General features: G+C 71.9%; 154 protein-coding genes and 16 pseudogenes. 89 read left to right on the top strand and 81 right to left on the bottom strand.

Annotation, left to right across the window (positions count from 1 at the left end; all coding sequences use genetic code 11):
• Positions 1–71: 71 nt before the first annotated feature.
• Genes JHAT_RS06955 through JHAT_RS06945 form a run of 3 tightly spaced genes read right to left on the bottom strand, consistent with a single transcriptional unit; the run spans position 72 to position 2613 of the window.
• Positions 72–1070 (bottom strand): MoxR family ATPase, encoded by a 999-nt coding sequence (locus JHAT_RS06955; protein WP_077797132.1) that lies wholly within the window; start codon positions 1068–1070, stop codon positions 72–74.
• Positions 1067–1666 (bottom strand): hypothetical protein, encoded by a 600-nt coding sequence (locus JHAT_RS06950; RefSeq protein WP_077797131.1) that lies wholly within the window; start codon positions 1664–1666, stop codon positions 1067–1069. The genes JHAT_RS06955 and JHAT_RS06950 overlap by 4 nt, the downstream gene beginning before the upstream one ends.
• Positions 1663–2613 carry a DUF4129 domain-containing protein gene (locus JHAT_RS06945; protein WP_077797130.1) on the bottom strand — a complete coding sequence of 317 codons (951 nt, stop codon included), beginning with the start codon at positions 2611–2613 and terminating at the stop codon, positions 1663–1665. Before JHAT_RS06945 ends, JHAT_RS06950 begins: the two co-directional genes overlap by 4 nt.
• Positions 2614–2766: 153 nt before the next feature.
• Between JHAT_RS06945 and JHAT_RS06940 the strand changes: the two genes are divergently transcribed.
• The gene (locus JHAT_RS06940; protein ID WP_077797129.1) at positions 2767–3342 is read left to right on the top strand and encodes a dihydrofolate reductase family protein; all 576 of its coding nucleotides are present in this window, start codon (positions 2767–2769) and stop codon (positions 3340–3342) included.
• A 157-nt stretch (positions 3343–3499) separates the two neighbouring features.
• Here the strand turns inward: JHAT_RS06940 and JHAT_RS06935 are convergent, their stop codons facing one another.
• Positions 3500–4717: an MFS transporter gene (locus tag JHAT_RS06935; protein ID WP_171990780.1), complete on the bottom strand. Its 1218-nt coding sequence runs from the start codon at positions 4715–4717 to the stop codon at positions 3500–3502.
• A 67-nt stretch (positions 4718–4784) separates the two neighbouring features.
• Here JHAT_RS06935 and JHAT_RS06930 point away from each other — a divergent pair, with 67 nt between their 5' ends.
• Complete coding sequence (locus tag JHAT_RS06930; RefSeq protein WP_107481847.1) at positions 4785–5816, top strand: helix-turn-helix transcriptional regulator; 1032 nt, start codon at positions 4785–4787, stop codon at positions 5814–5816.
• 35 nt (positions 5817–5851) lie between these two features.
• Here JHAT_RS06930 and JHAT_RS06925 read toward each other — a convergent pair whose 3' ends face one another.
• Both JHAT_RS06925 and JHAT_RS06920 read right to left on the bottom strand, forming a co-directional pair.
• Positions 5852–6262: a hypothetical protein gene (locus JHAT_RS06925; RefSeq protein ID WP_077797128.1), complete on the bottom strand. Its 411-nt coding sequence runs from the start codon at positions 6260–6262 to the stop codon at positions 5852–5854.
• Between the two features lie 204 nt (positions 6263–6466).
• Positions 6467–6655, bottom strand: coding sequence for a DUF6381 family protein (locus tag JHAT_RS06920; RefSeq protein WP_077797127.1), 189 nt, complete (start codon positions 6653–6655; stop codon positions 6467–6469).
• A 483-nt stretch (positions 6656–7138) separates the two neighbouring features.
• Between JHAT_RS06920 and JHAT_RS06915 the strand changes: the two genes are divergently transcribed.
• The 5 genes from JHAT_RS06915 to JHAT_RS06895 all read left to right on the top strand — a co-directional run bounded on the left by JHAT_RS06915 (position 7139) and on the right by JHAT_RS06895 (position 9217).
• Positions 7139–7411, top strand: a complete 273-nt coding sequence (locus tag JHAT_RS06915) for a DUF4190 domain-containing protein (protein ID WP_077797150.1) — start codon at positions 7139–7141, stop codon at positions 7409–7411.
• A gap of 150 nt (positions 7412–7561) precedes the next feature.
• Entirely contained in the window at positions 7562–7984 is a 423-nt protein-coding gene (locus JHAT_RS06910; RefSeq protein WP_077797126.1) for a DUF6003 family protein, read from the top strand.
• 44 nt (positions 7985–8028) lie between these two features.
• Positions 8029–8361: an ATP-binding protein gene (locus JHAT_RS06905; RefSeq protein WP_077797125.1), complete on the top strand. Its 333-nt coding sequence runs from the start codon at positions 8029–8031 to the stop codon at positions 8359–8361.
• Positions 8362–8398: 37 nt separating this feature from the next.
• The gene (locus JHAT_RS06900; protein ID WP_216353425.1) at positions 8399–8638 is read left to right on the top strand and encodes a hypothetical protein; all 240 of its coding nucleotides are present in this window, start codon (positions 8399–8401) and stop codon (positions 8636–8638) included.
• Between the two features lie 42 nt (positions 8639–8680).
• Positions 8681–9217, top strand: a complete 537-nt coding sequence (locus JHAT_RS06895; RefSeq protein WP_077797124.1) for a hypothetical protein — start codon at positions 8681–8683, stop codon at positions 9215–9217.
• Between the two features lie 122 nt (positions 9218–9339).
• On the opposite strand, the gene JHAT_RS06890 is transcribed toward JHAT_RS06895, so the two are convergent.
• Positions 9340–10365, bottom strand: a complete 1026-nt coding sequence (locus JHAT_RS06890; protein WP_077797123.1) for a Gfo/Idh/MocA family oxidoreductase — start codon at positions 10363–10365, stop codon at positions 9340–9342.
• Between the two features lie 167 nt (positions 10366–10532).
• On the opposite strand from JHAT_RS06890, the gene JHAT_RS06885 reads away from it, so the two are divergent.
• Complete coding sequence (locus tag JHAT_RS06885) at positions 10533–11276, top strand: GntR family transcriptional regulator (protein WP_077797122.1); 744 nt, start codon at positions 10533–10535, stop codon at positions 11274–11276.
• A 376-nt stretch (positions 11277–11652) separates the two neighbouring features.
• Here the strand turns inward: JHAT_RS06885 and JHAT_RS06880 are convergent, their stop codons facing one another.
• Together JHAT_RS06880 and rfbB are read right to left on the bottom strand one after the other, a co-directional pair.
• Positions 11653–11856: a cold-shock protein gene (locus JHAT_RS06880; protein WP_077797121.1), complete on the bottom strand. Its 204-nt coding sequence runs from the start codon at positions 11854–11856 to the stop codon at positions 11653–11655.
• A gap of 139 nt (positions 11857–11995) precedes the next feature.
• A complete protein-coding gene (rfbB, locus tag JHAT_RS06875; protein ID WP_077797120.1) occupies positions 11996–12988 on the bottom strand; it encodes a dTDP-glucose 4,6-dehydratase in 993 nt (330 codons plus the stop codon).
• Between the two features lie 472 nt (positions 12989–13460).
• On the opposite strand from rfbB, the gene JHAT_RS06870 reads away from it, so the two are divergent.
• The 4 genes from JHAT_RS06870 (at position 13461) to JHAT_RS06855 (ending at position 18211) form a co-directional block, all read left to right on the top strand.
• Positions 13461–14840, top strand: a complete 1380-nt coding sequence (locus JHAT_RS06870; protein WP_077797119.1) for a GAF domain-containing SpoIIE family protein phosphatase — start codon at positions 13461–13463, stop codon at positions 14838–14840.
• A 164-nt stretch (positions 14841–15004) separates the two neighbouring features.
• Positions 15005–15973 carry a Ku protein gene (locus tag JHAT_RS06865; protein ID WP_077797149.1) on the top strand — a complete coding sequence of 323 codons (969 nt, stop codon included), beginning with the start codon at positions 15005–15007 and terminating at the stop codon, positions 15971–15973.
• 117 nt (positions 15974–16090) lie between these two features.
• Positions 16091–16912, top strand: coding sequence for an SDR family oxidoreductase (locus JHAT_RS06860; protein ID WP_077797118.1), 822 nt, complete (start codon positions 16091–16093; stop codon positions 16910–16912).
• Between the two features lie 69 nt (positions 16913–16981).
• Complete coding sequence (locus tag JHAT_RS06855) at positions 16982–18211, top strand: cytochrome P450 (protein ID WP_077797117.1); 1230 nt, start codon at positions 16982–16984, stop codon at positions 18209–18211.
• A 199-nt stretch (positions 18212–18410) separates the two neighbouring features.
• Here JHAT_RS06855 and JHAT_RS06850 read toward each other — a convergent pair whose 3' ends face one another.
• The 3 genes from JHAT_RS06850 to JHAT_RS06840 all read right to left on the bottom strand — a co-directional run bounded on the left by JHAT_RS06850 (position 18411) and on the right by JHAT_RS06840 (position 20077).
• Positions 18411–18743 carry a plasmid stabilization protein gene (locus JHAT_RS06850; RefSeq protein WP_077797116.1) on the bottom strand — a complete coding sequence of 111 codons (333 nt, stop codon included), beginning with the start codon at positions 18741–18743 and terminating at the stop codon, positions 18411–18413.
• A 183-nt stretch (positions 18744–18926) separates the two neighbouring features.
• Entirely contained in the window at positions 18927–19583 is a 657-nt protein-coding gene (locus JHAT_RS06845; RefSeq protein ID WP_077797115.1) for a CatB-related O-acetyltransferase, read from the bottom strand.
• A gap of 95 nt (positions 19584–19678) precedes the next feature.
• The gene (locus JHAT_RS06840) at positions 19679–20077 is read right to left on the bottom strand and encodes a VOC family protein (protein WP_077797114.1); all 399 of its coding nucleotides are present in this window, start codon (positions 20075–20077) and stop codon (positions 19679–19681) included.
• Positions 20078–20289: 212 nt separating this feature from the next.
• Here JHAT_RS06840 and JHAT_RS06835 point away from each other — a divergent pair, with 212 nt between their 5' ends.
• Positions 20290–20943, top strand: coding sequence for a TetR/AcrR family transcriptional regulator (locus JHAT_RS06835; RefSeq protein WP_077797113.1), 654 nt, complete (start codon positions 20290–20292; stop codon positions 20941–20943).
• Between the two features lie 284 nt (positions 20944–21227).
• Positions 21228–21806 carry a TetR/AcrR family transcriptional regulator gene (locus JHAT_RS06830; protein WP_077797112.1) on the top strand — a complete coding sequence of 193 codons (579 nt, stop codon included), beginning with the start codon at positions 21228–21230 and terminating at the stop codon, positions 21804–21806.
• A 202-nt stretch (positions 21807–22008) separates the two neighbouring features.
• Here the strand turns inward: JHAT_RS06830 and JHAT_RS06825 are convergent, their stop codons facing one another.
• The 3 genes from JHAT_RS06825 to JHAT_RS06815 form a co-directional block, all read right to left on the bottom strand.
• Entirely contained in the window at positions 22009–23772 is a 1764-nt protein-coding gene (locus tag JHAT_RS06825; RefSeq protein ID WP_077797111.1) for a thiamine pyrophosphate-dependent enzyme, read from the bottom strand.
• Between the two features lie 14 nt (positions 23773–23786).
• Positions 23787–25370, bottom strand: a complete 1584-nt coding sequence (locus JHAT_RS06820; protein WP_077797110.1) for an FMN-binding glutamate synthase family protein — start codon at positions 25368–25370, stop codon at positions 23787–23789.
• A 146-nt stretch (positions 25371–25516) separates the two neighbouring features.
• A complete protein-coding gene (locus JHAT_RS06815; protein ID WP_077797109.1) occupies positions 25517–26113 on the bottom strand; it encodes a TetR/AcrR family transcriptional regulator in 597 nt (198 codons plus the stop codon).
• Positions 26114–26176: 63 nt separating this feature from the next.
• Between JHAT_RS06815 and JHAT_RS06810 the strand changes: the two genes are divergently transcribed.
• Complete coding sequence (locus JHAT_RS06810; protein ID WP_171990779.1) at positions 26177–27055, top strand: SDR family oxidoreductase; 879 nt, start codon at positions 26177–26179, stop codon at positions 27053–27055.
• 102 nt (positions 27056–27157) lie between these two features.
• Here JHAT_RS06810 and JHAT_RS06805 read toward each other — a convergent pair.
• A pseudogene (locus JHAT_RS06805) lies at positions 27158–27664 on the bottom strand (oxidoreductase); the annotation flags it as partial.
• A 70-nt stretch (positions 27665–27734) separates the two neighbouring features.
• Complete coding sequence (locus tag JHAT_RS06800; protein WP_077797107.1) at positions 27735–28463, bottom strand: TetR/AcrR family transcriptional regulator; 729 nt, start codon at positions 28461–28463, stop codon at positions 27735–27737.
• 90 nt (positions 28464–28553) lie between these two features.
• On the opposite strand from JHAT_RS06800, the gene JHAT_RS06795 reads away from it, so the two are divergent.
• Positions 28554–29414 carry an SDR family oxidoreductase gene (locus tag JHAT_RS06795; protein ID WP_077797106.1) on the top strand — a complete coding sequence of 287 codons (861 nt, stop codon included), beginning with the start codon at positions 28554–28556 and terminating at the stop codon, positions 29412–29414.
• A gap of 136 nt (positions 29415–29550) precedes the next feature.
• On the opposite strand, the gene gvpJ is transcribed toward JHAT_RS06795, so the two are convergent.
• From gvpJ to JHAT_RS06765, 6 genes are all read right to left on the bottom strand, one after another.
• Complete coding sequence (gene gvpJ / locus JHAT_RS06790) at positions 29551–29913, bottom strand: gas vesicle protein GvpJ (RefSeq protein ID WP_077797105.1); 363 nt, start codon at positions 29911–29913, stop codon at positions 29551–29553.
• A 201-nt stretch (positions 29914–30114) separates the two neighbouring features.
• On the bottom strand, positions 30115–31062 hold the full coding sequence (gene ppk2, locus JHAT_RS06785; RefSeq protein WP_107481850.1) for a polyphosphate kinase 2: 948 nt from the start codon (positions 31060–31062) through the stop codon (positions 30115–30117).
• Between the two features lie 307 nt (positions 31063–31369).
• Positions 31370–31996 carry a hypothetical protein gene (locus tag JHAT_RS06780; RefSeq protein ID WP_253195423.1) on the bottom strand — a complete coding sequence of 209 codons (627 nt, stop codon included), beginning with the start codon at positions 31994–31996 and terminating at the stop codon, positions 31370–31372.
• A gap of 313 nt (positions 31997–32309) precedes the next feature.
• Positions 32310–33338, bottom strand: a complete 1029-nt coding sequence (locus JHAT_RS06775; protein WP_077797102.1) for a S66 peptidase family protein — start codon at positions 33336–33338, stop codon at positions 32310–32312.
• A 117-nt stretch (positions 33339–33455) separates the two neighbouring features.
• Positions 33456–33845, bottom strand: a complete 390-nt coding sequence (locus JHAT_RS06770) for a hypothetical protein (RefSeq protein ID WP_171990778.1) — start codon at positions 33843–33845, stop codon at positions 33456–33458.
• Between the two features lie 62 nt (positions 33846–33907).
• Positions 33908–34396, bottom strand: coding sequence for a DUF4265 domain-containing protein (locus tag JHAT_RS06765; protein ID WP_077797100.1), 489 nt, complete (start codon positions 34394–34396; stop codon positions 33908–33910).
• A gap of 272 nt (positions 34397–34668) precedes the next feature.
• On the opposite strand from JHAT_RS06765, the gene JHAT_RS06760 reads away from it, so the two are divergent.
• Positions 34669–35238: a GNAT family N-acetyltransferase gene (locus JHAT_RS06760; RefSeq protein WP_077797099.1), complete on the top strand. Its 570-nt coding sequence runs from the start codon at positions 34669–34671 to the stop codon at positions 35236–35238.
• A gap of 40 nt (positions 35239–35278) precedes the next feature.
• Here the strand turns inward: JHAT_RS06760 and JHAT_RS06755 are convergent, their stop codons facing one another.
• Together JHAT_RS06755 and JHAT_RS06750 are read right to left on the bottom strand one after the other, a co-directional pair.
• Complete coding sequence (locus tag JHAT_RS06755) at positions 35279–36007, bottom strand: aminoglycoside phosphotransferase family protein (protein WP_253195421.1); 729 nt, start codon at positions 36005–36007, stop codon at positions 35279–35281.
• Positions 36008–36087: 80 nt separating this feature from the next.
• Positions 36088–36729: a TetR/AcrR family transcriptional regulator gene (locus tag JHAT_RS06750; protein ID WP_077797097.1), complete on the bottom strand. Its 642-nt coding sequence runs from the start codon at positions 36727–36729 to the stop codon at positions 36088–36090.
• A 163-nt stretch (positions 36730–36892) separates the two neighbouring features.
• On the opposite strand from JHAT_RS06750, the gene JHAT_RS06745 reads away from it, so the two are divergent.
• The 11 genes from JHAT_RS06745 (at position 36893) to JHAT_RS06695 (ending at position 49845) form a co-directional block, all read left to right on the top strand.
• Positions 36893–37858 carry a zinc-binding dehydrogenase gene (locus JHAT_RS06745; protein ID WP_077797096.1) on the top strand — a complete coding sequence of 322 codons (966 nt, stop codon included), beginning with the start codon at positions 36893–36895 and terminating at the stop codon, positions 37856–37858.
• A 183-nt stretch (positions 37859–38041) separates the two neighbouring features.
• Positions 38042–39259: a sensor histidine kinase gene (locus tag JHAT_RS06740; RefSeq protein ID WP_077797148.1), complete on the top strand. Its 1218-nt coding sequence runs from the start codon at positions 38042–38044 to the stop codon at positions 39257–39259.
• Positions 39256–39930, top strand: coding sequence for a response regulator transcription factor (locus tag JHAT_RS06735; protein WP_077797095.1), 675 nt, complete (start codon positions 39256–39258; stop codon positions 39928–39930). Before JHAT_RS06740 ends, JHAT_RS06735 begins: the two co-directional genes overlap by 4 nt.
• A gap of 209 nt (positions 39931–40139) precedes the next feature.
• Positions 40140–40958: an ABC transporter ATP-binding protein gene (locus JHAT_RS06730; RefSeq protein WP_171990777.1), complete on the top strand. Its 819-nt coding sequence runs from the start codon at positions 40140–40142 to the stop codon at positions 40956–40958.
• Complete coding sequence (locus tag JHAT_RS06725) at positions 40955–43489, top strand: FtsX-like permease family protein (protein ID WP_077797094.1); 2535 nt, start codon at positions 40955–40957, stop codon at positions 43487–43489. Before JHAT_RS06730 ends, JHAT_RS06725 begins: the two co-directional genes overlap by 4 nt.
• A gap of 242 nt (positions 43490–43731) precedes the next feature.
• Positions 43732–45129: an MFS transporter gene (locus JHAT_RS06720; protein ID WP_077797093.1), complete on the top strand. Its 1398-nt coding sequence runs from the start codon at positions 43732–43734 to the stop codon at positions 45127–45129.
• Positions 45126–46343 carry an FAD-dependent monooxygenase gene (locus JHAT_RS06715; protein WP_077797092.1) on the top strand — a complete coding sequence of 406 codons (1218 nt, stop codon included), beginning with the start codon at positions 45126–45128 and terminating at the stop codon, positions 46341–46343. Before JHAT_RS06720 ends, JHAT_RS06715 begins: the two co-directional genes overlap by 4 nt.
• 33 nt (positions 46344–46376) lie before the next feature.
• Entirely contained in the window at positions 46377–46643 is a 267-nt protein-coding gene (locus JHAT_RS06710) for a helix-turn-helix domain-containing protein (RefSeq protein ID WP_375603549.1), read from the top strand.
• Between the two features lie 360 nt (positions 46644–47003).
• On the top strand, positions 47004–48371 hold the full coding sequence (locus JHAT_RS06705; RefSeq protein WP_171990776.1) for a Fic family protein: 1368 nt from the start codon (positions 47004–47006) through the stop codon (positions 48369–48371).
• Between the two features lie 217 nt (positions 48372–48588).
• Positions 48589–49176 (top strand): SMI1/KNR4 family protein, encoded by a 588-nt coding sequence (locus JHAT_RS06700; RefSeq protein ID WP_077797091.1) that lies wholly within the window; start codon positions 48589–48591, stop codon positions 49174–49176.
• Between the two features lie 147 nt (positions 49177–49323).
• Entirely contained in the window at positions 49324–49845 is a 522-nt protein-coding gene (locus tag JHAT_RS06695; RefSeq protein WP_077797090.1) for a hypothetical protein, read from the top strand.
• A 207-nt stretch (positions 49846–50052) separates the two neighbouring features.
• Here JHAT_RS06695 and JHAT_RS06690 read toward each other — a convergent pair whose 3' ends face one another.
• Positions 50053–50484, bottom strand: a complete 432-nt coding sequence (locus JHAT_RS06690; protein WP_077797089.1) for a hypothetical protein — start codon at positions 50482–50484, stop codon at positions 50053–50055.
• 532 nt (positions 50485–51016) lie between these two features.
• On the opposite strand from JHAT_RS06690, the gene JHAT_RS06680 reads away from it, so the two are divergent.
• On the top strand, positions 51017–53416 hold the full coding sequence (locus tag JHAT_RS06680) for an ADP-ribosyltransferase domain-containing protein (RefSeq protein WP_253195419.1): 2400 nt from the start codon (positions 51017–51019) through the stop codon (positions 53414–53416).
• Positions 53417–53604: 188 nt separating this feature from the next.
• Here JHAT_RS06680 and JHAT_RS06675 read toward each other — a convergent pair whose 3' ends face one another.
• Entirely contained in the window at positions 53605–54090 is a 486-nt protein-coding gene (locus tag JHAT_RS06675) for a hypothetical protein (protein WP_171990775.1), read from the bottom strand.
• A gap of 388 nt (positions 54091–54478) precedes the next feature.
• Entirely contained in the window at positions 54479–55084 is a 606-nt protein-coding gene (locus JHAT_RS06670) for a TetR/AcrR family transcriptional regulator (RefSeq protein WP_077797088.1), read from the bottom strand.
• A 69-nt stretch (positions 55085–55153) separates the two neighbouring features.
• Between JHAT_RS06670 and JHAT_RS06665 the strand changes: the two genes are divergently transcribed.
• Complete coding sequence (locus tag JHAT_RS06665) at positions 55154–56047, top strand: NADP-dependent oxidoreductase (protein WP_077797087.1); 894 nt, start codon at positions 55154–55156, stop codon at positions 56045–56047.
• Between the two features lie 196 nt (positions 56048–56243).
• Here the strand turns inward: JHAT_RS06665 and JHAT_RS06660 are convergent, their stop codons facing one another.
• Together JHAT_RS06660 and JHAT_RS06655 are read right to left on the bottom strand one after the other, a co-directional pair.
• Positions 56244–57947, bottom strand: coding sequence for a glycoside hydrolase family 55 protein (locus tag JHAT_RS06660; RefSeq protein WP_077797086.1), 1704 nt, complete (start codon positions 57945–57947; stop codon positions 56244–56246).
• Between the two features lie 109 nt (positions 57948–58056).
• Positions 58057–59283: a glycoside hydrolase family 88 protein gene (locus JHAT_RS06655; protein WP_171990774.1), complete on the bottom strand. Its 1227-nt coding sequence runs from the start codon at positions 59281–59283 to the stop codon at positions 58057–58059.
• Between the two features lie 417 nt (positions 59284–59700).
• On the opposite strand from JHAT_RS06655, the gene JHAT_RS06650 reads away from it, so the two are divergent.
• Positions 59701–60243 (top strand): DUF4232 domain-containing protein, encoded by a 543-nt coding sequence (locus JHAT_RS06650; protein ID WP_171990773.1) that lies wholly within the window; start codon positions 59701–59703, stop codon positions 60241–60243.
• 131 nt (positions 60244–60374) lie between these two features.
• Here the strand turns inward: JHAT_RS06650 and JHAT_RS06645 are convergent, their stop codons facing one another.
• On the bottom strand, positions 60375–60722 hold the full coding sequence (locus JHAT_RS06645; RefSeq protein WP_077797084.1) for a hypothetical protein: 348 nt from the start codon (positions 60720–60722) through the stop codon (positions 60375–60377).
• Positions 60723–60725: 3 nt separating this feature from the next.
• Complete coding sequence (locus JHAT_RS06640; RefSeq protein ID WP_077797083.1) at positions 60726–61664, bottom strand: GlxA family transcriptional regulator; 939 nt, start codon at positions 61662–61664, stop codon at positions 60726–60728.
• A gap of 198 nt (positions 61665–61862) precedes the next feature.
• Between JHAT_RS06640 and JHAT_RS06635 the strand changes: the two genes are divergently transcribed.
• The 6 genes from JHAT_RS06635 (at position 61863) to JHAT_RS33735 (ending at position 65691) form a co-directional block, all read left to right on the top strand.
• Positions 61863–62264, top strand: a complete 402-nt coding sequence (locus tag JHAT_RS06635; RefSeq protein WP_307718346.1) for a hypothetical protein — start codon at positions 61863–61865, stop codon at positions 62262–62264.
• Complete coding sequence (locus JHAT_RS06630; protein WP_077797142.1) at positions 62261–62725, top strand: hypothetical protein; 465 nt, start codon at positions 62261–62263, stop codon at positions 62723–62725. Before JHAT_RS06635 ends, JHAT_RS06630 begins: the two co-directional genes overlap by 4 nt.
• Before the next feature lie 2 nt (positions 62726–62727).
• Complete coding sequence (locus JHAT_RS06625; RefSeq protein WP_077797082.1) at positions 62728–63024, top strand: DUF3817 domain-containing protein; 297 nt, start codon at positions 62728–62730, stop codon at positions 63022–63024.
• Positions 63021–63536 carry a DUF6010 family protein gene (locus JHAT_RS06620; protein WP_253195417.1) on the top strand — a complete coding sequence of 172 codons (516 nt, stop codon included), beginning with the start codon at positions 63021–63023 and terminating at the stop codon, positions 63534–63536. The genes JHAT_RS06625 and JHAT_RS06620 overlap by 4 nt, the downstream gene beginning before the upstream one ends.
• 403 nt (positions 63537–63939) lie before the next feature.
• On the top strand, positions 63940–64365 hold the full coding sequence (locus tag JHAT_RS06615) for a DUF3592 domain-containing protein (RefSeq protein WP_077797081.1): 426 nt from the start codon (positions 63940–63942) through the stop codon (positions 64363–64365).
• A 390-nt stretch (positions 64366–64755) separates the two neighbouring features.
• Entirely contained in the window at positions 64756–65691 is a 936-nt protein-coding gene (locus JHAT_RS33735) for a hypothetical protein (RefSeq protein ID WP_107481842.1), read from the top strand.
• Between the two features lie 68 nt (positions 65692–65759).
• On the opposite strand, the gene JHAT_RS06605 is transcribed toward JHAT_RS33735, so the two are convergent.
• Positions 65760–66170 (bottom strand): RidA family protein, encoded by a 411-nt coding sequence (locus JHAT_RS06605; protein ID WP_077797079.1) that lies wholly within the window; start codon positions 66168–66170, stop codon positions 65760–65762.
• 77 nt (positions 66171–66247) lie between these two features.
• Here JHAT_RS06605 and JHAT_RS06600 point away from each other — a divergent pair, with 77 nt between their 5' ends.
• From JHAT_RS06600 to JHAT_RS35195, 3 genes and pseudogenes are all read left to right on the top strand, one after another.
• Positions 66248–66646 (top strand): helix-turn-helix domain-containing protein, encoded by a 399-nt coding sequence (locus JHAT_RS06600; protein ID WP_077797078.1) that lies wholly within the window; start codon positions 66248–66250, stop codon positions 66644–66646.
• Between the two features lie 424 nt (positions 66647–67070).
• On the top strand, positions 67071–68060 hold the full coding sequence (locus JHAT_RS06595) for an aldo/keto reductase (protein WP_077797077.1): 990 nt from the start codon (positions 67071–67073) through the stop codon (positions 68058–68060).
• A 76-nt stretch (positions 68061–68136) separates the two neighbouring features.
• A pseudogene (locus JHAT_RS35195) lies at positions 68137–68310 on the top strand (GNAT family N-acetyltransferase); the annotation flags it as partial.
• Between the two features lie 83 nt (positions 68311–68393).
• Here JHAT_RS35195 and JHAT_RS06585 read toward each other — a convergent pair.
• The gene (locus JHAT_RS06585) at positions 68394–68774 is read right to left on the bottom strand and encodes a helix-turn-helix transcriptional regulator (RefSeq protein WP_077797076.1); all 381 of its coding nucleotides are present in this window, start codon (positions 68772–68774) and stop codon (positions 68394–68396) included.
• Between the two features lie 105 nt (positions 68775–68879).
• Here JHAT_RS06585 and arsM point away from each other — a divergent pair, with 105 nt between their 5' ends.
• Complete coding sequence (gene arsM / locus JHAT_RS06580; RefSeq protein ID WP_077797075.1) at positions 68880–69767, top strand: arsenite methyltransferase; 888 nt, start codon at positions 68880–68882, stop codon at positions 69765–69767.
• A gap of 156 nt (positions 69768–69923) precedes the next feature.
• On the opposite strand, the gene JHAT_RS06575 is transcribed toward arsM, so the two are convergent.
• A complete protein-coding gene (locus tag JHAT_RS06575; RefSeq protein ID WP_077797074.1) occupies positions 69924–70571 on the bottom strand; it encodes a TetR/AcrR family transcriptional regulator in 648 nt (215 codons plus the stop codon).
• A 212-nt stretch (positions 70572–70783) separates the two neighbouring features.
• Here JHAT_RS06575 and JHAT_RS06570 point away from each other — a divergent pair, with 212 nt between their 5' ends.
• Both JHAT_RS06570 and JHAT_RS06565 read left to right on the top strand, forming a co-directional pair.
• A complete protein-coding gene (locus tag JHAT_RS06570; protein WP_077797073.1) occupies positions 70784–72244 on the top strand; it encodes an MFS transporter in 1461 nt (486 codons plus the stop codon).
• Positions 72245–72678: 434 nt separating this feature from the next.
• Positions 72679–72969: a hypothetical protein gene (locus tag JHAT_RS06565; RefSeq protein ID WP_077797072.1), complete on the top strand. Its 291-nt coding sequence runs from the start codon at positions 72679–72681 to the stop codon at positions 72967–72969.
• Between the two features lie 511 nt (positions 72970–73480).
• Here JHAT_RS06565 and JHAT_RS06555 read toward each other — a convergent pair.
• From JHAT_RS06555 to JHAT_RS06545, 3 genes are all read right to left on the bottom strand, one after another.
• The gene (locus JHAT_RS06555) at positions 73481–73873 is read right to left on the bottom strand and encodes a hypothetical protein (RefSeq protein WP_253195416.1); all 393 of its coding nucleotides are present in this window, start codon (positions 73871–73873) and stop codon (positions 73481–73483) included.
• A gap of 331 nt (positions 73874–74204) precedes the next feature.
• A complete protein-coding gene (locus JHAT_RS06550; protein ID WP_077797070.1) occupies positions 74205–75317 on the bottom strand; it encodes a LuxR C-terminal-related transcriptional regulator in 1113 nt (370 codons plus the stop codon).
• 10 nt (positions 75318–75327) lie between these two features.
• Positions 75328–75771: an ester cyclase gene (locus JHAT_RS06545; protein WP_077797069.1), complete on the bottom strand. Its 444-nt coding sequence runs from the start codon at positions 75769–75771 to the stop codon at positions 75328–75330.
• A gap of 171 nt (positions 75772–75942) precedes the next feature.
• Here JHAT_RS06545 and JHAT_RS06540 point away from each other — a divergent pair, with 171 nt between their 5' ends.
• Complete coding sequence (locus tag JHAT_RS06540) at positions 75943–76512, top strand: hypothetical protein (protein ID WP_143660368.1); 570 nt, start codon at positions 75943–75945, stop codon at positions 76510–76512.
• A gap of 88 nt (positions 76513–76600) precedes the next feature.
• Here the strand turns inward: JHAT_RS06540 and JHAT_RS06535 are convergent, their stop codons facing one another.
• Positions 76601–77269, bottom strand: a complete 669-nt coding sequence (locus JHAT_RS06535) for a peptidoglycan DD-metalloendopeptidase family protein (protein ID WP_077797067.1) — start codon at positions 77267–77269, stop codon at positions 76601–76603.
• A gap of 19 nt (positions 77270–77288) precedes the next feature.
• A complete protein-coding gene (locus JHAT_RS06530) occupies positions 77289–78809 on the bottom strand; it encodes an alpha/beta hydrolase (protein WP_077797066.1) in 1521 nt (506 codons plus the stop codon).
• A 416-nt stretch (positions 78810–79225) separates the two neighbouring features.
• On the opposite strand from JHAT_RS06530, the gene JHAT_RS06525 reads away from it, so the two are divergent.
• Entirely contained in the window at positions 79226–80041 is an 816-nt protein-coding gene (locus JHAT_RS06525; protein WP_077797140.1) for a BTAD domain-containing putative transcriptional regulator, read from the top strand.
• 472 nt (positions 80042–80513) lie between these two features.
• On the opposite strand, the gene JHAT_RS06520 is transcribed toward JHAT_RS06525, so the two are convergent.
• Positions 80514–80714, bottom strand: coding sequence for a type II toxin-antitoxin system VapB family antitoxin (locus JHAT_RS06520; RefSeq protein WP_077797065.1), 201 nt, complete (start codon positions 80712–80714; stop codon positions 80514–80516).
• 103 nt (positions 80715–80817) lie between these two features.
• Here JHAT_RS06520 and JHAT_RS35190 point away from each other — a divergent pair.
• Positions 80818–81078: pseudogene (locus JHAT_RS35190) on the top strand (IS5/IS1182 family transposase); the annotation flags it as partial.
• 554 nt (positions 81079–81632) lie between these two features.
• Here JHAT_RS35190 and JHAT_RS06510 read toward each other — a convergent pair.
• The 7 genes and pseudogenes from JHAT_RS06510 to JHAT_RS06480 all read right to left on the bottom strand — a co-directional run bounded on the left by JHAT_RS06510 (position 81633) and on the right by JHAT_RS06480 (position 90419).
• Positions 81633–83945 (bottom strand): FdhF/YdeP family oxidoreductase, encoded by a 2313-nt coding sequence (locus JHAT_RS06510; protein ID WP_077797064.1) that lies wholly within the window; start codon positions 83943–83945, stop codon positions 81633–81635.
• Between the two features lie 37 nt (positions 83946–83982).
• Positions 83983–84576 carry an SRPBCC family protein gene (locus JHAT_RS06505; protein ID WP_077797063.1) on the bottom strand — a complete coding sequence of 198 codons (594 nt, stop codon included), beginning with the start codon at positions 84574–84576 and terminating at the stop codon, positions 83983–83985.
• 503 nt (positions 84577–85079) lie between these two features.
• Positions 85080–85253: pseudogene (locus JHAT_RS35185) on the bottom strand (hemerythrin domain-containing protein); the annotation flags it as partial.
• Between the two features lie 111 nt (positions 85254–85364).
• On the bottom strand, positions 85365–88103 hold the full coding sequence (locus JHAT_RS06495) for a DEAD/DEAH box helicase (RefSeq protein WP_077797062.1): 2739 nt from the start codon (positions 88101–88103) through the stop codon (positions 85365–85367).
• Positions 88100–88747 (bottom strand): hypothetical protein, encoded by a 648-nt coding sequence (locus JHAT_RS06490; protein ID WP_077797061.1) that lies wholly within the window; start codon positions 88745–88747, stop codon positions 88100–88102. Before JHAT_RS06490 ends, JHAT_RS06495 begins: the two co-directional genes overlap by 4 nt.
• A gap of 332 nt (positions 88748–89079) precedes the next feature.
• Positions 89080–89316, bottom strand: a pseudogene (locus JHAT_RS06485) (hypothetical protein); the annotation flags it as partial.
• A gap of 209 nt (positions 89317–89525) precedes the next feature.
• On the bottom strand, positions 89526–90419 hold the full coding sequence (locus JHAT_RS06480) for a LysR family transcriptional regulator (RefSeq protein ID WP_077797059.1): 894 nt from the start codon (positions 90417–90419) through the stop codon (positions 89526–89528).
• Positions 90420–90521: 102 nt separating this feature from the next.
• On the opposite strand from JHAT_RS06480, the gene JHAT_RS06475 reads away from it, so the two are divergent.
• Positions 90522–91610: an alcohol dehydrogenase catalytic domain-containing protein gene (locus JHAT_RS06475; protein ID WP_077797058.1), complete on the top strand. Its 1089-nt coding sequence runs from the start codon at positions 90522–90524 to the stop codon at positions 91608–91610.
• An 807-nt stretch (positions 91611–92417) separates the two neighbouring features.
• Here the strand turns inward: JHAT_RS06475 and JHAT_RS06465 are convergent.
• The gene (locus JHAT_RS06465; RefSeq protein WP_077797057.1) at positions 92418–92828 is read right to left on the bottom strand and encodes a helix-turn-helix domain-containing protein; all 411 of its coding nucleotides are present in this window, start codon (positions 92826–92828) and stop codon (positions 92418–92420) included.
• A gap of 81 nt (positions 92829–92909) precedes the next feature.
• On the opposite strand from JHAT_RS06465, the gene JHAT_RS06460 reads away from it, so the two are divergent.
• Positions 92910–94286, top strand: coding sequence for an MFS transporter (locus JHAT_RS06460; RefSeq protein ID WP_216353424.1), 1377 nt, complete (start codon positions 92910–92912; stop codon positions 94284–94286).
• 163 nt (positions 94287–94449) lie between these two features.
• On the opposite strand, the gene JHAT_RS06455 is transcribed toward JHAT_RS06460, so the two are convergent.
• The 3 genes and pseudogenes from JHAT_RS06455 to JHAT_RS35180 form a co-directional block, all read right to left on the bottom strand.
• The gene (locus JHAT_RS06455) at positions 94450–95148 is read right to left on the bottom strand and encodes a transposase (RefSeq protein ID WP_171990772.1); all 699 of its coding nucleotides are present in this window, start codon (positions 95146–95148) and stop codon (positions 94450–94452) included.
• Positions 95149–95182: 34 nt separating this feature from the next.
• Positions 95183–95338 (bottom strand): annotated as a pseudogene (locus tag JHAT_RS35910) (hypothetical protein); the annotation flags it as partial.
• Between the two features lie 411 nt (positions 95339–95749).
• Positions 95750–95902 carry a DUF6192 family protein gene (locus tag JHAT_RS35180; protein ID WP_253195427.1) on the bottom strand — a complete coding sequence of 51 codons (153 nt, stop codon included), beginning with the start codon at positions 95900–95902 and terminating at the stop codon, positions 95750–95752.
• Between the two features lie 56 nt (positions 95903–95958).
• Between JHAT_RS35180 and JHAT_RS34590 the strand changes: the two genes are divergently transcribed.
• Positions 95959–96096, top strand: coding sequence for a hypothetical protein (locus JHAT_RS34590; RefSeq protein ID WP_171990771.1), 138 nt, complete (start codon positions 95959–95961; stop codon positions 96094–96096).
• A 24-nt stretch (positions 96097–96120) separates the two neighbouring features.
• Positions 96121–96819: a maleylpyruvate isomerase family mycothiol-dependent enzyme gene (locus JHAT_RS06440; RefSeq protein WP_171990770.1), complete on the top strand. Its 699-nt coding sequence runs from the start codon at positions 96121–96123 to the stop codon at positions 96817–96819.
• Positions 96820–96864: 45 nt separating this feature from the next.
• On the opposite strand, the gene JHAT_RS06435 is transcribed toward JHAT_RS06440, so the two are convergent.
• From JHAT_RS06435 to JHAT_RS33730, 3 genes are all read right to left on the bottom strand, one after another.
• Complete coding sequence (locus JHAT_RS06435) at positions 96865–97806, bottom strand: NADP-dependent oxidoreductase (protein WP_107481838.1); 942 nt, start codon at positions 97804–97806, stop codon at positions 96865–96867.
• Between the two features lie 106 nt (positions 97807–97912).
• Entirely contained in the window at positions 97913–98308 is a 396-nt protein-coding gene (locus JHAT_RS06430) for a MerR family transcriptional regulator (protein ID WP_077797054.1), read from the bottom strand.
• Positions 98299–98460 (bottom strand): hypothetical protein, encoded by a 162-nt coding sequence (locus tag JHAT_RS33730; RefSeq protein WP_216353423.1) that lies wholly within the window; start codon positions 98458–98460, stop codon positions 98299–98301. Before JHAT_RS33730 ends, JHAT_RS06430 begins: the two co-directional genes overlap by 10 nt.
• On the opposite strand from JHAT_RS33730, the gene JHAT_RS35905 reads away from it, so the two are divergent.
• A complete protein-coding gene (locus tag JHAT_RS35905; RefSeq protein ID WP_375603548.1) occupies positions 98459–99052 on the top strand; it encodes a transposase in 594 nt (197 codons plus the stop codon). The two genes, JHAT_RS33730 and JHAT_RS35905, sit on opposite strands and share 2 nt — an antisense overlap.
• A gap of 594 nt (positions 99053–99646) precedes the next feature.
• Here the strand turns inward: JHAT_RS35905 and JHAT_RS34585 are convergent.
• On the bottom strand, positions 99647–100087 hold the full coding sequence (locus JHAT_RS34585; protein ID WP_171990769.1) for a hypothetical protein: 441 nt from the start codon (positions 100085–100087) through the stop codon (positions 99647–99649).
• Between the two features lie 94 nt (positions 100088–100181).
• Between JHAT_RS34585 and JHAT_RS35720 the strand changes: the two genes are divergently transcribed.
• From JHAT_RS35720 to JHAT_RS35900, 3 genes and pseudogenes are all read left to right on the top strand, one after another.
• Positions 100182–100307 (top strand): hypothetical protein, encoded by a 126-nt coding sequence (locus JHAT_RS35720; RefSeq protein WP_290439798.1) that lies wholly within the window; start codon positions 100182–100184, stop codon positions 100305–100307.
• Positions 100308–100444: 137 nt separating this feature from the next.
• On the top strand, positions 100445–100612 hold the full coding sequence (locus tag JHAT_RS34580; protein WP_171990767.1) for a hypothetical protein: 168 nt from the start codon (positions 100445–100447) through the stop codon (positions 100610–100612).
• Positions 100569–101348: pseudogene (locus JHAT_RS35900) on the top strand (IS5 family transposase); the annotation flags it as partial. The gene JHAT_RS34580 and the pseudogene JHAT_RS35900, both read left to right, overlap by 44 nt.
• A gap of 137 nt (positions 101349–101485) precedes the next feature.
• Here JHAT_RS35900 and JHAT_RS06410 read toward each other — a convergent pair.
• Together JHAT_RS06410 and JHAT_RS06405 are read right to left on the bottom strand one after the other, a co-directional pair.
• A complete protein-coding gene (locus JHAT_RS06410; RefSeq protein ID WP_077797052.1) occupies positions 101486–102838 on the bottom strand; it encodes an endonuclease domain-containing protein in 1353 nt (450 codons plus the stop codon).
• Between the two features lie 283 nt (positions 102839–103121).
• A pseudogene (locus JHAT_RS06405) lies at positions 103122–104263 on the bottom strand (MMPL family transporter); the annotation flags it as partial.
• Between the two features lie 175 nt (positions 104264–104438).
• Between JHAT_RS06405 and JHAT_RS06400 the strand changes: the two are divergent.
• Positions 104439–105119, top strand: a pseudogene (locus JHAT_RS06400) (APC family permease); the annotation flags it as partial.
• 59 nt (positions 105120–105178) lie between these two features.
• On the opposite strand, the pseudogene JHAT_RS06395 reads toward JHAT_RS06400, so the two are convergent.
• The 3 genes and pseudogenes from JHAT_RS06395 to JHAT_RS06385 form a co-directional block, all read right to left on the bottom strand.
• Positions 105179–105463: pseudogene (locus JHAT_RS06395) on the bottom strand (arsenate reductase ArsC); the annotation flags it as partial.
• Positions 105456–106556 carry an ACR3 family arsenite efflux transporter gene (arsB, locus tag JHAT_RS06390; RefSeq protein WP_077797051.1) on the bottom strand — a complete coding sequence of 367 codons (1101 nt, stop codon included), beginning with the start codon at positions 106554–106556 and terminating at the stop codon, positions 105456–105458. The gene arsB and the pseudogene JHAT_RS06395, both read right to left, overlap by 8 nt.
• Positions 106553–106960, bottom strand: coding sequence for a helix-turn-helix transcriptional regulator (locus JHAT_RS06385; RefSeq protein ID WP_077797050.1), 408 nt, complete (start codon positions 106958–106960; stop codon positions 106553–106555). The genes arsB and JHAT_RS06385 overlap by 4 nt, the downstream gene beginning before the upstream one ends.
• 79 nt (positions 106961–107039) lie before the next feature.
• Here JHAT_RS06385 and JHAT_RS06380 point away from each other — a divergent pair, with 79 nt between their 5' ends.
• The gene (locus JHAT_RS06380; RefSeq protein ID WP_077797049.1) at positions 107040–107510 is read left to right on the top strand and encodes an ArsI/CadI family heavy metal resistance metalloenzyme; all 471 of its coding nucleotides are present in this window, start codon (positions 107040–107042) and stop codon (positions 107508–107510) included.
• 262 nt (positions 107511–107772) lie between these two features.
• On the opposite strand, the gene JHAT_RS06375 is transcribed toward JHAT_RS06380, so the two are convergent.
• The gene (locus JHAT_RS06375; protein WP_077797048.1) at positions 107773–108168 is read right to left on the bottom strand and encodes a VOC family protein; all 396 of its coding nucleotides are present in this window, start codon (positions 108166–108168) and stop codon (positions 107773–107775) included.
• 312 nt (positions 108169–108480) lie between these two features.
• On the opposite strand from JHAT_RS06375, the gene JHAT_RS35895 reads away from it, so the two are divergent.
• The 8 genes and pseudogenes from JHAT_RS35895 to JHAT_RS06335 all read left to right on the top strand — a co-directional run bounded on the left by JHAT_RS35895 (position 108481) and on the right by JHAT_RS06335 (position 117412).
• A complete protein-coding gene (locus tag JHAT_RS35895; protein ID WP_375603547.1) occupies positions 108481–109242 on the top strand; it encodes a CHAT domain-containing protein in 762 nt (253 codons plus the stop codon).
• Between the two features lie 405 nt (positions 109243–109647).
• The gene (locus JHAT_RS06365) at positions 109648–111201 is read left to right on the top strand and encodes an alpha/beta hydrolase (RefSeq protein WP_077797047.1); all 1554 of its coding nucleotides are present in this window, start codon (positions 109648–109650) and stop codon (positions 111199–111201) included.
• A gap of 220 nt (positions 111202–111421) precedes the next feature.
• A complete protein-coding gene (locus JHAT_RS06360; protein WP_307718345.1) occupies positions 111422–111565 on the top strand; it encodes a hypothetical protein in 144 nt (47 codons plus the stop codon).
• 158 nt (positions 111566–111723) lie between these two features.
• Positions 111724–113883, top strand: coding sequence for a cellulose binding domain-containing protein (locus JHAT_RS06355; protein ID WP_077797046.1), 2160 nt, complete (start codon positions 111724–111726; stop codon positions 113881–113883).
• A gap of 225 nt (positions 113884–114108) precedes the next feature.
• Positions 114109–114757, top strand: a pseudogene (locus JHAT_RS06350) (transposase); the annotation flags it as partial.
• 66 nt (positions 114758–114823) lie between these two features.
• Positions 114824–116028 (top strand): IS3 family transposase gene (locus JHAT_RS06345; RefSeq protein WP_107481836.1). Its coding sequence is split into 2 segments (ribosomal slippage): positions 114824–115115 and positions 115115–116028, totalling 1206 coding nucleotides; the frame shifts between segments, so codons are not numbered across the junction.
• Between the two features lie 113 nt (positions 116029–116141).
• Positions 116142–116834, top strand: coding sequence for a response regulator transcription factor (locus tag JHAT_RS06340; protein WP_077797044.1), 693 nt, complete (start codon positions 116142–116144; stop codon positions 116832–116834).
• A 191-nt stretch (positions 116835–117025) separates the two neighbouring features.
• The gene (locus JHAT_RS06335) at positions 117026–117412 is read left to right on the top strand and encodes a DUF302 domain-containing protein (RefSeq protein ID WP_077797043.1); all 387 of its coding nucleotides are present in this window, start codon (positions 117026–117028) and stop codon (positions 117410–117412) included.
• Positions 117413–117433: 21 nt separating this feature from the next.
• Here JHAT_RS06335 and JHAT_RS06330 read toward each other — a convergent pair whose 3' ends face one another.
• From JHAT_RS06330 to JHAT_RS35170, 3 genes are all read right to left on the bottom strand, one after another.
• On the bottom strand, positions 117434–117568 hold the full coding sequence (locus JHAT_RS06330; protein ID WP_253195425.1) for a hypothetical protein: 135 nt from the start codon (positions 117566–117568) through the stop codon (positions 117434–117436).
• 96 nt (positions 117569–117664) lie between these two features.
• Positions 117665–117985 (bottom strand): 2-oxo acid dehydrogenase subunit E2, encoded by a 321-nt coding sequence (locus JHAT_RS35175; protein ID WP_171990766.1) that lies wholly within the window; start codon positions 117983–117985, stop codon positions 117665–117667.
• The gene (locus JHAT_RS35170; protein ID WP_253195413.1) at positions 117985–118395 is read right to left on the bottom strand and encodes a 2-oxo acid dehydrogenase subunit E2; all 411 of its coding nucleotides are present in this window, start codon (positions 118393–118395) and stop codon (positions 117985–117987) included. Before JHAT_RS35170 ends, JHAT_RS35175 begins: the two co-directional genes overlap by 1 nt.
• Before the next feature lie 383 nt (positions 118396–118778).
• On the opposite strand from JHAT_RS35170, the gene JHAT_RS06320 reads away from it, so the two are divergent.
• The gene (locus JHAT_RS06320) at positions 118779–119066 is read left to right on the top strand and encodes a DUF1876 domain-containing protein (RefSeq protein WP_077797042.1); all 288 of its coding nucleotides are present in this window, start codon (positions 118779–118781) and stop codon (positions 119064–119066) included.
• A 38-nt stretch (positions 119067–119104) separates the two neighbouring features.
• Positions 119105–119563: an Hsp20/alpha crystallin family protein gene (locus JHAT_RS06315; protein ID WP_077797041.1), complete on the top strand. Its 459-nt coding sequence runs from the start codon at positions 119105–119107 to the stop codon at positions 119561–119563.
• A 104-nt stretch (positions 119564–119667) separates the two neighbouring features.
• On the opposite strand, the gene JHAT_RS06310 is transcribed toward JHAT_RS06315, so the two are convergent.
• The 3 genes and pseudogenes from JHAT_RS06310 to JHAT_RS06300 form a co-directional block, all read right to left on the bottom strand.
• On the bottom strand, positions 119668–120342 hold the full coding sequence (locus tag JHAT_RS06310) for a CBS domain-containing protein (RefSeq protein ID WP_077797040.1): 675 nt from the start codon (positions 120340–120342) through the stop codon (positions 119668–119670).
• 139 nt (positions 120343–120481) lie between these two features.
• Positions 120482–121159: a CBS domain-containing protein gene (locus JHAT_RS06305; protein WP_107481835.1), complete on the bottom strand. Its 678-nt coding sequence runs from the start codon at positions 121157–121159 to the stop codon at positions 120482–120484.
• Between the two features lie 24 nt (positions 121160–121183).
• A pseudogene (locus JHAT_RS06300) lies at positions 121184–121580 on the bottom strand (cyclic nucleotide-binding domain-containing protein).
• A gap of 415 nt (positions 121581–121995) precedes the next feature.
• On the opposite strand from JHAT_RS06300, the pseudogene JHAT_RS06295 reads away from it, so the two are divergent.
• Positions 121996–123194 (top strand): annotated as a pseudogene (locus JHAT_RS06295) (glycosyl hydrolase family 65 protein).
• A gap of 73 nt (positions 123195–123267) precedes the next feature.
• Here the strand turns inward: JHAT_RS06295 and fdhF are convergent.
• The gene (fdhF, locus tag JHAT_RS06290; RefSeq protein ID WP_077797039.1) at positions 123268–125955 is read right to left on the bottom strand and encodes a formate dehydrogenase subunit alpha; all 2688 of its coding nucleotides are present in this window, start codon (positions 125953–125955) and stop codon (positions 123268–123270) included.
• On the bottom strand, positions 125952–127637 hold the full coding sequence (locus JHAT_RS06285; RefSeq protein WP_077797038.1) for an NAD(P)H-dependent oxidoreductase subunit E: 1686 nt from the start codon (positions 127635–127637) through the stop codon (positions 125952–125954). Before JHAT_RS06285 ends, fdhF begins: the two co-directional genes overlap by 4 nt.
• Positions 127638–127880: 243 nt before the next feature.
• On the opposite strand from JHAT_RS06285, the gene JHAT_RS06280 reads away from it, so the two are divergent.
• From JHAT_RS06280 to JHAT_RS34305, 6 genes are all read left to right on the top strand, one after another.
• Complete coding sequence (locus tag JHAT_RS06280) at positions 127881–129635, top strand: GAF domain-containing sensor histidine kinase (protein WP_077797037.1); 1755 nt, start codon at positions 127881–127883, stop codon at positions 129633–129635.
• A gap of 177 nt (positions 129636–129812) precedes the next feature.
• Complete coding sequence (locus JHAT_RS06275; RefSeq protein ID WP_077797036.1) at positions 129813–130718, top strand: universal stress protein; 906 nt, start codon at positions 129813–129815, stop codon at positions 130716–130718.
• A 41-nt stretch (positions 130719–130759) separates the two neighbouring features.
• Positions 130760–131623: a universal stress protein gene (locus tag JHAT_RS06270; RefSeq protein ID WP_077797035.1), complete on the top strand. Its 864-nt coding sequence runs from the start codon at positions 130760–130762 to the stop codon at positions 131621–131623.
• A gap of 326 nt (positions 131624–131949) precedes the next feature.
• A complete protein-coding gene (locus tag JHAT_RS06265) occupies positions 131950–133020 on the top strand; it encodes a zinc-dependent alcohol dehydrogenase family protein (protein ID WP_077797034.1) in 1071 nt (356 codons plus the stop codon).
• Positions 133021–133087: 67 nt separating this feature from the next.
• Positions 133088–133498, top strand: a complete 411-nt coding sequence (locus tag JHAT_RS06260) for a pyridoxamine 5'-phosphate oxidase family protein (RefSeq protein WP_077797033.1) — start codon at positions 133088–133090, stop codon at positions 133496–133498.
• Positions 133499–133995: 497 nt separating this feature from the next.
• Complete coding sequence (locus JHAT_RS34305) at positions 133996–134385, top strand: hypothetical protein (RefSeq protein WP_143660364.1); 390 nt, start codon at positions 133996–133998, stop codon at positions 134383–134385.
• 17 nt (positions 134386–134402) lie between these two features.
• Here JHAT_RS34305 and JHAT_RS06250 read toward each other — a convergent pair whose 3' ends face one another.
• Positions 134403–135452 (bottom strand): hypothetical protein, encoded by a 1050-nt coding sequence (locus JHAT_RS06250; RefSeq protein WP_171990768.1) that lies wholly within the window; start codon positions 135450–135452, stop codon positions 134403–134405.
• 159 nt (positions 135453–135611) lie between these two features.
• On the opposite strand from JHAT_RS06250, the gene JHAT_RS06245 reads away from it, so the two are divergent.
• On the top strand, positions 135612–139244 hold the full coding sequence (locus tag JHAT_RS06245; protein ID WP_077797030.1) for a hydantoinase B/oxoprolinase family protein: 3633 nt from the start codon (positions 135612–135614) through the stop codon (positions 139242–139244).
• Positions 139245–139421: 177 nt separating this feature from the next.
• Here JHAT_RS06245 and JHAT_RS35890 read toward each other — a convergent pair.
• The 5 genes and pseudogenes from JHAT_RS35890 to JHAT_RS06225 form a co-directional block, all read right to left on the bottom strand.
• Positions 139422–139466: pseudogene (locus tag JHAT_RS35890) on the bottom strand (hypothetical protein); the annotation flags it as partial.
• Positions 139467–139819: 353 nt separating this feature from the next.
• Positions 139820–140182, bottom strand: a pseudogene (locus JHAT_RS35825) (universal stress protein); the annotation flags it as partial.
• Positions 140183–140218: 36 nt separating this feature from the next.
• Entirely contained in the window at positions 140219–141103 is an 885-nt protein-coding gene (locus JHAT_RS06235) for a universal stress protein (protein ID WP_077797137.1), read from the bottom strand.
• Between the two features lie 10 nt (positions 141104–141113).
• The gene (locus JHAT_RS06230; protein ID WP_077797029.1) at positions 141114–142019 is read right to left on the bottom strand and encodes a universal stress protein; all 906 of its coding nucleotides are present in this window, start codon (positions 142017–142019) and stop codon (positions 141114–141116) included.
• Positions 142020–142101: 82 nt separating this feature from the next.
• A complete protein-coding gene (locus JHAT_RS06225) occupies positions 142102–142683 on the bottom strand; it encodes a hypothetical protein (RefSeq protein ID WP_077797136.1) in 582 nt (193 codons plus the stop codon).
• 266 nt (positions 142684–142949) lie between these two features.
• Between JHAT_RS06225 and JHAT_RS06220 the strand changes: the two genes are divergently transcribed.
• The 5 genes from JHAT_RS06220 to JHAT_RS06200 all read left to right on the top strand — a co-directional run bounded on the left by JHAT_RS06220 (position 142950) and on the right by JHAT_RS06200 (position 148763).
• Positions 142950–143861, top strand: coding sequence for a pyridoxamine 5'-phosphate oxidase family protein (locus JHAT_RS06220; RefSeq protein WP_077797028.1), 912 nt, complete (start codon positions 142950–142952; stop codon positions 143859–143861).
• Between the two features lie 68 nt (positions 143862–143929).
• Positions 143930–144595, top strand: a complete 666-nt coding sequence (locus tag JHAT_RS06215) for an OsmC family protein (RefSeq protein WP_077797027.1) — start codon at positions 143930–143932, stop codon at positions 144593–144595.
• 42 nt (positions 144596–144637) lie between these two features.
• Positions 144638–147454, top strand: a complete 2817-nt coding sequence (locus tag JHAT_RS06210) for a cation-transporting P-type ATPase (protein ID WP_253195411.1) — start codon at positions 144638–144640, stop codon at positions 147452–147454.
• On the top strand, positions 147451–148110 hold the full coding sequence (locus tag JHAT_RS06205; RefSeq protein ID WP_077797026.1) for a TrkA family potassium uptake protein: 660 nt from the start codon (positions 147451–147453) through the stop codon (positions 148108–148110). Before JHAT_RS06210 ends, JHAT_RS06205 begins: the two co-directional genes overlap by 4 nt.
• Entirely contained in the window at positions 148107–148763 is a 657-nt protein-coding gene (locus JHAT_RS06200; RefSeq protein ID WP_077797025.1) for a TrkA family potassium uptake protein, read from the top strand. Before JHAT_RS06205 ends, JHAT_RS06200 begins: the two co-directional genes overlap by 4 nt.
• A gap of 6 nt (positions 148764–148769) precedes the next feature.
• On the opposite strand, the gene JHAT_RS06195 is transcribed toward JHAT_RS06200, so the two are convergent.
• Complete coding sequence (locus JHAT_RS06195) at positions 148770–149222, bottom strand: universal stress protein (protein WP_077797134.1); 453 nt, start codon at positions 149220–149222, stop codon at positions 148770–148772.
• Between the two features lie 87 nt (positions 149223–149309).
• Positions 149310–149792, bottom strand: a complete 483-nt coding sequence (locus JHAT_RS06190) for a hypothetical protein (RefSeq protein ID WP_375603546.1) — start codon at positions 149790–149792, stop codon at positions 149310–149312.
• Between the two features lie 326 nt (positions 149793–150118).
• Here JHAT_RS06190 and JHAT_RS06185 point away from each other — a divergent pair, with 326 nt between their 5' ends.
• The 4 genes from JHAT_RS06185 to JHAT_RS06170 all read left to right on the top strand — a co-directional run bounded on the left by JHAT_RS06185 (position 150119) and on the right by JHAT_RS06170 (position 156393).
• Positions 150119–151111 (top strand): Acg family FMN-binding oxidoreductase, encoded by a 993-nt coding sequence (locus JHAT_RS06185; RefSeq protein WP_077797024.1) that lies wholly within the window; start codon positions 150119–150121, stop codon positions 151109–151111.
• Positions 151112–151399: 288 nt separating this feature from the next.
• Complete coding sequence (locus tag JHAT_RS06180; RefSeq protein WP_077797023.1) at positions 151400–152926, top strand: bifunctional aminoglycoside phosphotransferase/ATP-binding protein; 1527 nt, start codon at positions 151400–151402, stop codon at positions 152924–152926.
• A gap of 156 nt (positions 152927–153082) precedes the next feature.
• A complete protein-coding gene (locus JHAT_RS06175; RefSeq protein WP_077797022.1) occupies positions 153083–155413 on the top strand; it encodes a heavy metal translocating P-type ATPase in 2331 nt (776 codons plus the stop codon).
• A gap of 110 nt (positions 155414–155523) precedes the next feature.
• Positions 155524–156393, top strand: coding sequence for a potassium channel family protein (locus tag JHAT_RS06170; protein ID WP_077797021.1), 870 nt, complete (start codon positions 155524–155526; stop codon positions 156391–156393).
• Between the two features lie 70 nt (positions 156394–156463).
• Here JHAT_RS06170 and JHAT_RS06165 read toward each other — a convergent pair whose 3' ends face one another.
• On the bottom strand, positions 156464–159139 hold the full coding sequence (locus JHAT_RS06165) for a bifunctional GNAT family N-acetyltransferase/acetate--CoA ligase family protein (RefSeq protein WP_077797020.1): 2676 nt from the start codon (positions 159137–159139) through the stop codon (positions 156464–156466).
• Positions 159140–159338: 199 nt separating this feature from the next.
• Here JHAT_RS06165 and JHAT_RS06160 point away from each other — a divergent pair, with 199 nt between their 5' ends.
• The 5 genes from JHAT_RS06160 (at position 159339) to JHAT_RS06135 (ending at position 166326) form a co-directional block, all read left to right on the top strand.
• The gene (locus tag JHAT_RS06160) at positions 159339–160202 is read left to right on the top strand and encodes a universal stress protein (protein WP_077797133.1); all 864 of its coding nucleotides are present in this window, start codon (positions 159339–159341) and stop codon (positions 160200–160202) included.
• A gap of 790 nt (positions 160203–160992) precedes the next feature.
• A complete protein-coding gene (locus JHAT_RS06150; protein WP_077797018.1) occupies positions 160993–161862 on the top strand; it encodes a universal stress protein in 870 nt (289 codons plus the stop codon).
• A 103-nt stretch (positions 161863–161965) separates the two neighbouring features.
• Complete coding sequence (locus tag JHAT_RS06145; RefSeq protein WP_077797017.1) at positions 161966–162493, top strand: flavodoxin domain-containing protein; 528 nt, start codon at positions 161966–161968, stop codon at positions 162491–162493.
• 326 nt (positions 162494–162819) lie between these two features.
• Positions 162820–165507: a pyruvate, phosphate dikinase gene (ppdK, locus tag JHAT_RS06140; RefSeq protein WP_077797016.1), complete on the top strand. Its 2688-nt coding sequence runs from the start codon at positions 162820–162822 to the stop codon at positions 165505–165507.
• Between the two features lie 117 nt (positions 165508–165624).
• On the top strand, positions 165625–166326 hold the full coding sequence (locus tag JHAT_RS06135; RefSeq protein ID WP_077797015.1) for a pyridoxamine 5'-phosphate oxidase family protein: 702 nt from the start codon (positions 165625–165627) through the stop codon (positions 166324–166326).
• Between the two features lie 19 nt (positions 166327–166345).
• Here the strand turns inward: JHAT_RS06135 and JHAT_RS06130 are convergent.
• Positions 166346–167192, bottom strand: a protein-coding gene (locus tag JHAT_RS06130) for an IS5 family transposase (protein ID WP_216353422.1) whose coding sequence is annotated in 2 segments (ribosomal slippage) — positions 166346–166474 and positions 166476–167192 — 846 coding nt in all. Because the reading frame shifts where the segments join, the coding sequence is not laid out codon by codon here.
• A gap of 104 nt (positions 167193–167296) precedes the next feature.
• Positions 167297–167674, bottom strand: a complete 378-nt coding sequence (locus JHAT_RS06125; RefSeq protein ID WP_077797014.1) for a hypothetical protein — start codon at positions 167672–167674, stop codon at positions 167297–167299.
• A 62-nt stretch (positions 167675–167736) separates the two neighbouring features.
• Here JHAT_RS06125 and JHAT_RS06120 point away from each other — a divergent pair.
• Positions 167737–168367 (top strand): annotated as a pseudogene (locus tag JHAT_RS06120) (IS5 family transposase); the annotation flags it as partial.

The following is a 168367-nucleotide window of genomic DNA, read 5'->3' as shown; positions in this document are numbered from 1 at the left end:
CGGCTGGGCCGGTGAGGTGCGCCCCTCCAGGGCGCGGACCACCGCGGCGTCCGGCCGCGGCGCGGGCGCGGTCACGACGGCACGGCGGCCGTACGCCGTGTGGACGGCGTGCCGACGCTGTCGACGATCTCGCGCAGCACGTCGTCCGTGGACACCTCGCGCACCCACAACTCCGGCCGCAGCGACACCCGGTGGGCCAGCGCGGGCACCGCGAGGCTCTTGACGTCCTCCGGGACGACGTAGTCCCGGCCGTCCAGGACGGCGCGGGCGCGCGCGAGCTGGACCAGGGCGAGGCCGCCGCGCGGTGAGGCGCCGATGCTGATCTGGGGGTGGTCGCGGGTCGCGCCGACGAGCGCGACGGCGTACTCCAGCAGGTCGTCGTCGATCTCCACGCGCTCCACGACGGCCCGCCACGCCAGGACGTCGGCCGGCCCCGCGAGCGTGTCGAGCACGGCCTCGGGCGCGGCCCGGTCGATCCGGGCCCGCAGCATCGCCAGCTCCTCCCGGGCCGCCAGATAGCCCATCCGCACCCGCAGCTGGAACCGGTCGAGCTGGGCCTCGGGCAGGGAGTAGGTGCCCTCGTACTCCACCGGGTTGGCGGTCGCGATCACCAGGAAGGGGTCGGCGAGCGGACGCGTGGCGCCGTCCACGGTCACCTGCGACTCCGCCATCGCCTCGAGCAGCGCGGCCTGTGTCTTGGGCGGCGTCCGGTTGATCTCGTCGGCGAGCAGGAGGTGCGTGAAGACGGGGCCGGGGTGGAACACCATCTCGCCGGTGCGCTGGTCGTACAGCGGCGCCCCGGTGACGTCCGAGGGCAGCAGGTCGGGCGTGAACTGGATCCGGCGGAAGTCCAGGCCGAGCGTGGTGGCGAAGGACCGCGCGAGGAGCGTCTTGCCGAGCCCCGGCAGGTCCTCGACGAGGACGTGCCCGCCGGCCAGTACGGCCAGCATCACGAGTTCGAGGGCGCCCGACTTGCCGACGACGGCACGCCCGATCTCGCGCAGTACGGCACCGGCCTGCTCGCCGACCTGCCCGGCGGTGCGGGGCCCGGGCGTGGAGGGACTCGTCACGTCGCTTCTTCCTCACGAGTACGGGGAGTACGGGTACGGGGGATACGGGGAGTACGGGTACGGGGAGCGCCGAGTGCTTCGAGCCGGTCGACGAGGCGGCGCAGCACGTCGACGGGAACGTCGCCGTCGGGCCCGGTGCGGGGCGGCTCGGGTCCCAGCCACGGCCACAGTTCGGGCCCGATCAACTCGGCGGCGCGCTCCGGCTGCTGCTCGAGCGAGACGTGGTGGTGCTCGGCGAGCGCGGCGGCGAACAGACGGCGCAGGTCGGGGCGGAGGACCGCGCGGTAGTAGAGGGCGCCGTCGGGCCCGGTGGTGGTGTGGACGTTCCGTCGCCACTCGCCCATGCCCGGCGCCCGCGTCCGCAGCAGCCGTACCTCGTCCCGCCGCCCGGAGTCGAAGGCGCCCGCCCCGGCCACGTACCGGGCGGCCACCAGCGCCGCGACGACGAGCACGGTCACGACGGCACCGGCCGCCCCCGGGCCGTCGAGCAGCAGGACGAGCAGGACACCGGACCCGGCGACCGCCCCGCCGAGCAGCCCGATCCGGCGCAGTGGGAGCAGGTCCGGCTCCGGAGTCCGGCGGGCGACGCGGCTCACCGCGCCGTCTCCCGGTCCTGGAGACGCGAGGCGATGTCTTCCAGGGCCTCGGCCGCGGCCTCGCGGTGCGGAGCGCCCATCGGATGCGAGGAGAAACGGGCTTCGCGGAACAGCGCGGCCAGACGCGGCGCGGCCGGGTTCGGGGCGAGGCCCGTGGCGGCGGCGCGGGTGAGCAGGTCGGCGGGACTGTCGGAGGCGTGCCGCTGCACGCCGGACGCGACGAGGGCGTCCTCCATCGCGGCGTAGCAGGCGATGACGGCGGCCCGGGCGTCGCCGGCGTCGGTCAGGGCATGACGGCCCGAGCGTACGGCGGACAACAGCAGACGCGCGTCGTCGTCCTCCGCGGGGACGCCCGAGGGGCCGGGACGCGGCGGCACCGTCGGCCCGAACCGCCGCAGCCGCCGCAGCCGCCGTACGACGGCCACCACGACGATCACGACGACGACCACGACCAGCAGACCGAGCGGGAGGTACCACGGCAGGGACAGGGCGTGCCCCGAGCCCTCCCCGGGCGACGACCTGTCGCGGCCCGGGGGCAGGGAGGAGGACGGTGACACGGGGGGAGGCGGGAGGTCCACCGGCACGGGCGTTGTGCTGTCGTGCGTGAACCGGTGCAGCACCAGGGCCAGGACGCCGACGACCCCCGGCCCGGCGAGCAGCAGCCGTACGGCGGCCTGTCGCAGCCGCTCCTCGCCCGGCGGCAGCGCGGTGGAGTCGGCGCCGATCCGGGGACGGAGCTGCTGGACGGCGTGCACGACACCCACCGCCCAGACGACGGACAGGCCGATCGTGACGAAGCCCCAGTGGCCGAGCGGCCCCTTGCCGGAGTGCAGCAGCCCCTCGGCGGGCCGCAGCACGAACGCGGCGACGGCCAGCGCCCCGACGACCCCCGCGGCCACCACCGCCCCGGGCACCGTCCGGCGCCCCTCCCGCTCCCCGTGCTCCATCCCGTCCCCCGCTGAAGCGTTCTCTCGAACGTCCGTTCACCTTACGCCCTGCGAGTGATCGTGACCACCGGTGGTGGAACGGCGATGAGTTCCGGCGCGGTGCCGGGTCCCCACGGGTGTGACGGTTGCCGAAGCCCACCCGAGGAGCACACCATGACCGCGACCTACACCTTCGACGTCTTCACCAGCCTCGACGGCTACGGCGCCGCCGGCGGCGACTGGACCGGCTACTGGGGCAAGCAGGGCCCCGAACTGCTCGACCACCGCCTCGCGTTGTACGACACGGACCAGCGGATGGTCTTCGGGGCCGCCACGTACCGGCTGTTCACCCAGATGCTGGCCGCGAGCACCGAGGAGTCCGACGTGCGTGACCCCTGGGTCACCAGGATGCGCAGCCTGCCGGCGACGGTGGTGTCGACGACGCTGGAAGGCCCCCTCGACTGGCCGGACGCGACCGTCGCCCATGGTGACGCCGTCGACGTGGTCGCCCGGCTCAAGGAGGAGTCCGACGTGCCGCTGCGCTCGCACGGCAGCCTGTCGATGAACCGGGCCCTGATGGCCGCCGGCCTGGTCGACCGCCTGCAGGTGACGCTCTTCCCCGTCATCACCGGCCGGACCGGACTCGACCCGATCTTCCGGGACGCGGCCGACTTCGACCTGGAACTGCTCGAGCACAGGACCCTCGACGGCCACATCCAGGAACTCGTCTACCGCCCCACCCTCCACTGACCGCCCCGTAGCCCCGCCTCACGGCCCGCCGCCCCCGCCCGCCGGGCGACGGCCGGATGCCGGCAGTGCCGCGGCAGGGGGTCGAGCAGGCCGTCCTCCCCGTCCGCCCCCGGCGCGAGCCCAGCGGCAGCGGGCGGGCCCGGCGGGGCTTCGGACGTCACTCCGCCGGACTCTCCGCCGGGACTCCGGCCCGCGTACCGGCGGCGGCCGGGCGGCGTTCCCCGCGGCGTCCCAGTGCGGCGAGGACCAGGGTCACGGTGGCGGACGCGGTCGCCATCAGGGTGATCGCCGCGGCCGGTGAGGTCAGTTGGGCCAGTGTGCCCGCGAGGACGGTGCCGAGGCCCTGCAGGGCGGCCATGCCGGTGGCGTGCAGGCCGAGAGCCTGGCCCGCGAGGTCGTCGGGGGTGAGCTGCATCAGACGTTCCTGGAGGACCAGGCTCGCGGCGAAGCCGACGGAGGCGACGGTGACCGCCACCGCCGACGGCGCCACCCCCGGCCGCAGCACGAAGAACAGGTAGGGAACGGCCAGCAGCAGGCGCAGCGGCGTCGCCAGACGGGGGCGCAACGCGACCGGCACCAGACGGCCCACCGCCAGGTCACCCACGAACATGCCCAGCGCCCCCGACGCGTACAGCATGCCCGCGGACTCGGGGGCGTAGGAGACGTAGAGCGAATCGCTTCCGACGATCAGGCCGTTGGGGACCCACAGGCCGAGGTACGTCAGGCGACGGGGGCGTGAGGACCACAGGACGGCGTTGGCGCGCCAGGAGGCCGAGAGGGAGGGGCGGCCCGGGGAACGCGGGGGCCGGGCCGTGAGACCCAGCCGGGTGACGAGGGCCGACACCGCGTAGGCCGCCGCCGCGAGCAGCAGACAGGCCCGGGGGGACAGGAACACCAGCAGCGCGCCGCCCGCCGCGAAACCGGCCGTCTGCACCAGGCCCCAGAGCATGTTGTACACCGAACGCCCCAGGACGTAGCCGTCCTTGGACAGGATCTCGTTGATCAGGCCCCCGCGCACCCCTCCGCCCAGCGACGCGACCAGGCCCTGCACCAGGACGACCGCGAAGACCGCCCCGACGGGCAGACCGGGCAGCGCCAGCACCGCGGAACCGGCCGCGAAGGCGAGCCCGAGACCGCACAGCACCGCCCGCGGGGGCAGCCGGTCGGCGCCCGAGAGCAGGAACGCACCGCCCAGCACCTGCGCCAGCTGCGGGCCGAACATGCTCACCGCCGACAGGAACGGGGAGCCGGTGGCCCGGTACACCAGCGTGCCGAGGGCCAGACCGCCGATCGTCTGGGCCGCGGCGAAGACGGCGAAGGAGAGCAGGAACGGAGTGAACTCCGGAGTGCGGAACAGGGAACGGTAGCTGCGCATGCGTCGCAGTCTCGGACCGGCCGGGGAGCGTGGGTACTGTTTCGCCGACACACGAAAGGTCGTCCGCATGGGCTTGTGGCAGATCGGCACCGACACCCTCGCCCGCAGCCGGTTCGTGCTCTCGCCGTTCGCCGAGACGTTCGCGAGCCTGAAACTGCTGCACGCGGGGACGGGCGCCCACCGGGGCGAGGAGACCTGGCTGCACGCGCACCTGCCCGGCTACCGGGCGCGCCTCACGGCCGACCCGGTGGCCGCCCCGCTCGTGCGGGCGGCGCTCGGCACCTCCTGGATCGCCGACTTCTTCTGCCCCACCTCACGCATCGGCGAGAGCTTCGAGGAGACCGTGGCCCGGGTGCGGGCGACCGGGGCCGGGCAGGCCCGGGCCGACCTCCGTGTGTCTCTGGGCGGCCCGCTCCCCGCCGCCCTGGAGCGGGACGACCTGCCCGAGCGGGCGACCGCGCTTCTGACGTACGTCTGGGACGAGACCGTACGGCCGTACTGGGAGCGCCGGCGACGCATCCTGGAGGCCGACGTGATCGCCCGGACGGCGCAGGTGGGCCGGGGCGGCTGGGCGGCCGTGCTGGACTCCCTGAAGCCGGGGGCGCGGTGGATCGGGGAGAGCCGCCTCCAGGTCAACCCGAACGCCTACCCGCCGCGGGAGATCGCCGACGGGGCCGACCTGCTGTTCATGCCGGTCACGCCGAGGACCGGTTGGGTGTCGTGGGAGGGGCAGGAACGGTACGCCGTCGTCTACCCGTGCCTCGGGGTGCTCGCCGACGATCACGACCGGCGCCCGGTCCCGGCCGCGCTCGGGGCGCTCGTCGGCACCGTGCGGGCCGGACTGCTGATGCTGCTCGGGACCCCCATGAGCACGACGCAGCTGGTCGCCGTGACCGGCAAGGGGCTGGGATCGGTGGGCGGACACCTGCGGGTGCTGCTGGACGCGGGGCTGGTGCGGCGGTGGCGGGCCGGGCGGTCGGTGCTGTACGCCCGGACGGCGGCCGGGGAAGTGCTCGTCAGGGCCTCGGGGACCGGCGGCGACGACCAGGGGCCGGAACCGGGCGGCGCCGGACCGGACGGCAGGACCGGCGGGCCGTGACCGGGAGCCGGCGGTGGGACCGGGCCGCCGGGAGGTCACGACAGGACGACATGGCACTTCAGCTCCGTGCTGTTGGCGTCGGTGAGGCAGACCTCCACGGCGGTGGCCCCGCCGGGGCGGTCCGCCCGCACGACGAAGCTGAACTTCCGGGTGTTGCCGCAGGCGATGTCGCTGGAGACCTTGCTGACCATGGGGCCGGACGCGTTGACCGTCCTCGCCAGGGTGTTGCGGCAGGTCATGCGGTTGGCGGCGCTGACCGACCTGTGGACGCCCTCCACGAGAACCGAGCGGTTGTAGAAGGTGACGGTGCCGTCGGTCCACGTGTTTCCGACCGCCACGCGGAAGTGCTCGGCGGCCGCGGCCCGGGCCTCGGCGGCGGGAGCACCCGCCAGAGCGGTGGCAGCCAGCGCCGTGGAGCCGAGGGCTGCGACGAGACGGATGCGCATGAGACCTCCAGGGACCGCGCCTGCTCGCCCCTCCGGCGGAGAGGCGCCCCCACCCTGCCCGAGGGGACGCCCGGATCCTGGTCGACGCGCTGCCCGCCGCCCCGCGCGGTCCGGAACGTACGCCCGGCGGCCCGGGCGGCGGCGACGCCGTCGGCGACCGGCCCCGTGGCCGGGGCGGGGACCGCCTCACCCCGGCCGGTCCCTCTACTCCGAGGGATAGATGTCCCCGCTGCGCATGCCGCTCTCCTGCTCGCACCGGGACCGCAGCGAGCGCGCCTTCTCCTGAAGACGGGCCCGCTGCTGCGGATCGTCGGTCCGCTCCGCGGCGTCGGCCAGGTTCTCGGCCTTCTCCCGCATCTGCCGCAGCCGCTCGCGTGTTTCGTCTGAGCTCATGGTCGATCACCTCGCGAATGGGAAACGCCGGGGCGGGCGGCCGGGACCGGCACGGTGCAGGAGCCCGCGACGCCCCGGTCACTGTGCGCGGGGCCGAGGAGCCGACCGTGCACGGTCACCCGTCGGCCACCCGCGCCGAGCGGCGGGTGCGCGACCCCCGGGCGCTCGCCCTGTCTCCAGGGTGCGCCGGTGACGTCGTACCCGCAGCCCGGGTGCGCCGTGCGTCCGCAGCAGGTCCACGCGCATGCCGCCGCCTCCGGCGTGAGGCCCTCCGAGGACCTGCTGACCGCGGTCGACCGGGCCCCCGGTTGCACACCGGTCACCGGACCGGCCCTCGCCCCCGCCACCCGCCACCGGCCCGGCAACTCCCCGTCGCGCGGCAGCACTTGGCCGACCGTCGCAGGCATGTCCCGGCCGGGACGGGCAACCAGGAAGGAACCGGAAGGGCGAAAGACGCCCACCACGACCATCTGGGAGATGACGATGTCGTCCTACAGCCGAGCGGGTGCGCACAAGACGAGCGGGACGAGCGGACTGGCGATCGCGGGACTGGTCTGCGGCATCGTCGGCCTGTTCATCCTGCCGATCGTCCTGGGTCCGCTGGCCATCGTCTTCGGCGCCGTGGCGCTGCACCGGACCGGCTCCACGATGGCGAAGTGGGACATCGGCCTCGGAGTGGCCGACATCGTCCTCATGATCGTGATGCTCGCCGTCGCGGCCGGCAACGGCGGCAGCTTCACCTGGAACATCGGCTGACCCACGGCCCTCCACCCACGCCCGCCGGACCGGGCCCACCGGGACGGGGGCCGGGGCGGTCCGCCGCGGGACGTCACCGCGGTGAGGCCGTCCGCAGCGGGTAGAGGGAAGCCTGCGGAGCCGACCGTCCACCCTTGTGAGGAACCACGCATGACCGACGACGCCTACCTCGTCCTGCTGAACGACCCGGCCTCGATGCTCGGGACGCCCCCCGCGGCCCTCGGGGACCTGGCCTGTATGCAGACCCCCGCCGTGCGCGCCTGGCTCGACGCGCAGGGCGTCACCGCCTCTTCCCCCGCGCTGCGCCTGCTGCCGCCGGAGGAGACGCGGGCCATCCCCGAGGACGTCGAGCGGCTGCCCGTTCCCCTCGGGGAGGAGGAGCTGAGCCGTCTGCGCCACCGTGCGGCACCGGAGGACGTCGCACGGCTGGAGGAGGAGCTGCTGGCCTACCGTTCCTGTACGGACGGCCGCGAAGCACTGCTCACCCGCGCGCTGGCGGCCGGTGTGCCGGCGCACCGCATCGCGGAACTGACCGGCGAGGACCCGGCCGCCGTCGAGGCCGTCGCCCGCTGACACCGCCACCGGCCCCGGCGGCCGGCGCCGTCCGTGCCCGGTGCATGCGGCAACTGGAGAACTGGGAACTCGACGACACGGGTTTCACCACGGAACTCATCCTCAGCGAACTGATCACGAACGCCGTCCGGTACGGCGCGCCGCCCGTCACCGTTCGGCTCCTCCGGCGCCATGTCCTGATCTGCGAGGTGCGCGACGCGAGCAGCACCGCACCGCGCGTGGTCCAGGCGGCCGAGTTCGACGAGGGCGGACGCGGCCTGTTCCTCGTCGCCCAGCTCGCCGATCGGTGGGGCGTGCGCTACACGAGACACGGCAAAGTCATCTGGACCGAACAGTCACTCACCCGGGACCACGACCCCGCTGACCACGGTCGGTAGCCTCGCGGAACGACCGCGACCTTCGACGAAGCCGTCCGTGCCCGGTGGCGAGCCCCCGCCGGCCTTCGACACGTCGGCGGGCCGGGTGGAGCAGGAGAACCCGCGCCGCGCTCCCCGCGCGTACCTGTCGCACGCCGATGCCGCCGGTCCCTTCGACCGGGTGCAGGTCAGCGGCGTGGCGTCCCGCTTCGTCGAGGGCGAGGAGGAACACGACCGGTGGGTGGCGGCGAGCGCCCCGGCCCGCGTGGCGCCGTGCCCCGTGACGACGCGCACGTGAGCATGTGGTGACCCCGTCCTCCTCCCGCACCGAGGCGATGCGATGCCCGACCACGCCGACAACGTCCGTCCCGAGGACACCGCGCCGAGGGGAGCCCTGCGGCCCCGGCAGGCGGAGCGCTGGCTGTTCAGAGGGATCTACGGCCTGGTGCTGGCCAGCGCCCTGGTGGCCGCGCTGGACGTGCCGGGCGAGGCGCCCGATCCCGGCCAGGACGCGCTGTGGGTGCTGCTCACCGCGCTGGCGTCGGGTGCCGCCCACGGGTACGCGCACGTCATCGCCCGGCGCGCGTCCGCCGAGGGGCCGGCCGAGCACGGCAGGGCGCGGGCGGTGCTCGCCGAGTGGCCGTTGCCCGCCACCGTGCTGCCCACCGTGCTGCTCCTGCTCGGCGCGGTCGCGGGGTGGTGGACGGAGGACACGGCGGTCGACGTGGCCCTGCTGTTCAACACCGTCGCCCTGCTCGGCCTGGGAGTCTCCGCGGCCCGCACCGCCGGGCTCGGCTGGCTGTCCTCCCTCCGGGCGGGGGTCGTGGACATGTTGATCGGGCTCATGGTCATCGCCGCGGACGTACTGATCGAGTAGCGCGGCCGTCTCCGTCACGTTCCCGTGCACGACCGCACGACGATGTGCTCCGCGTCGTACGACGGGCCCGCGGCGCCGGCCCGCAGGTGAGCGGCCCGGTCCGCGGTCCCCGTCCGTGCCGCTCAGGCCCGCCGTTCGCCGAGCGCACGGGGACGCGTGGGCGCGGGGACCGGAACGGGGCGGCCCTCGGCCCGCGAGCGGGCGGCGGCCTCGGCGACGGCGAGGGCGGCGCGGGCGTCCTCGCCGGTGCACGGGCTGGGGCGGACGCCCGCCACGACTTCGGTGAACGCGGTGAGCTCGGCGCGGTAGGCGTCCCGGAAACGCTCCATGAAGCCCGGGTACGGGGTGCCGGCCGGCCACGTCGTCCCCTCGGCCGAGGTCAGGGGCGCCTGCTCGGTCAGGCCGGCGACGAGGGTGCCCCGGGAACCGCAGACCTCCAGGCGCACGTCGTAACCGGCGCCGTTGTAGCGGGTGGTGGTGCAGGTGGCCAGGGTGCCGTCGTCCAGGGTGAGCACGGAGACGCCGGTGTCGGCGTCTCCGGCGGCGGCGAAGAACTCCGCGCCGCGGTTGGCGCCCGTGGCGTAGACCTCGGTGACCTCACGGCCGGTCACCCAGCGGACGATGTCGTAGTCGTGCACGGAGCAGTCGCGGAAGATCCCGCCCGAACCGGGGAGGTAGCCGGGGTGCGGGGGAGCCGGGTCCGACGTGCAGGCCCGCAGGGTGTGCGTCCAGCCGAGCCGGCCGGCCGAGACGGCCTCGCGCACCGCCTGGTAGCCGGCGTCGAAACGGCGCTGGAAGCCGATCTGCAGGGGGACGTCGGAGCCCTCCAGCGCGGACAGCACCCGGTCGGTCTCCTCCAGGGTGCCGGCGACCGGTTTCTCGCAGAAGGCGGGCAGTCCCGCGCGGTGGGCGGCGAGGATCAGTTCCGCGTGGGAATCGGTGGGCGCCGCGATGACGATCCCGTCCGGTCCGGCGCCGAACAGCGCGTCGAGGCCGTCGGCGAACTCCGCCCCGATGCGGTCCGCCACGGTGCGGGCGGAGCGTTCGTCGGGGTCGTGGAGGACCAGGCCGGTGACGGCCGGCAGAGCGGCCAGGGTCGAGGCGTGGAACGCGCCGATACGGCCCGTGCCGATGAGTCCGATGCGCATGTGCGGAACCTTTCGTGCGGGCGTGGAAAGGAGCCGGTGCGGCCCAGGTGCTTTCTATCCCCCGGAGAGCAGTGGAGCAAGGCTTTGTTCAGACATAAAGACGTACAGAGCTTAAGGGGAAGTGGGGCATACTGACGGGCGACGAAAGCAGTGCGCAGGAGGATGACGTGGAACCGCTCACGAAGAAGATCACGATCGACCGGAGCAGCCCGGTCCCCCTGTACTTCCAGTTCGCCCAGCAGCTGCAGAGCCTCATCGAGGCGGGTGAGCTGCCGCCCGGCACCAGGCTGAGCAACGAGATCACCATGGCCGACGAGTTCGGGCTGTCCCGCCCGACGATGCGTCAGGCCATGCAGCACCTCGTCAACAAGGGGCTGCTGGCCCGCAAGCGGGGCGTGGGCACCCAGGTCGTCACCAACCGCATACGGCGACAGGTGGAGCTCACCAGCCTCTACGAGGACCTGGAACGCGACGGCCGCCACCCGTCCACACAGGTGCTGTCCATCGAGACCGTCCCGGCCGAGGGGGAGGCCGCCGCGGCGCTCCGTCTGGAGGAGGGGCAGCCGGTGCTGTCCGTCGAGCGGCTGCGTCTCGCCGACGGCCGGCCGATCGCACTCCTGCGCAACCACCTGCCGGAGGGCCTGGTCGAGCTGACCCTCGAGGCGCTGGCCGAGGGGGGCCTGTACCAGCTGCTGCGCCGGTCCGGCGTCGCCCTGAGCACCGCCGAGCAGACCATCGGTGCCCGGGGGGCGACGGCCGCGGAGGCCGCGCTGCTCGACGAGTCCCGCGGTGCCACCCTGCTCACGATGACCCGCACCGCCTTCGACGGCTCGGGAAGGCCGGTCGAGTACGGGTCGCACGTCTACCGGGCCTCCCGCTACTCGTTCGAGATGACCGTCGCCGCGCACTGACGTGCGGGCGTGCCGTCGTGCCACGCCGGGCGGCCCCCGACCGACGTGCCCGGCTGCGGCGGGCGTACAGGGGGAAGCACGCAGAGGTGCCGCCGGAGCACCGTGCCCCCGCACGGCGGGGGACACCCCGGCCGTGCGGGGGCGGCACGGGAGCCGGCCGGAGCGCTCGTCGCACGTGCGTGCCGGGCAGGTCCGCCGTGGGGAGGGGACCGGTGACGGTACGCGGGGCCGGGCCGGTGGCGGCGGGGCCGTGGACCTCGGTGTGCCCGACGCCGGCCGCCTGACGCGGGGCGAGGACGTCGACGCGGGCCTGGCCGCGCGGAAGGAGCGACCGGGCCGGCCGGTGACCGCCCGGGACCCGGCTTCCCCGGGAGCCTCAGGCCGGGCTGACGTTCTCCGCCTGCGGGCCCCTGTCCCCCTGGGTGACGTCGAAGCTCACTTTCTGGCCCTCGCTGAGCTCCCGGTAACCGCCGCCGGTGATGGCCGAGTAGTGGACGAACACGTCCGGCCCGCCGCCGTCCTGTTCGATGAAACCGTAGCCCTTTTCCGCGTTGAACCACTTCACTGTGCCGGTGGCCATGACCTGTCTCCTTCTGCGGGGAACGAACGCCGGGCAGCAGCGGTCTGCCACGCCGGGAGGTCGATCATCGTCGTCGGCTCGGGAACGGGGAAGCCGAAACGCTGGTCGTCGCCCGACCTCACCCCCCTGCCTGCCACGTTCACAGGGCGGCGCGTGCCTGCAGGGGCTCCCACCAGGAGCGGTGGTCGCGGTACCAGGCGAACGTCTCCGCGAGGCCCCGGACGAAGTCCTTGCACGGGCGGTAGCCCAGTTCGGCGGTGATCTTGGTGGAGTCGACGCAGTAGCGCAGGTCGTGTCCGGGCCGGTCGCGCACGTGCTCCACGCTGTCCCAGCCGGCTCCGGCCAGGTCCAGCAGCAGTGCGGTGAGTTCCTTGTTGGTCAGTTCGGTGCCGCCGCCGATGTTGTACACCTCGCCGGGCCGGCCCGAGACGCGCACGAGTTCGAGGCCCTGTACGTGGTCGTCGACGTGCAGCCAGTCCCGCACGTTCAGGCCCTGCCCGTACAGCGGTACCTTGCGGCCGTCGAGCAGGTGGGTGACGAACAGCGGGATGATCTTCTCCGGGAACTGGTGGGGGCCGTAGTTGTTGGAGCAGCGGGTGACGCGCACGTCCAGGCCGAAGGTGCGGTGGTAGGACAGGGCGATCAGGTCGGAGGAGGCCTTCGACGCGGCGTAGGGGGAGGTGGGCCGCACCGGGGCGCTCTCCGGCCAGGAGCCTTCCGCCAGGGAGCCGTACACCTCGTCGGTGGACACGTGCAGGAACCGCGCGCCGCCCCCGGGCCGGCGCAACGCCGCCTCCAGCAGGGTCTGGGTGCCCAGCACGTTGGCGGTGACGAACTCGGCCGCGCCCAGCAGGGAGCGGTCGACGTGGGACTCCGCGGCGAAGTGCACGATCTGGTCGTGTTCGGCCACCAGCGCGGTGACCAGGTCCCGGTCGCAGATGTCGCCCCGCACGAACCGGAATCCGGCGTGGCCGCGGACCGGGTCGAGGTTGGCGGGGTTGCCCGCGTAGGTGAGCTTGTCGAGCACGGTGACGCTCACGTCACCGGGCCCGCCGGCGCCGAGCAGCGTGCGGACGTAGTGCGAACCGATGAAACCCGCGCCGCCGGTGACGAGAATGCGTGTGAGGGCCATGACGAGATCTGTACCTTGCTGTGGTCGCCGGGAGGGAGCTGGTGCACGGCGGGTGCCCGCGGCGCGGGCGTCGCCTCCCCACCGCGTCCGGTGGCCGGCCCTTCCGCGCGGCGGGTTCCGCGCACGGATGGATTGTCCCTGACGGCGGACGCGCCCGCGCCGGCGGTGACGCGGCGGTCGTCCGGGACGGCGTGACCGGGCCGGCACCGGGGGAGCAGGCCGGACCCGGTCCCGCACACCGTCCCCGCCGAGCGGCCCCGCCGGAGCTGGACGCTCTTTCCCCCCCCACGGCGGCGCGGTGTTACGCCGACCGGCTGCCTGTGGGCGGCACACGCCCGGCTGTCGGGTGAGGGTGGCGGGAGCCGGTCCGAGCGGCGGATCCGGCTTGCGGTGTGCCCCGCGCGTGGACGCGGCCGGCAGGGGACGGGCACGCGGGGCATCCTGAGCGGACGGCGAACGTGAGGCAGGCGCGATGGCGGCGGACCGGCAGAGGCCGACGGACGACGACCCGGTCGACGAAGGCCCGGCCGAGCCCTACACCTCGCTGCTCGACCTGCCCCTCAGTTCCGACCTGAACCGGATCGGCGAGCAACTGCACGCCCTGGCCCGCGCGCAGAGCACCTTGCAGGAACTGCTCCAGGCGGTGGTGAACATCACCGGCGAGCTGGAGCTGCCCATGGTGCTGCGCCGCATCGTCCGCACGGCGATGGACCTGGTGGGCGCCCGCTACGGTGCCATGGGAGTGCTCGACCAGGAGGGCAGACTCCTGGAGGAGTTCATCCCCCTGGGGCTCACCGCCAAGGAGCTGGCCGGCCTGGAAGGGGTGGAGCTGCCGAGAGGGCGGGGCCTGCTGGGGCATCTGATCCACCACCCCGAGCCGTTGCGGGTCAAGGACATCTCGCGCCATCCGGAGTCGGCGGGCTTCCCGCCCGGACACCCGCCCATGCACACCCTGCTCGGCGTCGCCATCAGCGTCCGGGGACGGGTGTACGGGAACCTCTATCTCTCCGAACGCAAGGACGGGCAGCCCTTCGACCGGCACGACGAAGGCGTGATCCGCGCGCTCGCCGGTACGGCCGGGGTGGCGATCGAGAACGCCCGCCTGTACCAGCAGGTCCGCAACAGCGGCGAACAGTTCCAGCGACTGCTGCTGCCCCGCCTGCCCGACCTGCGGCCCTTCGCCGCCGGCGCGGCCTACCGCCCGGCGAGCGCCCCGGCCGCCGTGGGCGGCGACTGGTACGACGCCATGCTGCTGCCCGACGGGGCGTGCGCGGCGGTGATCGGCGACGTCGTGGGGCACGATCTGCGGGCCGCGGCCGACATGTCCCAGATCCGCAACATGCTGCGGGCCCTGTACTTCGACAGGAGCGCCCCGCCCAGCGCCTCCCTCGCACGGCTCGACCGCATCATGAGCGCCGCCCTGGACGAGGCGCCCGTCGCCACGGCCCTGCTGGCCCGGCTGGAGCCCGCCGACGGTGCCTGGCAGCTGCGCTGGTCCAGCGCCGGACACCCGCCGCCGCTCCTGCTGCTGCCCGACGGGCGGGTCCGCTACCTGGACACCGAGCCCGGGATCCCCCTCGGAGTGGACCCCGACCTGCCGCGCCCGGACCACTGCCAGGCGGTCCCGGTGGACAGCACGGTCGTCCTCTTCACCGACGGTCTCGTGGAGGTCCCCGGTCAGCCGCTGGACCGGGGACTGGACACCCTGGCCGTCACCGCCTCCCGCCTGGCCGGCCTGGCACCGGACGAACTGTGCCGGGCACTGGTCGCCCACCGTCCGGGCGAAGGTCACGACGACAAGGCCGTCCTCGCCCTGCGCACCCCGCCGCTGACGGGCTACGCCTGCTCCTGACCCGGCCACCGCGCTCGCCGTCCCCTCGACGCACCGCCTCTTCGCCCGCACGCCGGCGGACCGGGCGCCCGGCCGGGCTCCGGAGGCGGTGGCCGGAATCCCGGCAAGAGGAAAGACGCAAAATGGGACAAAATGGCGTCATCGGCCGGCAGGCGACCGGAAAGGTGCTGCACGTGAGGTCCATCTGGAACGGCGTGATCTCGTTCGGCCTGGTCAGGGTCCCGGTCAAGCTCGTGAACGCCACCGAGAGCCACGCGATCCCCTTCCGCGAGATCCACACGGAGGACGGCGGCCGGATCCGCCACCGCAAGTTCTGCGAGCTCGAGGACCGCGAGGTCACCGCCCAGGAGATCAGCAGGGGGTACGAGGAGGCGGACGGCACGATCATCCCCATCACCGACGAGGACCTGTCCCACCTGCCGATCCCCACCGCCAGGACCATCGGGATCGTCACCTTCGTCCCCGAGGACAGCATCGACCCCCTCCAGATGGGCGCCGCGTACTACCTGGCGGCGGGCAGGGCGCCGGCGGCCAGGCCGTACGCGCTCCTGCGGGAGGCGCTGAGGCGCAGCGACAAGGTGGCCGTCGCGAAGTTCGCGCTGCGGGGCCGCGAGCGTCTGGGCATGCTCCGCGTGATCGGCGACACGATCGTCCTGCACGGCCTGCTCTGGCCGGACGAGGTCCGCGCCCCCGAGGGACTCGCCCCCGGTACGGACGTCGCCGTCCCCGACCGGGAGCTGGACCTCGCCGACGCCCTGGTGGACGCCCTCGGCGGAGCCGGTCTGGAGGACCTGCGCGACGAGTACCGCGAGGCGGTGGAGGAGGTCGTCGCCGCCAAGATCTCCGGCGAGGCCCTGCCCGAGGCGCCCGAGCCGGAGCACGGCGGCCGGATCCTGGACCTGACGACGGCCCTGGAGATGAGCCTGCGGGAGGCCCGCGAGTCCCGCGCCGCCCCCGGAAAGACCGGTGGCGGGACGTCGGCGAAGAAGACGCCGGAGGGAAGGGCACCGGCGGGGAAGCCGTCCGCGAAGGCCGGGCAGGACGCGAGGAAGACGACGAAGACGCCGGCGAAGAAGGCTCCCGCGAAGAAGACCCCGGCGAAGAAGACGGCCTCCCGCAGACGCCCCGCCTGAGCCCCGTACGGCTCTCGTCCGAGCCGGGGGAGGCGCCCCGTGCAACCCGACCGTGCGACGGATCCGCGCGTTCTCCCCGGGGGGCTTGGCGCCGGGCGTGACGGTTACTCGCACGCCATGGATGACACACGGCCACTCGCTCTGATCACCGGCGCGTCCAGCGGAATCGGCCACGAGCTGGCCCGGCGGTTCGCGCTGCACGGTTACGACCTGGTGGTGAACGCCGAGGACGAACGGCTGGAGACCGCCGCGCGGGACCTGCGGGAGTCGGGCGCGGAGGTCCGCGCGGTGCGCGCCGACCTCCGGACCGCGGAAGGCCGGTACCGGCTGCTGGACGCGCTCGACGGACTGACGGTCGACGTGGCCGTCCTCAACGCGGGGGTGGGCCGGGGCGGGGCCTTCGTCGACACCGAGCTCGCCGACGATCAGGAGGTCATCGACCTCAACGTCACGGCGACCGTGCGGCTGGCCAAGCCGCTGCTGCGGGCCATGGTGACGCGCGGTGCGGGCCGCCTCGCCTTCACCTCCTCCGTCGCCGCGACGATGCCCGGTTCCTTCCAGCCCGTCTACAACGCGTCCAAATCGTTCGTGCAGTCCTTCGCCCAGGCGCTGGCCGAGGAGGTGAAGGACACCGGCGTGACGGTCACCGCGTTCATGCCGGGGCCGACGGACACGGACTTCTTCGACCGGGCGGGCATGGCGGACGACACCCGGATGGGCACCATGGAGAAGGACGACCCCGCACAAGTGGCCGAGCAGGCGTTCGAGGCGATCGTGAGGGGCGAGAAGAAGGTCGTGACCGGATCGCTGAAGACCAAGGCGCAGGAGTGGGCGGCGAAGGTGCTGCCCGACGGGGTCAAGGCGGCGGCCCACCGGCGGATGACGGAGCCGGGGACCGGGGCCGGAACCGAGGAGGGGGACTCCGGGCGGCGGGAGTGACGCGGTGACGGCCCTGCGGCCGCCGCATCGTGCCGGTGTCGCGGCCGCCGTCGTGGGCACTTCAGGGGAATGAGTCCCCGACGACTGGTTCCCGAGTCCCTGGCCCTGCTGACCGAGGGCTACGCCTGGCTGCCCGACCTGATGCGTGCCGAGGGCGACACCGCGCTGGACCTCCGCGTCCTCGGTCGGCCGGCACTCGCCGTGCGGGGCCCGGACGCGGTCCGTTTCTTCTACGACGAGGAGCACGTCCGGCGGCACGGGGCGCTCCCCGGGCCGGTCCTGAGCACGCTCTTCGGCCACGGCGCGGTCCACACCCTCGACGGTGACGCGCACCGGCAGCGCAAGTCGTTCTTCCTGCCCCTGCTGGAGACCGATGCGGTGACGAGCGCGGCCGAGCACATCGTCGCCGCATGGGACGAGGCCGTACCGCATTGGCGGGCGCGGCCGGACGTGGTGCTCTTCGACGCCGTCGGCCGCGTGATCGTGCGCGGGGTCTGCCGATGGGCCGGCGTCCCGCTCACGGAGGACGAGGAGAAACCGCTGGCGCGGGACCTGCTGGCCATGGTGGAGGGCTTCACCACGGCGGGTCCCCGGCACTGGCGGGCCAGGCGGGCCCGCACCCGCCAGGAGCAGCGGTTCGCCGGCCTCGTCACCTCGGTGAGGACCGGGCGGGTCCAAGCCGCGGCGGATTCCGTGCTGGACCGCGTCTGCCGCCACCGCGACGCTTCCGGCGCCGAGCTGACACCTCGGATCGCGGCGGTGGAGCTGCTGAACGTCCTCCGCCCCGCCACGGCGCTGAGCTGGTTCGTGGCCTTCGCCGCACACGCCCTGCACCGTTGGCCCGAACACAAGGAGCGGCTCCGGTCGGACGAGAGGGGGTTCGCCACGGCGTTCGCCCACGAGGTCCGCCGTTTCTACCCCTTCGCCCCCTTCCTGGGTGGCCGGGCCGTCACCGACCTGACCTGGCAGGGCCGCCACGTCCCGGCCGGCGGCCTCGTTCTGCTGGACGTCTACGGCCAGAACCACGACGAACGCCTGTGGAAGGACCCGTACGCCTTCCGCCCCGAGAGGTTCCTCGATCACCCGCCCGGCAGGGACGAACTGATCCCCCAGGGCGGGGCCGACCCCCGCACCGGGCACCGCTGCCCCGGAGAGGCCATGACCGTGGGCATTCTGGAGACGCTCTCCCGGCACCTGGCCGACCTGCGGTACGACGTTCCGCCCCAGGACCTGACCATCCCCCTGGACCGCATCCCCACCCGGCCCCGCAGCGGAATGATCATCCGACTGCTCGCGTAGCACGGGACACGGCCCCGCCCGCGGCGGTGGCCGCCGTCGGCGGGGTACGGCTGTGCCGCGTCACCACGCCGTCGGGCGGGCCGGCGACCGGTCGGCGAGCCGTGCGCGTCCTTCACCCGGCGGGAGCCACTGCCGGCCGGAGGAGCCGAGGAAGGACGCGCACGGTTCGCATGCGCCGCCGGGGTGCCGCCGGAGGCGGTCAGTGGCCCAGGGCCCTGGCGAGCTGGTCCTTGTTCATGGTGGACCGGCCCTCGATGCCCTTCTTCTTCGCTTCGTCGTAGAGCTGGTCCCGGGTCGGGCCCTTGCCGCCGCTGTGGGAGCCGCCGGACCTCTCCCCGCCTCGCTGGGACGGCGACTTGCCCTTCGTCGAGCTGCTGCTCGAGGACCTCGCCTCGCCGGACCGGGCGCGTTCCTTGTTCACCGTCCTGGCGGCCATTTCCTTGGCCCGCCCCTCGGACGCGCCTCGCTCCTCGGCGCTGTGCTTGATGTGCTCGTACTGGCGTTCCCGCTTCGAGCTGGACCCTGCGGGCATGGTCGTTCTCCTTCCGGTGTCGGCACGGAGCGTTCCGGGCGCACCCGTCGGCTCGATGAGTCGCATGCGGGTTTCCCCCGGCGCGGAGGTGAAACGGCCGTGGGGGCGCCGAACGGGCTCTCCTGGGCCGCCTGCGGCGCGCCGCCCGGGCCGACGGCGATCACGTACGGTCCGCCGCCCGTGTCACGGGGTCCTCCCCAGGCCGTGCCGGGCGGCGACGCGTGCGACATCGGCCGGGGTGCCGGCCATGATCGTGCGGGCGTGCTCGGTGACCAGGTCGGCGGGCCAGTCCCACCAGGCGGCGCGCAGGAGCCGGTCGACGTCGGCCTCGTCGAACCGTCGGCGGATCGGCCGGGCCGGGTTGCCGCCGACGATGGTGTACGGCGGTACGTCCGCGGTGACCACCGCGCCGGCGGCGATGATGGCGCCGTCGCCGATCCGTACTCCGGGCATGACGGTGGCCTGGTGGCCGAACCACACGTCGTTGCCGACGACCGTGTCGCCGCGGCTGGGCATGGCGGTGACGATGTCCAGCGTCTGTTCGGCCCACCGGCCGCCGAACATGGTGAACGGGTACGTGGACGCCCCCATCGTCGGATGCTCGGCACCGGCCATCAGGAACCTGGTTCCCGAGGCGATCGCGCAGTACCTGCCGATGATCAGGCGCTCCGGTCCGTAGGCGTAGAGGACGTTGCGGCGCTCGAAGTCCGTGGCGCCGTCCGGATCGTCGTAGTAGGTGTACTCGCCCACGGCGATCTTCGGCGAGGTGATCAGCGGTTTCAGGAACACCACGCGGTCGTGGGCGGGCAGCGGGTGAACGGTGGACGGATCAGGTGACAAGGCGAGGTCCTTTGCCGGGTCAGGGGATGTCGCGCACGGTCCGGGCCGTGCATCGCGGGACAGGGCCGGGATGCGGCCCGGGACGGTGGGGGCCGTCAGGTGTGCTCGGGGCCGGACGGGGTGACCCACTCGACGAACTGGACGATCACGCCGTTGGGGTCGGTGACCTGGAAGAGACGCTCGCCCCAGGGCTCCTCGCGCAGCGGCATGGTGATCTCGACGCCCTCGGCACGCAGCCGCTTCTCCTCGTTCTCGATGCCGGTACCGGTGAGGGCGAGGATCAGACCGGAAGCGTGCTGGTCGCGCTGGTCGGCAGGCAGCACCTCGGTGCCGCGGGCGAGCAGGACGATGTCCATCGCGGCGTCGCCGCGCGACAGGGAGGCGAACGCGTCGGCGGCGGCCTGTTCGACGTAGCCGAGATGGGCGGTGAAGAACCGCCGGGACGCGGCGACGTCGTCGACGGTGAGCGAGACGGTGGACGCGGTGATCTGCACGTGATTCTCCTCGGCGGTTCTTCGGCGGTTGCGGACCCGCGGAAGGTCCCGCCGGGCCGGTCTCCTCACGGGCGCGAGCCGGAGGACGACGGGGCTGGGTTCGGGCACGGCACGTCCTCCTTCGTCCCGTGGAAAACTTACGACGGGCGTAAATTTAGACTCGGCCGCCTAAGGGTGTCAATATAAAAATGCTACGAGGGTAAGATTGCTCCATGACTACTGACGCCCTCTCGTCCGCACCCCCTGCCGGCCTGCGGGAATCCAAGAAGCAGGAGACCCGGCAGCTCATCTCCGACGTCGCCACCGGTCTGTTCCTCGCCCAGGGCTTCGAACGGACCACCATCGCCGAGATCGCCGCCGCCGCGCGGGTGGCGAAGAAGACGGTGACCAACTACTTCCCGCGCAAGGAGGACCTGGCCCTGGACCACCAGGACGCCTTCACCGCCTCCCTGGCCACCACGGTGGCCGGCCGCCGGTCCGGCGAATCGGCCCTGGCGGCCCTGCGCCGCGCCTTCGCCCGCGCGGCCGCGGACACCGACCCGGTCGCCGGGTTCTCCGGCCCCGACTTCGCCCGCATGATCGCCGACAGCCCCACCCTCTCCGCCCGGCTGCGTGACCTGCACGACCTGCGGGAGGCCGCTCTGGCCGACGCCTTGGCCGATGCCACCGGCGTCCCCCGCGGCGACATCACTCCCCGCGCCGTCGCCGCCCTGCTCGGCGCCGTGCACCGCACCCTGTTCCAGCGCATCCAGGAACTCACCCTCGCCGGCCAGGACAACGCCCGGATCACCGCCACTGTCACCGCGGAGGCGGACAGTGCCTTCGGCCTGTTGGAGCCTTCGCTCGCCGACTACGCCACGGCATGAGCCGGGCGTCGCGAGAGCGACCCACCGGAACGGCGTCACGGCACCGGGCGTCCGGCCCCGTGGGTGCGGCCGGGCCGGTCACTGTCACCGGGGGCGCGTCGAGGACCGGGTCGATGACGAAGGCGACGGAGAGCCCACCCCTGCCGTCAGGCCGACGACCGCGGTGGCGAAGACCTCGAGTGCGGCACGTACGACCACCCCCTCCTGGCACCTGGCGTCGCCGGCCGATGAGGCGACGCTGGGCCTATTGCCGCTCGATTGTCTAGCGGCGCTAGAATCGGTGCATGTCGGTACAGGAACGCAAGGAGCGCGAACGGGCGGTCCGCGAACGCCTCATCGTGGCGACGGCCCGCGAACTCGCCGAGCAGCAGGGCTGGGACGCGGTCACCACCCGCCGGCTCGCCGAGCGCATCGAGTACAGCCAGCCCGTCCTCTACAGTCACTTCCGCGGCAAGCGCGAGATCATCGGCGCCGTCGCCCTCGAGGGCGCCGCCGAGATGGCCGCGGCGCTGCGGGCCGCGACCTCCTCCGCCGACGGCCCGCGCGCCCGGGTCACCGCCCTCGCCCGCGCCTACCTCGACTTCGCCGCACGCAACCCGGCGGTCTACGACGCCATGTTCCGGCTCGACGGCGGCCTGGCGTTCGCGCGGGAGGACACCCCGGAGCCGCTGAAGGACGCCTTCGCCGCCCTGCTGGAAAGCCTCACCGAGGTCGCGGGCGACGGCGTCCACCCGGGGCTGTTCACCGAGGTGTTCTGGGCGTCCCTGCACGGCCTGGCGACCCTGACCCTCGCGGGCCGCCTGCCGCCCGAGTACGCCGAGCCGAGGGTGGAGCTGCTGGTGGACCGGCTCGCCATGGTCTGACACGCCGTCCCACGGGGACGCGGCCGGGACCCCCCGGGACCCGCCGCTGCCTGCCTGCGCAGTGCTCCCGGCCGCTCGCGTCCACACGGCGCAACGGGAGCCTCGACGCGGGCCGTCTCCCCGTGCCGGGCGGAGGGCGGTGCCGACGCGGCGGTGACAGGCGTCGGCCCGGACGACGACGCGCACGCCTGCGAGGTGCCGGTCAGTTTCCGCCCGGCTCCCCGTGGCTGCGTACGACCTCCTTCACCTTGGCCAGCGCGAAACCCCAGCCCTGCTCGACCGTCGGCTCGGCCGGAACGGCGATCTCGTCGGGATTGGTGAGGACGTCGAGCAGCACCGGTCCCGGGGTGCGGAAGGCGCGTTCCACCGCACCCTGCACGTCGGCGGGGTCCGTCACGCGGATGCCGGTGATGCCCATGGCCTCGGCCACGGCGGCGAAGTCGGGATTGTCGAGCACCGTGCCGAACTCGGGCAGGCCGGCCTGCTCCTGCTCGAGTTTCACCATGCCGAGCCGGCGGTTGTCGAAGAGGACCAGCTTGACGGGGAGTCGGTACGTCTTCAGCGTCATGAGGTCACCGAGGAGCATGCTCAGCCCGCCGTCACCGCAGAAGGCGACGACCTGTCGCTCGCGGTCCAGGAACTGGGCCCCCAGGGCCTGGGGCATGGCGTTGGCCATCGACCCCAGGTTGTAGGAGCCGATGAGGCGTCGCCCGCCCCGCATCTCGACGAAGCGCGACAGCCACACCGTGGCCATGCCCGTGTCGGAGGTGAAGACGGCGTCGTCGGCCGCCAGGCGGTCCACGGCCGCGGCCAGGGTCTCCGGCCGGATGTCGTGGGCGCGGTTGTCGAGCGCGGAGCGGATGCGGCCCACGACGCCCTTGTCGTGCGACGGGTCGGCGAGCCGGGCCTGGCCGGCCCGCCACCGGTCGAAGCGTTCACGGGCCTTCTCCAGGTGCGAGCGGTCACGGGCGTCCCCGGTCCCGGCGGGCGCGGCGGTGAGCCGGTCCAGCAGGTCGCGCACGGTGGCACCGGTATCTCCCACCAGACCCACCTCGACCGGCACGCGGCGTCCGATGTGGACCGCCTCGGTGTCCACCTGGATCACGGTCCGTCCCTCGGGATACCAGTCCCGGTAGGGGAAGTCCGTGCCCAGCATCAGGAGCGTGTCGGCGTCCTGGAGGGCCCGGGCCGCGGCGGGGTTGCCGATCAGGCCCGTCTGGCCGACCTGGAACGGGTTGGCGTCGCCCTCGAAACCGGCCTTGGCCTTCAGGGTGAGCACCATGGGCGCGGCCAGGCGGTCGGCGAGGGCGAGGACGTCCTGCCGGGCACCCCGGGCGCCCTCGCCGACGAGCAGGGTGACGCGCTCGGACCGGTCGAGGAGTTCCGCGGCGCGGGCCACGGCGGACTCGTCGGGACGGCTCAGCGGGGCGTTCAGGGAGAACCGGGCCGGCCGGTCCGCGGTCAGTTCGCGCTCGCCCAGGTCGCCCGGCACGGTGAGGACGGCGACGCCCTTGCGGCCCAGTGCGTGGCGTACGGCCGTCTCCAGCATCTGCGGCAGTTGGTCGGGCGAGGTGACGGTCGCGCGGAAGACGGCCACGTCACTGAAGAGGGCGTCGTTGTCGACCTCCTGGAAGTAGTCGCTGCCGACTTCGGACAGCGGCACCTGGCCGGCGATCGCCAGCACCGGGGCATGGCTCTTGGCCGCGTCGTACAGCCCGTTGAGGAGGTGCACGGAGCCGGGCCCGACGGTGCCCATGCACACGCCGAGGGTGCCGGTGAGCTGCGACTGGGCGCTCGCGGCGAAGGCGGCCGCCTCCTCGTGACGGCATCCCACCCACTCCAGGCCGTCGGTGGTGCGGATGGCGTCCGTCAGGGGATTGAGGGCGTCTCCCACGACGCCGAACACGTGGCGCACGCCGAGCTCGCTCAGCGCGTCCACGATCACTTGGGCAACGGTACGGGCCACGTGAGTCCTCCAGGTCACACGGTGAAACGATCGGGGTCGGCGGCCTTCCAGTCGGCCGCCCAGGAAGCCGGTGGCTCGACGAGCAACTGCCCCGGCCCGAGCCACTCGTACAGCTCCTCGTAGGAGCGTTCGGTGAGGGGGTCGATCCGTCGGCGGAGCATGTGCGGGCGCAGCTCCTCGGGGCCAGTGACACCCATGGACGCCATGATCTGCAGGGCGCTCGCCACGGTCGCCTCCTGGAAGCGCCGGACGCGCGGTGTCTTGTCCCGCACGTCCAGGGCACGGGCTCGGCGGGGGTCCTGCGTCGTGACACCGGTGGGGCAGGTGTTGGTGTGGCACCTCTGCGCCTGGATGCAGCCGACGGCGAACATCATCGCCCGTGCCGCGTTGCCGTAGTCGGCGCCCTGCACCATGCGCTTGACGAGGTCGGTGCCCGTGGCGATCTTGCCGCTCGCACCGATCCTGATCCGGTCGCGCAGTCCCGCCCCCACGAGGGCGTTGTGCACCGTGAGCAGGCCCTCGGTGAGCGGGGCTCCCACATGGTCGGCGAACTCCAGCGGTGCCGCTCCGGTCCCGCCCTCGGCGCCGTCCACCACGATGAAGTCGGGCGTGGTGCCCTCCTCCAGCATGGCCTTGCACACGGCCAGGAACTGCCGGCGCGAGCCCACGCACAGCTTGAACCCGGCCGGCTTGCCACCGGACAGCTCGCGCATGCGCGCGACGAAGCGCACGAGTTCACGAGGGGTGGAGAAGACCCGGTGATACGGCGGCGAGACGACCGTACGCCCCTCTGGCACGCCCCGGACCCGGGCTATCTCGGAGTTCACCTTGGGTCCCGGCAGCACACCGCCGATGCCGGGCTTGGCCCCCTGGGACAGCTTCAGGGACACACACTTGACGTGGTCGTGCGCGGCCTTGTCGGCGAACTCGGCCGCGTCGAAGCCGCCGTCCCGGGTCCGGCAGCCGAAGTACCCGGTTCCGATCTCCCACACGAGGTCGCCCCCCGGACGCAGGTGGTACTCCGACAGCCCGCCCTCGCCGGTGTCGTGGGCGAACCCTCCCGCCGCGGCACCGCCGTTGAGCGCCAGCACCGCGTTGGCCGACAGCGAACCGAAGCTCATCGCCGACACGTTCAGCAGTGCCATGTCGTACGGCCGGGAGCAGTCCGGCCCGCCGATCCGTACGCGCGGCGGGGACTCGGGCACCGGGCACGGCGCCATCGACGGCACCAGGTACTCGTGACCGGGCCGGTACACGTCCCGTTCGGTGCCGAACGGCTCCTCGGCGTCGGTGCCCTTGGCCCGCTCGTAGACGATGCTGCGCACGTCCCGGTCGAAGGGGCGGCCGTCGAAGTTCCGCTCGACGAAGTACTGCTGCAGCTCCGGACGTATGCGCTCCAGGAGGAAGCGGGCATGGCCGAGCACGGGATAGTTGCGCAGCACCGCATGCCGGCGTTGCACCAGGTCCCGCACACCCAGCAGGCCCAGCAGCAGCACCGGCACGGCCGCGAGCGACCACCAGGGGGAGGCCAGGGCCGCGGCCAGGGCCGCCAGTACCCCTGCGACGAGGACGAGAGCGATGATCGCGATGCGTGTCACCCCTAGCTCATTGCCGTGCGATCGCTCTCCAGTCCTGCGGTTGCGTCACAGCCCCGCCGAGCACGGTGAACGGCCCTGCCCGCCCGGCCCACGGGCGAGGCAACGGGCCGGGCCGCGGCGCCTTCTTCGGCCGGGTACGTCGTCCGTCACCGCAGTCGGCCGAATGCCTGGTCGGCATCGGCCACGGCTTCGGGGTGGACGTCGTGGGCGGTGCGACCGTCCGCGATCTTCTGCCAGTTGGTCCGGGCGAGCACCCGTTGGACCGCGAGTACCTGGGCGGCCAGCAGGCGTCCCCCGATGCCCCCGCCGAGGGCGTCCGCCAACGCCTCCTCGTCCTCGAGCTGATACCGCGTGAGCCGTCCCGCCAGGCTCGGTGTGGTGAACACCAGCCGGTGGAACGCCACCACCTCGGGATGATCGCTGAGACCGGTGACGGGGTCGCACCGGTCGAGACCGGCCCGGAAGTGCCGGTGCAGCGCCGTCACCGGCTCGATGCCGGACCTGCGGTCACGTACGACGCGTGCCGCCTCGCCCTGGTGGTCCGCGAACCGGTACAGCACCAGGTCCTCCTTGGTGGGGAAGTACCGGAAGAGGGTCGGCTTGGAGACCTCGGCCGCCGCGGCGATGTCGTTGACCGAGACGCGGTCGAAGCCGCGCTCCAGGAACAGCGAGACGGCCGCGTCTCCGATGGCGTCGCGCGTCCGCTCCTTCTTGCGGGCCCGCAGACCCGTCGACTCGCTCATCCGACCACCGTAACATTCGTAACCGAGTTGCTTTTTTAACCGAGTAACGTTTTTATGGGCGGCATGAATCAGACAGATGTCCTCCCCGTGCTCGTCACCGGGGCGACGGGCCGGGTCGGCCGCGTCGTCGTCGACCGGCTCCTCGACGCGGGCGTGCCGGTCCGCGCCCTCACCCGTCGCCCCGAGACGGCGGCGACACTGCCGGCGGGGGTCGAGGTCTTCACCGGGGACCTCACCGCGCCCGAGACGCTCGACCCGGCTCTGGACGGCGCCGGTGCGGTCTTCCTCGTCTGGACCGCCCCGCCCCGGACCGCCGAGGCGGTCGTCGAGCGGCTGGCGGCCCGCGTGCGACGGGTCGTCTTCCTCTCCTCCCCGCACCGGACGCCGCACCCCCTGTTCCAGCAGCCCAACCCCATGGCGGTGCTGCACGCCGGCATCGAACGGCTCATCGCGGCCACCGGACTCGAGTCGACGATCATCCGGCCGGGGATGCTCGCGTCGAACTCGACGGCCTGGTGGGCCCCCGCGATCCGGGCCGGTGAGGTCGTCCGGTGGCCCTACGGCGCCGCCGGATCGGCACCGGTCGACGACCGTGACGTCGCAGCCGTCGCGGCGCGGACGCTCTGGCAGAGCGGACACGCCGGAGGCGACTACGTCCTCACGGGCCCCGAATCGCTGACCCAGGCCGCGCAGGTGGACGTCATCGGTGATGTCCTGGGGCGTCGGATCGCGTTCGAGGAGATGACGCCGGACGAGTTCCGGAGCCTGTGGAAGGACACGGCGCCCAGCTCGGTCGTCGACATGCTCCTCGCCGCGTGGAGCGCGGCGGTCGGACAGCCCGCGTACATCACCACTGCGGTGGCCGACGTCCTCGGGACGGCGCCGCGGACGTTTCGCCAGTGGGTCGCCGACCACGCCACCGCGTTCACGGAGAGGTCGTGACCTCGGCGACCGCGACCTGCGCCCCGGCCGCAGCCCCCGGTCCGCCGTCGCCCCGGCGCGGGCGGGATGTGCCGCGGGCGCGTGAGGCTCGGGCGTACGGGTTCATCGCGTGACCGGGGTGGTGCCGGTCGCCGCAACGGACAGTTCCCACAGCCGTGCTGCCGCGTCGGGGGCGAGGGCGCAGGCGCGGACGCCTCCGTCGTCCATGGGCGCGGCGGGGGAGGAGACGCGCGCGACGTCACAGTCCTCGAGGTAGAGCCCGCCGCGGCCGTCGAGGAGCGGGGAAGTGGCGGCCCACAGCCCGGTGGCGGCGCCCTGGGAGGGTGTCTTGAAGCCGGCGCCGATCACGTTGCCGTGCTCGTCCACCCACCCGCGTTCGATCTGTTCCTGACGGGTCATCTCTCGCTGGAGGCCGGTGATGATCCTGCCCGGGTGGAGGGCGAACGTCCGGACGCCGTCGTTGCGCCCGAGGGCGTCGAACTGTACGGCGAACAGGACGTTGGCGGTCTTGGCCTGACCGTAGGCCGGCCACTTGTCGTAACCGGTGCGGAAGTGCGGGTCGTGCCGGCGGATGTCGGTCAAGGTGTGCCCGGCGGAGCTGTTGACGACGGTCTCATGGGGCCGGTCGAGCCGCGTCCGAGGCCGGGGGATCCGGTGCGCGTCCGGAACCGACGCGCGATCAGGCGTGCGGCGCGCCGCCGTGCGCCGCCAGGCGCGTGAGCCACTCGCGCAGCAGACGCTGCTCGGCGTCGCTCAGGACATCGGCGTCGTCGGTGAGGGCGGCGCGCAGCGCGCGGGCCGCCGCGGCGGGACCGGACTCCGCGGCGGGGAGCGCCGGCTCGGCGCGCGTGACGGCCGCGACCATGGACTCGCGCAGGACGGTCAACAGGGCCGGATCACGGCGGTCCGCGGGGGTGGAGTGCCAGGTGGTGACCGCGCCCTGGCCTGTCGCCCGGATGATCTGGGCGGCCAGCTCCTCGTCGACCCGCAGCCACCCCCCGGCCGCCAGCCGACGCACCCGCCCGTGCAGGATCTCCAGACCCGCGCGGTGCGCCGCGTCCGGTCCCCGGCCGGTGGCCCGGTTCATCACCGCGAACAACTCGGGGCGGGAGATCCCGAATTCGACCACCACGTCCCAGGCGCGGCGCAGTTCCTCCACCGGGTCCTGCGGGGCGGGGTCGAGCTGCGCGCGCTTTCTCTCCAGGAACTGCGCGTAGCCGTGCTCGGCGACGGCTTCGAGGAGTCCCTCCTTGTCGCCGAAGAGGCGGTAGATCGCCGGCGGCTGCATTCCGGCCGCGGCGGCGACCGCGCGGGTGCTCACCGCGTCGGGGCCGCCGCTCTCCAGCAGCTCGACGGCTGCCTCGACGATGCGGTGCCGAGGGCTGTCGGTTGAGTCGCGTGTAGCCATGAACCAATGGTACCGGTGATCTGTTTCCATTGGAAATTCCAGTGTTACCCTCAAAGTGATTCCAACGGAAACAGTGTCGGGAGAACCCCCATGATCATCGTCACCGGAGCCACCGGGAAGCTCGGCCGCCGCACCGTCGAGCGCCTCCTGGAGCGCGTCCCCGCCGACCGCGTCGGCGTCAGTGTCCGCGACCCCCACAAGGCCCAGGACCTCGCCGACCGCGGCGTCCGCGTCCGGCAGGGCAGCTTCGACGAGCCCGCCTCGCTCGTGCACGCCTTCGAGGGGGCCGAGCGACTGCTCCTCGTCTCCCTCGACCGCACGGGCCAGGAGTGCGTCAGCGGCCATCGCACCGCCATCGACGCCGCCGTGAAGGTCGGCGTCCGCCGCATCCTCTACACCAGCCAGGCGGGCGCCGCCCACGACTCCCGCTTCCAGGCATGCCGCGACCACGCCCGGACCGAGGACCTGCTGCGCGCCACCGGCCTGCCCTGGACCGCGCTGCGCAACGGCTTCTACGCCGCCAGCGCCCTGCAGTTCCTGGAGTCCGCCCGCCACACCGGCGACATCGCCCTCCCCGCCGACGGTCCCGTCGCCTGGACCGGCCATGACGACCTCGCCGAGGCCACCGCGTCGATCCTCGCCGAGGAGGCCCGCTTCGAGGGGCCCACTCCGCCGCTCACCGGCCTGGAGGCGCTCGACTTCGACACCGTCGCCGAGATCGCGTCCCAGGTCACCGGACGGTCCTTCACCCGCACCGTCGTCCCCGACGACGCCTTTCGCGAGCAGGCCCTGGCACACGGCGCGCCGACCCCGATCGCCGACCTCATGCTGAGCATCTTCGCGGCAGCACGGAACGGCGAGTTCACCGACGTCGACCCGACGCTGGCCGAGCTGATCGGGCGAAAGCCCCTCACCTTCCGCACCCAGTTGGAGCGTGCCTGGGCCGAATAGATCCGGTGGGGCGCGCGGACCGCCCCCGTCGCCCGGGGACGTCGATCACCGGATCGGCGGCCCCGGGCACGGCCCCAGGCTCCGCACCGTCCCGGAGGTCTCCCCACCGCAGCCCCGCGTACCGCGGGTTCCTCCGTCACCTGCGGCGCTCGCTGCGAGCCTGCTGGAAGGCGTCGGAGATCGTCTCCGCGGCCCCCGACAGGAGGCCCTTCGTCGCACCCCGGGCCCCCGACTCCTTCATGCGTCCCGGAAGCTCGGCCAGTCCGGCGGGCTTGCGCGGCCCGGCCTCGAGGTCGAGGCGGTTGCAGGCCTCGGCGAAGCGCAGATACGTGTCGACGCTGGCCACCACGATGCGCACGTCGATCTTCAGGATCTCGATGCCGACGAGGGAGACCCGTATGAACGCGTCGATCACCAGCCCCCGGTCGAGGATCAGTTCCAGTACGTCGTAGAGGCCACTGGAGCCTCCTCCGCCGCGCTGCTGTGCCACTACGGTCACCGCGACCAGTCCCTTCCCGGCGTGGTGCGGGCTGCTTCGGCGAACCGGCCGCGGTCCCGGAACGCGGGATGCGGCCACGGTCACGGGCGGCCCACGGCTCTCGACTGCCGGCGGCAGTCTTTCCCTTGGGGATAACCCCCGTTCCTCCCGTCAAACAGACGTCCGTGTCCGGGCGGTGCGCTCACCGCCGGCGGCCCCGGTTCAGTCCTGCCGAGGATGCAGTCCGGGGCCGTCGCCCTGGCCGGTCAGCGGGGTCGGGGACAGGTCCGTCTGCTCCTCACCGGGTTCCAGCAGGGTGTCCGCCGCGCCGACGATCAGCGGATCGGGCTTGCCGACGCTGTCCTCGTCCTTGGCCGGGTAGTCGCACCGGTAGAGAAGGCTCCGCATGGCCTCGAGACGGCCACGCCGCTTGTCGTTGTTCTTCACCACCGTCCACGGCGCGTGCTCGGTGTCCGTGGCGCGGAACATGTCGACCTTGGCGGTCGTGTAGTCGTCCCAGCGGTCCAGCGAGGCCAGGTCGGTCGGTGAGAGCTTCCAGCGGCGTACCGGGTCCACCTGCCGGATGGCGAACCGCGTGCGCTGCTCCGCGCGGGAGACGGAGAACCAGAACTTGACCAGCAGGATGCCGTCCTCGGTCAGCATCTGTTCGAACATCGGAGCCTGCCGGAGGAAGTCCCGGTACTCGGCGTCCGTGCAGAAGTTCATGACGCGTTCGACACCGGCCCGGTTGTACCAGGAGCGGTCGAAGAAGACGATCTCCCCGCGAGCCGGCAGATGGGAGACGTACCGCTGGAAGTACCACTGCCCGGCCTCGCGCTCGGTGGGCTTCTCCAGAGCGACCACCCGGGCACCGCGCGGGTTGAGGCGTTCGGTGAAGCGCTGGATGGTGCCGCCCTTGCCGGCCGCGTCCCGGCCCTCGCACACGACGACGATGCGCTGGCCGGTCTCCTTCACCCAGCGCTGCATCTTCAGCAGCTCGATCTGGAGGACGCGCTTGGTCTGCTCGTACTCGCGCCTGCGCATCTTGCGGTCGTAGGGGTAGTTCTCCCGCCACGTCTCCAGTGGGCTGCCGTCGGCGTTCAGCAGGATCGGCTGTTCCGGACGCTGATCGTCCACGCTCAGCCCCTCCAGCAGTCCCGACTCGGTCACGTCGGCGCCGGAACCGCCGCCTTCCGTCCCTGCCTCGCTGTGGTCCGTCACCTCGAGCCCCCTCTTTCTCGTCTGCTCACAGCCCCAGTGCCCCGCCGAGCGACGGCGAACCGTGTGACCGGACCGACACCGGGCCGGTGCTCCACCTCCGCAGCGAGGTCCTCCTCGAGGAGACCGTGCCCTTCGGCAGCGGTCGCCCGGGGCGTCTGCGGCGCGGGACGAACAGGCCGGTGCCGAGGGAGGCGCCGTCGCCGAGGACCGGTCGGAGCCGGTCGGCCCGGCCATCAGCCGCACAGCAGCCGAGTGGTCACGTGCTCACCGCCCGCAGGCCCAGGTCGTCCAGGGAGGTCCCGGCGGCCCACCGGTGCAGCCGGCGGCCGTCGACCAGGTGGACGCCGCCCTGGCGGGAGGCCCGGAGCGCATCCGTGCGGCTGTACGGGTCCCGGCTGACGATCACGCGGATCGGGTTGTCGGCCCCGGGGCGGCCCGGCTCTCGCAGGGTGGGGGCAGGACCGGCCGACGTGTCCCGGTCCGCCGTCGCCCGGTCCGCCGGGCGGAACCTCACGTCGAGACGGCGGCCGTCGCGGTCGCGTGCGTAGAGCCGAGGGCGGCCCGCGTCCGGCATGGGGATGACGTGCCAGCCGTCGCGCCGCAGCATCCGTTCGGCGGCCACCGCCAGGCCGTGCTCGTCCAGCGTCGTCAGTTCGGCCGGGGTGTAGATGCCGCCGCGTCGGCGGACCGCCACACGGCGCCAGCGCCACCCCACCGCCGTGGCGGCCGCGAGCAGGATCACGCCCAGCAGCAGACCGCCGACACCGAGCGCGCGGTACAGCCGGGCGAGGGCTACCGCGAGGCCGGCGACGACGAGACCGAGGCCGGTGAACGCGGGCAGCACGTCGCGCAGTTCCGGGCCGTAGCGCCCCTGCGCCCGCAACTCGGCGACCGTATGGTGTCTTTGTGAGCGGCGTGGTCCGGGCGTGCGAGAGCACCTCCACCGGCCATGTGTCGCCGGACGCCGCCGCCTTGTGGCGCGTACCGCCGGTTTGCGCAACAACTCTTTTTCCCCCTCCGTCCTGCGTAGAGATACCCGCTCGCGCGGGAGCGCCGCCGGCCGGGAAGAGGCCGGCACGGCTTGGCCGGACGAGTGGGGGTGAACAGCCTGACGGCCGTGGTGTGCCCGAAGGACCGCGGCAGCAGGAGGCGGTGCCGCCGCACCCCTCACCAGGTGTGGCGGCCGGCCGGATGCGTCAGTCCAGGGTCTGCGTCAGTTCGCTTCGGCTCGGTGTGTGGACGATGCGGCCGTACGCTCCGTTGACGATCGGCATGTAGGGCGGGACGTGGCCGCATTCGACGTCGGCGATGATCGGCACGCCGAGAGAGCCGAGTGCGTCGAGGACGGCCTCGTGCTGGCTGAGGGAACGGTTGTCGGGTGCACGGGTCCGGCCGACGAGGATCGCGTTCGCCCGGTCGAAGAATCCGGCGAGTCTCATGCCGTGCAGGTTCCGGCAGATGGTGAAGGCGTCGTCGCCGGCTGCCTCCACGTAGACGAGGAGCCCATCGGGTGACTCCTCGTGGGCGAAGGCCGAGACGTCGAGGTAGGCCGTCCCCGCGAGATTGCACAGGGTTTCGATGCAGCCGCCGATCAGTCTTCCCTCGGCCTGGACGTCGCCGCTCCCGTCGAGCCGGGTCCAGGCGCCTGCGGAGTCGAGGGTGTACTCGCGGATGTCGGGGCAGGCGGCGAAGTCGTCGAAGCCGGTGGTCCGGTGGCGGCCGGGCGGGGTCTGGGTGAACCGGTGCCCCGAGGGCGCCGCGACGATGTCGAGCCACGACCGCAGTCCTCGGGGCACCCGGTAGGGCGTGTCCATGAGGTTGTTGCCGTGGACCGTCGCCGTCCCGGTGAGTAGAGTCATCGGCGTCATCAGGGTCGACATGTCGGAGAATCCGACGAGCCAGGTGGGCTCCGCCTCCCGCAGTCCGTCCCAGTCGAGCAGGGGCAGCAGGTCGATCGCGGTCTCCCCGCCCCACGGCGGCACGACGGCCTTGACGGTGGGGTCGGTCAGCATCGACATCAGCTCGCTCGCGCGGTCGGCGGCCGAAGCGCTGACGTGCCCGGAGCCGTCCATGCACCGGCCGATGACGACCTCGTACCCGCGGTCCTGGACGTCGCGGACGGCGACGTCGAGGCGTTCCCGCAGCTCCTTCGCGACCCCGCTCGACGGAGAGGTGACACCGACGCGGTCACCGGGACGCAGGGGGGACGGGTATCGAACGGCCATGCGCTGGATTTTGGCACAGCACCGTACCCGGAGGGCATCGGGTTCCGTACGCCCCACAGGGGGAGGACGGTCGGGCGGCGGGCCGGCGACCCTGGTTGTCGAGGCGGCAGCGGGCGGTCAGACGTCGGGGTCGACCTCGGGGTGCGTGAACCGCACGGGCCTGCCCAGCGACCGGGCGTAGGCGATCTCGGCTCGGGTGCTGTCCCCGATGTAGTCGCCGACCACGAGCACTTCGTCGGCGAGCCGGATCTTCGCCCGGTGCAGCTCGTCGAGTCGCGCCTTCAGCGCCTCGGCCTCGACAGGATCGGACCTGAGTTCGCGCGGCGACTTCATGTCACAGCCCGGTTTGACGACGATCCTCCCGGCTTTGGTCTCCTGCAGATCGGCCTCGGTCATCTCGGCCATGAAGCGGGTGGAGCCGCAGATCACGACGATACGCGGGAGGCTCAACTGCTTCTTCGCGTCGGCGAGTTTCTCTTCGGGGGTGAGCTGTCGCGGGTATGACACCGGAACAGCATAGGCGTCACCCGCTCCCGCACATCCCCGGCCGGGAGGACGTCCCATGGGGGTCACGTCGTTCCCGTGGCCTGCCACGCTGCGGTGACACACCCTTCCTCCCAGTGCCACCACCCCTCGGCGTCGCCGTGCTCCAGGAGCTTCCGCATCCGGGGGAGGTCGGCGTCCGGTGGGACGTCGAGTGCCACCATCCGGAACTGCTCGATGCCCTCGCCGGTCGTGCCCAGGCGGTGGAACGTCTCCAGCACGGTCTGCCGTGCGGCACATGAACCGCCGTCCTTCAGGACGATCAGCCGGATGGTGCAGTTCTCCGAGGCCTGCACCGTCTCACCGGCCCAGCGGACCCCTTCCTCGTCGACCTCCACCCGGATGATGTCGTCGCGGGCGACCCCGCGTACGAACCAGGGAGTGTTGTCCAGGCGCACGGTCCCGTCGCCGAGGTCCACCGCCCACAAGCTCTCCACGCTTGCCGGCGGCCAGCCGTCCTCGTCCGCCTCCAGCCGGAAACAGACCTTCACGTGGTCGTCCTTGATGCTCGTCACCGCACCATCATCCACAGCCGCCGCCGTGCCGGGGAACGATCACCTCACGAACGGGGAACGGTCTTCGTCGGCGTCGGTCCCGGTCCGTGCGTCTCGCGAACGCCCCACCCGGACGCCTCCGCCGCCCTCCCCGCCGGCCCCGCCCGTCGGGACGGCGGTCGCGGCAGCACCGAGTACGTCGCGACCGGCGCGACAAAGGCGTGGCTGCAGGGGCAGACGTGATGCGACAATCCGTCCGCAACTCGACCCACACCCGCGTCCCGGAGGTCCGCATGGACGTCGCCCCGCTGCTGCCGTTGACCACGTCCCGGCTGTCGCTGCGTCTGTTCACTCCCGGCGACGCCGACGACCTGTACGCCTACCAGAGCCTGCCGAGCGTGGCGCGCTACCTGTACCGGCCGACGCACACGCGTGAGCGCAGCGAGCAGGTCGCCGCCGAGCGTGCGGCGCAGACGGTCTGGCGCGCCGACGGGGACAAGCTGGCGCTCGCCGTCTGCCGACGCGACGAGCCCGGCGTCATCGGGGAGGTGAGTCTCACCCTGGCCGACGTCCGCGCCGCCCAGGCCGAGATCGGCTGGACTCTCGACCCGGGCCACCAGGGGCACGGCTACGCGACCGAGGCGGCCGCGGCGCTGGCCGGGTTCGCCTTCGACACGCTGGGCGTGCACCGGCTCTACGCACGGCTGGATGTGGAGAACACCGGGTCCGTGGGGGTCTGTGAGCGCCTCGGGATGCGCCGGGAGGCGCACCTGGTCGAGAACGACCTCGACGGGGACCGCTGGGGCAGCGAGTACATCTACGCGGCGCTGTCCGCGGATCTTGTCAGCCGGTCGTGCGATTGAGCCCGACGCCGCCCGGCTTGTCCTTCGACCTCTCGGCCGGTCAGTTCAGCAGGACGGTCGTGAACGTCTCCCGATGGTCCGCAATCCACTCCTGGATGCGGTCCCACCGTTGCCATCCACCACGCTCGGACAGCATCTGTGTGTGGATGGGATCACCGTCGGACACCCGGCCGGCGACGAAGGACCGGCAGGATGCGGTGGCCTGTTCGATGAGGCCGGGTAGTTCCGCGCGCTCCTGCCGGGAGAGGCCGTAGCCGTCGGCGAGGACGCGCAGTCGCGTGGGAGCATCCAGCCCGGCGGGGTACAGGGGTGCCGCGGACGTGGGATCGAGCAGGGGGACCCAGTAACGGGCGGTCACGGCGACGTCCCACAGCGGTCGTCCGGGCGCCGCCAGGTCGAAATCGATCAGGGCCGTGGTGCGGCCGTCACGGAAGACGACGTTCTCCGGGCACACGTCGTTGTGGCACAGCATCGTTCCTCCCTCCGGGTCGGCCAGGGCCTCCGGCCACGCGGTGCGGGTGTCCACTGTGACGGCCGCGCAGGCGTCGTGCAGGCGCCGCAGCAGGCTTCCCACCGAACTCAGGGCGGTCTCCGTCATCACCCAGCGGGGAAACGGGAGCAGGGCGACATCGCCGGGGACGTAGGTCAGCTGCTCGCGGCCGTCCGCGGTGAGCCGGACCGGGCTCGGAGCCGCGTCGAAGCCGTGTTCCTCGAGTGCGCGGAGATGGGCGTGAAGGGCGCGCGCAGTGGGCGGCGCCGGGCGTTCCACAAGGGCACCACGGCGAAACACCGCGCCCGCGTTCACCACGCCGCCGGCCAGTGCTCCGCGACGATCGTCCCGAGACGGGTTCACGGCGTGCTGGGCGAGTGGGTGAACTGCAGGCGTGGGGCCGGCGGCAACGGCGTGGGCGCTGTCGCCGGTGCGGTGCGGAACGCGTCGATCACGTAGGCGGCGAAGCGGCGGGAGGCCGCGACCCGGGCGGCATGCGGCGTGTCCTGGAGGCCACGGTGGGCCGTGAGGACGAGGACCAGGTCGTCGACGACGAAGTCGGGGCGCAGCCGGCCGGTCCTCTGGGCGCGGCCCGCCAGCCGACCGACCGCGCGCAGGGCCTGCTCCCGGTCGGCGGTGAAGTCCATGGCCTCGGGGAAAGCCGTCATGAAGGCGTCGGCGAACCCTCGGCTCCGGGCGTGGAGGTCGCAGATCCGCTCGATCAGGCTCCGGAACCCGTGCCAGGGGTCCGGGTCCGCGAGGGCGTCGCGGACGGCGGCACGGCAGGCCCGCCGCTGCTCGGCGAAGGCCTCCGCGACCAGCGCCTGCTTGGTCGGGAAGTGCCGGTACAGCGTGGCGGGACCGACGCCTGCGTGCCGGGCGACCTCGCGCACGGGTGCGCCCAGGCCTTCTTCGCCGAACACCGTGCGGGCGGCGTCGAGGATGCGGGCCCGGTTGTCGCGGGCGTCGGAGCGGACCGTCTGAGGCAATTGGTCGGTCATCGTCTCTCACTTTAACCAAACGGACGGGGGCGTCCTCTACGGTCGGACCGCGGTGCTGCCGCCCGTCCCGGAACTTCACCGGTGAGGCCCGGCCGTGGGGGCCGGCTCGTCGCCCACGGCCCCACAGAGGCCGCGATCCGTGCAACCGACCCGAGGAGCAGAGATGAAAGCCGTCGTGATCAGGGCGTTCGGCGACCCCGACGGCCTGGAGGTCGTCGATGTGCCCGTCCCCGTCCCCGCTCCGGGGCAGGTGCGGATCGCCACGGAGGCGGTCGGGGTCGGCGGCGTGGACGCCGTGATCCGCCGGGGAACGCTTGCCGCCCACGGCTTCCGGGAGGGGCACCTCCTCGGCAGCGAGGTCGCGGGAAGGATCACCGCGGTGGGAGAGGGCGTGAGCGACTCGTGGACCGGGCGGCGGGTGTGGGCGTTCACCGGCCTGTCCGGTGGGTACGCCGAACAGGCCGTCGCCGCGGTCGAAGACGTCCTCGCGCTGCCCGACGGCCTGACCTGCGCCGACGCGGTGACTCTCGGGGGCTCCGGAGTGGTCGCCCACTTCGCCCTGGACCGGGCCCGTCTCACGCCCGGGGAGACGGTGCTCGTGCGCGGCGCGGCGGGCAGCATCGGCATCACGGCGGTCCAGCTCGCAGCCGGGAACGGCGCGGGCGCGGTGGCGGTCACCACCTCGTCCGCGGAGCGCGGCGCCCGCCTGCGGGACCTGGGCGCCACCCACGTCCTCGGCCGCACCGGCGGGGGCGGCGGCCCGGACGCACCGGTGGGCTTCGACGCGGTGATCGATGTCGTGGGAGGCCCCCGGCTCCCCCTCTTCCTGGACAAGCTGAACCCCAACGGGCGGTACGTGGCCGTCGGTGTGGTCGGCGGGCAGCCGCCGGCGGACTTCGGCATGCGGCTGATGGACGCCTTCCGCAAGTCGTTGTCGTTCGCCGCTTTCAGCTCCGACACCGTGCCCGCCCCCGACCGGCAGGCCGTGCGGTCGTCCCAGTTCGCCGCTGCCGCGCACGGGGACCTGCGCACGGTCGTGCACGAAGTGCTGCCACTGGACCAGGCGGCGCTGGCTCACCACCGGATGGACACGGGGGAGGTGTTCGGCAGAGTCGTGCTGGCTCCCTGACCCGGACGGAACGACGTTCCACCGCCGTCCCGTCCGACGTCGGGGCGCGCACCGTCCGGCCCGGACGATCGGCGGACCCCGCCGCTGGTGTAATGGGGGAGCGGTGGCCACGGTCGCGCCGGGTCCGCCTGACGGCTGCGCGTCTTCCGACGCCGTCTTGTCGCACGGAGGATGGTGGAGCTCATGACCTCGGTGGAGGAAGGGCCGCGCGCGCTGCTCGCGGGGGCGTCGAACCGGTGGGTGCGACTGCTCCCGTGGGGTGTGGCGTTCGTGCTGAGTGTCGCTCTGCTGCCGACCACCATCGTGGTCCTCACCCGTGACTACGGTCTGGACGCCGGCGTCGCGAGTGCCCTTGCGGTGGCGCAGGCGGCACCGCTGCTGCTCGCCGTCGTCCGGCCGCTGCGGGCCTGGTACGTGATCTTCCTGGCGGACGTGGCCGGGGCGCTCGCCCTGCTCACCGTCGACTTCGAGGAGCGGCTCCTGTGGCCGTTCCCGCCCATGGAGATCGTCGGGTACATCGGCCTGTGCCTCGCTCTGGGCCTGCGCGAGCCGCGCCGGACGCTGCTGCTGGTGTGGCTGGCGACGGCGGGCGCGAACATCGGCCTGGGCTTCGTCGCGCCGCACGGCGCGAACGCGATGAGCGTCCTGCTCACCATCCTCAGCGGTGTCGTGCTCCTGCTCGGCGGCGCGCTCCGCGAGCGGCACGAGGTGCAGCGGAGGCTGGCGGAGCAGGAGACGATCAGCGAGGCGGAGCGCGAGCGGCGGACGCTGCTGGAGGAACGGGCCCGGATCGCGCGCGAGTTGCACGACGTGGTGGCGCACCACATGTCCGTGATCACGGTGCAGGCGGACACCGCGGCGTACCGCCTCGAGCGGCTGTCTCCGGAGGTGCAGGAGGAGTTCACGTCCATCGCGGCGACGGCGCGCGAGTCGCTCGGTGAGATGCGTCGGCTCCTCGGCGTGCTGCGGAACGAGGAGGCACGCGGCGAACTCGCGCCCCAGCCGGGCCTGACCCGGATCGGGCAGCTGGTGGAAGCCACGACACGAGCGGGCGTGCCGGTGACGTTCACCGCCTGCGACGCCGAGGTGCCCGACGCGGTGGGCCTGTCCGCGTACCGTATCGTCCAGGAGGCCCTCGCGAACGTCGTACGGCACGCCCCGGGCGCACCCGCACAGGTCTCGGTGTCGCGGGACGGGGAGCGGCTCACCGTCCTGATCGTCAACGGTCCGCCGCCGGACCCGCCCGCCGTGCCGCTCGAAGAGGGAGGCACCGGACACGGTCTCGTCGGGATGCGCGAGCGGGTCCGGATCGCCGGCGGCACCCTCGACGTGGGGCCGCTGCCGGACGGCGGATTCCGAGTGGCAGCCCGACTCCCCCTGACGAGAGAGGACTTCACGTGACGACGCGCGTCATCGTCGTGGACGACCAGGCCATGGTGCGGGCCGGCTTCGCCGCGCTGCTGGCCGCCCAGAGCGACATCGACGTGGTGGGTGAGGCACCCGACGGCGCGCAGGGCGTCGAGCTGAGCCGGCGCACCCGTCCGGACGTCGTGCTGATGGACGTCCGGATGCCCGAGATGGACGGGCTCGAGGCCACCCGCCGCCTCCTCGCGCCCCCGCCCGGTGTGACCCACCGGCCGCGCGTGCTGATGCTCACGACGTTCGACGTCGACGACTACGTCTACGAGGCGCTGCGGGCGGGCGCGAGCGGTTTCCTGCTGAAGGACGCGCCGCCGGCCGACCTCATCACGGCGGTACGCGTCGTGGCCTCGGGCGACGCGCTGCTCGCCCCCTCCGTGACGCGCCGCCTGATCGCCGACTTCGCCCGGCAGCGTCCCGCCGCCCGGGGCAGGCCCGCGCTGCGGCTCAAAGCCCTGACGGAACGCGAGACCGAGGTCCTCACCCTGGTGGCCCGCGGCCGGTCCAACGCGGAGATCGCGCAGGCGCTGGTGCTGGCCGAACAGACGGTGAAGACACACGTGAGCCGCGTCCTGACCAAACTCGACCTGCGCGACCGCGCCCAGGCGGTGGTCTTCGCGTACGAATCGGGCCTGGTGACCCCGGGCGAGTAGGACGAGCCCCCGCGAGCGGCGTCGAGCGCGCCGCGGTCCCGAGGGGCCCCGGGCCCCCGCCGCGTCCTCGGTCGTGAGGGCGGGCCCCGCCCTCCTCCACCCCCTACCGGGGTAGCACCATCGGTTTGGCTCCCTGGTATGACGCCCGGTGCACGGCCGTCGCCGCACTCTGCAGCCCGTCGAACGAAAAGATCGTGAGAGGGCGGAAGATGAGGCTACGCAACGGCAAGCGGCAGACGGTGGAAGAGCGGCCGAAGGACGTGGCCGCCGCCCCCGGTCCTGCCGTCGAACTGCGCGGTGTCCAGCGGCGGTACGGTCGCGGCGCGGGGACGGTGCACGCCCTCGCGGGTGTCGACCTGACCCTCGCCCGGGGGACGTTCACCGCGGTCATGGGGCCGTCCGGGTCCGGCAAGTCCACCTTCCTGCAGTGCGCCGCCGGGCTCGACCGGCCCACGTCGGGGTCGGTCGTCCTGGGCGGTACGGAGATCACCGGTATGAGCGAGGACAAGCTCACCGAGCTGCGCCGCAGCCGCGTCGGCTTCGTCTTCCAGGCGTTCAACCTGCTGCCCTCGCTGACCGTGGAGCAGAACGTGCTGCTGCCCGTGCGGCTGGCCGGGCGACGCCAGGACCGCCGCCGGGCGGCCGAGGTGCTCGCGCAGGTCGGGCTCGCCGACAAGGCGCGGCGCCGGCCCGGCGAGCTCTCCGGCGGCCAGCAGCAGCGGGTGGCCGTCGCCCGGGCCCTGGTCACCGGCCCGGACGTGATCTTCGCCGACGAGCCCACCGGCGCCCTCGACACCGGCACCGCCGCCGAGGTCCTCGGCCTGCTGCGGAACGCGGTGGACACCCTGGGCGCCACCGTCGTCATGGTCACCCACGACCCGGCCGCGGCAGCCTGGGCGGACCGCGTGCTGTTCCTCGCCGACGGCGCCTTCGCCGACCACCTCGAACAAGGGTCGGCGCAGCAGATCGCGGCGCGGATGGCCGTGCTCACCTCCCGTACGGGCGCGATGGCGGGTGCGGCGGCATGAGGCGCCCCAACGGACTCGCCCGTGAGGCCGTCCGCTTCAAGCCCACGTCCTTCGCGGGGACCTTCCTCGCGCTCCTGATGTCCGCCCTGATCGTCGCGGCCTGCGGAATCCTGCTGGAGACCAGCCTGCGCGCGTCGGTGCCGGCGAAGCGGTACGCCAAGGCTCCGGTCGTCGCGGCGGCGGACCAGTACGAGTACGTCGTCACGGGCAGTGGCGAGGACCGGGAGAAGGAGGCCGTCCCGCTGCCGGACACCGCACGGCTGGACGCCGGGCTGGCGGCCGAGGCCGCGAAGGCGCCGGGTGCGGCCACCGCCGTCGCGGACTTCACCTTCCCGGTGCGCGTGGCGCACGAAGGGGCAGGCTCCGGCACACGCGGGCTGTCCGTCGAGGGCGGTGTGCTCACCGCGCACGGCTGGGGCGCGCACGTCTTCACCGGTACCGCGCTGACCGCCGGCTCCGCGCCCCGCGGAGGCGAGGTCGTGCTCGACGCGGGTACGGCCCGCGCCGCGAAGGCCGCCGTCGGCGACACCGTCGTGCTGCAGACCGCCTCCGGTCGGCAGGCCTTCCGCATCGCCGGCGTCGCCCAGGCCGGGCCCGCGGACACCGCCCGCGATGCCGGGCCCCTGGTCTGGTTCGCCGACTCCCAGGCGCCCGTGCTGGCCGGGCACCCCGGCAAGGCGGACGCCATCGCCGTGCTGGCCGAGGACGGCACCGATGCCGACGCCCTCGCCGACTCGGTGGAGAAGGCCCTCGCCGGTTCCGGCGCCCAGGTGCACACCGGCGACGACCGCGGCGCCGTCGAGGACCCCGGCCTCGGCCACGCCAAGGTCACCCTGTTCGGGATCGGTGGTTCCTTCGGCGGCATCGCCGCCGTCGTCGCGGTCTTCACCGCTGCGGGGACCGTGGCCCTGTCGGTGTCCCAGCGGGCCCGCGAGTTCGCGCTGCTGCGCGCCGTCGGCGCGACCCCGCGACAGGTCCGCCGGGCGGTCGCCTCCGAGGCGCTGCTCATCGCGCCGCTCGCCGGGATCCTCGGCTGCCTGCCCGGTGTCGGGCTCGCGCACTGGTGGTTCGGGCAGCTGCAGGACCGCGGCGCCGTCCCGCGGGCCGTGGACCTGCACGTGTCCGCGCTGCCCCTCCTCGCCGCCGTCGTCGTCGGACTGCTCACCGCGCTCGGCGCCGGATGGGCGGCCGGCCGGCGACCCGCCAGGATCAAGCCGGGGCAGGCGCTCGCCGAGGCGTCGGTGGAGCGGCTGCGGCCGAGTGCGGTCCGTACCGTGCTGGGCATCGGCGCCCTCGTCGGAGGTGGAGTCCTCACCGGCGTCTCCGCCGGCTCCACGGGCGACGACGCGGCCGGCGCGGCCCTCGGCGTCGTCATGTGCTTCATGTTCGCCGTCGCGCTGCTCGGCCCGCTGGTGGCGCGGCTGTGCGCGGGCCTCTTCGGCCTCCCGCTGCGCGGCGCGGGCCCGGCTGCCCAGCTCGCGGCGGCCAACTCCCGGACCAACGCGCGCCGCCTCGCCTCCGCGATCACTCCGATCGTGCTCGCCATGGCCTTCGCCTCGACCCTCGTCTTCACGCACACGAGCGAGAACCGGGCCGCCGGCGAGCAGCTGCGCGCGGGCATCACCGCGGATCACGTGGTCACGGATCCGGCAGGGCTCCCCGTGGACGCGGCGGCGCGGGCCGCCCGGGCGCCGGGCGTGGACGCGGCCGTCGGCCTGCTGAACACCCAGGTGCTGGTGCCGATCGGCGCCGGTGAGTTCGCGTCGCTCCAGGGCGCGGCGACCCAGGGGGTCGGCGGCTCCGGCGCCGACCTCGCGAAGGTGCAGGACCTGGACGTACGCGAGGGCAGCCTCGACCGGCTCGGCCGAGGCCGTGTCGCCGTCGACAGGACCCTGGCGAACTCGGCGGACGTCGGCGTCGGCGACCGGCTTCCGCTCCACCTCCCCGACGGCACCGAGGCCCGCCCCGAGGTCGTCGCGGTCTACGGCCGCGGCCTCGGCCTGGCCACGGTGACCATGGACCGGGCGTCCCTCGCCGACCACGTCACCTCGGGCTTCGACGACGTCCTGCTGGTACGCGGCGGTTCGCGGAAGGCACTCGCCGCCTTGGGCGAGGTCACCGATGCCTCCGGCTACGCCACCGAGAAGGGCCTCGACGCGAAGCTGGGCGCCTGGATGAACAACACCATGGCCGCGGTCCTCGGCGGCTTCGCCGCCGTCGCCGCCGTCAACACCCTGGTGATGACCGTCCTGGACCGCCGTCGCGAACTCGGCGCCCTGCGCCTGGTCGGCTCCACCCGGCGCCAGATCCTGACGATGCTCGGCTGGGAGGGCCTGCTGGTCTCGGCGGCGGGCGTGGCCCTCGGCTCCGCGATCGCCGCGACCACGCTGATCCCGATGATGCACGGCACGACCGGTGCGGCGCCCTACGCGCCACCGCTGCTGTACGGCGCCTTCGCGGCCGCCGGCGCAGGCCTGGCCCTGCTCGCGGTCACGCTGCCGGCGCTGACGGTGCTGCGCCGCCGGCCGTAGCGCCTGCACGGGGACGGCGACCGCCGTCACGCCGGCTGCCGCTGCCGGACGGGTGCCGCGCACAGCCGCTCCCGCCCGAAGGCACCGGCACACGTGCCCGCGGCGCGGTGCCGCACGGGCCCCGGCCGCCACGGCGCCCGGTCCCGCCGCCGTCGGCGCGGCCACACCCGGCGCCCGCGGGCGGCGGCACCACGCGCGCGACCGACCTCCTACCTCACCCGGCAACAACGGAAAGGACGCTCATGACCACAGCCCTGGCTCCTCCGCCCCGCATGAAGAAGGCCGCTGTCGCGGGCCTCGGTATGCTGGCGGTCTCCACCGGCGCCCTGGAGTCGGTCGTGTCGCCGACGCTCCCGCTCCTGCAACGTGAGCTCGACATGAGCCCGACCGAAGGGGCGCTCCTCACCATCGTGCTCGCCGTCACCGGCGCGCTCGTCACACCGATCGCGGGCAAGCTCGGCGACCGCTACGGCGGGAAGCGAGTCCTGATCCGGCTGATGACGGTGGTCTCGGCCGGCGGCCTGGTGTCCGCTCTGGCACCCAACCTGCCGGTGCTGTTGCTGGGGCAGATTCTGCAGGGGGCGATGGTGGGTGCCCTGCCCCTGTCGTTCATCGTGGTGCGCAAACACCTCCCCGTCGGAGAGTCGAAGGCGGCCATCGGCCTGGTCAGCGGGATGTTCGTGGGCGGCTCGATGGTGGGACTGCTGTCGGCCGGGCCCGTCGCGGAAGCGTTCTCCCGGCACTGGATGTTCGCTGTGCCGACCGTCGCGGTCATCGCGTCCACCCTGCTGGTGAACAGGGTGTTACCGGCCGATCCGCCGGGCCGTTCGGACGGCAGCGGAATCGACTGGCCCGGCCTGCTTCTCCTGAGCGGGATCCTGGTCACCCTCATGCTCGTGTTCGCGCTGGCGCCCGAGGCGGGCTCGCAGCCACTCGTGTTCGTCGCCCTCCTCGCGGTGCTCGCCGCCTTCGTGACCGGATGGACGGCCGTCGAACGTCGCGCGGTCGCACCGATGGTCGATCTGCGCATGCTGGCACGGCCTGCGATCTGGAAGGCGTGTGCGGTCACGTTCGTGATGTGCCTCGGCACCGCGACGGGGGTCTACCTCGTTCCGCAGCTGCTCGACGTGTCCGGCGACGGATACGGTTTCGGGCTCGGCGCCACCCGGATCGGCTTCGTCCTCCTGCCCGGCGCCGTGGCCGCGACGCTGGCCGGGCCGCTCGGCGGGATCGGGGAGCGGCGCTTCGGTCCGCGTGCCGTGGCCACCACCGCGGTCGTCCTCATGGCCGCCGCCCTGCTCGCCCTGTCAGCCGCACACTCCGAGGTCTGGCACATCGCCGTCGGCAAGGCGCTGATCGCGCTGGCCAACGGCCTGTGCGTCACGGCCATGGTGACCGGCATCGCCTCTTCCGTCGACGAGGGCGACACCGGCATCGCCACCGGCCTGGTCCTGGTGACCCGCGTGCTGGGCTCCGCCGTGGGCGGGATTCTCGGCGGCGCGCTCCTCACCTCGGGGACACCGTCCGGGTCGGAGGTCCCGGCCGAATCGGCCTTCACCACCGGCTTCCTCATCGCCGGTGCCGTCGCGGTGCTGTCCCTGTCCGTCGTCCGCACCATGAGCAAAGGAGTCGAGGAATGACCCTCACCGACCGTCCGACACGCACCCGTACCACGCCGAGGCGCACCGTCCTGATCTCCGGGGCCGGCATCGCCGGCTGCGTCCTCGCGTTCTGGCTGAACCGCTACGGACACGCGGTCACGGTGGTGGAGAAGGCGGGCGCGCCGCGCAACGGTGGCTACCCCGTCGACGTGCGTGGCACCGCGCTGGAGGTCGTCCGGAGGATGGGGCTCCTGCCGCGGCTGCGGGACGCGCACGTCGACCTGCGCCGGCTGACCTTCCTCGAGGGGGACGGCAGCGAGGTGGTCTCGCTCCGCCCGCACACCGTCACCGGCGGTGTCGCGGGACGGGACCTGGAGATACGACGCGGTGATCTCACCGACGCCCTCCACACGGCGGTCCGTGACGACGTGGAGTTCGTGTTCGACGACTCCGTCGACACCCTCGACCGGTCCGGCCGCGGAGTGGACGTCACCTTCCGCGGGGGCGGCAGGCGCACCTTCGACATGGTCCTCGGTGCGGACGGCACGCACTCGCGCACCCGCGAGATGCTGTTCGGCCCTGAAAAGGAGTTCCACCACTACCTCGGATACTGCTTCGCCGTGTTCACCCTGCGCAACACCTTCGGCCTCTCCCACGAGACCGTCATGTGGAACTCGCCGGGCAGGGCGGCGGCCCTCTACGCCGTGGACGACGACGAAGTGCACGCCTTCCTGAACTTCGCCCGGCCGGAGCCGCCGTTCGAAGCGTTCCCGGACCCATCGGCCCAACGGGCCCTGGTCGACGCGGCCTTCGCCGACGCCGGATGGGAGGTACCGGGCCTGCTGGCCGCCCTGCGCGAAGCGGACGACGTGTTCTTCGACACGGTCGGCCAGATCCGCATGCCCCGCTGGTCCAGCGGCAGGGTCGCACTGGTGGGCGACGCCGCGTGGGCGCCGTCGTTCCTCACCGGGCAGGGCACCAGCCTCGCCCTCGTCGGCGCGTACATGCTCGCCGGTTCCCTGGCCGACCGGGACCACGCCGCGGGCTTCGCGGCCTACGAATCCTCCCTCCGCGACTTCGTGACCGTGAACCAGGCACTGGTCGGCAAGGGCGGTGCCACACTCTTCCCGACCACGCCCCGGGCTCTGGAGGAACGCAACGACAGGCTGCGCGCACTCGACGCCATGCCCGCCGGGAAGGGACGACCGGCCCATTCGGCCCTCACCCTGCCCGAATTCGAACCCCCGTCGTGACCCGGTCCGTCTTGCGCGCAGGCGTCCGCCGTGATGCCGACGGAGGCGGCACCGAGCCGGCCGGGCATGCGGAGCACGACGTCGTCCCGCGCCAGGAACCGGGGGCGGGGGTGGCGCCCTCCGCTGGTCTACGTGACCGAGTGCCGCATGGACGGGGCCGAGGCGCTGCTGTCCGACACCGACCTCGCCATCGCCCAGATCGCCGAGTACGTCGGCTACGCCGACGCCTTCGGCTTCCGCGCCGCGTTCAAACGCCACCGGGGTCTGAGCCCCAGCGTCTTCCGCGCCGCGGCGGCCTGACTCCCGCACCCGCCGACGTGCCCCGAAGCGCGTACCGCGCACCGCACGGCACGCACCCGTCGCCCCCACCGACACGTACACGTCCGTGGAGGTCCGCTTACTGGTCATTACTGCGACGGCCCACGCCTCCGGCTGGGTGCGCAGGTGAGCCGAAGCACGACGGCCGGCCCAGCGGCGGGCCCGTCGTCACCGGGACCGCAGGATGGGCCCGCGCACGGCTGCCGACGGAACGGGACCACTCCGGCCGGCCTCGATCGGCGCCTGGAGCGCCACAGTCGTCGCGAAGGGCCCCGCACGCTTCTCCGGGCCTCTGAGGTAATCCACTTGAACCGCAGGCGGGTGGACGGGCAGGCTTGCGCGGTGATTGTCGAGCTGGCCCCCCGCTTCCTGACCTGGGACGACGTGAATCCCGCCCGGCATTCCTTCGACAGTGCGTCAGCAGCGCACGTGGTGCGGTCCCTCGGACCCGCCCGGAGGGTGCCCAGCCGCCCCGACATCCCCTTCGGCGATCCGGCCATGAGTGCCTGGAGCCGGGACGTGGGACGGCCCTGGGCCGATGCCATGTCACACGCCCTCGCCGAGCACTACGGCTGCTGGACCGTAGGCTGGCGCTGGGCGCACGACGAAGGCGACTTCGACGGAGGCCCCGTCGGGAACTGGTGCTGCCCACGGGACTCGATCACCACCCCTGAGGAGACGCTCGCCCGTGCCGTGGCGGCGCTGCGCGAGTGGCGCGAGTGGCTGGAAAGCCTCGCCGGGTGGTTCGACGCGTACCCGTTGGACTTGACCGGCATCGAGGACCAGCGGATCTTGTGGGAGTGCGCCGCCCGGAACCTGATCCTGCAGGTGACCGACCGCACCGGCTGCGGCAGCGGCTGGTACGGGCACTGCTGTCAGGTGCTCACCTGGTTCCTCAGCCGCTGGGGCGTCGCGCCCGACCGTGCGCAGGAGCTGGTCGACGAGGCGATCGGCGGGAGGTTCGCGAGCTGGACAGGCCCCGACACGGTGCTGGTCGATGACGTCGCGGAGCGGCTCGCGCTGTCGCTGCGGCCGGACGACGGCGCACGATCCGCCGGGCCCGTTCCGGACCACCTCGAGCGCTGGCTCGCGGTGCGCGAGACCGTGCCGTGGCAGGAGGCCCCGGACGGCGGTGGGGACGAACCGGTGACCCCGTCGCGCGACGGCGCGGCGGACGACATACGCGCCTTCGACGGCGCTTTGGATCCCGCCCGTGCACGGGGCATGCTCGCCGCACTGGAGGTGCTGCGGGCCGATGCGGCGCGCGGCGCCTCGCTCGACTTCGAGCTGCTCCGGCGCTGGCAGCAGCACGTCCTGGGCACACCGCAGCCGCCGCCGTTCCGCGACCTGCCGGCCTTCGCCAAGGGAGGCAGGGAACGCTATGGCATCGGCCCGGACACCCGGGCCCGCCTCGACGCCCGTCTGGCCGAGAGCGCGCGCCACGTCGAGCGGTCCGTTCCCCTCACCGCCCGGGCCGCACGTGCCTATCTCGACGTGTGCTTCTTCCATCCCTTCGACGACGGCAACGCCCGGTCCGCTTTCCTCGCCCTCGTTTTCGTCCTCGCCCGCGAGGGCGTCGCACTCGACGGGGTCAGCCTGCTGCGTCGCGTCACCTTCCAGGCCGACGAGCCGCAGGACGCGCTGATCCTCACCCGATACGTCGACGTCCACCTCGCGGAGACCCGACGCAACAGCGCCTCCCCCGACTGATCGGGTTCTCTCGGTGCGCTCATTCCCTCGACCTGGGCGCACGGACCGGTGAAGGGCACGGTCCTCCCCCCCCAGCCGGGCCGTGTGCTCCAGGACGTCACGGACGGCGTCGGCAGGACCGGCCGTAACGATGAGGCGGTACGCATCGAGGCTCGAAGCACGACGGCCGGCTGACCACAGCCACCCCTAGGGTGAGGGGGACGAGAGAAGACGCATCATGGACCCCCGCATACCCCGCGTGCGCCGCAAGCTGGCCGCGATCCCGTTCCGACCACTGCGTAGCCACTCCTTCGGAGAAGAGAAACACGAGTTCCGCCTTGGTCCGAAGCTGACGGAAGCGCGCGTCGCCGCGTTCGAGGCCGAGCACGACATCGCCCTGCCTGATGCCTATCGGCAGTTCCTCACGCACATCGGCGGCTCGGGTGCGGCGCCGTTCTACGGCCTCATGCCGCTGGAGCGGTGTTCTCTGCTGGTCATGAATCCGCGCGGGGAACCAGGGACACCCCGCGGCTTCAGCGGCACAGGACCCGGGCCCCGTGAACGCGACCTCTTCCTCCACGTCATCGAAATGGGCTGCACCGACGTATGCGTCATCGCGGTGACCGGCCCCCTCGCCGGCCGCGTCCTCATCGGCAACGGTGACGGGTTCTGGGGCCCCAACGTCTCTTCCGCCACCGACTTCCTCGACCGGTACGAACGCTGGCTCGACCACATGGGCGCCGGACGCGACAACCGGGCCCTGGAACTCACCTCACCCCGGCTTCGTGCCCATCCGGACCGCTACCGCATGGCTCCGAAGATCTGACTCTCCGTAACCACTCCACAACCACTCCACGGAAAGTGAGCCAGAACCCGGGATCCGACGACGCCAGGGGACGGCCGGATCGGGCCCCGGCCCCTGAGGTACGTTCGGGCCCATGACGCACGCCCTGGAATCCCGGCCGGTGGCCCAGTGAGCGGCTGGTGGGCCTACCTGGAGGAGCGGACCTGTCGGGCGGTCGACGCCGACGTGCTGCGGGATCGTCGGCTGTCGGCGGTCAGGTCCGTCTGGGAGGCATTGCGACCGCTGGGAGTAGGCCTGCACGAGGCTGAGCGGGTGGTCCACGCGCGATACGAGGCCCTCGGCGACCGAGTACAGCGCACACCGCCCGATCCGCTCGACCTTCCGGCACTCGCAGCGCGCGCCGCGGCCCTCCCGGGCCGTGTGGTGGCGGTGGAGGCGTTCTGGGACGGCGACACCGTGCACGACTGGTTCGTGCTCCTGGTCGCGGTCCTGGACTCCCCGGCCGGGGAGGGCCACCTGGCGACCGTCCACCACCACCCCGACGGCTCTCCGCCCGGCGTTGCCGCCGCCGAGGCAGGCCGGGCGCTGGCCGACCGTCTCGGCGTGCCGTTCCACTTCGCTTCGCCGGACGTCCCGGATGACCAGGCACCACGCCGGTGGGCGGTCCGGCGCCCGGCCGAGGGGCCGTGACCCCGGAGCGACGGGTCGGTCACGGTGGCTCATCGAGGCCGGACCGTCCCGTGCTTCCTGGTCGTGTACGGGTCGGGCACTTCGACGAGAACCCGGCCTCCCGCGAGGATCTCCCGCCGTGCGGACCAACGGCGACGGAGGCGGTGGCGAACCGTCCCTTCCCCGTCGTCCTGGTGGCTGCTCGGCTCCTGCCCGGGCCGGGGACGGTCAGCCGGCAAGGGGCAGGGCAGCCGCCATCACGTTCCGGTCCTTGCGGCCGATCAACGGAAAGATGATCCTCAAACTCTGTTCGCTGCCCGGTGAGGAGACCACGAAGGACGAGTTGAGGAAACGCTCCTTGATCTCCGAGCGGACGAGACCGGCGCGCGGGATCGTCATCACGTGCTCCTCCGGCCGGGCGAACGTCGGGTTCGCCCGGAAGATGAAGATGCGACGGCCGGTCATTGCCAGGTACATGGGGGTCGGCGCCGGGATCACGGCCATCCCACCGCTCATGAGGGCCGAGGCTGCTGCGAACGCTGCGGTCCGGCGCACCGAGACGGAACTCAGGTTCACGATGGTCGCCACCTCGACCTGCTCGTCGGGCTCGAGCATGGGGGCGATGGCGGCCAGCAGCAGTCGGCGGCGCTTTCCGTTCACGGGTGGTACTCCTGGAGGTCGGGCTGACCGGACGGGACACTCCTGTCCGGCACGCGACGGTCCGGTTCCCCGGACGTCGTGGTCTTGACGAGCTGCGGGCCCGCGTGGGGCTCGTGGATCGCTCCACGATGTCCGGGGAACCGGCGTCGTGTCCCTCGGTGTCGGAGGTGGGGGCACCGGCCGTGTTCCCGGGTCTGACCGTTGCTCCGGGTGTGGCAGGTGTCACGCCCGGAGCCGGATCCCGATTCAGCTCACGCGATTGTATGCACTGCTGGGACGCGCATCCGAGAGGGCGCGGAGCTCACTGCCGGACCGCGGTCGGCGTCCACGCCGCCACCGACACCGCCTCCTGCCCGCTGCGGCGGCTGTCCCTGCCCGCGCGGGGAGCGACCTGCCACACCCCGGCTGCCGGTCGCCACACCCGTCCACGCGGTATGACGGCAGGTCACGGGGCGCTCGCCGAAAGTGCGTTGTCAGTGGTGAGCGCTATGTTCGGGGTCCTGGAACCGCTGTTGCACGACAGGAGTGGACGATGACCGAGAGCAGTGTGCTGCCCGCGCTCAGGGTGGTGCTGACGGACGTCAACGAGCGGGTGGTGGAGGCGTGGCGCGCCGCGTTCGCCGACACACCTGGCATCGAGATCCGCAAGGGCTCGATCCTCGACGAGGACGTCGACGCCTGGGTCACCCCCACGAACTCCCGGGGCCGGATGGACGGCGGGGTCGACGCCGTCATCAAGCGGTACCTGGGGGCCGGCATCCAGGTGCGCGTCCAGCGGGCGATCCGCGACCGGTTCGCCGGGCCCATGCCGGTGGGCAGCGCGGTCTGCGTGCCGTCCGGCACAACCGTTCCCCGCTACCTGATATCGACGCCGACGATGGTGCGGTCCTCGCAGAACGTGAGCGCCACGCTGAACGTGGCGCTGGCGTGCGCCGCGGCTTTCCAGGCCGTCCACCGGCAGAACCGGAAGAAGCCGGGCAGCATCCGGTCCGTGGCGCTGGTCGGGATGGGGGCGCAGACCGGCCAGGTGCCGGCCCGGGTGTGCGCCAACCTGATGTGGACCGGCTACACGCTCTTCCACGACCACTGGTTCGAGGACGACGACGAGCTCCGGTCCACGATCGTCTCCCAGCTCGACGGGATCGAGAACGCGCCCGTCGACCAGCGGGTACGCATCGTGCCGCCGCCGACAGCCGGCACGCCCGTCACCCCCGCACCGGTACCCGAAACCGCCGCTCCCTCCGCCACCTCCTCCTCTCCTGCCGCCACGACGAGCGAGAACGCCTCCTCCACGACCGGACCGACGACCGGCGTCCCGGCTCCGGCCCCTGCACCGCAGCCCCTTCCCGATACGAACGATCCCCTCGCCCTGACCGAGCTCTTCGACGGCGGCGGTGAGGCCTGGCTCCCGCTGCTGAAGCCGGTCATCGAGGCGCAGCCGGACGCCGCACGGTTCATCGGGAAGGGCCGCAGCCACGAGGTGGTCCCGGTCCGCGAACTGACGTTCCAGGCGCTCAAGCCGAACCCGCCGCACAAGTGGAAGGTCGTGGTCTTCGGTCAGAACCCGTACCCGCGGCCGGAGAGCGCCACCGGCATAGCCATGTTCGACAACACCTTCAGCGACTGGAAGGACAGCCAGTTCGGCCGTGTCGTCAGCATCCGGTGCCTCATCAAGGCGGCGGCGATGTGGAAGTACGGCATCGCCAAGAAGACCCCGATCGCCGAGGTGCGGGCGCTGCTCAAGGAGAAGGACACGGTCCAGCCGCCGGAGTGGTTCCAGGCGATGCTGACGCAGGGGGTGCTCCTGCTGAACGCGTCACTGACCGCGAGCGGTGACGGGGCGATGGGCGCCGACCAGCACACGGCGTTCTGGCGACCGGTCGCCGAGCGGATCGTCGAGGAGATCCTCAAGGCCAAGCAGGATGCGACCGAGGAGGACCGCGGGGTCGTGTTCGCCTGGTGGGGGGCGCATGCCCGCAGCCTGAAGCGGACCGTCCTACGGCTTCAGCAGAAGTACCCGGACGTCGAGGTCCGGCATCTCGACCACGTGAATCCGGCGGCCCAGGGCGACATCTTCTGTGAGGGTGACCACTTCGCCCAGGTCAACGACGCCCTGGCCTCGCTGGGCGCCGACCGCATCGACTGGCTGCCGAGCAAGGGGTGGAACGTGCCGACGGCCGGCGCGGGCGGGGACGTCTCGGCGCGCATGGGCGCTTTCATCGAGTCGACCATGAACCTGCACCAGCTGTACCTGGAGCGCCTCACCAGCGTCAAGGACGAGGGCCTGGTCCTGCCCGCGATCACCGGCGTCTTCGACACCCCGCTGATGGCCTTCCAGGACGCCGTCGCCCCGGTCTCCGCGGCACTGTCCGGGCTCGCCGGACACATCCGGCGCTCCCACGACTTCGGCAAGCGACGTGCGGACCGGGCGACCGGCGGCGGCCTGTCCGCCGACGCGATCGCCGCACTTCATCTCTACACCTGTGAGTCAGCCTTCTACCGCGAGATCAACAGCGTCCTGCGTTCCCCCGACCGCACCAGGGTCACGCCTTACCTGCCGTACCTACGGCTGCTGTTCTCGGCGGTCTCGGAGCTGCCGGTGTACACGCAGCCGTTGTGGCGCGGGGTGTCGCTGGACCTGCGGGCGCAGTACCCGGTGGGCCGGACGGTGACCTGGTGGGGCGTCTCCTCGTGTACCTCCGAGCTGGAGGTGGCCAGGGCGTTCTTGGGCAGTCGCGGCAAGCGGACCCTCTTCGAGGTGACGCCCGCCCGGGCGGTCGGGATCAAGAGCTTCTCCGCCTTCACCGGCGAGGAGGAGTACATCCTCACCCCGGGCACCCGACTCGAAGTGACGGAGGTGAAGAGCTCGCCCCGCGGGCTGTGCACGGTCCGGCTGAGCGAGATCACCGACGGCACCCCCGTGGTGTCCTGAAGCCCCTCCGTCCCACGGTGGCCACGATCGTGATCACCTGGAGCGTGGCTCTTCGACGAGTGGGACGGCGACGGGATGGGCGTGCCGTTCGGCTTCGGTGATCCCCGGCAGATGCACCTGCGTCTGCCGCGGCCGACCGCGCTCCGGGACCGGACCGACTTCCACCGGACCCACGTCTCGTCCGCGCGTCAGTCCCAGGAGTTGAAGAGCACTCCGCCCAACGTGGTGATGCCGTAGGAGCGGATCTGACGCCACTGGCCCTTGTCGAGGGCCGTGGTGTCGACGTCCGAGAGCGGCAGCGTGAGCTCGGCGTGGTCGAGCACGACGAAGCCCAGGTCGGCGAAGACATGGCCCCACGGCGGCGGAGCGAGGAACTCCTCGGTGTACCAGTCCCGGCGCCCCTGAGCGAACGCGATCCAGGGGTGGTGGGCGTGGCACAGCACGACGTGCTCGCTCGTGCCCGAGAGGACCGCCGCGGTGTGGAACGTACGCGGGTACGCCTGTTCCTCGACCTCGCCCACACGGCCTCCGGCCGCCCGGGCGGCCGCATGCAGTGCTGTACGGAACGTCCGCAGGTCGGTCGACGGCGGCGGCCCCTCCTCCGCCAGGAAGAAGCCGGTGGCGCCCCACGGCAGCGTGAACACCGCGTTCTCGTCCGCGTCCATGCCGTCCATGCCGTCCATTCTGCGAGGCGAACACATCCCGTCGCGGAACGCTGTGACATCCGCAGCCACGAGGAACGCTCTCCGGCGATCGGTGATGCCACCGCCTCGATGCCCGGCTCCTCACAGCTCTCGCGGGCCACCGCGGTCCACGGATCCTCGTCCGAAGCCACCGACGACCGTTGCTCGACGAAGGAGGTGCCCCTCCCGCCCCCCTGCGCGGATCGGACGACAGCAGCGTCCTGGCGTCTGCCCACCACCGGCGACGCGGACGCCCTCGGGAGGCCCGCGGCGGCCGCTCCCCGCCTGTGGGGACGCAGAACGACCGAGGTCGGTTCGCGCACCGGTCCGCTCGGTCGTCGGGTTCGGTGACACGGCGCCGGGCGGGGCCGTGTCCCCTCTACGGTGCGGCGGTGCCGGTGGAGTCGACGGAGGGACAGGTGACTTCCCAGGCCGCCTCGATCATCCGGAAGATCTCGTCCACCGCGGCCTTCGGATCGGCCGCCTCCCGGGCCAGTGAATAGGCGTCGATCACGAACCTCGCGATCGCCCGGCAGGCCGTGGTGGGCCGTGACAGGTCGGGAGCGGCGGCGATGGCCGCCGCCAGCGACTCCGCGTGGCGCAGCCTCATCGACTCCTCGTACTTCCGCAGGGCGGGTGATGCGTCGATCATGCGCCAGACCGGGGCGGCGCTGTCCGCCGTGCAGTGGCGCACCAGGGCCTGGACCTCGCGGCGCAGGGCGGGGACGAGCGGCTCGTGCGGTGCCCGGTCGGTGACCGCCCGCGTGAGGCGTTGCTCGAAGTCCTCGTCCTGTTCGAACACCAGGGCCTCTTTCGAGGCGAAGTGGGAGAAGAGCGTGGTGACGGCCACGTCGGCCTCGGCGGCCACGTCACGGATGCCCACCGCGTCATACCCGTGTTCGAGGAAGAGCCGCAGGGCGGTGTCGGCGATCTTCTGGCGGGTCGCGGCCTTCTTGCGCTCACGGCGTCCGGTCGGCACGGTCATGCCCTCACGCTATCAGGTGCAAACCCATAACCGTTACGGAAAACTACCCGTTAGTGTTATGGTCGTCGCATGAAGAAGGTGATCTTCGCCGAGTTCGGCGGCCCCGACGTCCTGCAACTCGTGGAAGCCGAGGAGCCCCACGCGGGCCCCGGCCGGATACGCATCGCCGTGCGGGCGGCAGGCGTGAACCCCGTCGACTGGCGGATCCGCGAAGGCCAGGTCCTGGGGGCCCATCCGACCGAGTTGCCCTCCGGAGTGGGCCTGGACGCCTCCGGGGTGGTGGACGAGGTCGGTGAGGGCGTCGAAGGGGTCGAGGTCGGCGACCGCGTGTTCGGCGAAGGTTCGAGCACGTATGCCGAGTTCGCCGTGCTGTCGGCCTGGGCCCGCATGCCCGAGGGGCTCACGTTCCAAGAGGCGGCCGGCTATCCCTCCGTGGTGGAGACCGCGCTGCGCGTCATCCGCGAGGTCGGTGTGCAGCCCGGGCAGACGCTGCTGGTCAGCGGCGCGTCCGGGGGAGTCGGATCGGCGGTGCTGCAGATCGCCCGTGAGCACGGCATCTCGGTGATCGGCACGGCCGGGGCGGCGAACCAGGAGTACCTGCGGAGCCTGGGTGCCGTCGCCACGACGTACGGCGAGGGCTGGGTCGAGCGGGTGCGGGAGCTCGGCCGTGTCGACGCGGCGCTCGATCTGGCCGGCTCGGGCGTGATCCGCGAGCTCGTCGAGCTGACCGGGGACGCGCGCAAGGTGATCTCCATCGCCGATCTCGATGCGCCGGAGTACGGTGTCCGGTTCTCCGGCGTGGCCGGGAACGTGTCGGAAGCACTCGCCCGGGCCGTCGGCCTCATCTCGCGGGGAAAGCTCCACATCCCGGTCGAGAAGTCGTACACGCTCGCCGAGGCCGCGGCGGCGCACATCGACAGCCGGGCCGGTCACACACGCGGGCGCCGCGTCCTGGTCGTCTGAGGCCGGCCACGCGTCGCCTTCGAACAGGAGGTGAGGGCGACGCCGGCCAGGATCCCGCCGGTTCACCTCGACATGCCGGCCGATGGCGGCGAGCCGGGCGCGGGCGACCAGGTGCTGCCTTGCTCTCGTGGATCGCTCCGATCGGACGGGAGGGGAACACGGTCGCCCGGTCCGCGCGCACCGGTGGGAGGTCCGTTCAGCGGTTGGCCGGGTCCTCCAGGGCGCGTTGGGCCTCGTGGAGGTTGCGTGGGCGCACCGCGTCGGTCGTGCCGTACAGCTCCAGGCGCGTGTGCAGGTCGCCGGTGAAGTCGGGGACGTCGATCTGGTCGAACTCGCGGACCTCGTCGACGCCGACGGTGGCGGAGTACGGGGCCAGGCCGTCGATCTTCACCAGCCCCGCGCGTCCGTTGGTGACGCGGATGTTCCAATGCGTGAAGCGGGCACCGAAGAGCGGCCCGGCGCTCGCGTCGCCGCCGTGGCGGCCGGTGTTGTTCACGGTGATGTCGGTGCGGACGTTGGCGAAGGGCATGCCGCGGTGGCTGTCGAAGGTGCCCATGCGCATGTCGCCGCGCGACCAGACGTTGTGGGAGGACAGCCCCTCGACGTTGATGCCGTGCAGCTGGGTGCCGGCGGGGGCGGGCGTGGTGCGGTCCTCCACGGTGAAGTCCTCGATCAGGTTGTCGTGCGAGCCCTCGCGGCAGAAGTAGGGGTGGTGGGAGCCGCGGCCCGCGACGCGGGTGCGGCGCAGGGTGCAGGCGGAGGCGGCGACCAGGCCGAAGCCGTTGTCCACGTGCCGGACCGTCACGTCGTCGACCCAGCAGTCGTACGCGCACTGCAGCACCACGCCGTTGTACCCCAGGTCGAGCAGGTGGGGCTGTTGCGGTGTCTGCACGGCCTCCAGGGTCAGCCCCTCGACGCCCGATCCGGTCAGCTCCGGTACGTGCGTGGTGAACCGCGGGTCCCATTCGGGACGGACGTCGAGCGGCAGGGGCCGCTCCAGGGAGACCTCCCGGCCTCGGACGCGGCGGACCCTCACGGGCCACTCGTAGGGAACGTACGACAGCAGCTTGGACTTGTCGGCCCAGGTGTACGACTCGGGGCCGGGGCCTCCGCCCGCCATGTGCTCCAGCAGGGTGTGCTCCGCGTCGTCGGCGAGACGGAGCAGGACCAGGGCACCGGGCCGGAGCCCGGAGGGGTCGGTGACCGTCACCGTCCGGTCGCCACGGCGGGCGGGCTCCACCGCGGTGAGCGTGCGCCACTCGTCGCGCCGGTTGCCGGTCCAGCCCTCGAACGGCCAGTCCCGCTCCCTGATCGCGGCGGTCAGGGAGTCCCAGCGGGCCTCGGGAGCCAGCCAGATCAGGCCGCCCGCCCAGGACCAGGACGACTTGTCGCCGCCGTACCGGGAGCCGTACGGGCCGATCAGCTCGGTGAGGTTCTTGGTGGCGTACAGCGTGGTACGCCCGCTGCCGGAGCCCCGCAGGACGACGCCCGAGTACCCGATGCGGATCACGCCGTCGATGCGGAACGTGCCGGGCGGGACGGTGACCGTGCCACCGCCGGCCCGCCCGACGGCGGCGACGGCACGGTTGATCGCGGGGGCGCAGTCGGTACGGCCGTCCGCCACGGCGCCGAAGTCCCGTACGTCGGCCCTGACCGGGCGACGGGGGAAGCGCCGCGCTCCGCCGCCGTAACCCGCCCGGCCGACGTACGGGATCTGGGGATGCCGGTACGGGTCGCGGGTGAACTCGTGCCACAGCGACGGGACGTGGCCGGGGGAGCCCGGCGCGGCGACGGCCGTCCCGCCCCGTCCCGCGGCTCCGGCGGCCACGAGCACGGCGCTCGCCAGCAGCCCGCGTCGGGTGGGTCGTACCGTCGTGATCCTGTTGTCGTCGGACTGCATGGCTCTCCAGCTCTCTCGTTCTCCTCCCCGCTCGCACGGGGCCCATGACCGGGCCGCGGCGCGCGCGTTCACTGCGCGCCGTCACCGGCGGGGCGGGTCGCGGGGACGGTCAGCGGGTGGTCGACAGGTCGATCGCGCGGTCGACGTCCTGCGGACGCAGGACGCGCAGGATGCCTTCCAGCAGGTAGTAGTCGGCGTAGGGGAGTGAGATCTCGACGCCGTCCTCGGCCGGACGGTTGCGGGTGCAGCGCGCGACCACCGCGTCCGCGCGGTCCGAAGCCCGGGTCAGGCAGGTCTGCGCCAGCGCGGTGAGCAGCCGCAGCGCCACCTGCCGGTAGGCGCGGTCCCCGGTCGCGGCGGACAGGTCGAGCAGGCCGCACGCCATGACCGCCCCGGCCGACGCGTCCTTGATGTCGTACGGCTGCTGCGGCGCGCGGTAGTCCCACACCGGTACGTGGTCGGGGCCCAGCACCCGGATCGCGAAGTCGGCCAGCGAGCGCGCGGTGTCCAGGAAGCTCCGCTCACCGGTCCGGCGGAAGATCGTGGTGAAGCCGTAGATGCCCCACGCCTGCCCGCGGGACCAGCACGAGGTGGGGCTGTATCCCTGGACGGTGCCGGGCCCGAGGGGCCTGCCGGTGTCCGGGTCGAAGTCGAAGACGTGCGGGGTCGAACCGTCCGCCCGGGGGAACACCCGCTGCGTGGTCCTCGCGTGCTCGACCGCGATGTCGAGGTAGCGGTCGTCCCCCGACTCCCGGCTCGCGAACGCCAGCAGGTCGAGGTTCATCATCGTGTCGATGATGACGCGGCCCGCGTTGCCGGGGTCGTCCAGCCGCCCCCAGGCCCGGAGGAAGCGTCCGCGCGGGTTGTACCGCTGGATCAGTGAGCCGGCGGCCTGGAGGGCCCCCGCCCGCCAGACCTCGTCGCCGGTCAGCCGCCAGGCCGTGACCCACGAGGGCGAGAAGAGGAAGCCGAGGTCGTGCGTGGTGGTGTCGTACTGTCGCGGCGCGAGTCTCCGGCACCAGTCGACGGCCAGGGTGCGGAACGAGGTGTCCGCGCTGTACAGGTACGCCATCCACAGCGTGCCCGGCCAGAACCCGCCGACCCAGTCACCGTTCTGGGAGTAGGTCCACTTCTCGAACTTCGTGCCGACGGGGAAACCCGTCACCCGTGGGGCGACGGCCGCGACCTTCTCCACCGCGTAGTCCGCGGCTGCCCGCAGCGTCCGCGTGACCTGGGCCGGGGACGGGCCGCCGGCCGCGCTCGCCACCGATGCCGTGGACGTGTACGCGGTGGCGGCGGCCGCCGTGGCGAGCACTGCGCGCCGGGATACGACCATGGGTGACTGACCTCCAACTCGGGCTGGGTGTCGGGCACTTGAGCGTGACACAACAAACGGCGGGCGTACAGAGACGTACATGAAGTTCAGATACGTGAACGGATGGCTGGGAGGGGGGTGGCCCGCTGTCCCCGTCCGAGTGACCGTCCTCGCGGGCCGACGGATGTCCCGTGGCCTTCCGGGCGTCGGACCGTCCCGTCCGGCGTCCCGGACGGGTTACGTTTCCCCAGGTCGAAGCGGGTGGGTGCGTCCCAGCGTCCCAGAAGTCCCGATGGAACGGTTCGTGGGACGCGGCAGGACACAGGATGGGTGTCATCCAGGCACACCGCCTCGCCGGACACAGCCGCCGGTCAGGTGTGACGCCCCTTCCCAGCCCGTGCCCTCGGCACGCGGCGCTTCACAGAGAGCAGTCCACCCATGCGTATGGCCACCCGTTTCGCCTCCCGTGCCGCCGCCTCCTGCGCGGTCGCCGCCGCTGTCACCCTCGTCGGCGTCCAGGCCGGCGGGCAGACCGCGTCCGCCGCCCCGAAGGCGTCCTCGCCCGTCACCTGCACCACGGCGAACACCCGGCTGACCGTCACCGAGGTGTCCCGCCCGATCAACCACCTCCTGCTGAAGGCCACCAACACCGGCACCAAGCCCTGCTACGCCTACAGTGCTCCCTTCCTGCGGGCCGGCGCCGACGCCCAGGCCCCGCTGGCGTGGGTCGAGGACAGCACCCCGCAGTCCGTGGTGACCCTCGCCCCCGGCCGGTCCGCCTACGCGGGCATCACGGCGTCCTCGCCCGACGGGGAAGGGGGCGCCGTGGCGAAGACCCTGGGCGTCTTCCTCACCGACCGCGGCGGTGACGCGATCAACGGGGAGAAGACGCTGAACCTGGGCGAGGGCGGCGTCTACTTCAACAGCGCCGCCGCCGTGACCTACTGGCAGGACAACGCGCAGGACGCCCTCGTCTGGTAACCGCCCACCGCGGCACCGCACCACCCGACCGCCGCCCGCCCCGCCTTCACCAGGGGCCCGGTGCCGCGAACCGCACGACGTGCGGTGGGGATCCGGGCCTCGAGGAACGATCATTCGCGATTCCGTGCGAGTCACGGGCGACCTGGTGTCGAGGACAACGGGGCGCCGTCCTCGTTCCAGGCGGTGACACCCGGGTGCTCGCCCACGGTCGCCGCCTGTCCGCGCGCCGCACCGCCGGCCACTCGTGCCCGGCCGGCGACCTCGGTGGCCCCGATCGTGACGAACCGTCCGCCGGGGGCGTGGACGGTGAACTCCACCTCGGCGCGGAGAACTTCCCGCAGCCGCTCGGAACGGCCCTCGCGGGCCGCGGCCGAGAACGCCCCGACCCCCTCACGTCGCTGCTGCCGGTCGCGCGCCGACTGCCGGGCGGCCCACGGTGTGCCCGCCTCTCGGGGATGGCGGTTCGAGGGGGTGATCACGAGTCAGCTGAAGGTGCGCCGGTAGGTCTGCGGGCTGACACCGGTGGTGCGCTTGAAGCGGTCGCGGAAGGTGGTGGGCGAGCCGAATCCGACCTGGCGGCCGATGCGCTCGATGGAGTGCTCGGTGGTCTCCAGCAGGTGCTGCGCCTGGCGGATGCGGGCCCGGTGGAGCCACTGGAGGGGAGTGGTGCCGGTCTGGTTGCGAAAGCGTCGGATCAGAGTGCGGGTGCTGGTTCCGCACTGCGCGGCGATGTCGCCCAGGGTGAGGTCACGGGCGAGGTTTTCCCGCAGCCAGGCCAGCAGCGTCTCCAACTCGGCCCCCTGCGGGGCGAGGACGTGGTCGTAGGCGATGAACTGCGCCTGTCCGCCCTCGCGTTCGAGCGGCATCACGGACAGACGGGCGGCATCGGCGGCGACGGCCGAGCCGTAGTCACGGCGGATCATGTGCAGGCACAGGTCCATGCCGGCGGCGGCGCCTGCCGAGGTGAGGAACTGGCCGTTGTCGACGTAGAGCACGTCCGGGTCGACGGTGACGTCCGGGTGGAGGGCGGCCAGCAGGTCTGCCGCACGCCAGTGAGTGGTGACGCGCAGCCCGGCGAGAAGGCCGGTGGCCGCGAGCGGGAAAGTGCCCACGCACAGCGAGGCGATCCGCGTCCCGGACGCGGCGGCCGTCCGCAGCGCATCGCGTACGGCAGGTGGGAGCGGGGACGTGAGGTCGGCGATCCCCGGCACGATGATCGTGTCCGCGTCCTTCAGACCCTCCAGGCTCCACGGCGCGCGCAGGGTGAACGCGCCGGCGTCGATCTCGTCGCGCTCTGCGCAGACCCGTAGCCGGTAGCCGGGCCGTCCGTCGGGCAGGCGGGTTCGGGAGAAGACCTCGATCGGCGTGGACAGGTCGAACGGGATCACCTGGTCCAGCGCGAGAACGGCGACGGTGTGCATGGCGGGAACCTACCTGTTCGGAACACCGGCGGACCCGGGACCGGTACGCCCGTGAGCCCAGCTCACAGCAGTTCTCCGGTCGGCAGGAGGGTATGGCAATTTCCCGTTGAAACATGTCACTCGCGCCACTGGGCGATCAGGCGGGCGGCCGGTTGACTTCACCACGACGCAGCAGACCCGCTCCCGGAGGTACGCCCCATGCACGTCCAGACCGCCCTGTTCGACGGGTTCGATCCGCTCGACGTCGTCGCACCCTACGAGGTGCTGTACGCCGGCGGCACGGCCACCGAGGGCGCGGTGGCCGTGGAACCGGCCCCCGCGGAGGGGCCCCGCGAGATGATCGGTGGCACCGGGGGACCGGCGCTGCACGCCACCGCCGCCCTCGACCCGGAGCGGACGGACACGTTCGTGGTGCCCGGCGCGGGCCCGGCGGAGGCGGGGAGCGGCGAGTGGAAACGGGACGGGTCCGTCCCGGTGCCGGCCGCCACATGGGCCTGGACCCGCTGGAACGAGAGGCCGGCCCGCGCATCGCGCATGCCGTCGAGGAACTCTTCGCCCGTCACCGGCGAGCGCCGACCGGCCATGGGTCAGCAAGCATGACCAAGATCCTGCTGTCCTTGCACGTCCTGGCCGCCGTCCTGGCCGTCGGCCCCGTCTCCGTCGCTGCGAGCATGTTCCCCGCGGCGCTGCGACGCACCGCCGGCGACCGGGAGGGCACCCGCACGACCCTGCAGACCCTGCACCGCATCTGCAGGGTCTACGCCGGCGTCGGCATCGCGGTCCCCGTCTTCGGATTCGCCACGGCCGGCAGCCTCGGTGTCCTCGGCGACGCCTGGCTGATCACCTCGATCGCACTGACCGCGGCGGCGGCCGGCGTCCTGATCCTGTCGGTCCTGCCCGGCCAGGACCGCGCGCTGACCGACATGGTGACCCCAGCCGATACGCCGGTGCCGACCGCAACCGCCGGCCGCCTCGCCATGACCACCGGCATCTTCAACCTCCTCTGGGCAACCGTCACCGTCTTGATGATCATCCGCCCCGGCTCCACCACGGGGGCGTGACCATGCTCCTTTGGCCTCCACCTCCTCTGCGTATCGCGGCACACGCCGAACTCATCTCCCTGATCGTGATGCTGGCCAACGTGTTCACCGTCCACCTCGAGCCCGTCTCGTCCTTGACGGGTCCCACCCACGGCTGCGCCTACCTGTTCGTCGTCATCACGACCTGGCGTCTCGAGCAGGTCCCGGCCGCCATCAAGGTCCTGGCCCTCGTGCCGGGTGTCGGCGGGCTGCTCGCGCTGCGACAACTCGGCCGCGGCGATGCGGCCCGCCCCCAAGAGGAAGAAACCATCCCTTCATGAACCTCGTGTCACCGGTGATCGTCGGCATCGTCTACTGCCTGCTGATGTCCCTGATCAGGGAACCGCACCGACGCCGCTTCGACGCGATCATGGTGGGCGGAGCCGGCGCTGCCTACCTGAGCGGAGGCGGGTTCGGCCTGTGGGAGCTCCCGTTCGTCGCACTCATGGCCTACATCGCCTACCGCGGCCTGGACTCCTGGACCTTCATCGGCGTCGGCTGGCTGCTCCACACGGCCTGGGACACGGCCCACCACCTCAAGGGCAATCCGATCCTGCCGTTCCACCACGACTCATCTCTGGCATGCGCCGTCTGTGATCCGGTCATCGCCCTGTGGTGCTTCCGCGGAGGTCCTTCCCTGATCACGCTCGTCCGCCGCAGGTTCAAGCCCGGCCGGACAGCAGACCACGCACACGAGCACGCCTCTGCCCCCCCGGCACGCCCTGTGACCGTGTCGGCCACCGGCGCCGGCGGCGAGGAGGTTCGCTCCAAGGCCGAGCACCTCCCGTCCTGAGGCGGTGGACGGCCCCGCGCGGTCGAGCGCCGCGCCCGGGCGGGCCGACCAGGTCCGCAACCGGCTCCGGCGCGGCAGCCGGGGCGGTCGGCCCGCCGACCTTCGACACGCAACTCCGCAAGCGGCGCACCGTGGTGGAACGCCGCTTCGAACCGGCCCGATGCCCCCTCGGACGGTGTCCTCCTGCGCGGCGCGATGGTCTACGGTCTCCTCTTGCACCAGTATCGATCGGTTCAGCAACGGGGAAGTACGCACATGCGCAAGACAGCAGTCCTGACCATCGGTCTGCTCGTGGGAGAGTCCGCACCCGCACACCCGCCACGTCCCACCGGGTGACGTCGGCAGCCGCATGCACTGATCCGCGGCCGGCAACCAACGGCGTCACTCACGCGTCGGACACCCCATGGAACGCGAATGGCTCTTCTCGCTCATACCGATGTCGATCGGCGTGAGCTTCCTCTGCGCCGGCGTGTACGGACTCCGCCGCGCCGGCGCGCTGCACCGCACCGGAATCACTGCGGCAGGGCGAGTCGTGCGTCATGAGACCAGGCGGGACGACGACGGGGCCAAGTACCACCACCCCGTCGTGGCCTGGACGACCCGGGACGGGCGCGAGTGCACCTACCGCTCCACGTTCGGCCGCGGCACGGTTCTCCACGGCTTCGGCATCGGTAACTCCGTCACGGTCCTCTACGACGAGGAAGATCCCCGCCGCTTCGAGATCCGCGGCTGGGACTCCACGTCGGTCCACCTGGTGTTCACCGCGGTGGGAGCGGTGCTCACAGCAGGCACGTCGGCGGTTCTCGCCGTCCTGCTGATCACACTTTGATCACCGTGTCCTCTGAGCACCACGCAGTGAGGGGCCGTCAGGCCGGCCGTGCCCGAGTTGCCGGAACGCCTCGATGAAGAGGTCGGACACGGGCCGACGCCGGTTGCTGCCCGTGCCTCGGGAGCCCGGCCACGCGAAGCATGGTCCTCCTGACCTCCTCCGCGGGCCGAGCGACCTGCCCTTCATGAGGCCGCGGGTGTCGTCCAGACCCCCCGACGGGTGCTCGGCCGGCTTCCGACACGACTGCGACGGGGACTGCCGGCACTGCTCGTCGGTCGTAGCGCCCTCGGCCCCCACGGGCCGAAACCCCTGATCACCGCCCCGGTACGCTCATTGCGAGCGTGCCGGGGCGGTTTCGTACGCCCGCGGCGTGGGAGAGGGGGGGAACCGATGCCGGACGCCGAGAACGACGCGCACACCGGGGACGACACGGACGCCGTCGACCCGTGGGACGCGCCGGGGCCGCTGGAGCCGCGGGTACTGCCACAGGGCACCCAGGCCGACCTGGTGACCGCGGCACTGCTGACGGTGGGACGCTGCTGCGCGGCTCTGGAACCGCCCGCCGCCTCCCCCTGGTACGGGTCGGTGCGCGACGGCCTGTGCCGGGCCCACGACACGGCCGGCGCCATGCTGCGTTTCGGTTACGGGGAGGGCGAGGACCAGGTGGAGCCGTACCGGGTCGGGTTCGCGCGGGCGGATCTCGCGCTCGCCGTCGAGGACTTCGCCGCAGGTTCCGTCCCCCGTGACGAAGCCGTCGGACTGCTCCTCGACCTCGCCCGGACCGTGTACGACCTCGTGGCCGAGCCCGGCGACACGGAACTCTTCGACGCCGCCTGCGCCCTCGCCGACCGGCTCGGCGGGGAACAGGAGCGCACGCTGCGGTCCAGGGACCTGACGGAGCTGGCCGCCGTCCGCGAGGCGGGCCGGACACCCGACACCCGGGCCATGTCGGAGCGCGACGAGGAATACGCACGGGCGTTCGCGGAGCGGGTCAGGGACGGTCTGCGGGCCCGCGGCCACCGCCTCGGCACCGTGCTGACCGGGCTGCCGGTCCCGGCCTGCGAGGAGGGGCTCGACCTGGTGCGGGAGATCGTCGCGGCAATGGCCAGCCGCTTCGGGACCAGCGACGAGGAAGCGGTGCTGCGGGTCACGGACTGCTTCTCTGACTGGAACCTCACCGACGACTCGGACACCGGGGACCTCTTCTACATCGGTCACCAGACGCCGATGGAATGGGCGGGCAGCATCTACCTGGGGCTGGACTTCCACGAGGTGCAGCCGGACGCCGACCTCAGCGGCCACGAACCCCGGCCACTGCCTCGGTAGCCGGACGGCGGACGACGGGCGGGCGGGGCCCGTTCCCGAGCCGGGCACGGGCCCCACCCGGTCCGGGATCAGTCCAGGATCGCGGTCGCCTCGACCTCGACGAGCACGTCCGGCTCGAAGAGGTACTCGACGCCGATGAGGGAGGCCGGAGGCAGGGGGGTCGGGAGGCCGATCTCCTCGGCGACGGCCTCCACGCCGGCCATGAAGTCGCCGATCTTCTCGGGCGCCCACCGGGTCACGTAGAACGTCAGGCGCAGCACGTCCGCGAACGTCGCGCCCGCGCCTGTCAGTCCGACGGCGGTGTTGCGCAGCGCCTGGGCGACCTGCCCGGCCAGATCACCGGGCGCGACCGGAGTCCCGTCGCTCCGGCGCGCGACCTGTCCGCTGACGTGGACGTGCTTCGCCCCGGTGCCCACGGCGACGTGGTGGTACGGGACCGGCTGCAGCATGCCTTCGGGAGTCAAGCGCTGAACTGGCATGGGTTCCTCTCTTCCGCAGTAGGTATCTTGAAGCTACCTAGTAGAAGAAAGACACTTCAACGAGACCAGGTTTCGCCATGGATACCGCCGACGAACTCCGCATCGACGCCCCGCACCGCGAACTGCTCGACCAGATCCTCGACAGGTGGTCGCTCAGTGTCCTCAACGAACTCTGCGAGCGCCCGTGCCGCTTCAACGAACTGCGCCGGGCCATCCCCCGGGTCACACAGAAGTCGCTGACCGCGACGCTCCGGCGCCTGGAACGCAACGGCGTCGTCGAGCGCGAGGTCGTCTCCACCCGCCCCGTGGCGGTCAGGTACCGGATCACCCCGCTCGGCAAGACCCTTCGGCATCCCGTCGACGTGCTGCTGGCCTGGGCCTCGCAGAACATGCCCGCCATCGAACGCGCACGCGAAAACTTCGACGAGCGCGAGGAGGGAACCGGCCTCGGAGGCTCGGGCGCTCGTCCAGGGTGACGCGGTGGGGTTCGAGCTGCGGGAACGGTGGGGCGCACAGCCGTCGTGGGCGAGACGGGCTCTCGCGGTGTACTTGATCGGTTGCACCGTGCGGTTGCCGGGGCGGCGCGCAGGTCGCCGACGACCCTGCCGTCGGACTGACGGCTCACGGCGCTCAACCGCTGCCGCGGGTTCAGACCGCAAAGACGGTCTTCGAACGAAGACGGCGACGGGCACGGGCACGGGCTGGGCGCCGGCACGGCCACGGCAGCGCAGCGACAGCGGCGGCCGTACCGGCGCACCGGTCACGCGGGGCCGTACGACGCTCCGGTCACGCGGCCTCGGCTCGGGATGCCGGTCGGCGCCATCTGTCGCTAGATGGACGAGGCGGCTCTCGCGCCGCCGGGACGACGAACGAGCATGCAGGGAAGGACTGGCACACGTCATGCAGAAGCGCAGTCTGAGGGACCTCGAGGTGTCGGCCATCGGCCTGGGGTGCATGGGCATGTCCGCGTTCTACGGCTCCGCCGACGAGGACGAAGGCATCGCTACTGTCCGGCGTGCCCTCGACCTCGGCATCACCTTCCTCGACACGGCCCAGATGTACGGCCCCCTCACCAACGAGTCGCTGGTCGGCGAGGCGATCCGGGGCCACCGCGACGAGTACGTGATCGCGACCAAGTTCAACTACCGGATGGACGACGCCGTACCGGGCGACATCAGCACCGTGGGCCCGCAGGACGGCTCGGCCGAGCATGTGCGCAGCTCGATCCACGGCTCCCTGCAGCGCCTGGGCACCGACCACATCGACCTGTACTACCAGCACCGGGTCGACCCGAAGGTGCCCATCGAGGAGACCGTCGGCGCGCTGGGCGAGCTGGTGGCCGAGGGCAAGGTGCGGTACATCGGGCTGAGCGAGGCGAGCGCGGAGACCATCCGGCGGGCTCACGCCGTGCACCCGGTCACCGCCGTGCAGAGCGAATACTCGCTGTGGTCGCGGGACGTGGAGGCCGAGGTGCTGCCCGCCTGCCGGGAGCTGGGGATCGGCTTCGTGCCGTACTCGCCGCTCGGGCGGGGCTTCCTCGCCGGGCGGTTCACCACGCCGGACGAGCTGGACGCGAACGACTGGCGCCGTCAGAATCCGCGCTTCCAGGACGCCAACCTGGAGGCGAACCTGCGTCTGGCGGCCAAGGTGAAGGAGATCGCCGCCGAGAAGGAGGTGACCCCCGCCCAGCTGGCCATCGCCTGGGTGCTGGCCCAGGACGAGCACCTGGTACCGATCCCGGGCACCAAGCGCCGCACCTACCTGGAGCAGAACGCCGGAGCGGTCGACGTCGAGCTGACCGAGGACGACCTGGCACGCATCGCCGCGGAGCTGCCGGAGGCGGCGGGGGAGCGGTACGACGAGGCGGGGATGCGGTCGGTCAACCGCTAGGTCCTGTTGCGAGAGCGGCCTCTGCCGCGCGTCCGTGGCATCGACCTTCGCAGGGAACGGTCGGGACGGCCCTGCCATGATCGTCGTCATGGGGATGCACATCGCGTCGGCCACGGTGGCCGACTTCCGCCAGGTCCTGACCGACCACTCCCGGTACTGGGGGGAACGCGACCTTCGGTCGCTGCATCTCCTGGCCCCGGTGCAGGAGTTCGGTTCCACCTGCATGGTCGCCCGGGCCGAGGACGGTATCCGCCGGGACCTGCCGCTCGACGTCTCACGGCCCCGACCTGCCCGAGCGCGCCTCGGCGGCGACGCGGCGGCCGGGGGAGGCGTTCAGGCGGAGACTGCGGCGGGCCGCGCGGGGGCCAGAAACGTGGCGAGCCCGTCCAGGACGCCGGGCAACACCCAGTAGTACACCCAGGTGCCGCGGCGCTCGCAGTCGACGAGGCCCGCCCGGCGCAGCAGCTTGAGGTGGTGCGAGATCGTCGGCTGGGACAGGTCGAAGGCCGGGGTCAGCTCGCACACGCAGACCTCCCCGCCCTCGCCGCGTGACGCGTTCATCGACATCAGGCGCAACCGGACCGGATCACCCAAGGCCTTGAACACCTTCGCCAGGTCGGCTGCCTGATCCTCGTCCAGCGGTGCGGCGGACAGGCCCGGGCAGCAGGCGGCGTCCCTGCCCCGGCCGACCACCTCGGCCTCTCGTTTCGACATGTCTCTATGTCGACGTCCTTCGATCAACGGCGCAAGCTTGCATCAATGAAGGTCGATACAAGCCGTTCCGGGCCCTGACCGTGGCCCGTCACCCGGGAGTGAGTCATGAGCGAGCAGACCACCACCGACCTGCGTGAGACCGTCCGCCGGCGATACGCCGCGGCGGCCGTGAAGGTGTCCGAGGGCGTCACCGTCCGCTGCGGGCCGGCCGAGGGCGACGGCTTCGGCTCGACCCGCTACGCCGCCGACGAGCGCGACGCCCTGCCCGCCGAGGCCGTCGCCGCCTCCCTCGGCTGCGGCAACCCCACCGCCGTCGCCGAACTCCGCGAGGGCGAACGCGTCCTCGACCTCGGTTCCGGCGGCGGCATCGACGTCCTCCTCTCCGCCCGCCGCGTCGGCCCCACCGGCAAGGTGTACGGGCTCGACATGACCGAGGAGATGCTGACCCTGGCCCTCGCCGACGCGGCGCGGGCCGGCGCGGCGAACGTCGAGTTCCTCAAGGGCGCGATCGAGGCGGTCCCGCTGCCCGCGAACACCATCGACGTCGTGATCTCCAACTGCGTGATCAACCTGTCCGTCGACAAGCCCGCCGTCTTCGCCGAGACCTTCCGCGTCCTCGAGCCCGGCGGCCGGATCGGCGTCGCCGACGTCGTCGCCGACGACACCCTCACCACCGAGCAGCGGGCGGAGCGCGGCGACCACGTCGGTTGCATCGCCGGCGCCCTCTCCTTCACCGAATACCGGACCGGCCTCGAAGCCGCGGGATTCACCGACGTCGAGATCACCCCCACCCACCCGGTCGCCGACGGCATGCACTCGGCGATCGTCCGCGCCGCCAAGCCGCTGGTCACCGAGGACCGGACCCGGGTGGCCGAACCGGCCGACGTCTGCTGCGGCGTCGACGCCTGCTGCACCCCCGGCGAAGCCGCTGTCGACTCCGCCCTGACCGTCACCGAGGCCAAGGCGGCCTCGGGCTGCGGCTGCCAGGACTGAGCCGATGAACGTGAGCAGCGCCTCGTCGAGGGGCGCTGCTCATGTACGCACATCGCGGACCCGGACGAGTGCCCGATGCCGACCGTGTGTGCCGACCTGGGCCGCGGGGGCGATGGGGGAACGGCGTGTGGCCCGGTCGCAGGGACGTGCCGAGGTTCAGGTTCCGGCCTGGAGGCGCAGGCCCGCCAACGTCAGGTCCAGCGCGGCGAGGAACTGCTCCCGGTCGTCGTGACCGGCGAACTCGTCGACGATCTGCCGTACGAACGGGAACTCCCCGGGGTCGAGCGACCGCCACGACTCCGCGAAGCGGCCGAGGTACTCCTCACGGTCCACCTCGCCGTCGAGCAGCTCCTGCGGGATCTCCGCACCCAGATCGGCGGCCGTGCCGACCACGACCCCCGTGATCGCCGAGACGGCGTGGAACCGCTGCCGCGGGGTGAGGCGCAGGCGCAGGGTCTGCCGGCCGAGCCGCTCGTACAACCGCAGCGAATTGCCCTGGACGTCGGTGTTGCGCATGAAGTACGCCGACAGCCACGGCCGGTCCACGATCGCGTCGAACAGCGTGACGGCCATCGCGCGGAGGTCGGCGATGGGGTCGTCGCTGTCCGGGTGCTCCTCCACGGCGGTCAGGACCCCGCCGATCGCATGGTCGGTGGCGCGGTCCAGGAGCTCGTCCTTGTTCTGGACGTACCAGTAGATCGTGCCGACGCCCGTGCCGAGCCGGGCGGCGAGGGCACGGAACGTCAGCGCGGAGCCACCGGCCTCGTCGAGCAGGGCCACAGCCGCGTCGAGGACGGCCTCCATGGAGTGCGAAGCGCGTCGGCGCCCCCGGGGGGGCCTTTCGCCGGTGGAGCGTGCGGATGTCGGCGGCGGTGTCATGACGTCCATCCAAGCACAGTTGCCTCAACATCGAACGATGTTCTATGGTCGAACAACGTTCCACTATCGAACTATGTTCTATGATCGGACGTTGTTCGATGCTCGGCGTCGTTCAGCGTTCAGAAAGGAGGCCGGTCATGACCGCCACCACCGACACCGTGCCCGTCGCCACTCGTACCTACGGATCACTGCGGGCGGCGTGGATCCCGCTGGCCGCGCTCTGCCTGGCCTTCTTCGTCGAGATGGTCGACAACACGCTGCTCTCGATCGCGCTGCCCACCATCGGCCGCGACCTCGGCAGCGGTACGACCGCCCTGCAATGGGTCACCGGCGCCTACTCGCTGACATTCGGCGGCCTGCTGCTCACGGCGGGATCCCTGGCCGACCGCCTCGGACGCCGACGCGTCCTGCTCGTCGGCCTCGCCGCTTTCGGCCTGTCGAGCCTGACCGTCGTCGCCGTCGACTCCACCGGGCAGCTCATCGCCCTGCGGGCCGGACTCGGCATCGCCGCCGCGGCCATGGCCCCCATCACCAACTCGCTCGTCTTCCGCCTGTTCGACGACCAGGCGCTGCGGATGCGCGCGATGACCCTGATGATCGTCGTCGGCATGTCCGGGTTCGTCCTCGGCCCGCTGCTCGGCGGCACCGCGCTCGCCCACGTGAGCTGGCAGTGGCTCCTGCTGATCAACGCGCCGATCGCCCTGATCGCGGCCATCGGCGTGCGGCTCGGCGTCGCCCCCGACCGGCTCCAGGACCTCACCGGCGACAAGCTCGACCTGCCGGGCGCCGTCCTGAGCGTGCTCACCATCGGCCTGGCCTGCTATGCGCTGACCAGCGGCGTCGAGCACGGCTGGCTCTCCGCGACCACGCTCGCCTCGGTCCTGGGAGCCGTGGTCGCGGGCCTCGCGTTCGTGCGGCACGAGCGCCGTGGCAGGGCCCCCATGCTGGACCTCGAGATCTTCTCGAACGGCACCGTGCGCGGCGCCGCCCTCGCGCAGATCGGTACGTCCGTCGCGATGGCCGGTGTGATGTTCGGGCTGATCCTCCACTTCCAGTACGCCTACGGATGGAGTCCCGTGCGGGCCGGCCTGGCGAACCTGCCGCTCATCGTGACCATGATCGCGGCGACCCCGCTGTCGGAGTGGCTCGCCAAGAGGTTCGGCCACCGCGTCGCCTGCCTCGTCGGCGCGGCCTGTCTGGCCGTCGCGCTGGCCGGCCTCGCCTGGGGCGTCGGCCACGGATACGCCGCCGTCGCGGTCTGCATGGTCGTGATGACCATCGGGCTGCGCACGGTCATGACCATCTGCGCCGTCGCCCTGGTCGAGGCGATGCCGGCCAACCGCACCTCGATCGGCGCCGCGCTGAACGACACCGCCCAGGAGGTCGGCACCAGCGTCGGCACCGCGGTCGTCGGCACCCTGATCGCCGCACTGGTCACCGCCCGGCTGCCCGCGGGGGTGTGGAGCAACGATCTCGTGCAGTCCTTCTTCCACGGCGAGCGCATCACCTACGGCGTGCTCGCCGTGATCGTCGGCCTGGTCGCGGCGGGCGGCGCGCTCACCCTCACCGACTCGCACACCACCGAAGAGCCGGCCTGAGGCACCTGGAGCAAGGAAGTGCTGAACCGCCGGCCGAACAGAAAGAAGCGGGTCCGACCGTCCGGGCCGGACCCGCCGGGCCGGCCCTCGCGAGCCGTCGCTCTCCCGCCCCGTTCGTCGGTGACGCCGCACCGAACTCCACGACGCCTCCGCCTCGGTCGGCACGGAGATCCGGATCTGCGGATACCACCGGGTCCACGCCGCCACCGCCGGAGGCACCGTGATCTACGCGCAGCGGGAGGGCTCCACCCGGACGCCCTGGTGCGTATACGTCCCCTGATCACGGCGGGCACGTCACGATCGGCCGGTTCCTTCGAGGCCACCTCGGCGTGGACCGCTACGGGGAACTGACCCGCGAGCGCGCACCGAGTGGCCGACCGCCCGGACAACTCCCCCTCCGGCGGCAGCCGCTGTGGCGCTCGTAGGATGACCGGGTGCCCAAGCCCTTACGCATGCGCCGCCGTACGTGGGTCGCCGTGTGGGTCGTGCTGTGCGCGGCCGGTATCGCTGCCACCGCTGCACTGAACGCCTCCCCGGCACCTGATGCGCAGCCCGAGAAGCCCGTCAGCGCCGAGTGCGCCGAGTACCTCGCGGACATCGAGACGCAGCTGGCCGAGGCCAGGCAGAACGGCAACGACGACGGCGTGCTGGCCCTCTCACGCACCCGGGTCGGCGCGGACGACTGCAGCGACGAGATCCGCGACCACTTCGGCGGCGACCGGTGAGCCGCGCCACGAGGCTCGCCGTGACAGCGGGGCTGATGTGCGCCGGTGCCGTGGCGGCGGTCTGCACCGTGGCCGCCACGCCGCGGACAGAGCCGCGGCCCGCGCCACCGAGGGTGTACTCCTCCTGCCTGGCGGCCGACACCGTGCCGGTACCCGCCGGCGCCGATCCGTGCGACGGTCGTTGAAGAACGACTGCATGACTGCCCGTCGCACGGACCGCGCAGTACCCGAACGCTCCGTCGGCCGACTCTGCTGACGCGTGGAGCAGGTCCACCGGTCTCTGCACGCCTCGACGGGCGCTCCACCGCGGCCGCTCCTGCCGGCCGGCGCCGCCATGATCGCCGTCGAGCGCCCGGTCGTGCAGGGGGGCGGGCGGCACGCCGGGCGTGGACTTCGAACACGTCGGCGATCGCCTCAACCGTGCGCCGTTTCGACGACAGCGAGCCCCGGTGACGCCCAGCAGGTTCGCGGACAACAGCACGTGCGAGGGCGGGGAAGTCCGAGAGTCGACTCAAGCAGTGCTCGACGGCGCCGGTTCGGTGGCAACCTGTCCCGGAGATCCGGGCGACGAAGACGCGTCGCCGCCGTCCAGGCATATCAGCGATACGACCACGACTGCCTCGGCGCCCTCGGGCGGCTGGACGGGGAGGGCGGCGAGGGCCGTCCAATTGCCCTTCGTGAGGGACAGCACCTCGGCCCCCGCATCAGGACCCGGCTGCCAGCCGTGCTCGGAACGGGACCGCGCGAAGGCCGCCTTCAGGGCGATGTCCACCGTCTCGGGCGCGTGCCGTCCCGAGAGCCGTTCATGGCACCTGCCCAGGGAGTTCGACGGTTCTCGCTCCACCTCGACGCCCTCCGCCGCCAGTGCCGACCTGATCTCCGACACCGCCGTGTCCGCGGTCATGGCCGGGCCGGAGAAGCGCGGGGGAAGCGGGCCGAGATCCGCGGGGGCACAGGCCGCCGCGGTCATCACGGTCGCTGTGAAGAGGCACGCCAGGGCCGAGCGTCTCAGTCGCTGTCGAACGATGACGTGCACTCCTCTCTCAGTCCTTGACGGCTGACCATTGTGCCGTCCTGCTTGTCCTGACGGGCCACCGGCCCTCGAACGGCTCCCCGGCCGGCGACCGCACCGACCGCCCCCGGAGTTCCGCAGACCTTCGACCGCCTGCCCGTGCCGCACCTGCCGCGCCCGTACCGCGCTCCGGCCGACCGGGGGGGCTCATTCCGGAACGGCGTCATAAAGTGCCGGGCGGTGTGGTGGCCAGCAGGGTGGCGATCAGTTCCTGTCGGTTGCGGACACCGAGTTTGTCGAAGATCGCTGTGAGGTGTTCCTGCACGGTGTTGGCCGAGATGTACAGCTCGGTGACGATCTCGCGGGTGGAGCGGCCTTTGAGGATGAGGGCGGCCACGCGTAGCTGGGCTTTGGTGAGGCCGTATGCGCTCAGCAGCGCGGAGCCGAGTTCGGCCGGCGGGACGGCCTGGATGACGACGCCGATGCGGGGGCCTGCCGGGTCCTGCAGTCGGCTGGCGTGGAGGCAGAGCCATCGTCCGGAGCGGCCGCGCAGACGGACGGCGGCCGGGGGCGGGCACGTCACCGGATCCGCCCGCTCGGTGAAGAGCAGCTGTGCGGCGGCAGCGTGGAGGGCCGCGGGCAGTGTCCCGGAGCCGGGCCATCGGTGGTCGGTGAGGTCGGCGAGCCACTGCTCGGCCTCGGCATTGACGGACACCACGGTGAGGCTGTCGTCGAGCACCACGATCCCGGGTGGCGGGCTGGAGGCAGGTGAGTGGGACGGCGGGGAGGGGAAGGCGCCGCCGGTGACCGCGCGGCGCAGTCCGCCCGCGAGGTGCGGGGCCAGACGGCGGACCAGTGTCACTTCGTCGGCGGAGAAACCGGTGGGAGAGTCCTCGCGGTGCAGGCACAGCACGCCCCAGCAGTGGTGGTCGATCACCAGTGCGGCGCGGAGTTCGTCGCCGAGGCCGAGGGGAGCCATCACCTCGCGGTAGCGAGCACTGCGTGCACGCTCACCTCCGGTGGCCTGGTCGAGGGAGGACACCGCAGGCGCGGTCTCGGCCAGCACGGCGAACTTGTTCACGTCCCGGCGTCCGAACTCGTTCTCCAGGAACAGGGAGGTCGCCGTGTCGAGCGGTTCCTCCGCCACTGCCGAGGTGAACAGCAGCGTCGCCGGGTCGACCGTGGCGAAGAAGGCGGCGTCCACCGGCATGATCGTGCGCAACCGGTACAGGAAGCCGTCGTGCAGCGCGTCCGCGTCCAGACCGGCTCGACACAGGCTCTGGATGCCCGATGTCCGGCGTTCCAGGCGCGCTGCCGCGGCGGTCGGCCCTACCATGCTCCAGACATTACGCCTGTGCAGGTGCGAGCCCCAGTTGGCGCAGGACACCGAGTTCGTCGAGCCGACACCACTGCTCGACGATGCGTTCGTCACGGATGCGGAAGATGTTGATTCCGCGCAGGCGCACGGTCCGGTCCTCGGCCGGGGCGGGTGCACCCAGCAGTTCTGCCTTCTGCGTGCCGGTGGCGGTGAAGTGCTCGACGACGAGGTCGCCCTCGGCGATCATCTGGTGCGGCTCGCTGTGCCAGTCGGGACAGGCCGACCGGAACAGCGCACCGGCCGCGCGCATGCCCTCTCGGTCGCCGGGCGCGCCGAACGGAGGGTCGTGGTTGACGAAGTCCTCGGCGAGGTAGTCGTCGACGGCGCCGAGGTCGCCTTTGGTGAACAGTGCGTCGATGAATCCGCGCACGATGTCTTTGTTGCTGGTGAGGGTGTGTTCCGAGGTGTTCATGGCTTCAGTCTCGAACGGTGCGGTGCCTTCGGGTACCCCAGAGAGCTGGGGTTTGCGAGGCCGGGCGTCGTACCCCTGTGGCCGGACACCCCGGTCTGGGTGCTACTGCTCAGACCGGCTGAGTAGCAGAGCGCTGCCCCGCGCCCCGCCCGGACGGCTTTGATCGACAGCATGAAGTCGAAGATCGTGGTCCCCGTGCTCGGCGTCGTCCTGGTGGCTCTCCTCGGGCTGACGGCCAAGGCGTGCCAGACGATGCAAGGCGGGTCCGTTCACAGCACCGAGGAGTTCCGTGACCATGTCCGGGCCACCACCCGGGCCGGCGAGGACGCCTACCGCGCGCTGTCCCCGGCGCCGGCCGGGGAACCGTACGCCTCCCGGCAGGGCAGCTCCTCGTGCGTCGACGACTTCGGCTTCGACGACACCGGCGTCACCCGGAACGAGCCCGTCTTCACCTGGGACCTGGACTTCGCCGGCGACGACGACTACCGCGCGGCGCTGGCATCCCTCCGGGCCGCCTGGCGCGAGGACGGCCGCACCGTCGAGAAGGTCGACAACGGCATCACCACCACCCTCGACGACGGCATCCGGGTCACCCTCCACCCCAACTACTACGACGGCGAGCCCGAACTGCGCGCCGAGGGCACGTGCATGCGCTACCGGCACAGCTACGGCGACGCATACGACTACATGCACGACGACAACGGGGACGGGGCGATCGACGAATACGAGCAGCCGAACTGAGCGTGATGCGGTCACCCGGCCCATGAGCGGCCGCGCAGCGAGCCTCGCCACCTTCGCACTGTGGTCAAAGGCGACCTGCGATCCCGTTTCAATAGACGGGCTTCGCCACGTTGCCGTAGGACCACCTGGGGCCCTTGGACATCTCGAAGTGCAGGTGTGGCCCGGTGGAGTTGCCCGTGGTGCCGACCCGGCCGAGCTGCTGACCGGCGGCGACCTTCTGGCCGGCCTTCACCCGCCGCTGCGAGAGGTGGCAGTAGGTGTAGACGTGACCGTTGTCGGCGGACAGGCCGATCCACTGGCCGTACGCCCCGCCGTCGCCGTTGGACCAGGCGATGGTGCCGCTGCGCACGGCGACGACGGGGGCGCCGCTCGGGGCGGCGAAGTCCTGCCCGGTGTGCCGGCCGACACCGTCCGGTTTCCAGGCGTAGGGGCCGCGCTGGTAGAACTCGAAGGTGACCTTGTGGCCGGGCACCGGTGACGGGACCCGCCCTCCGCCGTCGGGCGTGGTCCGGCAGTCCACGCTGAAGCCGGCTTGTTTACCGAGGGTGGTCAGGGAGGTGCAGCCGGGTACGCCGTCGGCGTCGGCTCCCCTGAAGCCCTGGGCGAGCTGCTCGGCCCGGTACGCCGCCTTCGTCTGTTCGCCGAAGTACCCGGTGGCGCCGTCGGGGATCGTGCGGCCCCGGGCGATCAGGGCCTTCTGTACGGTGCGTACGTCCTCGTTCTTCTTGCCGAACTGGACGTTGGCCAGGGCTACCATGGTGTCTCGCTCTCTCTCGTCAGCGCCAGTCGGTCGCCGAGAGGCGTATCCGCGCGTCCTCACCGAGGAGCGACCTGGTGGACCCGGGCAGCGGTATGTGGCTGACCCAGCTGCCGCTCGCCGCGTCCTCGTCGGCCAGGTTCGGGCCCTCCGGCGTGTAGTCGCTGACGGGACCGTCGATGGTGGAGTTCCAGACGGCTCGCAGCACCGGGACCCTGGCGTCGCTGCTCACGTCGACGACGAGGATGTCGTCGAAGTCGGCCGTCTGCTCGATGTGGTCCTGGAAGTCCAGGAAGCCGTTGTCCCGTTCGCGTAGGGAGAGCACCCGCAGGTGCAGCGCGTACCGCAGGCTGCTGGCGCCGTTCGGGCTGGCCAGGTTCTCGCACAGGAAGGTGCTCACCAGCGGTACGGTTCCGTCGCCGTCCGCGCCGGGCTGTGCGTCGCCGCCGAGTTGGATCGGGCACCACTGGGCGCTGGTCCGCTCGTGCATCACGATCGGCAGGCCGCGAATCGACAGCCGGACCTCCGCCTGCCACGCGGTGTTCTTCTCCTCGGGCAACCGGACGTGGACGAGGGCGGACTCCACCTTCAGGCCGCCGAACAGGAACCGTCGCAGGTTCTGGTAGCCCTCCTCGGAGTTGACGAGCCCGTACCGCCCGCTGTGACTGCGGTGCACGTAAGCGCAGTGGGCCCCCGGCACGTACGCCTTGTCGATCTGCACGAGGCCGTCGCTGCGGGGTCCGACCGCCGCTGACGACAGGCCGTGCGCCACGTCGTAGTCTCCCGGGTCGGTGCCGATCAGGCAGAAGACCTGCTGGTGCGGGAAGGCGAACGGCTCCTCGTCGGCGGGCATGGCCCGCGGGTCCCAGTGGTCGGGAGGCTCGTCGGCCGCGGTGGCGCCCGGGGTCAGGTACTGGTACATCCGCTCGCGCCCGAAGACCTCGGCACCGTTGATGCCGATGGCGTCCCGCAGCCGCTCCAGCAGCCCGAAGCCGAGGTCGAAGGCGATGCCGCCGTGGGGGGTGCCGTAGGTGAACAGCTTGTCGACGTAGGCGGTCGGCTCGATGCCGCGTTCCGGGAGGATCTTCTGGATCAGACACCGGCAGATGAGGCCGCCCATGGAGTGGGCGATCAGGTGCACCCGGTCCACGTGGGCCTTCGCCCGAAGCTTCTCGATCAGTTCGAGCAGGTCCTTCGCGGCGTCCTCGAGGCGGAACTCCTTGGGCACGCCGCCCCAGGTGCTCGCGGAGGGATCGTAGAAGCGGTGGATCCAGATGCTGGCGGCCGGGATCTCCGGGTGGGCGTCCAGATAGGTGTCCTGGTTGCCGTGGACGAGGAGCTGGTAGCCCTCGTCCACCATCAGCCGCAGCAGAGGGCTCTCGAACTGGTAGAAGCTCGGCTTGTCGTCCGGTCCGATTCGGACGTGGGTGGAGCCCGCGTTGAATCCGAGGAACGGGTCCGTCACCGCGCTGTCGATGCCGGACTGACCGCCGGCGAAGCCCCGGACGTAGACGACGGGGATTTTCTGGGTCTGCGACATACGGACCGCCTGGGGTCAGGATCCGCCGACGCCCGGCAGCCAGGCAGCCGGATCGTCGGTGAAGATGTGGGAGGGACGTCCGTCGAGTGTGGGGACGCGCCCCCGGGCGTCGTCGACGTGGTCGGCGGTGCCGACCGTGTCGCCCCTGGTCCGGCACGACACCGTCGCCCGCGTCGGCCCGGGCTCGCTCTTCCTCCGTGTGGACTCAGCCGCCGTCTTCGACGGTAGGGAACCGCCGTCAGCCAGGCATCACCCCGCCGTCAACGGGCGGCGGGTTGCGAAGGGGGAGGGGCGGGCAGAAACTGGTGGGGAAGCCGGTTCGACAGACAGATTCAGCCGGCTGGGAAGCAATACCCGCGAGACGGTGAGGCTTTCGAGGGGCGCGCTCACGCGAGACCAGGGTGAGCGAGGCGAGCATGGACGGCACTCCCTTTCCTCGGTTGCGGTTGCTCGGTCAGTTCCGACTCGAGTTCGGGACCGAGAGCGTCGAGCTGGGCCGTAACGGTCAGCGGCTCCTGGCCTTCCTCAGCCTGCGTGAAAGGGTGCCCCGCACGGTCCTCGCAGGCACGCTGTGGCCCGAGGTCACCGAGGAGCACGCCAGGGGCAGCCTGCGCACCACGTTGTGGAAGCTCCCACGGGGTGAACTCCCGCTCGTCCGTTGCTGCGGGGACGTACTGCTGGTCACCCCGGTCCTGCGCGTGGACGTCCACGCCCTCACCCGCACGGCCCTCAGCGTCGTGACGGGCTGCGGCCCCCCACCGTACCGCCACCCCCCGCTCGACCTTCTCACCGGAGAGGACCTCCTGCCGGGCTGGGACGAGGACTGGGTGCTCTCGGAGCGCGAGCGTCTGCGGCAACTGCGCTTGCACGCCCTCGACTCGCTGGCGGAAGTCCTGATAGCGCAGGGCAGGGCCGCGCTGGCGATGGAGGCGGCGTTGGCCGGCATACGGGCCGAGCCGCTGCGCGAGAGCGCGCACAGGGCCGTCGTGTCGGCGCATCTCGCGGAGGGCAATGTGTGCGAGGCACTGCGTCACTACGCCGCGTTCCGCGACCTGTTGAACGACGAACTGGGTGTCGAGCCCTCGCACCGGTTCACCCGTCTGCTCGCCGAACGGCTGCCGCCGAGGGCCGCGGCAGGAGGCCACGAGCGGCTCCCCGGGCCGATCGCGTGGCCGATGTCCACGCCCGACGGAAGAGCGCACCACGCACCGGAGCGCCGGCGACCGTCCTGACGTCGGCCCCACGGGCCTCCTCCCCGAGCTCTTCTGCCCGACGGACGCCGCCCGGCTCGTCCGTGATCTTCCGGTCTGCCGTACGGTGCGGCAGGTCGTGCACGACCGGGTGGAGGCAGGCTCCCCTCTCTCGGCCTCCGACGTCCTCCCGGGCCCCGGGGAGCCGGCCGGCACGGGGACCGCGCACCCTCCGACCGACGCTGCGCCGGGCGGCCCGTGCGGCGGACGTGCGGCTGCACACCGACAGCGTCCGGCCGGTGGCACGCCACGTCAGCAACCGGACCCCGCCCCCCGTCACACCGTCTTCGTGAACACCGCCAGGACAGCGCGCTTCTCGGGTGTGGCTTCCAAGAGGTGACGCGTCATACCTGCATAGCTGAACGGCTGTCCCGTAACTGCCGTGCGTCGTCCGTGCCGGCGGAACCTTGGACGCGCCGGCTGGTGGTTTGAGCGACGGCACGCAGCAGGAGGCTCAGCCTTGCGGTTCCTGCGGCTTGACGTCGAGGTCGCGCAGATTCTGGTCCTTGAGCTCGGTGCGGGCCTCCGTGCGGTGGCCGCGGGCGATGTAGTCCCGCACGATCGCCTCGATCGCGTCCTGAGGTGAGTTGATCCCCGCCAGGACCATCACTTCCACCACGAGTTCGGCGTCGAGACTGATATTGACCTTGGCCACCGTGCCCCCTCATCATGTCGCAGCCGCACTCCAGCTGCTCATGGTTCCGTAGTATGCGCTCAAGATTCGATCTCAGTGAGGCCCCGAGCGGGATGATCCCGCTGTGGCAGGTGCGATCACGTCGTCAGAGCCGCCCTGGACAGCCCCTTCCACCGGGACGAGCCCGAATCGGTTCGACAAGCTGATCACCGAGCTACGGCGTGAAGGCGCGGACCCGGTCCGCAGGAGTCGGCCACGGAACCTGCCGCCGGAGGACAGGGTTCCCCTGGTCGCCGCGTACTGGCGCACGAACCTCGCCCTGCGGTGGCTCGCCCCGGTGTCCGGCACCTCGAAGTCGGCTGCCGACCGCGTCGTCGACGAGGTGGTCTGGTTCCGGGTGCCGGCCCGGACGTCGGGGCCGACCGGCACGCGCCGGGGACGGCAGACGGCGGTGCGCGCAGGCACTGGACGCCCGCGACCGGCCGGCGTTCCTGACGGCGCTCCGGCAGCTGGTCGGCGCCGAGAACCGCGCGGCGATGGTCAATGCCCGCATCGACTCCCTGCCGCGGAACAGCGGCCGTCGCGGTACCGCGCGCCGCCCCGTGGAGAACCCCGGCCTGTGCGCGCGTGGGACAGTGACACCGTGCGCTCAGCACGCTGCCGTACCGCGCGGATCCTGTTCCGGTCCGTACCGGTGTCCCGTGGCGTGACCTGCCCTCCGGTGATGCCCCTGCCTGTGCCTTGGTCTACTTCGTCGGTGGTCTGTTCTTCACCGCCACCGGCAGCCTGGTCATCGCCGCCTGGGCACACTGCTCGGCGCCGGATGCTTCTACGCGGGCGGCCTGCGCCGGCTGTACGAACGCTCCTGACTCCGGCCGCCGGCACGTCACCGTCTTGCGGTCGCGGACCCCGCCCGGGGTACGGCCGTCCCGGTCCCGGTCAGACGGGTGTCGGCCGGGACCGGTCGCCCGTGGGTTCCAGACGGACGACGATGCCCTTCGACGTGGGCTGGTTGCTCATGTCGGCGACGCTGTCGAGCGGTACCAGGACGTTCGTCTCCGGGTAGTAGGCGGCGGCCGAACCCTTGGCCGCCGGGTAGGGCACGACCTCGAAGTTCTCCGCCCGGCGCTCGGTGCCGTCCTCCCAGACGCTCACCAGGTCCACCCGGTCGCCCTGGGCGAGGCCGAGTTCGGACAGGTCGGCCGGGTTGACCAGGACGACGTGGCGGCTGCCGTGGATGCCTCGGTAGCGGTCGTTGTCGGTGTACGGGACGGTGTTCCACTGGTCGTGCGAGCGCAGGGTCTGCAGCAGCAGGTGCCCCTGGGGGGCCGAGGGGACCACTCGCTCGTTGCAGGTGAACCGGGCCTTGCCGGTCTCGGTCCTGAACACGCCCTCGTTGACCGGGTTGGGCAGCTGGAAGCCTCCCGGACGGGTCACCCGGGCGTTGAAGTCGTGGAAGCCCGGCACGATCCGGGAGATGCTGTCGCGGATGGTGTTGTAGTCGCCCTCGAACCTGGCCCAGGGGATGTCCGCCACGCCGTCGACGGTCAGCCGGGCGAGCCGGCACAGGATGGCGACCTCGCTCAGCAGCATGCGCGAGGCCGGCTCGAGCCGCCCTCGGGAGGTGTGCACCTGGCTCATGGAGTTCTCGACGGTGACGAACTGCTCGCCGTCGGCCTGGACGTCACGTTCGGTGCGCCCCAGCGTCGGCAGGATCAGGGCGGTGTCGCCGCAGACGGTGTGCGAGCGGTTGAGTTTGGTGGAGATGTGGGCGGTCAGCCGGCACGAACGCATCGCTTTCTCGGTGGCCTCGCTGTCGGGCGCCGCGCGCACGAAGTTCCCGGCCAGGGCGAGGAAGACCTTGATGCGGCCCTCCAGCATCGCCTTGATCGAGTTCACCGAGTCCAGGCCGTGCGGGCGCGGCGGGTCGAAGCCGAACTCCTTTTGCAGGGCGTCCAGGAAGGTGTCCGGCATCTGCTCCCAGATGCCCATGGTGCGGTCGCCCTGGACGTTGCTGTGGCCGCGCACCGGGCAGGCGCCCGTGCCCGCGCGCCCCAGGTTGCCGCGCAGCATCAGGAAGTTGACGATCTCCCGGACGGTGGGCACGCCGTGCTTGTGCTGGGTGATGCCCATCGCCCAGCACACGATGACGCGTTCGCTGGCGAGGACCTCGTCGCGGACCTTCTCGATCTCCTGGCGGGTCAGTCCGGTCGCCGCGTGCACGTCGTCCCAGTCGACGGTACGGGCGTGCCGGGCGAAGTCCTCGAAACCGGAGGTGTGGGCGTTGATGAAGTCGTGGTCCAGGACGGTGCCGGGGCGTGCGTCCTCCGCCTCCAGCAGCAGCCGGTTCAGTGCCTGGAACAGGGCGAGGTCCCCGCCCGGTTTGATGTGCAGGAAGCGGTCGGCGATCTGGGTGCCCCGCCCCACGACCCCGCGCGCCTTCTGCGGGTTCTTGAAACGCCGCAACCCCGCCTCCGGCAACGGGTTGACCGCCACGATGCGGCCGCCGTTGCGCTTGGCCTCCTCCAGGGCCGAGAGCTGCCGCGGGTGGTTGCTGCCCGGGTTCTGCCCCACCAGGAAGATCAGGTCCGCGTGGTGGAGGTCGTCGAGACTCACGGTGCCCTTGCCGACGCCGAGCGTCTCGTTCAGGGCGAAGCCGCTGGACTCGTGGCACATGTTGCTGCAGTCGGGCAGGTTGTTGGTGCCCAGGGCCCGGGCGAAGAGCTGGAAGACGAAAGCGGCTTCGTTGCTGGCCCGGCCGGAGGTGTAGAAGACCGCCTCGTCGGGTGAATCCAGCCCTTTGAGTTCCTGTGCGAGGACGCCCAGGGCGTCGTTCCAGCCGATGGGCTCGTAGTGGTCCGATCCGGGCCGTTTGATCATCGGCTCGGTGAGCCGGCCCTGCTGGTTGAGCCACATGTCGGAACGGGCGGCCAGATCGGACACGCTGTGCTCACGGAAGAAGTCGGCGGTGATCCGGCGCGTCGTGGCCTCGTCGTTGATGTGCTTGGCGCCGTTCTCGCAGTACTCGTTGCGATGACGCCGACCCGGGGCGGGGTCGGCCCACGCACAGCCGGGGCAGTCGATCCCGCCCACCTGGTTCATGGTGAGCAGGTCGACCCCGGTCTTGCGCGGGGAGGTCTGCTCCAGGGAGTACTCCAGCGCGTGCACGACGGCGGGGACCCCGGCCGCCCACTTCTTCGGCGGTGTCACGGAGAGGGAGGTCTCCGGCTCCTGACCGGACGGGTTCTGCATCGCTTGGCCTTTCTCTTGCCGTGTGCGGGTGGGCGGGTCAGCCGACGGGCCACTGGGCGACACGGCTCCTGGGCGGTTCCGGGGTGTCGTGCTGGACGCGGCCGTTGCGGACGGTGCCGCGCCAGGCGCCGCCCTCCTGGCCGAGCCCTTCGATGAAGTGCTTGAAACCGACCAGTTCGGCGCGCACCAGCCGGGCGGCCAGGCCCGTGACCCCGGAGGAGCGGGTGAGGACCTTCGCGGCCCCGTGCGGCCGCAGGAGCATCCGGACCGTGATCGCGGTGCCGCCGGACCCCGTGGGCCTGAACTCGACCTCGCCCTCGTGGGTGGGGTGCTGCTCCAGACCACGCCAGGCCAGGTAGGCGTCGGGGTCCTGCTCCACGATCTCGACCGGGAAACGGTGGCGCAGCAGGCCGTAGCCGATGGTCCACGCGGTGACGGTGGGCCTGACCTGCTCGACGTCGCGCACCACGGCCGAGAAGCGCGGGAACGTCTTGAACTGCGTCCACTGGTTGTAGGCCGTGCGGACCGGCACCGCGACCTCGACCGTCTCCTCGACGTGCCACTCACGCAGCGGACGGCGGCGTGTGACGCCGTCGCCGTCGGTGCGCCCGTCGTCCTCTTCGTGCGCCATCATGGTCCTTCTTCCGGTGAGAAAGCCGGGCGTCCGGGCACCCGTCCTTCCCTGATGGGTCAGGGCACCACTTCCGGTTCCCCGATCCCGGGTTTCAAGTCACCCGACCGCGAGAAGAGCGCCGGACCCGAGGCACCGAGAGAAACGCAGCTCACGGGCTTTTTCCGTTGCCCGGCGGACACCTCCAGCTTCACCCTGGGCACGGCCACCCGCCACTCACCGCGCCCCGCCGGACGGGCAGGTGGCAGGCGACCGCGCCCCGGAGCGCCGTCCCGGGAGAGCACGAGGAACCCGGCGCACCTGCATCCGGCGTGGACGAGGTCGCCGTAGCGCGCGGTGATCCGGCCGTGCTCCCACGACGGAACCCGTCCCGTCAGTGCGTACCGGTGTCACGACTGCGCTCCCGCACGAGGCCGCTGATCACGCACAGGGAGAAAGCCCGGACCCGGGTCTGCGCGGTGGTCGCCGGGGACACCGGTCCCCGAGGCCTTGTCGCGACGTGGTCAGGACTCGACGACATGGCGCACGGTGTCGACTGAGCCGCAGCCGGCCTTCGGCTGACGCCCACGCTCCTCCAGGAACGCCGCTCCCCGTTTCTCGCGCCGCTCCACGGTCACGTTCTCGCGCGCACCGTTGCGGACGGTGCGTTCCTCCTCGTCGGCGTGACGGGTGACGGCCCCGCCCCGGCCGTGGCGACTGGAACGACGTCCTGCCGCGCGCCTGCCACGGCCAAGGCGAACAGGACCACGACGGGGCCCGGCGCAAGAAGGTGATCACCGTGGCCTGTCTCACCGGAGCCGGGTCGTGTGAGACGGCTCCCAGAGGCTGTCCGGGGCAGCCCGCGGGACTGTCACCGGCCTTGCCCACTCCATGCCCAGCTCCGCGAGCGCGGCCAGCTGGTCGGCCGCCAGCCGCCCCCTTCTCGATTTGGTGTTCGACACCCATACGCCCAGCTTCACGACCACCGGCTCGGTCGCGCCAGCGACCGTGATCTGTTCGGCGTGAGCCCGCGGGACGGGCCGTTGGGCGCCTTCCCGTTCGACCCACTGGGCGAGGGCCGCCAGGCCGCGCTGGAACGCCTGCTGTGCCTTGGTGCCCTTCGCCGTACGAGCGGCTGCCGGAGCGGGAGGCGGGGCCTGGGCGGGCTGCACGCCTAGCTTCGACAGCCGCTCCTGCTGCTCGCTCGACAGCTGCGCCCAGGTGCCCGGCTTCCTCTGCCGCTGGAGCCACCGTCCGATGTCGTCGCCGTCCATGAGCACGCCGGGTGCGATGTCGGGCAGGACACCGCCGGGTTCGTCCTCGGCGAGGTGGGCGAGGTGGCGGTAGTGGCGTTGCCAGTCCAGGGGCCACGGGCAGTTCCAGTCGGGGTCGATGGCAGCCAGCTGCTGCGCGCGCTTCTCCGCCCGTTCCGGGTCCTTCCCGAGACCGTTCTCGCGGCGGAGGTTGGCCACGTGCTGCCCGATGGGCACCAGGTCCTCGGCCTCGCTCTCGCCCCACACCGCGTCCTGACGCGGCGCGAGGTGCCCCATGACCCGCCGGTAGGACCGCAGTGCGGCCAGCTTCCTTTCCCACGTCTCCTCACCGGGCTCCCAGACCATGCCGGCCTCCGGCAAGTCGAGCAGGGTCTTGCGCCGTTCCTCCAGCTCCCCCGTCCGCAGCGCCTTGCGCTGCTGGTGCACCCACCGCCCCAGCGGAAACGCCTTGGTCGCCCCGGCTTCGACCTCGACGTCGTAGGGCACGGAGTAGAGGCCGGTGATCTCGTTCTCCTTCCGCCACCGCAGCAGGGCCTGGTAGCCCTCCAGCCAGACCAGGGATTCGGGCCGGTAGACCCGGGTGCGCAGGAACGCCGCGATCGTCGCCGCGTCCCGAGGAGAGGAGAAGTGCAGCAGGGCCGTCTCGGCAGCGGCCCGGGTGTCCTCGTCCCCCCGGGCCGCGCCGTCGCCCTCCCCGCCGGTCCCGACGATCCGTCCCCCTTCGTCGCGCCTGACGTGGACCTTGCGCCTGCCACTGGTGAGCGCGCGGGAGGCGAGCTGCTCGACGAGTCGTTCATCATGACTGCGCAGGCCCTGGAGGACCGCTACGAGGGGGCGGAACGAGGCGCTGGCGACCATGTCGCCGGGATCCTCGCCGGGTTCCAGGAACACGGGCACGATGATCCGCGCGACCTTCGTGGTGCCATCGCGGTTGAGGCGCAGCGCGCGACCGATGTTCTGCACGATCTCGACCTGGGAGCCGCGGGTGTCGGCGAAGCAGACGGCTTCCACGCCGCGCTCGCCGGTGATGTCGACGCCTTCCCCGAGCACGCGGCAGCTGGCGAGGAACGCCCGGTGCACGCGTCGGCCCTCGGCGTCGATGCCGTTCGCGAACTGCCGCAGGACCTCGCGCCGCTCGGACACCAGATGGTCGCCGCACAGCCACGCCGACCACACCCGGTCCGGGGATACGTGGCGGCCGGCTTCCAGCTCGTAGAACTCCGCATCGATCGACGACTCGGGCAGCTCCTCCGCCTTCGCCAGATCGGCGTCGGAGGCGTCGTTCACGTACAGCTCGGCAGCGGTCCCGGGCAGCTTCTCCGCGAACGCCGCCGCCTCCTCGACCTTCTGATGGAACGTCATGACCGTACGGAGGTTGTACGCGGCGGCGTGCTCCAGAAGCGCCGTCTGCAGCAGCGCCAGGCGCCGGCCGCGCCGCGCCTCCTGCGACTCCCCGGCCACGGGGGAGGGGTCGTGGATCTCCAGGACGTCGATCTCGAACCCGGCGAGGATCCCGCGCTCGATCGCCTCGCTCAGCCCGAGCTCTGCGAGCCACGCGCCGTAGGTGCCCTCCGGGTCGTCGGCCATGGTCGCGATCTCCGCCTCCTGGCCGTCCGCCCCCTTCTGCGGGCGGGCCGCGGCGAGGATGCGCGGGGTCGCGGTCAGGTAGAGCCGGAAGTCCGCCGGGATGCGGGCGTTGTCGTGGATCGCCGCCCACGGCCGACCAAGATCACCAGCGGTTCCGTGGGCCTCGTCCACGATGGCGAGGTCGAAGCCCGCCATGCGCTGGCCGTAGAGCCGGTCCCCGCCCGCCAGAGCGGCCTCCAACGGCCCGCGGACCTTCCGCCGGCCCTCGGATGCGTCGATGTCCTCGCGGTCCACCAAGGAGGCGTACGTGGCGAACACGACGACCGGCCCGGACCCGGCCCACAGGGCGAGCTGGATCGGGTTGGTGGTGGTGCGCACCCCCAGCGAGTTGAGCACGGGGTCGTTCTCCAACGAGCACACCGCCACCATCGGCGCCCGGTGACCCACCAGCCGCCATGCCTGTGCGGTCTGCACCAGCAGGTCCAGGGTGGGGACGGTGACCAGGATCCGGCCGTCGGGGAAGCAGTCTCGGGCTGCCCAGGCGGCGGTGATGGTCTTGCCCGACCCAGTCGCCGAGACGAGGGTGGCGCGGACGCCTCGGACGGGAACGGGGGCGCGCTCGGGGCGGCCGGCCCAGGCGCGGATCGCGGCGACCGCGGTGACCTGGTGTTCACGGAGGTGGATCATCCGAGCCGCTCCTTGGTACGCGAGGCCGGTGAGGCTTTCGTGGTGGCGGGGGCCTTGCGGCGCCGGTGCCCACGTTGGGCTTGGGCGCGGGCGCATGCGCGGGTGCGGTACTCGATGCCGCCGGCGCGGACGGTGGCGTTCTCGGCGAGGTGGTCGTGGAGCCGGAGGAAGGCGGCGGCGTAGACGGCGGGCCGACGCTCGCTGAGGGAGCCGATGCCGATACGGAAGACGTGCAGGGCGGCGTTGAGGGTCCGTTCAAGATGCTGGAGCCTCAGTGAGACCAGGACATCGCTGAGCTCCTGCCGGCCGCGGGGCCACGCGCTGTCCAGATGAGGGTTGTCCGCGCGCAGGGCGGCGAGGTGCTCTTCGGCGACATCGGTGGCCACCAGCTGCTCGAGCCCGCCTTCCTGACAGCAGGTCGGCCAGGTACGAATCGCCTTCTGCGCCCGGCGGACGTGGAGGCGGACGACGTCGCGGTGCACCTCACCGCCGGCCCGGCCGGGGCGCTCGACGGCAAGGGCGTCGTGCAGCAGCCTCATGTCCTCCTCGTCCCACGTGGCTGCCTCGAAGAGGCTGACTGCGAGCCGGCCCCATGCGGCGCTCCGGTCGGCGACGGTGTCCATGTCGTCCAGACCGAGGCCCATCAGCTCGCGCAGGTGGAAGTCCTCGGGCAGCGGCCCGGAAGGCGCGCGGTCGGGCCGCTGGACGTCCCAGACGATCCAGTCCCCCTTCCACCCGTGCGCCGGCCAGCGGCGTCAGCTCCGGTGCGGGCAGCAAGGCTCCTGGCCGGAGCATGGGATGAAACCGTGGGCCTACGCATGCCGCTACGCGGGGCATCATAGCCGCCGGAGGATAGCACGAAAAGCGCCCCTTTCGTGCCAGTGAACCCTTTTCATCCTGGATAGTCGCAGGTCAGTAGTACGTGGATGGCTTGGACGGTGCGGCCGATGCCGATGCCGATGCCGATGCCGATGCCGATGCCGTGGGCCCGGGCCGCGGTCAGGTCGTGGGTGCGGCCCGGTGTCGCGCGGGAGAACCACAGCGGGGTGCCGTCGGGGCGGGCGAGCTCGCGCTGGCGGGTGTTGCGAGTCCGGCGGTGCTCGTACAACAGCCACGAGACATGCTCGACGAGCTCGTGCGGGACGTCGAGCGTGGCAGGACACGGAACCAACAGGGCCGCTCCGGTCGCCGGTGTGCTGAGCGGAATCACCACGCCGACGACGAGGGGCCCTGCCTCGTCACCGCACCCGCCGACCAGCCCGTTTCACCCGCCAGCACAGGATGAAAGAGGCCCACTGGGGTTACTTGCTCGGGCAGCAGCGGGGTGATCCTGCTGAAGGAACCCAACCCATGCCGAGTTGCACGTGATGGTGTGTCACCTTGGCGGCCGTGGCGCCGACTCCGACGGCCCTGGGACACGTATCAGGCAGTCGAGGTGATTGCTCGGGTGAGGGCCGTGATCGCCGGGGTCGGGCGGCCGGGGAGTCGCGCCACGAGAACCCGGCGGATCTCGGGCGGTGCGCCTTCGACGTGCAGCAGGCTCACCCCTGGTGGCAGCACCGGCGAGAGCCGGGAGGGCACCGTTGTCACCCCGAAACCACCGGCGACCAACTGGAGTTTCGTCAGCCAGTCACGTGCGCGGTGGACGATGTCGGGCCGTCCGGGCAGGCCGGGCCAGACGCCGAGCAGCGGCTCGGACTTCGACGCCGGGGTGGCGATCCACGGAGCGTCGACCAGTTCGTCGACGTGCACCGCGGTGCGGCCGGCGAACCGCCCGGTCGAAGGCACCGCCACGACCAGTTCGGTGTCCGCAACGGTCTCGACGTGCAGGCGTGGCGACTCGCCGTCCAAGGGCCGGTGGGGCGGGCGGGACGTCAGCACGGCGACGTCGATCGAACCCGCGCGCAGCGCCCGGATCAGCGTGGGTGTGGTGCCCTCGGTGGTCGTGACCGTGATCTGCGGGTCGGTTGCCGCAAGACGGGCGAGCGAGGGAGGCAGGATGGCCGCGCCTGCGCTCAGGAACAGTCCGAGCCGCACCGGTTCGGTCCGCGAGGGGGTGCCGGTGAGGTCGCGCTCGGCCGCCGTCAGGCAGTCCAGGATCGTGCGGGCGTGGCGCAGCAGGGTCAGACCCGCGGGGGTCAGCCGCACTCCGTCGGGGCGGCGTTCGAACAGGGCGGTGCCCGCGCTTCGTTCGAGGGAGGCGGCCTGGCGTGAGACCGCCGACTGGGTGTAGCCGAGCCGGGCGGCTGCTGCGGTGAAGCTGCCGGACTCGGCGATCTGCCGCAGGACCCGCAGGCCTGTGCTGGAGATGTCCATGCGGCATACGCATACCACGGATGCTTGATCGTCGCTTCCCGCATGCCTGCCGGGTTCCTAATGTCGATCGCGACGAACACGGACGAACACGGAGGTCATCACGTGCGAGCAGCAGTTCTGAGGCAGTTCGGTGCCCCCCTCACGGTGCGGGAGGTGCCTGACCCCGAGGCCGGCGGCGGCGAGGCGGTGGTCGAGGTGCTCGCCACCTGTGTGGCCCCGTACGCGGCCGAGGTCTTCAGCGGCGAGCGGAACTACCCCCTGGTCCCTCCCGTCGTGCCCGGGATCGGCGGCGTGGGACGGGTCGTCCACGTGGGTCCGGACGCCACTCGGCTGCACCCCGGTGACCTGGTGTGGTGCGACTGCACGGTGCGCTCGCGGGACGACGCCCTGACGCCCGACATCACGCTCCAGGGCTGGAGCTCGCGCGGCGAGGGCGGCGCGCGGCTCGCCCGGTACCTGCACGACGGTTCGTTCGCAGAGCTCATGCGGGTCCCGACGGAAAACGTCTTCCCGCTGCCTGCAGCGGCGGGGGAGGACCCGGCCCGCTGGGCCGCGCTCGGCGTGCACGTCATCCCTTACGGCGGGCTGCTGGCCGGCGGGCTCGCAGCCGGTGAGACGCTGCTCGTCAGCGGGGCCACCGGCAACCTCGGCAGCAGTGCGGTCGCGGTCGCGCTCGCCATGGGGGCGGGCCGCGTGGTCGCCCCAGGCCGCAACAGGGCCGCGCTCGACCTCCTCGCCGACCGGTTCGGCCCGCGTGTGCGCCCGGTCCCGCTCACCGGGGACGACGCCGGCGACCGCGCGACGATGTCCGCGGCGGCCGACGGCCCGATCGACATGGTGATCGACCTGCTACCGCCGAGCGCACCCAGCTCGGCGACACGCACGGCAGTCATGACCGTGCGCGAGTACGGCCGCGTCGTGCTCATGGGCGGCGTCGGCATGCTCGGTGGCGACGACCTCGCACTCCCGTACCCATGGATCATGCGCAACTCGATCACCGTGCGCGGCCAGTGGATGTACCCGCGTACAGCGAACGTCGGCATCATCCGGCTCCTCGCCTCGGGCACCCTGGACCTCGCCCCCGAACGGGTCCGGTCGTTCGGCCTCGATGCCGTCAACGACGCCGTCGCGTACGCCGCCGCGCACGGTGGCCCCTTCGACCGCACCGCCCTCACCCCACCGGCTCGCTGACAAGACCGACTGACCTCCCTACGTCGGCGCCACGGCCCACCGCTTCACGAGCGAGCCGAGTGTCAGGACTGCGGTGCAGAATCGGAGCGCTGAGGCGTCCAAACTCTGGTCCACGGTTCCTTGCGCGGGGACACGGAGTCTCGTGCTGTGACCGGGACGGTTTGCCGGGGTCGACGCCCGCGTCAACCCCGGGCCATCCGTCTTCACCGGGAGTGCGATCACATAAGTTGTGGCTCCTCGAAGAGGCACGAGAAGGAGTGACAGTGGGCGAAAGCTCTCAGGTGGCAGCGCTCGCAAAGGTTCTGCCGACGACGCAGGCGCGAGGCGGCCGAGGCGGGCGGCGACCCGGTGACCCGGTTGCCGGGCAGCGGTCCCAAGCATGACTACTACTCGACGGCCGGGGACGAGCTGGTCTCCCCGACGCCCCAGAGCATCCGGATGCAGCTCGCTTCACTGCCGGGCGCGCCGGACAGCTACGGGATCCCGCCGTCCGGCGATCAGGACAAGACCGAGTGGGTCCGGGCCGACAAGGACATCATCAAGGCCGCCGCACACAACTCTGGACTGCCGCCGTCGATGGTGGCGGGCATCGCCTGGAAGGAGATCGCCGGTCAGCCCGGCCCACTCGACGACATCAGAAGCTGTGTCAGAACCGGAGATCTGTGGCGTTCAGTAACAGATGCCTGTCAGCCACCCGACCTGGCTGGCGGGCTTCGCCTGCTGCACGGCAGGGGCGCCGCCGAGGAGGCACGATTGCTCCCTCTGGCTGCAGGCGCATTCAGGACGGCTCACCGGTTTGCTGTCCGATTACGGGTGAGGCTGACCTGCCCGCATCGCCGCCGTGGCAGTGGTGTCGTAGACAGCTCTGGCCTGGGCTATGGCACCGCGATGCCGCTCCGCCCATTCCACGAGGCCGGTGAGGTAGGAGTGCAGCTCTCGCGCCATGGAAGTGAGGCTGTACTCGACTTTCGGCGGCACGGTGGGATGAACGGTTCTCGTCAACAGACCGTCGCGTTCGAGTCTGCGCAGGTTCAGAGTGAGCATCCGTCGGCTGATGCCTTCGATGGAGCGTTCCAACTCGGTGAACCTGACGGGACCATGTGCGGCGGCGACCAGGATGCTGATGCTCCACTTGCCCGCCACGTGATCAATTACCTCGACGAGCGGACACGCCTGCGCGGTGACCTCCTGGGACACATGCGTGTTACTGCGTGACATAAAAGTGCCTCCTTCCCCGGCGCCTCATGGTTACAGAAGATGACGGCTGTAACAAACAGTTCCCCAAAGGGAGGTACGACCATGCCCTTGTCCAAGGCACGGGCGAGTGCATCACCGTGGCTGACTGTCGTTCTGCTCTGCGTCGGCCAGATGATGATCGTCCTTGACCAGAACATCGTGAATGTGGCGTTGCCCGCTGTGCAGCGTGGCCTCGGAATCTCCTCCGAAAACCTCGTCTGGGTGGTCAACGCCTATGTCATCCCATTCGGTGGGCTCCTGTTGCTGGCCGGACGGCTCGGTGACCTGATCGGACGGAAAGCCGTTTTCCTCACCGGAATCGTGCTGTTCAGCGCATCCTCGGTGCTGTGCGGTGTCGCGGACAGCGAGACCGTGCTGATCACATCCCGCTTCCTCCAGGGGATCGGTGGGGCGGTCGCCTCAGCCTGCATCCTCGGCATGGTCGCAACCGTGTTCTCCGATCGTCGCAAGCAGGCCCAGGCCATCGCTGCTTACAGCTTCGCCTCCGCGGGCGGCGGCGCGGTCGGGCCGCTGCTCGGCGGCATCCTCACCGAGCTGCTCAGCTGGCACTGGATCTTCTTCATCAACGCACCGATCGGTGCCGTCCTCGTTCTGGTCGGCGCTCGAGCGATCCCCGGGCAACGCGGCGAGGGGATGGGCAAGGGCACCGACTTCCTGGGAGCCTTGCTGGTCATGGCTGGCATGATGCTCTTGGTGTACACCATCGTGGGCGCTGAGCGCGTCGGCTGGGCGGCGCCCCAGACGCTGCTGCTCGGTCCTCTGGCCCTCTTGCTGCTGATGGGGTTTGTCGTTCGCCAGGCCACGGCCGCCAAGCCGCTGCTGCCGCTGAGGTTGTTCCGCTCGCGGAGCCTGACCGCGGCCAACATCGTCCAGTTCCTGATGATTGCCGGCATGTTCGGCCTGTTGTTCTTCGGCACGCTCTACCTGCAGCGGGTGCTGAAGTACGGCTCGCTGCAGGCTGGTATGGGGTTCGTGCCCATCGCCGTGGTGATCGCGGTGGTGTCCCTTGGTCTTTCAACCCGGCTTATCACCAGGTTCGGCCAGCGCGCGATGCTCCTGCTCGGGCTCGCCCTCATCGTCGGGGCTTTCGTCATGCTGTCGTTCGCCCGCGTCAATGGCGTCTACCTGGTGGACTTTCTTCCAGCCGGTCTTGTCATGGGGCTGGGCTTCGGCCTGGCCGCGCCCGCCATCATGGGACTCGGCATGTCTTCCGTTACGCCCGCCGAGTCCGGCATAGCCTCCGGGCTGTTCAACACCACTCAGCAGATCGGGGGCGCCATGGGCCTGACCGTGCTGAGCGCTTGGTCAGCGCGCGTACGAACAGTCTCACCGCCGCAGGACAGACGGAGGCGGAATCGCTGGTTGGCGGCTACCACGTGGCCTTCCTGGCTGCCGCCGGATTCGCGCTGGCCGCCTTGATCATTGGCACCGTCCTGCTCAGGACCACGCGGTCCGTGGGCGTAGAGCAACAAAGCATGGCGTCTTCTGAACAGAACGCCACGGCCTCCTGACCCGCAGCGGTCGACCCGGGCACGGGAGCTGTCCAGCGTCTGCTGTTGCCGGGTTCCTCGGACTCCAGAAATCAGCGCAAGGCGGTGGGGGACATTCGGATCGTCTGCGGCTGCTGCATCCGGATGTGTATGGGCTTGGGCTTGCTGGCTGCTTTCACTGGCTCGACGGGATGTGGTGACGTGCGCGGTGGCCGGGGAGGGCGGGTGAGGCGGCGGACCAGGGGGGTGATGAAGGTCCAGGTGATGTGGGCCTCGCTGTGGGAGATGAGCCGCTCGTAGTCCCGCACGTTTCTGCGGGCTCTCATGATCCACGAAATCGCCCGCTCGACACGCCATCTCTTCGCCAGGACGGCGAAGCCGTCCTGGTCTTTGCGGCGGGGGACCGTCCTGAGGGTGATCCCGAGGAGGGTGTGGGACCAGTTGACGAGGGTCCCGCCGTAGGCGGAGTCCGCCCAGGCGACGGCGAGTTCGGGATGGGTCAGGCGCAGGCGGAACAGCTGGTCCCGAGCGGGAATACTGTCGTGTGGCAAGGCGGGAGTGACCATGACGGACAGGGCCATGCCACGCATGTCGACGGCGAGGTGCCGCTTCCGGCCGTTGATGAGCTTCCCGCCGTCGAAGCCTCGGGTGTCCTGGCCCACGGTCTCGGCACCCTTGACGGACTGGGAGTCCAGGATCACCGCGACGGTGCGGGGATCGAGCCCCTCGTGGAGACGGACCATCTGGTGCAGCTCGGCATGGATGCGGGCCAGCACTCCGCTTGCACCCATTGTCGTTGACGTAGCGGATGGCATCGACGACGTTGCGGCGCGGATGTTTCTCCGGGCGCCCGCCCGTGGGCAACTCGCAGGCGGGGACGGACAGCAGCGGTTCGAGGACGGCCCATTCGGCGTCCGTGGTGTCGCTGGGACAGCGCCGTTCACGCACGGCCGGCGGCCGGGTCTCGTTGAACGTGGTCATCAGCGTTCCATGCGGGTGAGGACCTCCAGAGTGGCCTTGACGCCGCCGAGCTGGTCCAGGACCAGGCGGATCCATTCGTCTCAGGGGCCTTCTTGGCGTGCGGAGCGATGATTCCGGTGACGAAGTTGGTGACCCGGTGCAGTTCCGCTTGAAAGATCGCCCGCTCGTAGGAGATCCAGACCTCGCTCTCCTCGGACATCTGAAAGCCGTCCCGTCTGCTATAGGTCACCGGCGGCAGTCCTTCCTTGACCGCGACCTTCCGCAGGAACCTCAGGCCCGCCCAGACCTGCGACGGTGTGCGCTTGGTCGCCCGGCACAACTGGGGAAGCGTCAGCCCCGCCGGCCGTGCCTCCTGCAGAGCTTTGCGTACCACCTGGCCGTGGACGTGGGCGGGCAGACCCGCCCCCACGGCTACTGGCCCCGCAGCAGCTGGGCGAGCTGTTCGTCGAGATCGACCTGCCCGGTCGCGGCCGCGGTTTCAATCCAGTCGGCCGTCGCGCGGATCTTCTCCAGATGGTTTTCCGACACCTTCGTCTGGGTGTCGGTGAACTCGTGCCCACGCAGCTTCGGAACCAGCCGCGCGGCCCCGGCGCAGAACTCCCCGTGGACGGCGGCTGCGGATGACGACGACGAACCTGGCAGGGTACCCCCCGCCGTACGACACCTACCGTGAGGCGATCGGGCGGGAGACCCGCCGGTTCGCCGACGCGGTGCGGGACGCCGACCCGGCCGGTGCCGTGCCGTCCTGCCCCGGCTGAACCCTGGCCGATCTCACCCGGCACGTGGGAGCGCTGCAGCGCTGGTTCCGCGTCCTGCTGTCCCGGCGGGTGCAGGAGGTTCCCCGCGACCGGGACGTCGAGCTGGGGCTTCCCGAGGACGTACAGGACTACGCCGACTGGCTGACGGCGGGCGTGCCCGCGGTGGCAGCTGCGCTGCGGGACACCGATCCCGGCGCGGCGATGTGGATCCGGGGCGCCGACCCGCACGCGCGGTCCTGGGTCCGGAGGATGCTGTTCGAGACGCTGGTGCACCGGGTGGACGTGGAGTGTGCCGTCGGCCGCGACGCCGATGTCGCCCCGGAACTGGCCGCGGACGGCGTCGACGAGTTCCTGGTCAACCTCCCCTACGCGGAGCTCTTCGCGCCGAGGGTGACCGAACTGCGCGGCGACGGCGAGGTCCTCGTGTTCGGGTGCACGGACGCCGGTGGCGCGGCCGGCGAGGAGTGGCGGGTGCGGCTGGAGCCGGACGGCTTCCGGCCGGTGGCGGGCGCCGGGAGCGGCCCCGGGCGGCGGACTCCGCGGCCGTCCGGGCTCCGGCCTCGCACCTCCTGCTGCTCCACGGCCGCCGGTCCACAGGGAGCCGTTCTTCGAGGTGTCGGGGGACACCGGACTCCTGAACCGCTGGTTGGCACACACGGCGTTCTGACCCGGGCACCATGCCCTGCTTTTGACGGCCGGTGCTCATCCGGCCTTCGCCGGTGATGGCTCCCCGGCGGTGAGGCGGACGACGAGCGACGGCCGGCAGTGTCAGCGGCCGGGCACTTCTCGTCCCACCTTGATGACAACCTTGCCCGAGGCGTGACCGTTCTCGACGATGGCGAGGGCGGCCGGGGCGTCGGCGAGCGGATGGACCGCGGTGATGACGGGTGCGAGGAGTCCGTCGAGAGCCAGCCGGGCCGACCGCTCCAGGTTCTCGCGGTCGACGCGACGCTCGACGAAACGCCCACCCAGATCGGACACGGACATATCGCCCACGGCGATGACGTTACGGGGATCCCGGGCCAGCGGAGCGACCGTCCGCAGCGAGGTGCCTCCGGCCAGGTCGACGATCCCGTCGAAGCCGTCCGGAACCAGCTCGCGTGCCGCGGCTGCGACGTCCTCGGCGGTGTAGTCGACGAACTGCACCCCGATGGCCTCGGCGTGCTCGCGTTTGGCGGTACTCCCGGTGCCGATCACACGCAGTCCGCGCCCGGCAGCCAGCCGGGCGACGGCTAGGCCGACCCCGCCTCCGACTCCGTTGACCAGGACCGTGGCACCGGCAGGGAGGCCGAGCTGGTCGAGCACGTCCACTGCGGTCGTCCCGGCCACTGGCAGCGTTGCCGCCACGATCGCGGACAGGCCCTCCGGGATGCGCGCGGTGTTCGGCGCGGACAGCACCGTCGTCTCGGCGTAGGTGCCGCCACCGGTGAGTGCGAAGCCGAAGACCGCGTCACCCACCTCCAGCCCGCTGACACCCTCACCCCGGGCGAGAACGGTTCCGGCTGCCTCCATACCCAGCGCACGGGGAAACGGACGCCCGCCGTCGAGCCCGTCGACCAGACCCGAGCGCAGAAGGTGGTCGAGGGGATTCACACCGGCGACGTCGACCCGGATCAGCACCTCGCCGCGACCGGGAACGGGATCGGGACGATCGAAGAACTCCTGCACCTCGGGCCCGCCATACCTACCGAAACCCCATGCCTGTCCCATCTTCCGCCGCCTTTCGTACAACCGACCCGGTGATTCCGGGCGTTGTCGCCATCCTCACCTCTGACATTGATGTGAGGGGCAACCGGTTGAGACGCAGGTCACAGCATCAGGTCGACCGTGCCACCGGTTCCGGGCCCGTGGACAGTTCCGCCCGGTGTCGGCTGTTGGCCCTGATCAGCACGTCGATTGCATCCCGGGTCTGGATCAGGTGTGCGATGTCGGCATCGATCCGGTCGCGCTCGCGCATCATCGCCGTGAACGTCTCCTCGGCGACGCCCAGGTCGTCCGGGACGTCCACACACGGCAGCAAAGTCGCGATCACCCTGCTGGACATACCGGCGTCGAACAGTTGGCGGATGAGCGACACGCGCTGGACCGCGCCATCGGAATAGTGACGCTGCCCCGCGTCGGAGCGTGAGCTGGCCAGCAGGCCCTGCTCTTCGTAGTACCGCAACGAGCGCGGACTCACGCCCGTGCGCTTGGACAACTCACCTATCCGCATCCCTGAAAGCCTACGCCCGCGTGCTCCAGGTCCAGGACGTCCGCCGCCGGCGGATCCCAGCACGGATCGCCGTCGGCTGACGTTCCGCCTGCCTGACGGCAGGCGGCGAGGTACTCCGCCGGGACGCGGGCGAGCTGCTGGGTGACGGTCATGGCGGCAGTGTCCCGACAGGCCGTCAGACGCCGCCCGTGGGCCTTCTGCAATCGTGTCACCTGCAGGGCACGGGCCTCGAGCCGTCGCGCGCCGGCAACTGCGTGCACCGCCGCCGGGCTCGCGGCCCAGCCGTGCGGCCATGCGGAGGGTCACGGTGCACCGTCGCCGGTGCGGCGGCGGATCGCCCAGAGACTGTGCGAGGCGATCCGCCCTGAAGTGCGGGTGGTCGACGGTGCGTCGTTTCCCAAGTGCGGCACTGCGCCGGTGGGGGTCGCCCGGCAGTGCTGCGGGGCACTGGGCAAGCGGGCGAACTGCCAGGCCGCGGTCAGCGTGCACGCAGCCACCGGCACCGTCTCGTGCCCGCTGGAGTGGGAGTTGTTCCTCCCCCAGGAGTGGGCGGACGATGACCGCCGACGGCAGCGGACCGGAGTGCCCGAGAAGGTCAGCCATGTGTCCAGGACACACTTGGCGTTTAGGCCGTTTCCTTCGGATCGTCCGATCGTCGGTCTGGGTGTGTCGTTGACCGACGCCCAGTGGGCGAGGATCGAGCCGTTGTTGCCGGACCGGACTCCGAAGCGGGGTGGGCGGTGACGGGATCACCGGCAGGTGATCGACGCGATCGCGTTCAAGTACCGCACCGGGACCCCGTGGATGGACGTGGTGCCGGATCGCTGTCGGTCATCCAGCGGTCTGCGTCCCGCCTGCGGTCCACTGGAAGGCCCGGTGCACATGCTGGAGATGACCGACGTCTGCGTCTCTGCCTGGCGATTGTCCGCGTGGACGTATGGCGCCGAGGTCTCCCGCCGGCCTACGACCCCGTCGCCGCACCCCCGCCACCCGCCCGTCCCACGAGCACGAGAAGCGCCGGCCTGCGCGCCGTGCCGACACCGGACGATGCTGCATGATCGGTAAGCCACGCCCGATGTCGTAGCCGAGCGTTGGAGGGGCAGGCGGCGGCCACCGGCACGCCGTCGGGCGGTCCGTCGGCAGGGCCGCTCTGCGGTCCGCGCATCGGGTGGCCGCTGTGGCCATGGCGTCTTTGACCATCCCGGCGAGGGGCACGCCGTCTGCGCGCAATCGGTATGCGAAATGTGCGCTTCAATACCGGGCGGGAACCGCCGCCGCCGTCCCTGACGCAGGTGCTGCCGGGGTCAGGCGAGAGTGTCGCTGAGGAGCGCGTGACCGTTACGCGGCTTCGCCGCTACCTCGCTCATGCGGGGGCCGATAGGTCTTGCCGTCAGGCAGCTCGTCTCCCCCTGTGGCCTGCCTGTACTTCTCCTTGGCCTCCTCGCTGGCGCGACGATCGCCAATGTCTACCAGCGCCCCCTTCACCTGATGCTTCACACGAGTCTGGCGCCGCTGGGCCTCGGACTGAGTCTCGGCCTCGGGCTTGGCCTCAGGCTTGGCCTCGGGAGCGGGGTCGGAGACCGGCGGGATGTAGATGGGCGACTCGCTGGCCTCGAGGCCCTCTTCGGCGTAGTAGTCCCTGGCGAACTGGAGGGCCACACTGCCGGCAAGGACGACCGCGAAGATGATCTCGTCCCTGTTCTTCTTGACCCAGTTCTTCGATTTCTGGAAGACGGAGGCGGGCTCGCCGTCCTCGGAGGGGGCCTGGTTGTCGGTCACCTGCACAGATTTACCGGACTTCCCCCTCAACTGTCAGGCATATGGCCCGACATCATGCAGAACCCCCCGCCTCTTCGGGCACTTCCTGATCGCGGTGGCCTTCGTAGGCTTCCTGGTGCCGCCGTACGGCGTCGCCCCGGCGGTCCTGTCCGGCGGGCTGGTGTTCGTTCCGGAGGCCCTGACCGTGACGCTGGTACGCCTCGCCCTGGCCACCGCCTGATCCGAGCAGAAGGGATGCGCCTCCCCCTCGACCGGCCGGCGTTGTCAATACCACGCCCTAGGATGCCGGGCACGGCCCGTTCCTGGACACGACTGCATGAACACCTCGGGGCTCCGCCAGGCCCCCTGGACTTCGACATGATCGCGAAGGCGGCCGACCGGCTGGCGGAGTCCGACGACCTGGACTGGAAGGAGCAGCTTCCCCAGCCTCCGCGCGAGGGCCGCTGGAACGAACTGGCCAAGGACGTCGCCGCGAGGGGGGTTGGGGGGCGGGCTGCGTACCCGTTATCCAACGGTTCTGTCTGATCCGGAGTGGGAGATCGTCAGACCGCTGGTTCTGCCGGTCGAGCCTGGTGGGCGACCGGCCGGGCACGCTCGGCGGGAGATCCTCAACGCGTGGGTGTACCGGCTGCGGGCCGGCTGTGCCTGGAGGCTCCTGCCGCATGACCTGCCGCCCTGGCAGACGGTCTGCCACTACCGGCGGCGTCGGCAGGAGGGCGGCGTGTGGGAGGAGATACCGGCGACCCTGTGTGAGCGCGAGCGGATGGAATGCGGCCGTGACCCGACTCCCGGCGCTGCCGTCGTGGACAGCCGGGGTGACCGCGCCACGGAGCGTGGAGGGCCGCATGGCTGCGACGGCGGCAAGAAGGTCAGCGGTATCAGACGCCGTCCCCTGGCCGGCACCCGTGGCACCGTCCTGCCCACCTGCGTCGGTCCGGCCGGCGTCGGCGACCGTGACGGTGCCGCGGTCCTCTTCTCCCGGGCCGGGGAGAACTTTCCACACCTGCGGCATGTGCGGGCGGACCAGGGCTGTCGCGGCATCGACTTCCCTGCTCGGACCCAGGAGGCCACGGGCATCACCGTGCAGATCGTGCGGCGTCGTGACGGCGGCTTCCGCTCGACGGGGGTCAAGGCGGGAACACGACCACCTGCGGCACCGCTCTTCACCGTGGTCCCGCGACGCCGGGTGGTGGAGAGGACGTTCGCCCGGCCGGGACGGTGTCGCCGACTGCCGAAGGACTACGAGTACCTACGGACCAACTCGGAGAACGTCATCCATCCCACCACGACCGTGCCTCTCCTCCGCCGCCCCGCGAGACCAGCCTGCTGGCAGGCCTTTTCAGACGCCCTCCAGCAGCTGCGGGGTGACGGTGAGGTGTCAGGTCTCCCGGTGCCCGCTCAAAACAGTTCCAGGTCCTCGCCGCTGGTGTCCGCGATGACTGGCCGGGGCTGGGCAGGGAGGCCGTCCAGGCGGTCGGGGCCGGCCGCGGCGGCCACGGCGGGGGCCGTCTCGGCCAGCCAGACACGAAACCGCTCGGCGGCTTCGCGGTAGGGGACTTGTGCCAGGACGCGGTGCTCGCCGGAGGGGCAGAAGTCGACGGCGACCGTGAGCAGGCAGGAACGGGGCGCGTTCTGGCTGCCGGTCCAGGACACGCGCAGGACACCGCAGGGCTTGCGCCCGCGGGAGCTACTGGGGTCGCGGTGGGCCGGGCGCAGTGGTCGGCAGGCTATGTGGGCGGTCCATGCGGCGAGGTGCGGCAGGGGCAGGGTGGTGCGTGCGCGGCAGCCCGTGCAGCGGTGCCAGTGGCGGAGCCAGTCGTCGGTGTCGGTGTGGAAGAGGCGGGTGTAGCGGTTCGCCACGCGGATGTCGTTGCTGTACAGGTGGTCGGGGCGTTCCTGTGTGTTGCAGGACTGGCAGACGGGGGCGCGGACGTAGCCGTGTTCGTGGCAGTGGTCGAGGACGGTGGCGGGCGCGGTGCGGCAGACGGCGCACGCCCATCCGGCCACCCTGCGGGAGGTACCGGGCTTCCTGCTGAGCACCGAGTACAGCTGGCCCTCCAGCTCTTTGCCGTACGGGCGCAGTGCGGTGGCGGGGCCTTCGGGGCCCGTCTTGTGCCGACCGTCGGCGTCTCGGGCCTGCCGGGGACGGGAGGGCGGCTCGGTGACGGCTGCGCTTGCCGGGTGGGCCCGCCCGGCTTGCACCCACTGCGTTTCGGCGTGCTCGGCCGCGTCGAGCAGCCTGACCACAGCGCGCGGCAGCCACCACGTCCGCTGCGCCCCGTCGCGGGTGTGCTCCACGAGCATCTTCCGCCAGTCGATCCCCGCCAGATGGTACGGCCGGCCGACTTCACCTCGCGCTGCCCGTTCGAAGCCGTCCAGCTCCTGCAGTCCTCCAGCGATGCGCTGGCGCCAACGCAGCGGCGCTGCCTCGTCGCACTCCTGCCTCGGCGCCCTACGAAACGGACCGATGCGGACCAGGTCCTGCCGATCCATCCCCACCGCGCTCAGTTCCGCGGCCGCCCGGCGCACCTCAACCTCCGCAACACTCCATCGACCGCCGCTCGCCCTCACCGTCGCCACCACATGACCACCGAGCAGGACGTACCCCGACTGGGCACGGGCAGGAAAGCAGGTGAACGCCCCAGAAGCCGTCGGCACAGCACTCCCGGCCGTCAGATCGACCCACAGAGCATCCGCGGCACCCAGGGTGATCAGACCATCTGTGCGACCGGGCATGACACGCTCTGACATACCGACAGGTTAACGGTCTGCAACGCGGCAACGGCTCCCGAACGCCTCGGTCGACCGGGCCGCCGCCCGCGACCCTGTTTGCCCGAGTATTTGGCTCGTCAACACCTCCCGTGCCCGTAGCCTCACCACCAGGACCCCAAAATCGGGCAAGTCACCCTTGCGTATCAGCGGCCCGAGCCCGGACGAATTGCGCAACAACGTCGTCCTCGCACCCGCGGGGGCAGCTCCCCACGGGAAACGGTTGTACCGGGCATGCCGTCAGGGGCTGTTCGCGGCCGCTCGGTCACGCTCGTCCTGACGCGCGCTCCGGTCGGTCCGCCCGGGGTCTTTCCAGCGTCACCCGTGGCAGCCGCCGGGCGAGCGGTGCGGGCAGCCACCAGGCCCAGCGGCCCATCAGGTGCATGACGGCCGGCACGATCAGGCAGCGGATCACCACGGCGTCGAGCAGGATCGCCACGGCCGGGCCGAGCCCGAACCGCTGCGGCATCCGGCTCGGGCTGAGCACGAAGGCCGCGAACACGACGATCATGATGACTGCGGCGGCCGTGATCACCTTGCCGGTGGCCGCGAGTCCTTCGCGTACCGCGAGACGGAGATGAACGCCCCGACCGGCCCAGGTTCGGCGCCGAGCCATCCATGCTGGAACACCAGGGTGATGGCTCCGAGTGCGGCGGCGATGGACAGCAGGTTCAGCAGCGCGGCCTTGACCGGGATCAGCAGCGAGCGGAAGACGGCCGTCAGCAGCAGGGCGGACAGGCCGACCACGAGGGCGACGAACAACGGCAGCCGGCCGGCGACGGTGTCGGCGAAGTCCTGCGCGGCCGCGGTGGGCCCGCCGACATGGAAGTCGGCGCGGGTGGTCTTCTCGACGCCCGGCAGGACGTTCTCGCGCAGATGGTGCACGAGTTCTTCAATACCGGCGTCCTGGGGCGCACTGTCCGGGAAGACCAGGACCGTGGCGAGGGTGCCGTCGCCGGAGGGCAGTGGCGGGGCGGTCGCGGCGATGCCGTCGGTGTCCGCCAGAGCCCGCTGCAACTGCCGGTCGGCTGCGGCGTCGGCCTGGCCGGTGACGATGAGCGGGCCGTTGAAGCCGGGACCGAAGCCCTCGGCCAGGAGGTCGTAGACCTGCCTGCTGATGGAGGTCTTCGGGTCGTTTCCGGCGTCGGCGAAGCCCAGGCGCATGCCCAGTGCGGGTGCGGACAGGGCCAGCAGCGTGACCAGGGCGGCGAGCAGCGCGGGCAGCGGCCGGCGCTGCGCGGCGAAGGCCGCCCGCCGCCTGCGTGCTCCTTCCGTCCTGCCTGCGGCGGCGGCCCTCGCCGAGCGGCGGAGAACGTGCCGCTGGACCCGGTCGCCGAAGACGGCCATCAGGGCGGGCAGCAGCGTCAGGGAGGCGGCCAGAGTGACCAGTACGGTCAGCGCGACACTGGCGGATCCTCGCCAAGCTTCGCACCGACCCCGCCCGCGCCCCCGGCTCCCACGCGCCCTGCTTGTCCTGACGAACCTCGAAGTCAACCGCTGACAAAGACCTCGGACAAAGCGCTGACGTGCGTCGGGGCGATGGTCCTTCTGATCGGCAGGCTGACGTTCTACTTTCGCTCCTGTGATCAGGATCTCCGAGGCGGCGAAACGACTCTTGGTCGGCCGTGCCCTGCGCAGCAGTGAGTCGGACCAGGCGTTGCTTCCCAAGCGTGTGGCTCTGCCGGTCTTCGCCTCGGACCCTTTGTCGTCGGTTGCTTACGCGACGCAGGAGATCCTGGTGGTGCTCACGCTGGGTGGGTTGGCGTATGTGCATTTCACGCCGTGGATCGCGGCGGCGGTCGTCGCGCTGCTGACGGTGGTGGTGCTGTCGTACCAGCAGGTCGTGCGCGCTTACCCAAGCGGTGGGGGCTCGTACGAGGTCGTGTCCGCGAACCTCGGCGAGAACGCTGGTCTGGTGGTGGGGGCTGCCCTGCTGGTCGACTATGTGATGACGGTGGCGGTGTCGGTGGCTTCCGGCGTGGACAACATCATCTCCGCCGTCCCCCAGTTGCACGCGCAGCGGGTGCCGATGGCGCTGGGTTTCGTGGCGCTGCTTGCGGTGGTGAACCTGCGCGGCGTGCGCGAGTCCGGGCGGGCTTTCGCCGCGCCGACGTACCTGTTCGTCAGTGGCGTGCTCGTCATGATCGCCACCGGGCTCTTCCGGTATCTGGTCGGGGACGCGCCGGTCGCCGAGAGCGCCTCGTACGGCATCCGGCCGCAGGAGGGCGACGCGCAGCTTACCGGTGTGGCCCTGGTGCTGCTCCCCGTCTCGTGCCGTGGCTTGGGCTCCGCCCTCGCGCGTACCCGCCGTGAGGGCGGACGGGGGAAGACCGGGCAGGTGTCACCGCAGCCCATCGTGATCACGACGTCGGACGCCTGGACCGCCTCGGCCGTGAGCACCTTGGGTACCTCGGCCGCGATGTCGATGCCCACCTCCGCCATGGCCGCGACGACGGCCGGATTGACGCTGGCGGCGGGAGCGGAGCCGGCGGAGCGGACCTGGACGCGGTCCCCCGCGAGGTGGGTGAGGAAGGCGGCGGCCATCTGCGAGCGTCCGGCGTTGTGGACGCAGACGAACAGGACGGACGAGACGGCGGTGTCAGGCATGGGCGGCTTCCTTCTGGGGCGCGGGGGTGGCGGCCGGAGCGGTGAAGTAGCGGCGCGCGTACAGGGTGACGTACACGAGGCCGATCAGTACGGGCACCTCGATGAGCGGGCCCACGACGCCGGCGAGGGCTTGGCCGGAGGAGGCGCCGAAAGTGGCGATGGCGACCGCGATGGCCAGTTCGAAGTTGTTGCCCGCAGCGGTGAAGGCCAGCGTCGTCGCGCGTGGGTGGTCCAGGCCGACCGCACGTCCCAGGAACATCGATCCGGCCCACATGATCGCGAAGTAGACCAGCAGCGGCAGGGCGATGCGGGCGACGTCGAGGGGTTGCGAGGTGATGGCGTCGCCTTGCAGGGCGAAGAGGATGACGATCGTGAAGAGCAGGCCGTACAGGGCGAAGGGGCCGATGCGCGGGATGAGCTCGGCTTCGTACCAGGTGCGGCCCCTGGTCTTCTCGCCGATGCGACGGGTGAGGTAGCCGGCTGCGAGCGGGATGCCGAGGAAGATGAGCACGCTGCGGGCGATCTCCCACACCGAGACGTCCAGGCCGGTCTGTTCCAGGCCGAGCCAGCTGGGCAGGACGGAGAGGTAGAACCAGCCGAGCGCCGAGAACGCGATGATCTGGAAGACGGAGTTCAGGGCGACGAGGACGGCGGCGGCTTCGCGGTGGCCACAGGCGAGGTCGTTCCAGATGATGACCATGGCGATGCAGCGCGCCAGACCGACGATGATCAGGCCGGTGCGGTAGGCGGGCAGGTCCGGCAGGAGCAGCCAGGCCAGGGCGAACATGAGCGCCGGGCCGATGATCCAGTTGAGCAGCAGAGACGGCAGCAACAGGCGGCGGTCGCGGGTGACGGTGCCGAGGCGGTCGTAGCGGACCTTGGCCAGCACCGGGTACATCATCACGAGCAGGCCCAGGGCGATCGGCAAGGACACCCCCGTCACGGTCACCTTGGCCAGCGTGTCACCCAGGCCCGGAACCAAGCGGCCCAGGCCCAGCCCGGCAGCCATGGCGGCAAGGATCCAGGCGGCGAGGTAGCGGTCCACGAAGGACAGACGCCCCGCTACGCTCTGCTCAGGAGCAGCGGTACTCACGAAGCAGCTCCGGCCGGCGCGCTGCGGTCGGGCAGAGGCTCGCCCATGGGGCGGGTCAGGATGCTCGCCAGTCGGTCGGTCATCTCCGGGACCAGCCAGTAGTAGACCCACGTGCCGCGCCGTTCGCAGTCGATGAGACCGGCCTGCCGCAGCAGCTTCAGGTGATGCGAGATCGTCGGCTGGGACAGATCGAAGGCCGGGGTCAGGTCACAGACACACACCTCACCGCCCGCCCGTGAGGCGATCATCGACAGCAGGCGCAGCCGCACCGGGTCACCCAGCGCCTTGAACACCTTCGCCAGCTCCACGGCCTGGCCCTCATCCAGGGGAGCGGTCAACAGCCCTGGGCAGCAGGCCCCAGTCTCGTCGGTCTGACCGAGCACCACAAACTCTTGATTCGACATGGCTCTATGTTGACATCCTTCAATCCAGCGCGCAATGTTGCATCGACAGACATCGAAACAACCGGATGGGAGCCCTGCCATGTCCCGCGTTCAGCTCGCCCTGCGTGTCAGTGACCTGGAAGCATCGATCACCTTCTACTCGAAGCTGTTCGGCACCGAACCGGCCAAGCGGCGCGAGGGCTACGCCAACTTCGCGATCACCGAGCCCCCGCTCAAGCTAGTCCTCATCGAGGGCGAGCCGGGCGAGGAAACCCGACTGGACCACCTCGGCGTCGAGGTCGGGTCCACCGACCAGGTCACCGCCGCCACGACCCGCCTCAAGGACGCCGGCCTGGCCACCTTCGAGGAGAACGACACGTCCTGCTGCTACGCCCTCCAGGACAAGGTGTGGGTGCACGGCCCCGGCAAGGAGCCCTGGGAGGTCTACGTCGTGAAGGCCGACGCCGACACCCTCGGCAAGAGCGCCGACCCCCACGCCACCGGCGACGGCTGCTGCACCAGCCAGGCCGCCGAGGAGGCGCCGAGCGCCGCGGGCTGCGCCTGCGGCTAGGGAGTGCGAGGAGCGAGTGAAGACGAGCCCCGGCTACGGTCGGGGCCTACTCGCGTCAGCACGCCATGCGGCAGCCGCAGGGCGCTCCGTTGGGCTACGGATCGGAAGCTCCCGTGCCGCCGCCGTGCCAGATCGTGCGGGGGCCGGCCTGTTGCGGCCCGCGGTATCAGCGGGGCGAGCAACTCCCGCTTGTGATCGGTGAGTTCATGACGACGTGCCACCCCACCATGATCCACGACCTGATGATCTTCGAAGACGGACCCTAGGTGGACGGTGCCAGGGTGCGCACGACATCGAACTCGTTGCCCTCGGGGTCGGCCATGACCACCCAGCTCCGGCCGGGACCCTGACCCGCGTCCACCTTGGCGGCGCCAAGGCCGAGCAGTCTGGCCACCTCGTCGTCGGTACTGCCGTCGATCGGGCTGACGTCCAGGTGGAGCCGGTTCTTCACGGTCTTGCCCTCGGGCACCCGGATGAACACCAGAGTGGGCGGCATCTGGCGGACCCGGACCTCCTCGACGGTCGGCTCCCAGGAACCGATCTCGACCTTGCCCTCGCTCCGGTCGATCACCTTGAAGCCCAGGACCGCGCACCAGAAGGCCGCGAGCCGCTCCGGATCGTGGCAGTCGACGACCAACTCGGTGAACCTACTGGTCATTACTCCCCCCTGACCATGCGGACAGGGGCTCAGCCTATGAGGCCGCGCCACCCTTCCGGTCCGGAATCGCTACGGCCACCAACCCTTGGAATCGATCATCTAGCGGGAGCCCCCGCCTCGCCGGGACGGCAACCGGGTTCTGAGACTGGGGCCGACTCCCGCGTCGTCGCCCGCCCGGGGTAGAGGTTGTCGATGCGGGCCAGTTCCGCGCCTGCCGCCTTGGTCCGCTTGACCGCGAAACTCGCCTGCTGCCTTATCACCCACCGGCAACTCAGGACGTTGCGCTGACCTTACCTACCGCGCGCTGGTCGAATGCGCCGACTGCACCGGCTGCGGCGTCCCCGGCCAGGACCTCTGCCCGGTCGGCCTCGACTGGCCCCTGTGCCGAATCTGCCCCGGCCCCACCCCACGCCGCGCCCACCCGCACCGACCTCGAGGATCTCGTCGATGAGATCAGAACCACCACCGGACGGGCCGATTTCCTCAGGCCGCCGACCTTCGCCGACGTGGCGGCCGGCGCGTCCGACCGGCTGGTGTATGAGGGAGCAGGTCATACGCCGGTTGGGGGCGCTGATACAGGACGGAACGCTCAACTGGTGGGCCCGGCTCGAGAACGTCACGCGAGAGCTGTGGGACGCGGTCCTCGGCCCTGTCACGGAGGTATTGGGCCAGGGACCCGTGACGCTCATCCGGAGCGGCTATCTGGAACTGCTGCCGACGAACGCCGCATGGACCCCCGCGCCGGACAGACCAGGGGGGCGCCGCTACGTGATCGACGAGCTGCCAATCCGCACCGTCCCGAACGCCCGAGTACTCGCCACCGCCGTCGCCCGCGCCGGGCAGACCAGTGTGCTCGCCGTCCAGGATCCTCAGCCGGTGTCGGCCGCGCCACTGAAGCAAGCGGCCGTCGAAGTAGCCGGGGCGGTCGCGGACGTAAGTGTCGACCTGGTTGGGGATTCTCGTGACCCAGGAACCTCGAGGTCTCGGCCGCGTTCAGCAGGTCCTCCGGGCTGCGGGAGGGCGGCGTGCGGCCACGGAGTCTCACCGGCTGGCGGTTCGCGAACCACTCGGTGACCTCCGCGTGGTCCCACAGCCGGGCGCGGCCGCGTATGCCGGCGGTCTCCGGGAATCCGTTCTCGGCACGCCGGCCGTAGAGCATGCTGATCCGCGCGGGAGACAGGCCCTGTTCGGCTGCGATCTCGGCAGCGTCGGCCAGGCGAGGCTCACGGCGCGAGGTCATGGCACACCTCTCCTGCCAGCAGGATGAGCCGGCATGTCCGACCCGCGACCCACAGAGTGGCAAGACTTCGGTGTGGGGGTCTGTAACCAGTGCTGTGACCGCATACGTTCACCGGGCTGGGGATCCGTGACGCCAGGAGCTGAGCTGTTGTCGGAGGCGGCTTGTATTCTGCGCTCATTCGACGGTCGGACGATCACGAACACGGGCATGCGGGCACGGGGCGGGAGCGCGGGGATTCGATGAGTGACGCACATCCGATACGAAGCCGCAGACCGGGCCTCTCGGTCGGTGCGCGGATCATCGCCGTGGTCGTCCTCGCTGTGATCGGGGCCGTCAGCGCCTGGCTCCAGCACGACGCTCCCGGCCGGAGTGCGCAGCCGCGTACGGAGTTCACCGCGAACAATCCGCCCGCCGGTCTGCCCACCGCGCTCACCACCGGCCAGCACCTGAACTGGTCCCGCTGCACCTCGCCGCCCACCGCGCGCACGGGCTACGACTGCGCCGTCATGAAGGCCCCCCTCGATTACCGGAAACCAGACGGCAGGACGATCGACGTCGCCCTGATCCGCCGCAAGGCCACCGGCCCGAACGACCGGCGCATCGGCTCGCTCGTCCTCAACTTCGGCGGTCCCGGCGTATCCGGCGTGAGCGGACTGCCCGAATACCTCGACCAGTACGAGCCGCTCCTCGACCGCTACGACCTGGTCTCCTTCGACCCGCGCGGCGTCGGCGCGACCATCCCCGTGCACTGCGGGAAGACCGCGCACGACACCGGCTACGACGGGGCCGACGCCTGCGCCGAGCACTCCGGGGCGCTCCTGCCGTACATCGGCACCTCGCACACCGCGCGCGACCTCGACCTGATGCGCTACCTCCTCGGCGACGAACGGCTGCACTACTTCGGCGTCTCGTACGGAACGGAGCTCGGCGCGGTCTACGCCCACCTGTACCCGTCGCACGTCGGACGGCTCGTCCTCGAGGCCCCCGTCGACCCGACCGAGGACCTCGTGGAGGAGCAGGTGTCACAGGTCAAGGCGGTCCAGGCGGCGTTCGACCGGTTCGCCGCGCACTGCGCGGCCCGTATCCGCCACTGCCCGACCGGTGACGGGCCCGAGGAGGCCGTGCGACGCATGGCGCGCCTGGCCGACCGCCTGGAGACCAGGCCCGCCCCGGCCGGCGGAGGCGACACCCTGGACGCCGACGACCTCGCGTACGCCGTCAGCGACCATCTCGACCTCGGCACGGACGGCTGGTCGCCGCTCGCCGAGGCACTCACCGCGCTGATCGACCACAACGACGGCCGTCCGCTGAGCGAGGGCGCGGACGACGCCGGCTCGGCCGACCACGCGGCGACCTCGCTCGACAACAGCCGCGCCGCCCAGACCGCGATCACCTGCGCTGACTCCAACCTGCGCTCCGGCCCCGAACGCCTCGACAGGGACGAGGCCCGCGTCAGAGCCGCCTCACCCGTCTTCGGCGAGGCCTGGTCCACCGGCGTCTACCTCTGTTACGACTGGCCGTTCGACGGCGAGCGCGCCACGCCCCAGGTGAACGCCGACGGCGCGGCCCCCGTCCTCGTGGTCGGCGGCACCGGCGACCCGACCACCCCGTATCCCGGCGCCCGCCGCATGGCCCGCGCCCTGGGCGACGGTGTCGGCGTGCTCCTGACGGCCGAGGAAGAGGGCCACGGCACATACCCGCAGAACCGCTGTGTCACCGAGGCGGTCGACACATACCTCCGCACGGGCCGCACTCCGGCCGTGGGAACGGTGTGCCGGGGCAGCATGTCCTGAGGTCCGTGCGGATCCGCCGGTCGGCCGTCAGCACACCGGTTCGTTCGCAGGGGACGAGGGGGCCTGTCCAGGACGGCACCGACGCCGTGAGCACTGCGGTCACGTCAAGATCGTTCCATCTGGGGCCGACCACGGGCGCGGGTCAAGCACGGAGCCGGAGGTACCGGTCCGGCTGGGTCGGCTGTTCGGGGGCGAAGACGAGGGTGGCGGGCGGCAATGCGTGGCCGAGATCCGCGTCCGCTCCGACGCCCCGCGCCGGCTGGGACTGCACCCGGACCAGCCGACCACCCGCGTCACCGGCCCGCCTTCGCCCGCCTGGTGGCACGCGGAGGCCGAACGGTTCACCGCGCGGCGGCACGGGTGACGGGAAATCAGATCGCCCTCGTCCGCACCATTGACGCGGTCATGCCTCCCCCACATCATGGGAGCGCTCCCATGAACGTCGCACCGAAGGCACCCCACCGACCACTCACACCGGGCGTCCTGCCGACCGACGCGGCGCTCGCCCGAGGAGGGCACGTCATGCCGCTCGCACACCTCCCCGCCACCGGCCGGTTGAGCCGACCGCCTCGCAGAGCCGGAAGAACCGCTGGCAGACGCCCCACCGCCACGCTCGTCTGCGCCCTGGCCACGGTCGCCGCCCTTGCCGCCGCTTCCCCGGCGCCCGCCGAGACCGGCCGGACCGCCGCGGACCCGGCCGCCACGGCGACGGCCGCTGACGAGGCGGCGACCGTCAAGGTCTCCGTCAACGCGGGGGTGGGGCTCGGCACCATCGACAAGGCGGCGTTCGGCGTCAACCACGCCCTCTGGGACTCACACATGAACGACCCCGAGGTGACCGGCCTGCTGGGCGAGGCGGGCGTCGGCGCGATGCGCTACCCGGGCGGCTCCTACGGCGACATCTACCACTGGAAGGACCACACCGCCCCCGGCGGTTACGTGGCGCCCGGCACTACCTTCGACGAGTTCATGGGCAGCGTCCGCGCCTCCGGATCCCAACCGATGATCATCGCCAACTACGGCACCGGCACCCCGCAGGAGGCCGCCGACTGGGTCCGGTACGCCAACGTCACCCGCGGCTACGGGGCGAAGTACTGGGAGATCGGCAACGAGATCTACGGCAACGGCCACTACGGCAGCGGCTGGGAGGCCGACGACCACCCGGACAAGAGCCCGCGGGAGTACGCCCGCAACGTCCTCGCCTACGCCGAGGCGATGAAGGCGGTCGACCCGACGATCAAGATCGGCGCCGTGCTGACCACACCGGGCGACTGGCCGGACGGCATCACCGGCCCGGGTGACTCGGCCGACTGGAACCACACCGTGCTGTCCGCGGTCGCCGGCACGATCGACTTCGCCATCGTGCACTCCTACCCGGGCGGCGCCACCGCCGACGAAGCCCTGGACCGGACCGCCCGGCTGCCCGGACAGCTCCGCGAGGTCCGCCGGCAGATCGACCGGTACGCCGGGGAACGCTCGTCGAAGATCGGCATCGCGCTCACCGAGGTCAACTCCAACGTCCAGATGAACAGCCGCCCCAACGGCCTGTTCGCCGCGGACACCTACATGACGGCGCTGGAGAACGGCGTCTTCAACGTCGACTGGTGGAACGTCCACAACGGGCCCACCAAGGTGGAGACGGTGGACGGCGACACCGACTTCAACGACTTCGGCCTGCTCTCCAGCGGCGGCTGCGTCGGCGACGTCTGCCAGCCGACCGTGAACACGCCGTTCCACCCCTACTTCGGCATCAAGTCGCTGACCAAGCTGGGCCGTCCCGGTGACACGATGGTCGCCTCCTCCACCGACAGCGACCAGGTCTCCGCGCACGCCGTGCACCGGGCCGACGGCACACTGAGCGTGATGCTGATCAACAAGGACCCGCTGAACTCCCGTACTGTGGATATCAGTTACGCCGGATACACGCCCACTGCCCAGGCGCCGGTCGTGCACCGTTACGGTCGAGGCGACACCGATGTCACCCGGGTGGCCGCCACCGCCGGGGGCGACCAGGTGCTGCCGCCGTACTCGATCACCACGATCACCGTCGCCCCGCACGCCGCCGCGGCCTCGGTCGGCGCGCCCGGCGCACCGAAGACCACCGCAGTAGGCAGCTCGACCGCCACGGCGAGCTGGACGGCCCCCGCGAACGGCAAGGCGGTGCGCTACGAGGTGTACGAACGCCTGGGAACCAACGCCCAGTTGCTGGCCACCTCGACCTCCACCTCGGCGACGCTGCACAACCTGCCGCCGGGCTCCGAGCACACGGTCAACGTCCTCGCCCGGGACGCCGACGGCCGCCTCTCGCGTCCCTCCGAGCCGCTGACCTTCGCCACCACGGCTCCGCGCGACAGCAGCTGCCTGGTCACCTACCGGGTGGACAGCGGCTGGGGCAGCGGATTCGTCGCCACCGTCACGGTCTCCAACGTCGGCGACGCCCCGATCAGCGGCTGGACCCTGGACTTCACCTGGCCCTCCACCGGCCAGTCCGTGCAGAGCTCCTGGAACGCGAACGTCACCAGCTCGGGCACACGCGTCCATGTGACCGACAACGGTGCCAACGCCGAGCTGGCCCCGCGCGGCGGCTCCACCGCCACCTTCGGCTTCGTCGGAACCAACGACGGCGCCAACCCCACCCCGACGACCTTCACCCTCAACGGCACGGTCTGCCGCACCTCCTGATCCACCGCCCGCTGCCCGGCCCGCCCCCAGGCGGGCGGGCCGGGCAGCGGGCGCGCCGGAGGATCGTCGCCCGCGCGCCGGAGGAGGCGGGCGCTGAGCCAGTACTTCGTTCTCGACGGGAACACCGTCCTGTGAAACCCGGCCGCCGGGACCGCGCGTCCGTACCTGTGCCAGCTGCCGGTGTTCGAGACCGAGACCGGGCTGCCGTCCGGCCTCGAGCCGATGGTCGACGGCCGGCAGGTCGTGGTCCGGGTGAGGACACGACGGCTGGTCTGTCCGGTCCTGGGCTGCAGGCGGCAGACCTTCCGAGAGCAGGTCCCTGGGCTTCTGGAGCACCATCGGCGCCGCACCACACGTCTGACCGGCCGGCTCTCTGAGGTGGTCATGGGGTTGTGCGGCCGGGCGCCCGGCCGGTTCGCCCGATCGCTGGCCGTGCCCGTGTCGTACGCCTGCGCCCTGCGGCTGCTGCGGCGGGTGCCCGTGCCGGAGGTGCGGATCCCGCGGGTGATCGGGGTCGACGACTTCGCCCTGCGGCGCCGGCAGGGCTACGCCACGGTCGTCATCAACGCCGGGTCCGGTGAGCGCATCGAGGTACCGTCCGTCCGTGAAGCCGTCACTGTGGAAGCCTGGCTGTGCGGACATCCGGGCATCGAGGCCGTGTGCCGGGACGGATCGGCCGCCTACGCCGAGGCGGTCCGCCGAGCCCTGCCCGACGAGGTCCAGATCAGCGACCGCCGGCGCCTGTGGCACCGCCTCGCCGAGGCCGTCCGTAAAGAAGAGGAGACAGGCCACCACCACCCGCGAGCGCCGGCAACAGGTCCACGCCCTGCGCGAGCGCGGAGTCGGACTTCTGCAGTGCGCACGGCGCCTGAACGGGCCTTGACCCCTGATGTTGGACACACGAGACACTGGATCCTGCGGATCTGAGAACGGACATCTCGTGGTCATGAAGAACTACCCGCCGCAGTTCAAGGCGGACGCGGTCGCGCTGTACGAGTCGCGGCCCGATGCGACGATCAGGTCGGTCGCCGCCGATCTGGGGATCAATCCGGAGACCTTGCGGAACTGGGTGAGGGCTGCCGGGGCGAGCCGTCCGCGGGGACGTTGGACACAGGAACCGGCGAAGGCGCCGGCTCCGCTGGAGGCGGAGAACGCAGCCCTGCGGAAGAAGGTCCGCGAGCTGGAGGAGGAACGCGAGATCCTGCGGAAGGCGGCGAAGTATTTCGCCGGGGAGACGCGCTGGTGAACCGCTTCCGGTGCGTCGCCGACCTCCAGCGCCGCTACGGCGTGAAGCGGCTGTGCAGCGTCCTCGGCGTGAGCCGCTCGAGCTTCTACTACTGGTGCCGGACCGCCGGGGACCGGGCCGCCCGGCAGGCGGCCGACGCACAGCTGGCCGCCCGGATACGGGCGGTGCACCAGGAACCGGACGGCACCTACGGAGCCCCGAGAATCACCGCCGAGCTCCGCGAGACGAGGTGTGAGGTGGTCAACCACAAACGCGTGGCAAGGATCATGCGAACCTTCGGGATCGAAGGGGTCCGGCTGCGGCGTCGGCACCGCACCACCGTTCCCGATCCGGCCGCGGCCAAGGCGCCGGACCTGATCGGCCGCGACTTCACCGCCGAGAAGCCCAACACGAAGTACGTCGGTGATATCACCTACCTGCCCCTCGACGGCGGGAAGTTCTGCTACCTGGCGACCGTCATCGACCTCGCCTCACGCCGTCTGGCCGGCCGGGCGATCGCCGACCACATGCGCGCAGATCTCGTCACCGACGCTCCGGCCGCGGCCATCCGCACCCGCGGCAGCCTCGCCGGATCGATCATGCACACCGACCACGGAGCCCAGTACACGAGCAGAGCCTTCGCCGAAGCCCGCAGGGCAGCAGAGGTCCGGCGAAGCATGAGCGCGGTCGGGTCCAGCGCGGACAACGCACTCGCCGAGTCCTTCAACGCAACCTTCGAACGCGAGACCCTGCAGGGACGAAAGAGCTGGCCAGACGAGCGCGAGGCCCGACTCGACGCCTTCCGATGGCTCCACCGCTACAACACCCGACGCCGCCACTCCCGCCTCGGACAACGATCACCGATCGCCTTCGAGAACACCCTCCACCCCACAGCAACTACGCTGACACCAGCCGCATAACCCGTGTTCAGGATTCGGGGTCAAGGCCCCCTCAGAGAGACAACGGCCCTGGGCACGAATTCCGAGTGCGAGCAAGACTGGCATGGGACCGCACTCAGGTCGAGGAGCGACTGATGGTGGACAGCGAGCGAGCCGGTGACAGGGCTTCAATCAGGGTCTTCTTGCTGGATGACCACGAGGTGGTCCGGCGCGGAGTGCACGACCTTCTCGATGACGAACCGGACATCACGGTGGTGGGGGAAGGAGCCACCGTCGAACAGGCTCTAGTGCGTGTACCCGCTCTACGGCCCGATGTGGCGGTGCTGGACGTTCGCCTGCCGGACGGGGACGGGGTGTCGGTGTGCCGTGAGCTCCGCTCGCGGATTCCTGACCTGGCCTGTCTCATGCTGACGTCATTCGACGATGAGGAGGCTTTGCTCGACTCGATCATGGCTGGGGCTTCGGGATATGTGCTGAAGCAGATCGGAGGGTCGGACCTTGTCTCGGCGGTGCGCACAGTAGCCCGTGGTCAGTCGTTGCTCGATCCCACCGCTACGGCGAAACTGATGGCGCGGCTGCGAAGGAGTCATGAGCCCAAGGAGGAGCCGGACGCCCTGCCGGGACTGACCGAGCGAGAACGGGAGATCCTCGCCCTGATCGGAGAGGGGCTCACCAACCGTGAGATAGGCCAGAGGCTGTACTTGGCCGAGAAGACGGTGAAGAACCATATTTCTCGCCTGCTCGCCAAGCTCGGTGTGGAGCGGCGCATCCAGGCTGCCGTCATCGCAACACAGGTTCAGGACCGTGCGCGGCTGGAAGGCCACTGAGCCCTTGCGTCGTCTGAAAGGTTGGCCCCTCGGGTGGCCCGGCTGCCGACCACGGGGGGCGACGTTGCAGCGTGCGGCCCAGGCTGCATCGAGGACAGGAGCGCATGGACACCTGTCGAGCGTCGCGTCGTCCGTGCCGACACCCGGCGAGGTATACCGGAACCGACAGCCCGTACGACCTTGGAGACCACGTGCCCTACGACCGCACCGTCCGCCTCGACACCGACTTCGACGCGACCGTCACTGCCGTCCGCCAGGCACTGGCGGACCAGGGCTTCGGCATCCTCACCGAGATCGACGTCAAGGCCACGCTGAAGGAGAAGCTCGGTGCCGATGTGGAGGACTACCTGATCCTCGGTGCCTGTAATCCGCCGCTGGCCCACCAGGCTCTGGAGACCGACCGCAGTATCGGTCTGCTCCTACCCTGCAACGTCGTCGTCCGCCGGGACGGCCACAGGACCACCGTCCAAGCCCTGGACCCGAACACCATGGTGACCCTCACCGGACTGCCCGCTCTGGAGCCCATCGCTGGTGAAGCCACAGCCCGGTTGGACGCCGCGCTCGCCTCGCTGACCTGACCGGCCCCGGAACGACTCGCCTCACTGCGCGCGGGCGACCAGGAAGCCCGCGCTGTCGGACAGCGTGGTGAGCCGGGGCGTGTCCTCGTCCTCGATGCGGACACCAGCCCGTTCACCGAGGACCTCCACGAAGCTCAGGAAGTCCAGCGAATCCATCTCGAACACCTCGCGGAACGTCTCCTCGGGCGCGAGGGCGGACGACGGAGGAGATCGATTCTCTGACCATGTCGAGTGCGTCGGTCCTGTTCATGCTCACAGGTGCTCCGGATTCTGCAGGAGACGGGTGACCGCCGTGAGGTAACGGGCGTCGACGGCACCGTCCGTCGCCCGGTGATCCGCCGAGAGGGTCGCCGTGACCACGGACCGTACGCCCAGCAGGCCGTCGACGGCGCACGGCCGGTCGACCACGCGTCCGAAACCGACCAAGGCCACCTGGGACGGGTGGATCAGACCGAAGACCGTCTCCACGCCCTGATCGCCGAGGTTGGTGACCGTGATCGTGGCCTCGGACACCTCGGAACCGCGCAGCCTGCCCGTTCGGGCCCGGACGACCAGGTCCTTCAGGGTGCCCATCAGCCGGGAAGGGGGAGGGCGCCGGCGTGGTGCAGCGTGGGGGTGACGAGCCCTCCGCCGCGCAGGGACACGGCCACGCCGAGGTGTACGCCCTCACCGGCCGTTAAGTGGTCGTCGGTCCAGAAGCCGTTGAGCCCGGGCACGTCCCGGGCCGCCAGCGCCGCGGCCTTGAGCAGAGGGGCCGCGGGGAGCGGCCGTTCACCGACCGGGCTGCGCCGCGCCAGGCCGCTGCCGAGGCGGGTTTCCCGGTAGACCCGGGCCCCGGTGCCGTCGGCGAAGCGGAGCCGCTCGCCCACGTGCTGCCTCGGCAGATGGACTCGACGCCGCGAGAGCAGGGCGAAGGAGGCGAGGAAGCACGTGGCCACGGCCCGCCACGCCTCACTCGGGGCGAGTGGTCTCTGTTCGCCCATGGCGGCCTCCCGGAAAAGCCATGACGGGCAGACCCGCTGCCGGGCTCTGCCACGCCGGTCGGGCAGGAGTTTCCTACAACCCACCATGGGGCAAGGCGCGGCGCGGCACGAGACCTGGTGGCACGGACCGGCCTGCGACCGGGATCGATCAGTGGGGCCCGAGGGCCGTCCCCCAGGGACCTCCGGCCCTGTGACCGGGGCCCGTGCCGTCCCATGATGGCAGGAGACGGGAAAGGACGACCCGCACGTGTCCGGGCCGTCGCCCCCCCACGTCACCGCATCTGCCGAAGGGGGCGAACCCTCCGCGACGTACGAGTCGTCGACGCGCACCGCGCAGACCCGTTCCGGATCGTATGGGTCCGGCCCAGGTGAGGAGGAAGGCAATGCCGCACACGGCGGAGTGGAGAGTCCGACTCCACCTCTTCGAGGACAGCGACGGAACCACGAAGGCGCACGTGGTGCTGGACACCGGCACCATGGCGCTCACCGGCCACGGGACCGCGCACTGCCATCCGGCGGACGCGGACGTGCCGGAGATCGGTGACGAACTGGCGGCGGGGCGCGGCCTGCGGAACATCGCCCAGCAGCTGCTCGACATCGCCGAGCGCGACATCGAGGGCGTGGGAGCTCCGCGGCCCGTCGCCCGGCAGGTCACCGGATGGTCCATGTGACCGACGGCCGGCGCACGGCGAGGCAAGGAGGATCAGTCATGACACACCCCGCACGGCACAGCAGGGCTGGGCTCTCGGCAGCCCTGCACGAGCTGGACGATCTCCGCACCCGGGTGGACCAGCTCATGCACGCCGCCTTTCCCGCCGGCGGCTATCCAGAGCCGGGCACGGACGAGCCGTGGGCGCCGATGGCCGACGTCGTGGACGCCGAGGACGCCTACCTGGTGGAGCTGGAGCTTCCCGGCGTGGACAAGGAGCAGATCACCGTCGAGGTCGCCGACGGTGAGCTCGACATCCATGGTGAGATCAAGGAGAGGGAACACACCGGGGTGCGCCGCAGGCACACCCGCCGCATGGGGCACTTCGACTTCCGCACGACCCTGCCGCCGAACGCCGACACCGACCACGTCAGCGCGGACCTGGCCAGCGGAGTCCTCACGGTGCGCGTCCCGAAGACGGAGACGGGGAGGGCACAGCACATCCCCGTCACCGGCTGAGCCGGGGCCCTCCGCCAGGACGCGCCGGGGTGGTCAGGCGAGTGCCCGTGCCCTCCCGCGCGAGGCCGACGGCCCCGTCGGCCTCGCGCGGCTGCTGTCCCACGTCACGCGTCGCCCGGCCCTGGCCGGGCGTCGTCGGTCCGGTACGTGAGGTGCTGGGTCACCGAGACCACGCCGTCGACGCTCCGGCACAGTCGCTCGATCACCGGGATCAGGCTTCTGAACTCGACCGCACCCCCGAGGTCGACCCGCCCGTCGCGCACCTCGACCGTCACCTCGGAGGGGGCGAGCCCCATCGTGCGTCGCAGCACGTCCGCGGTGATCTCGTCGCGGATGGCGTCGTCACGGCGCAGGAAGACCCGCAGCAGGTCGCCACGGCCGACGATTCCCAGGAGCCGGTCCGTCTCGTCCACGACGGGCAGCCGCTTGACGTTCTGGGCCTCCATCAGGCGGGCGGCCTCCACCACGTTCCAGTCCGGACGTGCGCACACGGCGGGGGCCGACATCAGTTCCTCGGCACGGGAGCCCTCGGCCTTGGCCCGCTCCCACGCCTCCAGGCCGGGAACGGGGACCCTGCCCGACGGATCGGCCTGGTCGGCGCTCTTGCGCAGCAGGTCCGCCTCGGACACCACACCCACGGGGCGGTCCAGGTCGTCCACCACGGGCACGGCGGTGACGTCGTTGTCCGCCAGCAGCCTGACGATCTCCTTGAACGGCAGGTCCCGCCGTGCCGTGACGACGTCTCGGGTCATGAGTTCCGCGACCGTTCGATGCTGCATGTCACCTCTCCCGTCCGGGTTGTGATCGTCTGGCGTCCGACGGGCCCGGCCGGTTCGTTCCCGCGGACATGGGCCCGTCCTCCCGTGCGGCGGTGCGCCGCTCGCGGAGCGTCGGGCACACGGTCGGCCTCGTGCAGGGTCATCGGGCGGACCCGGGCTCGTCCCGGTCTGCCGGCTCGCCGGTGAGCTGTGGCTCGACGTCCACGACGCCCTCCACCGCACGCACCAGCCGCACCGCGACCGATATGAGTGAGGTGTCGTGGATGTGGCCCCGGAGGGTGACGACTCCCTCGTGCACATCGACGTGGATGGCGTGGCTGAAGGCGGGGAAGAGATAGGACACCACGGTGCGGCGGACCTCCTCCTCGATCTCCTCGTCCGGCCTCAGAAAGACCTTCAGCAGGTCGGCGCGGCTGACGATGCCCTGGAGCATGCCGACGTCGTCGACCACGGGCAGCCGCTTGACGTGCCGGACGGCCATGATCCTGGCCGCCTGTGCCAGGGTGGCGTCGGGGTGGACCGTGACCGCGGGGGTGCTCATGAGTTCCTCCGCCGTCACCGCCCCGGCCTTGGCGACGTCCGACAGCCGCCGGCGCTGCTCGAGGAGGCTCGGGTCGCTGTCGCGGAACTCTTCCTTGGGCAGCAGGTCGGCCTCGGAGACGACGCCGATGACACGCCCTTCTCCTTCCAGGACCGGCATCGCACTGACCCTCCACTGCTCCATGGTCTGCACGATCTCCTTGAAGAGCGCGTCGCGCCCGACGGCCACGACCGTCCGGGTCATCACATCGCTGACGATGTGCGGGGTCACAGACACCGTGATCCTCCTCGTCTCGCCTCGTCAGGGAACCTCACCGGCGCCGTGGGGCGCGTCCAGGCCGAGCAGCCGCACCCGGGCGGACCTGAGCCGGCCCGCGATCACCCCGGCGACGTAGGTCAGCAGCGCGTGATCCAGCTCGGCATCCTTCCCGCACAGCTCGCGGACCGCGGCCGCGTCGTACTCGTAGGCGTGCACCGGGCTGGTGGCCCGGGCCCCCAGATGCCAGTGAGGGACCGGCCAGGACCAGCCCAGCAGTTCTCCGGCTCCGACGGTCTCGATGACCGCTGCCGGGCGGCCGGGCACGCGTACGTCGAGGGGCGACGGTGCCGGTGTGGATGATCCAGAAGCGGTCGGCCTCTCCGCCCTCCTCGAACACGCGCTCGTCGGTCACGAACGACACCTCACGAGCGAGGGGCATGAGCCGTTCGCGATGTTCCCTGGTCAGGGCGCCGAAGACGCCCGGTCTGGCAGTCACGATCGCCTTCCCTCCACTGGGCCCGGAGCGGGAGCGGACCTGGGCCCGACGCGACGTCCACGGCGGCGACGCGGGGACGGTGCTCGTCATCCGCCGACCGTATGTTTCCACGATCGCCGCAAATCGGCGCGGTGCAACCCGGACCGGGGCCGTCGTCCGCGAGCCGGCCCAGGTGTCGCGGAGCCGCCTGGGCGGTGCGACCGTGTTGACAGGGGTTCCCGGCAGTGGCCGGGCAGGAAGGTGGTGGTGGCCGTGGAGGTCCCGCGGGTCACCCGGACCCCGCTGCATCACGCCGAGAGCGGTCGCCGTGGTCCTCCCGCGGAGCTCCGGTACGTCCGGCGGAGGGAGAGGGCGGCGAATGTCGGAGTGGACCTGGGAGTACGAGGGTTACGACCCGGCCGGTGAGCGGCTCCGCGAGTCGTTGTGGACGCTCGGCAACGGCTGCTTCGCCACACGTGGCGCCGTGCCCGAGAGCAGAGCGGGCCTGGTGCACTACCCGGCCACCTACGCGGCCGGGGTCTACAACCGCCTGGAATCGGCCGTGGCGGGACGGAGGGTGGTCGACGAAGACCGGGTGAATCTCCCGAACTGGCTGTTCCTGCGGATCCGTCTGCGTTTCGCCGACGGGTCGGTGGGTCCGTGGTGCTCTCCCGACACACGGCGGCCGCTCGACCACCGGCGCCGTCTGGATCTGCGCCGGGCCACGCCGACGCGCACGTTCCGGCTCCAGGACGACGAGGTGGGCGTGCTGCTGGTGGAGCAGGTGAGCTGTTCGAGCGCATCGGCCTGGACGACGGCGAGCCCCCGAAGTGGGAGGAGGTCTCCCGGCGGCTGGGGGTGCCGTTCCACCAGGGTGTCATCAGCCAGTTCGCCGGCTACGGCGACCTCGCCGAGCCGGACTGGGACGCCTACCGCGCCCTCTACCACGGCATCCGGCGGTTGGACCGCATCCTGGAGGCCGAGGGCGACTCGGTGAACCGCTATCAGGCGTCCAAACAGGCCGACGTCCTGATCCTCGGGTACCTCTTCTCGTCCGCCGAGCTCCGGGCGCTGTTCCATCGCCTCGGATACGACGTGGACGACGAGGTCTGGCGCAGGACGGTCGACTACTACCTGCGGCGCACCAGCCACGGCTCCACCCTGAGCGGCCTCGTCCACGGCCTCGTCCTCGCCCGGGCCAGACGAGCCGAGGCGTGGAGTTACGTGCACGAGGCCCTGGAGGCGGACATCGCGGACATCCAGGGCGGTACGACCGGCGAAGGCATCCACCTCGGCGCCATGGCGGGGACTCTGGATCTGGTGCAACGCGGCCTGACGGGGCTGGAAACGCGTGAGGACGCTCTCTTCCTGGACCCGGTGCCCCTCCCCGCCCCGTCGGAGTACGGGTTCTCCCTGCGCTACCGGGGCCACTGGGATGTCGGCATACGGCGCCGGAGCGGACAGCTGGAGATCCGGGTGCCCGACTCGGAGGAGTCACCGATCCACGTGGTGCTGGCCGACCGGACCGTGAGCATCGCGCCGGAGGAGACCTGCACGCTCGTGCTGCCTCAGGACTGACCCGCGCGGCAACGCCCCTTCCGGGGTGTCCGCCGGGCACGCGGTCACCCGCGGGTACTCGACTCCACCCGCCTCACGACGCGGCCACGCGGACCGCCGTGACCTTGTACTCGGGGCAGGACGTGACGGTGTCCGCGACATCCGACGTGAGGCGGTTCACCCCGCTCGAGGGGAAGTGGAAGGAGCAGAAGACCTGCCCGGGAGCCGTCTGCTCACTGACGCGGGCGACCAGCCGGGCTCGGCCGTGCCGGCTCTCCACGGTGACGCCATGACCGTCCCGCAGGCCGTACCTGCCGGCGTCGTCGGGGTGAAGATCCAGGAAGTCGACCGGATCGAGCGCCAGGTTGCCGCCGCGCCGCGTCATGCTTCCGGAGTTGTAGTGCGCCCAGCGGCGCCCGGTGACCAGGACCAGGGGATAGTCGTCGTCGGGTTGTTCACCGGGCGGGAGATGGGGGGCGGCGGCCAGGTGGGCACGCCCGTCGGGAGTGGCGAAGCGCTCCGTGTACAGCTTGGCCTCGCCGGGCTCGTGGGGCGTGGGGCAGGGCCATGGCACGGAGCCCTCCCGGTCCAGGCGGCCGTGGGAGAGCCCGGCGAAGACGGGCGCGAGCCGGCCGCACTCGGCGAGGGCGTCGGCGGGGGTCGGGCAGCCCAGACCGGTTTCCATGACCTCGGCGACGGCCCGGAGGATGTCGAAGTCGGCGCGGGCCTGCCCCGGAGGCGGCACGGCGGGGCGGACGCGCTGGAACCGGCGGTCGAAGTTGACGAAGGTGCCGTCCTTCTCCAGCCAGGACGCGGCGGGCAGGACGACGTCGGCGTGCCGGGCGGTCCCGGACAGGAACAGTTCGTTGCAGACGACGAGCGGACAGGCGTCCAGGGCCCGGGCCACCCGGTCGGCGTCGGGGTCGGTCGCGCAGACGTCCTCGCCGATGATCCACAGTGCCCGCAGGTCTCCCGCTCGCGCGGCGGCGAACATGTCCGGGATCCGGAGCCCCGGACGCGGGGGGACCGGTGCGCCCCAGACGTCCTCGGCCCGCGAGCGGACGGCTGCGTCGGTGACCTTGCCGTATCCCGGAAGGAGGTCCGGCAGGGCGCCCATGTCGGAGGCGCCCTGGACGTTGTTCTGACCGCGCAGCGGGTTGACCCCGTAGCCGCGGTCAGTGCCCACGGCGCCGCGCAGGATCGCCAGGTTGGCCAGGGACCGCACCCCGTCGGTGCCGTGGAGGTGCTCGGTCACGCCCAGACCGTAGACGATGGCCGGCCGCTCGGCCCGGCCGTAGAGGCGGGCGGCGGCGACCAGGTCCAGGGCGGGCACGCCGGTGAGGTCCGCGACCCGGTCGGGCGGGTAGTCGGCCAGCAGATCGGTGAGTTCCGGCAGTCCGGTGGCACGCTCGCGCAGGAACTCCTCGTCGGTCAGTCCTTCGGCGAGCAGGATGTGGGCGAGCCCGTGGAAGAGGGCCACGTTGGTGCCGGGACGCGGTCGCAGGTGCACGTCGGCGTGCGGGGCGAGGCCCACGGCGCGTGGGTCGGCGACGACCAGCCGGGCTCCGTGCAGGACCTGCCGCAGCAGCCGGGCTCCGACCACCGGGTGGGCCTCGACGGGATTGGCGCCGACCACCAGCAGGCAGTCGGCCCGCTCCACGTCCTCGAGGGTGTCGGTGCCGCCGGAAAGCCCGAAGGAGGCGGTGAGGCCGGCGGCGGAGGGGGAGTGGCAGAGGCGCGAGCAGTTGTCGACGTTGTTGGTTCCGATGACGACCCGCATGAACTTCTGTACGAGGTAGTTCTCCTCGTTGGAGGCGCGGGCCGAGGAGATCGCCGCGACCGCGTCCGGGCCTCCCGCGTCGACGGCGGCCCTCAGGCCCTCGGCGACGTGGGCGAGCGCCTCGTCCCAGCCGGCCGGCTCCAGTACGCCGTCGCGTCGCAGGAGGGGCCGGGTGAGCCGTTCCGGGGAGGTGCGGAACCCGTGGGAGAAGCGGCCCTTCACGCACGCGTGGCCGCGGTTGACCGGGCCGTCCCGGGCGGGCAGCACCGCCGCGACCTCGCCGTCCCGTGTGACCACGTCGAGGGCGCAGCCCACGCCGCAGTAGCCGCACGTGGTGCGCGTCCGGGCCTCCTCAGGGCGGGACGCCGAGGTGAGTCCCCGCGCCGGTCCGGGCTGGCTGATCGCCCCCGTCGGGCAGGTGTCCACGCAGCCGCCGCACGCCACGCAGTCCGATTCGATCCAGGGCCCGCCGGTACCCGGGGCCACGACCGTGTCACTGCCCCGGCCAGCCAGGGTGAGGGCGAAGGTGCCCTGCACCTCGGAGCACATCCGCACGCACCGGCCGCAGGCGATGCACAGGTCCCGGTCCAGGTGGACGTACGGGTGGGAGTCGTCCCCGCCCCGGCCTCCGGCGCCCTGTGCCGCCTCGGGGCCGATGCCCGTCGACCGGCAGACACGGGCCAGTTCGCTGGGACCGCCGTCGGCCAGGGCCCGGGGCGGGAGCGCGGAGACGATGACCTCCACCGCGTCCCGGCGCAGCCGCACGACATCGTCGCCCCTGGTGTCCACGCGCAGGCCGGGGGAGACCGGAGTGACACAGGCCGCCACGACGCGCCCCCCGGCCCGCACGAGACAGGTACGGCATGACCCGGCGGGACTGAGCCGGTCGTCGGAGCAGAGCGCCGGCAGCTCGGTCCCGGCCGCCCGCACGGCCGTGAGCAGCGACGACTCCTCGGGTACCGCGACGTCGGCGCCGTCGACCCCGATCACGACCGCGTTCATGGTCCCCAGCCCGCCAACCGGCCACCGCAGGCGCGTGCAAGGCTGTGCACGGCGGGCGGTATCCGCCGTCCGAAGGCACACAGGCTCGCCTCGGCGAGGAGCCGCGACAGCCGTTCCCACTCATGCTCCGGCGGGGCTCCGGCGGAGGCCCATGCGAGACCGCGGCGGGAGCCGACGCGGCAGGGGGAGCACGCACCGCAGCTCTCGGCCGCGGCGAACTCCCATACGTGACGCATCACGTCCTCCGGTGCCACTCGCTCGTCGAAGGCGACGAGTCCCGCGTGCCCGAGGGCGGCGCCCCCGGCCGACAGCCCCGCCTCCGACAGCGGCACGTCCAGCGCGTCGGCGGCGAGAAAACCGCCCAGCGGCCCACCGACCTGGAGCACCGTCAGCCCGGCGCCGTCCTTGAGACCGCCTCCCAGCTCGGTGACCAGGCGCCGCACCGGCGTGCCGAGCTCGACCTCGTAGCAACCCGGCCGGGCGAACCGCTCGGAGAGACAGACCAGTTTGGTCCCCGCCTCGTCGGGCGTACCGCGCTGGGCGTACGCCCGGCCGCCGCGCCGGACGATCCAGGGGACGGCCGCCAGGGTCTCGACGTTGTTGACCACGGTCGGCGCGTTCCACAGACCGTGCTCGGTCGGGTACGGCGGGCGCGGCCGGGCGCATCCACGACCGCCCTCCAGCCCGGCGATGAGCGCGGTCTCCTCCCCGGCGACATAGGAGCCGGCGCCCTCGACGACGTGGATGTCCAGGGAGGTGTCCGTGCCGTGCACCGAAGGACCGAGATGCCCGTCCGCGTACGCCAGGCGCACCGCTTCCCGCATCCGTGCCGAAGCGGCCGGGTATTCGGAGCGCACCAGGACGAAGCCCCGGTCGGCCCCGCAGGCGAAACAGGCCAGGGCCAGTCCCTCCACGACGCGTCCCGGGTCGGCCTCCATGAGCAGCCTGTCGGCGTAGGACCCCGGATCGCCCTCGTCGCCGTTGGCGACCACCACGGTTCCGGGTGCGCGACCCGCCGCCTCCCATTTCGCCGCCACGCGGAATCCGGCACCGCCGCGGCCCCGGAGCCCGGACGCCGCCACCTCCCGGTGGACCTCTTCCGGCGTGCCGGCCGTCACCGCCCGCGGCCACACCCGCCACGCCGGCTCACCGGAGAGCACACCGCCCAACAGAACCGGGTCACCGGTGTCGTCGGCGGCCGGAATCTCCGGCGCCCGTCGTGGCTCCCGCCCCGCGAGCTGGGCCGGGAGCGTCGCCCCGGTGCACGGCGTGTCGCCGTCGAGCGCCGCGGGCCCCGCGTAGCAGTAGCCCAGACAGCGAACGGTCTGCACCGACACCTCACCCCGCGGCGAGGCGGTGTGCGCGGTGACACCCAGCTCACGCTCCACCTCCGCGAGGTGCCCCCCGCCTCCCGCGGCGAAGCACGCCGTCGCGGTGCACACCCGCACATGACGGTCGCCGTGCGGGGCGGAGAGGTCCGCGTAGTAACTGGCGGGCCCCAGCGCGGCGGCGGCAGGCAGGCCGATGCGGGAGGCGACGGCGGGCGCCCAGACTTCGGGGTCGTCCCGCGTTCCGGCCCTGGCCTCCGCCAAGGACCCGATCAGCTTGTCGCCCGGCCTCCCGCGCCGGTCCGCCAGCGCCCGGAAGGCGTCGAAGGGGCGAGCGGATCGGATGAGCGCCATACCTTCATCGTGAGGGAGGGCGTGCAGGACCGCAGCCGGAGGAACCGGCCCGGGCGGGCCTCGGCGTCGAAGGCTGCTCCCTCGCGAGGGTCCGGTCGACGCCGTGCCGCTTCACCCTCGTCGACCGACTGCCTTCGCCCGGGGACGGGTCGGAACGAGCCGGGCATCGGCGTCTGGCCCGAGACGTTACCGTGGCAGAAGGGCCGGTACCGGTCGAGGGTCCAGGGCCACGGAGGAAGAGCGGTGGGAAGCTCCGAGGAAGCCCGAGAAGCGCGTGTGAGGCTGCCGCAACTGAGGTTGGACGAATTGCTGGGCGAGCTTCAGGCTCGCCTGGACGCGGCTCGCAGCACGCAGGATCGCGTGCACAGTCTCCTGGAAGCGGTGCTCTCCGTCGGGCGTGACCTTGAGCTCGAACAGGTACTCCACACCATCGTCGAGGCTGCGGCGACCCTGGTCGACGCCGAATACGCGGCACTCGGCGTGATCGGCCCGGACGGACGCCGGCTGTCCGCCTTCCACACGGTAGGGGTCGATGACCGGCAGATCGAGAAAATCGGCCACCTTCCGGAGGGGCACGGCATTCTCGGCGAGCTGATCCGGCATCCCGAGCCGCTACGGCTGGCGAAGCTGTCCGAGCACTCGGCGTCCTACGGGTTTCCGGCTCATCACCCGCCGATGAACACGTTCCTCGGGGTGCCCATCCGGGTACGCGAACAGGTCTTCGGCAACCTGTATCTGACCGAGAAGCGTGGCGGACTGCGGTTCGACGAAGACGACGAGTCGGTGCTGTCGACACTGGCTGTGGCGGCCGGTGTGGCGATCGACAACGCACGGCTGTACGAGGAGTCCCGGCTGCGTGAGCGATGGCTCCAGGTGAACGCGGAGATCACCCACACGCTGATGTCCGGAGCCGACCAAGGTGACGTGCTGGGGTTGATCGCCGAGCGGAGTCGGGAGATCACCGCCGCGACGCTCGGGATGGTGGCCATCCCGGTACGCGGCACGGACTCGCTGACGGTGGAACTGGCGATCGGAACAGAGGCCGACGTCCTGCGCGGGATGGTACTGCCCGTCGAGGGCAGCCTGGTCGGTCAGGCGTTCGTCCGAGGCGCGCCCGTGAGCAGCCCGGACGTGTCCAGGGACAAACGGATCTCGGCCGGACCGAGGCGGTTCGACGGCCTCGGCCCGGCGGTGACCGTTCCCATCGGAACGGGCGGCTGCGTGCGGGGTGTCGTCCTGTTGGCCCGAGAGAGCGGCAGTGACGAGTTCAGCGCGCAGGAGACGGAGTCGTTGCAGGTCTTCGCCGCTCAGGCGGCCGTCGCGATGGAGCTGGCGGACCGCCGTCGGGACGTCGAGCAGATCGCCCTGCTCGAGGACCGTGACCGCATCGCCCGGGATCTGCACGATCTCGCGATCCAGCGTCTGTTCGCCACGGCTATGACTCTCCAGAGCGCCGGCCGCTTCATCGAGCACGAGAAGGCTCAGGAACGTGTACTTCGTGCGGTGGGTGATCTCGACGAAACCATAAAGATCATCAGAACGACGATCTTCGGCCTGCGTTGTCGTGACGACGGCGCGACTGCCGGCCTGCGCGCGCGGGTGGTGACGGCGGTCGATGAGGCCGTGCCGCTCCTCGGTTTCGCGCCTGGTGTCCGGATGGCGGGTCTCCTCGACACGCATGTGCCCGCAGAGACCGCCGACCACATCATGGCAGTGCTGTCCGAGTCGCTCACCAACGTCGCCCGGCATGCACGCGCCGAACGTGCCGATGTGGTGCTGGAGACCGATGGCAGGCACGTTCGGCTGGTGGTCAGTGACAACGGAGTGGGCCTTGCGCCGGGAGGGCGCCGCAGCGGCCTGCGGAACATGCGGGAACGTGCGCGGAAGCTCGGCGGGGACCTCGAACTGGGCGACCGGGAGGGTGGAGGCACTCGCCTCGTCTGGTGGGTGCCTGTAGGGGAGCCGGAGGGGCAGAGGGAACACCCGTTGGGAGCGTGATGCCGGGGACGATGGCCGAGGACGATGGTGGGGCCGGCTGCGGGGGAGCACCGTCTTCGGGCCGCGGCAGTGTGTGACAGGGCCACTCGGCCGCCATCGGGGCCGATCGGCCCCTCCAGCGTGGACCCGCACCCGGTCAAGCTCGAGTCAGATGACCGGACCCAGGAGGTGAGCCCTATGCCCGGCTCCATCGTCGTCGGTCTCGACGGTTCGGCCGAGAGCCGCGCCGCCGCGGAGTGGGCGGCCCGCGAGGCGGAGCTGCGGGACCTGCCGGTACGCATGGTCCATGTGTGGGAACCGGTGCCCGAGCCGATGGCTCAGGCCCCGCTGCTCGGCGTCGAGACCCACCAGCACTGGACCGAGCGGATCCCCCGTGAGGCGGCCGAAGGCATGAGGGCGCGACACCCGGGTGTCGAAGTCACCACCGAGCAAGCGACGGGTACGCCTGCCGATGCCCTGCTGCTCGCTTCCCGCGATGCCGATCTGCTCGCGCTCGGATCACGAGCCCTCAGCGGGATCGGTGGACACCCGGTGGGGTCCGTGGGCCAGTCCGTGATCGCTCGGGCCCCGGTGCCCACAGTCGTCGTACGCGCCGGGAAGCAGGTCACCGACGAACACGTCGCGGATCCCGCCGGCATCCCGTCCGCCGCCACCGCCTTTCGGCCGGTCGTCCTGGGCCTCGACATCCGCAGCGCCGACGACACCGTCGTCGACTCCGCGTTCCACGAGGCCGAGCTGCGCCGAAGCCCCGTCCACGTCCTGAACGGATGGGACCTGCCGGCCTTCTGCGTCCACAGCCTGGGCGCCGGCGTCGACCTCCGTGACGAGATCGCCCGCGAGAAGCGGGCCGAACTCACGGGGACGCTTCGTCCGTGGCGGCAGAAGTACCCGGATGTCGAGGTCGTCGAGGCGTCCCGCCCCGGCAGCCCTTCCGACCTCCTGGTGGAAGCGTCCCACGACGCGAGCCTGCTCGTGGTCGGCAGGCGCGTGCGGCACAGCCCGTTCGGCATCCACATCGGTGCGGTGACCCACGCGGTACTGCACCACGCGGACGCCCCCGTCGCCGTCGTGTCACACGAGTGACCGGACGGACCGCGCGGGTGAAATCCTCGAGAAAGGCACTGATGAACCTGCCTGTCGTCGTCGGCGTCGACGGCTCCGAAGCCAGTCTGCGAGCCGTTGACTGGGCGGCGGACGAAGCCGTCCTGCACGGCGCGTCACTGCATGTCGTTTTCGCCGCGCTGTGGGAGCGGTACGAGGGCGCCGCGCTCGCTCGCGAACTCGGCAAACCGTCCGCCCGAGTGATCGCAGGGGACATCGTCGATGCCGCGGTGGGACGCGCGCGGCTCCGACGGCCTCATCTGTCCGTGGACGCCCACGTCCTGTGGGAGGAAGCGGAGAACGCCCTCGTCCGGATGGGACGTGACGCAACCGTTCTCGTCGTGGGCGCCCGCGGTCGCAGCGGGCTCACCGGCATGGTGCTGGGTTCCGTCAGCATGGCGGTGGCGGCCCGGGCCGACCGCCCGGTCGTCGTCGTCCGTGGCGGCCACGACGACCGGGCCGGCGACGGCAGGCACGACCGGATCGCCGTCGGCGTGGGGGTGGCGATGCCGTCGGCTCTGCGGTTCGCCTTCGAGGAGGCGCGGCTGCGTGCCGTCCCACTGGATGCCGTGTGCGCCTGGCGTTGCCCTACCCACGAGCCCGTTGATCACCCCCTGCTCGTCGGCCATGGCGCGCGCGTGTTCGAACAGCGGGCCGCGGAGGCGTTGGAAGAGGCCCTGCACGACGCACCGACGGATGTGACGGTGCACCGGCACACCCCCGAGGGGCCGGCCCGACGTGTGCTTCTCCACGCCTCTCACGAAGCCGATCTGCTGGTCATCGGCCGGCGCAGCTCCGGTCGGCCGGGTCCCCGGTTGGGGCGGGTCGCGCACACGGTCCTCCACCACGCCGTGTGTCCGGTCGCGGTCGTGCCCGAGCCGGGATGACCCCGAATGCCGCTGTCCGGCCGAAGCGCCTTTACGATCCGGTGAGCATCGGGGCTCGGCGTCGAGGCCACGTGGGCCGAACAGGTGGGGCACGGGGCCGGCCGGTCCCTTCCGCGGCCTGCGCCCCGGCCCGGACGGGACCGGCCGAGCCGTGCAGGTCAGGGCCGGAAAGGGGCCGACCGGCCCAAGCGGGCCATCGTCGGCCCCGACAAGCTGGAGGTGTGGGCGACCGCCGTCGCGCCGGCTCCAGCGGGCCGGAGCCCTAGGATCCCGGCCGGCGGCGCTTCCCCCGCACCTCCGGACATCGGCGAGAGGGTGAGGAAGAGATGAAGGGCTACGTGTTCCACGGTCCCGGGAACTCCGCCTGGGAAGAAGTGCCCGACCCGGACCTCAAAGAGCCCACCGACGCGGTCGTACGGGTCGACGCCGTCACGATCTGCGGGACGGACCTGCACATCCTGAAGGGGGACGTCCCCGAGGTCCGTCCCGGCACGGTCCTCGGGCACGAGGCGGTCGGGGAGATCGTCGAAGTGGGCAGCGACGTACGCACCGTACGCCCGGGGGACCGGGTCCTGGTGTCCTGCATCACCGCCTGCGGCAGGTGCCGCTACTGCCGTGAGGGCGTCTACGGGCAGTGCCTCGGCGGAGGTGGCTGGATCCTCGGTCACCTGATCGACGGCACGCAGGCGGAGTACGTCCGCGTCCCGTTCGCGGACCTCTCCGTCCATCCCCTGCCCGGCGCGGTGAGCAACGAGGACGCCGTGATGCTCGCCGACATCTTCCCGACGTCCTACGAAGTGGGCGTGCTCAATGGGCGCGTGCGTCCCGGGGACTCGGTCGTCGTGGTGGGCGCCGGCCCCATCGGCCTGGCCGCCATCGCCACCGCCCGCCTGTTCACGCCCGAACGCGTCATCGCCGTGGACGTGGCCGCCTCCCGGCTGGAGGCAGCCAGGAAGCTCGGTGCGGAGGCGGTGGCCGACGCCCGGGAGAACCCCGAGCAACTGGTCGCGGACCTCACCGAAGGCCTCGGCGCGGACGTCGTCGTGGAGGCGGTGGGGGTGCCGGAGACCTTCGAGACGTGCACGCGCATGGTGCGCCCCGGAGGACACGTCGCCAACATCGGTGTGCACGGCAAGCCGGCGACGCTGCACCTGGAAGACCTGTGGATCAAGAACGTGACCATCACCACCGGTCTCGTCGACACCCACTCCACTCCCACACTGCTGCGCATGGCCACGGCAGGCCGACTGCCCCTCGCCCAACTGGTGACGCACACCTTCCCGCTCGAGCGCATGGAGGAGGCCTACGACGTCTTCTCACGTGCCGCCGACACGGGGGCCCTCAAGGTCGTGCTGGGCGGGCCCCAGCGGGAGGTCGTCGCCGCGGGCACAGGCTGAAGTCGCGCCGGGCCGCCCGGCCCCAGCCGGGCGGCCCGGCTTCGGACGCGTGAAGGACGACAGGCACATGTACCGCAACGACGGCTTCCGTGAACTGGACCGGGAGGAGTGCCGGCAACGGCTGGCCAAAGCAGCTGTGGGCCGCATCGTCCACACCCGCGACGCCCTCCCCGCGGTTCTCCCGGTCACCTTCCTCCTGGACCCGGACGGCGCCGTGCTGCTGCGAACGTCGGCGGCCTCGGAGCTGGTACGTGCCATCGACGGAGCCGTGGTCGCGTTCGAGGCCGACGAGGTCGACGTGGCGTCCCGCTCGGGTTGGAGCGTCGTCGTCACCGGGCCGGCCTCCGTGGTGACCGACCGCACGGAGCATGAACGCCTCGTCCGGACCGGCCTGCGCTCCTGGGTCGCCTGGCCCGTGGAGGTGTTCGTGCGGATCGAGCCGGAACTGGTCAGGGGCCGGGAACTCGTCGCCGGATGAGACCGCCCTGCCTTCGACCGGGGAGGCCGGGGGCCGACGAGGGCGCGGCGTTCGATGCCCACCGCCGCCCCGGAACCGGGACCGGGGACGGTGGCCGGCGGCGACGCGCCCTGGCGGGCGCGGCGATCGGGTCCGGGCAGGAGAATACTGGTCGGTGAGCGGTGTGGGGGTGAAGGCGCCGCCCGATGCCCGGCGGGGGCGGGTCGGACAGGGCGCGTCTCGACGAGGAGGTCAAGGTGGACCACCGGGCAGCTGACCTGACGAGCACCTGCGTGAGCTGGGAGACGGACCGGGTGCCGTCTCTCCTGCTCAAGGCCCGCGATGCTCTGCGCGAGGCGTCTCGCCTGATCACGGCGCACGGAGCCGCGGAGACCGAGTACTCGCCGGCACCCTTCCTCAGGAGCCTGACATCATTGCGGAGAGAGGCTGAGGAGGCCACCTCCGCAGCCCTGGGAAGTGCACCGGACGAATCGGCTCGGCGCTCCGTTCTGACCGCCTTGTACGTACGGGGAGACACGGGGCGCATCGCCGTACTGATCGAGCAGGTCGGCGACATCGTCCTGGGGCGCGGCGCGCGGCCCTTCACCGAGCCCGTCGCAGCGCACGTACGAGAACTGGGTGCGGCCTGTCAGACCCTCATGGCACAGGCGCACGACGTCCTCCGTCTGCCCGGTCCGCCGTCTCTGCTGAACCAGGGCCTCGCCGACATCGCCGAGCGCCAGCGCCGCCTCAGCCACCTGCTGCTGGCCGGCGGCCTGGACTGTTCCACCCGTGATGCCGCGGACGCGGCGGTTCTGGGCCGTTGCTACGAGGAGTGCGCCTGGCGGACGGTGGCGTTGACCCACGTCGCGCTGCACGGGTGGGAAACCGCCCCCCGGCGGCGCTGATCCGACGACCAGCCAGGTCAAGGGAGACCCGCTACGGCGGTCTCCTCCACGATCGAACGCCAGAGTTCCTCCCGCAGCACGAGGCCGCCGTGTGCGACCAGCACCGCCGACAGCACAGGATCCGCCGGGTCGATGTCGAGGACCCCCCTCGGAGCGATGCGCCTCATCAAGGCGATGACGTGATGGGCATAGGCTTCGGACGCGACGCGGGGCAGGCGCTCGGCGAGTCGGCCCGCGCCCGCCACGGTCACCCCCGGCCCGACCCGCGTCACCCCCTCCGGCTGAACGCCTTCGACGCTTCCTCCGTCCGCGTCGGCGGTCATGTCGACGACCACGGAGCCGGGGCGCATCGTTCGGAGCGACTCGGCGGTCACCAGGATCCGCGGGTGGTGGGGGAACCCGCGGCGGACCGAGGTGATGACGATGTCCGAGTCCGCGAGGTCCGGCGGCGGGCCGTCCACCGTGCACACGTCGGCCCCGCAGGACCGCAGGGTCCGTCCGGCCCGACGCGCGGCGTGTCCACGGCCGACGATCACGACCCGAGCGGCCGTGCCGGGGAGAGCGGATGTGCCTCCTGCGGGAACCGGCCGGTCGAGGAGTCCGGCAGCGAGCAGCGCAGCCTCGTAGCCGGCCAGCTGTTCCAGGGAAGCCGCGGCGTCGAGGGGCCGGGCCGCTCCTTCCGCCTCGGGCACGAGGTCCAGGCCGATGACGGTGAGGCCCCGGTCGGACCATGCGCGGACGAGGAACGGCGTGCTCATGGGCGACCCGAACAGGGTCATCAGCGCCACCAGCACCTGACCGTGCCGGAAGCCGCGTCCGGCGACGAGCGCGGGCGGTCGCAGCGCCACCACGACGTCGGTCCCGGCCAGGACCTCCTCCCGCGAGCCGATGCCGGCGCCCGCGGACCGGTAGGCCTGGTCGGTGAGCCGCAGGCCCTCGCCGGCACCGACCTCCACGAGCACGTCCAGGCCCAGGGCCCGCAACTCGCGCACGGAACTCGGCGGGACGGCCACGCGGCGGTCCCCGGGAGTCGTCTCGCGGCACACCCCCACCGTCAGGGAGGCCATGAGCGCCCACCTCCCGGCCATCGCCGTGCGTGTCCCGTTCCAGTATGGAACCCGCCCGTCCGGTCCGCGCGTGATCCTCTCGCGTCTCACGGCGAATGGCTCATGCTGGGACGCGGGGGACGGCGGCGTCACCCGACGGGACGGGAGGAGGACACGAGCATGCCCAGCGGTACCCCTTCCGACGGCTGGCGGTTCTGGATCGACAGGGGTGGCACCTTCACCGATGTCGTGGCCCAGGCGCCGGACGGCCGTATCCGGGCTCTCAAGCTGCTGTCCGAGGATCCCGGCCGCTATCGCGACGCGGCCGTCGAGGGTGTCCGACGCCTTCTCGGGCTGGCCCCGGGCGAGTCGGTTCCCGACGAGGTCATCCACAGCGTCCGCATGGGCACGACCGTGGCGACCAACGCCCTGCTGGAACGTGCCGGGGAACGCACGGTACTGGTGATCACGCGCGGTTTCCGTGACGCCCTGCGCATCGGCTACCAGAACCGCCCGCATCTCTTCGCCAGGGAGATCGAGTTGCCGGAGGCCCTCTACGAACGCGTCATCGAGGTCGAGGAGCGCGTCACCGCAGAGGGCGAGGTGCTGCGCCCGCCCGATCTGGACGCCCTCGCGGTCGAGCTCAGGCGTGCGTATGCCGAGGGGATCCGCGCGGTCGCGGTCGTCTGTATGCACAGTGCGCTGCATCCCGCGCACGAGCGTGCCGTCGGTCGGCTGGCCACCTCCCTCGGCTTCGCCCAGGTCTCGCTCTCCTCCGCCGTCGGACCGCTCACCCGGCTCGTCCTTCGCGGCGACACCACCGTCGTGGACGCCTACCTCTCACCGGGACTGCGCAGATACGTGCACGACGTCTCCCGTGAGCTGCCCGGTGTCCGGCTCCTGTTCATGCAGTCGAACGGAGGTCTCGCAGCGGCGGACCACTTCCGCGGCACCAACGCCGTGCTCTCCGGCCCGGCCGGTGGCATCGTCGGCATGGCCGGTCTGTCGCGGCGGGCCGGACACGACCGTGTCGTCGGCTTCGACATGGGCGGCACCTCGACGGACGTGTCCCACTTCGCCGGTGAGTTCGACCGGGTACCGGTCACCCGCGTCGCCGGAGTCCGTCTGCAGGTGCCGATGCTGGACATCCACACGGTCGCCGCGGGGGGCGGCTCGGTCCTCCGCTTCGACCACGGACGCTACCAAGTGGGCCCGGACTCCGCCGGGGCGCGTCCGGGACCGGCCTGTTACCGCGCGGGCGGTCCGCTGACGGTGACCGATGCCAACGTGATGCTCGGACGCATCCCGCCGGCCCGCTTCCCGCGCGTGTTCGGTCCCGACGGTGACCAGCCGCTGGACGAGACCGTCGTACGACGCGGCTTCACCGAGCTCGCGGCCCGGATCCGGGAGGCCACCGGTGACCGGCGGACTCCCGAAGAGGTGGCCGAGGGCTTCCTCCGGGTGGCGGTCGCCAACGTGGCCGCCGCCGTCAAGCGCATCTCCGTGCACCGGGGCCACGACGTCCGCGCATACGCCCTGACGGCCTTCGGCGGGGCCGGCGGCCAGCACGCGTGCGCCGTGGCCGACGCCCTCGGCATCCGCACCGTTCTCGTGCCGCCGCTCGCCGGCGTGCTCTCCGCCCTCGGCATCGGGCTCGCGGACGTCACGACCGTGCACGAGCAGTCCTTGGAGCTGGTCCTGGACGACGCGCACATGGACGGGGTCCGTACCGCCGCGGACCGGCTCGAGGCCACCGCACGGGCGCGGTTGGCCGCTCAGGGCACGCCGGACGAGCGCGTGCGCGTCACCCGGACGGCGCGGCTGCGCTACGACGGGACCGACACGTCCGTCACCGTACCGCTCGGTGAAGCAGCGGAGATGGCAGGGACGTTCACCGAGCGCCACCGTGCGCTCTACTCGTTCCTGCTGGAGCGGCCGGTCGTGGTCGAGGCCCTCTCCGTCGAGGCTCGGGGACTGACCTTCCAGCCCGACCTCGACCGACTCGGCGGCGAGGGCCCGCCCTGCGGTGGGACGGCCGCGCCCACGACACGCCTCCACATCGGGGGCGAATGGCGGACCGTACCGCTCCGGGAACGCGGGCGGCTGCGTCCCGGAGCGGTGTTGCGAGGCCCCGCCGTGATCGCCGAGGACAACGCGACCACCGTCGTCGATCCCGGCTGGCAGGCCACGGTCACCGAGACCGGCCACCTCCGCCTGACCCGGACCGCCACCGTGGTCCGGGAAAGGGCCGGGACCAGAGCCGATCCCGTCATGCTCGAGATCTTCAACAGCCAGTTCGTCTCCGTCGCCGAGCAGATGGGCGCCCGACTCGCGGCGACGGCCCAGTCCGTCAACATCAAGGAGCGCCTGGACTTCTCCTGCGCCCTCTTCGACCCCGAGGGCAATCTCGTCGCCAACGCACCGCACATCCCGGTCCACCTGGGATCCATGGGGACCGCCGTCCGGGAGATCGTCCGCCGCCGCGCCGGGAGCATGCGGCCGGGAGACGCGTACGCGGTGAACGACCCGTACCACGGCGGCACCCACCTGCCCGACATCACGGTGATCACGCCCGTCTTCGGGGAGGCCGGCACTCCGAACGCCGGCACCGTTCTGTTCCACGTCGCCTCTCGCGGGCACCATGCGGAGATCGGAGGCCTGACGCCCGGTTCGATGCCGGCCGACAGCCGGAGCATCGAGGAGGAGGGCGTCCTCTTCGACAACTGGCTGCTCGTCCAGGACGGCCGTCTGCGGGAGACCGAGACCCTGGACCTGCTCACCGGTGCGCCGTACCCCTCACGCGATCCGGAGACCAACCTGGCCGACCTGCGCGCCCAGGTCGCCGCCAACGCCAAGGGCGTCGACGAGGTCGACCGGATGATCCGGCACTTCGGCCCCGACGTGGTGCAGGCGTACATGCAGCACGTGCAGGACAACGCCGAGGAAGCCGTCCGACAGGCTCTCGACACCCTCACCGGCGGGGCGTACCGGTATGAGACCGACTCCGGCGCGGTGATCGCCGTTCGCGTCACCGTCGACCGCGGCCGGCGCGAGGCGACCGTCGACTTCACGGGGACCTCGCCGCAGCTCGACTCCAACTTCAACGCGCCGACCTCCGTGGTCACCGCTGCCGTGCTGTACGTCTTCCGCACGCTCATCGCCCAGGACATCCCGCTGAACGACGGCTGTCTGCGGCCCCTGCGCATCCTCGTCCCGCAGGGATCGATGCTCGCCCCCGCGTCACCGGCCGCCATCGTGGCCGGCAACGTGGAGACCTCACAGGCGGTCACCGGGGCGCTCTACGCCGCGCTGGCCGCGCAGGCGGAGGGCAGCGGCACCATGAACAACGTCACCTTCGGCAACGAGCACCACCAGTACTACGAGACGGTCGCCTCGGGCGCCGGTGCCGGCCCCGGCTTCCACGGTGCCTCCGCGGTCCAGACACACATGACCAACTCCTACCTGACGGACCCGGAAGTCCTGGAGATGCGTCTACCGGTGCTCGTCGAGGAGTTCTCCGTGCGCAGCGGCAGCGGGGGCGTGGGCCGGTGGCGCGGAGGCGACGGTGCGGTGCGCAGGATCCGATTCCGTGAGGCGATGACCATCAGTGTGCTGTCGGGGCATCGTCGGATCCCTCCCTACGGCATGGCCGGCGGGGAGCCGGGGGCCCTCGGACACCACCACGTGGAGCGGGCGGGCGCCTTCCTGCCCATGGCGGGCTGCGGCTCCATGGCGGTTCAGCCGGGCGACGTGTTCGTCCTGCACACCCCCGGCGGTGGCGGTTACGGGGGGCCGGTCCCCTCCACTCCTTGAGACATGCGCTGCCCGGACCGCGGCGGACAGGAACCGGACCCCCGTCGTGTCCACCCCGCTCCCTCGTGCCGTGCGACGACGAGGGGACACTGCGCGTGGTGCAGGAGCGGCCTGACCGGCCGACCCCAGGAGCAGGCCTGCGAAACCACCCCTGCTCCGCGCCCCCACGACCAGGAGCTGAGCGTTCGCGTCCGCGTCCGCGTCGATGAGAGTGCGGCGCACGCGGCCTGCGACCGGCGGGCGGCGCACGGACACCTCCGGACACCGGCGGACGGGACCGGCCGGCGCGGCGTCGAGCACGTGCTCCGCGCGCACGGCCTTCGCCCGTCACGCGTGACGGACGGCGGATCGGCAGGGCCGTCGTGGGCGTCCGCTTCCCCCTCCCCGCTCACGTGCACCGCCGGCAGGTCAGCATGGCGCAAAGACGCCTCGGCGAAAGCGAATCGCACGGCTTCCCCGCAGGCGGGGGCCTCGTCGACGGCCGGCAGCACGGGCCCGTCCGGTTCGTCCCGTCCCCGGACGATCAGGACGGGGCAGCGGGCGTGGGCCGCCAGGTGCCCGGTGGTCGAGCCGAGCAGCAGCCCGCCGAAAGCACCCAGCCCCCGGTGGCCGACCACGACGAGGGACGCCGTGCGCGAAGCGATCCCCAGCACCATCAACGGCTCACCCACCGTGACGTGGCGGGCGGTCCCGACCTGCGGGGCCACTCGGTGCACGAGCCGTTCGGCTTCGGCCATGGTGCCGTCCACGAGTTCGCGCATCCCCGTCCCGCCGGGGTTCCAGGGCTGGCCGCCAGGAGGCACGTGCGGGACCGGCCGGCCGAACGCGTGCACCAACCGCAGGTCGACGCCGCGTAGTCCGGCCTCGTGCGCCGCCGTCCTGACCGCCTTCCAGCCCGACGGGGAAGCGTCGACTCCCACCACCACGGACCGCGTCATGATCGTGTTTCCTCCTCCGGGGCGACCGCCGGGCGCTCACCGGCGCCGCCGGCGGGGCACCGTGATCACCGGGCAGCGCGCGTGGTGCAGAACGCCCTGACTCACGGAGCCCAGCAGCATGCCCCGGAAGCCGCCGCGCCCACGGGTGCCCACGACCAGAGCGAGGGCATGGGCCGAGGCCTCGGTCAGTACCTCCACGGGGTGTCCCTTGACCACCTCGTGGTGCAGCTCCACCGCCGGATGGGCGGCGGTGCGCCCGGCCACCGTCTCGGAGAGCACCTGACGCCATTCCTGCAGCGCCGCGTGTTCGTCCAGGACGCCGAGCAGGGGAGTGTGCCAGACGTACAGGGCGCGCAGGTTCGCGCCGCGCATGTCCGCCTCGTCGAACGCGAAGTCGACGGCGGCCGCCGAGTCGGGGCTGCCGTCCACGCCGACGACGAGGTAAGGGGGCTGCTGGGTGGTGTGTTCCGACTCGCGCAGGACGACGACCGGGCAGGCGGCGCGGGCGGTCAGCGGCAGCGCGACCGCGGCGGAGGTGAACGACTCCCGACTCGCGCCCGGACGGCGAGAACCGATCACGACCAGTTCGGCGTGATGCGACTGCTCGGCCAGCACCCACGCGGGATGTCCCTCGGCCAGCACAGCGGAGGTCTCCGTGGCGGGCCAGCGGTCCTCGACGAAGGCGAGCGCGCTCTTGAGCACGTCGCTCCCCGTCGTGTGCAGTTCCTCCCGCCACCGCTCCCACGTCGGGCGGCCGCCCTCGGGCCGGTATCCGGGGACCGGTTCACCCTGCGCGTACACCAGTGTCAGGGGGCGCCGGCGCCGTCGGGCCTCGTCGGCGGCCCAGGCCAGTGCCAGGCGCTTGTCCGGGTCGGGGTCGACGCCGACCACGATCGGCTGGGGACTCGGGTCGGTGCGCATGGTCAGCACCTCACTCCAGACGGTTCGCCCCGGCCGGGCCGGGAGGTCGTCCCCGTACGACTGCTACGGGGCTGTATGCGTGGTGCAGGACGGCCTGGCTGACCGAGCCGAGCAGTAGTCCGGTGAAACCCCCACGGCCCCGGGAACCGACCACCGTGAGACGAGCCGTGCGGCTTGCCTCGATCAGCGCCGGGCGTGCAGGTCCGTGCACGGTTCTGCGTTCCACCTTCACATCGGGGTACAGCTCACTCGTGCCGGCGAGGGTCTCGGCCAGGAGCCGTTCCTCCTCCGCCGCCAGCAGCCCGGGCCCGTATGCGTAGGGTTCCGAGGTATCCGTGGGAGGTGGCATCGGGGAGTTCCACGCGGTCCAGGCGTGCACGGCGACGATGCGGGTCTTCTGGGCCGCTGCTTCCTCGAAGGCGAAGCGCAGCGCTGCCGACCCCGCGGGCGAACCGTCCAGCCCCAGCACGATCGGGCCCACGGGCGCTTTCGGAATCCGGACGACCAGGACGGGGCACCGAGCGTGGGCGGCCAGCCCGATCGCGGTGGATCCGAGCAGCGGTCCTGTGAACTCGTTCAGGCCGCGATGTCCGATGATGACCAGCTCGGCGGTCCGGGACTCCTCCATCAGGACGGTGAGCGCTTCTCCCGGACGGACCAGCCCCACCACGTCGATGCCGGGTGCCGTCGTCCGTGCCCGCAGTACCGCCTCTTCGACCACCGCGTCCGCCTCCTGGCGGAAGCGGTCCCTGACGGCTCTCGGCAGTACGGTGTCCATCGGCAGGTGTGCCGGCCGGGCGAGCGCGTGCACCACCCGGAGCGAGACCTTCCGTAGCTCGGCCTCACGGGCCGCCCACGCGACCGCCTCGAGGCCCGGAGCGGAACCGTCCGTCCCCACGACCACGAAGCCGCTCATCGCCTCTCCTCTCGGTCGGCGGACGCTCAGCACCGGGAGCCGGCTGCCGGGCCGCGCCCCGCGTCCGTGGTGCCGGCCCGGCTCAACTGGCTGCCCGTCCCCACTGGGAGCCGATCTCCTGCCACTCGTTCTCCCAGGCGGCCCGGCGCCGCCGGTCGAGTACCACCCGGGCGCCGTAGTACCCGGCGGCTGCCGCCGCGACGACGGCGAAGGACGAGGCGGCGCCCGTGAAGACGGCGTCCACCCCGGCCTGAGCCGCGGTGGGCGGCGCAGCCGCCAGGTGGTCCTGCCGGTCCGTCCACAGCGTCACCCGCGAGCCGGCTTTCAGCCCCACGTCGACCGAAGCCCTGCCCGAGTGCCGGGTCCCGTCGGACGCCGTCCAGCGCACGAGGGTGTCGACGCGGTCCCTCGTCGTCCCGTCGGTCACAGCACTGCCTCTGGCGTCCCTCACGAGCGTGGCCGTGGCCGCATGGCGCTCGGCGCGCCGCTGCGCCGCGTCGCGCACACTGGCCTGCGCTCCGAGCACTCCGGCCACGGGACCCGCCACCGCTACCACCAGCCACGTCATCAGCAGGATCCACGCCTCGAGCACGTCCTCCCGGCGGAGCAACGGATTGCGGCGCCAACGCCACAGAGCCCGCCGAGCGTTTCCGGTTCCACGCATCGTGCTCACCTCCGGCTGCCGTCTCCAGCCTGACGCCGGGAGCCGCTGGGGTGCAGGGCCGTTCGGGCACCGCTTGTGGTCCACCAGGGCCCATGGGCCCCGATCGGCCGGTGCGGGAACGGAACGCGACCCCGCGGCCCCGAGGCTTCGCGTGCGAGGAGAAAGGGCCGTTCGGCACGTGGCGCAGGGACCGTCAGCCGTCTGGTGGACGCGGCACCGACGCGTGACGCTGGAAGAAGAGACCCGCCGACGGAGAGGCCACGGTCATGTACGCACACCTGGGCGACCGGCTGGTCGTCGAGACCCCGGCCGACGGCGTCGGTCGGCGGGTCGGGGAGATCGTCGGTCTTCGTCACGACGACGGAACGCCGCCGTACGACGTCCGCTGGTCCGACACGGGGGACGTCACGCTCGTGTTTCCGGGTCCGGACGCGCGCGTGCAGCACGGCGGGGGAGAGCAGCCCGCGCCCGGCGGGGAAGGGCGGTCGGACCGGTCTCACGGTGAACGAGTGGATCCCGCGGTCCGCACCGGGCGGGCCGGCGACATCGGGCGGCGCCTCGCCGCCGCCCGTCGGCGCAGAGGCCTCGGTCTGGAGGAGGTGGCCCGCCGCGCCCGCATGGCGCCGCAGTACCTCGCCTACCTGGAGACGCATACGGCCGACCCGGGCTTCGGCTCACTGGTGCGGCTGGCCGACGCCCTGGGGACGACGTACGTCGAACTCCAGGGAGGCGGCGCGGACCTGCCGTCCGGCCAGGGGCGGGCGCTTCGCAATCCGGTTCTGCGAGACCTCGACGCGCAGGAGTGCCGCGCCCTGCTGTCGACGCACGGAGTGGGACGTCTCGCGCTGACCACGCAGAACGGGCCCGCGGTGCTCCCCGTCAACTACGAGGTGACGGACGGGACGATCGCCTTCCGCACGGCTCCCGGCTCGACCGCCGCCGCGGCCGAGGGCAACGAGGTGGCCTTCGAGGTCGACCACATCGACGACGCCATGAGCCAGGGCTGGAGCGTCCTGATCGTGGGTCGGGGACGAGCCGTGACGGATCCGGAGACGGTGCGCAGGCTGGACGCGGCGGCACACACCGAGCCCTGGGCCGGGGGAGGGCGCTCGATGTGGCTGGTCGTGGACGTGGAACGCCTGACCGGGCGGCGCATCGATCCGGCCGACGGCGCATGAGCGCTCACGGCGGCGCTTCGCCACACGACAGGCGGCGCCCGGCAGGCGGGGGCCGAGGAGGAGACGGGATGAAACTGCAGACGCGCTGTGGTCGCACGATCAACGTCACCCGGTTCGCACCGCAGGAGCTGCCGGCCCGGATGGGACGAGTCGTCCTCGACACCTCCTTCACCTCCCACGACGAGGGTGAGCTGTGGGCCTCGCTCACAGTCGAGGAGGCCCGGCGCCTGGCGGGTCTGCTGCTGTTCCAGGCTGCCGCCGTGGAACCGCAGCCTCGGGGTGTGCCCGGTGTGGTCGAGGTGGTGCCAGTCGTCGGTGACGCCTACGAGATACGGGTCCGCGGCCACGTCCTGACCGTCGACCAACCGCTCGCCGACGGCGGGAAGGACACCGCTCCCACGCCCGTGGAGCTGTTCGTGGCCGCGGTGGCATCGTGCGCCGCCCATGACGCGGGACGTTTCCTCGACCGGCACGGTGCCGTCCGGGACGGTCTGTCCGTCCGCGCGGAGCACCGGATGGCGGAGGACCAGATGGCGGAGGACCGGCCGGCCCGTGTCGCCTCGCTCTCGCTGACCGTCGTGGCCCCCGCTCTGTCGCCGGAGCGGCTGGCCGCCCTGCGCTCGGTGGTGTCCCCTTGCACGGTGACGAATACGCTGCGCCGGGCTCCGGACGTGGAGCTGGACGTTCGGTGGACCGTCGACGAAGAGGCGGCCTCCCGGCGCACACAAGGGTGAGCCCGTGAGGCACGCTCGGAGCACGAAGCGACCCGCGCCGTCATGAACGTCCTCCGCTCACGGCAGGGCCGCAAGGCCGCGACCCTCACGTCCACCGGCTCGCCGGTGGAGACCCGGATGCGGGTCCACGCTCTGGCCGTCGACGAGGTCTTCTCCGCGCTCGGCAGCTCGACCGGTGGCCTGACCCCGGACACGGTCCGTGAGCGGCTCACGGCCTTCGGTCCGAACACCTTGCCCGCGCCGCATCGGCGCTCGGGGTGGCGGCAACTGGCTTCCCAGTTCACCGACCTGTTCGCGATCGTGCTGATCGTGGCCTCGGCCGTCACCTTCCTCGCCTACGCCCTGGAAGAACCGCGACAGACGGGCACCGCACAGCTCGCCGTGGCCATCGCCTGCGTGGTGGTGCTCAACGCCGGCATCGGGTTCGCCCAGGAGTACTCGGCGGAACGTACCGCCCAGACGCTGCAGGGGATGGTCCCGCACCACTGCCGGGTGCTCCGCGGAGGCCGGCCCGACGAGGTGCCGGTCCAGGAGCTGGTCCCGGGGGACCTGGTGATGCTGGAAGCCGGGGACACCGTGCCGGCGGACTGCCGTCTCGTGGAGGCCCATGACCTCGCCGTCGACAACGCGGCCATCACCGGGGAGAGTGAACCGGTCGCCCGGACGGCCGACTCCTCCACGGAGGGGGAGGCGGCCCAGGCCCGCAACCTCGTCTTCATGGGCACCGACGTGGTGACCGGTGTCGCCCGAGGCCTGGTCCACGCCACGGGCCGGTCGACCGAGTTCGGCCGCATCTACGGTCTGACGGCGGCGGCCCCGCGGCAGAAGACCCCCCTGCAGCGCGAGGTCGCGTGGATGGCCCGCCGGGTCGCCGGCACGGCTCTGGCGGTGGGCCTGCTGCTGTTCGCCGTCCGGTTGCCCACCGGACAGGACGCGGTCCCGTCGTTCGTCTTCGCGCTCGGCGTGATGGTCGCGCTCGTGCCGGAGGGCTTGCCGGCGACCCTCAGCGTCTCCCTCGCCCTCGGTGTCCGGCGCATGGCCCGGCACCAGGCTCTGGTGAAGAAACTGGTGGCCGTGGAGGCCCTGGGCTCGACCACCGTGGTGTGCACGGACAAGACCGGCACGCTGACCCAGGCGGAGATGACCGTCGTGCGGGTCTGGGCCTGGGACCAGGAACACACCGTCACGGGAGTGGGGTACGCCCCTCGGGGAGAGGTGAGTGACCCCGCGCCGGTCCGCGAGCTGCTCCGCTCGGCCGCACTGTGCTGCGACGCCCGGCTCCTGCCACCCAGCGACGGAGAGCGGTGGCGCGTCCTCGGGGACACCACCGAGGGAGCGCTCCTGGTGGCGGCTGCCAAGGCCGGCCTCGACCTCGCGGTCGAGGAGGCGGCGGCACCACGGACCGTCGAGCACCCCTTCGACTCGGTGCGCAAGCTGATGAGCACCGTCCACGAGGAGAACGGTACCCGGCGCGTACGCGTCAAGGGCGCACCGGCGGAGGTCCTGAACCGCTGCACCCGTCTCGACGACCGCGGGGAAGCCGTGGACCTGACCGCCGCCCGGCGCACCCGGGTCGCCGAGACCGCCGACCGCATGGCAGGACAGGGCCTGCGGGTTCTCGCGGTCGCCGAAGCGGTGAGCGCCGGATCCGCGGACGACCGTGATCAGGACGAATCCGGTCTGACCCTGCTCGGGCTCGAGGGCATGATGGACCCGCCGCGGGAGGAGGTCCGTGCGGCGGTGGACGCCTGCCGCCGAGCAGGCATCCGCATCGTCATGGTCACCGGCGACCACCCCCTGACGGCGGAGGCCGTGGCACGCCGGGTCGGCATCGTCCGGACTCCGAGCCCCACCGTGGCGACCGGAGCGCGGCTGGACGAGATGAACGACGTCGCAGTGGACCGCCTCGTCGCCGGCACCGGGGAACTGCTGCTGTGCCGGGTCAGTCCCGAGCACAAGATGCGCGTGGTGACCGCCCTGCAGCGCCGGGGAGAGGTCGTCGCCGTCACGGGGGACGGGGCGAACGACGCGCCCGCGCTCAAACACGCCGACATCGGTGTGGCGATGGGCGCCTCCGGAACCGACGTGGCCCGGGAAGCGGCGGAAGTGGTACTGCTCGACGACTCCTTCACCTCCATCGCCGTGGCCGTCCGCCTGGGGCGCGGCGTCTACCAGAACATCCGCAAGTTCCTCGTCTACCTCTTCAGCCACAACATCGGAGAGCTCGCCCCCATCCTCGCGGCGACGTTCACCGGCTTCCCGCTGGTGCCGATCACCGCGGTGCAGGTGCTGGCGATCGACCTCGGGTCGGACGTGCTCCCGGCCCTGGCCCTCGGGGCCGAACCGCCGGAGTCCGACGTGATGGACCGGCCGCCGCGGCCTCGCCGCGAGCGGCTCTTCTCGGCCGACGTGGTACGACGGATCCTGTTCCTCGGCGGCATCCAGGCCGCCGGCGTGTGCGCGGTGTTCTTCTGGCACATCAACGCCTCGGGCATTCCGTACGCGGAGTTCTCCTACGACGACCCCGTCTACCGGGAAGCGATCACCCTGGTCCAGGCGGGCATCGTGGTCAGCCAGTTCTTCAACGCCCTCGCGGTACGCACGGAGCACCGGAGCGTCTTCGAGGCCGGACTGCTCGGCAATCCGCGTCTGATCGCGGCCGGCCTCTTCGGCATCGCCCTCATGGCGGCCATCAGCTACGTACCACTCCTGCGGAGCGTTTTCCACACCGCGCCTCTCACCCCGGGCGACTGGGCCGTCCTCACCATCGTCGGCGTCCTGCCCCTGGCCGCCGACGAGCTGCGCAAACTGCGCCTGCGCAGACGTCGCGCACCCCGGCCGGAAGGAGACGAAGGATGAGAGTCGTCATCACGGGGTGCGGCCGGATCGGCTCCGCCCTGGCCACCCAACTGGCCCGCGAACACCATGACGTACACGTCGTCGACCGTGACCCCGACGTGCGTCGCCGGCTCCCGCCGGGGCTTGCCGGCCGCTTCCACGCGGGCAGTGGCTTCAGCAGACGCGTACTCGAGGAGGCCGGTGCCGGGTGCAGCGACGCCCTGGTCGCCGTCGCCTCCGCCGACAACACCAACCTGGTCATCGCCCGCACCGCCAAGGAGACCTTCCGCGTGCCCATCGTGCTCGCGGGAGTGCACGACCCGCAGCACGTGGGCCTGTACGAGGGGTTCGGCATCCCGGCCGTCTGCGACGCGGCCTGGTCGGTGCACCGCATCCACCGGATGCTGTTGCACCGCGACCTCGAGCCCGAGGTCACGTTCGGCAACGGCGAGACCGTCCTGGTCCGCTCGGTCCTTCCGCACCACCTCACCGGGCGCAGACTGAGGGACATCGAGATCGAGGGGGAGATCCGGGTGGTCGAGGTGACCCGCGGAGGGCGTTCCCTGCTGCCGCTGTGCACCACCACCGCCGCCCCGGGCGACGTCGTCACGTTCGCCGTCGCCGCCCCCGCGTTGCGCCGACTGCGTGCATTCCTGGACAGGGAGCTGGGGACATGAACGTTCTGATCGCCGGCGCGGGACGGCTGGGTACGCAGATCGCCCAGGTGCTGTCGGCGCCGGGGAACGAGATCACGGTCGTGGACGCCGACCACGCACGACTGGACGCGCTGCGGGGCCGGTTCGACGCCCGGTTCGTGTGCGGGGACGCGAGCGAGACCGCGGTACAGGCGCGCGCGGACACGGGTCACGCGGATCTGCTGGTGGCCGCCACCGGGCGGGACGAGGACAATCTCGTGATCAGTCTGCTGGCCAAGCGGCGCTTCGCCGTGCCCCGGGTCGTCGCACGGATCAACGACGACGAGAACACCTGGCTGTTCGACCACCGCTGGGGCGTGGACGTCGCCGTCCCGGCGGCCACTCCGCTCGTGTCCCTCATCGAGGAGGCCACGGGAGCGACGGACACCGTCGCCCTGATGCGGCTGAGCAGCGCGGGGGTGGGCGTCATCGAGACCGTCATCACGGCGGGATCGAGGTCGGCGGGCCGACGTCTCGGCGACGTGGCACTGCCCGAGGGCACACTGGTGGCCACAGTGGTACGGGACGGGGACCCCACCGCCCCCCACCCCGACCTCCTTCTGCGGCCCGGGGACGAACTCCTGCTCGTCTCGCACGACGCCGACGAGCAGGAGATCCACGCGGCCTTCCAGTGAGAGGGATCAGTGAACCGGGTCCTTCTCCTGCCGGACCACGACGACGGGACAGGCCGCGTGCTGGGCGCAGCGCTGGCTCACCGACCCCAGCATCGCCCTGGCGAAGGCTCCTCGCCCCCGGCGCCCCACGACGAGGACGTCGGCCCCCTCCGAAGCGCGGATCAACGCCTCCGAGGGGTCACCCTCGACGAGTACGTCCTTGAACCCCGGCGGCCGCTCGTCCGGGAAGACGGCGCCCAGCTCCTCCGCGAAACGCTCGCGTGCCTGCTGCAGGTCGAAGTCCGGGTCGACGGCCGGCCCGCTGAAGCCCGTGGCGGACGGGGTGTCCCAGACGTGGATCGCCTCCACGACGCCGCCGACGGTCCGCGCGTAGCGGTCCGCCCAGCGCAGCGCCGCATAGGAGGACGGGGACCCGTCCACGCCCACGACCACCCGTGGTACCGCCTCAGAGGGTTGCATGATCACCTCACAGGAGTGTTGTCCGCTGGGTCCACGCTGCCCGGTGCCGTGCCACCGCGCCAGCCGAGGGACGGGCCGGGCAGCCGGTCAGCGCGGGACCGCCCGGGCGGGGGCGACGCCGTCCGGTTCGCCCAGCCGCCCGCGTATCTCCGCGGTCAGCCGGGACAGGGGCTCGGACACCACGGCCCGGCACGGCCGGGGAGAGCGGATCCGCAGGGCATCGGCGGGCAGTCCGGCCAGGTCCGCCGTCAAGCGGGCGTGAGCCTGCGGCAGAGTGTCCGGCGGCCCGAGACGGCGACCGCCGCTCATCACCGTACGCAGCAGCGGTTCCGCGCCGGCGGGCACCGGCTCGTCCCACAGGGCGATGACGTCGTCGCCGCCCGGACGGCGGAAGACCTGTTTGCGTCCGGGCAGTGTCATCTTGGCGGACGACAGTTTCATGACCGGGCGGCCGTCGTAGTCCACCAGCTTGAAGGGGGAGTCCAGGTACGGGGCGTCCGTCGAGGTGCCGACGCGGGTGGTTCCGCACCGGCGCTCACCAGGAAGCCCCGTTCGGGGGGCAGGCTCCATACGAACAGGCTGAACGTCGCGGGCCCGTCCATGCCCTCGCGGAGGTAGGACAGCGCCATCGTCACCTCGTACAGGTCCGTGGTGGTCACGTCCGACATGACGCTCACCTCGCTCGTATCGGCGTGCGGCCAGGTCGGTTCCCAGCGTCGTCCGTCCCCGGGGCCGGTGGGAAGGGCCGTCCGGCTGCCGCCACCGGGACCCTCGGCCCATGCCGTCGGCGCCGACGGGCGGCTGTCCGGCCCTCCCGCGAACAGCGCGCCCGACGAACAATGGAGAGGGCGAGATGACGTGCCTCGCCCTGTGGGTCGGGTCGCAAGGAGGACTCCATGTTCCAGGTTCGGCTCGATGAGAAGACGGTGACCACGTTGGTGGCCGAAGCCACCACCGCCCCGTCCATGCACAACGCGCAGCCGTGGCGCTTCCGTTACGTGGCCGGGGAGCGCCTTCTGCAGCTGCGCGCCGATCCGGACCGGACCATGCCCCGGTCCGATCCCGGGAACCGCGCGCTGCACATCGGCTGCGGGGCGGCCCTCTTCAACCTGCGCGTCTCCGCCGTGCACGCGTCCTTGGCGCCACAGATCCGATTGCTTCCCGACCCGCGGGACCCGCTGCTCCTCGCGGCCGTGCGGCTGGCCGATCCGACGGAGACTCCGCAGGAGAAGGACCTGTGGCGGCTGCATCCGGCGATCCCGCAGCGACGCACGAGCCGTCACCCGTTCTCCGAGAGGGACATCCCCGAGGGCGTCCGGGCCGCTTTGCAGGAGGCCGCGGCCCGAGAGGAGGCGGTCCTGCTCTTCCCCGGCCGCTGGCACGTCGAGACCTTGCTCGATCTGGTCCGCGACGCCGAGAGCCGCGACCTGCTGCACCCGGAGGTCAACGAGGACGTGGTGCGCTGGACGAGGCTCGGCGGTGAGGCGGACACGGCCGCCGACGGTGTCCCCGAGTACGCCTTCGGCCCGCGCAAGAGGGACGGCAAGGCTCCCGTGCGCGACTTCTCCGGACGCAGGCCGGTGGCGGACCGAGGGAGCACGGCCTTCGAGCGCACTCCGCACCTGGCCCTGCTCAGCACCCGGGGTGACGGCCCCACCGACTGGCTGAGGGCCGGCCAGGCACTGGAGCGCGTCCTGCTGGAGGGCACTCTGGCCGGCCTGTCCACCTCCTTGACCTCGCACCCCCTGGAGGACCGAGAGCTGCGCCTGCTGGCCCGCGACCCGGCGTCGGGGGTCGGCCACGTACAGATGGTGCTCCGTCTGGGGTACGGGCCGAAGGGCCCGGCCACGCCCAGACGGCCCGTACGGGATGTGCTGCGGATCATCTGACGGGGCTTTCCCGTCCGTGCCGCCGATATCCGTGCGGGTGGGATCACGGAGGTCGCGATGCCGGACGGACACCGGCTGCCGTCTGCCGGGGCCGACGTCCTCCTGCTCACCTCCCGCACAGGGGCGGGTCCTTCCTGCCATCGGCGGCGCCCGCATGCGCCACGAAGGCGCATGCGGTACTCCTCAGTGGAGAACGCACTACGCCGGCACAGCGGAGGCTGCCTGTGATGCCATCAGCCGTCACGGCGGGCCTCGACGGCCCGCCCGAGTGTCTCGCCGTGGTGCCTCGTGACTGAGCCGGTGCGCCACGGGGATCCGGGAGCGGCGAAGCGCGCGGACGTCCGCGAGACGCACACCGCGGTGCTCTTCTTCGCGGGGGACCGCGTGTACAAGAGCAAGAAGCCAGTCGATCTGGGATTTTTGGACTACACCACGTCGGCGTCGCGCCGTGCGGCGTGCGAGCGCGAGATCGAGCTCAACCGGCGGTTCGCGCCGGACGTGTACCTGGGCCTGGGTGAGCTCCGTACTCCGAGTGAGGAAGAGGCCGAGCCGCTCGTGGTGATGCGCCGCATGCCCGATGGTCTCCGTCTGTCGCGTCTCGTCCGGGCGGGAGCGCCCGTCGGCGACGCGCTGCGGGCCGTCGCCAGGCAACTCGCCGCATGGCACGCCGCCGCGCCTCGTGGCCGCGACATCGCGGAACAGGGTGCGCGGGACGCCCTGGCGTCCCGCTGGGAGGCCGGGTTCGCGCAGGTCGACGCCATGGCCGCCGAGGGCCCGGCGCCCGGCGGCCTGGCGGAGGTCGAGCGGCTGGTCCGCCGTTATCTCGCGGGCCGCACACCGTTGTTCGACGCCCGCGTCGAGCAGGGACGAGTGGTCGACGGGCACGGAGACCTTCTCGCCGACGACATCTTCTGCCTCGACGACGGACCGCGGATCCTGGACTGCCTGGAGTTCGACGACCTTCTCCGGTACGTGGACGGTCTCGATGACGCCGCGTTCCTGGCCATGGACCTCGAGCTGCTCGGCGCGCCCGAGTCCGCGGCATTCTTCCTCGCGCAGTACAGCGAGTACTCCGGCGACCCCGCCCCGCCGTCCCTGTGGCACCACTATGTCGCGTACCGCGCCTTCGTCCGAGCCAAGGTCTCCATGATCCAGGCCCGGCAGGGCGCGCCCGGCATGCAGGGGGCGGCACAACGGCTCGTCGCCATGGCGCTGCGCCACCTGCGAGCCTCGGCCGTCGGCCTGACGCTCGTCGCCGGACTGCCCGGCTCTGGGAAGTCCACGCTGTCCGGCGCACTGGCCGACCGTCTCGGCGCGGTGCTGCTCAGCAGCGACCGCCTGCGCAAGGAGATGGCGGGGCTCTCCGCGGAACAGCCCGCAGCCGCCGACTACGGCGAGGGCTTGTACACGCCCGAACGGACGGCCAGAACCTACGCCGAGCTGCTCGACCGGGCAGCGGCTCTCCTGGCCAAGGGCGAGTCCGTGGTGCTGGACGCCACGTGGACCGACTCGGCCATGCGTGAAGCGGCACGGCGTACGGCCGAACGCACCAGCGCCGATCTCGTGGCCCTGCACTGCCATGTGCCCGGGGACGTGGCAGCGGCCCGTCTGAGGACCCGTGCCCCGGGCGCGTCCGACGCCGACGCCGGCGTCGCCGACGCCATGGCGGTCAGGGAAGAGCCGTGGCCGGAGGCGGTCGCGGTCGACACCAGCGGTCCCCTGGGGTCCGCGGTGGCACAGGCCCTGGCAGCTGTCCGGCCGTGGGGCGCGGAACAGGCGAAGGTGTTCCGGCGTCCCTACATGGAGCCGGGCTGAGCCACGGCTTCACGTCCGCCGGCGGCCCTCTCCGTGACACGACGACGTCCGGCCGGCCCTGTCGGAGGGCCGGTCGTCCCTGCCGTCGGGGCGGCGCGCCGCGCTTTGATGGAGGAAGCGGCCTGACGTCACCGCGCCGCACGGACCGAGGTGCCCATGAACCGCTCCCTCCTCGCCACGCGACTGCGCCGTCCGACGGCAGCACTCGCGTCTCCCCGGCTCGAGCCCGGCCTCCTCGCCGTCACGAGTGCGGCGCTCGTCGCGGGCGGCATCGCCCGGCTCGTCGGTGCGGCCGGCATCGCGGACCTCTTCTGGGGACTGGGGACCGTGTCCGCCGTCGTCCCCGCGGCGGGGTGGGTACTGGTCGCACTGCGACACGGGCGCGCGGGCGTCGACCTGATCGCGGTACTCGCCCTCGGCGGCACCCTGGCCGTCGGCGAGTACCTGGCCGGGGCCCTGATCGCGCTCATGCTGGCCACGGGCCGCACCCTGGAGGAGGCCGCTCGGCGGCGCGCCTCCCACGACGTGCACGCCCTCCTGGCCCACGCGCCGCGCACGGCACGCCGCCGCGGCGACGGCGGTGTGGCCACGGTGCCGCTGGGAGAGATCACCGCCGGAGATCTGCTGGTCGTCGGACCCGGTGAGGTCGTCCCGGTCGACGGCCGCGTCGAAAGCGCCGAAGCCGTCCTCGACGAGTCGGTGCTCACCGGCGAGCCCCTCCAGGTCACGCGGCACCGGGGCGAAGGAGTACGCAGCGGCGCGGTCAGCGCCGGCGGCGCCTTCGAACTGCGCGCCACCGCCACCGAACAGGACAGCACCTACGCCGGGATCGTGCGCCTGGCACAGCAGGCCGGGGCGGAGTCCGCGCCGGTCGTGCGGCTCGCGGACCGGTACGCCGCCTGGTTCCTGCCCCTGGCCCTCACCGTCTCCGCGCTGGCGTGGCTGGTCAGCGGCTCCGCGGTGCGTGCGGTCGCCGTCCTCGTGGTCGCCACCCCGTGCCCACTGCTGCTGGCCGCCCCGGTCGCCGTCGTCTCCGGCCTCTCCCGCGCGTCCCGCCGCGGTGTGGTCGTCCGCGACGGCGGCGCACTGGAGAACCTGGGCCGGGCCCGCACCCTCCTGCTGGACAAGACGGGGACTCTGACCCGGGGCCGTCCTTGCGTCCTGGACGTCGCGGCCGCTCCCGGTCAGGCGTCGGCGCACGTCCTTCGGGTGGCGGCTTCGCTCGACCAGTATTCGCCCCACGTGCTGGCCCGGGCCATCGTCGATGCCGCGCGGAAGCGCGAACTGGAGTTGTCGGTGCCGGCGGACGTGACCGAGGAACCCGGCAGCGGGGCCAGGGGGACCGTCGACGGCCACCGGGTCTTCGTCGGTCGCGTCGACCCCGCCCAGGTGCGGCCGGCCTGGGCGAAGGCGGTGGACAACCGCGCCCTTCTCGACGGGGCGACCGTCGCATGGCTCGCTGTCGATGAGCGCCTGACCGGCGCCGTACTGCTGCGTGACCCCTTGCGCCACGACGCTCCTCACACCCTGCGTCAGCTCCGGTCGGCCGGCATCGAGCGGCTGCTGATGCTGACGGGCGACCGAACGGCCCCCGCTCAAGAGGTGGCAGCCGTTCTGGGGCTCGACGGCGTCCGTGCCGAACTCGGCCCCGCCGACAAGGTCGCGGCCGTGCGTGCCGAACGTGAACGCGCCGTCACGGTGATGGTCGGGGACGGCGTCAACGACGCACCCGCCCTGGCCGCCGCGGACATCGGTGTCGCCATGGGCGCCCGAGGCTCCACGGCCTCCTCCGAGGCCGCCGACATCGTGCTCACCACCGACCGCGTCGACCGTCTGGCAGACGCCGTCGTCATCGCCCAGAGGTCGCGCCGTATCGCCGTGCAGAGCGCCCTCGGTGGCATGCTGCTGTCGCTGGCCGCCATGGCCGCGGCCGTCGCCGGCCTGCTCCCGCCCGCCGTCGGCGCCCTGCTGCAGGAGGGCATCGACGTCGCCGTCATCCTCAACGCCCTGCGTGCCCTGCGCGCCGGCCGTGCCGAGCGGCCGGCGCTCACACCCGCCACCGAAGCCCTCATCCACCGCTTCGCCGCCGAGCACGACGACCTGCAGGACGTCCTCCGATCGGTGCGCGCCGCCGCGGACCGCCTCTCCGGCGCTCCCGGCCCGACGGCCCTCGCCGGCGTCGAGGAGGCGCACCGGCTGCTCACCGAACGGCTGCTGCCGCACGAGTACGCCGAGGAACACCAGCTCTATCCGGCCCTCGCCTCGGCCTTCGGCGGCCCCGAGGCCACCGCCACCATGAGCCGCGCCCACACCGAGATCGAGCGTCTGTCCCGCCGCATCGCCACCCACCTGCAACTCGCCCGCGCGAACGGCCGCCTGGCCCCCGAACAGCTGGACGACCTGCGCTCCTGCCTCTACGGCCTCAGCACCGTGCTGCGCCTGCACTTCACCCAGGAGGAGGAGAACTACTTCTCCCTGGCTCCGTGACGTGGAGACCACCGCGCCGGGGACGGTCCGTCCTGCGACGGTGCGGCCGCCGCCCTACGCTCGGAGAGCGTGAGTTCAGCCACTGCGGTAACGGCCGTGGGAGACGCGGAATGGAGTGGTTCGTCTCGCTGGTGGGCGCCGGGCTCGTCCTGGTCACGCTGCGGGACCTGTTCCACACGATCTGGCACCCGACCCGCCACGGCGGTCTGAGCCGTCTGGTCATGACGGCGTTGTGGCGGCTGGCCCGGCGCTTCCGTGCCCGAAGGCGTGTGGTCGGGCTGGTCGGACCACTCGCCATGGTGACGACCGTCTGCATGTGGGCCGGCACGGTCATCCTCGGCTGGGCGGTCGTCTACTGGCCGCACATGCCCGGGGCGTTCGCCTTCGCGTCCGGTTCCCGGGCCGCGCAGGAGCCCGCCCTGCTCGACTCCGTGTATCTGTCGCTCGTCATGGTCGCGACCCTGGGACTGGGGGACATCGCGCCCGACGCGGGCTGGCTCCGACTGGTCTCCCCGCTGGAGGCCCTGATCGGCTTCGCCCTCCTGACGGCCACCGTCTCGTGGGTGCTCGAGATCTACCCGGCGCTGACCCGCAGGAGGGTGCTCGCGATCCACCTGGCCCTGCTGCGGGACTCCGGCACGACGACGCGCCAGATCGACGGCACGGCGGGGGCGCTGCTCCTGCATGACCTGGCCGCCGAGGTCGTACGCGTCCGGATCGACTTCACCCAGTACGCGGAGGCTTACTACTTCCACGACGGCGAGGATCATTCGTCGCTGGCCGCGGTGATCGGCTACGCCGGAGCACTCGCCCGCCGTGGGCAGGCGGCGGAGCGGCTCGACGTGCGCCTGGCGGGTGACCTGCTCGTCGGCGCGCTGGACGATCTCGCCACCGTCCTCGACCAGCGCTTCCTCCACACCGGCGGAACGTCGGCGGACGTCTTCGCGGCATACGCCGCCGACCACGGCCGGCACGCATGACCACGGTCGAACGGCTGCCGGTGGTCGCCAGGGGGCGCGGTCCGGGCCTGTGTCAGCGCAGCCGACGCACCTACGGGTCGTGTGCCCGGCGCGGCACGAGCCGCACCCTTGCGTCCAGTGCGCGCACGCCCGTGGGGCCGGCCAGCACCGGATTCAGGTCGGCTTCGGCCAGTTGCGGCAGGTCGCAGGCCATCCGGGACAACCGGTGGAGCAGCTGCTCGAGGGCCTCGACGTCTGCCATGACGCCGCCTGCGTAGCCGAACAGCAGGGGAGCGCACCGGGGCGCCGAGATCAGCTCCTGCACGTCCTGGTCGGTGAGCGGGGCCAGACGTCCTGCCTGGTCCGCGAGGAGGTCGCGCGCGGTGCCTCCGTGACCGAAGAGCACGAGCGGGCCGAAGACCTCGTCCTGCACGACACCGGCGAACAGCTCGGTGCCCCGTTCGGCCAGGGGCTGGACCACCACTCCGGTCAGCCGGTCGCCGAACCGGGCGACCAGGTCCCGGTGTGCGGCCCTCACCTGGGAGGAGTCCTGCAGATCCAGATGGACGGCATGCTCCACGCTCTTGTGCAGCAGCCCGGGCCAGTAGGCCTTCATCACCACGCGACCGTCCGGTCCCGCCAACCTCCCGGCCACGGTCACGGCCTCGTCCTCGTCCCGCGCCCACGCCCAGGGGATCTGGGGAATGCCGTAGCAGACCAGGAGGGCCGCGGTGGTCTGCGGATCCAGCCAGCCGCCTTCCTCGTGGGCCGCGAGGAACGCGTCGGTGATCCTCCTGGCCCGCTCCGATCCCACCCCCGTCAGCGCGGGGACCGCACCCCGCGGCCGGGCCAGCCAGCGGGACCGCTCCACGGCGTGGGCAAGGGCACCCGCGGCGTCCTGCGCGTCCGAGTAGGCCGGGACCGGGCGGCCGTGCTCCGCTCGCAGCAGTTCGACGCGAGCCGCCTGGGCGGGGAGTACCGCCACGACCGGTCGGGCGAGAGCGTCCGCATCCCGGCTCAGCCCTCGTACCAGGTTCTCCTCCGTCGCCCCGGCGATCGCCGTCGGCACGAGAGCCACCAGGACGGCGTCGACCGCGCCGTGTGCCGCAAGACGGTGCACACAGGTACGCAGCTGTTCCTCGTCGACGGCCGGGGTGGTGTCCACCGGATCGGTGGCGACCGCTCCCGCGGGCAGGAGCGGTACGAGCTCGTCGACGAGCGCCGTCGGCAGCGACGGCACACTCAGTCCGGCATCCGCGCAGGCGTCGGCGGCCAGCACGCCGGGCCCGGCCGCGTTGGTGACGACGGCGACCCGCGAGCCGGTCGGGAGGGGCTGGGAACGGAGGAGGGCGGCCGCGTCGAGAAGCCCGCCGATGGTTCGGGTGGCGGTGATGCCGGCCTGGGTGAACAGCGCCGTGCGGGTCATGGTCCGCGTCGCGGCGGCCGCGGTGTGTGCGGCGGCGGCACGCTGCCCGGCCTCCGACCGGCCGGCGTCCACGGTCAGCACCGGCATGGCGCGGGCGACCCGGCGGGCTGTACGGGAGAAGGCGCGGGGATTCCCGAAGGACTCCAGGTGCAGCAGCGCCAGGTCCGTACGACCGTCGCTCTCCCACCACCGCAGCATGTCGTTGCCGCTGACGTCGTACTTGTCGCCGAGCGAGACGAAGGAGGACACGCCGATGCCGAGCCGGCTCAACCCGTCCAGCAGTGCGATGCCGACCCCGCCGGACTGCACCGCGACGCCGGCCGTTCCGGGACCCGGCCGGTGTGCGGCGAAAGTGGCGTCGAAGCGTGTGCCTTCCTCGGTGTTGACGACCCCCAGGCAGTTCGGACCGACCAGCCGCATGCCGTGACGGCGGCAGGAGTCCATCAGGACACCTGCCTGGTGGGCGTCGAGACCCGCCGAGATCACGATCAGCGCTTTCACACCGGCCTCGCCGCATTCCTCGGCGACCTCTGTGACGGACGCCGCCGGGACGGCGATCACCGCGACGTCGGGTGCCTCGGGCAGCGCCGAGACCTTGGGGCGGGCAGGCACTTCGAGGACGGAGGTGAGGTCCGGATGCACGGCGAAGACCTGTCCGGTGAAGGAACCGGCGCGGATGTTGTCCAGGACCGCTCGTCCCACGGACCCGGGCCTGCGGCCCGCCCCGATCACCGCGACCGTCGTCGGCCGCAGCAGCGGCCGCAGGCTGGCGACGTCGGCGAGGCGGGCGCGGGTGTCGACAGCACGCAGATAGTCCTCGTCCTCGGTCAGATCGACGAGGCAGTGCACCTCGGGTCCGTCGAAGCGGCGTGTGACTCGGAGTCCGAGGTCGCGGAAGACCGCCAGCACGTCGTGGTTCTCGGCGAGTGCGTCGGCGGTGAAGGCGGTGACACCCGCCTCACGGGCGGCATCGGCGAGGTGCTCCAGCAACAGGGTGGCGATGCCGCGGTGGTGCCAGGCGTCGGCGACCGCCAGCGAGATCTCCGCCGACGTCGACGCTCCCGCAGGGCCGACCTCGTACTCCGCGAGCCCCACCACGCGGTTCTCGTGCTCGGCGACCAGCGGCAGATACCCGGGACGCCCGGCGGTGGCCACCCGATCGGCGGCCTGTCGGGCGGAACCACGGCCCGCGGTGAAGAAGCGCAGCCGCAGGTGCTCGTCCGACATCTGCTCGTACAAGGTCAGCACCTGATCACGGTCACCGGCGTCCGCCCGCCGGATGGCCACGGTCGTACCGTCCCTCAGCAGTGCGTGCACGGGCGCTTGCTGTGCAGCGGTCATGACGAACCTCCTGGCGTCCCCTTCCAGGGTTCCGGTGGCGCGGGGCGCGACCCAGGGACCGAGCGGGCAGACCGGCAGGGCCGTTCGGCCCACATCGGGGCCGAGTCACCCGTGCCGCGTCGCGGCCACCGTGCGACGCTGACGAGTGGAGCCCCGTGCTGCGGTGCTGCGCAGCCCGACGAAAGCCCGGCGAAAGGTGGTGGGGACGGTGGAGTTCCCCCTGGTCGTGGGTGTTGACGGGTCCGACGTCGGCTACGCCGCGCTGGACTGGGCGGTGGACTACGCCGCCCGGCACGGCCTGCGGTTGCGACTGGTGTACGGGTCCCTCTGGGAACGCTACGAAGGCGCCGTCCCCTCCGGGCTCGCCCGGCCGTCGGGACAGGTGATGGCCGAGAACGTCGTCGCCGTCGCCGCGGAACGGGCCGGCCGCCGCAATCCGGAGGCATCGATCACCACCGAGGTGGTCGCCGAAGACCCCGTGCAGGCCCTGCTGGAGTGCGGCCGCGAGGCCGCCGCCGTGGTGACCGGTTCACGCGGACGCGGCGAGATCGAGGGTCTGCTGCTCGGGTCGGTGGGCCTGGCAGTGGCCGCGCGGGCCACCTGCCCGGTCATCGTGGTCCGTGGTGACCAGGCCGGCCTGGCGGGCTCCCACCAGCGGATCCTCCTCGGTGTCGGGGGCACGGAGACCGGCGACGAAGCCGTGCGGTTCGCCTTCCGCGAGGCCGAGGCGCGCGGCTGCGCCCTCGACGCCGTCCGTACGTGGTGCCGCCCGGCCGGCGAGAGGTCCGACGGGCCGGCCGCCACGAACGAGGAACGGGCAGCGGCTGTGCTGGACGGTGTGCTGCACGAGGCGGAGGCCGCCCACGCGGCGGTGAAGGTGCAGCACACCACCGTGGAGGGGCCCGCCCGCTCGGTTCTGCTCCAGCGGTCGGCGGCTGCGGATCTCGCCGTCATCGGAGCCCGACGTCGCCGTGAGCGCTTCGGGCTGCAGCTGAGCCGCGTGGCGCACACGCTGTTGCACCACGCCGACTGCCCGGTCGCGGTCGTCCCGCACGTGACGTGACCCGGACGCCGTCCGGCGAGCAGGCGGGGGAGGGGGTCGGCACGGCCACGGAGACCGCCGTCGGCGCACGTGCCGGACCGGCCACGCCGTCCGCCACGAGTTCACCCGTTCGGGTCATCGGGGTCCGGCAGATCTCGGGTCACCGGTTCCGGCAGAGGGAAGTGCGCGTCCACCACACCCTCGACCGCGCGTACCGGCCGGGCCGCCACCGGTGCCGGCTCCCGGCATGGGCAGGAGACACGCCGCGGTGTCCGCCGTAACCGCTCGGCGATGTCCTCGTCGTCCCGGAGGAACACCTCCGGCAGGTCGGCGCGACCGGCGTGCCCGCCGGCGGGCACGCCTCGTCGACGCCGGGCAGCCGCTCGAACGACTCGTCGACCGCCGCCCCGCCGACGCGTGACGCGCGGGTCCAGGCCGGCCGTTCCGGCGCCCGGACGACCCGGAACCGGTCGGCGCGGCCGCCCTTCTCGAAGAGGCGAGCGCACGCCTCCGGTGAGGTGACGGAACCACCACCGTCGGCCTGGCGTGTTCGCCCGGCCGCCCCATGGGCTGGGCGGCCCCTTCCCGGGACCTGCGGCCCCTGACGACATGAGGCAAGGTGCTGTGAGGCTGGAAGCAGACATCCCACGAAGGGACCGACCATGGCCGGGGCCGCGTCACCCAGGTCCGCAACGTCCGACCGCACCGAAACGGCCTGCGAACCCCGCCCGTCGCCCGCCGTCGACGAGACGCCGCGCAGACCGGTCGATCACCGCGTCCCTTCTCACCCGGGCGCCGGAGGGCGAGTGCCATGAAACTGCCTGTCGTCGTCGGAGTGGACGGTTCCGAGGCCAGTCTTCGCGCCGCGGAGTGGGCGGCCGACGAGGCCGCGCTGCGCGAGCTGCCCCTGCGCATCGTGTACGCCTCGCTGTGGGAGCGGTACGAGGGCACGGCCCTCTCCGAGGACCTGGGCGAGCCGTCGGAGGAGGTGCGTGCCCAGGACATCGTCGACACCGCCGCGCGGCGAGCCGAGCGCGGTCGGCCGGATCTGGAGGTGACCACCGACATTCTTCCGGAGGAGGCGGAGCACGCCCTCGTCGGTGAGGGACGCAACGCCTCCTTGCTCGTCGTCGGCACCCGCGGCCGCGGCGGCCTCGCCGAGTTCCTGCTCGGTTCGATCAGCCTCGGCGTCGCCGGGCGGGCCGACTGCCCGGTGGTCGTACTGCGCGGCAGCCACGACAACCAGACGGCACGACCGGTCCGGGGACGGGTCGTCGTGGGCGTCGGCGAGGGCGCCGACGATGCGGCCGTGGTCCGGTTCGCCGCCGAGGAGGCGCTGCGGCGCGGGGTTCCGCTGGAGGCCGTGTGCGCGTGGCGGCGCCCCGCACACGAGGCGCCCCCAGACCCGCTGACGACCGGCGAGCCGGCCCGGACGCACGAACAGCGGGCGGCCGAGGCTCTCGATGCCGCGCTGGCCGATGTCCCGCCCGAGGCGCAGGTCCACCGCCACACGGTGGAGGGGCACGCCCGCGGGGTCCTCGAAGCCGCGTCCCGCGAGGCCGACCTCCTGGTGGTGGGTACCCGGCGCCACCGCGGTCAGTACGGGCTCCAGCTCGGCCGGGTCACGCTCGCGGTACTGCACCACTCCACCTGCCCCGTGGCCGTCGTCCGGCACTCGTGAGGGCCGGGGAGGGCACCGGTCACCACGCACGCCCCGGGCGCCGCTGTCGCCACGGCTGCTCGCCCTCGGTGAGGAAGATCGAAGAGACGGGAGGGAGACGGCGATGAGCAGGAAGGTACTGGTCGCCTACGGAACGACGAACGGCTCGACCGCCCGGATCGCGGAAGCCGTCGCCGACGTGCTCCGAGAGAAGGGGGCGTCCGTCGACACCGCACCCGCCGGATCGGTCGACGACCTCGCTCCCTACGACGCCGTGATCGTGGGTGGAGCCCTGTACGCGGGACGTTGGCACAAGGACGCCCGGCGCTTCGTCCGGCGGCACCGACGCGCGTTGTCCAAGCGTCCGGTGTGGTTGTTCAGCAGTGGACCGCTGGATCCGTCGGCCTCGGAAAGGGACGTCCCCCCGGTGCCCGGGGTCCGGCGCGCCGTGGCCCTGCTCGACGCGCAGGAGCACGTGACCTTCGGCGGATGCCTGCAGGAGGGGGCCAGGGGATTCGTCGCCCGGATGATCCTGCGGAACGGCAAAGGAGGCGACTTCCGCGACTTCCCCGCCATCGAGCGGTGGGCGACGCGGGTCGCCGCTGAGATCCGGCGTGCCGAGGACGTCACCGGTGGGAAAGAGCCGGTCTGACGTCCGTCACCCCCTCCACGGCGACCGGCCCCTCGTCGTGGAGGGGGTGACGGCAGACGCCGGGGCGTCCACGGCCGCCGGGCCGCGGGGTGTCCCGGCCCCCGAGCCGACGGCCGGCACGGGTGCGACGGAGTCGCGGCATGTCCTCGCCGCCGGGACGTCACCGCCGCGCCCAGGGCCGAACGTCCCTCCCGAGCGGACCTGGCGGCCCATGCCGAGGCGCAGGCGGCGGCGTGACACTGGAGGCAGACCTGGACCACCGATTCCGCAGTCCGCCGTATCGGCTGCCCCACGGGCGTCGTCCTCGACGAGCGAAGGTCGATCGTATGACCACTTCCGCGCAGTACGTGTACACCTTCGCCGAGGGCAGCCGGGACATGGCCGCGCTGCTCGGCGGCAAGGGGGCCGGGCTGGCCGAGATGACCCGCCTGGGACTTCCCGTCCCACCCGGCTTCACCATCACCGCCGATGCGTGCCGCGTCTACCTCGCCACCGGCCAGGAGCCTTCCGGGATGGGCCTTCAGGCCGCTCACGCCCTGGCCGAGCTGGAGACGGCCATGGGCCGGTCCCTGGGCGGTCCCGACGACCCTCTGCTGGTGTCCGTACGTTCCGGCGCCCGGTTCTCGATGCCGGGGATGATGGAGACGATCCTCGACGTCGGCCTCAACGACCGCTCGGTCACCGGGCTCGCCAAGGTGTCCGGCGACGAGCGGTTCGCCTGGGACTCCTACCGGCGGCTCGTCCAGATGTTCGGCCACACGGTGATGGGCGTGGACGGCGAGCTGTTCGACCGGGCCCTCGCGGACCACAAGGCTCGCAGGGGGGCGTCCGGCGACCATGAGCTCGACGCCGGCGAGCTGATCCTGCTGACCGATGAGTACAAGGACCTCGTCCGTGCGCAGACCGGCGAGGACTTCCCGCAGGACCCCGAGGAGCAGCTGGCCCGAGCGGTCCGTGCCGTCTTCGACTCCTGGAACGCCGAACGGGCCCGGATCTACCGTCGGCGCGAGCACATCCCGGAGGATCTCGGCACCGCCGTCAACATCCAGGCGATGGTGTTCGGCAACCTGGGCCACGACTCAGGCACCGGAGTGGCGTTCACCCGTGATCCGGCCACCGGCGAACGGGGCGTGTACGGCGACTACCTGCCCGACGCGCAGGGCGAGGACGTCGTCGCCGGTGTCCGCGACGCCCTGCCGCTCACCGAGCTCAAGCGGATCGACCGCGGCGTGTACGCCGAACTCGGCGATCACCTGCGCACCCTGGAGGGCCACTACCGCGACCTCTGCGACGTCGAGTTCACCGTGGAGCGCGGCAAGCTGTGGATCCTGCAGACCAGGGTCGGCAAGCGCACCGCCGAGGCGGCCTTCCGTATCGCGCACGACCTGTGCCGGGAGAACGTCATCACCGCCGACGATGCTTTGCACAGGGTGGACGGCACCGCACTGACCCGCTTGATGTTCCCCCGCTTCGACACCGGTTCCGGCGACCGGCCGCTCGCCCACGGCGTGCCCGCCTCCCCGGGGGCAGCGGTCGGTGTGGCCGTGTTCGACTCCGCGGAGGCGGTACGACGTGCCGCGGCCGGTGACAGGACGGTGCTGGTGCGCCGGGAGACCACCGCGGACGACCTGCCCGGAATGATCGCCGCCCAGGCCGTGCTGACCAGCCGGGGCGGCAAGACCAGCCATGCGGCCGTCGTGGCCCGCGGCATGGGGAAGGTGTGCGTCTGCGGTGCCGAAGGGCTCATCGTGGACACCGAGGCGCGACTCTTCACCACCTCGTCCGGGGTGACCGTCCGCGAGGGCGACACCCTCTCCGTCGACGGCACCGCCGGCACGGTGCACCGCGGCGCCCTGCCGCTCACGGCCTCGGACGTCGGCCGTACCCTGCAGACCGGCACCGCGACCGACGCGCTCACCGGAGCGGTCCTGGCGACGTTGGCCCACGCCGACGAAGTGCGCCGCCTTCAGGTGCGCGCCAACGCCGACACTCCCGAGGACGCCACGCGCGCCCGCGCGCTCGGTGCCCAGGGCATCGGTCTGGTCCGCACCGAGCACATGTTCCTCGGCGAACGCCGACCCCTGATCGAAGCCATGATCCTGGCAGACGACGACACGGCCCGGGACTCCGCCCTGGCCGCCCTGCTGCCCCTGCAGCGCGCCGACTTCACCGGCATACTCGCGGCGATGGACGGCCTGCCGGTCACCGTCCGCCTGATCGACCCGCCGCTCCACGAGTTCCTGCCGGACCATGTCGACCTCGCCGTCCGCCTCGCCCGTGCGGCGCATCCGGACCCACGCGACCGGGCGCTGCTCGACGCCGTCGAGCGCATGCACGAGCAGAACCCGATGCTGGGCCTGCGCGGGGTGCGGCTCGCCCTGACCGTGCCGGGACTGACGGCCATGCAGGTGAGGGCGATCGCCGAAGCCGTGGTGAGCCGGCTGCGCGACGGGGGACAGCCGTACGCCGAAATCATGATCCCGCTCGTCGGGACCGTCGAGGAACTGCGCCTGGCCCGAGCCGAGACCGAGCGGGTACTCAGCGAGGTGTCCGCGGAGACCGGGACGCCGCTCTCCTGTCCGATCGGCACGATGATCGAGCTGCCCCGCGCCGCACTCACCGCAGGGCGGATCGCCGAGGCGGCCGACTTCTTCTCGTTCGGCACCAACGACCTCACGCAGACCACCTGGGGTTTGTCCCGCGATGACGCCGAGGCCTCCTTCTTCCCGCGGTATCTCGAGAGGGGAGTCTTCCCGGTGTCCCCGTTCGAGACCATCGACAGGGACGGTGTCGGCCGCCTCGTGGAACTGGCCGTGGCCGAGGGGCGTGCGGCACGTCCCGGCCTGGAGACGGGGATCTGCGGTGAGCACGGGGGCGATCCGGACTCGATCCACTTCTTCCACCGCGCGGGCCTGGATTACGTCTCCTGCTCGCCCTTCCGCATCCCCGCGGCCCGCCTGGAGGCAGGCCGGGCGGCTCTGCCGGAGCCCGCGGACGCGAGCGAGACACGGTAGAACCGGCGGCGGCGCCTCGCATCGGCTGCAAGCTGGCCGACACGGGCGTCTCTGCGCTGGCGGATCGGCGGGGGGTCTGCTCCCCTGAAAGGAAGCGACGAAGTGGGGTGAACGGCCGTGCACGAAGACCGGAACCAGCCGGAGCCCGCGGCCGACGCCTCCTCGGCCAAGGAAAGCGTCGCCACCCGCATAGCGCTGCGGCGGGGACAACTGGGGATGTCCCAGGAGGAGGTGGCCACGCGAGCAGGGATGTCGACGACGTATCTGCGCCAGGTCGAGGAGCTGGGAACCGGCTTCGACCCCGGTGCGCTCATGCGGCTCGCCGCCGTGCTGGACATGTCGTACGAGGAGCTGACGACCGGGCGGCGCGACGTGCCGCCTGGCCGGGGTGGGCCTGCGGCCCATCCGGTCCTGGCGCGACTGTCGGAGCAGGAGTGCTGGCAGCGGCTGGGCACACACGGCATCGGACGTCTCTCCTACACGGCCGGCGCGGCCGGTGAGGCTCCGGTGGTGCTGCCGGTCAACTTCCTGGTGGACGGACAGAGCGTCGTCTACCGCACCGACCCGGCCGGCGCCGCGGCGGTCCGCTCCGGAGCGCAGGTCGCCTTCGAGACCGATCACATCGACGAGGCGACCGGCCGGGGCTGGAGCGTCCTGGTGACGGGGACCGTCGAGCACCCAGCAGGTCCGGACGCGCTCGAAGCCCTCGCGCTGCGGTACGGGTCGGCGCCGTGGGCCGGGGGCAGGCGCGATCTGTGGATCCGCATCGTGCCGCACAAACTGAGCGGACGCGTCATCCAGCCACTGCGCAAGGACTAGAGGGCGTCTGAAAAGCCTGTCAGCGGGCCGGTCTTGCGAGACGGCGCACCAGGAGCATGGCCAGGGCGAGGTAGATGGCATTCTCCGAGCAGACATGTAGGTACTCGTAGTCCTTCGACAGGCGGCGGCACCGTCCCAGCCAGGCGAACCGTCCGCTCCGCCACCCAGCGACGCGGGACCACCGCGAACTGGGGCACTGTTGGCGGCGGTGTCCCCACCCGGGCCCAGGTTGAGCGAAAACCACCGTCACGGCGCTGCACGACCTCCAGGGTGATACCGGTGGCCTCCAGAGTCCAGGCGTGGAAGTCGGCACCGCGATAGCCCTGGTCCGCCCACACATGCCGTAGGCGCGGGAAGGCATCTGCAGCCCGGGCGAACAGCACCACAGCGCCATCGCGGTCCCCCACACTGGCCGGGCTCACGCACGTCGTCAGGACGGTGCCGCGGGTGTCGACAAGCAGGTGCCGCTTGATACCGCTGACCTTCTTGCCGCCGCCGTAACCGTGCAGACCGCCTCGTTCACTGGCCCGAACACTCTGACTGTCCACGACGGCCGCGCTTGGAGTGGGATTCCGGCCGAGCTGCACCCGCTCGCGTTCACGCAGCGCCGTCAGCATCTCCTCCCAAACGCCGTCCTTCTGCCAGCGACGCCAGTAGTGGTAGACCGTCTGCCACGGCGGTAAGTCATGCGGCAAAAGTCTCCAGGCACAGCCGGCCCGCAGCCAGTACACCAACGCGTTGAGGATCTCCCGCCGCGCGTGCTTCGCCGGTCGCCCACCAGGCTTGACCTGCGGAACCAGCGGACGGAGGATCTCCCACTCCTGATCGGACAGATCTGTCGAGTAACGGGTACGCAGCCCGCACACCCCAGCCCCCGAACACGCTTCACCACCCCGCTACCAGTGACTTGCCCGCTGACAGGCTTTTCAGACGCCCTCTAACTGATCGTTTCAGAATGCAGCTGAGGCGGTCACTCGTCATCGAGTCGCTGGAGGACCTGCTCGAACTCGCCGGAGGCGAGCAGACCGGCGATCACCTGGGTCATGTTGTCGATGCCGGGCTCTCGGACAATCAGCCCGTCGGAGCACCAGAAGTAGCGGCCGCCCAGGTCCTCGCCGGTCTGAACCCCCTTGTCCATCAGGCGCTCGACCTCCGCGACGGTGAACACGGTCGCGCTCCAGCGTGAGCCGCCGTCTACCAGCCGGACCTCGACATCGACGTTGCAGACGGCATCCAGATCCTCACCTGCGCCGGGCAGGAAGGACGCCACGAAACGGTCCGTACGGACGCGGTACCAGGGTTCGTCCCAACCCTGTTCAGTGGCTTCGGACTGTGCACTGTTGGTCATTCGGGGAGTATCACGAGCCGACCCAGTGGGCTCAACTGGGTTATCTGGCAAGCTCCTACGTCGTGACTACCGACCTTGTCCCCGATGAACTGTGGGAGCGGATAGCCCCGCTGCTGCCAAAGCGGCCTGCGCGGCGGGAGCGTCACCCCGGACGGCTGCCGGTGCCGGACCGGGTCGCCCTGGCCGGCATCATCTACGTCCTGCGCAAGGGAGTGGCCTGGCGAGATGTGCCCAGTGAGGTCGTGGGCTGCTCGGGAGTGACCGCCTGGCGCCGACTGCGGGACTGGACCGAGGCCGGTGTCTGGCCTCGCTTGCACGAGGCACTCCTCACCGAGCTGCGGGCAGCAGGCTCGCTGGACATGGACGATGCTGCGATCGACGGCTCTCACATCAGGGCCTTGAAAGGGGGGGGCTTATGTCGGGCCATCGCCGGTGGATCGCGGCCGCCCTGGCTCCAAGCACCATGTGATCGTCGATCGTCTCGGCACCCCGCTCGCGGTATCCCTGACCGGCGGAAATCGGCATGACGTCACACAGCTGATCCCGCTTCTGGACGCGATACCCCGGATCCGGGGCCGTCGTGGACGCCCTCGCAACCGGCCCAAGCGGCTCTTCGCTGACCGGGGCTACGACTACGACAAGTACCGCCGCCTGCTGAGGCAGCGCGGGATCAAGCCCCTCATCGCCCGCCGA

The organism is Streptomyces sp. JHA26 (assembly GCF_002005565.1).
Classification (GTDB): Bacteria; Actinomycetota; Actinomycetes; order Streptomycetales; family Streptomycetaceae; genus Streptomyces.
This window is presented reverse-complemented; position numbering and strand designations above follow the sequence as displayed.

Bases quoted from the DNA above. Each gene is read 5' to 3' on its own strand.
- JHAT_RS06945 (WP_077797130.1), bottom strand. From the start codon at position 2,613: ATGGAGCACGGGGAGCGGGAGGGGCGCCGGACGGTGCCCGGGGCGGTG.
- JHAT_RS06940 (WP_077797129.1), top strand. From the start codon at position 2,767: ATGACCGCGACCTACACCTTCGACGTCTTCACCAGCCTCGACGGCTAC.
- JHAT_RS06935 (WP_171990780.1), bottom strand. From the start codon at position 4,717: ATGCGCAGCTACCGTTCCCTGTTCCGCACTCCGGAGTTCACTCCGTTC.
- JHAT_RS06930 (WP_107481847.1), top strand. From the start codon at position 4,785: ATGGGCTTGTGGCAGATCGGCACCGACACCCTCGCCCGCAGCCGGTTC.
- JHAT_RS06925 (WP_077797128.1), bottom strand. From the start codon at position 6,262: ATGCGCATCCGTCTCGTCGCAGCCCTCGGCTCCACGGCGCTGGCTGCC.
- JHAT_RS06920 (WP_077797127.1), bottom strand. From the start codon at position 6,655: ATGAGCTCAGACGAAACACGCGAGCGGCTGCGGCAGATGCGGGAGAAG.
- JHAT_RS06915 (WP_077797150.1), top strand. From the start codon at position 7,139: ATGTCGTCCTACAGCCGAGCGGGTGCGCACAAGACGAGCGGGACGAGC.
- JHAT_RS06910 (WP_077797126.1), top strand. From the start codon at position 7,562: ATGACCGACGACGCCTACCTCGTCCTGCTGAACGACCCGGCCTCGATG.
- JHAT_RS06905 (WP_077797125.1), top strand. From the start codon at position 8,029: ATGCGGCAACTGGAGAACTGGGAACTCGACGACACGGGTTTCACCACG.
- JHAT_RS06895 (WP_077797124.1), top strand. From the start codon at position 8,681: ATGCCCGACCACGCCGACAACGTCCGTCCCGAGGACACCGCGCCGAGG.
- JHAT_RS06890 (WP_077797123.1), bottom strand. From the start codon at position 10,365: ATGCGCATCGGACTCATCGGCACGGGCCGTATCGGCGCGTTCCACGCC.
- JHAT_RS06880 (WP_077797121.1), bottom strand. From the start codon at position 11,856: ATGGCCACCGGCACAGTGAAGTGGTTCAACGCGGAAAAGGGCTACGGT.
- rfbB (WP_077797120.1), bottom strand. From the start codon at position 12,988: ATGGCCCTCACACGCATTCTCGTCACCGGCGGCGCGGGTTTCATCGGT.
- JHAT_RS06870 (WP_077797119.1), top strand. From the start codon at position 13,461: ATGGCGGCGGACCGGCAGAGGCCGACGGACGACGACCCGGTCGACGAA.
- JHAT_RS06860 (WP_077797118.1), top strand. From the start codon at position 16,091: ATGGATGACACACGGCCACTCGCTCTGATCACCGGCGCGTCCAGCGGA.
- JHAT_RS06855 (WP_077797117.1), top strand. From the start codon at position 16,982: ATGAGTCCCCGACGACTGGTTCCCGAGTCCCTGGCCCTGCTGACCGAG.
- JHAT_RS06850 (WP_077797116.1), bottom strand. From the start codon at position 18,743: ATGCCCGCAGGGTCCAGCTCGAAGCGGGAACGCCAGTACGAGCACATC.
- JHAT_RS06835 (WP_077797113.1), top strand. From the start codon at position 20,290: ATGACTACTGACGCCCTCTCGTCCGCACCCCCTGCCGGCCTGCGGGAA.
- JHAT_RS06830 (WP_077797112.1), top strand. From the start codon at position 21,228: ATGTCGGTACAGGAACGCAAGGAGCGCGAACGGGCGGTCCGCGAACGC.
- JHAT_RS06815 (WP_077797109.1), bottom strand. From the start codon at position 26,113: ATGAGCGAGTCGACGGGTCTGCGGGCCCGCAAGAAGGAGCGGACGCGC.
- JHAT_RS06810 (WP_171990779.1), top strand. From the start codon at position 26,177: ATGAATCAGACAGATGTCCTCCCCGTGCTCGTCACCGGGGCGACGGGC.
- JHAT_RS06800 (WP_077797107.1), bottom strand. From the start codon at position 28,463: ATGGCTACACGCGACTCAACCGACAGCCCTCGGCACCGCATCGTCGAG.
- JHAT_RS06795 (WP_077797106.1), top strand. From the start codon at position 28,554: ATGATCATCGTCACCGGAGCCACCGGGAAGCTCGGCCGCCGCACCGTC.
- JHAT_RS06775 (WP_077797102.1), bottom strand. From the start codon at position 33,338: ATGGCCGTTCGATACCCGTCCCCCCTGCGTCCCGGTGACCGCGTCGGT.
- JHAT_RS06760 (WP_077797099.1), top strand. From the start codon at position 34,669: ATGGACGTCGCCCCGCTGCTGCCGTTGACCACGTCCCGGCTGTCGCTG.
- JHAT_RS06750 (WP_077797097.1), bottom strand. From the start codon at position 36,729: ATGACCGACCAATTGCCTCAGACGGTCCGCTCCGACGCCCGCGACAAC.
- JHAT_RS06745 (WP_077797096.1), top strand. From the start codon at position 36,893: ATGAAAGCCGTCGTGATCAGGGCGTTCGGCGACCCCGACGGCCTGGAG.
- JHAT_RS06740 (WP_077797148.1), top strand. From the start codon at position 38,042: ATGACCTCGGTGGAGGAAGGGCCGCGCGCGCTGCTCGCGGGGGCGTCG.
- JHAT_RS06730 (WP_171990777.1), top strand. From the start codon at position 40,140: ATGAGGCTACGCAACGGCAAGCGGCAGACGGTGGAAGAGCGGCCGAAG.
- JHAT_RS06725 (WP_077797094.1), top strand. From the start codon at position 40,955: ATGAGGCGCCCCAACGGACTCGCCCGTGAGGCCGTCCGCTTCAAGCCC.
- JHAT_RS06720 (WP_077797093.1), top strand. From the start codon at position 43,732: ATGACCACAGCCCTGGCTCCTCCGCCCCGCATGAAGAAGGCCGCTGTC.
- JHAT_RS06715 (WP_077797092.1), top strand. From the start codon at position 45,126: ATGACCCTCACCGACCGTCCGACACGCACCCGTACCACGCCGAGGCGC.
- JHAT_RS06710 (WP_375603549.1), top strand. From the start codon at position 46,377: ATGCCGACGGAGGCGGCACCGAGCCGGCCGGGCATGCGGAGCACGACG.
- JHAT_RS06700 (WP_077797091.1), top strand. From the start codon at position 48,589: ATGGACCCCCGCATACCCCGCGTGCGCCGCAAGCTGGCCGCGATCCCG.
- JHAT_RS06680 (WP_253195419.1), top strand. From the start codon at position 51,017: ATGACCGAGAGCAGTGTGCTGCCCGCGCTCAGGGTGGTGCTGACGGAC.
- JHAT_RS06675 (WP_171990775.1), bottom strand. From the start codon at position 54,090: ATGGACGGCATGGACGCGGACGAGAACGCGGTGTTCACGCTGCCGTGG.
- JHAT_RS06670 (WP_077797088.1), bottom strand. From the start codon at position 55,084: ATGACCGTGCCGACCGGACGCCGTGAGCGCAAGAAGGCCGCGACCCGC.
- JHAT_RS06665 (WP_077797087.1), top strand. From the start codon at position 55,154: ATGAAGAAGGTGATCTTCGCCGAGTTCGGCGGCCCCGACGTCCTGCAA.
- JHAT_RS06660 (WP_077797086.1), bottom strand. From the start codon at position 57,947: ATGCAGTCCGACGACAACAGGATCACGACGGTACGACCCACCCGACGC.
- JHAT_RS06655 (WP_171990774.1), bottom strand. From the start codon at position 59,283: ATGGTCGTATCCCGGCGCGCAGTGCTCGCCACGGCGGCCGCCGCCACC.
- JHAT_RS06650 (WP_171990773.1), top strand. From the start codon at position 59,701: ATGCGTATGGCCACCCGTTTCGCCTCCCGTGCCGCCGCCTCCTGCGCG.
- JHAT_RS06640 (WP_077797083.1), bottom strand. From the start codon at position 61,664: ATGCACACCGTCGCCGTTCTCGCGCTGGACCAGGTGATCCCGTTCGAC.
- JHAT_RS06635 (WP_307718346.1), top strand. From the start codon at position 61,863: ATGCACGTCCAGACCGCCCTGTTCGACGGGTTCGATCCGCTCGACGTC.
- JHAT_RS06630 (WP_077797142.1), top strand. From the start codon at position 62,261: ATGACCAAGATCCTGCTGTCCTTGCACGTCCTGGCCGCCGTCCTGGCC.
- JHAT_RS06625 (WP_077797082.1), top strand. From the start codon at position 62,728: ATGCTCCTTTGGCCTCCACCTCCTCTGCGTATCGCGGCACACGCCGAA.
- JHAT_RS06620 (WP_253195417.1), top strand. From the start codon at position 63,021: ATGAACCTCGTGTCACCGGTGATCGTCGGCATCGTCTACTGCCTGCTG.
- JHAT_RS06615 (WP_077797081.1), top strand. From the start codon at position 63,940: ATGGAACGCGAATGGCTCTTCTCGCTCATACCGATGTCGATCGGCGTG.
- JHAT_RS33735 (WP_107481842.1), top strand. From the start codon at position 64,756: ATGCCGGACGCCGAGAACGACGCGCACACCGGGGACGACACGGACGCC.
- JHAT_RS06605 (WP_077797079.1), bottom strand. From the start codon at position 66,170: ATGCCAGTTCAGCGCTTGACTCCCGAAGGCATGCTGCAGCCGGTCCCG.
- JHAT_RS06600 (WP_077797078.1), top strand. From the start codon at position 66,248: ATGGATACCGCCGACGAACTCCGCATCGACGCCCCGCACCGCGAACTG.
- JHAT_RS06595 (WP_077797077.1), top strand. From the start codon at position 67,071: ATGCAGAAGCGCAGTCTGAGGGACCTCGAGGTGTCGGCCATCGGCCTG.
- JHAT_RS06585 (WP_077797076.1), bottom strand. From the start codon at position 68,774: ATGTCGAAACGAGAGGCCGAGGTGGTCGGCCGGGGCAGGGACGCCGCC.
- arsM (WP_077797075.1), top strand. From the start codon at position 68,880: ATGAGCGAGCAGACCACCACCGACCTGCGTGAGACCGTCCGCCGGCGA.
- JHAT_RS06575 (WP_077797074.1), bottom strand. From the start codon at position 70,571: ATGGAGGCCGTCCTCGACGCGGCTGTGGCCCTGCTCGACGAGGCCGGT.
- JHAT_RS06570 (WP_077797073.1), top strand. From the start codon at position 70,784: ATGACCGCCACCACCGACACCGTGCCCGTCGCCACTCGTACCTACGGA.
- JHAT_RS06555 (WP_253195416.1), bottom strand. From the start codon at position 73,873: ATGACCGCGGACACGGCGGTGTCGGAGATCAGGTCGGCACTGGCGGCG.
- JHAT_RS06550 (WP_077797070.1), bottom strand. From the start codon at position 75,317: ATGGTAGGGCCGACCGCCGCGGCAGCGCGCCTGGAACGCCGGACATCG.
- JHAT_RS06545 (WP_077797069.1), bottom strand. From the start codon at position 75,771: ATGAACACCTCGGAACACACCCTCACCAGCAACAAAGACATCGTGCGC.
- JHAT_RS06540 (WP_143660368.1), top strand. From the start codon at position 75,943: ATGAAGTCGAAGATCGTGGTCCCCGTGCTCGGCGTCGTCCTGGTGGCT.
- JHAT_RS06535 (WP_077797067.1), bottom strand. From the start codon at position 77,269: ATGGTAGCCCTGGCCAACGTCCAGTTCGGCAAGAAGAACGAGGACGTA.
- JHAT_RS06530 (WP_077797066.1), bottom strand. From the start codon at position 78,809: ATGTCGCAGACCCAGAAAATCCCCGTCGTCTACGTCCGGGGCTTCGCC.
- JHAT_RS06525 (WP_077797140.1), top strand. From the start codon at position 79,226: ATGGACGGCACTCCCTTTCCTCGGTTGCGGTTGCTCGGTCAGTTCCGA.
- JHAT_RS06510 (WP_077797064.1), bottom strand. From the start codon at position 83,945: ATGCAGAACCCGTCCGGTCAGGAGCCGGAGACCTCCCTCTCCGTGACA.
- JHAT_RS06505 (WP_077797063.1), bottom strand. From the start codon at position 84,576: ATGGCGCACGAAGAGGACGACGGGCGCACCGACGGCGACGGCGTCACA.
- JHAT_RS06495 (WP_077797062.1), bottom strand. From the start codon at position 88,103: ATGATCCACCTCCGTGAACACCAGGTCACCGCGGTCGCCGCGATCCGC.
- JHAT_RS06490 (WP_077797061.1), bottom strand. From the start codon at position 88,747: ATGGGCCTCGGTCTGGACGACATGGACACCGTCGCCGACCGGAGCGCC.
- JHAT_RS06480 (WP_077797059.1), bottom strand. From the start codon at position 90,419: ATGGACATCTCCAGCACAGGCCTGCGGGTCCTGCGGCAGATCGCCGAG.
- JHAT_RS06465 (WP_077797057.1), bottom strand. From the start codon at position 92,828: ATGTCACGCAGTAACACGCATGTGTCCCAGGAGGTCACCGCGCAGGCG.
- JHAT_RS06460 (WP_216353424.1), top strand. From the start codon at position 92,910: ATGCCCTTGTCCAAGGCACGGGCGAGTGCATCACCGTGGCTGACTGTC.
- JHAT_RS06455 (WP_171990772.1), bottom strand. From the start codon at position 95,148: ATGGGTGCAAGCGGAGTGCTGGCCCGCATCCATGCCGAGCTGCACCAG.
- JHAT_RS34590 (WP_171990771.1), top strand. From the start codon at position 95,959: ATGACGACGACGAACCTGGCAGGGTACCCCCCGCCGTACGACACCTAC.
- JHAT_RS06435 (WP_107481838.1), bottom strand. From the start codon at position 97,806: ATGGGACAGGCATGGGGTTTCGGTAGGTATGGCGGGCCCGAGGTGCAG.
- JHAT_RS06430 (WP_077797054.1), bottom strand. From the start codon at position 98,308: ATGCGGATAGGTGAGTTGTCCAAGCGCACGGGCGTGAGTCCGCGCTCG.
- JHAT_RS35905 (WP_375603548.1), top strand. From the start codon at position 98,459: ATGGCGGCAGTGTCCCGACAGGCCGTCAGACGCCGCCCGTGGGCCTTC.
- JHAT_RS33730 (WP_216353423.1), bottom strand. From the start codon at position 98,460: ATGACCGTCACCCAGCAGCTCGCCCGCGTCCCGGCGGAGTACCTCGCC.
- JHAT_RS34580 (WP_171990767.1), top strand. From the start codon at position 100,445: ATGATCGCGAAGGCGGCCGACCGGCTGGCGGAGTCCGACGACCTGGAC.
- JHAT_RS06410 (WP_077797052.1), bottom strand. From the start codon at position 102,838: ATGTCAGAGCGTGTCATGCCCGGTCGCACAGATGGTCTGATCACCCTG.
- JHAT_RS06385 (WP_077797050.1), bottom strand. From the start codon at position 106,960: ATGTCGAATCAAGAGTTTGTGGTGCTCGGTCAGACCGACGAGACTGGG.
- JHAT_RS06380 (WP_077797049.1), top strand. From the start codon at position 107,040: ATGTCCCGCGTTCAGCTCGCCCTGCGTGTCAGTGACCTGGAAGCATCG.
- JHAT_RS06375 (WP_077797048.1), bottom strand. From the start codon at position 108,168: ATGACCAGTAGGTTCACCGAGTTGGTCGTCGACTGCCACGATCCGGAG.
- JHAT_RS35895 (WP_375603547.1), top strand. From the start codon at position 108,481: ATGCGCCGACTGCACCGGCTGCGGCGTCCCCGGCCAGGACCTCTGCCC.
- JHAT_RS06365 (WP_077797047.1), top strand. From the start codon at position 109,648: ATGAGTGACGCACATCCGATACGAAGCCGCAGACCGGGCCTCTCGGTC.
- JHAT_RS06355 (WP_077797046.1), top strand. From the start codon at position 111,724: ATGCCGCTCGCACACCTCCCCGCCACCGGCCGGTTGAGCCGACCGCCT.
- JHAT_RS06340 (WP_077797044.1), top strand. From the start codon at position 116,142: ATGGTGGACAGCGAGCGAGCCGGTGACAGGGCTTCAATCAGGGTCTTC.
- JHAT_RS06330 (WP_253195425.1), bottom strand. From the start codon at position 117,568: ATGGATTCGCTGGACTTCCTGAGCTTCGTGGAGGTCCTCGGTGAACGG.
- JHAT_RS35175 (WP_171990766.1), bottom strand. From the start codon at position 117,985: ATGGGCACCCTGAAGGACCTGGTCGTCCGGGCCCGAACGGGCAGGCTG.
- JHAT_RS35170 (WP_253195413.1), bottom strand. From the start codon at position 118,395: ATGGGCGAACAGAGACCACTCGCCCCGAGTGAGGCGTGGCGGGCCGTG.
- JHAT_RS06320 (WP_077797042.1), top strand. From the start codon at position 118,779: ATGCCGCACACGGCGGAGTGGAGAGTCCGACTCCACCTCTTCGAGGAC.
- JHAT_RS06315 (WP_077797041.1), top strand. From the start codon at position 119,105: ATGACACACCCCGCACGGCACAGCAGGGCTGGGCTCTCGGCAGCCCTG.
- JHAT_RS06310 (WP_077797040.1), bottom strand. From the start codon at position 120,342: ATGCAGCATCGAACGGTCGCGGAACTCATGACCCGAGACGTCGTCACG.
- fdhF (WP_077797039.1), bottom strand. From the start codon at position 125,955: ATGAACGCGGTCGTGATCGGGGTCGACGGCGCCGACGTCGCGGTACCC.
- JHAT_RS06285 (WP_077797038.1), bottom strand. From the start codon at position 127,637: ATGGCGCTCATCCGATCCGCTCGCCCCTTCGACGCCTTCCGGGCGCTG.
- JHAT_RS06275 (WP_077797036.1), top strand. From the start codon at position 129,813: ATGCCCGGCTCCATCGTCGTCGGTCTCGACGGTTCGGCCGAGAGCCGC.
- JHAT_RS06270 (WP_077797035.1), top strand. From the start codon at position 130,760: ATGAACCTGCCTGTCGTCGTCGGCGTCGACGGCTCCGAAGCCAGTCTG.
- JHAT_RS06265 (WP_077797034.1), top strand. From the start codon at position 131,950: ATGAAGGGCTACGTGTTCCACGGTCCCGGGAACTCCGCCTGGGAAGAA.
- JHAT_RS06260 (WP_077797033.1), top strand. From the start codon at position 133,088: ATGTACCGCAACGACGGCTTCCGTGAACTGGACCGGGAGGAGTGCCGG.
- JHAT_RS06250 (WP_171990768.1), bottom strand. From the start codon at position 135,452: ATGGCCTCCCTGACGGTGGGGGTGTGCCGCGAGACGACTCCCGGGGAC.
- JHAT_RS06245 (WP_077797030.1), top strand. From the start codon at position 135,612: ATGCCCAGCGGTACCCCTTCCGACGGCTGGCGGTTCTGGATCGACAGG.
- JHAT_RS06235 (WP_077797137.1), bottom strand. From the start codon at position 141,103: ATGCGCACCGACCCGAGTCCCCAGCCGATCGTGGTCGGCGTCGACCCC.
- JHAT_RS06230 (WP_077797029.1), bottom strand. From the start codon at position 142,019: ATGAGCGGCTTCGTGGTCGTGGGGACGGACGGTTCCGCTCCGGGCCTC.
- JHAT_RS06225 (WP_077797136.1), bottom strand. From the start codon at position 142,683: ATGCGTGGAACCGGAAACGCTCGGCGGGCTCTGTGGCGTTGGCGCCGC.
- JHAT_RS06220 (WP_077797028.1), top strand. From the start codon at position 142,950: ATGTACGCACACCTGGGCGACCGGCTGGTCGTCGAGACCCCGGCCGAC.
- JHAT_RS06215 (WP_077797027.1), top strand. From the start codon at position 143,930: ATGAAACTGCAGACGCGCTGTGGTCGCACGATCAACGTCACCCGGTTC.
- JHAT_RS06210 (WP_253195411.1), top strand. From the start codon at position 144,638: ATGAACGTCCTCCGCTCACGGCAGGGCCGCAAGGCCGCGACCCTCACG.
- JHAT_RS06205 (WP_077797026.1), top strand. From the start codon at position 147,451: ATGAGAGTCGTCATCACGGGGTGCGGCCGGATCGGCTCCGCCCTGGCC.
- JHAT_RS06200 (WP_077797025.1), top strand. From the start codon at position 148,107: ATGAACGTTCTGATCGCCGGCGCGGGACGGCTGGGTACGCAGATCGCC.
- JHAT_RS06195 (WP_077797134.1), bottom strand. From the start codon at position 149,222: ATGCAACCCTCTGAGGCGGTACCACGGGTGGTCGTGGGCGTGGACGGG.
- JHAT_RS06190 (WP_375603546.1), bottom strand. From the start codon at position 149,792: ATGGAGCCTGCCCCCCGAACGGGGCTTCCTGGTGAGCGCCGGTGCGGA.
- JHAT_RS06185 (WP_077797024.1), top strand. From the start codon at position 150,119: ATGTTCCAGGTTCGGCTCGATGAGAAGACGGTGACCACGTTGGTGGCC.
- JHAT_RS06175 (WP_077797022.1), top strand. From the start codon at position 153,083: ATGAACCGCTCCCTCCTCGCCACGCGACTGCGCCGTCCGACGGCAGCA.
- JHAT_RS06170 (WP_077797021.1), top strand. From the start codon at position 155,524: ATGGAGTGGTTCGTCTCGCTGGTGGGCGCCGGGCTCGTCCTGGTCACG.
- JHAT_RS06165 (WP_077797020.1), bottom strand. From the start codon at position 159,139: ATGACCGCTGCACAGCAAGCGCCCGTGCACGCACTGCTGAGGGACGGT.
- JHAT_RS06150 (WP_077797018.1), top strand. From the start codon at position 160,993: ATGAAACTGCCTGTCGTCGTCGGAGTGGACGGTTCCGAGGCCAGTCTT.
- JHAT_RS06145 (WP_077797017.1), top strand. From the start codon at position 161,966: ATGAGCAGGAAGGTACTGGTCGCCTACGGAACGACGAACGGCTCGACC.
- ppdK (WP_077797016.1), top strand. From the start codon at position 162,820: ATGACCACTTCCGCGCAGTACGTGTACACCTTCGCCGAGGGCAGCCGG.
- JHAT_RS06125 (WP_077797014.1), bottom strand. From the start codon at position 167,674: ATGACCAACAGTGCACAGTCCGAAGCCACTGAACAGGGTTGGGACGAA.